Source organism: Trichocoleus sp. FACHB-591 (assembly GCF_014695845.1).
GTDB lineage: Bacteria > Cyanobacteriota > Cyanobacteriia > FACHB-46 > FACHB-46 > Trichocoleus.
Map to the genome: position 1 here is coordinate 57,672 of NZ_JACJPA010000045.1, position 230,686 is coordinate 288,357.

Annotated in this window: 203 protein-coding genes and 2 tRNA genes (2 of these 205 only partly in view); 101 read left to right on the forward strand and 104 right to left on the reverse strand. The window is 48.8% G+C overall.

The annotated features are described in order from the left end of the window. Together H6F90_RS08465 and mrdA are read right to left on the reverse strand one after the other, a co-directional pair. Positions 1 to 486: the 5' portion of a biotin transporter BioY gene (locus tag H6F90_RS08465; protein ID WP_370527532.1), read on the reverse strand. 96 nt of this gene lie to the left of the window's left edge; 486 of the gene's 582 nt are visible here — the first part of the coding sequence; its start codon is at positions 484 to 486; the stop codon falls past the left edge of the window. Between the two features lie 288 nt (positions 487 to 774). After that, positions 775 to 2,589, reverse strand: a complete 1,815-nt coding sequence (gene mrdA / locus H6F90_RS08470) for a penicillin-binding protein 2 (protein ID WP_190551941.1) — start codon at positions 2,587 to 2,589, stop codon at positions 775 to 777. A 325-nt stretch (positions 2,590 to 2,914) separates the two neighbouring features. Here mrdA and H6F90_RS08475 point away from each other — a divergent pair, with 325 nt between their 5' ends. Genes H6F90_RS08475 through H6F90_RS08490 form a run of 4 tightly spaced genes read left to right on the forward strand, consistent with a single transcriptional unit; the run spans position 2,915 to position 6,983 of the window. Further along, a complete protein-coding gene (locus tag H6F90_RS08475; RefSeq protein ID WP_190551942.1) occupies positions 2,915 to 4,042 on the forward strand; it encodes an ABC transporter ATP-binding protein in 1,128 nt (375 codons plus the stop codon). A gap of 29 nt (positions 4,043 to 4,071) precedes the next feature. Next, complete coding sequence (locus tag H6F90_RS08480) at positions 4,072 to 5,160, forward strand: spermidine/putrescine ABC transporter substrate-binding protein (protein ID WP_190551943.1); 1,089 nt, start codon at positions 4,072 to 4,074, stop codon at positions 5,158 to 5,160. A gap of 31 nt (positions 5,161 to 5,191) precedes the next feature. Then, positions 5,192 to 6,088, forward strand: coding sequence for an ABC transporter permease (locus H6F90_RS08485; RefSeq protein WP_190551944.1), 897 nt, complete (start codon positions 5,192 to 5,194; stop codon positions 6,086 to 6,088). Then, positions 6,063 to 6,983: an ABC transporter permease gene (locus H6F90_RS08490; RefSeq protein WP_190551945.1), complete on the forward strand. Its 921-nt coding sequence runs from the start codon at positions 6,063 to 6,065 to the stop codon at positions 6,981 to 6,983. Before H6F90_RS08485 ends, H6F90_RS08490 begins: the two co-directional genes overlap by 26 nt. A 24-nt stretch (positions 6,984 to 7,007) precedes the next feature. On the opposite strand, the gene H6F90_RS08495 is transcribed toward H6F90_RS08490, so the two are convergent. The 5 genes from H6F90_RS08495 to pdhA form a co-directional block, all read right to left on the reverse strand. Beyond that, entirely contained in the window at positions 7,008 to 7,427 is a 420-nt protein-coding gene (locus H6F90_RS08495) for a hypothetical protein (RefSeq protein WP_190551947.1), read from the reverse strand. Between the two features lie 42 nt (positions 7,428 to 7,469). Continuing rightward, a complete protein-coding gene (gene secF / locus H6F90_RS08500) occupies positions 7,470 to 8,459 on the reverse strand; it encodes a protein translocase subunit SecF (RefSeq protein WP_190551949.1) in 990 nt (329 codons plus the stop codon). Further along, positions 8,456 to 9,880 carry a protein translocase subunit SecD gene (secD, locus tag H6F90_RS08505; RefSeq protein ID WP_190551951.1) on the reverse strand — a complete coding sequence of 475 codons (1,425 nt, stop codon included), beginning with the start codon at positions 9,878 to 9,880 and terminating at the stop codon, positions 8,456 to 8,458. The genes secF and secD overlap by 4 nt, the downstream gene beginning before the upstream one ends. A 79-nt stretch (positions 9,881 to 9,959) precedes the next feature. Then, complete coding sequence (locus H6F90_RS08510; protein ID WP_190551953.1) at positions 9,960 to 10,943, reverse strand: alpha-ketoacid dehydrogenase subunit beta; 984 nt, start codon at positions 10,941 to 10,943, stop codon at positions 9,960 to 9,962. A gap of 215 nt (positions 10,944 to 11,158) precedes the next feature. After that, positions 11,159 to 12,193, reverse strand: a complete 1,035-nt coding sequence (gene pdhA / locus H6F90_RS08515) for a pyruvate dehydrogenase (acetyl-transferring) E1 component subunit alpha (RefSeq protein WP_190551955.1) — start codon at positions 12,191 to 12,193, stop codon at positions 11,159 to 11,161. Positions 12,194 to 12,686: 493 nt separating this feature from the next. Between pdhA and H6F90_RS31455 the strand changes: the two genes are divergently transcribed. From H6F90_RS31455 to H6F90_RS08540, 5 genes are all read left to right on the forward strand, one after another. Beyond that, entirely contained in the window at positions 12,687 to 15,026 is a 2,340-nt protein-coding gene (locus H6F90_RS31455; RefSeq protein WP_190551957.1) for an IMS domain-containing protein, read from the forward strand. A gap of 204 nt (positions 15,027 to 15,230) precedes the next feature. Further along, positions 15,231 to 15,992 (forward strand): winged helix-turn-helix domain-containing protein, encoded by a 762-nt coding sequence (locus tag H6F90_RS08525; RefSeq protein WP_370527533.1) that lies wholly within the window; start codon positions 15,231 to 15,233, stop codon positions 15,990 to 15,992. Between the two features lie 74 nt (positions 15,993 to 16,066). Beyond that, positions 16,067 to 17,593 carry a cell wall metabolism sensor histidine kinase WalK gene (locus tag H6F90_RS08530; RefSeq protein ID WP_199295797.1) on the forward strand — a complete coding sequence of 509 codons (1,527 nt, stop codon included), beginning with the start codon at positions 16,067 to 16,069 and terminating at the stop codon, positions 17,591 to 17,593. A gap of 76 nt (positions 17,594 to 17,669) precedes the next feature. Beyond that, positions 17,670 to 18,425 carry a pseudouridine synthase gene (locus H6F90_RS08535; protein ID WP_190551959.1) on the forward strand — a complete coding sequence of 252 codons (756 nt, stop codon included), beginning with the start codon at positions 17,670 to 17,672 and terminating at the stop codon, positions 18,423 to 18,425. A gap of 69 nt (positions 18,426 to 18,494) precedes the next feature. Then, complete coding sequence (locus H6F90_RS08540; protein WP_190551961.1) at positions 18,495 to 19,436, forward strand: helix-turn-helix domain-containing protein; 942 nt, start codon at positions 18,495 to 18,497, stop codon at positions 19,434 to 19,436. A 57-nt stretch (positions 19,437 to 19,493) separates the two neighbouring features. Here the strand turns inward: H6F90_RS08540 and malQ (H6F90_RS08545) are convergent, their stop codons facing one another. The 3 genes from malQ (H6F90_RS08545) to malQ (H6F90_RS08555) all read right to left on the reverse strand — a co-directional run bounded on the left by malQ (H6F90_RS08545) (position 19,494) and on the right by malQ (H6F90_RS08555) (position 24,102). Further along, positions 19,494 to 21,008, reverse strand: coding sequence for a 4-alpha-glucanotransferase (malQ, locus tag H6F90_RS08545; RefSeq protein WP_190551963.1), 1,515 nt, complete (start codon positions 21,006 to 21,008; stop codon positions 19,494 to 19,496). A gap of 175 nt (positions 21,009 to 21,183) precedes the next feature. Continuing rightward, positions 21,184 to 22,512, reverse strand: a complete 1,329-nt coding sequence (locus H6F90_RS08550) for an ABC transporter substrate-binding protein (RefSeq protein ID WP_190551965.1) — start codon at positions 22,510 to 22,512, stop codon at positions 21,184 to 21,186. Positions 22,513 to 22,593: 81 nt separating this feature from the next. After that, positions 22,594 to 24,102: a 4-alpha-glucanotransferase gene (gene malQ / locus H6F90_RS08555; RefSeq protein ID WP_190551967.1), complete on the reverse strand. Its 1,509-nt coding sequence runs from the start codon at positions 24,100 to 24,102 to the stop codon at positions 22,594 to 22,596. Between the two features lie 64 nt (positions 24,103 to 24,166). On the opposite strand from malQ (H6F90_RS08555), the gene H6F90_RS08560 reads away from it, so the two are divergent. Both H6F90_RS08560 and H6F90_RS08565 read left to right on the forward strand, forming a co-directional pair. Beyond that, the gene (locus tag H6F90_RS08560; protein WP_370587977.1) at positions 24,167 to 24,640 is read left to right on the forward strand and encodes an NUDIX domain-containing protein; all 474 of its coding nucleotides are present in this window, start codon (positions 24,167 to 24,169) and stop codon (positions 24,638 to 24,640) included. A gap of 278 nt (positions 24,641 to 24,918) precedes the next feature. Next, entirely contained in the window at positions 24,919 to 25,308 is a 390-nt protein-coding gene (locus H6F90_RS08565) for a RidA family protein (RefSeq protein ID WP_190551969.1), read from the forward strand. 173 nt (positions 25,309 to 25,481) lie between these two features. Here H6F90_RS08565 and H6F90_RS08570 read toward each other — a convergent pair whose 3' ends face one another. The 4 genes from H6F90_RS08570 to H6F90_RS08585 all read right to left on the reverse strand — a co-directional run bounded on the left by H6F90_RS08570 (position 25,482) and on the right by H6F90_RS08585 (position 30,635). Beyond that, positions 25,482 to 26,243, reverse strand: coding sequence for an HAD family hydrolase (locus H6F90_RS08570; protein ID WP_190551971.1), 762 nt, complete (start codon positions 26,241 to 26,243; stop codon positions 25,482 to 25,484). 99 nt (positions 26,244 to 26,342) lie between these two features. Then, the gene (locus H6F90_RS08575; protein ID WP_370587978.1) at positions 26,343 to 27,575 is read right to left on the reverse strand and encodes an aldo/keto reductase; all 1,233 of its coding nucleotides are present in this window, start codon (positions 27,573 to 27,575) and stop codon (positions 26,343 to 26,345) included. A 21-nt stretch (positions 27,576 to 27,596) separates the two neighbouring features. Then, positions 27,597 to 28,307 carry a ribose-5-phosphate isomerase RpiA gene (gene rpiA, locus H6F90_RS08580; protein WP_190438955.1) on the reverse strand — a complete coding sequence of 237 codons (711 nt, stop codon included), beginning with the start codon at positions 28,305 to 28,307 and terminating at the stop codon, positions 27,597 to 27,599. Positions 28,308 to 28,466: 159 nt separating this feature from the next. Continuing rightward, positions 28,467 to 30,635 (reverse strand): GAF domain-containing protein, encoded by a 2,169-nt coding sequence (locus H6F90_RS08585; protein ID WP_190551973.1) that lies wholly within the window; start codon positions 30,633 to 30,635, stop codon positions 28,467 to 28,469. A 716-nt stretch (positions 30,636 to 31,351) separates the two neighbouring features. On the opposite strand from H6F90_RS08585, the gene H6F90_RS08590 reads away from it, so the two are divergent. The 3 genes from H6F90_RS08590 to glgB all read left to right on the forward strand — a co-directional run bounded on the left by H6F90_RS08590 (position 31,352) and on the right by glgB (position 35,109). Next, on the forward strand, positions 31,352 to 31,498 hold the full coding sequence (locus tag H6F90_RS08590) for a hypothetical protein (protein WP_190438965.1): 147 nt from the start codon (positions 31,352 to 31,354) through the stop codon (positions 31,496 to 31,498). Between the two features lie 510 nt (positions 31,499 to 32,008). Next, positions 32,009 to 32,323, forward strand: a complete 315-nt coding sequence (locus tag H6F90_RS08595; protein ID WP_190551975.1) for a hypothetical protein — start codon at positions 32,009 to 32,011, stop codon at positions 32,321 to 32,323. Between the two features lie 482 nt (positions 32,324 to 32,805). Beyond that, on the forward strand, positions 32,806 to 35,109 hold the full coding sequence (gene glgB, locus H6F90_RS08600; protein ID WP_190551977.1) for a 1,4-alpha-glucan branching protein GlgB: 2,304 nt from the start codon (positions 32,806 to 32,808) through the stop codon (positions 35,107 to 35,109). Between the two features lie 93 nt (positions 35,110 to 35,202). On the opposite strand, the gene H6F90_RS08605 is transcribed toward glgB, so the two are convergent. From H6F90_RS08605 to gloA, 12 genes are all read right to left on the reverse strand, one after another. Continuing rightward, positions 35,203 to 35,760, reverse strand: coding sequence for a Tfp pilus assembly protein FimT/FimU (locus H6F90_RS08605; protein WP_370587979.1), 558 nt, complete (start codon positions 35,758 to 35,760; stop codon positions 35,203 to 35,205). A 142-nt stretch (positions 35,761 to 35,902) separates the two neighbouring features. Then, entirely contained in the window at positions 35,903 to 36,589 is a 687-nt protein-coding gene (locus H6F90_RS08610) for a prepilin-type N-terminal cleavage/methylation domain-containing protein (protein WP_190551982.1), read from the reverse strand. A gap of 46 nt (positions 36,590 to 36,635) precedes the next feature. Further along, positions 36,636 to 37,754, reverse strand: a complete 1,119-nt coding sequence (gene hpsC, locus H6F90_RS08615; protein WP_190551984.1) for a hormogonium polysaccharide secretion pseudopilin HpsC — start codon at positions 37,752 to 37,754, stop codon at positions 36,636 to 36,638. A 90-nt stretch (positions 37,755 to 37,844) separates the two neighbouring features. Next, positions 37,845 to 38,537, reverse strand: a complete 693-nt coding sequence (locus H6F90_RS08620; RefSeq protein ID WP_199295799.1) for a prepilin-type N-terminal cleavage/methylation domain-containing protein — start codon at positions 38,535 to 38,537, stop codon at positions 37,845 to 37,847. A gap of 36 nt (positions 38,538 to 38,573) precedes the next feature. Then, complete coding sequence (gene hpsA, locus H6F90_RS08625; protein WP_190551986.1) at positions 38,574 to 44,465, reverse strand: hormogonium polysaccharide biosynthesis protein HpsA; 5,892 nt, start codon at positions 44,463 to 44,465, stop codon at positions 38,574 to 38,576. A gap of 573 nt (positions 44,466 to 45,038) precedes the next feature. Then, positions 45,039 to 45,275 carry a 50S ribosomal protein L28 gene (gene rpmB / locus H6F90_RS08630; RefSeq protein ID WP_190551988.1) on the reverse strand — a complete coding sequence of 79 codons (237 nt, stop codon included), beginning with the start codon at positions 45,273 to 45,275 and terminating at the stop codon, positions 45,039 to 45,041. Positions 45,276 to 45,538: 263 nt separating this feature from the next. After that, on the reverse strand, positions 45,539 to 47,524 hold the full coding sequence (gene htpG, locus H6F90_RS08635) for a molecular chaperone HtpG (RefSeq protein ID WP_199295800.1): 1,986 nt from the start codon (positions 47,522 to 47,524) through the stop codon (positions 45,539 to 45,541). Between the two features lie 192 nt (positions 47,525 to 47,716). Then, positions 47,717 to 48,700, reverse strand: coding sequence for a glycosyltransferase (locus H6F90_RS08640; protein WP_190551991.1), 984 nt, complete (start codon positions 48,698 to 48,700; stop codon positions 47,717 to 47,719). A gap of 2 nt (positions 48,701 to 48,702) precedes the next feature. Next, positions 48,703 to 49,725 carry a glycosyltransferase gene (locus tag H6F90_RS08645; protein ID WP_190551993.1) on the reverse strand — a complete coding sequence of 341 codons (1,023 nt, stop codon included), beginning with the start codon at positions 49,723 to 49,725 and terminating at the stop codon, positions 48,703 to 48,705. Between the two features lie 290 nt (positions 49,726 to 50,015). Beyond that, positions 50,016 to 52,709 carry an ATP-dependent chaperone ClpB gene (gene clpB / locus H6F90_RS08650; RefSeq protein WP_190551995.1) on the reverse strand — a complete coding sequence of 898 codons (2,694 nt, stop codon included), beginning with the start codon at positions 52,707 to 52,709 and terminating at the stop codon, positions 50,016 to 50,018. 77 nt (positions 52,710 to 52,786) lie between these two features. Beyond that, entirely contained in the window at positions 52,787 to 54,508 is a 1,722-nt protein-coding gene (locus H6F90_RS08655) for an iron uptake porin (protein WP_190551997.1), read from the reverse strand. Positions 54,509 to 54,650: 142 nt separating this feature from the next. Further along, positions 54,651 to 55,088: a lactoylglutathione lyase gene (gene gloA, locus H6F90_RS08660; protein ID WP_190551999.1), complete on the reverse strand. Its 438-nt coding sequence runs from the start codon at positions 55,086 to 55,088 to the stop codon at positions 54,651 to 54,653. Positions 55,089 to 55,329: 241 nt separating this feature from the next. Here gloA and eno point away from each other — a divergent pair, with 241 nt between their 5' ends. Continuing rightward, positions 55,330 to 56,619: a phosphopyruvate hydratase gene (gene eno, locus H6F90_RS08665; RefSeq protein WP_190552001.1), complete on the forward strand. Its 1,290-nt coding sequence runs from the start codon at positions 55,330 to 55,332 to the stop codon at positions 56,617 to 56,619. Positions 56,620 to 57,102: 483 nt separating this feature from the next. Further along, entirely contained in the window at positions 57,103 to 60,762 is a 3,660-nt protein-coding gene (locus H6F90_RS08670) for an EAL domain-containing protein (RefSeq protein ID WP_190552003.1), read from the forward strand. Between the two features lie 28 nt (positions 60,763 to 60,790). Here H6F90_RS08670 and pheS read toward each other — a convergent pair whose 3' ends face one another. Further along, complete coding sequence (gene pheS, locus H6F90_RS08675; protein WP_190552005.1) at positions 60,791 to 61,792, reverse strand: phenylalanine--tRNA ligase subunit alpha; 1,002 nt, start codon at positions 61,790 to 61,792, stop codon at positions 60,791 to 60,793. Between the two features lie 240 nt (positions 61,793 to 62,032). On the opposite strand from pheS, the gene surE reads away from it, so the two are divergent. The 4 genes from surE to H6F90_RS08695 all read left to right on the forward strand — a co-directional run bounded on the left by surE (position 62,033) and on the right by H6F90_RS08695 (position 66,232). Then, positions 62,033 to 62,845 carry a 5'/3'-nucleotidase SurE gene (gene surE, locus H6F90_RS08680; RefSeq protein ID WP_190552007.1) on the forward strand — a complete coding sequence of 271 codons (813 nt, stop codon included), beginning with the start codon at positions 62,033 to 62,035 and terminating at the stop codon, positions 62,843 to 62,845. 239 nt (positions 62,846 to 63,084) lie between these two features. Next, positions 63,085 to 63,996 carry an MBL fold metallo-hydrolase gene (locus H6F90_RS08685; RefSeq protein ID WP_190552009.1) on the forward strand — a complete coding sequence of 304 codons (912 nt, stop codon included), beginning with the start codon at positions 63,085 to 63,087 and terminating at the stop codon, positions 63,994 to 63,996. Positions 63,997 to 64,074: 78 nt separating this feature from the next. Next, positions 64,075 to 65,127, forward strand: a complete 1,053-nt coding sequence (locus tag H6F90_RS08690; RefSeq protein ID WP_190552011.1) for a bifunctional riboflavin kinase/FAD synthetase — start codon at positions 64,075 to 64,077, stop codon at positions 65,125 to 65,127. A gap of 196 nt (positions 65,128 to 65,323) precedes the next feature. Beyond that, positions 65,324 to 66,232 carry a MoxR family ATPase gene (locus H6F90_RS08695; RefSeq protein ID WP_190439029.1) on the forward strand — a complete coding sequence of 303 codons (909 nt, stop codon included), beginning with the start codon at positions 65,324 to 65,326 and terminating at the stop codon, positions 66,230 to 66,232. On the opposite strand, the gene H6F90_RS08700 is transcribed toward H6F90_RS08695, so the two are convergent. After that, positions 66,229 to 68,505: a PAS domain S-box protein gene (locus tag H6F90_RS08700; protein ID WP_190552013.1), complete on the reverse strand. Its 2,277-nt coding sequence runs from the start codon at positions 68,503 to 68,505 to the stop codon at positions 66,229 to 66,231. The two genes, H6F90_RS08695 and H6F90_RS08700, sit on opposite strands and share 4 nt — an antisense overlap. A 349-nt stretch (positions 68,506 to 68,854) precedes the next feature. On the opposite strand from H6F90_RS08700, the gene H6F90_RS08705 reads away from it, so the two are divergent. The 4 genes from H6F90_RS08705 to H6F90_RS08720 all read left to right on the forward strand — a co-directional run bounded on the left by H6F90_RS08705 (position 68,855) and on the right by H6F90_RS08720 (position 71,707). Then, positions 68,855 to 69,811 (forward strand): hypothetical protein, encoded by a 957-nt coding sequence (locus H6F90_RS08705; protein WP_190552016.1) that lies wholly within the window; start codon positions 68,855 to 68,857, stop codon positions 69,809 to 69,811. Positions 69,812 to 69,892: 81 nt separating this feature from the next. Next, positions 69,893 to 70,288, forward strand: coding sequence for a hypothetical protein (locus H6F90_RS08710; RefSeq protein WP_190552018.1), 396 nt, complete (start codon positions 69,893 to 69,895; stop codon positions 70,286 to 70,288). Further along, positions 70,260 to 70,730: a hypothetical protein gene (locus H6F90_RS08715; RefSeq protein WP_190552021.1), complete on the forward strand. Its 471-nt coding sequence runs from the start codon at positions 70,260 to 70,262 to the stop codon at positions 70,728 to 70,730. The genes H6F90_RS08710 and H6F90_RS08715 overlap by 29 nt, the downstream gene beginning before the upstream one ends. Beyond that, the gene (locus H6F90_RS08720) at positions 70,727 to 71,707 is read left to right on the forward strand and encodes a hypothetical protein (protein WP_190552023.1); all 981 of its coding nucleotides are present in this window, start codon (positions 70,727 to 70,729) and stop codon (positions 71,705 to 71,707) included. The genes H6F90_RS08715 and H6F90_RS08720 overlap by 4 nt, the downstream gene beginning before the upstream one ends. A 239-nt stretch (positions 71,708 to 71,946) precedes the next feature. On the opposite strand, the gene H6F90_RS08725 is transcribed toward H6F90_RS08720, so the two are convergent. The 3 genes from H6F90_RS08725 to H6F90_RS08735 all read right to left on the reverse strand — a co-directional run bounded on the left by H6F90_RS08725 (position 71,947) and on the right by H6F90_RS08735 (position 75,390). Next, on the reverse strand, positions 71,947 to 72,240 hold the full coding sequence (locus H6F90_RS08725) for a DUF6679 family protein (RefSeq protein WP_190439045.1): 294 nt from the start codon (positions 72,238 to 72,240) through the stop codon (positions 71,947 to 71,949). 281 nt (positions 72,241 to 72,521) lie between these two features. Further along, a complete protein-coding gene (typA, locus tag H6F90_RS08730) occupies positions 72,522 to 74,312 on the reverse strand; it encodes a translational GTPase TypA (protein ID WP_190439047.1) in 1,791 nt (596 codons plus the stop codon). A gap of 292 nt (positions 74,313 to 74,604) precedes the next feature. Then, positions 74,605 to 75,390, reverse strand: coding sequence for a DUF3386 family protein (locus tag H6F90_RS08735; protein WP_199295801.1), 786 nt, complete (start codon positions 75,388 to 75,390; stop codon positions 74,605 to 74,607). 207 nt (positions 75,391 to 75,597) lie between these two features. Here H6F90_RS08735 and H6F90_RS08740 point away from each other — a divergent pair, with 207 nt between their 5' ends. Both H6F90_RS08740 and H6F90_RS08745 read left to right on the forward strand, forming a co-directional pair. Further along, the gene (locus H6F90_RS08740) at positions 75,598 to 76,704 is read left to right on the forward strand and encodes an ABC transporter ATP-binding protein (RefSeq protein ID WP_190552025.1); all 1,107 of its coding nucleotides are present in this window, start codon (positions 75,598 to 75,600) and stop codon (positions 76,702 to 76,704) included. Between the two features lie 452 nt (positions 76,705 to 77,156). Continuing rightward, a complete protein-coding gene (locus H6F90_RS08745) occupies positions 77,157 to 77,564 on the forward strand; it encodes a hypothetical protein (protein ID WP_190552027.1) in 408 nt (135 codons plus the stop codon). Positions 77,565 to 77,600: 36 nt separating this feature from the next. Here H6F90_RS08745 and H6F90_RS08750 read toward each other — a convergent pair whose 3' ends face one another. After that, complete coding sequence (locus tag H6F90_RS08750) at positions 77,601 to 77,840, reverse strand: hypothetical protein (RefSeq protein ID WP_190439058.1); 240 nt, start codon at positions 77,838 to 77,840, stop codon at positions 77,601 to 77,603. A 387-nt stretch (positions 77,841 to 78,227) separates the two neighbouring features. Here H6F90_RS08750 and H6F90_RS08755 point away from each other — a divergent pair, with 387 nt between their 5' ends. After that, complete coding sequence (locus tag H6F90_RS08755) at positions 78,228 to 78,467, forward strand: hypothetical protein (protein ID WP_190552029.1); 240 nt, start codon at positions 78,228 to 78,230, stop codon at positions 78,465 to 78,467. A 115-nt stretch (positions 78,468 to 78,582) separates the two neighbouring features. On the opposite strand, the gene H6F90_RS08760 is transcribed toward H6F90_RS08755, so the two are convergent. Further along, positions 78,583 to 78,804, reverse strand: coding sequence for a Calvin cycle protein CP12 (locus tag H6F90_RS08760; protein ID WP_190439069.1), 222 nt, complete (start codon positions 78,802 to 78,804; stop codon positions 78,583 to 78,585). A gap of 475 nt (positions 78,805 to 79,279) precedes the next feature. Between H6F90_RS08760 and H6F90_RS08765 the strand changes: the two genes are divergently transcribed. Continuing rightward, complete coding sequence (locus tag H6F90_RS08765) at positions 79,280 to 80,680, forward strand: sorbosone dehydrogenase family protein (RefSeq protein ID WP_190552031.1); 1,401 nt, start codon at positions 79,280 to 79,282, stop codon at positions 80,678 to 80,680. A gap of 4 nt (positions 80,681 to 80,684) precedes the next feature. Here the strand turns inward: H6F90_RS08765 and H6F90_RS08770 are convergent, their stop codons facing one another. Beyond that, positions 80,685 to 81,281, reverse strand: coding sequence for a TIGR02281 family clan AA aspartic protease (locus H6F90_RS08770; RefSeq protein ID WP_190552033.1), 597 nt, complete (start codon positions 81,279 to 81,281; stop codon positions 80,685 to 80,687). A gap of 585 nt (positions 81,282 to 81,866) precedes the next feature. Beyond that, entirely contained in the window at positions 81,867 to 82,574 is a 708-nt protein-coding gene (locus H6F90_RS08775; protein ID WP_190552035.1) for a hypothetical protein, read from the reverse strand. 219 nt (positions 82,575 to 82,793) lie between these two features. Between H6F90_RS08775 and H6F90_RS08780 the strand changes: the two genes are divergently transcribed. Next, positions 82,794 to 83,438 (forward strand): GIY-YIG nuclease family protein, encoded by a 645-nt coding sequence (locus H6F90_RS08780; protein WP_190552037.1) that lies wholly within the window; start codon positions 82,794 to 82,796, stop codon positions 83,436 to 83,438. Positions 83,439 to 83,523: 85 nt separating this feature from the next. On the opposite strand, the gene H6F90_RS08785 is transcribed toward H6F90_RS08780, so the two are convergent. From H6F90_RS08785 to H6F90_RS08830, 10 genes are all read right to left on the reverse strand, one after another. After that, entirely contained in the window at positions 83,524 to 84,069 is a 546-nt protein-coding gene (locus H6F90_RS08785) for an RNA 2'-phosphotransferase (protein WP_190552039.1), read from the reverse strand. Then, on the reverse strand, positions 84,069 to 85,277 hold the full coding sequence (locus H6F90_RS08790; protein WP_190552041.1) for an AAA family ATPase: 1,209 nt from the start codon (positions 85,275 to 85,277) through the stop codon (positions 84,069 to 84,071). The genes H6F90_RS08785 and H6F90_RS08790 overlap by 1 nt, the downstream gene beginning before the upstream one ends. Positions 85,278 to 85,587: 310 nt before the next feature. Then, the gene (locus H6F90_RS08795) at positions 85,588 to 86,058 is read right to left on the reverse strand and encodes a DIP1984 family protein (protein ID WP_190552044.1); all 471 of its coding nucleotides are present in this window, start codon (positions 86,056 to 86,058) and stop codon (positions 85,588 to 85,590) included. 181 nt (positions 86,059 to 86,239) lie between these two features. Next, complete coding sequence (locus H6F90_RS08800; RefSeq protein WP_190552046.1) at positions 86,240 to 87,178, reverse strand: ATP-grasp domain-containing protein; 939 nt, start codon at positions 87,176 to 87,178, stop codon at positions 86,240 to 86,242. A 12-nt stretch (positions 87,179 to 87,190) separates the two neighbouring features. After that, complete coding sequence (gene abc-f, locus H6F90_RS08805; protein ID WP_190552048.1) at positions 87,191 to 88,795, reverse strand: ribosomal protection-like ABC-F family protein; 1,605 nt, start codon at positions 88,793 to 88,795, stop codon at positions 87,191 to 87,193. A gap of 147 nt (positions 88,796 to 88,942) precedes the next feature. Further along, positions 88,943 to 89,356, reverse strand: coding sequence for an ADP-ribosylation/crystallin J1 (locus H6F90_RS08810; protein ID WP_190552050.1), 414 nt, complete (start codon positions 89,354 to 89,356; stop codon positions 88,943 to 88,945). An 82-nt stretch (positions 89,357 to 89,438) separates the two neighbouring features. Next, positions 89,439 to 90,227, reverse strand: a complete 789-nt coding sequence (locus tag H6F90_RS08815; protein ID WP_190552052.1) for a DUF4886 domain-containing protein — start codon at positions 90,225 to 90,227, stop codon at positions 89,439 to 89,441. Then, positions 90,205 to 90,603: a hypothetical protein gene (locus H6F90_RS08820; protein WP_190439104.1), complete on the reverse strand. Its 399-nt coding sequence runs from the start codon at positions 90,601 to 90,603 to the stop codon at positions 90,205 to 90,207. The genes H6F90_RS08815 and H6F90_RS08820 overlap by 23 nt, the downstream gene beginning before the upstream one ends. Before the next feature lie 55 nt (positions 90,604 to 90,658). Then, a complete protein-coding gene (locus H6F90_RS08825) occupies positions 90,659 to 91,417 on the reverse strand; it encodes an alpha/beta fold hydrolase (RefSeq protein WP_190552053.1) in 759 nt (252 codons plus the stop codon). Between the two features lie 86 nt (positions 91,418 to 91,503). After that, a complete protein-coding gene (locus H6F90_RS08830) occupies positions 91,504 to 91,875 on the reverse strand; it encodes a hypothetical protein (RefSeq protein ID WP_206756163.1) in 372 nt (123 codons plus the stop codon). Between the two features lie 102 nt (positions 91,876 to 91,977). On the opposite strand from H6F90_RS08830, the gene H6F90_RS08835 reads away from it, so the two are divergent. The 3 genes from H6F90_RS08835 (at position 91,978) to H6F90_RS08845 (ending at position 95,424) form a co-directional block, all read left to right on the forward strand. Beyond that, positions 91,978 to 92,280, forward strand: a complete 303-nt coding sequence (locus tag H6F90_RS08835; RefSeq protein ID WP_370587986.1) for a carbohydrate porin — start codon at positions 91,978 to 91,980, stop codon at positions 92,278 to 92,280. A 106-nt stretch (positions 92,281 to 92,386) separates the two neighbouring features. Then, positions 92,387 to 94,615, forward strand: coding sequence for an ATP-binding protein (locus H6F90_RS08840; protein ID WP_190552057.1), 2,229 nt, complete (start codon positions 92,387 to 92,389; stop codon positions 94,613 to 94,615). A 170-nt stretch (positions 94,616 to 94,785) separates the two neighbouring features. Continuing rightward, entirely contained in the window at positions 94,786 to 95,424 is a 639-nt protein-coding gene (locus H6F90_RS08845) for a PspC domain-containing protein (RefSeq protein ID WP_190552059.1), read from the forward strand. Positions 95,425 to 95,470: 46 nt separating this feature from the next. Here the strand turns inward: H6F90_RS08845 and H6F90_RS08850 are convergent, their stop codons facing one another. The 5 genes from H6F90_RS08850 to H6F90_RS08870 form a co-directional block, all read right to left on the reverse strand. Next, positions 95,471 to 96,103 carry a glutathione S-transferase family protein gene (locus H6F90_RS08850; protein WP_190552061.1) on the reverse strand — a complete coding sequence of 211 codons (633 nt, stop codon included), beginning with the start codon at positions 96,101 to 96,103 and terminating at the stop codon, positions 95,471 to 95,473. 341 nt (positions 96,104 to 96,444) lie between these two features. Beyond that, positions 96,445 to 98,148: an NAD(P)H-quinone oxidoreductase subunit 4 gene (locus H6F90_RS08855; RefSeq protein WP_304940952.1), complete on the reverse strand. Its 1,704-nt coding sequence runs from the start codon at positions 98,146 to 98,148 to the stop codon at positions 96,445 to 96,447. Between the two features lie 209 nt (positions 98,149 to 98,357). Continuing rightward, on the reverse strand, positions 98,358 to 99,749 hold the full coding sequence (locus tag H6F90_RS08860; RefSeq protein WP_242024393.1) for a sensor histidine kinase: 1,392 nt from the start codon (positions 99,747 to 99,749) through the stop codon (positions 98,358 to 98,360). Then, the gene (locus tag H6F90_RS08865) at positions 99,715 to 100,266 is read right to left on the reverse strand and encodes a heme NO-binding domain-containing protein (RefSeq protein ID WP_190439113.1); all 552 of its coding nucleotides are present in this window, start codon (positions 100,264 to 100,266) and stop codon (positions 99,715 to 99,717) included. Before H6F90_RS08865 ends, H6F90_RS08860 begins: the two co-directional genes overlap by 35 nt. Before the next feature lie 294 nt (positions 100,267 to 100,560). Further along, positions 100,561 to 101,058, reverse strand: coding sequence for a hypothetical protein (locus H6F90_RS08870; RefSeq protein ID WP_190552062.1), 498 nt, complete (start codon positions 101,056 to 101,058; stop codon positions 100,561 to 100,563). 382 nt (positions 101,059 to 101,440) lie between these two features. On the opposite strand from H6F90_RS08870, the gene H6F90_RS08875 reads away from it, so the two are divergent. Next, positions 101,441 to 101,977 (forward strand): hypothetical protein, encoded by a 537-nt coding sequence (locus tag H6F90_RS08875; protein ID WP_190552064.1) that lies wholly within the window; start codon positions 101,441 to 101,443, stop codon positions 101,975 to 101,977. A 287-nt stretch (positions 101,978 to 102,264) separates the two neighbouring features. Here H6F90_RS08875 and H6F90_RS08880 read toward each other — a convergent pair whose 3' ends face one another. Both H6F90_RS08880 and H6F90_RS08885 read right to left on the reverse strand, forming a co-directional pair. Further along, complete coding sequence (locus H6F90_RS08880; protein WP_190439122.1) at positions 102,265 to 102,474, reverse strand: hypothetical protein; 210 nt, start codon at positions 102,472 to 102,474, stop codon at positions 102,265 to 102,267. A 102-nt stretch (positions 102,475 to 102,576) separates the two neighbouring features. Next, on the reverse strand, positions 102,577 to 103,329 hold the full coding sequence (locus tag H6F90_RS08885; RefSeq protein ID WP_190552066.1) for a hypothetical protein: 753 nt from the start codon (positions 103,327 to 103,329) through the stop codon (positions 102,577 to 102,579). A gap of 120 nt (positions 103,330 to 103,449) precedes the next feature. Here H6F90_RS08885 and H6F90_RS08890 point away from each other — a divergent pair, with 120 nt between their 5' ends. Further along, on the forward strand, positions 103,450 to 103,710 hold the full coding sequence (locus tag H6F90_RS08890; RefSeq protein ID WP_190439131.1) for a hypothetical protein: 261 nt from the start codon (positions 103,450 to 103,452) through the stop codon (positions 103,708 to 103,710). A 125-nt stretch (positions 103,711 to 103,835) separates the two neighbouring features. Here H6F90_RS08890 and H6F90_RS08895 read toward each other — a convergent pair whose 3' ends face one another. Beyond that, complete coding sequence (locus H6F90_RS08895) at positions 103,836 to 104,606, reverse strand: ATP-grasp domain-containing protein (protein ID WP_190552068.1); 771 nt, start codon at positions 104,604 to 104,606, stop codon at positions 103,836 to 103,838. A 123-nt stretch (positions 104,607 to 104,729) separates the two neighbouring features. Here H6F90_RS08895 and gntT point away from each other — a divergent pair, with 123 nt between their 5' ends. Further along, positions 104,730 to 106,070, forward strand: coding sequence for a guanitoxin biosynthesis MATE family efflux transporter GntT (gntT, locus tag H6F90_RS08900; protein ID WP_199295803.1), 1,341 nt, complete (start codon positions 104,730 to 104,732; stop codon positions 106,068 to 106,070). 74 nt (positions 106,071 to 106,144) lie between these two features. Here the strand turns inward: gntT and H6F90_RS08905 are convergent, their stop codons facing one another. After that, complete coding sequence (locus H6F90_RS08905; protein ID WP_190439136.1) at positions 106,145 to 106,480, reverse strand: hypothetical protein; 336 nt, start codon at positions 106,478 to 106,480, stop codon at positions 106,145 to 106,147. 431 nt (positions 106,481 to 106,911) lie between these two features. On the opposite strand from H6F90_RS08905, the gene H6F90_RS08910 reads away from it, so the two are divergent. Together H6F90_RS08910 and H6F90_RS08915 are read left to right on the forward strand one after the other, a co-directional pair. Continuing rightward, positions 106,912 to 107,415 carry an HNH endonuclease gene (locus H6F90_RS08910; protein WP_242024394.1) on the forward strand — a complete coding sequence of 168 codons (504 nt, stop codon included), beginning with the start codon at positions 106,912 to 106,914 and terminating at the stop codon, positions 107,413 to 107,415. Positions 107,416 to 107,467: 52 nt separating this feature from the next. Then, positions 107,468 to 107,851 carry an alr0857 family protein gene (locus H6F90_RS08915; protein WP_190552072.1) on the forward strand — a complete coding sequence of 128 codons (384 nt, stop codon included), beginning with the start codon at positions 107,468 to 107,470 and terminating at the stop codon, positions 107,849 to 107,851. A gap of 153 nt (positions 107,852 to 108,004) precedes the next feature. Here the strand turns inward: H6F90_RS08915 and H6F90_RS08920 are convergent, their stop codons facing one another. From H6F90_RS08920 to H6F90_RS08930, 3 genes are all read right to left on the reverse strand, one after another. Next, positions 108,005 to 108,559 carry a GNAT family N-acetyltransferase gene (locus tag H6F90_RS08920; protein WP_190552074.1) on the reverse strand — a complete coding sequence of 185 codons (555 nt, stop codon included), beginning with the start codon at positions 108,557 to 108,559 and terminating at the stop codon, positions 108,005 to 108,007. 3 nt (positions 108,560 to 108,562) lie between these two features. Next, positions 108,563 to 108,922, reverse strand: a complete 360-nt coding sequence (locus H6F90_RS08925) for a hypothetical protein (protein ID WP_190552076.1) — start codon at positions 108,920 to 108,922, stop codon at positions 108,563 to 108,565. Between the two features lie 249 nt (positions 108,923 to 109,171). Beyond that, on the reverse strand, positions 109,172 to 109,891 hold the full coding sequence (locus H6F90_RS08930; protein ID WP_190552078.1) for a DUF6438 domain-containing protein: 720 nt from the start codon (positions 109,889 to 109,891) through the stop codon (positions 109,172 to 109,174). Between the two features lie 104 nt (positions 109,892 to 109,995). Between H6F90_RS08930 and H6F90_RS08935 the strand changes: the two genes are divergently transcribed. Next, positions 109,996 to 111,135: a glycosyltransferase gene (locus tag H6F90_RS08935; RefSeq protein WP_190552080.1), complete on the forward strand. Its 1,140-nt coding sequence runs from the start codon at positions 109,996 to 109,998 to the stop codon at positions 111,133 to 111,135. A 24-nt stretch (positions 111,136 to 111,159) separates the two neighbouring features. Here H6F90_RS08935 and H6F90_RS08940 read toward each other — a convergent pair whose 3' ends face one another. Next, positions 111,160 to 112,176 (reverse strand): glycosyltransferase family 2 protein, encoded by a 1,017-nt coding sequence (locus H6F90_RS08940; RefSeq protein WP_190552082.1) that lies wholly within the window; start codon positions 112,174 to 112,176, stop codon positions 111,160 to 111,162. Between the two features lie 582 nt (positions 112,177 to 112,758). Between H6F90_RS08940 and H6F90_RS08945 the strand changes: the two genes are divergently transcribed. Next, positions 112,759 to 114,375 (forward strand): glycosyltransferase family 39 protein, encoded by a 1,617-nt coding sequence (locus H6F90_RS08945; protein ID WP_190552084.1) that lies wholly within the window; start codon positions 112,759 to 112,761, stop codon positions 114,373 to 114,375. Here H6F90_RS08945 and H6F90_RS08950 read toward each other — a convergent pair. Beyond that, positions 114,353 to 115,081 carry a C40 family peptidase gene (locus H6F90_RS08950; protein WP_190552086.1) on the reverse strand — a complete coding sequence of 243 codons (729 nt, stop codon included), beginning with the start codon at positions 115,079 to 115,081 and terminating at the stop codon, positions 114,353 to 114,355. The two genes, H6F90_RS08945 and H6F90_RS08950, sit on opposite strands and share 23 nt — an antisense overlap. A gap of 242 nt (positions 115,082 to 115,323) precedes the next feature. Between H6F90_RS08950 and H6F90_RS08955 the strand changes: the two genes are divergently transcribed. Both H6F90_RS08955 and H6F90_RS08960 read left to right on the forward strand, forming a co-directional pair. Then, complete coding sequence (locus tag H6F90_RS08955; RefSeq protein WP_190552088.1) at positions 115,324 to 116,274, forward strand: serine hydrolase; 951 nt, start codon at positions 115,324 to 115,326, stop codon at positions 116,272 to 116,274. Positions 116,275 to 116,516: 242 nt separating this feature from the next. Continuing rightward, the gene (locus H6F90_RS08960; RefSeq protein ID WP_190552090.1) at positions 116,517 to 117,452 is read left to right on the forward strand and encodes a hypothetical protein; all 936 of its coding nucleotides are present in this window, start codon (positions 116,517 to 116,519) and stop codon (positions 117,450 to 117,452) included. A 140-nt stretch (positions 117,453 to 117,592) separates the two neighbouring features. Here H6F90_RS08960 and H6F90_RS08965 read toward each other — a convergent pair whose 3' ends face one another. Further along, positions 117,593 to 118,939 (reverse strand): ABC transporter substrate-binding protein, encoded by a 1,347-nt coding sequence (locus tag H6F90_RS08965; protein ID WP_190552092.1) that lies wholly within the window; start codon positions 118,937 to 118,939, stop codon positions 117,593 to 117,595. Positions 118,940 to 119,077: 138 nt separating this feature from the next. Next, positions 119,078 to 119,169: transfer RNA gene (locus H6F90_RS08970), tRNA-Ser, on the reverse strand. A 1,158-nt stretch (positions 119,170 to 120,327) separates the two neighbouring features. Between H6F90_RS08970 and H6F90_RS08980 the strand changes: the two genes are divergently transcribed. After that, a complete protein-coding gene (locus H6F90_RS08980; RefSeq protein ID WP_190552096.1) occupies positions 120,328 to 121,602 on the forward strand; it encodes a glycosyltransferase family 1 protein in 1,275 nt (424 codons plus the stop codon). Between the two features lie 255 nt (positions 121,603 to 121,857). Here the strand turns inward: H6F90_RS08980 and H6F90_RS08985 are convergent, their stop codons facing one another. Next, a complete protein-coding gene (locus H6F90_RS08985; protein WP_242024395.1) occupies positions 121,858 to 122,703 on the reverse strand; it encodes a mechanosensitive ion channel family protein in 846 nt (281 codons plus the stop codon). A gap of 200 nt (positions 122,704 to 122,903) precedes the next feature. Between H6F90_RS08985 and H6F90_RS08990 the strand changes: the two genes are divergently transcribed. The 3 genes from H6F90_RS08990 (at position 122,904) to H6F90_RS09000 (ending at position 126,043) form a co-directional block, all read left to right on the forward strand. Then, positions 122,904 to 124,841 carry an OPT family oligopeptide transporter gene (locus tag H6F90_RS08990; protein ID WP_199295804.1) on the forward strand — a complete coding sequence of 646 codons (1,938 nt, stop codon included), beginning with the start codon at positions 122,904 to 122,906 and terminating at the stop codon, positions 124,839 to 124,841. Positions 124,842 to 125,032: 191 nt separating this feature from the next. After that, positions 125,033 to 125,326, forward strand: a complete 294-nt coding sequence (locus tag H6F90_RS08995) for a hypothetical protein (RefSeq protein ID WP_190552098.1) — start codon at positions 125,033 to 125,035, stop codon at positions 125,324 to 125,326. A 120-nt stretch (positions 125,327 to 125,446) separates the two neighbouring features. Next, the gene (locus tag H6F90_RS09000; RefSeq protein WP_190439174.1) at positions 125,447 to 126,043 is read left to right on the forward strand and encodes a DUF3177 family protein; all 597 of its coding nucleotides are present in this window, start codon (positions 125,447 to 125,449) and stop codon (positions 126,041 to 126,043) included. A gap of 13 nt (positions 126,044 to 126,056) precedes the next feature. Here the strand turns inward: H6F90_RS09000 and H6F90_RS09005 are convergent, their stop codons facing one another. Beyond that, a complete protein-coding gene (locus H6F90_RS09005) occupies positions 126,057 to 126,593 on the reverse strand; it encodes a DUF2243 domain-containing protein (protein ID WP_190552100.1) in 537 nt (178 codons plus the stop codon). A gap of 104 nt (positions 126,594 to 126,697) precedes the next feature. After that, entirely contained in the window at positions 126,698 to 128,542 is a 1,845-nt protein-coding gene (gene recQ / locus H6F90_RS09010) for a DNA helicase RecQ (protein WP_190552102.1), read from the reverse strand. Here recQ and H6F90_RS09015 point away from each other — a divergent pair. The 3 genes from H6F90_RS09015 (at position 128,520) to H6F90_RS09025 (ending at position 130,906) form a co-directional block, all read left to right on the forward strand. Continuing rightward, on the forward strand, positions 128,520 to 128,678 hold the full coding sequence (locus H6F90_RS09015; protein ID WP_190552104.1) for a hypothetical protein: 159 nt from the start codon (positions 128,520 to 128,522) through the stop codon (positions 128,676 to 128,678). The two genes, recQ and H6F90_RS09015, sit on opposite strands and share 23 nt — an antisense overlap. Before the next feature lie 144 nt (positions 128,679 to 128,822). Further along, on the forward strand, positions 128,823 to 130,082 hold the full coding sequence (locus H6F90_RS09020) for a lipid-A-disaccharide synthase-related protein (protein ID WP_190552106.1): 1,260 nt from the start codon (positions 128,823 to 128,825) through the stop codon (positions 130,080 to 130,082). 59 nt (positions 130,083 to 130,141) lie between these two features. Next, positions 130,142 to 130,906 (forward strand): hypothetical protein, encoded by a 765-nt coding sequence (locus H6F90_RS09025; protein WP_190552108.1) that lies wholly within the window; start codon positions 130,142 to 130,144, stop codon positions 130,904 to 130,906. A gap of 37 nt (positions 130,907 to 130,943) precedes the next feature. On the opposite strand, the gene H6F90_RS09030 is transcribed toward H6F90_RS09025, so the two are convergent. Together H6F90_RS09030 and H6F90_RS09035 are read right to left on the reverse strand one after the other, a co-directional pair. Then, positions 130,944 to 131,168: a hypothetical protein gene (locus H6F90_RS09030; protein ID WP_190439189.1), complete on the reverse strand. Its 225-nt coding sequence runs from the start codon at positions 131,166 to 131,168 to the stop codon at positions 130,944 to 130,946. A 218-nt stretch (positions 131,169 to 131,386) separates the two neighbouring features. Beyond that, positions 131,387 to 132,121: a 2-phosphosulfolactate phosphatase family protein gene (locus H6F90_RS09035; RefSeq protein WP_190552110.1), complete on the reverse strand. Its 735-nt coding sequence runs from the start codon at positions 132,119 to 132,121 to the stop codon at positions 131,387 to 131,389. 146 nt (positions 132,122 to 132,267) lie between these two features. Between H6F90_RS09035 and H6F90_RS09040 the strand changes: the two genes are divergently transcribed. The 4 genes from H6F90_RS09040 to H6F90_RS09055 all read left to right on the forward strand — a co-directional run bounded on the left by H6F90_RS09040 (position 132,268) and on the right by H6F90_RS09055 (position 136,536). Further along, a complete protein-coding gene (locus H6F90_RS09040) occupies positions 132,268 to 132,849 on the forward strand; it encodes a thioredoxin family protein (RefSeq protein ID WP_190552112.1) in 582 nt (193 codons plus the stop codon). A gap of 494 nt (positions 132,850 to 133,343) precedes the next feature. Continuing rightward, positions 133,344 to 134,027: a Crp/Fnr family transcriptional regulator gene (locus tag H6F90_RS09045; RefSeq protein ID WP_190439202.1), complete on the forward strand. Its 684-nt coding sequence runs from the start codon at positions 133,344 to 133,346 to the stop codon at positions 134,025 to 134,027. Positions 134,028 to 134,144: 117 nt separating this feature from the next. Further along, complete coding sequence (locus H6F90_RS09050) at positions 134,145 to 135,932, forward strand: M61 family metallopeptidase (RefSeq protein WP_190552114.1); 1,788 nt, start codon at positions 134,145 to 134,147, stop codon at positions 135,930 to 135,932. A 124-nt stretch (positions 135,933 to 136,056) separates the two neighbouring features. After that, the gene (locus tag H6F90_RS09055; protein WP_190439207.1) at positions 136,057 to 136,536 is read left to right on the forward strand and encodes a TerB family tellurite resistance protein; all 480 of its coding nucleotides are present in this window, start codon (positions 136,057 to 136,059) and stop codon (positions 136,534 to 136,536) included. A 198-nt stretch (positions 136,537 to 136,734) separates the two neighbouring features. On the opposite strand, the gene nadA is transcribed toward H6F90_RS09055, so the two are convergent. Next, on the reverse strand, positions 136,735 to 137,706 hold the full coding sequence (nadA, locus tag H6F90_RS09060; protein WP_190552116.1) for a quinolinate synthase NadA: 972 nt from the start codon (positions 137,704 to 137,706) through the stop codon (positions 136,735 to 136,737). Positions 137,707 to 138,067: 361 nt separating this feature from the next. On the opposite strand from nadA, the gene H6F90_RS09065 reads away from it, so the two are divergent. The 7 genes from H6F90_RS09065 to cobA all read left to right on the forward strand — a co-directional run bounded on the left by H6F90_RS09065 (position 138,068) and on the right by cobA (position 143,937). After that, entirely contained in the window at positions 138,068 to 138,478 is a 411-nt protein-coding gene (locus tag H6F90_RS09065) for a carboxypeptidase regulatory-like domain-containing protein (RefSeq protein ID WP_190552118.1), read from the forward strand. A gap of 22 nt (positions 138,479 to 138,500) precedes the next feature. Further along, positions 138,501 to 139,499 (forward strand): hypothetical protein, encoded by a 999-nt coding sequence (locus H6F90_RS09070; RefSeq protein WP_190552120.1) that lies wholly within the window; start codon positions 138,501 to 138,503, stop codon positions 139,497 to 139,499. Between the two features lie 138 nt (positions 139,500 to 139,637). Next, positions 139,638 to 140,567, forward strand: coding sequence for a TIGR04168 family protein (locus H6F90_RS09075; RefSeq protein WP_190552122.1), 930 nt, complete (start codon positions 139,638 to 139,640; stop codon positions 140,565 to 140,567). A 107-nt stretch (positions 140,568 to 140,674) separates the two neighbouring features. Continuing rightward, a tRNA-Ser gene (locus H6F90_RS09080) sits at positions 140,675 to 140,759 on the forward strand. Positions 140,760 to 140,867: 108 nt separating this feature from the next. Beyond that, positions 140,868 to 141,722: a DUF72 domain-containing protein gene (locus tag H6F90_RS09085; RefSeq protein WP_190552124.1), complete on the forward strand. Its 855-nt coding sequence runs from the start codon at positions 140,868 to 140,870 to the stop codon at positions 141,720 to 141,722. 20 nt (positions 141,723 to 141,742) lie between these two features. Next, positions 141,743 to 142,273, forward strand: coding sequence for a GNAT family N-acetyltransferase (locus H6F90_RS09090; RefSeq protein ID WP_190552125.1), 531 nt, complete (start codon positions 141,743 to 141,745; stop codon positions 142,271 to 142,273). A gap of 2 nt (positions 142,274 to 142,275) precedes the next feature. Beyond that, positions 142,276 to 143,937 carry a uroporphyrinogen-III C-methyltransferase gene (gene cobA, locus H6F90_RS09095; protein WP_190552127.1) on the forward strand — a complete coding sequence of 554 codons (1,662 nt, stop codon included), beginning with the start codon at positions 142,276 to 142,278 and terminating at the stop codon, positions 143,935 to 143,937. A gap of 14 nt (positions 143,938 to 143,951) precedes the next feature. On the opposite strand, the gene H6F90_RS09100 is transcribed toward cobA, so the two are convergent. Next, positions 143,952 to 145,517 (reverse strand): hypothetical protein, encoded by a 1,566-nt coding sequence (locus tag H6F90_RS09100; protein ID WP_199295806.1) that lies wholly within the window; start codon positions 145,515 to 145,517, stop codon positions 143,952 to 143,954. 516 nt (positions 145,518 to 146,033) lie between these two features. Here H6F90_RS09100 and H6F90_RS09105 point away from each other — a divergent pair. Next, positions 146,034 to 146,864 carry a tetratricopeptide repeat protein gene (locus H6F90_RS09105; RefSeq protein ID WP_190552129.1) on the forward strand — a complete coding sequence of 277 codons (831 nt, stop codon included), beginning with the start codon at positions 146,034 to 146,036 and terminating at the stop codon, positions 146,862 to 146,864. 18 nt (positions 146,865 to 146,882) lie between these two features. Here the strand turns inward: H6F90_RS09105 and H6F90_RS09110 are convergent, their stop codons facing one another. Both H6F90_RS09110 and H6F90_RS09115 read right to left on the reverse strand, forming a co-directional pair. After that, positions 146,883 to 148,175 carry an ankyrin repeat domain-containing protein gene (locus H6F90_RS09110; protein ID WP_190552131.1) on the reverse strand — a complete coding sequence of 431 codons (1,293 nt, stop codon included), beginning with the start codon at positions 148,173 to 148,175 and terminating at the stop codon, positions 146,883 to 146,885. A 113-nt stretch (positions 148,176 to 148,288) separates the two neighbouring features. Then, positions 148,289 to 148,483, reverse strand: a complete 195-nt coding sequence (locus tag H6F90_RS09115) for a hypothetical protein (RefSeq protein ID WP_190439226.1) — start codon at positions 148,481 to 148,483, stop codon at positions 148,289 to 148,291. Between the two features lie 369 nt (positions 148,484 to 148,852). On the opposite strand from H6F90_RS09115, the gene H6F90_RS09120 reads away from it, so the two are divergent. After that, a complete protein-coding gene (locus H6F90_RS09120) occupies positions 148,853 to 150,064 on the forward strand; it encodes an SGNH/GDSL hydrolase family protein (RefSeq protein WP_190552133.1) in 1,212 nt (403 codons plus the stop codon). Here H6F90_RS09120 and H6F90_RS09125 read toward each other — a convergent pair. Beyond that, on the reverse strand, positions 150,021 to 150,824 hold the full coding sequence (locus tag H6F90_RS09125) for a creatininase family protein (RefSeq protein WP_190552135.1): 804 nt from the start codon (positions 150,822 to 150,824) through the stop codon (positions 150,021 to 150,023). The two genes, H6F90_RS09120 and H6F90_RS09125, sit on opposite strands and share 44 nt — an antisense overlap. Before the next feature lie 386 nt (positions 150,825 to 151,210). Between H6F90_RS09125 and H6F90_RS09130 the strand changes: the two genes are divergently transcribed. From H6F90_RS09130 to H6F90_RS09145, 4 genes are all read left to right on the forward strand, one after another. Further along, positions 151,211 to 151,825, forward strand: a complete 615-nt coding sequence (locus H6F90_RS09130; RefSeq protein ID WP_190439235.1) for a lytic transglycosylase domain-containing protein — start codon at positions 151,211 to 151,213, stop codon at positions 151,823 to 151,825. Between the two features lie 235 nt (positions 151,826 to 152,060). Further along, positions 152,061 to 153,023: a polyphosphate kinase 2 family protein gene (locus H6F90_RS09135; RefSeq protein WP_190552137.1), complete on the forward strand. Its 963-nt coding sequence runs from the start codon at positions 152,061 to 152,063 to the stop codon at positions 153,021 to 153,023. A 126-nt stretch (positions 153,024 to 153,149) separates the two neighbouring features. Then, a complete protein-coding gene (locus tag H6F90_RS09140) occupies positions 153,150 to 154,493 on the forward strand; it encodes a cytochrome P450 (RefSeq protein WP_190552139.1) in 1,344 nt (447 codons plus the stop codon). A gap of 334 nt (positions 154,494 to 154,827) precedes the next feature. Continuing rightward, the gene (locus tag H6F90_RS09145) at positions 154,828 to 155,646 is read left to right on the forward strand and encodes a hypothetical protein (protein ID WP_206756164.1); all 819 of its coding nucleotides are present in this window, start codon (positions 154,828 to 154,830) and stop codon (positions 155,644 to 155,646) included. A gap of 51 nt (positions 155,647 to 155,697) precedes the next feature. On the opposite strand, the gene H6F90_RS31105 is transcribed toward H6F90_RS09145, so the two are convergent. After that, the gene (locus H6F90_RS31105) at positions 155,698 to 155,829 is read right to left on the reverse strand and encodes a hypothetical protein (protein ID WP_255524977.1); all 132 of its coding nucleotides are present in this window, start codon (positions 155,827 to 155,829) and stop codon (positions 155,698 to 155,700) included. A gap of 34 nt (positions 155,830 to 155,863) precedes the next feature. On the opposite strand from H6F90_RS31105, the gene H6F90_RS09150 reads away from it, so the two are divergent. The 3 genes from H6F90_RS09150 to H6F90_RS09160 all read left to right on the forward strand — a co-directional run bounded on the left by H6F90_RS09150 (position 155,864) and on the right by H6F90_RS09160 (position 158,180). Next, on the forward strand, positions 155,864 to 156,091 hold the full coding sequence (locus tag H6F90_RS09150) for a hypothetical protein (RefSeq protein WP_190552143.1): 228 nt from the start codon (positions 155,864 to 155,866) through the stop codon (positions 156,089 to 156,091). Beyond that, positions 156,091 to 156,510, forward strand: coding sequence for a PIN domain-containing protein (locus H6F90_RS09155; RefSeq protein ID WP_190552145.1), 420 nt, complete (start codon positions 156,091 to 156,093; stop codon positions 156,508 to 156,510). Before H6F90_RS09150 ends, H6F90_RS09155 begins: the two co-directional genes overlap by 1 nt. 131 nt (positions 156,511 to 156,641) lie before the next feature. Further along, positions 156,642 to 158,180: a tetratricopeptide repeat protein gene (locus tag H6F90_RS09160; RefSeq protein ID WP_190552147.1), complete on the forward strand. Its 1,539-nt coding sequence runs from the start codon at positions 156,642 to 156,644 to the stop codon at positions 158,178 to 158,180. 6 nt (positions 158,181 to 158,186) lie between these two features. On the opposite strand, the gene H6F90_RS09165 is transcribed toward H6F90_RS09160, so the two are convergent. The 6 genes from H6F90_RS09165 to H6F90_RS09190 form a co-directional block, all read right to left on the reverse strand. Beyond that, positions 158,187 to 159,542: an FAD-binding oxidoreductase gene (locus H6F90_RS09165; RefSeq protein ID WP_190552149.1), complete on the reverse strand. Its 1,356-nt coding sequence runs from the start codon at positions 159,540 to 159,542 to the stop codon at positions 158,187 to 158,189. After that, positions 159,543 to 160,880 (reverse strand): cytosine deaminase, encoded by a 1,338-nt coding sequence (locus H6F90_RS09170; RefSeq protein ID WP_190552151.1) that lies wholly within the window; start codon positions 160,878 to 160,880, stop codon positions 159,543 to 159,545. It lies immediately after the preceding gene. Between the two features lie 15 nt (positions 160,881 to 160,895). Continuing rightward, complete coding sequence (locus H6F90_RS09175; protein WP_190552153.1) at positions 160,896 to 161,696, reverse strand: ABC transporter permease; 801 nt, start codon at positions 161,694 to 161,696, stop codon at positions 160,896 to 160,898. A gap of 196 nt (positions 161,697 to 161,892) precedes the next feature. Further along, positions 161,893 to 162,777 (reverse strand): ABC transporter ATP-binding protein, encoded by an 885-nt coding sequence (locus tag H6F90_RS09180; RefSeq protein ID WP_190552155.1) that lies wholly within the window; start codon positions 162,775 to 162,777, stop codon positions 161,893 to 161,895. Positions 162,778 to 162,861: 84 nt separating this feature from the next. Then, the gene (locus H6F90_RS09185; protein WP_190552156.1) at positions 162,862 to 163,917 is read right to left on the reverse strand and encodes an ABC transporter substrate-binding protein; all 1,056 of its coding nucleotides are present in this window, start codon (positions 163,915 to 163,917) and stop codon (positions 162,862 to 162,864) included. Between the two features lie 90 nt (positions 163,918 to 164,007). Then, positions 164,008 to 164,787: a sulfite exporter TauE/SafE family protein gene (locus H6F90_RS09190; RefSeq protein WP_190439263.1), complete on the reverse strand. Its 780-nt coding sequence runs from the start codon at positions 164,785 to 164,787 to the stop codon at positions 164,008 to 164,010. A gap of 152 nt (positions 164,788 to 164,939) precedes the next feature. On the opposite strand from H6F90_RS09190, the gene H6F90_RS09195 reads away from it, so the two are divergent. The 4 genes from H6F90_RS09195 to H6F90_RS09210 are packed head-to-tail and all read left to right on the forward strand — an operon-like array spanning position 164,940 to position 169,182. Next, positions 164,940 to 166,250 carry an ABC transporter substrate-binding protein gene (locus tag H6F90_RS09195; protein WP_190552158.1) on the forward strand — a complete coding sequence of 437 codons (1,311 nt, stop codon included), beginning with the start codon at positions 164,940 to 164,942 and terminating at the stop codon, positions 166,248 to 166,250. A gap of 22 nt (positions 166,251 to 166,272) precedes the next feature. Beyond that, the gene (locus tag H6F90_RS09200) at positions 166,273 to 167,187 is read left to right on the forward strand and encodes a carbohydrate ABC transporter permease (RefSeq protein WP_190439268.1); all 915 of its coding nucleotides are present in this window, start codon (positions 166,273 to 166,275) and stop codon (positions 167,185 to 167,187) included. Beyond that, the gene (locus tag H6F90_RS09205; RefSeq protein WP_190439270.1) at positions 167,184 to 168,083 is read left to right on the forward strand and encodes a carbohydrate ABC transporter permease; all 900 of its coding nucleotides are present in this window, start codon (positions 167,184 to 167,186) and stop codon (positions 168,081 to 168,083) included. Before H6F90_RS09200 ends, H6F90_RS09205 begins: the two co-directional genes overlap by 4 nt. A 13-nt stretch (positions 168,084 to 168,096) precedes the next feature. Beyond that, a complete protein-coding gene (locus H6F90_RS09210) occupies positions 168,097 to 169,182 on the forward strand; it encodes an ABC transporter ATP-binding protein (RefSeq protein ID WP_190552160.1) in 1,086 nt (361 codons plus the stop codon). A gap of 21 nt (positions 169,183 to 169,203) precedes the next feature. Here the strand turns inward: H6F90_RS09210 and H6F90_RS09215 are convergent, their stop codons facing one another. The 17 genes from H6F90_RS09215 to H6F90_RS09295 all read right to left on the reverse strand — a co-directional run bounded on the left by H6F90_RS09215 (position 169,204) and on the right by H6F90_RS09295 (position 186,371). Then, complete coding sequence (locus H6F90_RS09215) at positions 169,204 to 169,986, reverse strand: bifunctional 2-polyprenyl-6-hydroxyphenol methylase/3-demethylubiquinol 3-O-methyltransferase UbiG (RefSeq protein WP_190552162.1); 783 nt, start codon at positions 169,984 to 169,986, stop codon at positions 169,204 to 169,206. 203 nt (positions 169,987 to 170,189) lie between these two features. Then, entirely contained in the window at positions 170,190 to 170,390 is a 201-nt protein-coding gene (locus tag H6F90_RS09220; RefSeq protein ID WP_190552164.1) for a hypothetical protein, read from the reverse strand. A gap of 356 nt (positions 170,391 to 170,746) precedes the next feature. Then, on the reverse strand, positions 170,747 to 172,147 hold the full coding sequence (locus H6F90_RS09225; RefSeq protein ID WP_190552166.1) for a tetratricopeptide repeat protein: 1,401 nt from the start codon (positions 172,145 to 172,147) through the stop codon (positions 170,747 to 170,749). Beyond that, positions 172,137 to 173,429, reverse strand: coding sequence for an ATP-binding protein (locus H6F90_RS09230; protein WP_190552168.1), 1,293 nt, complete (start codon positions 173,427 to 173,429; stop codon positions 172,137 to 172,139). The genes H6F90_RS09225 and H6F90_RS09230 overlap by 11 nt, the downstream gene beginning before the upstream one ends. Positions 173,430 to 173,454: 25 nt before the next feature. Further along, positions 173,455 to 173,982 (reverse strand): Uma2 family endonuclease, encoded by a 528-nt coding sequence (locus tag H6F90_RS09235; RefSeq protein WP_370587980.1) that lies wholly within the window; start codon positions 173,980 to 173,982, stop codon positions 173,455 to 173,457. 178 nt (positions 173,983 to 174,160) lie between these two features. Further along, positions 174,161 to 175,774 carry an NAD(P)H-quinone oxidoreductase subunit 4 gene (locus tag H6F90_RS09240; RefSeq protein ID WP_199295826.1) on the reverse strand — a complete coding sequence of 538 codons (1,614 nt, stop codon included), beginning with the start codon at positions 175,772 to 175,774 and terminating at the stop codon, positions 174,161 to 174,163. Positions 175,775 to 175,854: 80 nt separating this feature from the next. After that, a complete protein-coding gene (locus H6F90_RS09245) occupies positions 175,855 to 177,939 on the reverse strand; it encodes an NAD(P)H-quinone oxidoreductase subunit 5 (RefSeq protein WP_190439291.1) in 2,085 nt (694 codons plus the stop codon). 377 nt (positions 177,940 to 178,316) lie between these two features. Next, positions 178,317 to 178,676, reverse strand: coding sequence for a co-chaperone YbbN (locus H6F90_RS09250; RefSeq protein ID WP_190552172.1), 360 nt, complete (start codon positions 178,674 to 178,676; stop codon positions 178,317 to 178,319). Between the two features lie 41 nt (positions 178,677 to 178,717). Next, the gene (locus H6F90_RS09255) at positions 178,718 to 179,431 is read right to left on the reverse strand and encodes an NnrU family protein (protein ID WP_190552174.1); all 714 of its coding nucleotides are present in this window, start codon (positions 179,429 to 179,431) and stop codon (positions 178,718 to 178,720) included. Positions 179,432 to 179,537: 106 nt separating this feature from the next. After that, on the reverse strand, positions 179,538 to 181,535 hold the full coding sequence (locus H6F90_RS09260; RefSeq protein WP_190552176.1) for a protein kinase: 1,998 nt from the start codon (positions 181,533 to 181,535) through the stop codon (positions 179,538 to 179,540). Between the two features lie 13 nt (positions 181,536 to 181,548). Beyond that, positions 181,549 to 182,205: a V4R domain-containing protein gene (locus tag H6F90_RS09265; RefSeq protein WP_190439303.1), complete on the reverse strand. Its 657-nt coding sequence runs from the start codon at positions 182,203 to 182,205 to the stop codon at positions 181,549 to 181,551. 91 nt (positions 182,206 to 182,296) lie between these two features. Next, the gene (locus H6F90_RS09270) at positions 182,297 to 182,767 is read right to left on the reverse strand and encodes a hypothetical protein (RefSeq protein ID WP_190552178.1); all 471 of its coding nucleotides are present in this window, start codon (positions 182,765 to 182,767) and stop codon (positions 182,297 to 182,299) included. Positions 182,768 to 182,880: 113 nt separating this feature from the next. Next, on the reverse strand, positions 182,881 to 183,201 hold the full coding sequence (locus H6F90_RS09275) for a hypothetical protein (RefSeq protein WP_190552180.1): 321 nt from the start codon (positions 183,199 to 183,201) through the stop codon (positions 182,881 to 182,883). Continuing rightward, positions 183,198 to 183,881: a V4R domain-containing protein gene (locus tag H6F90_RS09280; RefSeq protein WP_190552182.1), complete on the reverse strand. Its 684-nt coding sequence runs from the start codon at positions 183,879 to 183,881 to the stop codon at positions 183,198 to 183,200. The genes H6F90_RS09275 and H6F90_RS09280 overlap by 4 nt, the downstream gene beginning before the upstream one ends. A 367-nt stretch (positions 183,882 to 184,248) precedes the next feature. Then, positions 184,249 to 184,731, reverse strand: a complete 483-nt coding sequence (locus H6F90_RS09285; RefSeq protein WP_190552184.1) for a phycobilisome protein — start codon at positions 184,729 to 184,731, stop codon at positions 184,249 to 184,251. A 174-nt stretch (positions 184,732 to 184,905) separates the two neighbouring features. After that, entirely contained in the window at positions 184,906 to 185,388 is a 483-nt protein-coding gene (locus tag H6F90_RS09290; protein WP_190439315.1) for a 2Fe-2S iron-sulfur cluster-binding protein, read from the reverse strand. A 29-nt stretch (positions 185,389 to 185,417) separates the two neighbouring features. Next, a complete protein-coding gene (locus H6F90_RS09295) occupies positions 185,418 to 186,371 on the reverse strand; it encodes a hypothetical protein (RefSeq protein WP_190552186.1) in 954 nt (317 codons plus the stop codon). A gap of 247 nt (positions 186,372 to 186,618) precedes the next feature. On the opposite strand from H6F90_RS09295, the gene H6F90_RS09300 reads away from it, so the two are divergent. The 5 genes from H6F90_RS09300 (at position 186,619) to H6F90_RS09320 (ending at position 194,859) form a co-directional block, all read left to right on the forward strand. Continuing rightward, the gene (locus H6F90_RS09300) at positions 186,619 to 187,626 is read left to right on the forward strand and encodes a LysR family transcriptional regulator (protein WP_190552188.1); all 1,008 of its coding nucleotides are present in this window, start codon (positions 186,619 to 186,621) and stop codon (positions 187,624 to 187,626) included. A 25-nt stretch (positions 187,627 to 187,651) separates the two neighbouring features. Then, positions 187,652 to 189,085 carry a serine/threonine-protein kinase gene (locus tag H6F90_RS09305; RefSeq protein ID WP_190552190.1) on the forward strand — a complete coding sequence of 478 codons (1,434 nt, stop codon included), beginning with the start codon at positions 187,652 to 187,654 and terminating at the stop codon, positions 189,083 to 189,085. Positions 189,086 to 189,094: 9 nt separating this feature from the next. Beyond that, positions 189,095 to 190,171 (forward strand): PstS family phosphate ABC transporter substrate-binding protein, encoded by a 1,077-nt coding sequence (locus H6F90_RS09310; protein ID WP_190552192.1) that lies wholly within the window; start codon positions 189,095 to 189,097, stop codon positions 190,169 to 190,171. 6 nt (positions 190,172 to 190,177) lie between these two features. Beyond that, positions 190,178 to 191,596: an ABC transporter substrate-binding protein gene (locus H6F90_RS09315; protein ID WP_190552195.1), complete on the forward strand. Its 1,419-nt coding sequence runs from the start codon at positions 190,178 to 190,180 to the stop codon at positions 191,594 to 191,596. Positions 191,597 to 192,168: 572 nt separating this feature from the next. Continuing rightward, a complete protein-coding gene (locus H6F90_RS09320; protein WP_190552197.1) occupies positions 192,169 to 194,859 on the forward strand; it encodes a PAS domain S-box protein in 2,691 nt (896 codons plus the stop codon). A gap of 120 nt (positions 194,860 to 194,979) precedes the next feature. On the opposite strand, the gene H6F90_RS09325 is transcribed toward H6F90_RS09320, so the two are convergent. After that, positions 194,980 to 195,663 carry a Crp/Fnr family transcriptional regulator gene (locus H6F90_RS09325; RefSeq protein ID WP_190439334.1) on the reverse strand — a complete coding sequence of 228 codons (684 nt, stop codon included), beginning with the start codon at positions 195,661 to 195,663 and terminating at the stop codon, positions 194,980 to 194,982. A 417-nt stretch (positions 195,664 to 196,080) separates the two neighbouring features. Between H6F90_RS09325 and H6F90_RS09330 the strand changes: the two genes are divergently transcribed. Continuing rightward, a complete protein-coding gene (locus H6F90_RS09330; protein ID WP_190552199.1) occupies positions 196,081 to 196,986 on the forward strand; it encodes a DALR anticodon-binding domain-containing protein in 906 nt (301 codons plus the stop codon). Positions 196,987 to 197,254: 268 nt separating this feature from the next. Here the strand turns inward: H6F90_RS09330 and H6F90_RS09335 are convergent, their stop codons facing one another. After that, positions 197,255 to 198,127 carry a Cof-type HAD-IIB family hydrolase gene (locus H6F90_RS09335; RefSeq protein WP_190552201.1) on the reverse strand — a complete coding sequence of 291 codons (873 nt, stop codon included), beginning with the start codon at positions 198,125 to 198,127 and terminating at the stop codon, positions 197,255 to 197,257. Positions 198,128 to 198,315: 188 nt separating this feature from the next. Here H6F90_RS09335 and H6F90_RS09340 point away from each other — a divergent pair, with 188 nt between their 5' ends. From H6F90_RS09340 to H6F90_RS29990, 6 genes are all read left to right on the forward strand, one after another. Continuing rightward, positions 198,316 to 199,527: a chromate efflux transporter gene (locus H6F90_RS09340; protein ID WP_190552203.1), complete on the forward strand. Its 1,212-nt coding sequence runs from the start codon at positions 198,316 to 198,318 to the stop codon at positions 199,525 to 199,527. An 88-nt stretch (positions 199,528 to 199,615) separates the two neighbouring features. Beyond that, positions 199,616 to 200,560 (forward strand): cation diffusion facilitator family transporter, encoded by a 945-nt coding sequence (locus H6F90_RS09345; protein ID WP_190552205.1) that lies wholly within the window; start codon positions 199,616 to 199,618, stop codon positions 200,558 to 200,560. A gap of 38 nt (positions 200,561 to 200,598) precedes the next feature. After that, positions 200,599 to 203,610 (forward strand): DNA polymerase I, encoded by a 3,012-nt coding sequence (polA, locus tag H6F90_RS09350; protein WP_190552207.1) that lies wholly within the window; start codon positions 200,599 to 200,601, stop codon positions 203,608 to 203,610. Between the two features lie 90 nt (positions 203,611 to 203,700). Further along, the gene (locus tag H6F90_RS09355; protein ID WP_199295807.1) at positions 203,701 to 203,973 is read left to right on the forward strand and encodes a hypothetical protein; all 273 of its coding nucleotides are present in this window, start codon (positions 203,701 to 203,703) and stop codon (positions 203,971 to 203,973) included. A gap of 112 nt (positions 203,974 to 204,085) precedes the next feature. Then, a complete protein-coding gene (locus tag H6F90_RS09360) occupies positions 204,086 to 204,925 on the forward strand; it encodes a transporter substrate-binding domain-containing protein (protein WP_242024396.1) in 840 nt (279 codons plus the stop codon). After that, a complete protein-coding gene (locus H6F90_RS29990; protein WP_370587981.1) occupies positions 204,856 to 206,853 on the forward strand; it encodes an ATP-binding protein in 1,998 nt (665 codons plus the stop codon). The genes H6F90_RS09360 and H6F90_RS29990 overlap by 70 nt, the downstream gene beginning before the upstream one ends. On the opposite strand, the gene cobS is transcribed toward H6F90_RS29990, so the two are convergent. Beyond that, a complete protein-coding gene (gene cobS, locus H6F90_RS09370; RefSeq protein WP_190552212.1) occupies positions 206,854 to 207,603 on the reverse strand; it encodes an adenosylcobinamide-GDP ribazoletransferase in 750 nt (249 codons plus the stop codon). It lies immediately after the preceding gene. Positions 207,604 to 208,160: 557 nt separating this feature from the next. Here cobS and H6F90_RS09375 point away from each other — a divergent pair. After that, the gene (locus H6F90_RS09375) at positions 208,161 to 208,619 is read left to right on the forward strand and encodes a hypothetical protein (RefSeq protein WP_190439354.1); all 459 of its coding nucleotides are present in this window, start codon (positions 208,161 to 208,163) and stop codon (positions 208,617 to 208,619) included. 229 nt (positions 208,620 to 208,848) lie between these two features. Here the strand turns inward: H6F90_RS09375 and H6F90_RS31110 are convergent, their stop codons facing one another. Further along, positions 208,849 to 208,977, reverse strand: a complete 129-nt coding sequence (locus H6F90_RS31110; protein WP_255524978.1) for a hypothetical protein — start codon at positions 208,975 to 208,977, stop codon at positions 208,849 to 208,851. 269 nt (positions 208,978 to 209,246) lie between these two features. Between H6F90_RS31110 and H6F90_RS09380 the strand changes: the two genes are divergently transcribed. After that, positions 209,247 to 209,711 (forward strand): CAAD domain-containing protein, encoded by a 465-nt coding sequence (locus H6F90_RS09380; RefSeq protein ID WP_190439356.1) that lies wholly within the window; start codon positions 209,247 to 209,249, stop codon positions 209,709 to 209,711. A 248-nt stretch (positions 209,712 to 209,959) separates the two neighbouring features. Here the strand turns inward: H6F90_RS09380 and H6F90_RS09385 are convergent, their stop codons facing one another. From H6F90_RS09385 to H6F90_RS09395, 3 genes are all read right to left on the reverse strand, one after another. After that, entirely contained in the window at positions 209,960 to 211,546 is a 1,587-nt protein-coding gene (locus H6F90_RS09385) for a glucose-6-phosphate isomerase (RefSeq protein ID WP_190552214.1), read from the reverse strand. A gap of 72 nt (positions 211,547 to 211,618) precedes the next feature. Next, positions 211,619 to 211,915: a cytotoxic translational repressor of toxin-antitoxin stability system gene (locus H6F90_RS09390; RefSeq protein WP_199295808.1), complete on the reverse strand. Its 297-nt coding sequence runs from the start codon at positions 211,913 to 211,915 to the stop codon at positions 211,619 to 211,621. A 35-nt stretch (positions 211,916 to 211,950) separates the two neighbouring features. Then, positions 211,951 to 212,148: a hypothetical protein gene (locus H6F90_RS09395; protein ID WP_190439362.1), complete on the reverse strand. Its 198-nt coding sequence runs from the start codon at positions 212,146 to 212,148 to the stop codon at positions 211,951 to 211,953. 220 nt (positions 212,149 to 212,368) lie between these two features. Here H6F90_RS09395 and ispF point away from each other — a divergent pair, with 220 nt between their 5' ends. The 10 genes from ispF to H6F90_RS09445 all read left to right on the forward strand — a co-directional run bounded on the left by ispF (position 212,369) and on the right by H6F90_RS09445 (position 222,539). Then, positions 212,369 to 212,851, forward strand: coding sequence for a 2-C-methyl-D-erythritol 2,4-cyclodiphosphate synthase (gene ispF, locus H6F90_RS09400; RefSeq protein ID WP_190552216.1), 483 nt, complete (start codon positions 212,369 to 212,371; stop codon positions 212,849 to 212,851). 36 nt (positions 212,852 to 212,887) lie between these two features. Beyond that, a complete protein-coding gene (locus H6F90_RS09405; RefSeq protein WP_190439366.1) occupies positions 212,888 to 213,301 on the forward strand; it encodes a peptide chain release factor 1 in 414 nt (137 codons plus the stop codon). Between the two features lie 123 nt (positions 213,302 to 213,424). Next, a complete protein-coding gene (locus tag H6F90_RS09410) occupies positions 213,425 to 215,206 on the forward strand; it encodes an ABC transporter substrate-binding protein (RefSeq protein ID WP_190552218.1) in 1,782 nt (593 codons plus the stop codon). 76 nt (positions 215,207 to 215,282) lie between these two features. Continuing rightward, the gene (locus H6F90_RS09415) at positions 215,283 to 217,115 is read left to right on the forward strand and encodes an ABC transporter substrate-binding protein (RefSeq protein WP_242024397.1); all 1,833 of its coding nucleotides are present in this window, start codon (positions 215,283 to 215,285) and stop codon (positions 217,113 to 217,115) included. Between the two features lie 15 nt (positions 217,116 to 217,130). Next, complete coding sequence (larB, locus tag H6F90_RS09420) at positions 217,131 to 217,901, forward strand: nickel pincer cofactor biosynthesis protein LarB (RefSeq protein WP_190552220.1); 771 nt, start codon at positions 217,131 to 217,133, stop codon at positions 217,899 to 217,901. A gap of 131 nt (positions 217,902 to 218,032) precedes the next feature. Further along, on the forward strand, positions 218,033 to 218,566 hold the full coding sequence (gene yidD, locus H6F90_RS09425) for a membrane protein insertion efficiency factor YidD (RefSeq protein ID WP_190552222.1): 534 nt from the start codon (positions 218,033 to 218,035) through the stop codon (positions 218,564 to 218,566). Positions 218,567 to 218,703: 137 nt separating this feature from the next. Beyond that, positions 218,704 to 219,246: a photosystem II reaction center PsbP gene (psbP, locus tag H6F90_RS09430; RefSeq protein WP_190552225.1), complete on the forward strand. Its 543-nt coding sequence runs from the start codon at positions 218,704 to 218,706 to the stop codon at positions 219,244 to 219,246. A gap of 29 nt (positions 219,247 to 219,275) precedes the next feature. After that, positions 219,276 to 219,881: a nucleoside triphosphate pyrophosphatase gene (locus tag H6F90_RS09435; RefSeq protein ID WP_190552227.1), complete on the forward strand. Its 606-nt coding sequence runs from the start codon at positions 219,276 to 219,278 to the stop codon at positions 219,879 to 219,881. A 194-nt stretch (positions 219,882 to 220,075) separates the two neighbouring features. Further along, the gene (locus H6F90_RS09440) at positions 220,076 to 221,206 is read left to right on the forward strand and encodes a serine/threonine-protein kinase (RefSeq protein ID WP_190552229.1); all 1,131 of its coding nucleotides are present in this window, start codon (positions 220,076 to 220,078) and stop codon (positions 221,204 to 221,206) included. Positions 221,207 to 221,405: 199 nt separating this feature from the next. After that, on the forward strand, positions 221,406 to 222,539 hold the full coding sequence (locus tag H6F90_RS09445) for a hypothetical protein (RefSeq protein ID WP_190552230.1): 1,134 nt from the start codon (positions 221,406 to 221,408) through the stop codon (positions 222,537 to 222,539). Positions 222,540 to 222,635: 96 nt separating this feature from the next. Here the strand turns inward: H6F90_RS09445 and H6F90_RS09450 are convergent, their stop codons facing one another. Continuing rightward, positions 222,636 to 224,060 carry an NADP-dependent isocitrate dehydrogenase gene (locus H6F90_RS09450; RefSeq protein WP_190552232.1) on the reverse strand — a complete coding sequence of 475 codons (1,425 nt, stop codon included), beginning with the start codon at positions 224,058 to 224,060 and terminating at the stop codon, positions 222,636 to 222,638. 517 nt (positions 224,061 to 224,577) lie between these two features. On the opposite strand from H6F90_RS09450, the gene H6F90_RS09455 reads away from it, so the two are divergent. The 5 genes from H6F90_RS09455 to H6F90_RS09475 all read left to right on the forward strand — a co-directional run bounded on the left by H6F90_RS09455 (position 224,578) and on the right by H6F90_RS09475 (position 230,440). Next, positions 224,578 to 225,234, forward strand: a complete 657-nt coding sequence (locus H6F90_RS09455; protein ID WP_190439401.1) for a response regulator transcription factor — start codon at positions 224,578 to 224,580, stop codon at positions 225,232 to 225,234. Positions 225,235 to 225,345: 111 nt separating this feature from the next. Beyond that, the gene (locus tag H6F90_RS09460; protein ID WP_190439404.1) at positions 225,346 to 225,840 is read left to right on the forward strand and encodes an adenylyltransferase/cytidyltransferase family protein; all 495 of its coding nucleotides are present in this window, start codon (positions 225,346 to 225,348) and stop codon (positions 225,838 to 225,840) included. 96 nt (positions 225,841 to 225,936) lie between these two features. Next, positions 225,937 to 226,710 (forward strand): GUN4 N-terminal ARM-like repeat domain-containing protein, encoded by a 774-nt coding sequence (locus H6F90_RS09465; RefSeq protein ID WP_370587982.1) that lies wholly within the window; start codon positions 225,937 to 225,939, stop codon positions 226,708 to 226,710. 632 nt (positions 226,711 to 227,342) lie between these two features. After that, positions 227,343 to 228,902 carry a GAF domain-containing sensor histidine kinase gene (locus H6F90_RS09470; RefSeq protein ID WP_242024398.1) on the forward strand — a complete coding sequence of 520 codons (1,560 nt, stop codon included), beginning with the start codon at positions 227,343 to 227,345 and terminating at the stop codon, positions 228,900 to 228,902. Positions 228,903 to 229,009: 107 nt separating this feature from the next. Continuing rightward, entirely contained in the window at positions 229,010 to 230,440 is a 1,431-nt protein-coding gene (locus tag H6F90_RS09475; protein ID WP_190552234.1) for an IctB family putative bicarbonate transporter, read from the forward strand. A gap of 74 nt (positions 230,441 to 230,514) precedes the next feature. Here H6F90_RS09475 and smpB read toward each other — a convergent pair whose 3' ends face one another. Continuing rightward, on the reverse strand, positions 230,515 to 230,686 hold the 3' end of the coding sequence (gene smpB / locus H6F90_RS09480; RefSeq protein ID WP_190439420.1) for an SsrA-binding protein SmpB. The gene runs 293 nt beyond the window's last position; only the last 172 of its 465 coding nucleotides appear in the window; the start codon falls outside the window, past its right edge — the gene reads right to left on this strand; its stop codon occupies positions 230,515 to 230,517.

The window sequence follows — 230,686 nt, forward strand, 5'->3', positions numbered from 1 at the left end:
CACTGCTTCTAGCAATGGACTTGTAGCATTCACCCAGCTAAAAAGATAGCCAACAATCAAATACACCAAACCAACTAAGTGAACGCTCAGCAACCCGCAAAGACAACTAAAAGTTAAAGCCTCTAAGCGAGGTGGAGCTTTAAAGGCCAATGAACCACATACCCAGGCTCCTGGCACAAATCCTAGCAAGTAACCAAACATTGGCTCTCGGATATAGCCAAAGCCCCCACCTTGAGTAAACACTGGGAAGCCCGCTAGACCCAGTGCCAAGTAAGCAATTTGAGAAAGTACCCCGGCATTTCTCCCACCCAAGCAGCTAGCCAATAACACTGCCCCAATTTGACAAGTCACCCCTAGTGGATAAGCTTGGATGCCAGAACTGTCCCAGCTCCAAGGCGGGCTAGTAATCGACGCCCCTAAAAAGGTGCCACCAATCGTTAAGATTAGGCCGATAAAGGCCCAGAGTAGTTCAATGGGAGCAGCCACTATGGGTTCAAGAATACAGAGCGATGGGGGCGGGAGTAACAAGATTATCCTCTCCTAAGCTAGAGGTTTAGCGACCTCCAAGATCTAAAGCGCTGATCGCAATAAGTCTGTAAAAGCTTATTTATAACGCTTGAGAATCAACTAGCGTGAGAAGCAATATCAGTTGATTTGCCTTTAGTGTTGGCATTGTATCACTGGATTGGAAGCACCTACGCTCCTAGGCTGGAAGTACAGCCTTCAACGCCAGAGTTGTTTAATTCAGGCAGTAAGCAGCAGCTCAAAATTGCCTTAATCTGTCAAGACAGGCTCAATTGCAGCCGCCTGATTTACTGTTTTATTGGGATTAAAGTAAGCTTCTAAAACTTGCCGCACCATGGGAGCTGCAAACGAGCCACCACCGCCACCAGAGTTTTCGCCAAACGCCACAACTAAGACTTGCGGCTTATCAAGGGGAGCATAAGCTCCAAACCAAGTATGAGATTCGCGGCCAAAGTCTTCAGCAGTACCACTCTTACCAGCCGTTGGCGGAATTGTTGATACATTGAGAGCAGCGCCAGTGCCACCGTCCACAACCTCTCGTAAGCCTGCCCGCAAAACATCAACGGTTTCAGGTCTGAGCTGTAAAGATTCACGCCAATTTCGGGCGGCTTCATTGTCCTTGAACAGGTGAGGCTTAACTTTGTAACCACCATTAGCAGGCACAGCAAACATCACTGCCACTTGCAAAGGTGTGGACTGAAGAAAGCCCTGGCCGATCGACATATTAACGGTATCCCCCAGGTACCAGCCTTCCCCTAATTCCTTGCGTTTCCAGGCATCATCTGGCACTAAACCTGCTGCTTCTTCAGGTAGCTCAATACCCGTTTTCTGGCCAAATCCATATCGTCGAGTCCAAGGAATAAGGGTCTGGTCCCCAATTCCCATGGCGATTTGGTAGAAGAATGTATCGCTGCTCCATTTCAAGGCTCCCGCGAACCCTAAGACGCCAAATCCAGCTCGGTTCCAGTCACCAAACTCGATGCCTCCTACAGTGATAGAAGGGTAGGTATTCAGGACAGTATCCGGAGAATATTTATTGGATTCGATCGCGGCTGTAGTGGTAACAATTTTGAACGTACTTGCAGGCGGATACCCCTGCACGGCTCGGTTGACGAAGGGATGGTCTTCACTTTGCAAGCGCTGCCATTGAGCATCTGTAATTCGGGTCGAAAACAGGTTTGGATCGAAGGCAGGGCGGCTAACCATGGCCAGAACTGCACCATTGTTCGGGTCCATGGCTACGATCGCGCCTTTGCGATCGCCCAAGGCCGTTTCCGCTGCTTTTTGCAACTTCAAATCCAAGGTTAAGCGGACATCTCTACCTGCCTGAGTTTGCTTCTCACCCAGAATGCGGACAACTTGACCCATGCCATCCACTTCAACTTGCTGGCCGCCCCATTCACCTCGCAATTGTTTTTCATAGGCCGACTCTACGCCCATTTGGCCAATCACATCACCGAGGCGGTATCCTTCATCCTTGCGTTTTTCTAGCTCTTCATCGCTCATCTCACCTGTGTAGCCCAGCACATGAGCCGCCAGGTCCCCGTGAGGATAGTATCGAACGGCTTCTGCATCAACCTCCACCCCCTCCATCTCGCTGGAGTACTCGGCTAGAGCCGTAACTTGAGCTGGGCTTACACCCCGCGCAATCCTGACTAAATAGGGAGAAGTATACCCTGCTTGTTCTAGCCGCTTTTGGATTTCAGCTTCGGGGATCTGCAAAATCTGAGAAAGTCGATTTAAAGTCGCAGGCCACTCAGATTGCTTCCGCGCCAATGGCCACAAAAACACTGAGTGCGACAGGCGACTACCAGCCAAGATGCTGCCGCCTCGATCTAAAATTTTGCCGCGCTCTGGTTGCTTGGGGATCAAGCGAATGCGATTATTTTCTGCCAACTGGCGGTTCCGATTCCCCTCGACCAATTGTAAGTAAGCCAACCGACCGCCAATTCCACCCAGCATTAATAAACTGACAACCAACATGAAAGCTATAGACTGGTAGCTTCTGCCAACCGTACGCGCTGCGGGTTGTTGAATGATGGGAGGAGATTGTGTCAAAGTCATAAGGTCGGAAAAATTGTGTCCGGAGAAATTAGTGGCAGTGAGTTTTTACCTAGTCTACCGCTAGTCTCCCTGCCAAGCGCAAATCTTGATTTAGTGAAGAATTATTGCACGCCGACTGGGTTGCCCTGTTAAAGTTATTTGCTTAACAGTGTTTAGCTTTTAATCTACAAAACCAGTTTGGGCAGGCTATAGATTAGAACAGTCCCATTCCTTAACCTTGGTTAGGTGGATAAAATAGACCAAAGCCGGTTCTTGCCTCTCCCAAAGGGCAGAAATTTAATTTGGCTTTGCGTTCGTGGGGAAATCAGCGCAGGAAATCGCCACTATGTCTCAGACTGCTACACAGCGTCAGGATGCGATCGGCATCGATACTGAGTTTGATGTTGAACTTCGTAAGGTTTTCAAGGTCTTCAATAGTGAAGCAGTCGTCCGAGGCATCGATCTTAGTATTTGCAGAGGTGAATTCTTTAGCATCTTAGGTCCCTCTGGGTGTGGCAAAACGACAACCCTCCGATTAATTGCTGGCTTTGAAACTGCTACTGCTGGAGAGGTGCTGATTCGACGCCAAACCATGAATCAGATTCCGCCTTACCGTCGTCCTGTCAACACAGTTTTTCAAAGTTACGCCCTATTCAATCACTTAACGGTTTGGGACAACATTGCTTTTGGCTTAAGAATTAAACGCCAAAGTCGAGCTGAAATTCGTGAACGAGTAGGCGAAGCATTACGGTTGGTCAAGATGGAGGCTTACGCCCATCGATTCCCAGCTCAACTTTCTGGAGGGCAGCAACAACGAGTTGCATTGGCGCGGGCTTTGGTGAATCGTCCAGCTGTGGTGCTCTTGGATGAACCGCTAGGGGCGCTAGACCTGAAGCTACGAAAAGAAATGCAGGTCGAGCTGTCCAATCTACATCAAGAACTGGGCGTCACTTTTATTATGGTGACTCACGACCAAGAGGAAGCTTTGAGCTTGTCAGACCGCATCGCTGTCATGCATGAAGGCAAGATTGAGCAAATCGGTTCGCCTACTGAAATTTACGAACGACCCCGCACGCCATTTGTGGCAGATTTCATTGGAGACACAAATCTTTTCCGAGGCAAGGTTGTAGAGGCAGATACCGCTTCCTTAAAGGTAGAAACAGAAACTAGACTCAAAGTTATAGCCAAACCTTGGGAATCTGGCAATTCACCCATCACGGCTCCAGTCGTGGTGAGCGTCCGACCGGAAAAGATTCAGGTGAGTTTGTATACACCTAGCGTGTCCCATAATTGTTTTGAGGGACGACTGAAGCATGTGATGTATTTAGGAACGCATGTTCATTATGTGGTGGAGCTGCTTTCCGGCGATCGCGTCACAGTCATGCAACCGAATACAGTCGGTGCCCTGCCCGATCCTGAAACTCCTATCTACGTTTATTGGGCCGCTACAGACTGTCTGGCTTTAACTGCATAGGTAGGCACAACAACATTTTTCGAGACAGCATGTCAACGCGACGGCAATTCTTAAACACTACAGCATCCGCGCTTTCGGGGCTGGCGCTTTCCAGTTGTGGTTGGACTCTGGCCCAAGTCAGGCAATCCGCAGCTCAGCCTGGCACCTCCAACAAGCTCTATATCTACACCTGGTCCAACTACACGGATGAAGATTTACTGAAGAGCTTTAGTGAGCAAACTGGCATTGAAGTCATTACCAATGTCTTTGACTCGAATGAGTCGATGTTGGCCAAAATTCGGGCAGGAGGTGGTTCCGAGTACAGCATTATTTCGCCATCCGACTATATGGTCCGCCAGATGAGCGAAATCGGACTCTTGAGCGAGCTGGATCACAATCGCTTAAGCGGTCTCAACCAGCTTTTGCCACGCTTTCAAAATCCTGTTTATGACCCTGGCAATCGCTATAGCATCCCGATTAGTTGGGGCACCACCGGACTGATCTATAACACGCAGAAGCTGAAAGAACCTCCTACAGATTGGAATTATCTCTGGGACAACCAAAAGCAATTAACTCAACGCATCACCTTGATTAATGATGTGCGCGAGGTGATGGGCGCGACCTTACGGATGCTGGGCTATTCTTACAACTCCACGCAACCTGCCCAGTTAGAGCAAGCTTACGAGAAGTTAGCGGCTTTGAAACCCGCGATCGCTACGTTTACTTCCGATGCTTGGCGCGACCAAATGGTGGCAGGAGATTTATGGTTAGCGATGGGGTACTCGGCTGATGCCATTAAAACAGCTCAAGACAATCCAAATCTCAAGTATGTGATTCCTCGCAGTGGCACATCTTTGTGGACTGATACGATGGTGATTCCCAAGTCAGCTCCAAATCCTGAAGCCGCTTATGCTTGGCTCAATTTTATTTTGCAGCCATCGGTCATGGCTCAGGTGTGTTATCGCCTGAAGTTTGCTACTCCTAACCGCGCGGCGATCGCTCAGCTACCCGCCGACATCCGCAACAACACCAACCTATTTCCGCCAGAATCGCTGCTGACTAAGTGTGAACAAATCGCTCCTATTGGCCAGTTCAGCGAAGTCTATGATCGCTACTGGACGCAGCTAACCAGCAGTTAAATAATAGTCGTCTCTCTTCCTAGGTCTACGCATGACGCCTCTTGCTTCCAGAAATACTCCCGCTGCATCGGATATAGGTCGTCCGGAGTCAAAGTGGTTAGGGCCATTGGTCCTGTTAGGGCCATCTGGCATTTGGCTAGGTTTATTACTAGTGATGCCAGCCTTAGTAATTTTGGAGTTAAGCTTCGTCCCAGGCATTCGACCAGGAGATGTCGTTAATCCCTCAGGTTTAGACAACTACATCCAAATCTTTCAGCCGATTTATCTACAAGTCATTGGGCGATCGCTATTTTTTGCCATTAACACCACCATCATTTGCCTGCTGCTGGGCTTCCCGGTAGCTTATTGGATTGCCCTTCTGGCTCCGGCGCGTTGGCGCAATTTATTGTTACTGTGTTTCGTGCTACCGCTTTGGACTTCGTCGTTGCTGCGCTCTTACGCCTGGATCACCATCTTGAGGCCGACAGGTGTCCTTAATACTTTGCTCGCGAGTATCGGCTTGCCGCCTTTGACTTTACTGAACAGCAGCTCGGCTGTATTAATTGGCATGAGCTACAGCTTATTGCCTTATATGGTTCTAATTCTTTACGCCTCTTTGGAAAAACTCGACCGCAGGCTATTAGAAGCGGCGGCTGATTTAGGAGCTCATCCCAGCGAAGCGTTTTGGAAGGTGACAGTACCACAGACCTTACCAGGAATTGCTGCTGCCTCCTTACTCGTGTTTATTACCGGGTTAGGCGATTTCGTGGACCCCGAACTGTTAGGCGGTGCTTCTAGCATGACTGCGGCGCGCCTCATTTACAACCAGTTTCTGGGAGCTACGCAAAATTGGGGATTTGGGTCCGCTTTGAGTATGCTGCTAATTCTGGCAGTCAGTCTGGCGATCGCTTTACTAATTAAGTATGGCGATTCCACGTCGAAACGCTAAATTGGGCGATCGCCGGGTCATACTAAGTCATCAGGGTGCCAACATTCAGGATTTAGACACTATCGCTCGAAGGATTCATGTTTCTGTGATTGGACCGCAAGCCAAAACGAACCCCCGTGCTTCCTGGCAGGCCCTGTTCTCCCTGCTCATGTTTGGGTTCATGTATTTGCCCATTATCGTCCTGACGTTCTATAGCTTTAATCAGTCAGCCTATAGTGCTAGTTGGACAGGGTTTACTTTGGCGTGGTATCGCAAGTTTTTCGCTGACGAGCGCATTTTAGCCGCTCTACAAACGAGCTTAATCGTGGCCTTAGTAGCGGTGGCGATCGCAGCCGTGCTAGGAACGCTGATGACAGTTGGTTTAACCCGCTATCACTTTCCAGGAAAAGGGCTGTACCGAGGGATGTCGTATTTGCCCTTGATTATTCCCGACATCGCGATCGCCGTTGCCACCTTAGTTTTCTTGGCCGTGGTGGCAATTCCCCTCAGTTTATGGACGATCGTAGCTGCCCATGTGGTGTTTTGCTTATCGTATGTGGCGATCGTCGTCTCCACTCGTTTAACTGGGCTAGATTCTCACTTAGAGGAAGCAGCGCTAGACTTAGGAGCCACGCCCACTCAAGCTTTCATGCAGGTGTTGCTACCTGAACTCATGCCAGCGATCGTCTCTGGTTGTCTGTTGGCCTTTGTGCTGAGCATGGATGACTTTCTCATTGCCAGTTTCACGGCTGGAGGGGGAGCAACTACGCTACCAATGGAAATTTTCAGCCGCATCCGCACTGGAGTGAAACCAGATATCAACGCGCTCAGCGTCGTCTTGATCTTGGCGTCCGGTTCCGTTGCCTTTGTGGCTGAATCCATTCGCTATCAAGGTTCGCAAAAGCGGTTCAAGTAGCTAAAGTCATTTGCTTATAGGAATCTACTTGTCTGGAGTAGCGCGATCGCCATAAACCCAGCGCCAGAGCGGATGGCTCGGTCCTTGCTGCTGAATTCGCTGCACTTGTCGCTCTAAGCGTTGTTTTTCTGGTGCAGGCAGCCCCAGGAGAATGTTGCGGCTTTGCCAAACCAGAGTTGCTACGGTTAAACCAAGACATAAACCCAGCCCAAATGTGGGTACTGGATTGTAAGCAAACCCATAGCGAACGGCTGACCAAGTAAAATACTGCACCCACAAAGCAAATTCTTCTCGCAATCCCCAAAGACTGAGGATGCCAATCGTCAGCCAGAGGCAGAGGACAAAACACCATCGCCCCCAAACTGTTAGCTCATGCAGTCTCACCAATTCTGGCGAAAGCTTGGGGGTGTGGGTCAATTCTGGGGTGTGGTCAGACCGCTCCATAAGTTCTAGCTAGCTCGAAGCAGCAATTGCCCTGAGGCAAAGTTAGGCATCCTCAGAGCTAACAGAAGCATCGATCGCCGGAGCACCGGTGGCTAATGCTGGGATTGCTTGACCATTACGCCTGCGCCACCAAGCCAACAGAGTACTGGCAATGAAGATGCTAGAGTAGGCTCCCATCGTGAAACCAACAATTAAAGCGAGAGCAAAGTTCTTTAGCGTTTCTCCACCAAAGAAGAAAATTGACGACAGGGTTAACAGGACGGTGAGAGTGGTGTTGATGGAGCGAGTCAAGGTTTGGTTGACTGCATCCTCAACAATATCGTCAATATGGCGTTCAGGATTGAGGATAATAGTCTCCCGGATGCGATCGTAAATCACGACGGTATCGTTAACCGAGAAGCCCACAATCGTGAGCAGCGCCACAATAAACAAGCTATCCACTTCGGTCCCAAACAATAGGCCAAAAATTGAAAACATGCCAACTGTGACCAGAACATCGTGGAACAAAGCCACGATCGCCATAAAAGCGTAGTCGAACTGAAACCGGAAGCTCATGTAAACGATAATTCCGGCAAAAGAAACAATCAGCGCCAACATCCCAGAAGTGAATAGCTGACGACCAATCGTGGGACCAACCGTGTCAATCTGAGTAGTTTTGGCATCAAACTTACCGACTGCTTGGACTAAAGCAGCTTGGAGCTGGGTCCGTTCATCTACATTCAGGGTTCTGGTGCGGATGGAAACGGCTTGCTGATTTTGCCCTACTACCTGAATACTGCTCCCACCCAGACCTTGTTTGTCCAGCACTTCACGTACTGTACCTACATTCACTGGTTGGTCACAGTTGTTGGGTACTGCACAATCCAGTTCAAATTGAATCCGAGTTCCGCCAACAAAGTCTAGGCTGGGGCGTAGAGGCGCTTTGATGTCAGGGCGTGTCCAAGAGATCGCCATTGCTATCAAGCCACTGAGGATGATGAGCAATGAAATGCTCCACCACAGCGATTGCTGCTTCATAACCTTGAGTTTCATGGAGTCACCCCTGCTTGAGGCTGATTAGACGCGGGTACTTTAGGGCAATAGAGTTCAGTTTTGCGTAGGGCTGGAAAGCTGATCGCGAGCAGCATTAAAGTACGGCTACAAGTAACAGCGGTAAACATACTAATCATGACTCCTAGAGCCAGCGTTAGAGCAAACCCTCGCACTAAACCTGCTCCTAGCCAGAACAAAGCACCACAAGCAATTACCGTTGTGACGTTACTATCTAGGATGCTAGAGAAAGCTCGATAGAAGCCAGATTCTACAGAACGATACAGAGTTTTACCTGCGCGTAATTCTTCACGGGTCCGTTCAAAGATTAAGACATTGGCGTCTACGGCCATCCCAATACTGAGGATAAATCCTGCGATTCCAGGCAGGGTAAGCGTCACACCCAGCAGGGTAAAGGTGGCAAAGGTTAGTAGCGAATAGATGACTAAGGCTAGATCGGCGATCGCACCGGGTAGGCGGTAATAAACCACCATAAAGATCAACACTAGAAACAAACCACCCAATCCAGCATAAATACTGCGCTGGATGCTATCTCTTCCTAGAGTCGCTCCCACTGTGCGGTTTTCCACGATCTCCACAGGGACAGGTAAAGCGCCACCCCGCAATTGCACTGCCAAATCGTTCGCTTCTTCAGCCGTAAAACGGCCTTCGATTACAGCGCCACCACCTGTAATGCCAGTTTGAGCAAACTGAACACCTACGGTGGGAGCACTAATCAAGCGATCATCTAAGAGAATGCCAATGCTTCGTCCCGTTCCCGCCAAACTCTTGGTTAAATCTGCAAATAGCGTTGCTCCCTTAGAATCAAACTTGAGGGAGACATTCCAGTTATTCCCACTGGCTGCGGCAGGCTCAGCCGATGCATCTTGGAGGTTTTCTCCCGTTAAGCCACTCCGCTCAAACAGCTCTGCGATCGCCGCATTACTGCGCTTGATCGCCGCTTGGTTTTCGGCCAGTGCTGCCTCATTACCAGCGCCTTGTTTCTGCAACTCTGCCTGCTTAGCCTGCAGTTCTTGCCGCACCTGAAACTCCACGCCTAGCTGAGCTTCTGTTCCTGGTTTTTGCTTGCGGAAGTCTAACTGAGCGGTACCACCCAGCACCCGCTCTGCCTGTTCCGGATCGCTAACTCCGGGAAGTTGCACCAACAGTTGGTCCTCCCCGACCGTCTGAACCACCGATTCAGACACGCCTAATCCGTTGATCCGTCCTTCTACCACCCGCTGCACAGCTTCCATCACGCGAGGAGTGATTTCCTTCACATTTTCGGATGGTTTTACTTGCAGGGTAAGTTGAGATCCCCCTTGTAAGTCCAACCCTAGCCGCACCGGAACTTTCGCGATCGTCACAATCGAGGCGATGACGAGGACGATAATTAAAGCCAATAATGAACGCTGTCTTTGCATAAGTCCTGAGTTTGGAATTTTGAGTGTTGAGCTTGAAGGTTAATTCAGAGTTCAACCTCAACACTCAAACCTATCTTAGCTACACTCGTAGGGCCACCATTTTTTGCACAGCTTCAACAATTTGTTGTGGCTGCACAATCGTGAGATTTTCTAGGGTGCCGTTGTAAGGTGTGGGAATGTCCTGGGAGGAAAGACGCAACACGGGAGCATCAAGTTCATCAAACAAGCGATCGTTGATTGAAGCAATCAGCTCGGCGGCAATCCCACCCGTTCTCATACACTCTTCTACGATGATCACCCGGTGAGTTTTGCGAATCGAAGCCCCGATCGTGTCAAAGTCCAATGGCTTGAGGGAGATTAAATCAATCACCTCTGAGTCATAGCCATCTTTTTCCAAGGTTTTTACGGCTTGTAAGACATGATGACGCATCCGAGAGTAGGTCAAAATCGTCACATCTTTGCCTTGCCGCACCACTTCCGCCTTGTCTAGAGGCAGCGTGTATTCTGCTTCGGGCAGATTCTCCTTCAAGTTGTACAGCAGCACATGCTCGAAGAACAAAACTGGATTGTTGTCTCGGATGGCAGACTTCAATAAACCCTTAGCGTTGTAAGGAGTTGAGCAAGCCACAATCTTCAACCCAGGTACTGCCTGGAAGTAAGCTTCTAGACGCTGGGAGTGTTCTGCCCCTAGCTGTCGGCCAACTCCACCCGGACCTCGGATCACCATCGGGATCTTGTAGTTACCACCAGATGTATAGCGCAGCATCCCAGCATTATTGGCAATCTGGTTAAAGGCCAGCAGCAAGAAGCCCATGTTCATGCCTTCAATGATCGGGCGCAGCCCAGTCATTGCCGCTCCTACTGCCATGCCTGTAAAGCTGTTCTCGGCAATGGGTGTGTCTAGAATCCGCAGCTCACCGTATTTTTTGTACAGATCTTTCGTGACTTTGTAGGAGCCGCCATAGTGGCCTACATCTTCCCCCATGACGAGCACGGAGGGGTCGCGGGCCATTTCTTCGTCAATGGCCTCACGTAGGGCGTTAAACAAGAAAGTCTCTGCCATCGATACCTCTGAGTTGCGGCAACAGTCTACTGGTCAAAATCTAATGGTCGAAATTGCTTTGGTGATCCAAATTAATAATCATAACTGCTGAAGTGAATCATCCGTATATTCAGATTCTGGCTATGCAGCAGGGCGATCGCCCACTCTAGGAAAACAGCAGACAAAAATCGGACAAGCTGCTCACCTGCCCGATTCCAGCCGCAAGGGTAACTAGATTATTCGTCCTCAGCAAACACAAATCGATACAGTTCGCTAGCGTCAGGTTCAGGGCTTTGCAGCGCAAACTCCACGCCCTCATCGACCGTCGATTGAATTTTGCGCTCGATTGCCTTGAGTTCTTCTTGATTTACCAAGTTTTCCTCAATTAAATAAGCCGCAAACTTCTTAATGGGGTCACGAGCCAGCCAAGCTTCTTTTTCATCCTTAGTACGAAGTTCGTCTGGATCAGCCAAAGAGTGGCCTCGGAAGCGATAGGTCAGGGCTTCAATGAGGGTCGGGCCTTCGCCAGCCCGTGCCCGTGCCACAGCTTCTTGAGCGACAGCCCGTACTGCCATCACATCCATGCCATCCACTTCTACACCAGGCATGCCAAAGACGCTGGCTTTCTTGTAAATTTCTGGTTGAGAAGTGGCTCGCTCATGGGCCATCCCAATTGCCCACTTGTTGTTCTCGACCACAAACAAGATAGGTAACTTCCACAAAGCTGCCATGTTGAGGCACTCGAAGAATTGGCCATTGTTAGTGGTGCCGTCTCCAAAGAAGCAAGCGGCGACTTGGTCTGCCGTCTCATCTCCTAAGACTTCCCGACGGTACTTGCTCTGAAAAGCGGCTCCTAAAGCAATCGGAATTCCTTCACCAATAAAGGCAAACCCACCCAGCAGATTGTGCTCAGCTGAGAAGAGGTGCATCGAACCACCCCGCCCTTTGCTGCAACCTGTAGCTTTACCAAATAGCTCTGCCATCACTTCTCGGGCTGGAACCCCAGCGCTGAGGGCATGCACGTGATCACGGTAAGTGCTGCAAACATAGTCTTCGCCGGGTCGCATCGATTGAATCACCCCTGTCGATACGGCCTCTTGGCCGTTGTAGAGGTGAACAAATCCGAACATTTTGCCCCGATAGTACATCTCCGCACACTTATCTTCGAAGAAGCGCCCCAAGATCATGTCTTCGTAGAGCCTTAAACCTTCTTCTTTGGTAATTTGTGCCGAAGCAGCTTGAAATACTGGTAAAGTCCGTTCCTGAACCATTGATTTGTAGTACCCTCGCAGCAATACCCAAGCTAAATTTTATCGAGATAGTTTGACTTTCCTGCGGAAAGCCAGCTTCTTGTACTTGCCAGATTTTCCCAGTCTACTTAAAACGAAGGCATAGCGCTCTCAGTGTTTTGGCAATACCGGGCGAAGCTGCACACTGAAACATCTGATGTGCTGAAGTGCTGACGTTTTGCCACTAGCACCTGAATCAAAATAGCGTCCTCATGACCCAAAAATCAAATTTTGTCACCTTAACCGCAGCAGGCTGCATAACAGCGAAGTTTGCTAGCCAAGGTTTTACTGCTTAGAGTTTCAACGTTTAACTTGTTAAAACTTATATAAAAGTTATATTCCTTGGTACAAATTTTTCATTATCTTGGTACACTCGCCCAGTAAGGGTCACGGGTTATGATTGTGGCACTATCTTGACAACCTCTTGGGTTTTCACAGATTAATATTTAGTTGCTTGCCGCTGGGGAAGTGAACCGTGCGAATTCCGCTCGATTACTACCGAATTTTGGGCCTACCTATCCAGGCCACTGCTGAACAGTTGCAACAGGCTCATCGCGATCGCGCCTTGCAACTTCCTCGGCGTGAATACTCTGAGGCAGCGATCGCTGCCCGAAAGCAGCTGCTTGACGAAGCATATGCTGTTCTATCCGACCCTGATCAGCGTCAGGCCTATGACGCTAATTTTCTCGCTAAAACCTACGAGCTTGAGCCCGATCGCCCTGGCACCTCGTCAACTACAACACCTGCAGAATCCACAGATACCAGTAGTGACCCGTACACCCCTAGTGTTGACATCCACGATGACCAACTTGTGGGTGCCTTGCTCATCTTGCTAGAGCTTGGTGAGTACGAATTAGTGCTGAAACTAGGGCGTACCTATCTGGGTAACAACAGCAGTCTTAAGAATGGACGCTTTGGCGAGCCAGATATTGTTTTTGCCGACATTATCCTCACCGTCGCTTTAGCTTGCTTAGAGCTAGGACGAGAGCAATGGCAACAAGGACAATACGAAAACGCTGCAGAGTCCTTAGAAGCAGGGCAGGAATTGTTATTACGCGAAGGATTATTTGCTACCGTTCGGGGTGAAGTTCAGACGGACTTATACAAGTTGCGACCTTACCGAGTGTTAGAGCTGCTAGCGCTACCTGAGGAAAGCACGACCGAACGACGGCAAGGACTGCGTTTGCTGCGAGAAATGCTGCAAGAGCGGGGTGGGATTGATGGCACTAGCACCGATCAATCTGGTCTTAACGTTGACGACTTTCTCCGCTTTATTCAGCAGCTACGGGGCTACTTAAGCGCCGCAGAGCAGCAAACCTTGTTTGAGGAGGAAGCACGTCGTCCTTCGGCTGTGGCTACCTATTTAGCGGTCTACGCTTTACTCGCCCAAGGATTTGCTCAATGCGAGCCTGCCCTAATCCGACGAGCAAAGCTGATGCTAGTGCGGCTGGGTAGCCGTCAAGATGTGCATCTAGAGCAAGCGGTTTGTGCGCTCCTTCTAGGTCAAACTGAAGAAGCGAGTCGAGCTTTAGAGCTAAGCCACGACTACGAGCCTTTAGCCTTTATTCGAGAGAATTCGCAGGGATCACCAGATCTGTTGCCAGGTCTCTGTCTCTACAGCGAGCGCTGGCTGCAAGAAGAAGTCTTTCCTCACTTCCGTGACCTAGCTCAGCAGCAAGTTTCTTTGAAAGATTACTTTGCTAACGAACAAGTTCAGGCTTATTTAGAAGAGTTACCCAACGAATCTCCTAACAGCAATGGTTGGGCAGGCTCCTCCAAAGTTGAGACCAATGGACAATCTAGCTCTACGCGAAACGCGGGTCAGTTTAGCAATGGGCGCGAAGTCGGCAGCTACTCACAACCACCTGACACCGCTACCCGCCTACAGCAAAGCGTGGAGTCGGAACCTAGAGTTGCCCCTGCGACTCGGGCAGTCACCACCACAGTTTCTCAATTAGGGCAAGTGGGTGCAGAGCACATAACCCCAGTGCCCTCGAATTCAGCTCCAGTAACTCCGCCCTCTAGCCAGCGTCCTGCCTCGGGAATCGTTACCAGAGACGGCAATGCTCATAATTCATTGCGCCCTGCGGCACTGGATCATTCAGGGCCACCACCTAGAGAGCGATCGCGGGGTCAGGTTGCCAATGGCCTCCGAGTTCCCGATCCGGAAGACTTACCGCCTCGGCGGGGAGGAGAGGCCACCTCAACATCTGCAAAAAAATCCAAGCCGATTTTGCTGTTTGTACTTGGCTTACTAGGACTCGCAGCCCTAGGGTATCTAACGACCAAAGCCTTTGGCTGGGCCACAGGTGCTCTCCAAGACTCACGGGGACCCAAGTTAGAAGCAAATCAACCCATGATCTCGCTCGATCGCCCACTGATTGCCGTACCTGACCCTGAAGATACGGCCCAGGCTGCCGCAGGTCCCTTGACTAAAGAAGCAGCTCAGACAGTGGTACAAACTTGGTTATCTGCTAAGGCTGCGGCTCTCGGTCCCAATCACGCCACTACTCAGTTAAATCAAATTTTGGCTGATGGTGCTCTGGCACAATGGCAACAGCAAGCTGAAGACGACAAGGGTAGCAATTCCCACCGGGAGTATCAGCACGCGATTAGATCAATTGATGCGGTCGAAATGAGCGATGTTGACCCCAATCAAGCCAGGATTGATGCGGAAGTGAGTGAAGCTGCTGCCTTCTACGTCAATGGGCAACTCGATCGCAGCTTGTCCTATACCAGTGAAAGCATTCGAGTGCGCTATAACCTAGTGCGCCGCGATGGTAGGTGGCTGATCCGGGAAATGGATGTGCAGTAGCAGCATTAGATCTAATCCACAGCTAGATCTAATGCTGCGGTTCCATTCAGACCAAGATGGCAATGAGAATTTGTTTCTAAAAACTTTCACTGCCATTTTGCCCGCTGATTAGTAAGTAGATATACCTTTACTTGAGGTTATCGCTAACCGCTTGGGGGACCAATGATAAGATCAGCCTGGGTTCCCAAAAACAACTGCAACAAAATGGCAACTATGTTATCGCTAGAAGCGGCTAGGGCACAACCTAAATTGAAACTGGGACGAGTCTTAATTGTCGAAGATGAAGAGCTGATTCGCGAAACGATTGCTCTAGCGCTAACAGAAGAAGGATATGAAGTTTTAGTCGCTGAAGATGGACGCAGTGTGGCAGAGCTGACCCTAAAATCTGAAGCAGGCAGTGAAAAGGAAGCTGCCCAACTCGATCTGGTCATCCTTGACCTCATGCTGCCCTACATCAACGGGCTGGATCTGTGCCGATTGATTCGCCATGAGGGCAATAGTGTTCCAATTTTAATGCTGAGTGCGAAAGGCAGCGAAACCGATCGCGTAGTGGGACTAGAAGTGGGTGCAGACGATTATTTGACTAAACCTTTTGGCATGCGAGAACTCATTGCTCGCTGTCGTGCCCTACTCCGTCGGCATCGGCATACACAACCAACCATTCCAGAACCGATTCTAAAGTTTCAAGAGATCACCCTTTATCCCCAAGAATGTCGGGTTATGGTGAGGGGTGAAGAGATTAATCTTTCGCCCAAAGAGTTTCGGATTTTAGAGCTATTCATGAGTCATCCTCGGCGAGTTTGGTCCCGCGAGCAGCTAATTGAGCGGGTTTGGGGACCAGATTTTATGGGAGACAGCAAGACGGTTGATGTACATATTCGTTGGCTACGGGAAAAACTAGAGCTTGATCCGAGCCACCCTGAGTATTTACTAACGGTACGCGGATTCGGTTATCGGTTTGGCTAAAACAGGTTCGTTTGCAAACTTCGATGGCCCCTAGGTATGTCAATTTTTGGTAGAAACGCTACGCAAAGACATGATTGCCCTCTGCGATCGCCATTACCGTTACTGTGGAATTCCTAGGGTTTCTCCTCGGACTCGCCCTTGGTCTAGCTCTGCTGGGGTGGTATCGGCTGCGACTGAATCAGCGATTGGCGATATTAGCGCGAGATTTACAGTCAGAAATCTGGGGTTCACCCGCTTCTCTGACTTCGCGGCTCACGCTCGCAATCGCCTACCAAAAACAACTCAGCCAGCAGCTAGAACAAGAAGTTGAAACCTGGAAACAGGTACTTTTTAGTGCCCCTGTGGGTTACTTACAAGTAGACGAAGACAACCAATTAACTTGGTGTAACGCCCAAGCGCGCCAGATTTTAGGGATTCAGCAATGGGAATCTAGCAAACCCCGTCTGTTGCTGGAACTGGTGCGCTCCTATGAACTCGATCAACTGATCGAGCAAACTCGTGATGCCCAGCAACCTTGTGATAGCGAGTGGGTATTTCATCTGAGTAGCCCTGATCCCGTTAGTATTTCCCGCCAATCCACCTGCCCGCTGCGAGGCTATGGCTTGCCCTTGTTAGGAGGTCAGGTAGGCGTTTTTCTAGAGAATCGCCAAGAAGCCGCAACCCTCGCTCAGCAGCGCGATCGCTGGATTTCGGATGTGGCGCATGAACTCAAAACTCCTTTAACCTCAATTCGTTTGGTAGCCGAAACCTTACAAACCCGCCTAGAGCCACCGTTACGCAATTGGATCGATCGGCTGCTAAACGAAGCAATTCGACTGAGTAATTTGGTCCAAGACCTTCTGGACCTGAAACAAATTGAGCGTGGGGCCCCTTACTGCCTGAACTTAGGCCAGCTCAACCTGGCAGAGCTAATTCAGTCAGCTTGGCTTAGCCTCGAACCCCTAGCTCGTAAAAAACACGTGCAACTTTCGTACCACGGACCTGAAGTAGTCCTCATTCAGGCGGATGGTCCCCGGCTTTTCCGGGTATTGCTCAATTTGTTGGATAACAGTATCAGATATAGCCCTTCCCAAGAGGCAATCAGGGTTCAGATCAGGGTTCAGGAGGTAGCTCTCAAGGCTACAGAATCAGTTGAATCCCAGGTTTGCTTGGAGGTGATTGATTCGGGACCTGGTTTTCCAGAAAGTGCTCTACCCTACGTGTTTGACAGGTTTTATCAAGTTGATCCCTCGCGATCGCGCCAGTCTGGAACTAGCCCGTCTTTAAAAGTGCAAACCCCCGTCACCCGCATCAAGGTGCCAATGCCCGAAAAATCTAATGGGCTTGGCTCTCCCACACCAACGATGCATCCGGGAAACCCACTAGAGGTAACAATTAGTCAGGCTACAACTGCCTCCCCGCGAAGAGAGCTACACAATTTTGGCCCTCCAGAGGCAGAGGTTCAACGGAGTGGTAGCAGTGGACTAGGACTCGCTATTGTCCGGCAGATTGTGGAAGCGCATCAAGGCTCTGTAAGTGCTAACAATCATCCAGAAACGGGAGGTGCATGGTTACAGGTTTTTCTGCCTTGTCAGCAATCTCACCCATTTATAAAAAGCTGAGACTCGTTTCTCTAGCCCATCTTCCTGTAATATTTGTACATATCTGATGACCACGTAGTCTACAGAGCAGTCCCCTATGGAAGAACGGCTGCATAAAATCTTGGCCCAATGGGGCATCGCTTCTCGCCGCCATGCGGAGAAGATGATTCTTGATGGGCGAGTTCGCTTAAATGGTACTGTAGCGCAACTAGGCCAGAAAGCGGATACACAACGCGATCGCATTGAAGTGGATGGAGTCATCATCCAACCCACCCAGCGACCTCAGCATCTGTACCTCCTGCTCAACAAACCCGTAGGGGTCGTTTCTACCTGTGATGATCCTTGGCAGCGGTCTACAGTTCTGGATTTACTGCCTGAAGCCCTGCAACAAGGTCAAGGTCTGCATCCTGTCGGTCGTCTAGATTTTGACTCCACTGGAGCTTTATTGTTAACTAATGACGGTGAATTAACGTTTTTGCTAACGCACCCTCGTCATCAAATTCCTAAAACTTATAATGTTTGGGTGCAAGGTCGTCCTTCGGAGGCAGTTTTGCAGCAATGGCGTCGGGGGGTCATGCTATCGAACCGAAAAACTTCACCGGCACAAGTCCGTGTACTAGATCGGCAAATGGGGAAAACTCTCTTGGAGATTGTGCTGCATGAAGGTAGAAATCGCCAAATTCGACGAGTTGCAGAACAGCTAGGGCATCCAGTTTTAGAGTTGCACCGGGTCGCGATCGGCCCCATTCAACTCGAACAACTTCCTCCTGGCCAATACCGAACCCTGACAGATTATGAAATTAACTTTTTACAGACGGAAACTATTAGCCCCAAACAAGGCACTGGTCCCTAAGACCAGTGAGTATACAAAAATACTAGACAAATTTATAAATAGTGCGGCAGACGTCAAGGAGCATAGCGTATGAAGAAGTCAACCCTACAACTAGAGCAAGAACGAGTCAACAAACTTCAGGAAATGGGGTCCTACTTACGCCAGCTTCGCCAAGACCAAGGAATGTCTTTAGAAGAAGTTGCAGCGAAGACCAAAATCCAAATGCGCCTTCTAAATGCTATTGAGGCAGGTGATCTAGAGCAGTTGCCTGAACCAGTTTATATTCAAGGTTTTATTAAACAGTTTGCCGATGCCTTAGGGATTAACGGGGCAGCATTTGCTAGTTCATTTCCCACGACTCCCATCTTGCGACCAATTCAACAGCCTTGGCGCAACCTACCTGCCGCTCAATTACGGCCCGTCCACTTGTATGTGGTCTATGTCTGCTTGATTGTGTTTGCAGTCAATAGCTTGTCCTATTTGATGAACCGTTCTGGTACATCAACAATTTCCAACATAGAGGCATATCAACCACCTGGCACTCAAACAGGACAGGCGGCTAACCCAGTGGTAGCCAATCAAGCTTTTGGGCCTTTTAGCCCCGTTAAAGCGCCTGCTCAGGGCAAGATAAAACCTGCGACTTCAGGTTTAGCAGGTCTCTTGACCATGCCTCAAAACGCCAATGATTCTGGTAAGCCAGTCCGAGTCAGCGTCACTTTCAAGGCTCAATCTTGGATTCGAGTGGTCACTGATGGTAAGACCGAATTTGAGGGAGTTTTACCAGAAGGAACTCAACGCACTTGGATGGCTGATGAACAGTTGACCCTACGGGCTGGTAACGCCGGGGGTGTGCTTGTAGGACTTAACGATCAGCAGGCGAAGCAGCTGGGCGACCCAGGCTCGGTAGAGGAGGTCACTTTTGAAGCGAATACGAATGCGGCCCAACTCTCACCCGGAGCACCGGGAGCGGAGCCAAACAACTTGACTCCTACAGTCCTCCCGGTACCATCCGATCGCGTGGCAATCCGTTAATCGATCCATCCTTAAGCCTAGCTATCCAAGCTTGAACCCAAAGCCGTTCAGCCTGGATTAGGTTTGAGTTTGGGGAGCGCGACCGAATAACTCCGTCATTGTTCTGAGGCGATCGCGGACTTCTGGAGTCAAAGCATCTGCCTGGTATCGCCAGGTCCAGTTGCCTGCGTTATCGCTGGGGTCATTCATGCGCCCTTGATTATCTAAGCCCAACACGTCTTGCAACTGGATGATCGCCTGATTGGAAACCGAGGCAAGAGCTAGACGGATAAAGTCCCAGTTGACCCCCGCTTCGCTTAAACAACCCAAATACTGAGTCACAGCGTCGCGATCGCTAGAGGAAAGGCGATTGAACCAGCCCACAATCGTTTCATTGTCGTGGGTGCCTGGATAAACTACGCTATTGGCTAAGTATTTGAAGGGTAAAAAGTTTTTGTCCCCCATGTCGCCAAAGGCGAATTGCAGAATTTTCATGCTGGGGAAACCAAAGCGATCGCGCAAGGCATCCACTTCTGGCGTGATCACACCCAAATCTTCCGCGAGTACGGGCAGTTGGCCAAATTGCTGCTTCAGAGCTTCGAATAGAGCTTCTCCGGGTGCTTCAATCCACTCTCCGTTCATGGCAGTGGTTTCACCCTGCTTTACCGCCCAATAAGCCTGGAAGCCTCGGAAGTGGTCAACCCGAACCATATCCACGTAGTCGAACAGGGCTTGGAACCGCTGCACCCACCACTTGAAGCCAGTTTGTTGCAGCCGCTCCCAGTTGTAAACGGGATTGCCCCAAAGCTGCCCAGTTTCACTGAAGTAATCGGGTGGAACCCCCGCCATCAACGCAGGCTCTCCCGTTTCAGGGTCAAGGCAAAAGTTTTCCGGATTGGCCCAGACATCGGCGCTATCCTGAGACACGTAAATAGAAATATCGCCAATCACTTTGATTCCCCGCAAGTTGGCGTATTTTCTCAGCGCTGACCATTGCTGAAAAAACTCAAATTGCAGGAATTTGTGCAACCAAATCTCTGCTTGGAGTTTGTCTTGCCACTGGGCGATCGCGTCTGCTTGGCGTTTGGCGATCGCGGGTTCCCAAGTGGGCCAACTGGTATCCTGGAACGCATCTTTCAGCGCCATGAATAAGGCGTAATCGTCCAGCCAGTATGCGGTCCCTTTGCAAAATCCTTCAAATTCTTTTTGCTGTACGGCTGAAGCCTTGGCTTGAAAGTTCTGCCAAGCTTTTTGCAGCAAGGGTATTTTGATTTGACGCACTTTGGCAAAGTCAACTGCCATTGGCAACTCTGGCAAATCGGCTAAATCTGTTTCTGCTAGTAACCCTTTGTCGCGTAACACTTCAAGGCTAATTATCAGATGATTGCCCGCCATCGAAGAGTAAGACGACAGATAGGGAGAATTCCAGGGCTCACCTGTCGGCCCTAGCGGTAAAATCTGCCAAAGTTGTTGGGCACTGTCGGCTAAGAAATCAATGAAGCGATAGGCTTCTAAGCCTAAGTCACCAATACCAAATCGGCTAGGAAATGAGGTGGGATGCAGTAAGATGCCGCTGGCTCTAGGAAAGGGCATAGATAACCTGAAAAATAAACAGCAAGCGTCCTGAATGTAGCATCCGGTAATTTTGGCTTCATCGATCCTGGGTTTTGCTCTTTATGCAGTCATATATGTCTAAAGTTGGATCACCGTTTAGCCTCAGCAATGTTCAGGGAATCGCCCCTTCCGACAGCAGAAAAGCGATCGCACTTTACTGAGCAGGATTCACCTTACCAATGGTCTGTAGCGTGCCGTCATCCTTTACCGTCCAGACATCGTAGCTGCTAACCACATCGCCATTCTCGTCAATATCTACATTGCCGCTAGCGCCTTGGTAGTCAATCTTCTCGCCCTTTTGCAGGCGGGCTAAACCATCACACACATCAGTCACAGGAGTTCCAGTTGGCCCAGCTACTTCTCGGAGTTGGTTCTTAATGCCTTCACCCGTATTGCTGTCTGCTGCCTCTGCTGCTAGTACTAAGAGCGCTGCCGCATCCCAGGCATGGGGGACAAAAGCACTCAAGGGTTTAGCTTGTTTCTGCTGCCAGAGCTTCGTGAAAGCAGCCAAAGCTTTACCATCCGCACTCGGGATCGTTCCGATCGCCCCTGCCAGAATAAATTTGCCATCCTTGGTTTTGCCCACCTGTTCAGCAAAGTCTTCTGAATAACCGCCATCGGTCAGCATAATCTGTACCCCTTGGCTCAGACCTTGTTGATAAGCGGCTTTGAGAAACAAGCTGCCTGTCTCACCATAGATAAATGCAGCAACGGCATCGGGTTTGTTAGCAAAGGCAAGAGCAGCTTCCGATTCAAAGGTCGTGGCTTTGGGGTCATAGCGGGCAGGCTTTCCCTCACCTGCTACCGTGCCTCCGCGCTGCTTAAAGGCTTGAGTAAACTCTCTCTCCAGCCCTACACCGTAATCATCATTGATCACAATCGTTGAAACTTGCTGATAGTTCCGCTGCTGAGCCAATTTAGCTAAAGCTTGGGCCTGGTAAGTGTCCGGCGGGGCAGTCCGCGCCCAAAATCCCTGAAAGTCACCTTTTTTGGCGCGTTCCGTAAACGTAGGACTGGTGCTAGCCGGAGAAATCAACATCACCTTGTTGCGTACCGCCACATCTACCGCTGCGCTCGAAACGCTACTGGGAAAGGAACCCACCACACCCGCAACTCGATCCACCTCCACCAACTTCGCCATCGCTTCAGCCCCAGCCGCAGGCTCAGTCTGGTCATCTTCCGACACCAAACTTACAGGTGCTTGATTCACCCCACCACATTGGTTAACGGTCTGCACTAACAAAGAAACAGCATCCAACAGCGGCGGCCCTACCGCCGACAAGTCACCTGTGGCAGGCAGCAAGGCACCTAACTTCAGCCCTTTGGCATTATCAGTAGCGGTTGTAGCAGGAGACTGGTTTGCTCCACCGGAATTGCTGATGCTTTGGCAAGACGCGATCGCCAAACCAACGACACCAGCAGTGATAACCACAGCCGTTGCCGAGCTACACCTCAACTGTTTCAGCAGAGCAAATCTGTTCATCACGGTGCCGTACCAGATAGATCAAGAAAAGCTGGCAAGATAAAAATGGGTGTTCATGCCAGAGGGCGATCGCGTCTAACTCTACACCTTATCCCCTTGGCGACCGTAGATGTAAACCATCTCTTTGAGACGGTTGCTGTAGTCTTGGGTCATTGCCTCGGCTCGGAATCGCCAAGCCCAGTTATTTTCTGATGTACCAGGCGCATTCATCCGGGCATCAGAACCCAAGCTAAACACGTCCTGAATTGGAATAATGGCTTGATTGGCCACAGAACTCATAGCTAGACGGATGAGATCCCAAACAATGCCATAAGGCCCAGTGCAGGCAAGGTATTGGTGCAGGCGATCGCGTTCGTAATCTGGTGCTTGCTGATACCAGCCCAACGTCGTGTTGTTGTCGTGGGTACCTGTGTAGATCACACTGTTCGCGTCCACATTAAAAGGTAGATAAGAATTTTTGGCATCACTACCAAAAGCAAAATGTAAAATTTTCATGCCAGGGAAACCAAAATGATCGCGCAGATCGAGCACAGCTTGATCAATATCCCCTAAATCCTCAGCAATAATTGGCAGACTACCAAGTTGTTGACGAATCACTTCAAACAATTTATAACCAGGAGCCTTAACCCATTGGCCATTGATTGCCGTCTCTTCACCCGCAGGAACCGACCAGTAAGCTTCTAATCCTCGGAAGTGATCGATGCGAATCATATCTACATGGGCCAGGATTTCCCGGACTCGCTCCACCCACCAAGTAAAGTTGGTGGACTCCAGGTAACTCCAGTTGTAAAGCGGATTGCCCCAAAGCTGCCCTGTCTCAGAGAAATAATCGGGTGGCACACCCGCAACTTCTAGAGGCTGACCTGTTTCGGAATTGAGTTGAAACACTTCTGGATTAGCCCAAACATCGGAACTGTTGTGGGCGACATAAATGGGAATATCACCAATAATGCGGATGTTTTGAGCATTACTGTAGGTCTTTAGTTCTCTCCACTGCCGAAAGAACTCGAACTGTAAGAATTTTTGAAAGAAGATCTGATCCGCTAACTTATCTCGCCACAGATCCAGCGCTTCTGGCTTGCGTAGCCGCAGTTCCTCAGGCCATTCCACCCAGCTACCACCTTCCTGATCCTCTAGCAGCGCCATGAATAAGCTGTAGTCTTCTAGCCAAGTCGCTTTGCCCCGACAGAAACCTTCAAATTCTGTCCGTTGAATTGGGCTAGCTTTCTGCTTGAAGTTCTCACAGGCTTGCCGTAGTAAAGGCATTTTCCAAGCAATTACCTGCTCGAAATCAATCTTGTCGATCGCAAAGCCAGGAGCATCGCGGAGGTCATCTTCACTCAAAAAGCCATTGTCTCTCAGAATGTCAGGGCTAATCAGCAGCGGATTCCCTGCCATCGTCGAAAAACTCATGTACGGAGAGTTGCCGTAGCCTGTGGGGCCTAGAGGCAATATCTGCCACAGGCGCTGTTCGCTGCGAGCCAGAAAATCGATAAACTGGTACGCTTCCAGCCCTAGATCACCAATGCCATAACGACCGGGTAGACTCGTTGGATGTAGCAGGATACCACTGGCACGGGGAAAGGGCATAGAAATTTGCCTCCAAAAAATACTCTGTCAGTGTAGCCACCCCTCAGCTTAGCGGAATCTTCCCTTGGTAGAATTACTTCTGCCTCCCTTTCAGGAGTTGAAACCTTTGACCTACCGTAATCCAATCCCCACCGTTGACATCATTATTGAGCTGAGCGATCGCCCTCATCGCCCCATTGTGCTGATTGAGCGGTTGAATGAGCCTTACGGTTGGGCAATTCCAGGCGGCTTTGTGGACTATGGGGAGCCTGTAGAGGTGGCAGCCCGTCGGGAAGCCCAGGAGGAAACAGGTTTAGTGGTTGAGTTGATTGAGCAATTTCAGGTTTATTCCGACCCTAGTCGTGACCCGCGTAAACATACGATGAGTGTGGTGTTTGTTGCGGTGGCGAAGGGGGAGCCGCAGGCGGGAGATGACGCGAAGGGAATTGCGCTATTTGAGCCTTGGCGGGTACCTGAGAATCTTTGTTTCGATCACGATCGAATTTTGCGGGATTATTGGCGGTATCGGCATTATGGGCTGCGACCTCGCTTGGTCTAGGTTTTTGTGAGGCGTTTGGGTTTTGACTAAAATCCGAACCCTTGAGGGCACCTGCCCTCAAACTCCCGCTGAGGGACGGCTGCGTCCCCCAGACCCCCTCCAGACGAAGTTGAGTGTGGGTATTTCGAGATTGAGGTGAGTTTTATGTGCTTTTCTTTTCTGGCTTCTGACTCCCGACTCCTGACCTTTGACTCCTGGCTCCTTCCTCCTTTCCCCTCACTCCTCTCTCCTCACTTCATGAGAAAATGCCTTGGTTTCATAGTGATGGTTGAAGGGATATGACGCGCAAGGTAATTCGGACAGAGCAGGCTCCCGCTCCGGTGGGGCCATACAATCAGGCGATCGCGGCGAGTGGGCAGTTGGTGTTTGTAGCAGGACAGATCGCACTTGATCCCCAAACAGGAGCGATCGTGGGTGAGGGTGATGTGGTGCGGCAGACGGAGCAGGTAATGGCCAATCTGGAAGCCATCCTCAAGGAAGCAGGAGCCACTTTTGCGGATGTGGTCAGAACTACAGTATTTCTAGCTGACATGAACGACTTTGCAGCAGTCAACGGCATCTACGCCCGCCACTTCGACGAAGCCACCGCCCCAGCCCGCGCCTGCGTCCAGGTTGCCCGCCTCCCCAAAGATGTCCAAGTCGAAATCGACTGCATCGCCGTAATCTAACCAAACCTAAACAAAACCCTCCTCAGGAGAGCCCCACTTGGCCAACCAAAGCACTTTTGGAGGGGGCCTGGGGGACGCAACCGTCCCTCAGCGGGAGTTTGAGGGCAGGTGCCCTCAAGGCTCGGATTTCACAAACTCCAACTAAGACAACTCAATCAAGTAGATGCGATCGCCTAGCGACCGTGCAAATGCTGCACCAACTCCATATCCATAAAAGTCGTCCAGCCCACCTCACCAGAAAGCACCGTAAACGGCATACCCGGATCACCCAGATGATCCAAAACCACTACAGCTCCTGGAAAATCTTGGTCTTTGGTGTAATCATTAATCGTCACAATCGTCTTGAGATCCGCTTTGTCAGCTGAAATCAAGCCATTATGTGAATCCTCAAACGCGATGCAATCCTGAGGTGCAATCTGCATTTGCTCCAAAGCATAGAAATAAATGTCAGGAGCAGGTTTCTTCGCTGGCACAATATCACCCGCCGCAATCACATCAAACCAGGCAATGCTTTCATGCCCCAAAGTACTCTCTAAAAGAGCTGTGACATTGGCAGGAGTGGTCGTAGTCGCGATCGCCAGACGAAACCCTTGGGCACGCGCTTCATCCAACAACCGCTTCACCCCAGGTCGCAGCGGAATGCTGCCTTCGCTGAGTAGTTGCGTATAGTGCTTGGTTTTAGCCTTGTGTAACCCTGCGATAAACTCGTCCAAATTATTAGGACGCTGAAAGTCTGAACGATATTTGTCGAGGTAGAACTTCATTCGCTCTTTGCCGCCTGTAACGGCTAACAGTTCTCCGTATAGCTCGACAGTCCAATCCCAATCCAACCCAGCTTCCGCAAAAGCGCGATTAAAAGCGACTCGATGACCATCCCGCTCGGTATCGGCCAAGGTGCCATCGACATCAAAAATTAGTGCTTGCAGTTTGGTCATAATCAGCCGTCAACCAACGATGAGAGAATTTCCAAAGGCGAGTTCAACCCTTTGGCACTTTATCTCAATTAGGGTCAAAGGTTAAGCAGGCAAAATCTCTCAGCTTTGCGATAACCGCTGTACCGTTGCACCACCCAAAATTTGATGGGCTTCAGCTAAGAGTGCTGGAATTTTGTCAGCATGAGGGCTGTTCGCCAAGCATTGCCGTAAATCTAGCTCTGTCGCTTTCTCAGCTCTGGCACCGGGAAACCAGTGATCCGCCTGACCCAGCAAGTTGTAGCGCATCTTGCCGTAATCCACCATGTCATAAGCGATCGCTAGATTTCGCAACCAGAGAATGGTGTGAATGTTCATGCCTCCTGGGGTTGCCTCAGGTTTAGGCAAGCCAACATGCCAAGTTTTCCACCACTCTTCACCTAGAGCCGCGATCGCTGCTTGTTCTAGACGAGCTAAAATCGGAGGCAAAATTTCATCAGCGCGATCGAGTAGGTCTAAGGTTTTCAGATGTTCGTCAAAGTCACTGGGGCGAGATGCACCAATACTCAGCGTGTGTACCTGGGGGTGACTCAGACAGAACAGATCGTTAAAGACCATCGGGCCGAGAGGCGCACACAAGTCCACCAACTTTTGAGGGGGTTTGTAGAGGTCACCACCTTTATTGGTAGGGCTGATGATAAACACGCCCATATCGTGCTTCCCAGCAGCCTCGATCGCAGGCCAATTGTTTTGGTTGATGTAGTACCAATGCAAGTTCACATAGTCGAACTGGTCCGTGGCGATCGCTTGCAAAATCACTTCTAAAGGTGCGTGCGTGGAAAAGCCAATAAACCGCACTCGGCCTTGCGATCGCAACTTTTGCGCAACTTCTAAACAACCACCTGGATGCAGACAATCCTCCAGCAGTTCAGCATTATTCACGCCATGCAACGACAACAGCTCCACATGATCGAGTTGCAGGTAAGCCATTGATTGCTCAAAGGTTTGCAAAAACCCTTGCGGATCTGCGGTCGGAATGATTTTGGTTTGCACAATTAGCTGGTCGCGTGGCAGTTTCGGTAATACCGCTCCCAACTGCATTTCGGAGCTACCATATCCCCGCGCCGTTTCGATGTGGTTGATCCCTAGTTCTACAGCCCGTCGAACCGTTGCCTCTAAATTCTGTTGGTTATCAGCAGGAACTGTATCTTTGGGGACATCTTGCCACTTGTATTGGTAGCGCATTCCTCCACAAGAAAACACAGGCATGGATAATTCTGTCCGCCCAAACCGCCGATACTGCATCTTTAATCCCTGCGTCTCTACCACGGTAGGGGCGAACGGTCGTTCGCCCACATTGCCAGGTTAATTCCACAATTATGCTTCGCGCACAATCGGCTGCCCATCTTTGACTTCACCGACCAACACGAGATCGGTTAGGCCGACAAACAAACCATTTTCCAAAACGCCGGGAATGTTGTTGATCGTCTTTTCCATCTCAGCGGGGTTGTCGATGCTGTCAAACTTTACATCTAGCACCATGTTGCCCTGATCAGTGATCACGGGGCCAGCTTTCTTGACACCCATCCGCAGTTCTGGCTTGCCCCCCAACTTCTCGATCGCCCGTGCCACTGGTGTAATTGCCATCGGGATCACTTCAACAGGCAGCTTAAAAGTAGTACCTAAGCGATCAACTAGCTTAGAGCTATCCACCACCACAATAAATTCTTTGGCTAAGGCATCCACAATTTTTTCGCGAGTATGAGCTGCACCGCCACCCTTGATCAAATTGTGCTGCGGGTCAACTTCATCGGCTCCGTCGATCGCGATGTCGATATACTCAATTTCATCTAGCGTCACTAAGGGGATGCCATACTGCTTCGCCAGTACCGAGGATTGGAAGGAAGTCGGCACGCCTTTGATGTCCTTGAGTTCTCCAGATTGCAGGCGATCGCCCAAATACTGAATCATCAATGCTGCGGTTGACCCGGAGCCTAACCCCACAATAGAACCGGAGTGCACACGAGCGGCTGCGGCCTTGGCAACTTCTTGCTTCATCAACTGAATGGGGTCTACTGACGCGGTCATTCCCAAAGCTCCTTGCATATCAATGGATTAATCTGCACGGTCTATAGCATGACCTAAAGTGAACTCCGTGCCTAGTCTGCTGAGTCAATTCACGTTTTTTGATCCCTGGCAAAAGTCAGGGCAGGACTCAATCGAGACATGAGTAAAAGTTGCCCTGGATTAAGCTTCTGGAGCAACAACTGTCGGCACCGATGCGATCGCCTCCGTCACCCGAGCAAATTCAGAGGCCAATGTAGAGGTTTGCTCCAAGGATTGCGGATTTGAGAGTAAGTGAAAATATTTCACGGGTAGCTCAATCGCAAATTCGGCTCCTTGCCCTGGCTCAGAGTGGCACCGGAGTTGGCCCTGATGCTGATTGACCACAATTTGATAGCTGACGGTTAAGCCGAGTCCTGTTCCTTGACCGATTTTTTTGGTAGTGAAGAAGGGATCAAAAATTTTGGATCGAAGTGCGTCAGGAATCCCAGGGCCGTTATCCGCGATCGCAATCCGGGCAAAGTTTTCCTTTCCTGACACACCCAAGACCAGTTCTGTCCGAATCGTAATGGTTTTGCTCTGGGTGTCCCCACCACTGAGCGCTTCGATCGCATTGGTGATCAAATTTAGAAAAACCTGATTGAGTTGTCGCGGATAGCACTCTAGCGACGGCAGAGCGCCATAATCGCGAATCACTTGGATTTCATTTAACTGATTTTGCAAGATCGCTAAAGTACTCTCTAAACCATCATGCAAATTCACAGTTTTGCGACCCGACTCATCCAGGCGGGCGAAGTTGCGCAGCGACAGCACAATTTCCCGAATCCGCGAGGAACCCACCTTCATCGACTTCAGGATACGGAACAAATCTTTGAGCAGAAAGCCAAGTTCTACCTCATCAATCAAAGTTTGGACTTCTGCCACTGGTTGCGGATAGTGGACTTGATAGGCAACCAAAAGGCGGTTGAGCTCCTCGATATAGCGCTCAATATAAGGAATATTGCCGTAGATAAAACTAACGGGGTTGTTAATTTCATGCGCGACCCCTGCCACCATTTGCCCCAAGCTGGACATTTTCTCACTCTGAATCAACTGAGCCTGAGTGAGTTGCAGTTCTTGTAACGTTTTTGCTAAATGTTGAGCCTGAGCTGCACTCTCTAAGGCTTGCTGCTGAGTTTGAGCATACAAATTTGCCTGCTGAATGGAGATTGCTAATTGGTCAGCAACTGCCTGAGCGAGTTGCTGGTCGTTGTCCGACCAATAGCGTGTATGAGAACACTGGTTTAAGTACAAAATGGCGTGCAGAATCCCATTGGTTTGCACTGGCACCACTAAGGATGATTGAATCTGGGCTTGTTTATATTCCTCGTTGTAGGGACCGACTCGCTCATCTTGAGCCACATCCATCATCACCACAGGTTGGCAATGCTGAATCACCCACTGAGTAATGGGGCCATGCGTGTCAAAGTCGTTAATGGAAGGGGAGAAGGATTCTCGGCAAATTTCGTATAAGTGTTTGCGCCGAAAAGCAGTGCCAGGGATGGATTCTTGGACAAGTTGTGGTAGTACATTCAGTGGCTCTACTTCACCATGTTCCACTAAATGTACTAAACAGCGATCGGCCTCTAGCGCTTTTAGTAGCTGCGCGATCGCCTGCGTCAAAATGGTTTCCAGGTCAAAGCTTTGCCGAGTTTGGCTGGTAATCTGATTTACCAGTTGCTCACGTTGGGCCTGCCGTTGTGTCTGCTCATAAAGCCGAGCTTGGCGAATTGCAATTTCTAACTGCTGTGCCAACGACGCCATAAACTCCACCTCGGCTGTTTTCCAGCGGCGAGGTTGGTCTGACAAGCAAACTAAATAACCGATGGAATCAGCTCGATCCAGAACCGGAACTAACAAGTTGGCTCGTGCTTCCAGCACCTGAAAATTGAGCCCACTTTTAGAGCGTTGCCATTTCGCTAGCCACTGCCTGAGCCATCGACTAGTAGCAGAAGCATGAGCATCGCCACAACTCACAATCAACTGACCTTGGGCGATCGCCTCAGCCGCATCTCCAAAAGCGGCCAATGGTGTATAGCCTAGCTGGGAGCCGCGATCGCTGCCTAGGCGTTCACAGACAACCTGCACTCGGCAAGTGTCACTGAAATACCAAAAAAAAGCACAGTAATCCAGATTCAGTAACGTGCCAACCTCATCCACCGCTGTTTGAAGTACAACGTTCAACTCCAAAGAATTACGGATGCGGTCAACAATCTTGCGCAATAGAGCGCTTTGCTGATGATACTGGCTCAGAGCTAGCCGACCAGAAAAGTTGGTAAAGGGAAACACACGGTGTAACAGGGGAAAGAGCATAAGGCACTAGAGAGTCTACCATTGGACCGATAGATGCTTCTAGATTCAAACTGCAAATACTGACACTGAAATCCCTATGAAGATGACGCTTTTGAGCGAAAACTTCAGTAGTTTATTTGACATTTATCGAGCCATCAATCAGCTAGTGCCAAAGCTTACGTTCTACTGAAACACACGGACGAGGAAACAACTCAACAACAAACAATACTTTTCAACCTTATTTTCTGTTTAGTAAGTTCTCTGCCGCCAGCCAAGACTGACACATCCCTAAACAGTATCGTTGCTTCCTTTGGTAGTTGATTTGTATCTACTTAATCTCACACCACCATACTTTTCGTGAAATGAAGAGCAGATCACTCGCAATGTCTACATCAGCTAAAGGTTTTGCCAGTTCGCTCAGAAACAGGCTTTTTGCCCTCTTGGGTTGGAAGCCATTAATTATGCTACAAATAACTCAGTACCTAAAGAAACTGGGAAACTACTAGCTTTATGGTTGGTAGGTGCTTAGATCATCCCGGCAATCTCGGTAGACGAATTGCTAAGGTTAGGTACTACAGCCTGAACTAACCTACTTTATGTAGAGCTTTGAGGAGCAATCCTTAGGCAATCAGCAACCTAGAAATCCTGTTGTTTTACAGCAGGAAGGTCCAGCGAGCCCAGTGCTGTATTCAACTAGCAACTTGTTATCCTTGCCATAGATAGTGAAAGAGGAGTGTATGAATAAGAAAGTAATTAGCCTCGCCTTAGTACTCAGCTTGGCCGCTGCTTTGGGAGCTTGCGGTGGTGGTGATACCACTACTAGCCCTTCCCCTGGTGAATCCCCTGCGGGTTCCCCAACCACCTCTCCTACTACATCTCCCTAGGCTTTTTTCCCATACTTGACAAGCCCTATCCCTCAGTCAGTGTACAAAACTGCCTGAATAGTGGATTTAGCCTCAAAGTATGAAACAGCCAAGAGATTGCTCCTCACAACCTATTGCAGTCCAAGTCAAGCTTTTAGCGTCCTACTGCTCTAAGACCGATCGCTATATGAACTGGATCTAGGTTGAAGGTGGCCGTCCTCTAACAACCCTGTAATTAATTTGGTGGCTTACAAGAGCCCAGTAGTCGAGTTTGGCAACCATTCCAAGCTTTAGCAAACTGGCTCTTGTGAGCTTATTGTTATTTAACGGTGGCTAAAATTTGTGGTGGGCACTAAGTAACTTGAACCAAGGCCTCAGCGATCGCCAAGTTGACTGCTAACCCAACCTTATTAATTTTTTAAGAGATTTTATTCCTTGAAAAATGCTTTACCTAGTTAGGAATCGCTGCTTTGTAGCTTAGGATGACAGAAAAAGGCTGTCTGCATGAACCATAAAAGGCAAATATTCCTTATGGGCTTGAAGCTCAGCGCTACTTCTATCTTAGGTTCGATTGTCTGCTTGTTTGCTTTAGCTACTGAATTTGCTTATGCATTACCCCCTGCGGAGGATACCCCTGAAGAAATTCTAAGGACGGAAATTATTACTGAAGCGCGATCGCCCGTAGATGGAAAGTCCCTGACTCCAGCACAGTACGCTGAGTTACAAGCCCAACTAGAAGCAGGACCGCCTATTGATCCCAAGTTGTCTCCTCAGGTCAGACGAACCATCACCTTACTACGCTTACGCCAGTTTATTCGAACCTTTTTTCCCTTCTTATTGCGCTGACTAGCTAGGTCTTTTCCCTCTAAGAGCGCCAATTGAGATCGCGATCGCACACCCACCTTCGTAGTTTTCAGCTTTAGCAGCAAACCTAGTTTTTCCTAACATCTCTGACAAAATTTGCCTGCCTAACCCGAGAAATAGCCAGAACTCATCCAGTAAACCCTACCTGACCACCGCAAACATGTCTGGATTTAGGCAGATGATTTGAGACTTTAGCTATGATTTGCTACGGTTTACTACAGTTCATTACCTGATTTTTACATTTGGGTTTTATACACCTTGACAGCTATCAGTTACACACCCCCATCCCATTCAACTTTCGAAGTGGGCGTACGCTGTTGATGCTAATTCTTTCAAAGGTTTTCAGTGCCTTCAGTTTCTCTCAACTAAAACAAGAGCCTCTGGATTTCAGAGCACACGCGTATTACAAAACCTTTTTCCCGATTTGGAACGCATTCAATAATCTCGTTTAGGTAGGTAGTTTCATGTCAATGACCGTCGCCCCTGAGCAAATTGAGCGGATTGTTTGGAATCAGCACCATGACCCCTTTGAAGTTTTAGGCCCTCATGCTGTACAAAGGGATGGCCAAACTGTTTGGGTCGTGCGAGCTTATCTGCCCAATGCAGACGCAGCCTGGGTGATTTTGCCAGAAGAACGGGCAGAGCATGCGATGCAACCCATTCATCATCCTCATTTCTTTGAATGCACCATTGATACTCCAGAGTTAGCTAATTATCAATTACGCATTCAAGAGGGGGATCATGAGCGTGTCATCTACGACCCCTATGCCTTTCGTTCTCCTTACCTCACAGACTTCGATCTACATTTGTTTGCTGAAGGTAACCACCATCGCCTTTACGAGAAATTAGGGGCACATCTGACAGAAGTCGAAGGGGTCAAAGGCGTTTATTTCGCAGTTTGGGCACCCAACGCTCGTAACGTTTCTGTTCTAGGTGACTTTAACCACTGGGATGGCCGTAAGCATCAAATGCGTAAAGGTCCTTCCGGGATTTGGGAACTATTCATTCCAGCCTTAACAGAGGGCGATCGCTATAAATACGAAATTAAAAACCAAGCGGGACATATTTACGAAAAATCTGATCCCTTTGGCTTTCAACAAGAAATTCGGCCTAAAACAGCCTCCATTGTCGCCAACCTAGACAATTACACCTGGAATGATCAAGATTGGATGGAGCAGCGTCGCCACACAGAACCGCTCACCCAACCCATCTCGGTCTACGAAGTCCATCTGGGTTCCTGGCTGCATGGTTCCTCCGCTGAACCTGCTCGCTTACCCAATGGCGAAGCGGAGCCTGTCGTTCTCGTTTCCGACCTCAAGCCTGGAGCCCGTTTTCTCACCTACCGGGAATTGGCCGATCGCCTCATTCCTTACGTCAAAGAGTTAGGCTTTACTCACATCGAGCTTCTACCGATCGCCGAGCACCCCTTCGATGGGTCCTGGGGATATCAAGTCATTGGCTACTACGCCTGTACTTCTCGGTACGGCACCCCTCAAGACTTAATGTATTTCATCGACCAATGCCACCAAAACGGCATTGGGGTCATTGTGGATTGGGTACCTGGTCACTTTCCCAAAGATGGTCATGGTCTGGCCAACTTTGATGGCACTTATCTCTATGAACATGCCGACCCCCGAAAAGGTGAGCACAAAGAATGGGGCACCTTAGTTTTCAACTACGGTCGGCATGAAGTCCGGAATTATCTAGTAGCCAATGCTCTATTTTGGTTCGACAAATATCACATTGACGGTATTCGAGTAGACGCAGTCGCCTCCATGCTCTACCTCGACTACTGTCGTAATCCAGGAGAATGGCTACCCAACCAATATGGTGGCCGAGAAAACATTGAAGCCGCTGATTTCTTACGGCAAACTAATCACACCATTTTTAGTTATTTTCCTGGTGTGCTCTCCATCGCTGAAGAGTCTACCTCTTGGCCAATGGTGTCATGGCCTACTTATGTCGGTGGTTTAGGCTTCAACCTCAAGTGGAACATGGGGTGGATGCATGACATGTTGGACTACTTCAACATGGACCCTTGGTTTCGCCAGTTCCACCAGAACAATCTCACCTTCAGCATCATGTATGCCTTCAGCGAGAACTTTATGCTAGCGCTATCTCACGATGAGATCGTGCATGGCAAGAGTAGCATGATTGGCAAGATGCCAGGAGACGAGTGGCAAAAATTTGCGAATCTGCGATGTCTCTATGCCTACATGTTCACGCATCCCGGCAAGAAGACTCTATTTATGAGTATGGAGTTTGGCCAATGGAGTGAGTGGAATGTTTGGGCTGACTTGGACTGGCACCTTTTACAACACGACTCGCACCAAAAACTCAAGCAATTCCTAGGTGACCTCAATCACTTATATCGAGCTGAACCTGCACTTTATACTCAAGACTTCTCGAATGATGGGTTTGAGTGGATTGATTGTAGCGACAATCGTCACAGTGTAGTTTCCTTCATTCGTAAAGGCAAAGACTCTGATGATTTCGTAGTTACTATCTGCAACTTTACACCGCAGCCGCATGCCCACTACCGCATTGGGGTTCCTGAAGCAGGATTCTATACAGAGTTATTTAATAGTGATGCCCGCAAGTACGGCGGCAGCAACATGGGTAATCTAGGCGGAAAATGGACAGAAGAATGGTCTTATCACAATCGCCCCTACTCAATGGATCTATGCCTGCCACCTTTAGGCGTCGTTATTTTGAAGCTCAATCGCCAGAAAACAGAAGGAGCTGTTCGCTCTAGAGAACAATTTTAACTAATCTCTGACTGTGCAAAACTAAATTCATAACGCTTGTGGGATAGCTGCTTTTGCTACTCTTACGAGCGTTAGAGCCCCAACCTCACAACCTCAGTAGCAAAATTTTCCATCCTGCTGAGTTGGACGCTCTTTAGCAGTCCGTATTGCTCCAATTAACGTAGAAGTAATGACGCAGCGCTTTGCTTTACCACCTTGGCGTAAAACGAGCGTAAGTCGTCCTAGCTGTCCGTTCACATGCCCCCTGTAGTTAAACTGGATCCGCCAAACTCCACCAGATTCAAGAAAAGTAGTTTCATTCTCGTCGATGTTCACCCTAGAATCAAAGTTGCGCCAAGATAAGGTGTGGATATTGGCACTTCTAGGGTGAACAACCCATTGACCAGTACCATTGGGTTCGCGAAAACTTACTTGCCAAGTGGCTTTGTTTTGTTTAGCACTGCGCTTGGCATCGTGAAGTGAGCGTTGAACTTGGTCTTGAGTAGCAATAAGACTTTGATTATTAATAAAAGCTAACCAACTGGGTGCAGCGATCGCGCTCACAATAGCAACCATAGCAATGGTAACCAAGAGTTCTAAAACCGTGAAACCTCTATTAGAAGGCTGTGGAAACACGGAATAAAACTGGCGATAAAAACCTATAGTTTTCACAAAAAAGCACCCTGATAGTGTGATTCAGGTTGATTTCAACCTGTTTTCAGAGTGCCCAAAAAAATATAAGATATAAAAAAAGGTGGATTAAAAACTGACTTCTTAAGTCTAAAAATTGATAATTTGACACTAGGAAAAAGCTTTAAGAGCCAGGGTAGCAACCTTTTCCAGTAGAAGAAGTATAGTTATTTTTTTCAGCTTCCATCGTCCCCAACATCGTTTTTATAGTGACACAACGCTTCGTGCCATTAACAGGCTGGGTTGAATCATCACGTCGAGGAACAGCAACAGCAATTTGTAAGCCTGTGTCAGCATCAAGAGGAAGAACACCTCGGTAATCAAACGTGATTACGCCTGATGGCGTTATAGTCCCAAAGGAGCCAACTTTTTTGTTCTCGGATTGGAGATTAGTGTAGACAAGAAGCTGGCCTGGTTTAATGTTGTCAGAGCTGAGAAGGTTTTGCCAACCTTTACTAGTATCGGGTGTACCTACAGGAGCAATAGCGTATTGTGGCACTCGGTTTTGATTGCGGAAGCTGACACTGTAGCTTCTCTTTTGGCGTTTAGCTTCACGCTGAGCTTCTTGCAAAGCTCCTAACACTCGGTCTTGACCTGCAATCGCGCGCTGACGGTTTACAAATGTAAGCCAACCGGGAGCGGCAATCGCAGCCAACACCCCAATCATGATCACTACTACCAGCATTTCTATAAGAGTAAATCCAGAAATTTTTGGAGCTTTTGCGAACGATAAGTATCTCAAAGCAAGCTTTTCAAAGCTAACCTTTCTAGGAAATACTTGCTGGTCTGGCTGCGATAATAAACTCTTCATAATAATGTCTATACAGAGTGGTGTAGCAGAAGGAGGAGAGCAAAGCTTACTGGTCAGTGTTACCAAAGAAGCCACGTCCAAAGATCCGTACTTCACTAGATGGTAAGTAGATTAGGTTATTCTGGTTAGCCACACGTCTGCTGGGGTCTTGGACCAAACGTGCCAACGCGTTGCCCCGCAAATACAGCAATACTGACGAGGTTGTAGAATTGACGCAGGCGTAGAAGCTGCTCGTTTTGGCAGAGGTAGCAGTCTCAAAGTCAGCAGGAATTCTCTGCGCACCGGGTTGTGTAGCAACAGTCAAGTCACCCCCTAAAGCCCCTTTAGTTGGGTTTCTACAGTCTAGAATGCCTTGAGTAGGAGCAGTGCTGATTGAGTGAAGTGGAGCTATAGCAGTACTGTCGTATCGAGTGTCATCAATATAATCCACTAGAATTTGCAACTTATCGGGGTAAGCCTGAGTTGCAACTGATGTATAGCGAGTGGGAGTAGTTCCTGATTTCCACTTGTTCATGGCTACAGGTATGGTATCCGCAGAAGCTAAATCGAAGGGAACAAATCCTGGATCTGGATTAATTGCAAAACCTGTATTACCTGTCGGAATGCCGTCTCGAATTTCAAATCTGGCAATCCGTGAGGCGTTGGACCAAAGACTGTTAGCAGGATTTTTAACTAAGTAGTACGCGACAAGGGAGTAAACGAAAGTATCATTGTCACCTGTTACGCTGCCTACGGTCGTCCCACTCACAGTGTCATTTCTATTAAAAAACGTACGTTTCCAGAATACTAAGACAGGTTCACAAGTTGCAGTGCTATTGCAACCCGTCACTGGCTTAACTGGGGGAATTTGATTACGAATCGGCGTTTGCGGTGTGACGTTAGGATCGCCATTCAAGCCATAAGCGTCATAGACATATACAGCTTCTTGTAGATCTTGCACCATGTACTCTAACGCTGCCTGAACCTCTTGCTCAGAATTAGATTTAGCTCGCTCTTTGCGCTCAGAAGTCATGATGTTGACCAGGAACGCTAGTAATGAGCTAATTACAATCCCAGCAATAATGACCGCAACTAAAAGCTCAATCAGAGTAAAGCCAGTAGTTTTAGATTTTGGCTTTAAACTCTGCTGTTGACTGCTGGCTAGAAATTTGAAGATGTTAAACAAAATGCAGTCCTCTGTCTCTTTTAGGTTTCGTGAGGTTCGTACAGTTGAGTTTGGTGCTGAGAATCCTGAAGCTAAATCCAGAAGTGCTTACTAATTGAAAAGGTTAGGAATCCTTTGTTGAATATTGCTGCTAGTGCTCCGAGTACCAATGTCAGTTTTTAGTACGATAAGAGGTCGATTGCGGAACCCTCCTCCTTTAGCAGTTGCACCTGTAAAGAGGTTTGCTACGGGAGTAGTGCTTGGGGTGCCGGCGCCCCCTGTGAAAACATCTGCGTCTCCTCGGTAGACTCTGATTAATAGGCCGTAGCCTTCTCGCCTAGCTGCTTCCCCTCTAGCAACTGGGTCAGCATTAGTATCTGCGCTGGTGCGAGTGCGGATTGCCTGGATCACAAAGTCCTGAGGATCTGTGGAACTAGCATTGCCGTTGGCATTAATTAAGGTTCCTTCATCAGGAGCAGTGAGAAGTGCTGCTGCAGGTGGGGCGAGGCAAGGATCACCACTATTAGGCAAGATATCGGTTGCACAGCGAGCTTTATCGGGTGGACTAATGGCACCGGAGCGCAAACTGTCAATATATCCTTGCCCTGCTTGAGTGGCTAGCTCAACTTGCCTAGCTCTGACCCTGGAAGCCACGGAGATGGCCATTGGTGGGGCGATCGCGATCAACAGCACTGTTAATACAACGATCGCCATTAAGGACTCGATGATCGTGAAACCTGAATCGGGTTTAGAGGATGGAGACTTTAGCCGACCTGAAAGATAGGTTTGAACGTGTTTCATCATAGTCCACCACCAGGGCTAGGGTTGTTGAGTTAGAGATTAAGGACGGTTGTAGCCTGCGTCGATACCAGTACAAGCAGGCCGATAGGGGTTATTGGTCTGGAGGGCAGGAACAAAGGTTGTCCCAGCAGGAGCCACCCCAGATTGACGGGCTTGAGGATCGGTGAGGTTCTGAGGTTGGGCTGCACATAGTAACGTCTGTACCCAAGCGTCACTGCGATCGACCTGCCTAAAGAACTCGTCTCGAGTACCTGTAGGTGCAGTGAATCGCTGAGCGAACAAGTCGGGCAACTGAGTTAGCAAAGCTACATCAAAACCCCACTCCCGGTTGGGTGGCTCGTAGTAGGGGTGTTTACCCCAATTGGTGCTGCTCCCAATTTCACCGTTATCTGTTCTATAGGCCTGCCGATAGTCAGATCCGAACAAACTAACGCCTGTCGCAGTTTGGGGATTAGTAGACTCAACGAAGCTAGCGTCTGTTGCGACCACAACAGGTTGGAACGGTGCAGTTGCGTAGGCACTTCGCTTGATCTGAATGAAAGAACCAGCGATTCTAGCTTTGACCCTAGTCCAATTTTCTAGGAAGCGTGGAAAATTATGTAAACCGCCACCGCCTTCAATCCAAGAGTTAGTTGTATCAGCAGTATTGGCCACCCGCGCTGGAGAGTCACCCGCTGCAATCACTAAATTAAAGTTATTGGTTGTAGCTCTTTGCTGCCAGCGAGTGTTATTGCTAACAACGTTGTTACTAGCGATGGAACTGAGATCGTTGGTGTCTGTAGGGCTACCAGTCGTAACCTGAGTCTGAAGCACAGGTGCAAGCAGTGGCTGACCATCAGCAGTAACTGCTGTAAGTGAGGAGGTAGCTGGAATAGCTTGACTATTGTTGCTAAACCCTAGGAATCGACCACCGAAGATCTTCGTATAGGCACCAACAAACATGTTGGTTTTGCCAAAGAAGTTTCCTGCTAGCTCATGTGGTGCTGCTGCTGTAGCATCTGCAAACTTGATAGCACCGTCAGAAACCCAGAAAACGTTGTTAGGACTAACGCCCTGTAGATCGAGAGTTACCCCAGGTTGTCCATCTCGGCCAAACTCAACAGAGGCATTGTTTCGAAGAATGAATATGGAATCAGAATTACCTACTAGAGTAATCTTCGCCCCAGGGTCAAAGGAGGGATTGCCGCTGGCCATGTCGTAAACGTTAACATCCCTAGAGGCAGTCAGGATCTGAGTGCCCTTAGTCAAAGTTCCGAGAGATGGTAGTACAGTGGCGTTTCCTAGTAAGTCCCTAACAGTCTGGATTCTGGTCTCAAGGGTTGTATTATTACAGGTTGCACCTACTGGAAATCCAGTAACTTGATAACTTTGCGACTGACCTGAGTTCTTGATGCAAGCGGTATAGTCAGAGGGATCTTCATTGCCAGGACCATTGAGGCTAGGTACACCTGGGATTTCAGGCGTGTCTGGCAGAATCAGCTTTTCGCCACCTTTGTCTGGGGGTAAATAGTAGAGCGGTTGATCTGTAGCGTAAGTCCGGTTGGGGGCATAGCCAGGTTGGCCATAGCCTAGGTTAGCGACGGTATTGACGTTTTTAACAGCTGCAAACCACAACGTATTGTCTTGTTTGCGGGGTGGGGCACCAGTGTAAGGAAATCTAGCGATCGCGCCAGCACCATCAATTCCAATAGGAATCGCGGTTGCCTCACTCTTCCCTCCTGCCACCATTGGCGTGAACTCAAGCGCCCCGTAGACGTTGCGGGCAAAGGCAATACGGCGGGCATATTGTTGGAACCCAGGGGCAGCAGGTTGAGAGGTTGTGCCTGCTGTGTGAGTCGTACCAATGTTTAAAGGAACTCCAATTGCTGCAGTTGCTTTTAAGCCAACATCAGCAAGACCATTGGTTCTAGGAGGTCTTACCCACCAATCCGTCGGCCCACAAGAAGAGACAGGTACCTTAACGCACATTTCCATCAGGTACTCATGCGTGTTAACCCGACGCTGAATTGGTGTAATGAAGTTGTTGAAGTAAGAGCTAGGACGGTAAGTTGTTGGTGGGGTGTCAGGATTACCTCTGTAGTCTGCATCCGTAAAGGCGCGACTGGTGACAAAGCTATTGTCGAAGAAACCATTTTGTCTGCGCTTCTTCACTGTGGCCCAGCTATCTTGAGCATTATTGCGGAGGTCGTAGTCGCCATCAGCCCGGTAGCCCAACGCAAAACTATCAGACAACAGAGAAACAGCATCAGAAATTACAGAAGCAGGCCGCCAGAAATCTCCTGTGCCACAATTGAGGCCCGGAGTGCCAGGACGGCAAGCAAATTGAGGATCAAGCGTAGTGCGGGCGTCATAGAAATCGTCAACGTCCCAGTCAGCTATCGTAGCGAGCGTTTGGGTAAATTCCTCGCTGTTGTGTAGATTAAATCCTTTAAGCGCGTCCGTGGTTCCCCGAAGGGTATCTGCCTGAACATAAACAGGCAAGTTGGTAGCTAAGATGAGACCCTTCTCTTCAGCCCGATAGGTATTGTCGTCTGTCCGATTTAGCCTGCTACCATTGACCAGCATGATGCCGCTGGGACGGCGAGATGGATCGAGCCTATAATCCACTGGGCTGAGAAGCTGCTGTGTTGCTTGCCGCTGTTCATCTGTCAGCCCTACTGTTGTGGGCAGAGGCTCACTCAAGTCTGGGGTAGCATCATCGCGAGTGGCGTAGATAATACCGCTGTTGGGTAGCACGTATTCTCCCTGCATCCCTAATGGCGCTGAGACTGTACCTCCCGTAATAGGTCGACTGCGGATTCTATTTAGATCAATGACAGTAGTCCGAACTTCTAGGGGTTGCCGATCTTCAATCGCTCGGTCGGAGCGAGTTGTCAGCAGTTCCGTAATTCCTGCCTTACTTGAAGTGGTAGCGCCAACAGTAGCAGATGCAAGAGCTGTAACTTCAATAGTCCCACTGGGGTTTGGAGGAGCGCTAGCGTCAGGAACAACTCTCGTTACAGTACCCTTAACAACATTGAGCAATGTTTCATTATTACCACCTGCAAAGCCTTGAACAGTAACAACGTCACCCACTCTAATTCGAGGAGTTAATGTGCCAGTGTCACCTACGTCCGAGAGATTTGAGACAGTATAGGTACGTACATTTGCGATAGAAGAGCCAGTAGTGATGGCAAATGAGCGCCCTTCTAAGGCCTTAACTTGTCTCCCATCCAAGAAGGCTGCTTCTTTAATAGCACCATGTGGAATCCTAGCTTCACTGGGAGTCAAACTATTGCTGGCAATTTCTAAGCCGCAAAGACTAGAGTCAATCGCAGACTGGTCAGCTAAACTCAGCCTGTTACCAGCATCTAAATTTGTTAAAGCCTTGCGAAGTGGCTCATTCGCAAAACGGCCATTGGGGAAGACCAAATTAGCTTGGTAATTGAGCTTAGCTCGTAAGTTGCCAGCTACTGCCACATTGCTTTCTTCTGGTAAAAACAGATCATTTGTTGGATCGGGACCAGGGCCAGCAGTAATAAGAGTAGCAGTAGTACCAGGACCATAGCTAACGCCATTGTTAGACTTGCCAACTCCTACAGCAGGCTGAGCGCCTGGAGCGTCACCATTGTACAGTCTGTCAATCTGTCCATCGGCTGCCGCGCTAGTGTCAATACCACCACTAACATCTGGAAGACCTACACCTCCCGGATTTCTGGCCGTCTGGGCATTGGTTGGGTCGTAATAGCTACTAACACAAGCAATAGGAGCTTGGTAAGTCGTAGGTACATTAGGGTCGTACGAGTTAATGTCATAGTGATACACCGCAGTAGCTCGCATCTTGAGGTGCCCTGACAGTGTACTCTCATCAATAGGCGTGTTTGGGTCATCAGCACGGGACATGGGCATGCTGTCTGGCCAAACAACTCGATAGGATTCCTGTCTTAATGCAGTGTTCGGGTCATTATAAGTTGCTATAGGAAGGGCAGGTGGTGCTGGATTATCTGTAAGGTTGCTATCGGGTGGAGCAGGTAGGAAGGTGTTAGTAGGGGTTGCCGAATAAATGCCTGCGCCAGTAACAACTCGTAAACCACCCACCGCTTGCAGCTTATCTTCTGGCTTTTGAGCCGCCGATTGTTCCCAGAAGCCGTTACGACCTGTATCACCTAAGTCACTCAGTTCATCCACCCTTGTACTGCGGGTGCGATCGATAGTGTTTCGAGCAGTCCACTTCTCCGGAGTGCCCCCAGCTCTACGGACGAGCTGCTCAGCACCCCTACCAACAAACCTCAAACCGTTGAACCAAGCAGCAGGCAATCCATTACCAATAAGCATGCGATCGCCAAGCCGAGCTTCCTTGCGATCTGTTCTGTTCGTTTCTGAGTCAGTCGCTTCTGGCTTGGCAGTCGCAAGAGCCAAATTATTAAAACTTGCCCCTGTGGTCAGATTGGCAGGTAAAGCCCACTCATCAGGTGGACGCAACGGAGTATCCCGTCCAGCAAAGACAGTAGCAGTAGTATATGTACCAACAGCTAAAGCCGCTTCTTGGCCAAATGGCACTTCTCTATAGGGAATCCGCCGTGTACGATTTCTAAAATACCGCTCTAACGATCTACGTCGAGCCTCTACACCTAGACCTGGATCTTCTCTTAGACGTCTCGCGGTGTCTTCTATCACTTCTTTAGGATCAGTGGTTGCTACTCGTAGCTGAGCTGCACGTACTAAAAAGTCAATCCGCAGCGTATAAGCTCTGCTATTGTAAGCAACTTCTCTAGGGTTATTCGTGGTTGATTGGTCAGTAGACTGAAATACGTCTGCCCTGGGTTCTACTCCAGCTCCGTTAAATAGGTGAATGCCTACATTATCACCAGTTACGGTATTACCTGTTAAGGAACCCTTACCAACATTGCCTCCAACTTCAATCCTGCTGTTATCTTCTGTGTAATAGCAGGAGTTCTGACTACTTACCTGAAAAAGAGTAACGTTATCTCCAGTTGTAAAGAGGTTGCTATTGGTAAAAACACGTCCGTTTAGCTTGAATTCCGGACCAGGGGTAATATCTAGATCATCTTCATAAAGAACAGCGTTATTATTTAGCGGAACTCGACTCCGATCTTGCTGAACTTCTAGAACCGAAATCCCTTTGTTCTTGTTGTTAGCTTCATAGCGGTTATTTGTCAGGACTGGGTCGCCACTAGCAATCGGGACTGTAGCAGCATATACAGAAAAGCTTTTAACAATTTTGCCGTTGCTAGCATACCAACCGGAGTTGCCAACCAAGGAAGCACTTGTACCAGCCGCAGTCGCACATTGTCCACCAATGTTATTGACTGACATGGGCGGAGTCCGCGCTTCTAAGGGAGAGCGACCTCTGGTAAAGGTGCCATCTGGTCTTCTAGGTGGTAGTCGCCAAGCAATGGAATAAAAAGTATAAGCATCGTAGCGACCATTGCTATCTGTATCAACTGGAAACTTCCAACCTTGTCGGCTAGTTTCGTCATTTTCTAAGCTGTAGGTGACCGCAGTCCGATTAGAGTTTTCTCCAGCTGTGGCGTTGTTATCCGCATCAGCAACCAACTTAAGGCGCACTTCATCAGGAAAGGTATATTTCGAATCGTCCATCACGTCGCGCAATCGACGGTCTGCTGGAGTTGCCCTTGGTAAGTTGGGGTCCTCAAACAGAGCATCTAACTTCGCCCTAGCACGGTCAAGCGCAGGAGCAGCAGCATTCAATGCAGCTTGGTTCACTCTGGCATTGCTCGCATTCTTAGTGCGGTCCAAAGACCGTACGATAAGCGCGGTCGTTAAGAGGACGACCACTAGTGACACCATGACCACCGTGGGCAAGACAAAACCGGAATTAGTCAGGCGCGATCGCTGACCAACCACGAGTAGGCTGCGTAGGAGCCAATTCGTTAACTTATTGTGGGTAGCTGGTTTGCGAGTTGGCATGGTGGCTTTCCTGTTCCAGATGAAAAGTTCTGTAAGTTAAAAGTAAAAGCGACTAAAAATAGAAGAGAGGCAAGCTTGCTGCGGCAATTGCGCGCAATTAGGCAGGCACAGATAAAGTCTTAATATTCTCAAGGTAGATTGCTCTGTCTTAGCAAGTTTGAACGGGTTGAATCAACCGGAAAATCACTAATGCAGGGATGTTTCAACATGAAGTTTCCAGTTAACTTGCTGAATGAGATAGATTCTAACTCCCCACGATTGGAGGTGTAATCCAGAGAATAGACCTTCAATACAGGCAAACATCAGGCCGGAAACACACAAGAACTATTGCTTTGAGAGCATAGGGTATAACTTCATCACAACTTTGTAAAGATTGTGTATAAAGTCGATCGTCACTATCTTACCCATTCGTATTGAAAAAATTATCAGCCTTGTGCAAAGTTTGCTGAGAACGTTGAGTTTTTATAAATTTGATAAAGCTGTAACTGTGGTCGTCAGTGTTCTCTACTAAGAAAAAAGCCTGTCAGGGTTGATGAGAAACCCTACAGGCGTAATAAATCCAAGGAACGAGCTTTAGTAATGGTTGAGGTTAAGACCTGCTTCTTTCGCCATCGCTGCCAGACCCTTGTGCTCCAAAGTTTTGATGGCTTTGGTCGATAGTCGGAGGCGAACCCAGCGATTACCTTCAGCCCACCAGATGCGTTTCCACTGTAGGTTAACTTCTTGCAGCTTTTTGGTACGACGGTGAGAGTGAGAAACGGCGTAGGCGTTGTTTGCCTTCTTGCCGGTCAGTTGGCATTTGCGAGACATGTAAACTCCAGTCCTGAACTTTGTAAATTTAGGTGCAGTCTCTTATTGTATACAACGCTTCAATTGAGTCCAAACAATTGGTAGTTTTTCGGCACTTTAGAATTTAGAAGCGCGATCGCCGGTCGTCTCATTAGAATTGCCTCCCGAAGCGTTTGTCTGCCCTCTACAGCTAGGAAGGCAGGTTTAAAAGTAAAAAGAGAGGCGATCGCCTCTCTTACAAACAACGTCGGACGTCATTTAAGTCGTAGCTTCTGGAATCTGGTCTACTTCGCTGCCTGCTCTGTTAGGCGAGTTAACACTTGGTTAGAGCGTTCTACAAACGCCTTCATACCTTCAGCATCAAATCCTTTCTGAGACATTAAGGCTAAGTCGTAGACATGCTGACAAATCATATCTGCTAGTTCGTTGGAAGCAGATTGCCCTTCAGCTTGAATAATGCTGCCTTGGTTCATATTAATTAGATTTTGAATCAAGGGATGAGCCGTGTTCACCAGCAGGACATGCTCTTCCGGAAACTGAGCTAGTTGCTGTTGCATCAAAGCGTTCATCTCTTGCAAGCGACGCAAAGCTTCTGGCAAAAGCACGATCGCTGGGGGAGTGCCTTTGGGATCGTCCGATTTCAAACTTTCGGTGCGAATAATTAGCTTGGGTCGGTTGAGTGCTTTCTGGAATAATTCCTTTAGCTGCTCACCACGAGTCTGATTCGTTTTCGGGTCAACAATATCAGCCGCTTGATCCTTTTCAATCAGAGTGTCATCAAGGTCAGAATCTACACGCGAGAACTTAACCTCAGAATACTCTCGCTCCAAGAAGCTAATGAAGTGGGTATCGATGAAAGAGTCCATAAAGAGGACTTCTAACCCCTGCTTCTTATGCAACTCTACATAGGTAGCTTGAGTTACTTCATCCGTGCAGTAAAAGACTCGATTCTCGTGGCGCGATTGATTGCGCTCTAGATACTCTTTGATAGTGCTATAGGAAGGTCCAGAGCTAGGTTCTGAAGCAGGAGTTACTGTTTGCCAGGCGTCGCCTTCTTCAGACTGAACTTCAACTGCAGGCGTTTCAGCAGTAGTTGGTTTCAACTCGGCAGTGGAGCGATAGATCAAAATATCTTCAACTTGCTTCTTGAACTTGTCGTCGTTGATGGAGCCAAACTTGACGAAAGTTCCTAAGTCTTGCCAGCAGCGGACATACTCTTCCCGATTGTCTCGGTAGAGTTCTTTCAGGCGATCGCCCACTTTCTTAGCGATATAGTCCGCAATTCTCCGGACCGTGCGATCGTTTTGTAAAAAGCTACGAGAAACATTCAGCGGAATATCAACGCTGTCAATCACACCCCGCAGAGGCAATAGGAATCGAGGAATAACTTCTTCGCAATTGTCGCTAACAAAAACTTGGTTGCAAAATAGCTTGATTTGGCCCTTAGTAACGTCTACATCTGGCTTCAACTTCGGAAAGTAAAGAATGCCATTGACAACAAAGGGGTAATCAGTATTGAGATGCACCCACAATAGAGGCTCTTCTTGGAAAGGATAGAGATAACGATAAAACTCTAAATAATCTTCTTTGGTCAGGTTACTAGGAGACTCTTTCCAAGGAGCTTTTTGCCGATTAATTTGCTCTCCATCTAGCTTGATGGGCACTGGCATAAAGTCGCAGTAAGTTTTTACTAACTGCTTAATTCGGTAAGGCTCCAGATACTCTAACTCCTCCTCTTGTAGGGTTAAAGTTACCGTAGTTCCCCGTTGAGCCCGATCGGATTCTTCGAGACTAAACTCGGTTGAGCCATCGCAGGACCAATGAACGGCTTGAGAACCCTCTCGATAAGAAAGTGTGTCAACATCAACCCGCGCGGCCACCATGAACGAGGAATAAAATCCCAGCCCAAAGTGACCAATGATTTGTTGATCAGTGGAGTTCTTGTACTTTTCAACGAATTCTTCAGCGCTAGAGAATGCTACTTGGTTGAGGTACTTCTTGACCTCCTCCGCAGTCATGCCAATTCCGTTATCAGAGACAGAGAGGGTTTTCTTGTCTTTATCAAGCGTGATTTGGATTTCTGGCTCTCCTGCCTCGCCAGAGAACTCTCCAGCATAAGAAACCATCTTTAGCTTCTGAATTGCATCAACCGCATTTGAGATCAGTTCTCGCAGAAAGATTTCGTGGTCTGAGTAAAGCCACTTCTTGATAATTGGAAAGATGTTCTCAGTATGAATACTGATGTTGCCCTGTTCCAGAATGGTTGCCATGAGTCTAGTCCAGTGGACGGTTGGATGAACTGTGTTTGAAGTTATGAAGGCGCAAGCAAGTAAAAGACTAGGTTAAAGAGTACTTACACTACCTGCCTCTTATGATTGTGGGCGATCGATCTAAATTTCGATTCCGGGATTGCCCTACCTAAGCTGATTCGGTTTTCCCTACTCTGTAGAGTTGAACCTACACTATTTTACTTGCTGAGGTTCTGAGAGGCCTCTGCTTTTGCGAACCCATTGCTTGATTGCTTTAAGCATTCCTTGAGCAGAATGAGCAGGCAACAAAACTGCGATCGCAATTTTTCCCAAAATAATTACCATTAACCGAATGCGACCTAACCACTTGGGGTTATTACGAACTGCTTCTTTAAAGAATCGTACTGCTGTAATGCCACGGTAACGATCGAGAGAGCCTTCTAAAGCTTTGAGGGTCAAATACTGGTAGCGCTGAGCTAGTACCTGCCGTTTCAAGGACAGAGAGCCAGGCACTTGAGTAAACGCACGTTCAATAACTTGCTTGCTTTCAGCCTCCATCTTCCAGACATTAGCAGACATCGATTGCGCAGAAACTCGGTATAAAACTTGAGCAGATGGTACTGCTACAAACTCATAACGCGCTGCTAGGCGCAACCACATATCCCAATCTGCAGCAGCACTTAAGGTTTCATTGAAGCCTCCTACTTCAATCAGCGCCTGTTTAAGAATTAAAGGATTAGAGCCACTTTCAATGAAATCCCTTAACAACAATTGCTTGTGAACGTCACCATTTTCTGTGATATGTCCACCAGGTCGTAGAAATTGGCCAGATTCATCAATCCAATCAGTCCAACTATAAGCTACTACAGCCTTAGGATGATTTTGAAAGGCTTCTAGCTGAGTTTGTAGTTTATCAGGGGTCCACAAATCATCGGCATCAAGAAATGCAATATAATCGCCCGAAGCATGAATCAAACCACGGTTGCGACTGGCCGATACTCCAGCATTACTGTAGGAAAATATTTTGAGGCGAACATCCGAAATACTAGCAGCAACTTCTAGCGTTGAATCTTGAGAGCCATCGTTAATAACAATGATTTCAACATTACTCAGTGTTTGATGTAGAACTGAATCAATTGTTTCTCGAACCGTTTTTTCGCTGTTAAAGGCCGGGATGATCACAGAAACTAGGGGCATAGTTAGGTGAGTTCCGCTGAAGTAGGCGACGACGTAGATGGATCAATTCGAAGATAGCCATACAAAGCTCTAACATCTAAGAGTTTTCCAGCTTTTAGCAATAGGGCTTGAGCTAGATCAGGTGGCAAGAAAATAACAGCAGTAGTCCTAAAAATCAATTTGACTAAAACTTTTGCTCGCAACAAAGCTGGATCGTTTTGAATCGCCACCCAAAGAAATCGAGCCGCTGTTAATCCACGTTTTTGTCCTGCTGGCCGTTCTAAGGCGTCTACGACCAAACACTTATAGCGGTTAGCTAGAATATCTTTTCTACGACATTGAATTGCTTCCGGAGCGTGGGCTAGAGCTTTTTCAATCACTCGCTGAAAACCTAGCTCTTGTCGTTCTACATTATTTGACCAAGAATTGGAATTGGGATATTTTCTATATAAAATTTGGGGGGAAGTAACTACTGTAAATGGATAGCAAGCGGCAAGCCGAAGCCACATGTCCCAATCTTGACCTCCTACGAGTGACTCATCAAAATGACCAACGTGATCTAGTGCCCGCCTAAGCACTAATGGGTTAGAGCCACTTTCGACAAAATCAATTAGCAGCAACTTTTCATAAACATTCCCTGTCGCACTAATATAAGCTCCTCGCCTTAAAAACTGTCCTGTTTCATCAATCCAATTAGTCCAGCTATAAGCTACAGCAGCATCTGGATTTGCTCGTAGTGATTTTAACTGGGCTTCTAGTTTTTCAGGAGTCCACAAATCATCTGCGTCAAGAAAAGCAAGATACTCTCCTTGAGCTTCACGAATACCAAGATTGCGGCTTTTTTGAGGACCAGAATTAGGTTGATTTCTCAACCTAATTCGAGAATCTTGAATATTTGAAACAATATCTGCTGTTGTATCTAAAGAGCCATCATTAATAACAATAAGCTCAAAGTCTGAGAACGTTTGGCTTAGAACTGAGTCAATAGTTGCCTTAATTGTTTTCTCTGCATTATAGGCTGGTATTACGACAGAGATTAGCGGCATGGTGTGTAGCTCTCAATAATTACCTGGTGGAGTAATCTTTAGCTAGTTTTACAATTTCTATGCTTAAGCTACAACATAAATTCCTTTATCGATGTAGTTTTCCTTAAAGAGAGCGTAAATATTTTTATAGAGTACAACCTACTTCAAGTATCAGCAAAAATTTGATACTTGAAAATAGTGCTAAATTGGCGATTGCACTGAACCAACAAACCTGACTTGAAGATTTCTGTCGATGGGTAAGCAATAGCGATAGTCTTACCCTGTCGACAGAGTAACTTACTTTCTCGAAGTTAGGATTTGGCTTTAGCTGACTGAGCCAAACCTGAATAAGAAGATGAGGGTACAGCTTCAACCGTAGAATCTAGGTCTTTTTTGGTAAACGTTAAGGTATTGTTCGCTAAATCAATTACGATAGTATCCCCCTCTGTAAACGTGTTCTCTAGCAGCTTGTTAGCGATCGGATTTTCAAGTTCTCGCTGAATAGCACGCTTGAGGGGACGAGCACCATAAACGGGATCGTAGCCTGTATCTGCAATATAATTTTGTGCTGCTTCTGTAAGTTCTAGCGTGATTTTTTGATCGGATAGAAGTTTTTGAATCCGTTTGATCTGAATACCGACAATTTGGCGCAGTTCACCAAGATTGAGCGGATGGAACAGAATGATGTCATCCACGCGGTTGAGGAATTCGGGGCGGAAGTGCGATCGCAGGGCTTGCAGGACTAGAACCCGCATCTGTTCGTACTTAGAATCATCCCCTGAGACATCCAAGATGTGATCGCTGCCAATGTTGCTAGTCATGACAATCACAGTGTTGCGGAAGTCAACTAACCTGCCTTGAGAATCGGTGATACGACCATCATCGAGCACTTGCAGCAAGATGTTGAATACGTCTGGATGGGCTTTTTCGACTTCATCAAGCAGTACTAGAGAGTAGGGATGGCGTCGGACTGCTTCAGATAACTGCCCCCCTTCTTCGTAGCCAACGTAACCTGGAGGCGCACCGACGAGTCGAGAAACTGAGTGCTTTTCCATGTACTCCGACATGTCAAGGCGCACCAAGGCGTCATCGGTGTCAAACAGAGATTGGGCTAAGGCGCGAGCTAGTTCAGTTTTACCAACTCCAGTCGGCCCCATAAATAGGAAAGAACCAATGGGACGACCGGGATCTTTCATTCCTGCTCTAGCTCGACGAATTGCTGAGGAGACTGACTCCACCGCTTCATCTTGGCCTACGACCCGTTGGTGCAAATAGGATTCCAACTGAAGCAGTTTTTGCCGCTCTGACTCTAGGAGACGGTTAACAGGGATGCCAGTCCACTTGGCGACAATCTCGGCAATATCAGCATCGGTGACTTGCTCTCGCAAGAGGCCAGAGCCACGAGATTGAATCTCTAGAAGTTGCGCTTCTTTAGCTTCGCGATCGCGTTGCACCGACTCTAAACGACCATACTTGAGTTGAGCCGCTTTGTTGAGGTCGTAAGCTCGCTCTGCCTGCTCAATTTGGACTCTGAGCTGGTCTTCCTCCATCTTCAGGGCTTTGATGCCTTCTAGGGCTTCTTTCTCGGTTTGCCACTGGCCCGCAAGCTGTTGCTGTTTTTCACTCAACTCTGTAATTTCTTGCTCAATTCGAGTCAGGCGTTCCCGTGAAGTTCGATAGCCACCCGCGATCGCGCGTTGGCCTTCATTTTCTAGAGACAGCTTTTCCATTTCTAGCTGCATCAAACGACGATCAATTGCTTCTAGCTCGACGGGTTTGGAAGTAATTTCCATCCGCAGCTTGGCCGCAGCTTCATCGATCAAGTCAATGGCCTTGTCCGGGAGAAAGCGATCGGCAATGTAGCGATCGGACAAAGTTGCCGCTGCGACCAAAGCAGCATCAGTGATTTTGACCCCACCGTGGTGAGTTTCGTAGCGATCTTTAAGGCCGCGCAGAATAGAAATAGTGTCTTCTACGCTAGGCTGATTGACAACAACTTGCTGGAAACGCCGTTCCAGAGCTGCATCTTTCTCGATGTATTTGCGGTATTCATCGAGCGTGGTGGCACCGATACAGCGCAACTCCCCACGAGCTAGCATGGGCTTCAGCAAGTTGCCCGCATCCATGGTGCCTTGGCTGGCTCCAGTGCCGACTACGGTGTGGAGCTCATCAATGAAGAGGACAATCTGTCCGTCGGAGTCCATGACTTCACGCAACACGGCCCGCAGACGGTCTTCAAATTCGCCGCGATACTTGGCTCCTGCAATCAAGCTGCCCATGTCGAGCGAAATTAGCTTGCGGTTTTTCAGGGATTCTGGCACATCGCCGTTGACAATGCGCTGAGCTAGTCCTTCTGCGATCGCCGTTTTACCAACACCGGGTTCCCCAATCAGGACAGGGTTATTCTTGGTGCGGCGTGACAGGACTTGAACCACTCGACGAATCTCGTCATCACGACCAATTACAGGATCTAACTTGCCCGATTTCGCTTGTTCTGTCAGGTCTTGACCATATTTCTCTAGGGCAGCGTAGCGAGACTCAGGGCTTTGATCTGTGACTTTTTGGCTGCCTCGAACGGTCTTGATTACGGTTTCTAGTTGCTTGGCATCCAGATTGACTGCTTTGAGCAAGCGCCGACCAATGCGTTCGTCTTCGGCAAAGCCAATGAGTAGGTGCTCAACTGAGATGAAACCATCTTGCCAGGCTTCTCGTGTGGCTTCGGCCCGGTCCGTCAGCAAATCTAGCCCCCGACCTAGATAAAGTTGCCCATCGTCTGTAACGCGGGGTTGGCGTTGGGCAAATTCTTCTAATTGCAGAAGGAGTCGGGCTGAATCTACACCCGCCCGATCAAACACTTTGCTCGCCAGTCCATCCTGCTGCAAGAGAGCAACGACTAAATGCTCCACCTCTAGCTGTTGGTGTTTGAAGCGACGGGCCACTTCCTGAGATTTAACGATCGCTTCCCAGGCTTTGTCAGTGAATTTGCTAGAGTCGGTGGGCTGCATGTTCTAAAAAGAATTCCTGTGAAAAGGCTTGTCCCCAGACGTTTAGTATAACAACCTGCCCTGTGCCATCTCACCTGCTAAAAGGTGAAGACAGTCCGGAGCGTACTCTGCCAAATGTCAGGATTCGTAGCGTTGTTATTAGGATTAGTCACGAGCATGAAAGTGGGTGTCACACTGAAATGCTCATTGATGGAGAGATTGTAGAACAATTCAAAATTGGTTTGCGTAGCATCTCCCAAATTGCTGGTAATGAAAGGCTGACCCACAGCAGCCCCAGCCAATGAACCTGGAATCACAAGATTGCGAAACACGACTCCTAAGGCCCAGGTTTGAGGATGAAGATCTAAGTTTTGGGCTAAAACCGAATTAAACCCCTGGTACGATCCGAAGCCATAACGACCAAACACGGCAACTGTTCGGTCAATAGCCCATTGGGCGTTGATCCCAGCCGCTTCAATCTGAGTGTCGTTGAGGGTAGCACTTGTATATTGCAACTGGACACTGCTAGCAGAATTAATCGAATACTCTAACTCCACGCTACCTTGATTGCGATCGCCAAATAAACCGCCTTGTTGTGGGTTGTCGCCATCCGCTGCGGCATAGAGCGATCGCAGTGCCCATGAATCAGAGAGTTGCCAATCTAAGGCAATACCAGCACCCCCAAAGCGGTCAATCTGGTTTTGCACAATCAAAGGATTATTGACGAAAAAGCCAGAGCTAAAATCAATGCCTGAGTTGTTGGCGAAGGGATTGCGATCAATAAAATCGCTAGGCACGATTTTGGGGCCAATACTGACAGCCAAATTCGGTTGAGGCCGAAACGTGTAGTAAAGCTTACGTATCCGAGGCGTCTCAGTCACTTCGGCGTACTCTACTCCCCCAGCATCAGCTAATAGACCTGTGGTTCCCAGCAAATTTTGATCGCGATTGTGCACTTCACCGATCGCATCAGTTCTACCGTTGCCCATTTCTAGTTGGGTTAACAGCAGGGCATCGGGTTGCAGAGTGGTTAATAAATCTAGCCGCACCCGCGAAACTAACTCCAGTGAGGCTTGGGTTCCTATTGTGGGCGCAAAAATGGCTTGGCCTTGCAGTTTGGTGGTGGTCGAGAACTGATTGGCTTCCAACTCGCTCGTACGCCCATCTAAATCAGCTAAGCGATCGCGCAAATCATTCAAAGCTGGACTGAAGGTACTCTGAAGCTGCCGTAAGGTCTCAATATCCTCCGGGTCTAGGTCGCTAGTCTGATTGGTGGTAATTAAGTCATTAACCTTGACAAAAACAGCGTTGAGAATGGCAGCAAACTCGTAGCGAGTTAGCGATCCCTGTCCTCGGAAGGTGCCATCTGAATAACCTGTGACTACGCCATAGCGCTCAACCAAAGATTTCAGGGCTTGATAGGCCCAGTCAGTCGGCTGCACATCTGACAGCTCTGACACAGAATTGACTTGAGCCATCGCAGAGTCATCTGTCTCTAAGCTATCGGCCACAGGTGCGGTTGGCTTAGAGAAACTTGAGGGCAACTGGGCAATTGACTGAGTGAATTTAGCGGGGGCGATCGCTGGGTCAGGCGCAAATTCTAATAGCGTTGAGCCACTTTCAATCTCAGCTTTTCCTAGAGCAACGGAGTTAGGGATGTTAACCCTAGACGGGAGCCGCAGAGGGGGCGAAAGTGTATCAACGGCTAAATCTAAAGATGAATTTGAGCTATGAGGTAATTCAGCCTCAGCCTTCAGCGAAAATTGTGCTAGAAGACTAAGGCTGCTAAGACCTCCAGCGACCCAATTGATTCTCCTCACTCTGCCACTCCTTCAAGGGGTTGCTATTCAGGAAGTTCCAGAACAGCAACTAAAAACCGGAACTTAACGTTGACCTTTAGCTGACCTTTACAGGTTGTTGACCCGTTATTGAGGCAAGGGAATGTCGCATCCCGCCAGGTATTTAGTGAGCTGTAGTCGCAGGTTCTGTGGTTTGCTGTGCCGACGCTGCGTTCTGCGCCGCTAGTTGAATTAATTCAACTTTGTAACCACTAGGATCTTCGACAAAAGCAATCACGGTGGAGCCATGTTTCATTGGTCCTGGCTCGCGCACCACCTTACCGCCACGCTCCTTGATGGTGTTGCAGGTGGCATAAATATCATCCACACCAATGGCAATATGGCCATAAGCATCACCGAGATTGTATTGCTCTACTCCCCAGTTGTGAGTCAGCTCAATCACTGTATGGTCAATTTCGTCACCATAGCCCACGAAGGCAAGGGTAAATTGACCACCAGGATAGTCTTTACGACGCAGCAACTTCATGCCTAAGATGTCGCAATAGAATCTGAGTGATTCTTCCAAGTGGCCAACCCGTAGCATCGTGTGGAGTAGTCGCATAATTCTTTTCCCTGCTTCACATTTTTTATTCAAGCACTCAGCGGAATCTTTAGCAGATCCGTAAGTAAAACTACCAGTCTAAAATCCAGACCTCTCTAAGATCACTCTTGGGTGTCCGTTTGGACGTATTCTAACAATCGGGCTGTTTGCCATTTTAGGCTGAGCGCCAGCGGGTGAATCGTGAACATACCGCCCGGTTGAGGCCAGTTGCAATTCTGCTTATTCAGAGGGTACAGAGGGAATGATTGATACGCCAGAGACCGCCATTTACTCCATTCGGGCTCGCGAAATTCTAGATTCACGCGGACGCCCAACTATTGAAGCGGAAGTGTATCTGGAGAATGGTGCTGTTGGAGTTGCACAGGTTCCCAGTGGTGCTTCAACAGGGAGCTTCGAGGCGCATGAATTACGCGATGGAGACTCAAGCCGTTACGGCGGCAAGGGCGTACAGAAAGCAGTGCAAAACGTGGTGGAAGAAATTGCCCCTCGCTTAATCGGTTGCAATGCGCTAAATCAAGAAGCGATCGATCGCGCCATGATTGACCTGGATGGCTCGCAAAATAAAGCCAATCTGGGTGCAAATGCCATCTTAGGGGTCTCTCTCGCTACAGCTAAAGCGGGTGCCGAAGCTTTAGGTCTACCGCTCTACCGTTACTTGGGTGGGCCACTCGCGAACTTGCTGCCTGTGCCTCTGATGAACGTGATCAATGGTGGAGCGCACGCAGACAACAATGTGGACATTCAGGAATTCATGATTGTCCCGATTGGGGCTTCTTCATTTCGTGAAGCTTTGCGCTGGGGAGCAGAAGTGTTTTCCTCGCTCAGTAACGTCTTAAAGGCGCAGGGATTGTTAACTGGGGTAGGGGACGAAGGTGGTTTTGCCCCCAACCTAGCATCTAATCAGGCGGCTTTAGATTTGTTGATAGCCGCGATCGAGAAAGCGGGTTACAAGCCCGGAGAGCAAGTGGCGCTGGCGTTGGATGTGGCTGCGAGCGAACTCTACAAAGACGGTCAGTACGTCTATGATGGTGCTGCTCACACGCCAGCCGAGATGGTTGATTATCTGGCTAAGTTGGCGGGTCAGTACCCGATCGTCTCGATCGAAGATGGCTTGCACGAAGATGATTGGCAGCATTGGCAGTTGCTAACTCAGAAGTTGGGCGATCGCGTGCAGCTCGTCGGGGATGACTTGTTTGTGACCAATCCCACTCGTCTACAGCAGGGGATCGACCAGAAAGCAGGCAATTCGATCTTGATTAAGCTAAATCAAATCGGCTCTTTAACCGAAACGTTGCAAGCGATCGATCTGGCCACTCGGAACAGTTACCGCTCGGTGATCAGCCATCGTTCTGGTGAAACGGAAGATACGACGATCGCGGACTTGGCTGTAGCAGTTCGCGCGGGTCAAATTAAGACGGGATCGCTTTGCCGTAGTGAGCGGGTGGCAAAGTACAACCGTCTACTCCGGATTGAGGATGAGCTGGGTAAGCAGGCGCTCTATGCAGGGGCGATTGGCTTGGGGCCTCGGTAAGGAAGTAGGCTCGATCAAGTTATTAGCTTTGAGGGGTTATCGGATTAACTCTTGAGAACCGAACCCTTGGGGGCACCTGCCCCCAAACCCCCGCTGAGGGACGGCTGCGTCCCCCAGACCCCCTCCAGAAGGGCTTTTTGAGTTAGTGTTTACAATCAAGAGGCATCTTCCTTTCAGTAGGTGGGTGCCTTTTTGCTGAGATTGAGACAAGCTGGGTGGGGGCGATCGCGGTTCATCTTGCCAAATGCCTCATGTCATCAAAACCTGACTTAACAGAGTTCAAGCTTTATTAGAGATTCCTAAAAAAATATAACGATATTACTTCTTGTTCAACTGAAAGCTGCAATTGAAACGGTTTGCAGCCGATGTTTTGTGTAGTTTGTTGCTGACAAGTCTAAATCTTCCCGTTTGAATAGGAGTAGGGTAGGTAAAAAAAATTACACTTATCCTAATTTTCTTGGTTCGGGCATTCCAACTCTGGCAGTGAACAGCACTTCTAAAGACATGGTTGAGCAACAAAATTCTGTGGATGCAAGTCAGAGCCTGACCAAGTCAAATTTCCAACTCCACCAGGTTGAGGCAGAAGCTAAACTTCTACAAACCCTTTCGTTAGCCATTAGTGAATCTCCAGATTTAGCAACGGCTTTACAGGTGGCACTCCAACAGGTATGCGAAGCCACAGGGTGGAGATATGGAGAAGCGTGGCTCCCCGATCCCACTCAAACCAGATTGGAATGTAGCTCGGCTTGGTATAGCGAATCCACTTCACTGGATAAATTTAGAGCACTGAGTCAAGCGATACATTTCCAGCCAGGAGTAGGTTTGCCTGGGCGGGTTTGGGCTAAGCAGAAACCAGAATGGATTCAAGATGTGTCTCAGGAAGCCTCAACGAGCTTTTTGAGGACTGAAATTGCTCTGGAGGCAAAGCTCAAAGCAGGGCTGGCAATGCCTATTTTGGCGAGAGGGGAAGTGGTTGCGGTCTTGATCTTCTTTATGTTTGAAGCTTGCTCCGAAGACCAGCGCCTAGTGGAATTGGTGACTGCTGTAACTGCTCAGTTAGGTGCAATCTTGCAACTTAAGCGAGCCGAAAGAGCCTTGAAAGAGCAACAAGAGTTTTTGCGGCTCGTTCTAGACAACATTCCTCAGTACATTTTTTGGAAGGATACTCAATCTGTTTATCTAGGCTGCAATAAGAGTTGGGCAGAGTTGGCAGGTCTGACCCAACCCGCCGCGGCAATTGGCAAGACTGACGACCAACTGCCTTGGACACCACCAGAGATTGAGTATTATTTGGAGCAAGACCGACGCATTATTGCGACTGGAGTCCCAGAGCTAGACATTGTTGAATCTAAGCAGCATCAAGATGGCCGCCAGGTCTGGATGCATGTGAATAAATTGCCCATTCATAACGCAGAGGATCAAGTCATTGGACTCTTGGGTCTGATGGAAGACATTACAGAGCGCAAACAAGCCGAGCAATGTCTGCGGGAGAGTGAAGCACGACATCGGGCTATTTCGGGCATGGCCTCTGACTATGTTTACTCAGTCCGGATTGAACCGGACGGCGAATTGGTGACTGAATGGGCCACTGAAGCCTTTTATCGCATCACTGACTACACGCTGGATGAGATAAATGCTTTGGGCGGTTGGGTCAGCTTGATTCACCCAGAAGATTTAGCCTTGACCTACCCTTTTGCCCAGCAGATCTCAGCTAATCAGCCTAGTATTCTGGAATATCGCATTGTGAATAAAGCGGGCGCGATTTGTTGGCTACGTGATTATGCTCGACCAGAATGGGATGCTGAGCAACAACGAGTCGTACGAATTTTAGGAGCAGTCAAAGATATTACTGAGCGCAAGCAAGCTGAGGAAGCCCTACGGCAAGCCGAAGCAAAGTATCGCAGTATTTTTGAAAACGCAGTTGAAGGTATTTTTCAGACCACAACGAATGGGCAATATTTAACTGCCAACCCGATGCTGGCAAAGATTTATGGCTACGATTCCTCAGAAGAGTTGATGGTCACCTTGACGGATATCCAGCATCAACTTTATGTCGATCCCAGCAGTCGAGCTGAATTCATGCAGCGGATTCAAACTCAAGAAGCTGTGTGGGGATTTGAGTCTCAGATCTACCGCAAGGACGGCACAATTATTTGGATTTCCGAGAATGCTCGAACCATTCGGGATGACCAAGGCCAACTCATTGGCTACGAAGGAACGGTTGAAGATATCAGTGCTCGCAAACAAGCAGAGGCAGAACTACACAAGCGAGAAAGTCTGCTGCAAGGCGTGGCAGAAGCGACTCAGCACCTATTGACCAATCCTAACTGCGACGCCGCGATCGCAGCAGCACTAGCAACTCTAGGCACGGCAGCAGGAGTTGATCGCGTTTATATCTATGAAAATCATCCGCATCCCATTACCGCTGAGTTGGCGATGAGTATGCGATTTGAATGGACTCACGAGGCGATCGCTCCGACGATTCACCAAGCCTATTGGCAAAATCAGCCTTACCGGGAATCTGGTCTTAGTCGCTGGTACGAAGCTTTATCTACAGGCCAATCGATTAGTGGGATTACTCGTGATTTTCCTCTAGTGGAGCAGAACCTCTTAGAGCGGGATCGAATTTTGGCGATTTTAATGGTACCAATTCTGATTGATCAGCACTTTTGGGGTTACATCGGCTTTGATGACTGTACGACAGAGCGCTGCTGGTCGAAGAGCGAAGAATCCATTTTGATTGCAATGGCTGCCAGTATTGGCGGAGCTTTGAAGCGAGAGCAAGCAGCGGCCACAATTCGTTATCAAGCCTTTCACGACTTACTGACTGGGCTACCCAATCGCATTTGCTTCAACAACTGGTTATTGCCATCACTCACGCAAGCGCGGTGCAGCGACAAAAACGTAGCTGTGATGTTTCTGGATTTGGATCGCTTCAAGGCAATCAACGACACTCTAGGGCATGCGGTAGGAGATCAGCTTTTGCAGTTGTCGGCGCAGCGCATTGCCAGTTGTCTACGCGAGGAAGATATTGTGGCTCGTTGGGGCGGTGATGAATTTACGCTGCTACTGCCAGATTTGAACTGTCCTGAAGACGCCAGCAGAATTGCCCGACGGGTGTTAGAAGCCCTTAGACCTGCTTTTACCCTAGAGGGACATGAGCTATACATCACTAGCAGCATTGGCATCGCCTTGTATCCGCAAGATGGCGAAGACGTTCCTACACTCTTAAGAAACGCCGATGCTGCCCTTTATCAAGCCAAAGCCCAAGGACGAAACAACTACCAGTTCTATACTGCGGCTCTTAACGCTCAGGCATCGGCTCGGTTGGAGCTAGAAAGCAATCTCCACCATGCCCTAGAACGAGGGGAGTTTGTAGTCTACTACCAACCGCAAATCAACCTAACCAGCCAGCAAATTACTTGCATGGAAGCTTTGGTGCGGTGGCAACATCCAGAACTGGGGTTACTAGACCCGAAAGCATTTATTCCACTGGCCGAAGAAAATGGTTTAATCGTTGCCATTGGAGAGTGGGTGCTGCGAACCGCTTGTCAGCAAGCGAAGCAATGGCATCAGGCAGGCTTCATGCGATCGCGGGTTTCTGTCAACCTATCAGCGCGGCAATTTCAACAACCTGAACTGGTCGGAATCGTCGCTCGCACTCTCGCCGAAACTGAGCTTGGGCCAGAATTCTTAGAACTTGAGATTACTGAAACGACCGTCATGCAAAATGCCGACTCTACCTGTGAAGTTTTGCATGACTTAAACAAAATGGGAGTTTCCCTGGCGATGGATGACTTTGGCGCGGGTTACTCTTCATTAGGGTATCTGAAGAAATTTCCCCTCCATACACTCAAAATTGATCAGTCTTTCATTCGAGATTTATCGCTTAGTCCCCAGGATGCTGCCATTGTCAGTGCGGTAATTGCTTTAGGGCAGGGGCTAAATCTTAATGTAATTGCCGAGGGAGTCGAAACTCAAGCTCAACTGGAACGGTTGCGATCGCTACAGTGCCAGACCATCCAGGGTTACTTGCTCAGTGCTCCCTTAGCAGTCTCAGAAGCCACAGTCTTCTTGCGAAACCATCGGCTGCAATGTCCACCTCCAATGATTTCGCAAGATCGAGTTACTGCTCAAGTTTAAAGCGCTGAGTTTAACGATCCCTATCTAGCTAGAACTGGCGTAAAAATCGCAGATCGCTGTTGTAAAGCCGCCGGATATCGTCAATCTGGTGCAGTACCATCGCTAAACGCTCCACCCCAAAGCCAGCCGCAAAACCCGTGTAAACTTCCGGATCATAACCGACAGCTTTGAGCACGTTAGGGTCAACCATCCCACAACCCAGAACTTCTAACCAGCGACCTTTCCACTGCACATCTACTTCTGCCGAAGGTTCGGTAAAGGGGAAGAAACTGGGACGAAAACGGATGGGCACATCGCCAAACATGGCTTCTAGAAAAACCTTAATTGTGCCTCGGAGATCCGAGAAAGTTAGTCCTTCATCCACTGCCAGAATTTCAATTTGGTGGAAGACGGCAGAGTGAGTTGCGTCTACTGTGTCACGACGATACACCCGCCCCGGCACTGCCACGCGGATGGGGGGGTCGTTTTCTTCCATGTAGCGAATTTGCACCGTCGAGGTGTGGGTCCGCAACAAATTCCCATCCGTCAAATACAGCGTATCCTGCATATCCCGAGCGGGATGGTCTGGCTGGAAGTTCAGAGCTTCAAAGTTGTAGTAGTCTGTTTCCATCTCTGGGCCTTGAGCCACGGTGTAGCCCAAACCCATAAAAATATCTAAGGCGCGGTCAATCGTGCTATTCAGCGGGTGCATTCGCCCTTGAGGCCGATACATCCCTGGCATCGTCACATCCAGAGTTTCAGCTTCCAATTGGGCTTGAATCTGAGCTGCTTGCAGTGCTGTGCGCTTAGTGTCTAAATCGTTTTGCAAAGCTTCTTTGACTTCATTGGTCAAAGCCCCAATCCGAGGACGCTCCTCAGGTGGTAACTTACCCATCCCCCCGAGGGCTTGGGAGAGTTGGCCTTTTTTCCCCAGGTACTTGACACGGAGTTGATCTAATTGATCCAGAGTTTCGGCAGTGGCGATCGCCTGTTGCGCTTCTTGGCGCAGCGCATCTAATTGGGCTTCCAGATCGCTAGTCTGATGAGTCATGCTAGGGGTTGTTCGTAAAACAATAATCTTGAGCGCAGCGCTTACCCGTGAAACGTTGCTCTACATAATGCCAGTTTAGAGGCTAGCGTTCTGTTTTGGACAAGGTTTTCCCAGGTAGTGTTTCGTCAACCGATCGTCAGAATCATCTCTTCGGCTCGTCATTGCAGTTGCACAATCTGCGATGTCAGGCACAATCAAAGTCTGGTAGACCATTGACATACTATTGCGTCGAATTACTCTATGAGACTCCTTGTTAGTAACGACGATGGCATTTATGCCCTCGGCATTCGTAGCCTAGCGAATGGGATGGCTGAGGCAGGTCATGAAGTCACAGTCGTTTGCCCCGATCGAGAGCGATCGGCTACAGGCCACGGCTTAACTTTGCATAGCCCCATCCGAGCAGAAGAAGTTGAATCAGTCTTTCATCCCAGCATTAAAGCTTGGGCTTGTTCGGGCACCCCTTCAGATTGTGTTAAGTTGGCTTTAGGAGCCCTCCTGGACCATCCACCAGATTTTGTGCTCTCCGGCATTAATCACGGCTCTAATCTTGGCACTGATGTGCTCTACTCAGGCACAGTCTCAGCAGCTATGGAAGGGGTGCTCGAAGGAATTCCTAGCATTGCCTTTAGCTTAACCAGCTTCAGCTGTAGAGAATTTCAACCAGCTGTACGCTTCGCCCAAACCTTATTAACCCAACTGACTCAACACCCTTTGCCCAAGCTTGTCCTGCTCAACGTGAACATACCCGCAGTCACGCAACCAGACATTATGGGTGTTGCCATCACTCGCCAAGGAGTTCGCCGTTACACAGACATTTTTCAGAAACGCCTAGACCCTAGAGGCAAAACTTATTACTGGTTGGCGGGTGAGTTGCTGGAGGATGTCACGGATGAAGTCGATCTCAAGGAGGGCAACGAAGCAATTACGGATGTGCAAGCCATTCGGAACAATTACATTACTGTTACGCCCCTCCAGTACAACTTAACTTCTGTAGACGGGCTCACCAATTTACAGAAGTGGCAACTAAATTTCCCGGACTACCCATCGCTTTAACAGCAGAAATAAAAAGCTACTTGCGGTTCAAAGTTCTGAGTTAAGTGCTGAGAATCTCTTAAAAATAGGGCTTCGATCACTACCAGAGGGAACAATTTTGATTAAGTTGGAATCATAGGGAGTTTCTCCAAACTAAATTATTTATAGATTTCACTGTTCGCAGTATCCAGGGTGAGGGTTAGTGAGCCATCGGGCGTGAGAGGACTCCGCATTAATCGGCAATCAAGTTCAGCTAGAGCATGCACAACCAATTTACAGTTAATTTTTGGGGAGTCAGGGGCAGTATTGCTTGCCCTGGATCTGAAACGGTTCGTTACGGCGGCAATACACCTTGCGTTGAAATGCGCATCAATGGTCAGCGCTTGATTTTTGATGGCGGCACTGGCCTCCGGGTTCTAGGGCAAAGCATGTTATCCGCTATGCCTGTAGAAGCCTACATGTTTTTTACGCACTCCCATTGGGACCATATTCAGGGCTTTCCGTTCTTTACCCCTGCCTTTATTAAAGGCAATCGCTTTCATATCTATGGAGCGATCGCCCCAAATGGCTCAGATGTGGAGCAGCGCTTGAATGATCAAATGTTGCATCCCAACTTTCCAGTGCCATTACAAGTGATGGGAGCGGAGCTTGATTTTCAAAGCATTGACGTTGGTCAGCCTCTGCAAATCGACGATATTACGATCGAAAATGCGTCGCTCAATCACCCTGGGGAAGCCATTGGTTATCGGGTTTCTTGGAAAGATCATGCAGTCGCTTACGTCACCGATACGGAGCATTTTCCAGACCGCTTAGATGAGAATGTACTCTGGTTGGCTAGAGAAGCGGATGTTCTGATTTACGACGCCACTTATACCGACGAAGAATACCACTCACCCAAGACGAGTAAAGTCGGTTGGGGCCATTCCACTTGGCAAGAAGCCGTCAAAATTGCCAAAGCAGCAGGCGTCAAAAAGCTGGTCATCTTCCACCACGACCCAGTCCACAGCGATGATTTCCTTGATCAGGTGGGCGAACAGGTCGCACGAGTTTTTCCGAATAGTCTCATGGCTTGGGAAGGCTTATCAATTCAGATCACCACTGCGGTTACGTTGCCCGAAGCAGAGTTAGAACCAGAATCAGTCGCCGAAGCAACCATTTCTGCCTCCGCTTAACGGCCTCTACTGCGAGATCACTGAAACCAGCTAAATCTTTGCGTTCACAAGCTCTCGCTACGTGTAAAAATGTAAAGCGTGTGGGTTACTTCTTCGCTAACATCCGTTTTAACACCAACCGCTGTTGCCCTAGGAAATTTTGATGGCGTTCATCGAGGGCATCGGCAGGTCATTCAGCCTGTCTTAAATTCCGTTGCATCCGTTCAGCCACTCACAACTTCCTTTTTTAAGGATGATTTGTTTACGACCCATGAGCCGAACGAGAGTCTGCTGCTCAGTCCTAACGCAGCGATCGCGGCGGGAACCAATTCTGAACTGCCTTACCCCACAGTCGTCACCTTCAATCCCCACCCTCAAGAATTCTTTTCTGGGCAACCCAGAGCTTTGCTGACTACCCTAAACGAGAAGGTTTTGCAACTCCAGGCAATGGGGGTTCGTCAGCTTGTACTACTACCGTTCGATCGCGAGTTAGCAGATTTAAGCCCCCAAGCATTCGTCGAAGAAATTCTGGTCCAACGCCTCCAGGCCCAACAAATTAGTGTGGGAGTTGACTTTCGCTTCGGACGGCAACGCGCTGGAACTGCCGCAGATTTACAAGCGATCGCCGCCACGTATGGCATTGCAGTTAGTACGGTGCCACTATGCACCTGTACAGACGAGCGAATCAGCAGTTCTAATATTCGTACAGCTTTGCAAGCCGGAGATCTGCAACGAGCCAATCGCCTCTTGGGGCGGCCCTACAGCTTGATGGGTCAGGTTGTATGGGGGCAGCAATTGGGCAGAACGATTGGATTTCCCACCGCTAACCTTCAACTACCACCCGAAAAATTTCTTCCCAGCCACGGCGTCTATGCGGTGCAGGTTCAAAGCTCCACCTTGAGCGGCCTACAGACCCCTTGCTCAGCAGTGATGAATATTGGTCACCGTCCTACAGTGAATGGCATTAGTCGCACTGTCGAAATCCATTTGTTAGATTGGGACGGGGATTTATATGAACAGACGTTGATCGTCAGCTTGAAGCACTTTTTACGTCCGGAGCAAAAGTTTGCTTCCTTAGAGGCGCTAAAGACTCAGATTCAAGCAGATTGCTTATCAGCGCGATCGCTCTTGGCTACTGCACCAAGTGTTTAGAACCTAAACTTCTAAGACCTAGGCTTTTAAAACTCAGTTTTAAGGCGAGTGCCTAAGCCAATCTCTGAGCGCCAACGTCTATCGATCAGCCCTGAGTGAGCATTGAGGCAGTAAATCCAGTAAACTTCCCATCCTCACTTAGGGAAAATCCTGACATGATCAATCAAGGGTCATCCTTAGGGAGCAACAACCAGTCATGCGAGAGCGTATCGAACGGCTAACTCAAAATCTCAGTCAGACGATTGTCGGGAAAGCCGAAGCCATCCGATTAGTTTTAGTCGCGCTCATTTCTGGAGGTCATGCCTTGCTAGAGGATGTTCCGGGGGTGGGTAAAACCCTGCTGGCTAAGTCTTTAGCTCGCTCCATTGACGGCAAATTTCAGCGCTTGCAATGCACCCCGGATTTGTTGCCCAGCGATGTCACAGGCACTAATATTTGGAATCCCCGCTCTGGTGAATTTGAGTTTCTGCCAGGACCTGTCTTTGCGAACGTGCTACTCACTGACGAAATTAACCGGGCCACGCCACGTACTCAGTCAGCGCTACTAGAAGTCATGGAAGAACGGCAGGTGACAGTAGATGGGACTTCTCGGCCTGTTCCTAGCCCGTTTTTTGTCATTGCTACCCAAAACCCAGTTGAGTACCAAGGTACATTTCCACTCCCCGAAGCCCAGATGGACCGCTTTGCCCTCTCCCTGACCCTGGGTTATCCGAGTGAACAAGAAGAATTGCAGATGCTACAACGCTTGCAATCTGGAGTTAGCGTCAACGAATTGCAACCTTGTTTATCGCTAGAAGATATTCAGGAGTTACGACGGTTATGTTCTGCGGTCAAAGTAGAGCCTTCTTTGCAGCAATACATTTTGAACTTGGTACGAGCGACCCGCGAAGATGAGGAAATTACTTTGGGGGTAAGTCCACGGGGAACTGTCGCCCTGCAACGGGCCGCACAAGCTCTAGCCTTTCTAGATGACCGTGATTATGTGATTCCTGACGATGTTAAGTTTTTGGCCCCCTACGTCCTGTCACATCGCATCATTCCTGCTAGGGGTCAACGAGGACGGGCGATCGTCGATCGCTTACTTTACTCTATTTCCATTCCTTAGGCTAAATCTGGGGCCTGATCAAACTCTGGGATATCCAAAGGAATTGTGCAGGCAGGTGCTGAGCTATGTAGCGGCAACGTTACAGTAAACTTGGTTCCTGCATTTAATTGACTGGTGACCTCAACTTGACCGTGATGAGCATCTACACATTTCTTCACGATCGCCAGCCCTAGTCCTGTTCCTGGAATTGTTCCTACATTAGTGGCTCGATAAAACGAGTCAAACAGCCGTTGTTGGTCCTCTTCCGGAATCCCAATTCCTTGATCTTGGATCTGAAAAACTACAAGGTCATTCTCGTAAATCAAGTTCAAGTGAATCGTGCTGTTCGCAGGAGAGTATTTAGCAGCATTAGAAATTAAATTCCCCAAGATATGCCGCAGCAAATTTTCATCCATACAAGCCTCGGTTGCATGACCTTGGCCTGTACTATTGAACACGAGCTGGTACTGTTGACCGATACTGAGGCGCAGTTCATCTACCAATTCTTGACAGAATTCTTCTAATAACAATGGCATCGGCTGGCACTTCAGTTGGCCCGCTTCGGCTCGACCAATGATTAAAACCTCATCCAGCAACTCAGTCATCCGTTTTGTAGCCGCATGAATTCGCTTGAAATATTTCGTTTTCTGCTCTTCACTCGCTTTTTGGGTATAACGTTCTAGTAATTCGCTCGATAGGACGATCGCGCTAAGTGGATTACGGAATTCGTGCGAAACCATAGAGACAAAACTAGACTTGAGCTGGCTCAGCTCTTTTTCCTTGGCTAGAGCGTTATAAATATCAACTTCTGCCCGCTTACGTTCGGTAATATCACGAGAAGAAATTTGGATTTCTTGAATGGTTTGAGTTTCTGAAGATCGAATGGTTTTGGCGGTAGATTCTAGCCAGAGGTAATGTCCTTGCTGATGCCGAAAACGATAAGACACTGAGTAAGTTTCTGGCAGCTCTAGAATATTGGTATGGACGAGGCGTACGGCATCAACATCATCCGGATGATGATAATCGTAGGCAGATTTGCCTAAGAGTTCTTCAGGTTCATACCCTAGAAGGGTATGACAGGCAGGCGAAACGTAGAGAAACGTACCGTCAGGGGTGTGCTGCGAAATCATATCGGTTGAGTTTTCGGCTAGCAACCGAAACCGCTGTTCACTCTCCCGCAAAGCTTGTTCAAATTGTTTGCGCTGGGTAATGTCGCGCATGAAGGCACAGTTATACTCTCGGCCCCGAAATTCTAGGTAGTTCCGAGTCACTTCAACCGGAAATAGATACCCGTCTTTACGGCGGTTCCACGCCTCTAGTGTATAGGAGCCTTGTTGCTTGAGCTGGGACCAATCTTCTTGCCAACTCTCAGGCGAGGCATCAGGGGCAATATCAAATATTGTCATCACTAGCAGTTCGCTCTGGGAGTAGCCCAGCATTTGGCACGCTGCTTCATTGACGTACACAAAGCCAGCATCCGGTCCAGTCCAAATTACGGCTTCCGCCGCATGGTTCACGGTAAACTGCGTAAATTGTAGTGCTTCCTCTACCCGCTTGCGCTCGGTGACATCTCGGACGATGCAAATGAAACCATCCTTGTCGATCGCGGTTAGTGACAGCTCTTGATAGAACTTCTCACCATCTTGCTTTTTAGCGATTACCTCGCCCCGCCAAGAGCCTTTAGCTTGTAAATCTAAAGCGGCGCGACGAGCCATCCCTTTCAAGTCATCGTCATCGTAGACAAGTCTCCAAGTCTGGCCGAGTAGTTCCGCTGGGCTATCGTAGCCATAGATCTCGGCGTAGGCTTGGTTGAGGTAGATAAATTGCTCATCTTGATTGAGAATTGCCACCCCATCACTCGCGGCTTCAATGGCTGCTGACTGCCGCTGCATAATCTTGAGAGTTTGACTGCGCTCAATGGCGTAGCGAATTGCTCGTACCAACAAATTAACTTCGATTTGACCCTTAACGAGATAGTCTTGAGCGCCTTGCCGCAGCGTCTCAATCGCGATCGCTTCATCATCAAGTCCTGTCAAGACCACAATTGGGGTATTGGGAGCAGTGGCATGAACTTGTTGTAGAGTAGCCAAGCCTTGCTCGTCGGGCAGGAAAAGATCTAGGAGTACGACGTCACATTCGTCTTCGCGTAAATAGGTGAGCGTATCGCTCAGTTGCGTTACATGCACCACTTCCCAAGCAGCAACACTGGTTTCAATTTGCAAAATCTTTTGTAAGAAGGTCGCGTCAGTCAGACTGTCTTCTACGAGCAGAATTTTGATGGCTTGAGCATACATAGCGCTGGTGACTTAATCTCAGGAGCAACGTTAGGAAAGCTATAGCTAAGGTTCCCGTTCTAGAAGCGGATCTGCGACTGATCAAGCATAGTTTTTCCACACAGGGTTAAGAATGCTCTTAATTTTGCGCCTAATGTCACCATCAGTACTGTATTTAGCAGCACTCAGAACCGTTTTAGGGTTAGAAACCATAGGTTTTACTGGCCAAAGTTCCTAAAAACAGCGATCGCAGGCTGAAATACGGCTGACATTGCCCCAGGTTTTATAGTATATTCTTGGCATTTAATAGTACAAAAGTACTATTAAAGCGTTTATCCTAATAATGTGCAGTCAGCTACCCCCTAGTGCCATGAAAGAGCCTGCTCCCATTCGAAAAACTAGAACCTGGACCGGACGCAGCCAACTGAAGCAATCTCCATCACTCCCAGCGAGTCGGATGATTCAGCTAGCTCATGCAGTGAGCCGAGCTACTGCGATCGAAAAATCCCAAAGTCAGAGGGTTGAATCTGTGCCGCCTCTGGCCGAAATGTCTCCCTCAACTGTAACCTCATCCAATCCGCTGTATAGTTCGCACATTAAACCCAAGTTATCGAATGCAGATCCAGCTTTACCAGCGGATGTAGCGAGGCAAATTGAGGCGCAAGCAGTTCTGGTTGAGCAGTTATCTGCTGAGCTAAGAGCAGCGATGGCCCAGCTCAAAACCATGACTCAGAAAACCTACCTAGAGCCTCCTGAAACCACGGACCAGAAGCCGAGCCATGCAGTCACTCTGAGTCAAACGCAGTCTGAACAGGCGATCGCAGTGGTTCCTCAGGATATTGGTTTAGCCAATTCGCCAGAAGCCAGCCTAACCCAATCTCAGCAAAATGCTGCTTCAACCGCTCAGCTATTGCGACGGCTGAGGCATCGGCGGAAACCGAGCGATCGCCTCCGTCCTCGTTGTGTAGAACCAGCTACCACAGCGACTAAACCTCAGATGCGCCACAAACAGTTAAAGGCAATTCGGCGCTATCGTTGGCTGCGCCAAGGGCGTCGTTGGCTCAGTGCTGCCGTCAAGCTACCCATCGGTATGCCTGCTCTACTCAGTGACGCGGCGATGTGGGTAGCGATCGCCGCAGCCGTGAGAGTAGGACTGCAAATGCTCATCCATATATACCCCGTTCTTTGGTTTCCCGTGGTGCTGCTAGTGGCAGGGGTAGCCATGTTAACCACTCATCAAGCTGTTTTCAAGTCAGCGGTTAGCTCTGTTTGGGGCTATCGGTTGTTGTTGGTTGTCATTGGTTTGCTGCTAGGAGGCCGACTTTAATGCCTGAAATAACAGGTCAGGTGGCGTGGTGAGAAGCAATCGACGTTCTAGAGTTAACCCGTTACCAGTGCCGGAGGCGAGATGAAACGCAATCCTTTTCAGAGGCCAGATCTGAAATCCCTGTTCAAGCCCTTGCTCTTGGGTGGATTTGTGGTTGCAGTTCTTAGTTTGTTACTAGATTTGCATGGAGCCGTTAAAGCCAGAAATCATGGCGAAGTTTGTCAAGAAATTGTGCAGTCCAAGGCGGCCCTCTCTAGAGAACAATTAGCCAGACTCCTCACCGTTCCAGAGCGTGACCCGAAAAGCAAAGTGCAGGGCATTCTTAAGGCTCCCTACTGCAAGCTGCCCAAGCTAGAAGTGCGTGCGGGTGTGAATGCCGAGCGGGAAGCTTATCCTTTAGAGTTTGACCCGCAAACTTGGTTAGTGATTTTGTACGAGGGCAATGAGTATGCGGGGTATCGGTTTAGTTTTCGTTAGGTTTGCCGTGGCGATCGCCATTTTGGTTCTCTTGCGCCTCGGATGCTCACGGCAGCAAACGACAGAGTTAATTCCTAAAAAAATCCAGTTGGCCCAAACCTGGGAACTCCAACCAGGCAGCGCGATCGCAGGCTACTCGGTCACAGGAGGGCTGGGCGATATTTCGATCGCGCTTAGCGGCAAAACCGTGTTCGCTCCTTTTACCGGATTGACTCAACCTTACCAAGGCAGCTGTGTGTTGTTTTCCAGCGATGAAGTACCTGCCTATCTATTTCGCCTATGTGGACTGAAGCAGCCTCGATTCGGAGAGGTACGGCAAGGCCAACCTCTAGGCAGCGGAGATTATTTACAATTTGCCGCTCTACGCAAACAACCCAATGGGACTTGGGCCTTCGTAGAACCTTCTCGCAACATTCTAGAACGAACGCTTAAACAACCATGAAACAACACCCTTTGGTTGCGGCCAGCTTGCTTGTGGTTACGCTGGGGACAGCTCAGGCTGCACAAGCAGATGATACCAACCTAGACTTTAGCCTTTCCGCCAATCAGTTATCCTCCCCCGCAGTCCTGCACCACGCCGAGCAACCTGCAATCGCGATCGGCCCTCCAGCGGAATTTGCAGACTCCAGTGAGTTAAGTTTTGCTCTGGCACCCCCCACAACCACGACTGAAGCCCAGACTAGCCAACCAGCACCTAAAGCAGAACCTCCCGCAGCAGCTTCGAGCATTGTCACTGCGGCCCAATCAGCTCCTGTAGATGCAGCTAGCTTGTTTACTGGGGGAGCCAATTCCTTAGTCGCCAAAGCGGTGGGTAGCGCCGAAGGTACCCGAACTCCCGCAGGCGATCGCACCAGTGCTTATTACGGACACGTCGATCCAGGTAATGGTGTTTGGAATCTCGGCTCTTTTTCTTACCAGCATGGTGCTCGTTCTCCCGAAGAAGCTGATGAAAAGCAGCTCAAGCGATTAGCCAAACAAACAAAGATGGTCCGACAGCAAGCGGCAGCTAAAGGCATGCAGTTAACGCTAGAAGAGGAACTAAACGCGATCGATTTAGCCAATCAAGCTCCCTTAGCGGCTCTCGATCGCGGCGGGTATATTGACTGGCTAGAAACTGCTCACAAAATGGGTCTGCGCGGTTCGGAAGCCGTATTGTGGGCTAGGACGCGATCGTTCCTGAACCCAAATACAGGTCAGTGGAATGCTCCTGGCCTAGGCAACAACGTCTACAGCATTTCTAGCGATCAAGAACGGCGACAGCAAGCCATTGCCAACGCGATCGCCCTGCATCAACAACAATTCCAGAGAGCCGAAACAGCCGCTACACCGCCCAAGCCAGCCGAAACCGTAGCCGCCGCACCACCTCCGACTCCAGAAGAAGTCGCGACTCAAATTATTTTTCAAGACTTGAACCCGTAACGTTTGTAGCTCCTTCCGCAGCTTCCAAACAATGCAAAAAGTCGAGGGGATTGATCCTACCTCGACTTTTTTAATAGCTTTCTAGAGAGTTTGTACAGCGATCGAAAATCTGTAAGTCAGCGCGATCGCTCAGTCAGAAATATACTCTGAGGTGGAACTGAGACAGGCAAGCCCTAACCCAAGCATGAACTTTCCACAGCATAAATCCAGCTATATAGAAACTGGAAGGCAATGCTCTTTTACTCTTGCTCTAGCTCTTGCTGTAGAAGATTGGAGAGCTTCCCTCTAATGTGAGCCACTCTTTGAGTGTCCTTGGGATAGGCCACTAGTTTGACTTCCACTTCGGTAATATTTTTAATCCGGGTCGTTTTTTCCCAGAGGCGCTTTTCTCTTTCGGTTTCGTCCTCGTAACGGAACGTAACCGTCTTGTTCGTGACGTCAAGAATTTGGACGTTTTTGATCCAAGTATTCGTACCGCCGAGACAGAGCCAAACATTGGGCTGCCCAATAAGCTCTCGAAGCTTGTCTCTCATAGATTGGCTTTTCCTTGGTAGTGAACTGGGGTGCTGTTCAGCGTCGTTCTCGGTTACTGACAGTTAAAACTATTTCTGACCGTGACTATAGAATTCACTAACTTAGTTCCTAAAGTTACCGAGAAAATACGTAATCTAGTAAATTAGCATCTACCTATTTATATAAATTCATGGAGGCAGCTTACCTGATCATATTTTCTCTGACTATTGCATAGAAAAAAGGCGTACAGATGACTGCACGCCTTTCAAGGATTTTGGTTGGTTTAGCGATCGCCTGGAAATTAGCGCTTGGCTAGCTTCTTGGTGACTTTACGGAGCCGAATGGATTTGGGGGTGACTTCCACCAATTCGTCGGGACCAATATATTCCAATGCCCGCTCTAAGCTCATATCGATCGGCGCTTGCAACTGCACCAATTCTTCACCGCCTGAAGCTCGGTGGTTGGTGAGCTGCTTGCTTTTACAGATATTGAGGTCTAGGTCTTGCTGGCGGTTGTGCTCACCCACAATCATGCCCTTGTACACCTTGGTACCTGGCGTGATGAAGAATGAACCCCGATCTTCTGCGTTCTTCATGGCGTAGAAGGTAGCCGTTCCTTCTTCAAACGCAATTAGCACTCCGTTGCGGCGGGCTTCAATATCGCCACCCAAAGGACGATAATCGAGGAAGCTGTGGTTCATGATGCCTTCGCCACGGGTCAGACGCATGAACTCACCCCGGAAGCCTACCAAACCACGAGCGGGCACTACAAATTCTAGCTGGGTGCGACCGTTGGGGCTGACCATCATATTTTGCATTTCAGCTCGGCGCTGGCCCAAACGCTCGATACAGCTACCGACGGCTTCTTCAGGCACGTCAAGCACCAAGTTTTCAAACGGCTCGCAGGGTTGACCGCTGACTTCGCGGTAAATTACCTGTGGCTGAGATACTTGGAACTCATAGCCTTCGCGACGCATGGTTTCGATCAAAATGCCGAGGTGCAATTCACCCCGACCTGAAACCAGGAAGCGATCGGGAGAGTCGGTTTCTTCGACTCGGAGAGCTACGTTGGTTTCTAGTTCGCGCATCAGGCGATCGCGCACCTGACGAGAGGTGACGAAGTTACCTTCTTGACCTGCAAACGGTGAATCGTTGACCGAGAAGGTCATCTGTAAGGTAGGTTCGTCTACCTTGATCAGCGGCAGTGCTTGAGGTTCGTTGGGGCAAGTAATGGTTTCACCGATGTTGGCATTGGCAAAGCCCGCAACTGCTACGAGGTTACCTGCGGTGGCTTCTTCGATATCAATCCGCTTCAGACCTTCAAAGCCCATCAACTTACTGATTTTGGCCTTAACGATCTCACCCGTCTCTGTTACCAGTGCCGCTTGCTGCCCAACGCGAATCGTACCGTTGTGAATCTTACCAATTACAATTCGTCCCACGTACTCAGAGTAGTCCAGTGTGGTGACTTGCAATTGCAAAGACTTGCTGGCATCGCCAACCGGAGGTGGCACGTGACGCAAGAAGGCATTGAAGAGAGGCTGCATGTCTACGCCTTCTTCTTCGAGGGTTTCTTTGGCGTAACCTTCCAAACCCGAAGCAAACAGGTAAGGGAAATCGCACTGATCGTCGTCAGCACCGAGTTCTAGGAACAGATCCAATACTTTATCAACTGCGGCATGGGGGTCAGCCCGTGGACGGTCGATTTTGTTGACTAGTACGATGGGGCGCAAGCCTTTTTCCAGGGCTTTCTTCAGCACGAAGCGGGTTTGGGGCATGGGGCCTTCGTTGGCATCTACAATCAGCAGACAGCCATCCACCATGCCGAGGACTCGCTCGACTTCACCACCAAAGTCAGCGTGGCCTGGGGTGTCAACAATGTTGATCAGGGTTTCTTTGTAGCGAACCGCAGTGTTCTTCGACAAAATGGTAATGCCACGCTCTCGCTCTAGGTCGTTGGAGTCCATGACGCAATCCGGAACGTCTTCTCCTTCACGGAATGTGCCAGCTTGTTTGAGCAGTGCATCGACAAGGGTAGTTTTGCCGTGGTCAACGTGGGCAATGATGGCGACATTGCGGATGGGGAGAGACATAGAGGAGTTCCAGCGTTAAGGAATAAAGAGCTAGGATTCTAGAAATTCAAGGCTTCTTGTATTAATTTTTCCCGCAAGAAGCTTAAATCTTCCTGTAAAGAAGATGTAATAATTCTAGCTTACCCGACTGAGGCATGAAAGTTTTATTGAGGTGAGGACGTGGTGAGAAAGCCGCCCACCTTTATGAGAGGTTGGACACCAAATGCTTGGACAAGGGGCGATCGCAGCTCTCAACGCTTAGGATCACCCCTGAAAATCTTGAGTTTCGCTCTACTTCTATTCTAAGAGACTGCTACGCTCGGCGCAAAGGCTGAATATTGTTGAACCGAATCAGAGTGTCCGCCTCGTTTAGTTGCTTTGGTTGTTTGGGATCAGAACTACGAATCGTGCGATTGGTCAGCAGATAATAATTGCCGATCTTCTCGTGGGAATCGGTGACATCTTGGGTCAGCAACACTTCTTTCCCTTTAGGATCGCGGAAAGTGGTTTGGAAGTGCTCGGTGAGGTAGCCTCCAGCAGGTGTAATGAACTCCAAGCTATCGACCGTCACTGCCATGCTGCCAAGGGTGCGATTCACCTGGACAATTTTTTTGTCACGGACTTTGTATCGAGACTCGCCGTTATCACCCGTTTCTTGGATTTCAAACGCTCCGTCTTTGTCCGTTCCGTCGAGAGCATAAGTATCCTGGTCATGGCGATCGCCAAAAGCAATCTGCCTACGATGAATGATCTCCATTTGCAATTGATTTTTAACCAACTGACTCACATCTGGGTCATCCATATTTTTAACGGTAACTTGGAAGTCTGGACTGACCTGCGCTAACCCGTGATACAACTGCCCGTCATACTTTAAAGAAACTTCCGCTTGATACCCCGGAAATTTTTCGTTCCAAGTATAGCGCTGTTCATAAGCGTCCCGAAAAATATCGCGAGCTGAAAGTTGAGTTTTGGGCTGGCCTTGATCGTCAATGGGCATTGGGCCAGCTTGAACAGGAGCTACCCAGGAAAAGCTGGCGATCGCCAGGAGCAAACTAACGCTCCATGCCAAGAAGAAGCGCTTTAATTTTCGCAGCATCATGAATCAGTTTTTAAGTGCTAAAGAACGGTCTGAAGTACTTACAAGGAAACAACTCTGTGACTAAAAAGCATCATCCAGAAGAAACACAGTGGAGGGGATGGGTTTCAGCGAGACTTCTCATGATTCAACAAAGTAGATTTTGAAAAGTGATTTTGAGCTAAAGTGCGATCGCAATGGGGCAAGTCGAAGAGGAAAGTTGGGCAGACAATGGCAAAGGTGCGCTTAGAGGGAATTACTCGACAATTTAAAGAGGCGGTGGCGATCGCAGACATCACCTTTGAGGTGCCTGATGGTGAATTTTGGGTGATGGTGGGGCCGTCGGGTTGTGGCAAGTCTACGATTCTACGCACGATCGCAGGGCTAGAGTCAGCGACTTCAGGCAATCTCTACATTGGCGATCGCTTGGTCAATCAAGTGCCTGCTCGTCAGCGCGACGTGGCAATGGTGTTTCAGAACTATGCACTATACCCACACATGAGCGTGGCGGAGAATCTGGCTTTTGGGCTGAAAATGCGTAAAGCCGACTCCCAAACCATTCAAGAACGAGTCGAATCTGTAGCGCGATCGCTGGATATTGCCCACTTGCTCGATCGCAAACCTAAACAACTCTCTGGCGGGCAACAGCAACGGGTAGCATTGGGACGCGCGATCGCTCGTAAGCCGCAAGTTTTTTTACTTGATGAGCCGCTTTCTAACTTGGATGCTCAGTTGCGAGATGACACGCGGGCTGAACTAAAGCAACTTCATCAACGCTTGGGCATCACTACGATCTATGTCACCCACGATCAAGTGGAAGCCATGACGTTGGCTGACCAAATTGTGGTGCTAAAGCAAGGCCGCATTCAACAAATTGGCGATCCCCAAACTATTTATGCTCGCCCGACTAATCGAATGGTGGCGACGTTTCTGGGCAATCCACCCATGAACATCCTGTCTGCAACCTTCGAGAATGGTGATTTTCACCTAGCAGGCCAATCACTTACTTGCCCTTCCGCCATTACAGCTAATTTGCCGTTGTCTCCAGGCCAGTCGGTCGAGCTAGGCATCCGTCCAGAGCATTTACAACTGGTGTCTGCATCAGAGGCTCAACACTTCACGGTTGCAGTGAGCATTGTAGAACCGCTCGGACGAGAAATCTTGATCCGAGCAGTTTTACCGACCTACTCCACCAGCTCAGACGCCCAAGTGATTAACCTGCAAGTGAGCCCGGATATTCGGGTTCGTCCGGGCGATCGCTTGAGCCTCCAAATCGACTTCGCTCAACTATTTATTTTTGATGCTGCTACAGGCGATCGCCTCTATCCAACCAGCTAAACCAGTTAACTCAACCAGTTAAACAACTAGACCATTAATAAACTGAGCCGCACAATGATTTCAATTCAACTTCTGGTTGCCCAATATGGTTTTGGCGACAAAGCAACACCTGTGCCGTTCTCTGCTGGAAGTAAACTCGGTGCGCAAACCAACCGATTGGAAGGCCACCAATAATTCCAAGCAGAATACCAATGGTGAGGCTAGAAATCAAATCCTTGCGTCTAATTCTACTTTTCTCAGCACGCACGTGCTCGTGATCGGTTACCACCACACAACTCCTAAAGACTCATTCTTCTTTAAAGGAAAGCGAAATTACTTTAACTTTGCTTCTCCCTAAGTGATGAACCCTGTGGCAATTGCTGATCTCGTTGTAGCCAAAAGAGGTAGCCGCGCTGAATTTGTGCTCTCACCTAACGCTACGATCGCAGTACTAGCCAATAATTTGAGCAGCAATGGCAAAAGATAAGCACCGCGTTTCAATTAAACTGTCCCCAGAACTACGACAGCAGCTTAAAACTTACAAAGCGAGTCGAGGGAAGCGATCGCTTGCGGCCGCCGCAGAGGAAATTTTAGCAACCCATTTTCACCTGACCCATTTACCAACTCAGCAAGCAGCAACAAATGGTTCTATAGAGCGAATTGCCACTTTAGAAGCTAGAGTGACCTACCTGAGCGAGCAACTTGAAGCCTTGAAGCAGGCGATCGCTACGAACCAGGCTTATGACTCGGCTCCCAAACCCAATGTGATTCACCCAGCATCGTCTCTGGTAACCATGCCCGAAGACGATGACGACGATGACATGTACGACGAGCCAGACGAGATTCTTTATAACTTTTTAGAGCCTGGAGTCCAGCCCTAGCGCCGTTTATCTGGGGTATAACCCATTAAAACTGGGTTATTTGTAAGCTAGCAGTTGCGGCTGAGCAGCAGATGTAGCGACTAACGTCCAGCCTGATTTCATCAACTGCTGGTAAGTAGCCCAACCCTTGGAGCCACCTGGAACCTTGTAATCAGACATCGCATACTGAGGGAAAGATTTGTAAGGTCGCCAAGGCTGGGACGGCTGCATGCGCAAGTGCAGCACTTTTTCACCATCGTCCCCGCCAATCGAGAGCCAGCACATCTGTCCAGTCATATTACTCCTAGCTATTACAATCCAGAGAACTTATGGACGCAGCTTTGTAGTCGCTTTCAGTCATAGCCGCCTAACAAAGCAAAAAGCTGCTACATGTTCAACTTAACTGCTGAATCAGCTTCTTTGCGCATAATCTAGCAACTCAGTCAAGCCACTGCAATTTTTATTAACAAGAAAGTTAAATTGTGATATCTCTACACACAGTTCTCAGAATTCTTTGCATGTGTGCTTGCCAGAGATCAAAGCTATAAATGTGATAGAACAGCTATTTCTTTTCACTTAATCGGTTGATAAAGCTAAGAATTATGAGAAGATAAGCCTCAGTTTGCTGAACTTGATGCCTAGCTCAGTTGAAGCAGCCAAAAGATTCCTTGGAAGTAGTTAATAATGCGTTGTTCTATTTCAAGCCGAGCGGGCCAAGTCATCGCGCAGGGGCGTCTGATGCTGGACAAAGATGAAAATGGAGACCTAAGACTAAACTTCCAAACGGATGGAGGCCGAGTGATCCCAGGAGGTACCATTGGCCCAGATGGAGATCTCGCCTCTGCCAGTCAGGAGTTGTTCCGCCAGTTTCGCTCTACTTGGAGAATGATCGACTGTACTTTGACAGCCAAGTCGGATGGATAAGTAGCGAAAGCTCATATTAAAAAAACTCAAACTCCCAAGATAGGGGTTTGAGTTTCTAGATGGTTTTGATTATGACAATCTTGATTATGGAATGAACGAAGAGTGCCCAAGGCGTTTAGTTGTCGTAGACTCGGCACTCAGCAGCGTCTGGATTATCGTCGCAAAACTGTTCCAACGAGTTCTTTTGTTTTGATTGACGTTGATGGGATGCTTCAGCTTGGAGTTCTTCAACCGCATCCCAAGCAGCAGCACATTCGCCGGAAGTGCTACCGCTGGTGTCACAAACGGCACGCGCTTGTTCCCGTTCTTGTTCGATTTGCTTTTGAATATCGCTCATGGATTTTTCGGTTTCGTCTTAGTTGTCTTTGAGCTAGGGTTAGGAACTCGTCAGCTGGTTAGCTTCTGAGATTAAGTATCCTGTCAGGCTATTTAATCAGCTATTTACAGTGATACAAGAGGCTGGGACCAGACAATCAGATTGAGTCTTATTTTTTAAGATTTAGGACTCTCTGCTTGAGGACAGGTCACTCTTGCCATCTCTTAACACAACTATAATGCTAACCCGCGATCGCTTTCCATCACCCTGCTTTCATTTCTGCCTCAGGAAGTAAGTTACCATTCACTGACATGGATGCTGATGCCCCATGGAGTAGATGCTTTAGTTTCTGCAATTTCTAGACTGCAATCTTTCGCATTGATTGTTAGCCTGAGGAAGTAAGCGGATAAGCAGATAAGTGGAAAGCGTTCACCCCCAACGCTGCATCTCTACAACTTGCTGTTGGTCCTGATCTCGCTAGATTTAGAGTTCTACTATGCCTGTGCCTCCGTTTGTACCCCCACGCCCCGCTCATTGGTTATCGTTGGCGCTACTACTCACCACCGCCACGGGTTGTAGCCAGGTAGGTACAACGCTGCCAGAGCGATCGCAACCTAGCTCACTACCTACAGAGCAGACTCCTACGGCTCAAGCGTCAGCCTCCACAAAACAGTTGACAGCGCAGGCTGCATCACCCCAGAACTTAGTTGCTACAGAAACGCTTACACCCACCCCCATCCGCTTAACGGCGGCAGATTTGCCACAGCCCTATGCCACCAATAGCGCCTCCAAAAGCCCAAATGTGGTGGATATTCCCAGCAATCCCTTGTTACGAGTTCCGGCTGGCTTCACGGTAAATGTGTATGCCGAAGAACTCGATAGACCCCGGTGGCTAGCCCTGGCTCCTAATGGCGACGTACTGGTGACTGAGACACGGCAAAATCGCATTCGCCTACTGCGCGATAGCAACAAAGATGGCGTCGCTGATGTAAAAAAAACGTTTGCTGGGCCAAGCAATGGCTTGTTTCTGCCCCTCGGCATGGCTTTTACTCAGGACTCATTTTTCTTAGGCAATACCAATGCCGTTCTGCGCTTTCCTTACCAACCAGGCCAAGAGAAGCTTACAGGGCGGGGGCAAGCGATCGCGCAACTGCCAGGAGAGGGCTACAACCAGCATTGGACTCGGAATGTCGTCGTTTCCCCCGACCAACAAAAGCTGTATGTCTCTGTCGGTTCTGAAAGCAACGCTGATACCGAACCACTTCCTCGCGCCTCAGTTCAAGTTATGAACCTGGATGGCTCGAACCAGCAAACCTTTGCTTATGGATTGCGTAATCCTGTAGGACTTGATTTTCAACCTGTTACAGGGGCGCTGCATGCCACGGTGAATGAGCGAGATGGGCTAGGAGATGATTTGGTGCCCGACTACCTAACCCAAGTGCAAGCAGGCGAATTTTACGGCTGGCCTTACAGCTACCTTGCCCCCAACTTGCTTGACCCTCGTCATGCTCGCAATGGCCAGAGCGATCGCCCAGAATTGGCTGCTCAAACCCGGACCCCTGATGTGCTGTTTCAAGCCCACTCTGCTGCTTTAGGGCTTCAGTTTTATGACGGCAAGACATTCCCCGAAAAGTATCGTAATGGTGCTTTTGTTGCCTTCCGGGGTTCTTGGAATCGCAATCAAGGCACAGGCTACAAGGTCGTATTCGTTCCGTTCAATGCTCAGGGTCGTGCTGCAGGCTATTACGAAGACTTTTTGACAGGTTTTCTCTTAGATCCAAGTGGCCCGACAACTTGGGGTCGTCCGGTTGGTCTCCTGGTGTTACCCGACGGCAGCTTGCTAGTCACCGAAGAAGCCAATGGTCGGATCTACCGTATTCAATACCAAGACTCGTAAAACTCTAACGCACGCGAAACTCAACCACATCTCGTTTGATGGTGATGTCGTACTTGCCGAAAAAGTCATGACCCAGCAGACCCGTTTCTAGCTGAGGGCCTGCGATCGCCACCAGCAACCCTTGAGCTGTGGCCCCATTGACTTCCATCATATGAATCTTCCCCAAGGGCAGTTCAATCCCTTTGGCACTCGCAGTATCAAACTTTAATTTAGCAACTGGAACCAAGCGCAACATCGCAGCCATGCGTTGGGTGACGACTGTACCGCTAGCGCCTGTATCCACAATCATTTCAAAAGTTTGGTTGCCATTGAAGGTAACTCCAATGATGGGAGTGCCAGCCTCACGTCGCAGAATTTTGGCTTGGAAAACCTGTCCCTCAGGTAAAGTATTGTTTCTCGTAAAGGTGGCTAGAGTGCCATTAGGAGAGTGAGTGTTGCCAGGAGTAGTTCCACAAAGCTTGGACAGATCGATCGATCGGCCAGCAGGGTTAAGCATGTAACAACCATCTAACTCCTGGGCGATCGCCGCAGTTGAGAAGCGAGGTAACAACGGCGACAGAGCAGCAGCCAACACAGCAGTTAGACAGAAGAATCTCAGCATTGCCTCAGCCTTAGAAGTTCTTTTTTAGAATCCCCATTCCAGTGCATTTTTACTCACACTCATTAAAAAATTGCAGGCTGGGCGCTGGGTTATTAAAGAACATACCTTACCGTAAAGCTACTAGAAAGTCATGTAGCCCACCGTTTGACAAGTTCTGCTTCGCGCTCGCATCAGTGATATTTTTCGTTTGTTAAACATAAAAAAAGCCCGACTAAAACGTCGAGCCTCTGAGCCATAAGGCTCCTGTGATGATGAGCCTAGTATTCCCGCTCAACCTTTTCGAGTTGCATCTATATGCCTATTTATCTAGCTAGTTTACTTTGGTAGCTGGTAGCACAGCACCCCTTTAAAGGGCGAGTATAAACAGGAACTTACCGAATTAGAACACACGCTGACCTACAGTCTTCCTATGTTGTTTAACATAACCAACTAAAGAAATCAATTGCTTTCACAACTTACCGAGTCAAATCATAAAATCTCTTCATATTAGTGTGAAGTATTGCTATCTTTAGCGGTAACAAAGGAAAGCAACGCCTTACAAGTAATGAATGGTAAATAACAACTAGCGATCGCTGTTCCATCTCTTTAAAACTCCGAGTTTAGTCGCACGATCATGGAACCAACGTGCATCCCTAAAGGTTTCCAATGAAGATCAGTAGAAGAGAGCAGGCGATCGCCTGCTACGGCACTGTAGTCATTCGGATATTTATCGCTGGCTTGAGGATCGGCCTGCATCACCAAGGTCAGTTTGCCTACATAACGAGACAACCGCGTATTGTGGAACATTACAGCCCCACCATAATCCCAGTCCAGGCCTGAGATTTGGAACTTGCCGAGTTGTTTCTGTAAATGGGTGAGAGGAGTGCCCATGCCAATTCCTTCTGCTGTTTTCCAGGCAGAACCGAGTTCCCGGACATGCAGAGGCTTGGCTCGTTTGGTATCTTGCCAAACGACGGTGAAGGATTGTGCTAGACCTAGGTTTACGCGAGTCCCTGGCCACATCCCTATACCTTCTGGCCCGTAGACTGTGCGATCGCTCAGCCGAGACTTCCCAAATAATTTGACTAAATCTTGATAGGTGGTGGTGCCAGTCACGGGACCAATCCGCTCTCCAGGCACCACCAAAGTATCCTTCAAGAGGTTGGGTGAGCTAGCCACGGTGCGAGGTGGCGGAGTGACGGCTTGCAAAGAGGCTTCAGGAGGCATGTAAGCATGGGCACCCTGGATGATGGCTGTTAGACCAAGTGTGAATGAGAGCGTTACCAGAGCTATGCGGCGATCGAGTCGGAACATGAAGCGAACCTCAAAGGTATATTCTCAGAAGCTGGGTTCTCTATACTTTCAACGCGATCGCCACTTTTCTCGCATACTTAGCAAAATTTCACTCAGGCAATTTCTCAAGTGAGTAATCTCGCCAGTCTGGAAGACCTGGTCGCCAATCATCTGAGTCCTAGTCTGAATAGAAGTAAGATCGTTCTTATCAAGCTTAAGTGACCCAACCGAGACTATCCTGTGGAATCCGAAAAAAACGTCCCTCTTGAAGATCAGAACGTTCCAGCCGCTCATCAGGGACTGCATGGTTTTCTGTACAGTTCTGAAGATGAACATGGCTCAACTACCTCCTCCCTCCCATTGGTGCCTGAAGGGGCTGAAGTGGTTCCAGCAGAAAATTGGCGATCGCACACTCACAGGGTTAAGGTGGCGGGGGTCTACGCTGTTTTAGATGCTGACCACCAAACCCAGTACATCGGCTACTCCCGCGATGTCCAGCAGTCGCTGGAAGGGCACATTGCCCAGCATGGAGTGGAAGCCTGTGCTTTTATCCGAGTTCAGACCTTTAAGTTTCCGACACGGCAGGTAATGGAAGCGTTGCGAGATGAGTGGCTTGCCGCGCTGGATCAGGTTCCGTCTGGGAATCAAGCGGGCGAGGGAACTTGGGCAAAAACAATTGGCGAAGTGGCGCAAGCCAGTATGTCGGCAGCAGAGCGCCAAGCCTACGAAGAGAAAAAGCTCAAGTTACGCAAGGCTATGGCGGATAACACCCTCAGCCATGAATTAGATGCACAGGCGACACCGGATGAGTCCGAAGCTGAGCGTCGTCGGAAACTCAAAGCAGCGGTTGAGAATGATGATTGGAGTGGTGTAGTTGAGTCCTAATGGTTGCTCTGCTCGCCCTTAGATGAACCAAACAGGTTTGGGAAACAAGCCCCGAAAGGTGCGATCGACTCTTTAACGGCACTGGCTACAAAATCGTTAAATATTCTGATGGGACGTGCTCCACCAGCCAAACGCCATTTTCTGCACAGAAAAAGAGATATCCTGCTTGATCCATTGCCGCAGCATCGATCGCAAAGATAACTGGACGACCATGTCTAGAACCGACTTTTCGGGCTGTTTCCACATCTTTGGAAAGGTGAACATGATGCCGCGACATCTTGTTTAGACCTGATTGCAAAATCATTGCTACTGCGCGATCGCCTGTACCGTGATATAAAACATCCGGCGGCACCTGTGGCTCTAGTTGTAGATCTATTTCCACACTGTGACCTTGGTTGGCCCGGATCAGCGTACCTGTGGCATCGAAGGAGAAACGCTTTTTATCACTCGTCGCCACTACTTCCTCCAGTTCTTCACGGCTGAGGGGAAACTGATGTTGAGCGCAGGCTGCAAGTAATTCCTCAACCGCAACCCAGCCACCTGCACCAAGAGTCAGGCCCAGGCGCTCCGGTTGGTGACGGAGATGCTTGCTGAGGTATTTGCTGACTTTAACTAGGCGATCGCTGTTCATTAGACAAATTTGTGCACAAACTCATGAATCAAATCCACTCGTCCCTTCCGCAATAGGGCAGGATCTAAGCGTTCCATTGTGTTGCAGGTCATCAAAACCACAAATCTTTGTTGAGTTTGAATCCTGCCTTCCTCCAATACACTTTGATGCAACGTGCCGTCCAGCAAGCTTAGGATATGTTCGGTTTTGTTGCTACTTTGAGCTGCCACATTCGCGCGGTTTTGCGCCAAGTTATCGGCTTCATTGATGATCAGACAAATGCGCTCTAGATAAGTGGGTGGAACGAAATTCTCCACAGCATCGTGATCAAGAATAAAGATGACATATCCTAATGGCATCAACACTTCTTTGGCGATCGCCTGAGTCCAAGCCGTTTTGCCTGTGCCTGGCTCTCCATGTACCAGAACTGCCAATTGGCTTTGGTCGAAAACTGCTTGCTGAACGCGATCGCTAAAATCCTGCACATCTGCTGAAAAAGAACGAATAGCGTATTGGCTCTGAATTTGCCCAACTCGGCTTTGATAGCCACTCAGCATCACAGCCAGGTTGTAGGTGGCTTTGTTGATCAGGGAGTTTAGTTCTCTCGCCAGTAGTGTTAGTCGTCGTCTTCCAGGACCAATGTTTTGAATCTGCAACCAAATATCTTGTTGTGGCCAGTAGGCATTGACTGTATCAATCGTATCGACCCGATCCCAACTGATGAACTTCTCAATCGGGAGGTAGAAGTAGCGATCGAAGTAGTATTGCGTAATTAGAGCAGGTTTCCCTAATAACTCCAATACTTTAAGGATCGTGAGTTCCTGGAGCCGATTTAAAACATAATCAATCGGGATATTGGTGCGGCTGACCTGCTGAAGCACCGGGGTTTCCACCGTCAGTGGTGCCACATGACGGTAATCCGGGCTGGGAGGCTCAGGCGTGATATAGCTCCAGAACTCATCTAACTCATAGCGCGTACCGGAGGAAAAAACACTCAGCAAATTCGCCCATCCGCTATAGTTAGTGCGGCCTAAAGTATCGGCGATCGCACTGGCAATATCCACAGTTTTCTTGGATAGCTCCGCTGAATCGTGCATTGCCAAATGCCACAGAAATTGCCAGTCTAGCTCTCGGTTGAGCGGTCGCCAGCCTGCCCCCAACAAGCCCTGACTTTGGAGATTAGTAGATGTAGTTTGTCCGTCTTGATGATCAAAGTATCGAGTTGCCATATATTTAATTTCCCCAATCCCTCCCTCACCACAGTCAACAGACCAGCACGCGGTAGTAACATTCACAATGCCCGGTACGCTTGTAACCATGCTGGGCATTAGTTATAAGACGGGATTCGAACCCGTTGGCATGGCCCCCACGCCACCAATAGAGCGACTTTCCAGATCGCAAATCCAACTTGCCCAGTTGGCGGGTTGTGCTCGCTTCTGCTGGCTTGGCTACCAACTTGAAGACCTCTCCCCAACCCCTCCCCTGCGAGGAGAGGGGCTTATATTCTCCCCTTTCCCTACTAGGGAAGGAGGCTGGGGGTTAGGTCTCTCTACTGACCTCAATCAAATCTGTTTGCCAATTGAGTGCCTGAATTTGAGCATCCAGTTCTCGATAGTTTCTTGATAGTCTATCCACTTGGTTCTGGATCTGCGCGATCGCTACTGTACTGAAGAACTTAACCTCCGAACGGGTGTAACGTTCTTGCCGAATAGAAGCTGCATCTACCAAATTGCTATAAACATTCCGCTGCATCTGCAAGGTCTCTCTTTCTGCCAAAGCATCAGAGAGAGTCACATTCTGAAAAGCAGTACGAGCATTGGTTTGGTTGATTTGCTGAATTAAAGCCCTTAGCTGGGCGATCGCAGCATCCAGCTCACTCAGCAATGTTTCTGGATTCTCAGCAGGTTGTTCTCCTTCTTGTACTTTGGCACTCCGTAGCAATCTTTGTTGCAACTGAGCAATTCGTTTTTGACAATCAGCTCTGAGGATCAATGCTTCTGCTAATTTCATTGATTCTCACCTCCTTAGCCACGCTAGAAGTTTAGCGAGCGCTTATCTCTAATGCACGGTGAGCGCGATCGCCTTTGGTCTTGAGTCAATCAACAGCAATATAATACAAATTATACTACATTGTAATACATGTCAAGGGTACGATGGTTAGAGCGATCGCTGGAATTAAATTGGCTAAATTTCAAGTATCTTGAGCAGGCAGAGAGCTAACGTCTGAAGATAGCTGATGAGCTAAAAGCGATTGATAGAATGCAGTTACATCAGCGCTATCCGGTAATCCCGCCACTTGACCATCACCGAGTTCTACAATCATCCAATCACCATTTAGCTGTTTAGCTACATCCATCGTAAAGAAACGACTTTGCACTATCTGAGCCACTTCGCAGAATTGTGTTATGGGTGGATCGGTTTCTGCATAATTTCCTTCATCCCAATATTTGCTCACATAAATTAGTTCACCGTCTAAGAAAAAGAGACGAAACTCTTGAGTCAGTGGCATTCCACTTTTGGGATGAGTGGTTAAGGGTTCAAAGTCTACAAACTCTCGAAACACTAGACCTTCATTCAACCCTGTTTCTTGAAGTTGCAGAAACCGATGCACGACACGCTCAACGGTTGTTTTATCAGATGCTTGGGGGATGTAGCAAGCTTCATGCCATTCATGTTTTCTCGATTTCACAAAGTCTTTGAGGATAATCGGGCGATCGCCAAAATCATGTAATAGAGACATGATTGCATCTATATCCAATTCTCCATTGAGCGTTAACCAAACGGATTTCGGTGTGTAAGGCGCAATGATAGAGTAAGACTCTGGTAAATAGTGACAGTGCTTATAAGCAGTCGCGTCATTGAGTAAGCGAATTCCCCGCTTTGTTAGTGCTTCAAAGAGTTGTTGATACTGGGCAGGTGTTAGCATCCAACCTCGGTAAAGCCCAACTTGTTCAGTCGGCTGGATTGATACCTTGCGAACTGCCTTCTCAGCGTTCTGGTCATTCACCAATGCTTCAAAATCAATGAAGGCAGGCTGATATCCAAGGCTTTTGACAGCCTCATACTCCGTTACATAGTCGAAATCAGGTTGGCGGATATCGAATGGATCAGCACAAAAAATAAACTGCATAGAATCTCTCTACTAGGCAAGCAATTCGTGATAAAAGTTAGGTGAGTCGCTAGGGAGATGAGTGGTTGGCTGCAAAGCCTGATGGTTTAACTGAAAGGATTTAGTGATGCCGATTTGACTGAGAAAATCGAGGTCGTGGGAGATCACCCACAAAGCACCTTGATATTGATTAAGCGCGGCAATCATGGGCTCTACCGTCACAGTATCTAAGTTATTAGTGGGTTCATCCAGGATCAACAAATCCACTTCTGAGATGGTAATCATTGCGATCGCCAGCCGAGCCAGTTCTCCACCACTCAATACGGCGGCCGATTGATGCACCGTTTCATTGAAAAACAGAAAGTGTCCCAGTTGTTGGCGGAGCAATTGGTAGCTCAGTTGAGGATTAGCGGCTTGCATATTCTCTAAAATGGTTTTCTGGCGATCGACTACAGCATAGGTTTGATCTAAATAAGCCGCTTGCAGATCTGTAGCTAGCCGCACCTCTCCTGCTTCCAAAGCCGCTTCTGTTGCTGCTAATCCCAAGATCGCTTTTACTAAGGTCGATTTGCCAGAACCATTAGCTCCCAGCACAGCAATCCGATCGCCAGTTTTCACATGCAACCGGATGTCTTTGATCAAGGTGCGATCGCCCACTCTTAAATCAGCGCCTTGGATATCAATCAGATTTCTGACTTTGCGTAGCTTCTCCTCCAACCGAATTAGTGTGGCTTTTGAAGTTCTAATTTTGGTCTCTGCTAGCTTCTGCTGCGCTTGAACTAGAGCTATGTCATGTTTTTTGGCCGCAGTTCCCGCTGTAGCTGAGGCGCGGTTGGCAAAATAGCGTTTGGCCGCTTTGCCCATGCTGTTGTCGAGTGCTTGTAATTGTCCTTCTCGTTGCGATCGCGCTGCCCGTTGTTGCTCTTTTAGCGCCGCTTCTTTGGCTCGCTTTAAGTCTTTTTTGGCGGCCTCATGGGAACGCTCAGCATTTTCTAGGGCGATCGCTTTTTGTTCTTTGTAGAACGAGAAGTTACCTCCATAAACCTGGATACCTACTGGCGTCAATTCCCAAGTAGTGTTAGCGACTTGATCCAAAAAGAAAGGTTTATGGGAGACAATCACGAAAGCGCCAGAAAACTGATGGAGAAATTGTTTCAGGGTTTCCAGTGCTGATAGATCCATATGATTGGTTGGTTCATCTAGCAGCAATAGGCGTGGCTCTTGCGCCAAACCAACTGCTAGAAATAACTTGGTCAGCTCACCACCGCTGAGATTTGCGATTGAGAGGGAGAGATCTACAACTGTTGCTAATTTGGTTTCTAGGATGTCAGCGATCGCCCACCAGTCATCACAGATCGAGCTGAGCCATGCCAACACTGTCTGTTGTTTTTGCTCTAGGGGTAATGTGCTGATTTGCGGCAAATAGTAGATGCTGTCTTTTTGGTAAACAGAGCCAGAACTTGGTTGCACCAGTCCTGCTAAAAGCTGTAATAACGTAGACTTGCCAACACCATTCGGACCCACGAGTGCAATCCGATCGCCCGCTTGAATGCTAACGTCAATTTCCTGAAATAAGGTTCTATCTGCCGTTAAGTTGTAACTGAGATTTTCTGCCCGTAAGAGAACTCTAGATTCCATCCCAAAACCTCAACTTGGATAAAGCGATCGCGAATATTCCAAGTGAGATTCTTCATGGCTCTGTTCTCCAATCTATCTACGAAAAAAATTAGATCTAGTTGATCGATCTCGAACTACAACTCTGCAATAGCCGATTCCAGATGCTCCTTATTGAGGGGCGATCGCGCTGGCAGGAATTCCTTTTGGCATATTAGTTGCAGCATCTAACTCGCCCTGAAACTTCTCGCCATAAAAAGCCGCAGAAATTTGGATTTGCCCAATGATGTGACGGTTGAACTCTGCAAGTTTTTCGGCTGGTATCCATAGCTCTTGGCAGATCGCACCACCCACTACTTGCACTTCAAACTGCTGCACATAGCTATCCTCAACCTCAAATTGAGTCACAAAGCCCGCAAAGCTATTGCTCTTAGTATTCCAATCGCGTGCAATCTTCTCTGCATACTCAAAGTTGAGAACTGGATAGAAAATGGGTTGTTCTGGCAGGCGCGGCGGAAATGCCTTGAAGCTTGATTGAGCAATTAATTCCAGTTCTTTGAGCCCGACAGGACGATAGAGCAGCATAGTTTCGCAGTACCGAATTCACAAACCTGAATTTGACAGGCAGATTTATGCTACAAATATACTACACCTTCGATAAAGAGTGTCACTGCTCCGAGTTGTTTAAGACTGTAGTCGCCGCGATCGCTTGTAAAGCCTGAGCTGTATCCTGCGGCAAACCAGCGGTGTAGTCCAATCCCTCAGGGCTTTTGCGGTAGACCACAGCGTAAAACACGCAAGCAGCCAGGTAAGAGCCCGTTAAGCTGGGATGACTGCCATCACTCTCCCACAGTTGCAGATTTGGCTGCTGTGCTAGTGCAGTTTGCCAAGCCATGCCGACAGGTGCTACTAGAAGATTACGTTCTTTGGCAATTTTGAGATAACCTGCCTGTAACTGTGACTGCATGGTGGCAAAGTCTGGGTGTCCCACTTCTGCAAATCCATCTCGGCGACCCCAAGTCATGAACAGTAAAGTACGAGACCCTGCTTGTTGAATCTGATCATCCAAGAGGCGGACGGCAGGATACATTTCTTGGGTCCGATTGGCTTCAACCGAAGGCACGACACTTTGCTCCTGTAAGACCACAAAGGTCCACTTTTGTTGTCCTATTTTGTACAAAGTAGAAGCTGAGGTCGCATGTTGCAACAGCTTCCAACCTCCCTCCGCCACCATATCTACAACGATCGCTTGCCCACCTGATTTCGCTAACTCCGCTAAGATTTGCGGCAAGTTATTTTGATAGGTATAGCTATTCCCAATGAATAAAATAGATAAAGTTGGTTTAGGTTCTGGCTTAGGTGTGCTGGTACATCCCATGACTAACCCGATGACTAATACCTGACAAATCAAACGACGCGCTACTAATAGCCGTTTATGCTGAGGTCTCCAGTTCATAAAGTGCTCCCACAACAATCTTCCAGCCATCGTTTTCTCGCCGCATTGTGTAAGCCAAACCGAAGCGCTCTAATTTCTGTCTATTTTCTTTAAAGCGAATGACAATGCCTTTCACAGTAGCAAGGCGATCGCTCAACTGATCAACGCTGAGAGATTCAGTTTCACTGTAGGCATACCCCCGAAATTTGAGCTCCGCCATGACAGCAGTGAACACGACAAAACCTTCGATCCAGTTTTTCACAGTTACTACTTTGTCCGGCGAAATCAAGATAGCTGGGTAGTGATAAAAAGATAGAACTGATAAGGGGTTGAGGCTTTCGAAGGTTTTAGCGTATTGGTTAAATGTATCCAGAATGTTGTTTGAGTCGTCAATCATGAGCAGTTTGGGAATGAAGGATAGATAGGATGAAGCATACAGGCTGAATCAATCATTAGCTTTGTAAGAAGCTGATAATTGCGGCGGCTGTGGTTTCTGGATGACTGAAGCAGAAAGCGTGACCTGCCTCTGTAAGCACCTCTAGTTTGGCACCAGGGATATTTTTGGCTAAAAACTCACTATTTTGAGGCGGGATAATGCGATCGCTATCCCCAGTGATTACCAATGTAGGAGCCGTTATCTTGCCTAATAAGCTACAGGTATCATGAGTGCTCATCGCTTGATACTGGCGGATCAGCGCTTCTCCTTGGCTGTGGTAAGGTGCAGTTGCTTGAAGAAATTCACCTATACGGGATTGATGTGCTTGCAAAAATCCCAGAGGAAAAAGCTGCTCTAAAATACTGCTACTCCCAAGCCCCGCAGGAGGATTAAACTGGCTACAGGTTCCGCCCGCCATCGTACAGCCTAAAATCAGTTTTTTGAGTTGATCAGTATGATTGAGGGCAAACTGTTGAGCTACCATACCGCCCATACTGATGCCAAACACATGCGCTTTAGTCTCACCCAGCATTTTTAATAAATTTGCGGCATCTTCTGCCATTTGAGCTGTGGTGTAAGCTCCCGCAGCTTGGCTCGTTTCTCCCGCGTCTCGGTTATCAAACAAAATGACTTTGTAATGCCGTGAGAGCAGTTCCGGTAGCTCAGTCCCCCAATCCAACAAACTAAAACTGAGACCCATGATCATTAAGAGTGGATCTCCCTCACCATAAATTTTGTAGTTGATATCAAGACCATTCACATGAACTTTGGGCATATCATCTCATCAAAAAAGTAGTGTAGAGGTCATCGCAGAACCCATGCTATGAACAATGCGATCGCCTCCATCATAAATCCCGGTCGCTAATGATCAATGATCTCGTATTCGTCACCCAGCTCTGTACGGATCAGCGCCAATAGCTGGCTCACTGCCGTATTGAAGCGCTCGCATTCTTCTAGTGGCCAAGGGCTAGGGCCAAGTGGATCGCTCCAATCTAGTGCGGTGTCGTGCCATGCGCCGAGCGATCGCAACTGCTCAGAAATTTCAGCGCTTAGTCCTAACTCCTCAGGCTCAATGGGACCGACACCAAAGCGATCGTGGGCTGCATCATTGCCACACCAAAACGGTGAATCACATCCCCAATCATAAAAAAATCGAATTTGGCAATGCCGCTTTGAGCTACTCACAATGTTTTTACCCAATTGAGAGGGCAAAAAGTTTACGGCAAGTTGCATTAAGTTTCATTTTGCTAATGATGTCGCCTACTTCAAGAACAAGTCTGGCAGAAGACTGAGGTTTAATATCGTTATAGCTATGGCGATATTCACCTCGAACCGATTGATGAAGCTGTTAATACCCAATCTTTCCAAGTTGGATTAGGATTTCCTGATTTAGGCAAACCAGGAGCGTTAAAAATGCTCACTTTCGTTGTGCCAATGGATATTGTCAAAGGGCGAAAATATTTTGTAGCAGGCGGGGGAGATGGCGGCACGATGCTAGAGCTAGAAGCTTCCTACTATTACCCTCTCACGGATAATTTGGCGATCGCTCCAGCCTTCTATGTCATCTCTAACCCTAACAATTTCGATAGAAATCCCGGTATTTACGTAGGCAATCTTCGCGCCCAATTTAACTTTTAAATTCCCCTACAAAAAGAATCATTTCTAATTGATTGGAGCGGTATATCACAGAACTTGCTGGGAACTCTGATCTGGATCACATCGGTACGAGCCGTAAATTCTGGTCATGAAAATGCGTCGTTCCAGCAAAGTCAAAGCGCTGTCTCTCCAACTAGTCCTCATTGTTCCCTTCGTGCTCCAAATCTTTGGGGCAGTGGGGCTAGTTAGCTACCTGTCCTTTAGAAACGGACAGAAGGCGGTGAATGATCTAGCGGCTCAGTTGATGGAACGCAGCAGCGGCAAGGTCAATCAGCATTTGGATTCTTATCTCTCAGTTCCTCACAAAGTAGCTCAGATTAATGCGGATGCCATTCGGATGGGGTTGCTGGATACTCGCGATCGCCAAACCGTAGGCAAGTATTTCTGGCATCAGATGCAAGCCTATGATGTGAGCTACATTGGCATTGGGCTAACGACGGGAGAAGGAGTGGGAGCCGCTCGTTATGACGGTAAAACAGTCACAATGGACGACTGGGATGCCCGCCCGCGCAACAATTGGATCAGCTACGCTCTCAATGACCAAGGCGATCGCACCCGTGTGCTAGAAACCTTGGATTGGAGCAACTTTGAACAACCGTGGTACACAGGCCCTGTCAAAGCGGGTAAACCCGTTTGGTCCCCAATCTTTGTAGTCAATTATCCCAACCAAGTCTATATTGCCACTTCAGCAGGTCGTCCGATCTACGACGCGAATAAGCAGTTGCTGGGTATGGTGAGTATCGATGTTTCTCTCCTCAAGCTGAGCGATTTCCTGCGGAGTCTAGCCATCAGTCGCTCAGGTCAAGTTTTTATTTTGGAGCGAGACGGCACACTCATTGCTAATTCTGGCCAAGCTCAACCGTTCAGCGTGGTGAAGTCAGAAATCAAGCGGTTGGAGGCAATCAACAGCCCTGATCCTGTAGTTCAGCAAGTTGCCCAACAAGTTCAACAACGCTTTAACGGCTTCCAAAATATCGCTGGGTCTCAAGAGCTACGGCTGAAATTAGAAGGAGAGCCGTATTATGTCCATGTCACTCCTTGGCGCGATGAGTATGGCTTGGATTGGTTAGTTGTCATGAGTGTGCCAGAGAACTCGTTTATGGCACAAATCAACACCAACACTCGCACCACCATTTGGCTTTGCTTCGGTGCTTTGGCAGTTGCTTCGGTGATGGGCATTCTAACCTCACGCTGGATTATCCGTCCTATCTTGCGACTCAACCGTGCTAGCGAAGCGATGGCATCTGGTAACTTGAATCAAGCCGTCGAGCAGAATGGCATTGAAGAATTCAACATCCTCGCTACCTCTTTTAACCACATGGCTCGTCAGTTACGCGAGTCATTTACAGCTCTAGAACAAAGCAACGAAGAACTCGAAGACCGAGTAGAGCAACGTACCCTGGAATTAAAAAACGCCCTAGGAGAGTTGCAGCGAACCCAAGCCCAAGTAGTTCAAAGCGAAAAAATGTCTAGCTTGGGACAGTTAGTTGCTGGCATTGCCCACGAAATCAATAATCCAGTTAACTTCATTCATGGCAATCTGAGCCATGTGCAGGCATACACCCAGGATCTGTTGGAGTTCATGCAACTATATCAACAGCAATACCCCAACCCTAGCCCTGAGATTCAGGCGACAGCAGAAGAGATCGATTTAGAGTTCTTGCAGGCAGACTTACCCAAAATGCTGTCCTCAATGCGGGTGGGTACCGATCGCATTCGCCAAATTGTGTTGTCTCTGCGCAACTTCTCCCGCATGGATGAATCCGAGATCAAGCCAGTCGATATTCATGAAGGACTTGATAGTACGCTGATGATTTTGCAGCATCGCCTCAAAGCTCACCCAGAACGACCAGAAATTGAGGTAATCAAAGAGTACAGCTCTCTACCTCACGTGGAATGCTATGCGGGGCAACTGAATCAAGTATTTATGAACATTCTCACAAATGCCATTGATGCGATAGAAGAGAGCAATGCCAGCAAGAGCTTTCAGAAGCTTCAGGTTAACCCTAATCGGATTACCATTCGCACCTCGATTGTGAGCGACCAATGGGTGCAAATCGCGATCGCGGATAATGGCCCAGGTATTCCCGACCTGATACAGCAACGTGTCTTCGACCCTTTCTTTACGACAAAATCGGTTGGGAAAGGAACAGGCATGGGAATGTCGATCAGCTATCAGATCATCACTGAAAAACATCACGGCAAGCTGGAATGTCTTTCCACGGTAGGACAAGGAACTGAATTTTTAATTCAAATTCCGATCTGCCAGCAGAGACAGTCCGTAGCGTTGGTGGGTGGAAGGCAAGAGAAAGGATGAGGAATAGCAGAAAGAACGACTAGCGATCAAGGCAGCGATCGCTCTACAGGATGACCTAACTGGGCGATTTCAGTTGGTTACAGAAAACATAAGCTGACTAGGTAGGAGCGGCTTTGCCAGGTTATCAAACCTCTTACGCTCATCCTAGACTAAATACCAACGATTCCCCAATGACTGCCGTGGTTGAAGCTTTTAACGCTTTTCTGGCTCAGGTTCTCTTTTTTGTCAGCTCCACTTTATCCTTTGGCTTGATTGGATTACTATTTTTCATTGGGCCAGCTTTGGGAGCGATCGCCGTTCGGCGTTCTCTGTCACTGCGTTGGCATTTATTTCTGTTGAGTATTTGCATTTTCTACGGAGTTGTGCCACTGCTCATGGGCTGGGGAGGACTAGCTCTGGCTGAACACTTTAGCTGTGATGTAGAAATCACGATCTACAAGTGCGTGGGAAATCCCCAACTAGGGAATTTAATCACAGGCATGACCTTCGCCCCTTGGGGATTGATGCTCACCATTCCATCTAGTGTGTTGGGTACATTTGGACTCTTAATCTCTTTCGTTCTCAAAGTTACTAGGCCAAACCAAGGGATACAAACATCCCCAAGACCAACTGCTGCTTTTTATCGCAGCCACCGCCATCAGGTAATTGCAGGGGTTTGTACAGCGATCGCCCAGCGTTGGCATCTACCACTTTTAGGCGTCAGGATTGCCACAGTCGCCTTATTAGTCATCATGCCAATGCTGGGACTACCGTTGTATCTCTGGTTGTGGTTGGCATTTCCATTTGAGCCAGCGGCAGAGTCCACTTAGGCGATCGCTCCCCTTCTCCTTATCCCTGGCACAGGCGTGATCGCCCTTAAGCACAAACCTTCTTCACCACAGGAAGTTGGCTCACTTCCTGCCACCATGCCTGGATTTTAGGAGACTGAGCAGTAATGGTGTTAAATTCCGGAGTCTGAGAAAAGTAAATAAAGATGGGGATTAAGAAGAAATCAGCAATGCTGATCTCACTACCCAAAAGATAAGGGCTACCAACGGTTAAAGCTTCAATCGCTTCTAAAGCTGTTTTTGCCGGCGCGATCGCGGCTTGAATTTTATTCTCATCGGGTTGACCACCCTGACTAGGCACAATAAGACGCTGGATCACGATAGTACCAATCACAGGTGCGTAGAGGTAGCTATCAATGATGGCCATAATCTGCTGCATGCGGGCACGAGTCAGCGGATCAGTAGGACTAAATTTATGGTTGGCAACCACGGTGTCAAGATAACCCGTAATCGCAGAAGTTTCGTAAATGACTTCTTCGTCTACCTGTAAGGTTGGTACTTTGCCAAAAGGATGCTTGGCAAGATACTCCGCTGATTGATTTTCACCATTGAAGATATCAACACTCTCAAGGTCATAGTCTGCGCCTGCTTGCTCTAGCAGTAGCCGAACCGTCCGCACATAAGTACTAATAGGAGTGCCGTAAAGGGTAAGCTGGGTCATAATCTGTAGAGTATTAACTAGAAATTTAACAGCAACCTGAACAATCTGGCATTAATGTAAACCGATTTCGTGCTCCTTAGGTATAGCTTTGAATCAAATATTCTATTTTTGAAGAAGTTAGCCAGAGAACAACATTGCAGTGGAAGCGCGATCGCTTCCTAGACTCCTCAATCCAGTTTTAGAAACTACAAAAAAGCGATTATTGTTTATGGCAATTGCAAAACAACAAGCCACAAAACAATAATCGCTATGTCTAACTCTAGACTTTGGTTTAAATAGATTTTGAGCAGTTAAAAAACTCAGCGCTTTATTTCACTCCTCAAAATTAAGGCAGTCAAGTACTACTGAACCACTCCCAAAAGCGGAGGTGCTTTAGATTCTGAGATAGTCGAGTTCCAAAAACCCTTGGCATAGATTTGAGGATTCGCTTGAACTGCCTGACGATAGGACTCGCGCACCTGAGCGTTCACCGCAACTGTTTTTACGTCATACATCTGCATCGCCATTTTGGGATAGAACCCAATTCCCACAATTAGCGCTAAGAAACAAGCCGCAATAAACAGCTCACGAGGATTGGCATCCTCAAACTTAGCGTCTACAGGTAGGTCGCAGTTGGTTCCAAAGCAAGAGGCTTCGTCATTCCCTTGACTCTTCAGTTCGACATCGTCCAAGTCGCAGGAAGGTACCAGATCACACATCAGTTCTGAACTTGGCCCGTAAAACACCTGTCTCAGCATTGAGAGCAGATAGATAGGCGTGAGAATGAGTCCAACTGCCGAGAAAAATACGGTTCCTGTGCGAAAGGTGGAACTGTAAACGTCACTCGTCGTGATACCCATAAAGACAGCAATCTCACTAGCAAAACCGCTCATGCCTGGCAACGCCAACGACGCCAATGCCGCAATCGTAAACAACGCGAATACCTTGGGTAATGCCTGCCCGATGCCCCCCATCTGATTCATCATCATGGTGTGGGTGCGATCGTAGGTCACACCTGCGAGGAAGAACAGCACCGCTGCGATCAGCCCGTGGGAGATCATTTGCAACAGCGCCCCGCTCACCCCTACATCCGTAAAGGAAGCAATACCTAGCAAGACGAATCCCATGTGAGAAATCGATGAGTAGGCAAGACGACGCTTCATGTTCGTCTGGGCAAAGGAGTTCAACGCGCCATAGACAATGTTGATTACTCCTAAAATTGCCAGAATCGGCGCAAAGTAGATGTGAGCGTTAGGCAAAAGCTCAAGATTTAAGCGAATTAAGCCATAGCCGCCCATTTTCAGCAGCACCCCTGCTAACACCATCGACACTGGGGAAGAAGCTTCGCCATGAGCATCGGGTAGCCAGGTGTGGAAAGGTACGATCGCGAGCTTAACCCCAAAGGCAACTAGCAGCCCTGCATACAGTAGCAGTTCGAGCGCCAGCGGAAACTGTTTTAGGTGCAGTTCTGCGATATCGAAGGTGGTATTGCTGCCGTAAAATGCCATCGCCAGCGCCGCCACCAAAATGAAGATGGACGCGATCGCCGTATACATCAGAAACTTGGTCGCCGCATAACGACGATTTTGCCCGCCCCAGATGCAAACGAGCAGATAGACCGGAACCAGCTCGATCTCCCACATGATGAAGAACAGCAGCAAGTCTTGAGCGACAAATACGCCGACCTGGGCGGCATATAGCAATAGCATTAAGCCATAGAACAATCGCGGTCTGCGATCGACTCGCCAAGCCGCAAATATGGACAGCGTCGTCACCAGCCCAGCCAACAGCACTAACGGGGCGGACAAGCCATCAACCGAAACTGCCCAGTTCAGACCTAACTGCGGTACCCAGGCAACCTTTTCCACAATTTGGAAGGTTGCACTGCTCGTATCGTAATGCGTCCAAAAGGTGTAGCACATCAAAACAAAGTCTATGACGCCTACAGCGAGAGCATACCAGCGCACCACTTTGCCACCTTTGTCAGGCAACAAGGGGATGAACATGGCAGCAATGAGTGGCAGTAGGACGATCGCGGTGAGCCAAGGAAATCGATCCATCATCATGTCGATAAAAACAGATACTCATCTGTGTAATGAAGGTATCTTACTAGACTTTGTGAAGCATTATTAATAAGTCTTTCTCGTAGGTATAAATTCAACAAATTTATGCTTCATAAAAAGAAAACTTACTTACGCTCACCCATTCACAGCACTGATTCACTGAGAGCTACGTTCATTGAATCAGCACGCGCTTCTAACTAGAGCTGTATTGATTAAGCTTTAGCTACCAAGGAAATTGGAATTTTAATGACAAATTCCGTTCCCTTGCCCAACTCGGAGACTACCTCAATTGTGCCTTGATGCTTTTCGATAATTTGCTGGCTGATTGATAGCCCTAATCCTGTCCCTTTGCCAGCAGGTTTTGTCGTAAAGAAGGGATTAAAAATCTTTTCTTTAATTTCCGGAGAGATGCCATGTCCATTATCTTGAATGCGGATATAGACTTGCTTGGAGTCATCTACACTGGTTTGGATCACAATCTGCTTTGATTTTATATCTGCTTCAAGTAAGGCATCAGCAGCATTAGAAATAATATTCATAAATAATTGATTTAACTGAGCTGGATAGCACAGGACTTTTGGTAAATCTCCATATTCTTGAACCACTTCAATACCCTGCTTCAGCTTGTGGTTGAGAATTAATAATGTGCTATCGATTCCTTCATGTAAATCTACATCTTTTTGTTCTGCTTCATCCAATCTAGAAAAGTTGCGTAATGACAGCACAATATCTCTGATCCGACAGCTTCCCATTTGCATCGATGCGACTAGACGTGGTAAATCACTCAATACAAACTCCAGGTCCATCTCCTCCATGAAATCAATGATTTCAGGAGACGCTTGCGGAAAGTACTGTTGATAAAGTTCAACTAGGGTAAGTAGATCCTGAACATACTTATCTGTGTAAGTGAGATTGCCGTTGATAAAGTTAACTGGATTATTGATCTCATGGGCAATTCCTGCCACCATTTGTCCCAGCCCAGACATCTTTTCAGCCTGAATCAGTTGTGCTTGAGTTTTCTGTAGGTTTTCGAGAGCTTGTTCTACGTCTCTAGCTCTTGCCTCAGCAAGCAGAGCAATCTCTTCCTTGCCCCTCAAGGTGTCTTTTAGTTTCAGTTCCCGTTCTGCTAGCTCATCCATTAACCGACCTTTCGCTTGCAATAGAAAGAGAAAATCGGCAGCAGAGTCGTGAATGGCAAAGTCTTTTAGTTTGATGCCAATCTGGTTTAGCTGGCTAATTTCCGTAACGACCGGAGAACCCAGGAAAAAAATAGCCCCACAGTCCTCAATAGGCATCATCTGCCCCCTGAGAGTCATTTCACTATGAAGTGATTTCAGCATGAATATGCTGTTAGATTGCCTAGTAATGGCAGCAAAGTCAGCAGCTTGAATGATCGGACGCTGAATCTGAAAGCACTTGTCAAGTTGTGACCCGATGATGTCAGGGATCAGCCGCTGCAAAACTTCCCCAGATTGGACAATGGTGCGATCGCCTTTAAACACAAAATGGAAAGGAAATGCTTTCGCCAACAACTGAGGTGACAAGGTGAACTGAGGCTGCATCAAAGGTTCAGTTGGGGTTGTACTGGATAGTGAACTCATCATGATCTGCACCATCAGACTTGCTTTGAGTCTGGGTGACTTCAACATCCGTATTCAAGTGTGTGCCCAAGCCTTTTACCAATCCCACCACCATCGGCGCTAGTCCGTCTCGATGAGAATGATAGTGAAGATGCAGCGTTTGTTCCTCCAATTCCTCACAGGCAAAAGATGGTGGCTGAAGTTTTGGAAAACTGACTCCGACACGGGTATGCAGGTCGTCTAGGTTCTGTAAAAATTCGGGCAGCGTATCACCACTCATTGCCATCAGTTCACCATACCCTTCCTCAGAAGTGTATTGCACCCAAAACTCGCCAAAGGCTTGCATGATTGCTGAAGCAGGTAAATCCAAAACCAGGCTCGCAGCCTTCACCAGTCTGTGGGTCAAGTCATCTGGGTAAGACTCCATGCTGATAAACGTATCAATCTCGACTTCCGCTTTACGCTGGATCTCATTCCAAGTTTCTTCACCGAAACGAGCACACACCATGTCGTGAATTGCTTTGTTGACTAAGCCGTACATAAAAGCTCCTGTGGTGCTGTTTCAAAACTGCTACGTAGTTTGCCTACAATCCCTCTGAGATTAGATTGCTCGAAAGTTGATCGACAAAATACTCTTTCTATAGATTGCCCACTTCTGAAGTGAAGGGGTCTACCCTCTATACCATGTTAAATCAGTTCTTAAGTGTCACGAAAAACTGTGAAGCGATCGCCTCGAAATCTGCTCCCATTCCTTCGAGCTAACGCCTAGCATAACCACGCCTAAGTTCCTGGGAGGCAAAGCACATGCTAGGTGCGCGTCAGACTTATGCTGTGGTTAGCTACGACTTACCCAACCGATGCTGTTCAGCACCGTCTCGGCTTCTCCTTTAGAACCCAAGACATCCATAACCCTCTCCTCTACTTCCTTCACGTATCTCCCTTTTAGGTAGGTCTCGTCATCCGTCAAATCATCACCCGCCGCAACGACTACATCCCCGATGATGGCGAACGTCGTTACCATTGCCTCCAGGCTCTCGAATAACTCATTGGCATCCCAAACTCCTCGTCCATGCAGTGCGTACAAAATCCTGCTAGAGGAGCGTGAGAAGATGAAGGGGGCACCACCCTGGTGACCAACGACAAGCCAATCATCCGCCCAACTTGTGAACGGCTCCATCGTCTTAGGGTGAAACCGATACCCTGACTGGAACTCCCATAAACCGGCCAGAGAGGGAAGGAAGAAGGGGTTGCCGTAGGCATCAATGGTTACATCATCTGGACCTAGTTCAGCGTAGTAGCGAGCGACCTCAACGGCAGAGAAAAATCCCCGCACCACTCCCCTTCCAGTTGCGGGACTAGCCGCTCCTGAGGGAAAGCGCGGGTGATAATTTCTTTCGCTAAGCTGTAGCCTGACATCTCTAATAGAAGCTGCTAAGTATTTGATAGATATTTGTGGAACAATGCCTCCAAAATAATGTAGGCGATCGTTTCAGAATCCATCTTAGCAAAAGGGATGGCTAAGCCAGTGCCAAGACAATGTGAACAAGCTTCCGAAAAATCTGCTTGGCTTTTGTAGAGATTTATATTTGCAGCCGAGTAGATACTTTGTAAGGAGTCATGTTGAGATGCACTCGCTCTATCTGAAAAGACTGATGCTTTTAACTAGCATTTTTTTGCTTACGCTGTCCAGTTGTACCAAACAGCCTAGGGAAACCTTGCTAACACCGTCAGTTGAAGCAAGCGCGACGCCTCTTAGTCGTGTAGAACAGCCCAGTAGTGTAGAACAGCGATCGCCTGCCTCAACCGGAAATCTACTCTCTCCAGGACAAGTGGCAAAATTAACAAAATTACCGATTCCAATCGTCGCTCCGACCTATGTTCCAAAAGGCTTTCGACTTATCAGCGCTGATGGGGCTAGCGTGAAGTATGCCAATGGAGGTGATGATACAGGATATTCGATCGCCTACGAAGGAGAAGATGGCACTTGTTTTGCGATCGCTTCCTCAAAAGATAGCCCCCGCAAATTGAAGCAGATTGGGGAAGTGGAATCTGTGGTTGGCGCTGTGAAAATGTATGAGGAAACCTATGAAGGAAGAAGTTCTATACAAAGTTTCATTCCTGTCAAAGGCAATCCCGTGATGATTTCCCCAGTTTGGCAGTTGAATTCAGCAACGGGTAGCCATGAGTTCTGCAAAGCCCTCAATCGCGCTGAATATGAACGCATTCTCAAATCGATGGAGTTGGTGAAGTAAATATCGCGGTAGTTCCTAAAACCATCAATAATAGACAGCGATCGCCTCAAACCCATCTCATCGATCAACATAGGCGATGCTTCACAACCTGTTTTGCCAGCCGAAGCAAGCGATCGCCCCAAAATCCATTTCAACAACCTAAGCAATGATATTTTTCTGATAACGCCCAGCATCACCGGGTGCGAGTGGAAGAGTTGGTTGAAGAGTAAGTCCTACATCGATCGCTCCGGTGTATGCCTAAGTTTGGCGGCAAATAATATACGACATTTGCTGCTGTGATAAATCCGTTAGTGGTAATAGTCAATTTCGTTAATGAATTCACAGTATTCGGTGGGAACGGTTCTCACTCGTGGTCTGCCAAGAACCGTATCAGAAACTTGCCCATACCAAATAGCGTAATGGTCTTCCGGAATGTTTTCATCATCTGGAAGCCCCACGATAATCCCAACGGAGCCACCTACATTGACGAATTTTCCGAGCACATCCTTCTCGTTCATAGATAACGCCTAACAGTGAAAACTAACAACGGCAAGTAACCTTTGCGACCTAAACCAAGAAGCAATGTTTTGATTCTAATCCGCAGTGACTTATCATTCAGCTTAAGCAGAAGCTTTCCTGAGAAGAAAGCGTGGTAGATCTTCTTCAGAAAGCCATTTTCGGCATATGTTCAGTGTGTTTAGCCATTCATCTACAAACAAGTTTTCCTTGTGCGAATGTTCGTTACGATATCCCACACTGAGATTAACGCCAGTAATCTCTCGGCACAACGTGACAATATCAGTATAGGCAAAGCGATCGGGCTCTGTATATCCGGTCATACGCTGCACATAGTCCCGAAATTTATCTGTGCCAACCGAGTAACACTTAAAGTCTGAGCCATGCCGACGATCTAGTTGGATCATAAATTGGTGTTGAGTATTAATCTCGTCTGCAATATCAGAATTTTTTGGATCACTCATCAACCAACTACTTCCTAAACCTCCTGCTTCCTCGCCATCAGTTATTAATAGTGAATGGCCTAAGTCTTTAAGCAACCACAATATTGCACATCCTGCTCTGTCATCAGCTCCAATGCCATAGATTGAGCTTGAAGATTGAAAAACACCGTTGGAGAAAATCAGCTCATGTTTTGCCTTTTCAGGTATTTCAATAGAATTATCCCAAACTGTATCAGCATGAGCCACCAGCAAAACTTTATCCTTTCGCTGTCCTCGGATGTAAAGAAATCGCTCTGGCCGCTCGCCTCGAAAAACGATCTCCTTATCGGGAATATTTAGAAAGTATTGAAAAATAGGTTCTGAATTTTCTAATGGAACTTCTAGAAACTTTTTAAGAATTTCAATATCGTTCATTCTTGAAAGTTAGAAACTTTTGCAGAGTTTGCATTCCTAATATAACCGCAATTTACAGTAGAGCCGACACAGCGCATCTTCCATGCTAATCTCGACTTTAGTTGTCTAGTGCGATCGCTGATGGGTAGCCAATCTAAAGCCAAAACTATTTTCATTCTTGCCTCTATGGTGGGTTGGCTCATTGTAGGTGCAGCACTGATCTACCTCTTTCCAGTGATTGCAGATCTAGTTGTCTCTTCTGAGCGCACCCATCTTTGGATGAAAACTCTCAGCCGTGGTGATTACAACCCTATGTTGGCAGAACTTGGAGGAGGAGCTGCTCTCATTATTACCGTAGCGGCGAATATCATCTGGTATCAGCGATTTGAAGGAAAGCTGTAGGGTGTATGTCTGTCAATTCGCCATCTCCTCATTTTCTGCATCGCTTCTATTGGTTGGCGATCGCCAATCTCCCTTCTAATTTGATGGAGCTATTTCAAGCCCTTGGGCTGGGCGATCGATCAAGTTCATCCAAAACTTTTCTCCAAAGCACCCACAAGGCAATCTACATCTGCCTCATAAAATCCTGACGAAGTTAAACAATTTATCTCGATGATCTTCGGTCCGTTTGGTGTTGTGGCTATATCTATCACGAATGCCCTGTCAGGTTGCCACACTTGCGCGGCAGACTCAGCAAAAGCCCTTGCCTCTTCATCGCAATCTTGAGAATAACGTAGATGGTCTCCAGCTTTGTAAAGCGAACCTGTGATCACTTGCCCGTCAATTACAAAGAACCTGTATTCTTCATAGATCAGTTTTGGTGTTGCTGACAAAACGAGAGTTTCAGGTGTCAACGTAGCATAGCCATCGGAAATACCAAATATTTGTTCTTGCCAAGTTTGCAACTTATCAGGCTCAATAATGAAACCCGCAAAAGTTTTGTGGTCAGAGCAAGGTCGCACAAAAATAGGTTCTTTAGGGTCAAGTTTACCGAATTCTTCGATGGTGCCATCCTCATTCAGAAGCAGCCCTTTATACGCTTCCTTCCATACAGAAAAGTCAAAGTTATCGTTAAGGAACGCACCAGGCTTCCAGCCTCGCTCCATGGCAATTTTCGAGAGCACCGTTGAGCCGGAAACGATGACAGCGTCCTCAGTGATATGCGGTTCTGATACAAAGTCATGGGAAAATGGAATTATCTTGATGATCTCAAAAGGTAGCGATCTTAAATTAATCGCCCGAAGCAACCTTTCAAAACCAATCTCATTCTTTAAGTTTTCCTGAATAACCCAAAACATTCAGTCTCATCCTTAATGAAATTGTTTAAACTCTGTAGATGTTTGCCTAACTATTAATTAGGTGTAGTTTTCCTCTCTGAATCTATCCTTTAAAAATTGGGTTCTACCGAGTAGCTTCCATTGATGTCTACCAATCTATCAACTACTGATTTTCTACGTCGTTTTTCTCGGTTAGCGATCGTCAATATCCTTTCTAATTTGATGGTGCCATTGGCAGGATTGGTAGATGTCGCCTTTTTGGGGCATTTAGCCGAGATTCGACATTTGGCAGGAGTGGCATTGGCGACAGTATTGTTCAACTATCTCTATTGGACCTTTGGCTTTCTCCGCATGGGTACCACTGGGATGACTGCTCAGGCCATTGGACGGGGCGATCGCGATTCAGCTCTTTTAGTGGGTTTGCGGCATGGATTAGTAGCTTTAGGGATAGGGCTAGTAATTCTCCTTTTACAGTTGCCATTGAGAGCCATTGGATTTACTCTGCTTAGCGCCACCGCAGAGGTCAAACTCGCGGGCCAAGATTATTACAACGCCTTAATTTGGGGCGCTCCAGCCACACTGATTAACTTTGTGCTTATCGGTTGGTTTTTAGGACGAGAGCAGAGTGGCAAAGTTCTGTTACTCTCTGCCATTAGCAACCTGACGAATTCCTTCATGGATTATTTCTTTGTGGTGCGTTGGGGCTGGGAAAGTGCAGGAGCAGGATATTCTACCGCCTTAAGCCAATATCTCATGTTATTCACTGGCATGTGGCTTGTATGTCGAGAGTTCCGTTGGTCGCAGATACAGGCGATCGCCTCTAAAATTTGGGAACCCATCGCCCTCAAAGCAGCCTTCACTCTAAATCGTGAGATTCTCATCCGCACCTTTGTGCTAATTTCTACTTTCGCTGTTTTTACCAACCTCAGTTCTACCTTTGGTACCAATGTCTTGGCAACTAATACAGTCTTGCTGCAAGTGGTAACGCTGGCGGCTTACTTTATTGATGGCCTCGCCTTTGCCACCGAGAGCTTGGCAGGAATCTTTCGGGGGCAAGGCACCAACGAGCAATTACGGTTGTTGCTGTGGATCTCTGGTGGAACTAGTTTTGTCTTTGGGTTAGGATTTGCGATTGCCTTTATCCTCAATCCTGATCTCTTTTTTGGACTACTCACCAACCACAGAGATGTTCTAGAGCGCATCAATCAATATGTAGTGTGGCTGTTACCCGTTCTAGCTTCTGGCTCGATTGCTTATATGCTGGATGGCTATTTTATTGGCTTAACGGAAGGGAAAATACTGCGGCAGTCAGTCGTGGTAGCGTCTGTGGTAGGTTTTGCCCCTGTGGCGATCGCGGCTTGGTATTTCCAGAACAGTCATTTATTGTGGTTAGCTTTGGCCTTGTTTATGGTCGTGCGGGCAGTGATGTTGGGGCAGCAAGTTCCTGCGTCTCTGCGCTCAGTTGAGAAATTGAAAGGCTGCTGATTGTTCGGCAGGTTGGATTGAACTTTGCGAAACCCAACCCACCGAAAGCGATCGCCAATACACCAATATAAAATTTATCTGGATAAACTTCCTATACTCAAAGGCACCATCTCTCCTTTGGTGGTAAAGCCTAATAACATTGCTTCTTGCGGTCGAATCACCTTGCCTGTCAGAGCGCAGCGTTCTTCCTGTTGAGCTGTGGCATCGACACTGGCCCGAATATCTGAGAGTGCAATTTGGGGCTGAGAGTTGCCAGATTTCTGCTGGACAAAATCCCACAAAATGTCGCGGATCAATGCCTGATAGCCTTGATTTCCTGACAATTCTTTCAGGTGCTCTTTTAGCTCCCGTTCTAAACGAATGCTGGTAACTTCCATTTCGGTGGTGGGGGTGCGAGTAATTGTATGCATGATTTTTTTCCTCCAAGATCTGGACATGCTTGTAATACAAGTGTAGTATGTAAACAGTCAAATGCAAATTTATCGGTTGAGCGAGTCTTCAGTGAGCCTTTTATCCACTACCCACTACCCACGGCATACGGCCAATTGCATCAGCAGTTGGAACCCGAGCAACATGCCCGTGGAATTTTTGTTTGCGGCAGGCTATAGCCTATCGATAACAGAAACGGGGGTAGGCCAAGGATCGGCAGGATCGCAACGAGCATTTGATGGCATTAATGATCAGCTTGGCCTCCAAAACGAGGTAGAGCCACGAAGCGGGAGGTACAGGTGAGAGATGCTGTACCCATACAAAACTAGAAAACCCACCAGTAGTGTTTTCCAGCCCCCGCTTCTACCCAGCAGAAGTGGGGGTTTTTAGTATGAGGAGTCAAACCGTGAGGATGACAACGAGTGTTTTAGATCAATCGGTGGTGGTGTTCTCCAAGAACTACCTCCCCCTCAGCCGCATCAATATCAAGCGGGCAATTTCCCTCTTGGTCATCGGCAAAGCAGAACCGATGCTCTTAGAAGATACGGCAGGTTGGCAAGTTCGTTCTCCCAACGCGATCTTTTATGTACCTAATCACATTCGCCTCACGGTTGCCAGTACAGAACGGCTCTGGAAAATTCCTGCTGTGAGTCGCAGAGAGATATTGCGGCGAGACCACCACACCTGCCAGTACTGCGGCAGCACAAAGCATCTGACGATCGACCACATTCTTCCCCGATCAAAAGGCGGAAAACACACTTGGGACAACGTAGTTATAGCCTGCGAACGGTGTAATCAGCACAAAGGAGACCGCACTCCCCATGAAGCAGGCATGACCCTCCGAACTAAACCCAAAGCGCCTATCCATCCCACAGTCGCCTTTGCCGAACAGTTCTGGCAAGCCCACACTGACTAGAACAGAGGAATCGCATCCTCGCCCTTAATGGTATGCACCAGAGGAAATCTCCATGCTGAAACTCACCTACACTGACATGGGTTTGCACTTAGAGCGGCTAGCTCAATCACCCGAAGAGCTGGTAGCCCGACGTGCCATCTTAGCGCTGCGAATGTCCCAGAACTTGCATCTGGAACCCAGCCGAGCTGCCTTTTTACTGCCTGCGGATCTCCCTGAGTTATCAACACTAGAAGCTGCAATTCGGCGAGAAGGAAATGCGATCGCGCTCTGCTCAGTCTGTGATGACTACGTTGAAGTCAGCCTGCGTGGGATGTGGATTGCCCCAGAAGTCGATGCTCATGAAGGTGTCTTCGTTGCCGTAATGAGCGATCGCCTAGAGTTCTTACTCCACAAGCTCTGGCAAGTCAGCCAAACGCAAGTTTCGTTTTTGTTATGAGCGGCTGGTCTAAACCAACAGCAAAGCTAAATTTGTACGATTAGAGAGGATAGATGGCTACCCTCTCTAATTTTTTGCTCTCTTTTTTCAGCTCCTAGAATATGCAGTGCCAACTTTGCGATCGCTAATGCTACCGAAGCAACGCCGCTAATGCTACCGAAGCAACGCTAAAATCAAAGCTGCTATTAGCAAACTCATCAACACGATCAAAGGGATATAGGTAGAATGTTTTGCTGGGTTAGCAGTTGAGAAAAGCTGCTTGTCTAATACAACGCAATCAATCCACTCACCTCCCTCAGCCCGAAAGCCAGTTTTGCGAAGTAGCTTGTAGCCTCTGGCTTGATAAAAAGCAACAGCTGTGAGTGATGAGATGACCCAGATGGAGGGATATCTTTTTTCGATCGCGGCTGCTTCTAGTGCTTGTAAAACTTGAGTCCCAATCCCCTGGCGAGCAACCTGAGGATGAGTATAAACTGCGGTAATTTGTGGTCTCTGCGTTGACAAACCAGAGAAACCGACTAGCTCACCTGCGGACTCCGCCAGAAAGATCACCTCATCGCGTCCCCGCCAAGCTGCTTGTCCTGTAACCAACGCCTGAATTTGCTGGGCATTGTAGTTAGCAGAACTGAGGATTTCTAGAGCTTGGGTTTGTAACTCAATCACGCGATCGAGGTCTTCTGGTCGAGCTAGACGGATCTGGATGTCCATGCCCTAGCGAGACTGATAATATTTGTACTGCCGAGTCTTGGTGAGATACTCTAAGTAGCCTTGACGCGGCTCATAACGAAAGTAGCCGTTGGCCTCGGAAGCATCATCATCAAAAGCCATCCAATAGGGGCCTAACTCTTTGCTGGCGATCTTACGAGTTAAGCAACCACGGGCATTACAGGTTTTCGTCGTGGTATTGGTGAGGGTAATGGTTTCTTTACCATCGTTTCGCATATAAGTGCCCAGCGGAATCATTTCCGATAGGGTTGCGCCTTCAGGCCACCAAGCCTGAGTCGGCGGAGCCACCACCGTACCGATCGCGAACGTAATAGCAGTTAGCGTAAGGGAGGTTAATAGTTTCATTTAGGGTTCTCGTCGTGTCGCGATCGCTGAGTTTTGAGTGCCATTTAGCACCACTTCGAGCCATAACTACCGTCTATTAGTGGCTGATTGCGGATGCTGCTCCTAAAATTCCCTAATTGCTGACGTCGCTAGCGATACGTAATGTTGATTTTATTCTTTGGCAATCGCGAATTATGGCTAAGGCATAAAGGGCGATCGCGCTATGGGTTTAGCTCAACAACTTATTTAGTTCTATTAACCGAAATACGCTCACTTTCCGTCCCAATCCACATGATGCACGTTGATAATTGCATCTAGGCCAATCCATTGCTGCACGTTGACAGTCGCATCTATTTTGGCTTCTAAATCTGTCAACTTCTGGGGGGCATCGGGTGAAGGTAAATAATGGTATACCGTCTTAAATTTAGAACCCATTTGGAAGGAAGTAATCGCAGAAGGAGCATCAGTAGGCCCGCCTTCATATCGATCTTGCAAGCTGAAGTATTGCATCCGTTGAAACTCCAGCATCAGTTGTCTAGCCTTCATGGGGCTGATTCTAGTAGTTCTAGTCCCTGTAACCTTTACGAAGCGATGCCCTTCGTAAACGACTCTGCCATCGCCGTAAATCGTTAATTTGTACATGGGGCAGAACCCAAAACAAGCGGTTCGCTCTAGAGTCACTACAGATTGTCGAACTCCCCGCTGAGGTTGCAAGAACAGTTGGGAGGACAAGGTTGAGTTATCAGCTGTTGCGAAAGGATGTGTGGCAACAGGCTTAGCCAAAGCATTGGTACTGAAAGTTAACAGCAGTCCCAAGCTCAAAAACATCGGTAGTCGCATTACAGTTTCTCCACTAAAGCGATCGCTACTGATTAAGAATCCGTTTCGCGCTTGCACGTTCCGCCCGATAGGCTGCTCTAAATGGATAAATTTGGTAACGAGATTGTGGCTAGCTGATGAAGCGATCGCCCCAGCAAGGGTATGGTTCAACCTACTCGCTTTACTTCAGCTCTTGCTATAAGTAACTAAGTAACCAGGAAGCATCTGCGATCGGCGATGTTTGCTAGCAATTAAGGCGAGGGGAGTAGCAGAGGATGGCAGCCAACATCAAAGTCGCTTTGGTGCATGACTACCTGCGTGAGTATGGAGATGCAGAGCGGGTGCTCCAGGTTATCCATCGTCTTTATCCAGACGCACCCCTTTACACGGCTTTTGTGGACTATCAGCACTTAGGCACTGAAGCTAAACGCTTTGCAGGCTGGGACATTCGAACTACATTTGCCCAAAAGCTACCTGGCATCGCTCATCCTCATCGCTGGAGAGGCTTGCTCCCCTACCTCTGGGAAAACATAGACCTATCTGAATTTGATTTAGTGATTTCTTCGTCTGGTGATTTCGTGAGTAAATCAGTCTTGACCAGAGCCGAAACATTGCACGTTAGTTATTGCCACACACCGCCTCGCCATCTATGGGAACGGTTGCGATCGCACCCCCAATCTCTCCACTGGTATAACACTTGGTTGGATACTCGCTTGCGGCAATATGACTTTTACGCCTCACAAAGAGTCGATCGCTACATCACCAGTTCCCACACTGCGGCCCGCCGCATTAGTAAGTTTTATAACCGTCCAGCAGAGGTGATTCCGCCTCCGATTAAAGTACATGGCGAAGGTCAGGCAGGCGATCGCTACTACCTCTATGTCGGCAAGCTAACTCGTCAAATGCAAGTGGATCTGGTAGTTAGAGCTTGCACGCAGCTAGATCGCCCCCTGTGGATTGTAGGCACAGGCCATGATGCGGAATATTTAGACTCACTCCGTAGTCTGGCTGGCCCTGAGGTGAAATTTTTAGGAGAGGCTCCGGAAGATGCTTTGCCCAGTCTCTATGCGGAAGCCAAAGCTTTAGTTTTTCCTTGTAGCAGTGCTGACTTTAGCCGAGAAGCCGTTGAAGCAATGGGACACGGTATTCCTGTCGTTGCGTCCCAGCAAAGTGGATTGCGAGAAGTGGTGTTAGATTACCGAACTGGATTACTCTTTCCTCAACCCACGGTAGAAAGCTTGGTGGATGCTCTCAATGAATTTGAAGGACTCCGGTTCTCCTCCGCTGCTTGTATTGAGCGGGCTGAAGAATTTGCCGAATCTGTTTTTGTAGACAGGTTGCAATGGTTTATCGCTCAAGCCCTCGATGCCCACCATGCAATTGGAGTCGAGCCAGAACGCGATTCCTTTGCGTAGCGAGATTTTCTAATTGAGCGATCGCTAAACAGTCTCTGTCTCGGTGCCTACGACTTCACGCACCCGGTAGATAGGTCTATTTTGAGATTCATGATAAGTCCGCATCAGCAGTTCTGCTAGCAAACCAAAACTAAATAACTGGATTCCTGCTAGGAACAATACCACCGCCAGAATCAGCAACGGGCGATCGCCAATGCTTCGTCCCAAACCTAACTTCAGAAACGTCAAATAGCTCCCCAGCAGCACACCACCTATCATCGATGCCAGACCAAAAGTGCCGAACACATGCATCGGGCGAGTCAAAAATTTCTTCATAAAGAAGATGGTAAACAAGTCCATCAGGACTCGTAGGGTCCGACCTAAACCATACTTACTCTGACCAAAGCGCCGCGCATGATGACGCACTGGAATTTCAGTGATGCGCGCCCCTTCAATAAAAGCTAAGGCTGGCAAGAAACGGTGTAATTCTCCGTAGAGATTCATGTCTGCAACGAGTTCCGCTCGATAGGCTTTCAGAGAGCAGCCGTAGTCGTGCAGTTTCACTCCAGTTACATTGCCAATCAGCCAGTTAGCAATTTTGGAAGGCAGGAGTCTAGTCAAAGCCGCGTCTTGCCTTGCTTTGCGCCAGCCACTTACCAAGTCATATCCTTCTTCCAAGCGAGCCATCAAGTGAGGAATATCGGCTGGATCGTTCTGCAAATCGCCATCCAATGTAATCAGCACCTTACCAGCAGCATGCTTGAAGCCAGCTGACATTGCTGCTGTTTGCCCATAGTTACGTCGCAGGATGACAGCCCGCAAATCAGTCCGAGCCTGGGCTAGCTGCTTGAGCAAATCAGTCGAGCCATCACTGGAGCCATCATCCACGCACACAATTTCATAACTAATCTGGCTCTCAGTGACAGCCGTGGCGATCGCTTCGATGAGGTGAGGGAGACTCTGGACTTCATTGTAAATCGGCACGATGACAGACACTTGAGGTGGCGGATTAGAGAAGGCAGGATTTGAAGCTTGAGAGCGGGTGCTAAGTAAGTTGCTCATTGTGGTAATTACTAATCCTCTTGACTCTTCAAGATACCTAAAGATGGCTTGCGGCAATGCTATCAGTATCCCAGCATTAACTGATTGGCTGTTAGCTTATTCACTAAAGTCTCACAAATTTCTCAGAACGGCTAACTGAGTTAAAGAGTTAATAAAGTCATTGTGAAACTATAGAACCAATTTAATATGTTCGAATAAGATGCTTGGTTAGTTTAGTGTAACCAAGCAACTAAAACAAGCAAGAAATTATTAAACAAAATCCAGCCAGAACATATATTGATTCGTAAACTGCATCAATCAATACAAAAGCCAGAATAATAACTACTATTCTCTTGGAATCTTTACAGCTAAGACAGGAAGTTTTTCATGTCTTAGCATGAATTAACTTTTGAGATTTAGTCAATTAATAAGGCACTCCTCATTAATGCAATGAAGTTACAGTTTATTTCAAGCAAACTGCACGAAGGAGAAGACAGTAAATGCAATCAACTACATTTACTTTTTAATCGACATATTCTGCTTTCAAGCTTGATAGACAAAAGAATCACGAAAGACTAATATTTTCTTAAGTAGCCACTCGTTATGACGTTCTCCAAATGGTTTTCATCATTCACTTGGTTTAAAGCTTTAGTTATTCTAACTTTGAGTTTGAGTATTTTTTTTCGGTTTATTAATCTTGATCAGAAAGTTTACACTGTTGATGAAGTGCGGGGTATTCTTCGGATCGAAGGTTATACTAGCCAAGAATTTACTGACCAAGTTTACAACGGCAATATTATTAGCAATCAGGAAATTCAACAATATCAATATCCCAGTTCAGAAAAAAGCTTTTCTGATACTGTCAAAGCTTTAGCAGGTAACCCAGAGCATCCTCCTCTATACTATTTAATCAGTCGATTTTGGATAGATTGGTTAGATCATCCTGTTGGTGCTAGAGTTCTGTCTGCTCTCGTCAGTCTCTTTATATTTCCTGCTTTATATTGGCTTTGTATAGAGTTATTCGAGAGTCCTTTATCGGGTTGGATTGCGATCGCCCTTGTTGCAGTCTCTCCTTTTTATTTAATGCTGGCTCAAGAGGCACGCCAGTATAGTTTATGGACGGTTTTTATTCTAATATCTAGTGCCTCGCTGCTTCGAGGGCTGCGTACTTTATCGAGAAACAGTTGGATAATTTATGCAGCAGCGATCGCATTAGGACTGTATACCCATTTATTTTTTGTTTTTGTTTTATTAACCCACGGATTATACGTTTTACTGACTGAAAAACTCAAAAGCAAACCTACAATATTTTACTTAATTGCTTCTTTCCTTGGCTGTATTACTTTTACTCCTTGGGTTTGGGTAATTTTAAGTAGCTCTAGTCGGGTGAAAACTACGACTAGTTGGGTAGCTTCTTTTAAGATTGGTTTATTTAAACGCTTTACTTATTGGCAAGCTAACTTAAGTAGTATTTTTTCAGATTTCAATGACCCTAAAATCAATCAACTTGTTTCTTTTGTTTTTCTAATTCTAGTTTTATATGCCATTTATTTTCTTTGCTGCCATGCTCCTAAAAAAGTTTGGCTATTTGTCTTACTACTAATTGGTATTACAGCTTTAGCCCAAATAATTCCTGACTTGATTGGGGGAGGGAGGCGATCGATCCTCTCTCGGTATTTAGTACCTTCTTATTTGGGTGTCCATCTAGCAGTTACTTACTTATTCACTCAACAAGTTTTTAGGGTTCAGGCAAAAGTAAGCCAGCAACGACTATGGCGCTCTGTTTTTGCGGTTTTACTCTCTGTTGGCATCATTTCTTGTGCCGCTAGCGCTCAGGCTAAAGACTGGTGGAAGGGTTCTAGCTCGATCAACTTACAAGTGGCACCACTAATCAATCAAGCCCCTCAACCCCTGATTATTAGCGATAGCAACCTTACCTTTATATTGCCCTTAAGTTATCTTCTAAAGCCTGAAACTCAATTTCAACTATTTGAGAGGTCAAGACTAGAAGAGCAAAATTTTCAGACTGAGCTAAAAAACTCAGTCCAGAAATTTAAATATGTTTTTCTATACTCTCCTTCAAAGCAATTGCTTCAATTACTAGAGCCAACGAATCAGCCAAGCGATTACAAAACTACAGTTGTAGTAGGACAGTCGCAATGGTTTCAGGATCGCAATTATCTTTACCGCGTCCAACTCAACTCTGCGGTTGATAACTAGCCATTACACGGCCTGCACCTCGTAATTGCCGATAATAAGTTTGGCTCACAATATCTCCTTGCTCAGATAGGCGATCGATACCAATACCATTTCGGCCCTGCTCTTTACCTGAGCTATGGATGTAGGAATGATCCCCAACATATAAGCCCACATGAGTTGCCTTGGCAGGAGAGCCAAAGAAAATCAAATCTCCTGGCTGCAATTCTTCGATCGCCACAGGCTGAATAAATGCTTCTTGCTGATAAGCGTCTCTTGGTAGCTGGATACCCACAGAGGTGAAAGCCGCCTGCATTAATCCAGAGCAATCATAATTCGGTCCCACAGTGCCACCCCAGAGATAATAGTTTGCTTGCTGCATCGCCGCATAGGTAAAGGCGATCGCCTCTGGTAGTCGAGTTTGAATCTCTGCTGCGCTCAAAGCGATCGCTTGATACGCTGTGGTTGCAATCGCCAGTTCCGCAACATCTTCAACTCGCAGCCAGCCGAGGTAGTCGTCCTCGCACAAGCGCACTGGGATAGCTGTCGCACCATTAGAGCTTGTTGCTGGAATCGATAGGATCTGTAAATGCCTGCCTTTGGCCGCTTGGGTGGCTAAGCGATCGCTTTCTGGCCCGTCGTAAAGGTTTAAGTGGGCTTGGCACTGATACTCTACTGGCTGAGAGGAGCTAGCCTCGAAAGCTGCTTGTAAGTCGGGGAGGGAAACCATGAATCAAAAATTGGGAGAGAAGCACTTAGTAGTAATCACTTAGTTTTATGCATAATCGGGTCTGAAACCAGAGGCCGCGAAAAACTGCTGATTCGAGCCGCTACCCAGAGTCAGTCGGACTGGTATAAGTGATACTGCTAGAGCAATCTCAAATGGGTTGTCAGAGGCACACTCCACCAACCTAATAAATCCTTTAGGACTGCTATATCCTATTCCTCTATTAAGTTACCCATCGAGTCACAATGGCATTTTTCCGTAAAGACGAACAACTTGAAACCCTAGGCGATCGCGTCCTGGAAACGACTTGGGCCGAGTTTCCCGGATTGGCTCGCAACCAAATCGCGCTTACCTGGGTAGTTTATGATCCTCCAATCCCTGTCAATACTGGAGGTGCCTTGAGTCCAGATGCCTTTTGGAACCATGCCGTGAGAGGGTTTAGCTATCGAGGAGTGGAGCGAATCTACCCAGCGAGTGTAGTGAAATTGTTTTACTTGGTAGCAATGCATGAATGGCTAGAAAAAGGCATGATTCAGCCGTCAGCCGAGTTGGAGCGAGCCGCCCACGACATGATTGTGGTTTCCAGCAATGATGCGACTAGCTTGGTAGTTGATGTTTTGACTGGCACAACTAGCGGCCCAGAACTACCCCCTGGCCCTTTCGAAACCTGGAAACAGCAGCGCAATCTAGTCAACCGCTATTTTCAATCGTTGGGTTGGCCAGAACTAGAAACCATCAATCTCAACCAGAAAACTTGGTGTGATGGTGCCTATGGCCGCGAGCGGGCGTTTTTAGGAGAACTGATGGAAAACCGCAATATGCTGACGACAGAAGCATCGGCTCGTCTGGTACACAGTATTGTGGGAGGGGTAGCGGTGTCATCCGAGCGATCGCAAGCCATGATGGCCTTAATGAAGCGCAGCCTCGACCCGAACGACTTAGCGGCTGATCCAGAAAATCAAGTTACTGGCTTCTTAGGCGGAGGTTTACCTCAGGCAGCCCAGGTTTGGTCGAAAGCAGGTTTAACCAGTCAAGTGCGCCATGACGCTGCTTATGTTGAGCTTGCGGGACAACCACCTTATCTTCTAGTTGTTTTTACGGAAGGCAAAGCCCACAGCCAGAACGAAGCGATTCTGCCATTTGTGTCGCAGCAAGTTGCCGCTGCGAGCGCTTCTATCTCGGCTGACAGTGTTTAAGATTATCCCCTAGAAGTTTCTAGATGCTGGTAAAACTCGCTACAGCTAGTAATCCTCTCAAAACGAATTAAAGCAGGATCTATGTCTTAGGAAGTGGCGAAATTGTTCAAAATTCCCTAAATTAGCGGTATGGCGGTCAATTTGCCGATACATTTACCTATAGCGAAAGATAACGAGAGCTAGCTAAAGCTTTAGGTTGGCCTAAGTTTTAGTTCAAGATACATTGAGGAGTGCTTGTGAATATGACTTTTTTTAGACGCGTTTCTTCCCTACTCAGCCTCAGCGCTCTATTGGTGATTTGTGGTACCTTGTCAGCTCAAGCCGAAACCACCACGCCCCTTGAGGCAACTTTAGCAACGCCGTCTGCTCAGCCTGAAGTGGCGACCCAGCCTGATACGGCTGACACGACAGTTACTGCGACGCAAGTTTCTGAGTCTGCCAATACTTATTCTTTCAGCACCACTGCGCCGACGTTGTTTGCCAACCACACGAAGTCTACTAGTTCTGCTGCCGCTCAAGTAGAAGCTGCTGCTCCATTGGCAGCGACAGAAGCACTACCGGAAGCATCCGCAGAAATGTCTACGGAGATGTCTCCAGAGATGTCTGTAGAGACGGCTAAGACAGCCCCCGTTCCTGGAACCACTGTTACTTCTGCTCAAGTTTTGAACGAGCAACCTGCGATCGCTCCTACCACGGATGAAGCGGCAGTGCCTACCACCGAAGCAGAAGCACCAAAAATTGCTCAATCTGTTGAGCCTGGTCGTGGCACTCGTTCTGGTTCTAGCTACGTCGGTGTCGGTCTTAACGTGGGCATTACTGGAGATACCGCGCTGGGCGATACGAATTTCACGGTCCTCAGCAAAATTGGTTTAACCAGAACCATTTCGGTCAGACCTTCCGTGATGATTGGGGACGATGCAGACATCTTGATCCCAGTCACACTAGACTTTCCCAGCTACACCGCTGATGAGATTGGCATCTCAGCCGCTCCTTACGTAGGCGCAGGTGTCGCGATTACAACTGGAGACAGTGATGTAGTCAGACTGTTGCTGACTGGTGGTGTTGATGTGCCTCTCACCCCACAATTCACTGCGACTGCTGCTGTCAACGCTGCCGTGTTTGATGATACGGATATTGGTCTGCTACTAGGCGTTGGCTATAACTTCACTTCTCGCTAAAGTCTTGCTGGCTGAGTGAGCCTAAGTTAATTGAACCCCCCTAAAGCTGCGGTTAGCTGACAGGGGGGTTCCGTTTTAGGTGCTTGATTTTCTTTCAGGTTGAGGGCGATCGCTTGACTCTCCCTGACCCTGAGGCTTTCCTATTCAGGCTTCACTTTGCTGATATTGGCTAACGTGCCATCATCTTTGACACTCCAGACATCGTAGCTACCAATGACATCCCCATTTTCGTCAATATCCACGTTGCCGCTAGCACCCTGGTAGTTAATATCTTGGCCAGCACGCAATAGCTTCAACCCTTCACAAACATCCGAAACTTCTGTGCCGGGCGCATTAGCTACATCCCGCAACTTGCTCTGTACTCCCTCCCCGGTATTCGCCTTGGCTGCTTCTGCCGCTAGCATCAACAGCACTGCCGCATCCCAAGAGTGCGGTACGTAGGCGCTGACGGATTGTCCTTTCTTTTCTTGCCAAAGCTTAGCTAATGCATCCAGAGACTTGCCATCAGCTCCAGGCACTGTCCCGATCGCGTTGGTAATGATGAATTTGCCGTCACTCGTTTTGCCTACCTGTTTCGGAAATTCATCGCTCTTGACGCCGTCAGTCAACATGACTTGGACTCCTTCCGTCAAGCCTTGCTCATAAGCAGATTTCAGCAGTAGGCTCCCTGTCTCGGCGTAAAGCACAGCCACGACTGCATCGGGTTTACCGCCAAAAGCAGCGGCAGCTTCCGTTTCAAAGGTGGTGGCTTTAGGGTCATAGCGGGTAGGCTTGGCTTCATTGACCACGGTGCCACCTTGTTTCTTAAAGGCTTCCACAAATTCTTTTTCAAACCCAACGCCGTAGTCGTTGTTAATCACGACCGTTGAAACTCGCTTGAAGCCGCGATCGCTCGCCAACTTAGCCAAAGCTCTGGCTTGATAGGTGTCGGGGGGTGCAGTTCGAGCCCAATACCCTTGAAAGTCACCTTTTTTTGCCCGTTCTGTAAACACAGGGCTAGTGCTTCCCGGTGAAATCAGCATCACCTTGTTGCGAGCCGCTACATCCACAGCGGCACTAGAAACGCTACTAGCAAACGAGCCGACTACACCAGCAACTTTATCTGCTTCAGCCAGTTTGGTCATCCCTTCAGCACCTGCGGTGGGATCAGTCTGGTCATCCTCTGCTACCAGCGTCACAGATTCACCATTCACGCCCCCACATTGGTTGGCTTGGTCCACGGCCAAGGGCACAGAAGCTAGCATGGCCTGACCGATCGGTGCTAAGTCCCCTGTAGCGGGCAGCAAGGAACCAATTTTCAAGCCCTTGGCATTAGCAGTAGAGGCAGCGGGAGTCGAATCAGTCGAGCTGTTCTGGCCTTGGTTGCCTTGATTGGTGTTAGTGGCATCTTGGCAGGCGGTCGCGAGTAAACCTGTAATTAAAGTTGTGATGGCTAAAGTGATTGCTAGGCGAGGCCTCAGACCACTTGCTGAAGCAAAATTTTTCATTTGGACCTAGTACTCTTCTATGGTGCAAATGAATCATGACTGAATTGCTGGGGAAACTCAAGTTTGTTACGAGCAAAGCGCTGCAAACAAAAAAGACCCAGATAGCTCTGAGCCTCAGTCTTGAATGTTCTTTTTGAACGGAGAGGGAGGGATTCGAACCCTCGGTACGGTCTTACGATTCGTACAACAGATTAGCAATCTGCCGCTTTCGACCACTCAGCCACCTCTCCAGGGTGACGGTAAACTATCATAGCAGACTTTTCTCAGAATGAACACAGCAACCTATAACTTTCGGTAGATAGTTTGCTGGCTCTGCGGCAAGCCGTGGCCATGAAGCTCAATCATTCTACCGTACTGTTGGAATTATTTGACTATTTTTTTGCAGTGAACGTCTAAAAAGTTCATCCTGGCCAATTACCAGGCGTTTGCCAGCAAAACTGATTGTTATTGACCTCACTGCAACTCATACCGAAGCTAAATGTCTATCGCTCATTGTTCAGAGTGATACAGTTTGGATTTGCTTGGGTGGCTATGCTGCTAAACGCCAGCGATCGCGCCTTCTATCCCTCAACTCATAATTAGAGTTGACCATGACCTAGCAAATTCAAGCAGTCTAGCGCTAGTCCACTGCATCTTCCAACGCGACTTTTCAGTTGCTAATAAACATATTTGGCTGCTCAAAAATTAATGTTTTCTTTATTTATCTAGATTCTACTGAGATTATCTCTCGGTTAGCACGGATGGGCTACCTTGCACCAATAAATCCTGTGTGGGCACAACTCGTTTTCACGGTTAACCAGCTAAAGGTTCGATTATGGCGTGATCCCCGCTGAACTTAATAACTGTAATTCGCCAATATGTTGCTTGGATTTAATATGTAATGGTGAAGGCGATCGGTTTTTTAGATAACAGCAATAAAATTTAGATTCAAAATTAATTGAATTTCCATCGCAGCCAGCAATTTCACTTTTTTTTGAAAAATAATGAATTAACGTAGTATACTATCGAGCAAACTTAATAAACCTTCTGGTACCGCAATGCTGAATCACTCAATCAGTGATTCCAAGATCTGAGATAGCTCTGTGCTCAATTTGTAGTTTTTGTAGGCTACATCAGGTTTTCAAGCAAGAAGTTCATTGAAGTTTAGCGAACGGGAGAGGTTCCATGCACAAGACAAAACGTGGTTCTCCGGAGCTGTTTTTATAGGAATATCCTCAGTTAGTCTTTCGATTCTATTTGCTATCAAAAGCCTGGATTTAGCAAGATATATCCTCTGACTGATGCCTTCAGCAGCCGCTAATCCTAGTATTTGAATCGTAAGAGCAAAAGCAATTTTTGAGAGCCATTTCGCTCAGTTTTTTATTAACTTTAGGTATAAGCTTAAAGCCATGTTTTCTCTGAAAAATCAGCATGTCGCCCTGATTTCCGTCCACGGCGACCCTGCAATCGAGATTGGCAAAGAAGAGGCTGGGGGACAAAACGTTTACGTACGGCAAGTGGGTGAAGCACTAGCCCGCCAAGGGTGGCAGGTAGATATGTTTACCCGCCAGAGCAGCGCCGACCAACCCGCTATTGTGGAGCATGCTCCTAACTGCCGCACCATTCGTTTAGTTGCAGGCCCTGAGGATTTTGTACCTCGGGATGAAATCTTCGAGTTTCTGCCAGAATTTTTGCAAAAGTTTCTTGATTTTCAGGCAGAGTCTGGGATTGAGTATCCGGTTGTTCACACCAACTACTGGATGTCTTCCTGGGTAGGAATGGAGCTAAAAAAACGCAAAAAAATTCAACAAGTGCATACCTACCACTCCCTAGGAGCGGTGAAGTACAAGTCAATTTCTACAATTCCTCTGATTGCTAGCACTCGTCTAGCTACAGAAAAAACTTGTCTAGAAACGGCTGAGCGTATTGTGGCAACTAGCCCTCAAGAGCGAGAGCACATGCGATCGCTGGTTTCCACTCGCGGCAAAATTGACATTATTCCTTGTGGTACTGATATTCAGCGGTTTGGCTCGTTCTCACAATTAGAAGCACGAGAAAAGCTGGGCCTTAATCCTGAAGATAAGGTGGTGTTTTATGTGGGACGATTTGACCCTCGCAAAGGCATTGAAACCTTAGTACGGGCCGTAGGTCGCTCGAAGTTTCGCGATCAAGCGAACCTGAAATTGGTGATTGGTGGGGGTAGTCGTCCGGGACAAAGCGATGGCATGGAGCGCGATCGCATTGAGGGGATTGTCAAGGAGCTAGGTCTGAGCGACATGACCATCTTCCCTGGTCGTCTGGGTGACGACACGTTGCCCGCCTTCTACGCTGCTGCGGATGTATGTGTGGTGCCTAGCCATTACGAACCGTTTGGTCTCGTCGCGATTGAGGCAATGGCCAGCGGTACGCCTGTGGTTGCGAGTGATGTGGGTGGGTTGCAGTTTACGGTAGTCCCGGAAGAGACGGGCCTACTGGCACCTGCTCAAGATGATGCTGCCTTTGCTGAGGCGATCGATCGGATCTTGAGTGATGCAACTTGGCGCAATCAGCTAGGGGTGGCGGCGAGACATCGGGTAGAAACTTACTTCAGTTGGGAAGGTGTAGCCTCACAGTTAAGTGGGCTGTACCAGAAGTTGATGAGCCAACCTGCTGCTGAGAAGGAGTTGCAAAAGGTGGGAGCGTAACCCGCAAATTCTTGAGGTGATAAGTCACTCAAACCTGATTGCTGTGCTTTGGTGCAGTTGTCAGGTTTTTACTTTTTTGGGTTTTTTACTTTTTTGGTTAGTTGCTCACCTCTGTGGGAAACAGCCTTGGGGGAGAATCCCCCAAACCCCCGATTGAGGGACGGCTGCGTCCCCCAAACCCCCTCCAGAGCGCATTGTGAAGGTGTTGTCTCGGATTGTTGGGAGTTTGTTGGTTGAATTATTTGGCTCTTAGGTCTAGTAGTCGGTGATTTCGGCTTCTGGGTCTGTGTTTGGATCTGGGGTGGGGTCGGGTTGTTGTAGGGTTTCTTTAACCATTTGCTGAATTTCCGATCGCACTTGTTCGTAAGCTTCAGCGGCGCACCAGGGTCGTAGGTACAAAATTGTGGTGGTCGGGGAAACTGAGTGAACGTGGCAGGTGGGTTTGGGATCGTTGAGGACTAGAGGGTGGGGGAGTACTAGGGCTAGCAGCAGTGTGATTGTGGAGTCGATGGGGCGATCGCCAATATCTATTTCTAGATCAACGCGGCGGGTGCCCAAGGTGGTCATGTTTTTCAGCGTGCCGCTGAATAGGTTGCTGTTGGGAACGGTAATTTTGACGTTGTCGCGTGTGACCAGGGTGGTGTAGAACAGGCCGATACTATCGACTACGCCGAATACGCCTGCGCCTTCTACATAGTCGCCGACTTCAAAGGGACGAAAGGTGATGAGCATGATACCTGCCGCGAAGTGGGACAAGGTGTTTTGCAGTGCTAAGCCGATCGCTAAACCTGCGGCACCCACGACAGTGACTAGGGTGGCGGTGGGAATTGCTAGAGCGGTTAAAGCAGCGCTGATGCCTACGACTAACGTGATGATTTCTGAGGCCTGCACCAAAAATTTGCGAATGGTGGGTTCGGTGCGGTTGAGGGTCCGACGCATCACCCGTCCCACCAAACCAATCGCCAGACGAGTCAGGACCAAAATACCAATGGCCCCAAAGACTCTCGGTACGATGTCAAAAGCCAGTTCAATCAGGTTTTGGGCAACCTGCGGGGTGACGGCAGCTAGCAAAACGGTCATAGGCAATGTTGAGAATGTCATGCGGATCTAACGCTCCAAAGTTTAGCGTTTTAGGGGTCTGACTGGATGCAGTCACATGGATAGGAATTGATGGGATCAGGCGATCGCTTCGCTTCTAGACTCAGTTCGTTCCTTCCGACACCGCGATTCGTCAAGAATTTTGAATAATCTATTTCGCAAAACGGAATTTGACGATTCACTAAACACAAAAATCAGTTTCTATGTCAAGCAAGACGCAGCCGAAGATGGTACTACCACGGGAAGCTTACCAGGCGTTGCCTCCAGGGGAACGTTATACACCTGTGGTGCCCAATGAATCCGAGATGCCTGAGTTGACACCCAGGTCGTTACTGGTGGGGGTGGCGGTAGGGATTCTTTTTGGTGCGGCCAATGCTTATCTGGGACTGAAGGTAGGGCTGACGGTTTCGGCTTCAATTCCAGCGGCGGTGATCGGGGTAGCAGTGTTTCGGGCGTTGCGGCAAGGCAGTTTGCTCGAAACCAATATGGTTCAAACTATTGGCTCGACCGGAGAATCTTTAGCGGCTGGGGTAATTTTCACCTTGCCCGTGTTGTATCTTTGGGGCGAAACACCGGGTTTCTGGCCGATTTTTCCGCTGTCGCTTTTGGGTGGATTGCTGGGCGTGTTGTTTATGATTCCGCTGCGGCGATTTCTGATTGTGCAGGAGCATGGACGACTCACCTACCCGGAAGGAACTGCTTGCGCCGAAATTTTGGTGGCCTCTCAGGCAGGAGGGCCGCAAGCCAAGCTGTTGTTCAGTGGTTTGGGTGTGGGTGCTTTGTACTCAGCTCTAGAACGGTTCGGGCGGCTCTGGCCTGCGGAGCCGGATGTGGCGATCGCCCAAGCGGGCTTTCGGACTTCGATTGGGGCGAGTGTCACGCCAGAATTGCTAGGGGTGGGTTACATCATCGGCCCTGCGATCGCGGCGGTGATTTTGGCAGGAGGGGCGATCGGCTGGCTGGTAATCATGCCCTTGATCTACTTGTTTGGCAGTGGTGTACCGACGCCAATTCCTCCGGAAACCGTGGCTCGCATTGCCGATATGGATAGCTTCAGCATTTGGAGTCGCTACATTCGCTATATCGGCGCGGGGGCGGTGGCGTTTGGCGGCTTGTTTAGCTTGGTCAAGTCTGCCCCGACACTGTGGGAATCGGTACGATTAACCGCGATCGCTCTCAAGCAACGCAGTACTCAGCAAGCTGAGAGAGCGGATCGTGATCTGCCCTTGTCTCTAGTGGCAGCCAGCTTAATTGTGATTGGCTTGCTCGTAGCGTTTTTACCGCTGCGAACCGGAGGAGCGGGTCCGCTAGGACTATTAGCAGGTTTAGCAGTGGTCGTGTTTTCCTTCTTTTTCGTCACGGTCTCCTCGCGGATTGTTGGCATCATCGGCAGTTCTTCTAACCCAATTTCGGGAATGACGATTGTGACAGTGCTGATTTGTGCGCTGTTGTTTGGCTCAGCCTATAGTCTCCAAGAAGCTAAAGTCGCTGTGCTCACCATCGGCGCTTTAGTTTGTATTGCCGCAGCTAATGCAGGGGATACTTCTCAAGATTTAAAAACTGGGTTTCTAATCGGAGCCAGTCCCCGGAATCAACAAATTGGCGAAATTGTCGGGGTCGTCACCACTGGGTTGGTGATGAGTGCAGTTTTGGAGCTGTTCCGGGCCGATATTGTCTCTGGAGCTTTCAAAGCACCCCAAGCCAACTTGATTCGACTTGTGATCGATGGCGTTTTGGGTGGCAACTTACCGTGGGGCTTGGTGTTAGTTGGTGCAGCTTTAGCGGCTTGCGTGGAAATGATGCGCTTGCCCACGCTCGCGTTTGCGGTGGGGTTGTATCTGCCCATTCACCTTTCAATTCCGATTATGGTGGGTGGTCTAATCCGTCTAGCTGTGGAAACTTGGTCGCCCCCTCGGAGCTTAGAGCGCCGCCGGGAAGCAGGAGTTTTGTACGCCTCGGGGCTCATTGCTGGAGCCGCTTTGCTGGGTGTGGCAGGAGCCGCGATCGCCTTCTTCAACCTACCGTTCGCTCAAGCCGAACCCGTCAATCCCGCTCAGTGGCAAGTAGCCGCGATCGCCTTTACTCTCCTGAGCGCCAGTCTCCTTTGGGTTATCTCTCGCTCTCCACGACGACGGAAGTAACAGCAGCGCAGGATACGTCGTCCGAACTAACGGAATTCCCTCGCAAGGCTCAGGGGACTTGCCGTTGATTTTGTTGCAATGGAGATAGGTGCAATTTTAATAAATCCTGACTTTACAGACCGCTGATTTTACAGACCAAACCATTTTTTAACCTGTTTTAGGAGAACCACCCTGATTTCAGGGAGGCATTTATGGCACAAATCACAGAATGTCCCAATTGCGGCAAAAAAGGACTCGTGCAACGCGGTAACGACGTGTTCCAATGTCTGTCTTGCAACTTTAGTCGCGACCTCTCTGAAGCAGAGCGTGGCAATGATATTTCTTGGGTTCTCATCGTTGGCCTAGGTGTGGCCGTGTTGTTGAAGGTATTGCAAGTATTTGATTCGTCTCAGACTCCCAACTACAACAGCCCCAATTCTAGAGCTGCGATCGCTCCTCAAGTGCTGGTTTCTAAAGTTATAACTTCTTCTGACTTTATTACGTAGTTTGTTGCATTCGGTTCATGCGCCTGTTGAAGACTGCCAGAGGGTCTTAAGATAAGAGGGGCAAATCTTGGCCTCTACGGAGGTCATTGCTTTCCGTGTGAATTCCGCCGTAGATGAGTTATGCAAGATCAACTCTGGTTTGAACCGCTAGTTTGGACAGACTACCGACTGGCCCTTCTGTTTGCTGTCCTTTTTCCTTTAATTCTGCTGATTTGGGCTTTCGTGCAAAAAAATGAAACCATTCAGCATCTGTTAACCATTTACTGGCGGGTCTCGAGCTTGCTAGCTGTCACGGTCTACTTGATGATTGCAGCAGTGCCCCTCAGTTTTATCTCAGGGCTGATGGCGCGGGTACTCATTCCCATTGCGCTGTGGTTTTGGGTTGACCTCAACGAAGAGATTAACGATCAATCCCGGACTCCCTTGAAGCTAGCGTTTAATTCTTGGCGTTGGGCCATGACGGTCTATAGCGCTTTAGGAGCTTTAGCCAGCTTGCCTTTCCTCCAATGTGCGATTTCTCAGACAGCCTTAAACACAAGATTTTGTCGAGTTTGGTTTGATCCACCGCTGCTGTTCAAGCAGTATTTTCATGCCAACACCAGCGTCCGATTTCTTGGCTTCCTGGGAGTAGTGGGTCTACTCGTCTACGTAGCTTGCCTCAGCTATTTCGTCTTAGTGAAGCTGTCCAAGCAAGGCCGCTCTGCCACTCAGCAGTAAAGCTAGCGTTGCTTTATTTGTAAGTTGGTTGTTGCTGACCAGCGCGTAGCAGCAGCCAACCCAGAATGGCTAAAGTCGCTCCCAACGCGAGAAACGCCAAATCCCAGGCCAATTCATTAGGACCTGATTTGACGTGGTGGATACCTAAAATGTGGTGATCAATGATGCCCTCTACCACATCAAATGTCCCCGCTCCAATCAGCAAGGCTCCCCCAAACACTTTTGACGACCAGGCCAAATTACCACGCTCTAAAGCCCGCCACAATACCACTAGCCCGCTGAGGGTAAAAGCATAAGTGACGACATGAAACAGTCCGTCTGCTAGGGTATTCAGCTTTAGCCCCGCCACGGTGGTATCGGCATAGCCTGCACTGGTGAGCATGTGATGCCACTGCAAAATTTGGTGCAGAACCACGCCATCAAAAAATCCACTAAACCCCAAGCCGAACAAAACTCCAGCGGCAACAACTGATTTGCGATCGCCCTTCTGGTTTGCCCTATCTAATGGGTTCGGACTATCCAAGGGAGTTTGGGGAGGATTGGCTGTCATGAATATCACTCTAGGCTTGTGCTGGTCGCCATCAGACTAGCCTCAGGAAATTTGCTTGTTAATCAGCACCAAGAGAGATCATCGTTCAACTTGGCCTGCTAAACTCAGCCTTGTTCTTGCCGATAAGCCCGGATTTCAGCCGTAAATTTTTCGCCATATTGCTCTAGCTTGCGGCTACCGACTCCGGAGATTTGGGCGAACTCGGTCAAGGTTTGGGGTTGTTGTTGGGCCATCAGTTTCAAGCTGGAATCGCTAAAAACCACATAGGGTGGCACAGCTTGCTGATCGGCCAATCGCTTCCGCAGCGATCGCAACCGTTGAAACAGCACTTCTACATCGGCTCTGAAGCCATCGTCATCTGGTTCGTCGTTGTAAGTGGAGGTGGGAGGCACAGCAATTAAGAGCGATCGCTGCTTCTTCAAGATCTCCCAGCTTTGGGCATTGAGTTTAAGCACCGAATAGCCGTCGCTGGTTTCTTCAACTAAGCCTTGGTGCAGCAACGCCCGCCCTAAAATTCGCCATGCATCAGCGGTCTTATCTTTGCCAATGCCGTAGGTGGAGAGTTTGTCGTGATTATTTTGTAAAACCTTTTGATTTTTCGAGCCGCGCAACACATCAATAATGTGGTTCATGCCAAAACGCTCTTGGCAGCGAGCAATGCAAGAGAGAAACTTTTGCGCTTCAATCGTCCAGTCTTCAATCGGTTGTGGGTACAGGCAATGATCACAATTGCCACAGTCCCCCGGAAAACCTTCGCCAAAATAGCTGAGTTGAATCGTGCGGCGACAGACAGTGCCCTCGGCATACCCCACGACCTGCCGCAACTGTTGTCGTGCAATTAACTGGTCCTGCGCATCGTTTTTTTGATCAATCAAATACTCAACCGTTTTGATGTCACCTAGGCCAAAGAACAACGTACAGTGAGCAGGTTCTCCGTCTCGCCCCGCACGGCCCGATTCCTGGTAATAGCTTTCGATGCTGCGGGGCAAGTCGTAGTGAATCACAAACCGCACATCGGGCTTATTAATGCCCATGCCAAAGGCGATCGTCGCCACCATTACCCGCACATCATCTCGAATAAATCGAGTTTGATTCGTAGCACGGGCTTCGTCGCTCAACCCTGCATGATAGGGCAATGCTTCCACGCCATCTTGCTGCAACTTGCTGGCCAATTCTTCGACTTTGCGACGGCTGAGACAGTAAATAATTCCTGAACCATCGGTTTGTTGAACCTGGTTTAGCAATTCCTTGTAAGCTTGCTTTGGGCTGGGTTTGGGCCGTACTTCGTAGTAAAGATTGGGCCGATTGAAGCTGGCGGTGTGAATGTAAGGCTCTTGCAGCCACAACTGTTCGATAATGTCTTGCCGTACCCGCTCTGTAGCTGTGGCGGTCAGAGCCATGATGGGTACATCTGGGTAGCGCTGCCGCAATTGCTGTAACTGGCGATATTCCGGACGAAAGTCGTGGCCCCAATCGGAAACACAGTGAGCCTCGTCGATGGCAAAACCAGCGATGCCTAAACGCGATCGCACATAGTCTAAAAACGGCAAGCACCGCTCATTCAACAACCGCTCTGGAGCCAGATAAAGCAGTTTGATCTCGCCATCTAAAATCGCCACCTCCCGCGATCGCGCCTCCATCGGATGCAAGCTACTGTTGAGGAACGTGGCCCCAATACCGTTGTCTTGCAATGCCTGCACCTGGTCTTGCATCAAGGCGATCAGCGGCGACACCACCACTGTTAAACCAGGTTTGAGCAGGGCAGGCAATTGAAAGCAGAGGGATTTGCCGCCGCCTGTGGGCATCACAATCAAAGCATCCCGGTTTTCTAAGGCAGACTCCACAATCTCACGCTGGCCCGGACGAAACGTTTCATAGCCGAAGAAATGTTTCAGCGCTTGTTCTAGTGAGGAGAATTGAGTTGGTGTGGCTAGGAGGTTCGCTGACATTGATTCCATCTTGGCTACCCATTGCCTCGCTACCCCGCTGATGGCGATCGCAGGTGCAGAGGCGAGAACTTGGCGAGAACTTGGTGAGAACTTGAAGGGGCGATCGCGGGTGAGCGTGGCTCCAGAGACTCCTTAGCTTACCAAAATCTCGGTGGTCGTCTTGCAGCCAATTGGCGGTAGTTGCCAGCCCCTGAGATAGTCTAGAAGAGTTGTGAGGCTTGGCCTGCCTCTTCATAGAGAGCCGCCTGCTACAATTTGCTACGCCTGCTAATTGAACCAGATGAAGATACTTTGCCTAAGTAACGGTCACGGAGAAGATGCGATCGCGGTGCGGATCTTGCAAGCCTTGCAGCAACAACCGCAAGCGCCAGAAATTGCCGCGCTTCCCCTCGTCGGCAAAGGTCAAGCTTATATCAACCACAACATTGCGATCGTTGGTCCCGTCAAACCCATGCCCTCCGGTGGCTTTGTCTATATGGATGGTCGGCAATTGGCGCGGGACGTCAAAGGCGGCTTGCTGCAACTGACGCTAGCGCAGATCAAAATCGTGAAAACTTGGGCGAAAGAAGGAGGAGTCATTCTGGCAGTGGGCGATATTGTGCCGCTGTTATTCGCTTGGCTGAGTGGTGCTCCCTACGCTTTTGTGGGCACGGCCAAGTCAGAATATTATCTGCGCGATGAAGTAGGCCCACTGCCCCGGAATTCCTGGTTTGAAAAAATGGAGGCTTGGTCAGGCTCGGTTTATTTGCCTTGGGAACGTTGGCTGATGAGCCGCCCTAAATGCCGAGCGGTTTTCCCGAGAGACAACCTAACTACTGCTGGTCTGAAGCGATGGTCAATTCCCGCTTTCGACCTCGGCAACCCGATGATGGACAGCTTGGAGCCTAGTGCCGCTGCGATCGCTACCAAAAGCCAAGAAAACCCACCCCTGACCATTGCCCTGTTGCCCGGTTCTCGGCCCCCCGAAGCCTACGCCAACTGGCACCAAATCATCCAAGCGATCGCCAGAATACTCGAAACCTTTCCCAATCGCCCCCTGCTATTTCTAGGCGCGATCGCCCCTGGCTTAGATTTGGATAAGCTGCGCGAACCCTTAGAAGCTCAAGCTTGGCGACTCAGCACCACCAATCATATTTTTAGTTCTGACCCAACTGCGCTGCGCTTTATCCAACGCAAAGCCACGTTAGTCCTTACCCAACAAGCCTTTAACGACTGCTTGCACTTAGCAGATCTAGCGATCGCGATGGCAGGCACCGCCACCGAGCAATTTGTCGGTTTAGGCAAACCTGCGATCACTCTACCCGGGCAAGGGCCGCAATTTACGCCTGCCTTTGCCGAAGCTCAAACTCGCTTGTTAGGCTGTTCCATCACGCTAGTCCAGCAACCTGCTCAAGTACCAAAAGCGATCGAAGCTTTACTCAGTAACCCCGATCGCCTGCAAATCATTGCAGATAACGGCCAGCATCGCATGGGTACCCCTGGTGCCGCTCAGCGTATTGCGACTCAGCTCATCCAGCAGTTCGGGAAACTTCATGTCTGACGTTGAATTCCTTAGGAGTAACCTGGGCACGCTGATCAAATCCAGGCTTCTAAGTAGCCATGAAAGTTGTCAAAAAAACCCCGAATCAATTAACTCTGTTGCACCGCCCCATCTGGTTATGGCTATTTGGTCTCATATTTGCCGGGGCTGGTTTAGCGGCGATCGCAACTTTTGGCAAGGTCGTCACGCTCAACTGTAACCGTACTGCACCTGTACAGAGTAATTGTCAGCTCAAAGCCGCAGGACTACTGGGCTTGGCTGCTCAAGAGACGGCCCTTGATAGCTTGCAGAGCGCCAAAGTGGAACGGAGTAGCAGTAGCGATGGGGATACCTTTCGAGTCGTGCTGGTAACCAACCAAGGCGAGGTTCCTTTCACCGACTACTACAGCTCTGGAGAAAATGGCAAGCAAGAAATTGCCACCCAAATCAGTACTTTTCTCAGCAGTCCTCAAGCCTCATCCTTAACGCTTCAACAGGATGACCGCTGGTTTATGTTTATGTTCGGCAGCGTTTTTGTCATCGCGGGGCTTGCTGTCGCCATTGGCATGGGCGAAATTGTCGTTTGCGAATTTGACCGAAGCTCAGATAGCCTGATGCTCAAACGTCATGGCCTGTTGGGCACTAAAGTTTCTGAGCGCCGAATCCACGAGATTGAAGCTGTGCGAGTTGAAGAATCGCGGGATAGTGATGGCAGCACCTACCGAGTCAGCTTGGTGTTTACCGTCGGCGATCGCCTCCTCCCTCTTACTTCGTACTACAGCTCTGGGAGACACTCTAAGCAAGCGATCGCGGACCAGTTACGAAAGTTTCTTCAGCTCAATTAACAACAAGACCTTGCGGATTGAGTCCAAAGTATTACAGCTAGCTCTTGAAGCGAAATCTACAGCGGAAGCTATCATCCCAATAGTGCTGAGCAGAGCTGAAGGTAATGGGTAGCGTTTGGACTAAAGCGGTTAGTTCTTCTAGATTGCTGTAGAGCTTGCTAGTAAAATGCGGACTCTCTAGCCAGTAAAACTCTTGATCATTAATGGTTTCTGTTTTTAAGAGACAGCCTCTAGATACAACCAAATCAGAAACATTATTCATGGTGGTTCGAACCGTCACGTAACCAGTATTGGTTTCCAATTGTCATCATCTAATGACTCATGGGTGCAACTCATCAGCAAAGCAACTGACTTCTCTGCGCTAGATGATGGATGTTTGGTTGCTCACCTTCTGATCCTCAACCACTGCCCAAAGCCGATAAATTTGATTGGCAGGCAGTGGCTAGATTGAGCCAGCCCTAGAGCTAGCACCAGATGCAGTTACTTGCTAACCAAGACTCCAATCTCTCGCTGAATTGGCAATACATCCAAAATGTCCGCTGTAGCGCAGTACTTCAGATCTTCATGGCAATTGAGACGGAGGAGACGCTGACCGTGGCTAGCGTGGTGCAGTAGTTCTAGTAAGCGGTCTTGCCATTGCGTATAAAGCGCGATCGCCGCAACTACTTCATCATTGCCCGCCCACTCATCCAGCTTGGCTCCACTTTCCGTCCAGACCGTATGCGCGATCGCCCCAGCACAGACCGTATCTTCCAACGAATAACTACCTTCCCAGCCAGAACCCGCAATCCAGACCGTTTCTGGTTGTTGTGCTAGTAGATAATTAGCCACTGCGCGACGATTGATCAGCGCCCCCGCCAATACCGTCTTCGCCTTTTGCACCTTTTGCAGACACCGAGTGCCATTAGTTGTGCTGATGAACAACCGTCGCCCCTGAACGCGAGCAGCAGTGCAGTCCAACGGAGAGTTACCCATATCGAATCCTTCCACCGTTGCACCGCCCCGCTCCCCAGCACGAATTCGCTGTTCAGCAGGCCATTGCTCACTCACTTGCAGCAACTCTGACAAGTCACTAAACACTTGCACCGCCTCCGCACCCTCCGCCAAGGCCGTCGCCATTGTGCTGGTGGCTCGCAAGACATCAATCGCGATCGCGCAATCGGGAATTGCGTCAGACGGAACCAACTCAGGCGTGTGATAAACAAATAGCTTCATGATCAATCGGGCTACAAAACAAAGACGACGTGGCTTCTAATTTTTACCGTTTCTCTAGAGCACATTACAAGCCATTGGCTCAACTTCCCAAGCGAAGGCGTTAAGATGCCAAGGGTGTTCAAGATGAATTGTAAGGAGTTGATCACATGGCCCGCACCGCTTCTACCATGCTGGCACTAGGCACCCAAGCCCCAGATTTTCAGTTGCCCGATGTCGTGTCTGGTCAAACCATTTCCTTATCCACTTTTGCTGACAAACAAGCCCTACTCATCATGTTCATTTGTCAGCACTGCCCCTTCGTCAAGCACATTCAAGATCAACTCGCCCAACTCGGCCAAGACTACGCTACCCAAAACCTCAGCATCATCGCCATCAGCGCCAACGACGCCGAGAAATATCCCGATGATGGCCCCGAATCCCTTAAAACAATGGCCCAAACTCTTGGGTTCACTTTCCCCCTGTGCTACGACGAAACCCAAGCGATCGCCAAAGCCTACACCGCCGCCTGCACCCCCGACTTCTTCTTGTTTGACGCTAACCGCCAACTGATCTATCGCGGCCAACTCGATGACAGCCGCCCCGGAAACGACAAACCCGTTACAGGCCAAGACCTCAGAGCCGCGATCGACGCTGCCCTAGCCAACCAACCGATCAATCCCGACCAAATGCCCAGCATCGGCTGCAACATCAAATGGAAACCAGGCAACGAACCTGCTTATTACGGTTAAAGCCAAAAAACCACTTTTGGAGGGGGTCTGGGGGACGCAACCGTCCCTCAGCGGGGGTTTGGGGGCGAGTGCCCCCAAGGGCTCGGATTTAGTCAAAGTAATCTCATCAAACCCATTGATCTTTCACACTGAGAAACACCAACAGCCCCTCCACCGTCCACCAAAGCATCAAATATTTCTTATTTCAAAAATATTCTTTAGGGTGCTTCATGAACCTTAGCAACAGACTCTCACTCAAGCCCTCAACCGCAAGCTGTAACATAGAAGGAACAGGCTAGACAGCAAAAGCTAGGACTTTGACTCCTAAACTCTGCTACCTAGCGATCGCTAATATTACCGAGACCCACACTCAAGAATCCGTAAATTCCCGCTTTAGCTACATCCACCCGCCCTATCATCGTAGAGAGGAACAGCATCTTCACTGCTCCCTCTAGAGCCTCGGTTTTCTAGTTTTGAATTGCTGCTAATCCTACGTCCTATCCTAAAGATCCTTCATGCAGACTGAAGCTTTTAACGAGCTTTTTCCTCTCTTTAACGCCGCCAACCCCGAAACCTTGGAATGGCTCATGTCCATTGCCACAGAACACGACTACCCAGCGGGCCGTGCGGTTTTAATGGAAGACGCTTGGGGTAACGCGGTTTACTTTGTGGTTTCCGGTTGGGTGAAAGTGCGTCGTCACGCTGGAGAAGATGTGTTGACCTTGGCAATTTTGGGTCAAGGGGACTTCTTCGGTGAAATGGCCATCTTGGACGAATCTCCCCGCTCCACCGATGTCATCGCTCTCTCAGCCGTTCAGCTAATGAGCATCTCGGCCCAGCGATTTATCCAAACCTTATTCAAAGACTCCCAGCTTCACCATCGCATGCTGCAACTGATGGTGCGACGGCTGCGGCAAACCAACATCCGGTTTCAAATGCGGCATCAGCCTCCTGCCGTCAAACTCGCCAATACCCTCGTTTCTCTGGGCGAAAATTACGGTCAAGCCTCTAACAAAGGCACCGAGATCTTCAATATTCCCTTTCAAGACTTGGCAGACGTGGCTGACATTGGCGTAGAAGAAACCGCCAAGATTATGGAAAAACTCAATGACAAAGGGTGGATCAAAATTGACTCAGCGAACCAAGTAGTTCATTTGGTGCATCAGAAACAACTGGCCCATCTAGCTGGCAAAGCCTAAACCGCCAAGTTTTGCAGAATGACCTACCCTGAAGGGATGGGTTGAGTAATGCCTTAGGCTCGCTAGAGCTGCTAGCTCAAACCCTTGCTGACACTTCTTGCTGCTTAACTATCCACTATGACTGAAGCGACGCAGACGCGCCCTAGCAACTCACCCCGCACCAACCTGGAGATTCGCTACCAGGTGGCAATGCCCAACCCCCAAACTCACCTGTTTGAAGTCACCTTGCAAGTACAAGGATGGGCCTCAGCAGTTTTGGATCTAAAGCTACCTGTCTGGACGCCTGGTTCCTACTTGGTGCGTGAATACGCCAAACATCTGCAAAACTTTAGCGCGACAGGTCAAAAGGCTTTGCCTTGGCGCAAAGTCAGCAAAAACCATTGGCAAGTAGACACGGTGGGTCAGTCAGAAATTACCGTTCGCTATCGCGTCTTTGCCAACGAGCTATCTGTCCGCACCAACCATCTAGACGGTACCCACGGCTACTTTAACGGAGCTGCGCTGTTCTTCTACCTGCCCGGATTTGAGCACCAACCGATTCAAGTTGCGATCGCCCCTCCCTCCCCCAACTGGCAAGTCGCGACTCCACTCCCTACCGTACCAAGTCAAGTCAATACCTTCTACGCGGCTGATTTTGACACTCTAGTCGATAGCCCGTTTGAAATTGGCACCCATGCCCTGTACGAATTTGAAGCCCAGGGTAAGCCTCATCAACTCGTGATTTGGGGCCAAGGCAATACAGACCCTGAGCGGATTATTCAAGACACACAAAAAATTATCGACGTAGAAGCTGAGCTATTCGGTGGCCTACCCTACGACTCCTACCTATTTTTGCTACACCTATCCCCCCAAGGCAACGGCGGCTTAGAACACAAAAACGCTTGCTCGCTCAACTACCCCCGCTTTGCCTTCCGCGCGAAAGAGAAGTATCAGCGGTTCATGCAGTTAGTCGCGCACGAATTCTTCCATTTGTGGAACGTCAAGCGGATTCGGCCTAAGGCACTAGAAGTATTTGACTACGAGCAAGAAAACTACACCACTTCACTGTGGTTTAGCGAAGGCACCACCAGCTATTACGACCTCAACATCCCCTTCCGAGCTGAGATTTACGACGCCAAAACCCTGCTCAGCAACTTAAGCAAAGAAATTACCCGCCTGCAAACCACACCTGGTCGGCAAGTCCAGCCCGCCAGTGAATCCAGCTTTGATGCCTGGATCAAGCTGTATCGCCCCGACGCCAACAGCGCCAACTCGCAAATCTCCTATTACCTCAAAGGCGAAATGGTGTCATTCTTGCTGGATCTGCTGATTCGGCAACGGCACGCAAACCAGCGATCGCTTGATGACGTGCTGCGACAAATGTGGCAACAGTTTGGCAAAGACGAAATTGGTTTCACACCAGAGCAACTAAAAGTCACGATAGAAGCTGTTGCTGACACCGACTTGTCCGACTTCTTTGCCCGCTACATTGATGGCACCGAAGAACTCCCCTTTGATGCCTTCCTGGAGCCCTTTGGCTTGCGCTTGCAAACCGAAAACGAAAGCGACGACCAACCCCCATTCCTAGGTTTAACCGCCAAAACCGAGAATAGCCGTGAGCTGATCAAGTTTGTCGAAACAGGCTCACCTGCTCAGCAAGCAGGGATTGATGCTGGAGATGAATTGCTGGCGATCAACGGCTTCCGGATCAGTGCCGACCAACTAAGCGATCGCCTTAAAGACTATCAACCCGGACAAAGCGTCGAGATTACCCACTTCCATCAAGACGAGCTACGCAGCAGCACCGTTACCTTAGCGGAAACCCGCCCTACCCGTTACCAGATTGTCGCAGTTGAAAACCCCTCAGCCGCTCAAGAACAAAACTTTGTGAGCTGGTTAGGAGTTCCACTCAAAGCGATCGCCTAGCTCAATCCCAGAACTCATTAAGAAGCACATCAACTCCTTCAGCGTCTCAGGAGTTGTATGTTAGCGTGAGGGCAAGCATTTGATGTTTGTCCACTTCTTGACGCTTCCCGATGGGAGGGAAATCATGCCGACTCAACCGCCCCCATCCATTACCCCTCGCCAGATGAATCTGTTGCGAGCTGTGGCTTCAATGGCTTGGTCTGACGGCCACCTGGCTACCGAAGAAATTGACCTCATGCTCGACCAATTCAGCCGCCTGTTTGCCAACGACCCTAAACAGCAGCAGAGATTGCAACAGGAATTGCGAGACTATCTACTTCAAAACATTCCCCTAGAAGAGATCATCCCAAAACTCGATCGACAGGAAGAACGCGAATTAGTGCTACGCCTAGGCTACGAAGTCATCCGCTCCAGCGCTCGCACCCCCAACGAACCGGAAATCAACGAAGAAGAAGCCAAAGCCTACGAACGCCTAAAAAGCCTACTAAACCTGTCACCCGACGCCGTCCAGCGAGTTGAAGCCGAAGCCCAAACCAGCCTCGAAACTCAAGACGGCATTGTCGAGCTGTTAGTCGTGCAAATTCAGCACTTTATTAATGGGTAAAGAACCTAACCCCCCAGCCCCCTTCCCTAGAGGGAAGGGGGAGCCAGAAGTTAAGAGGTAAGACCTCAAGCCTCGAAACACTACCGTTACGTTCGTTTAGAGGGAGTCTGGGGGACGCAACCGTCCCTCAGCGGAGGTTTGGGAGCGAGTGCCCCCAAGGCTCGGATTTCTCAAAGATATTTAACTAAAGAAAGACGTTTAACTCATCTCCAGCATCCGCTGAATCGGACGCAGTGCTCTTACCCGCACATCTTCGGGCAACGTAATCTCCGGCGATCGCTGCTTCATCGCCAAATACAACTTCTCCAGCGTATTCAACCGCATGTGAGGACATTCATTGCAGGCACAATTATTCATCGGCGGTGCAGGAATAAACCGCTTGTGAGGGGCTTGCTTCTCCATTTGGTGAATAATCCCCGGTTCCGTCGCCACAATAAAAGCTTGGCGATCGCTTTGCTTTGCATACTTCAGCAATGCCGTAGTCGAACCAATGTATTGAGCATGACGCAGTACTGCAGGTTCACATTCCGGGTGAGCGATCACTTCCGCATCAGGATGTTCCATCTGCAACTGCACAATCTTCTTCTCAGAAAAAGTTTCGTGTACCATGCAGCTTCCTTGCCACAACACCAAATCTCGCCCGGTTTGTTCCATCACATAACGACCTAAGTTGCGATCGGGTGCAAAGATAATCGGTTGGTCTTCCGGGATTTGGCGCACAATCTTGACCGCATTGGAGCTGGTGCAGATGATGTCGCTCATCGCCTTAATCTCAGCGGTGCAGTTAATGTAAGACACCACTAAATGATTCGGGTGGGCCGCTTTGAACTCGGCAAAGGCTTGGGGTGAGCAACTGTCTGCCAAGGAACAACCCGCGTCCAAGTCGGGTAGCAACACCAGCTTGTTAGGGTTGAGAATTTTGGCAGTTTCCGCCATAAAGTGAACGCCAGCAAACACAATCACATCCGCATCAGTTTGGGCGGCTTGTTGCGAAAGGCCCAGTGAATCCCCCAGGTAGTCAGCGACATCCTGAATGTCTGGGTCTTGGTAGTAATGAGCCAGAATAATGGCGTTTAGTTCTTGCTTCAGCGCTTGAATCGCTGCGAACAAGTCTTGAGGAAAAGCGGTGGATGGGTTGGAGCGTTGCTGAGGAAGGGCAGTGGTAAACACAGTTGCAAGCCGCCTAGAGTGCAAAGAAGTGTAAAGTATCTTATTGTACTTCAATTATAGTGTTTTTTACCAAAACGTATTGCTGTGTTACCCCTATCGCACCATGATGCAGAATATATATTGTCAAACTTCCTAAAGAAAATATTGAAAGCTTCGAAATAATTGCGCTTTCTGTAAGTACTAGCGGAAAGTTTGCTAGTCCAATCACCCTAAATAGAGTATTGAGGCTTAAAATCTTAGTTTGAATAATGGTTAAACAATCTCAATTCTTGATATAGCTTCTACATGAGGGCGTTATCAGCTATTGAATAGCTTATCAATAGCTAATTGAGCAGGGATAGGGTCTTAAAGGTGGCGATCGGTGCAAAATATTAAAGATTGGCCTTTATTTATTAAAATTTGCTTTGGTTTAATCTTCCTAGCTCTTGTAGTTGCAGGTTTAATAGAGATACCTAAACTTAGTGAACAACAAACCTCCGAACAAAGTAATCCCAAACAAGCTGCTACAGAGTTAGTAAACGTTGACATCATCGTAGTGTCAGACACCGCTAAACCTCTAGAAAATGTAGAGGTCAGACTAGTATCCAAAGGAGCACCGGAGGTTAGGAAAACTAATACAGATGGATTCGTTCAAATAGACATTCCAGCTAGAAGAGATATTGAGATCACTCTTATTAAGGAAGGATTCAAGACTGCAAGATACACCATAAATCTGAATAATGACCCTAACCGAACCAGGACTTACTATCTGAAGCCACAAAAGCCTAAGTAAAGGTTGAGGATATCAAAGAATAGTGCTTAGAAGGCAAACAAGTCAGATATATGTAGCACAACCAATCTATTTACTGCTCGAAATCCTAGTAAGGCTATTTACACTGGGTATATTCTCCGTACAAGGGGGAGCAAAAGCCTGGTTTGAACTTATCCTTGTTACTGCTGCACTATGCGCTTCCGGCTATATACTTTGGTGGCAGGTTCCTTTACTAATAGCAGCAATTATCCTTGCAACCCTAGCAGCAGGCATGTTCTCTATATTAGCGCCTCAATATACAGAGGCGGAAAACTTTGCAAATAAGCGAATTTCAACAGCGCTTCAAACTATCTCTGAGTATAACCTTAACGAGATATCTACTCTTTCAGGTAGCAGGCTTGAGCAACGTTTGGAACAACTTCATAAGGCTCAAAGAGTATTTGAGAATAATCCGAAGCTAGTTGAGCAGATTTCGGAGCTTCAGTCAGTTCTTATTAATATTAATCAAGCTGACCATGTAGCCACTGAGAGGGTAGTAGTTCAGCGCGAAGCTTATGCTAGGCAGCAAAGGAAATTACAGGAATTAGAAAAACAGCGTAAGGAGGCTGAAGAGAGAAGAGAGCAAGCAGAGGCTGACCAAAAAAGACAAGAATGGAAGGTTTATCAGGAGAAATTAAAGAGAGAAGCTAAATTAAAAACTCAACATGAGGCACTTAGGCAAGCCGCAAAAAACAAAGAGTCACAGGCCGCTGCTGAGCGAGAAGCTTGGTTGTATGAACAACGCAAAAGAGAAAATTTTACAGGTGGTTGTCCTCCAGATGATCGATTTGATCCACCGAGATGTAGACCTGGCTATCTCATCAAGGTGACTCTGAACAAAAAAGAAGACGGTTACGATGGAATTATCTGGAAACCTTCAGACAAAGAATATGACTCCATCGTACCTAAATGGTGCTATAGCTCTGTACAGGAAGCAGCAAATGAGAGAGGTAGATATAGGTTTAGACGACCTATGAATAGTCAAGGAAAGCCTAGACCTTAATAAACTTGTTTCTTAGTCTGTATGTAAGCTGTTGCTTTTCCATAACTCTGCCCTAAAGTTCTGTTAAAACGCCCGATGCTTGCCTATGCTGGAAAAGGGGTTGTTTCGGTCAGCCCCTAGCGACGAAAAGGAATAGGCATGAGCAGTCAGAGCGATCGCAACCAAACCATCAAAATTGCAGTTATTGGTGATGTCCACGATGCTTGGGAAGCTGAGGATGGGCAAGCCCTGAAGCACTTAGGCGTGGATTTAGCGCTATTTGTGGGGGACTTCGGCAATGAATCCGTGGAAGTGGTACGCGCGATCGCTGCCGTAGACTTACCCAAAGCCGCAATCATGGGTAACCACGACGCTTGGTATAGCGCCTCCGACTGGGGTAGAAAAAAGTGTCCCTACGATCGAACCAAAGAAGACTGGGTGCAAGACCAGCTAGATTTGCTTGGTGAAACCCATGTTGGGTACAGCAAGCTCGACTTCCCCGCTTTTAACTTAACCGTCGTTGGAAGTCGTCCGTTTAGCTGGGGTGGTTCCTCTTGGAAAAACGAACAGTTCTACCGCGATCGCTATGGAGTGACCAGTTTCCAAGAATCCACTGCCAAGATTTTAGAAGCAGTCCAAAGTACAGCTTACGAAACGGTGATTTTCTTAGGTCACTGCGGCCCTACCGGACTCGGCGATCGCCCAGAAGACCCTTGTGGCCGAGATTGGATGCCCATTGGGGGAGATTATGGCGATCCTGACTTTGCTGCCGCGATCGCTCAAACTCATCTCCTTGGTAAAGCAGTGCCCTTGGTAGCTTTTGGGCACATGCACCACAACCTGCGCCACACCAGAGAGCGCTTAAGAACGTCTGTCTATGAAGACGCTAAAGGCACTGTTTATCTCAACGCCGCCAATGTGCCTCGGATTAAGCAGGTAGAGGGCGATCGCTTACGCAATTTCTCTTTGGTTTCTCTGCAAGCGGGAGTGGTAGAGCAAGCGTCTTTGGTTTGGGTGAATCAAGACTTTGAGGTGGTTTCAGAGCAATTGATGTACCGCAAAACCAATGCCGTAGCCGAAGCAGTGTAGGAAAAATACCGGATTGCAACAAAAACCTAACAGTTTGCAGCCGAACGGGTTAGAATATTCTTCGGTTTGGGTTCCTCTAAATGGATTGGCACCTTAACCAAACGCCTGGAGAGGTGGCAGAGTGGTCGAATGCGCTCGACTTGAAATCGAGTGTCTCGAAAGAGACCGTGGGTTCGAATCCCACCCTCTCCGTTTTAACTACTTGCTCTAGAGATTCCAGACGTTCCCAGGCTTGAAAAGCGAAAATGTGAAGTGGGTCTTAGTGAAACCGGAGGGAGGTTTCAGTCTAGGATCAAAAACATGAACTTTTTTCTAGGCTGTGCCGTTTGGGCTTACAAAAATTGGGTGGGTGATTTGTTTCCCCTGAAAAGTCGCCCTACCGACTTCCTGCAACTTTATAGTCGCCGCATCACCACCGTTGAAGGCAACACCACGTTTTACTCGGTGCCTGATGCGGAAACGGTAGCGCGATGGGCGGCTGAAACTCCTCCTGGCTTCGAGTTTTGCCTCAAGTTACCCCGCGACATTACCCACCAAGGCTTGTTAGCACCCCAAATTCCCGCAGCCTTAGGCTTTCTAGAACACATGCAGGGGTTGGGCGATCGCTTGGGACCAATGTTTGTGCAGTTGCCACCCAGTTACAGTCCTGCTTGGCTGGATGACCTTACCGCTTTCCTCCAAGCGTGGCCGCGCGAAACCGCTCCCTTGGCCCTAGAAGTGCGCCACTTGGATTGGTTTAAGCCAACTCACGCCACGCAACTTACTACTCTTCTGGAAAATTTAGGTGTAGGGCGAGTTTTGCTTGACACTCGCGCTGTCTACAATGGCCCCACTGACCCGCAGCTCAATTCCGAACGACGCAAACCTAAACTTCCGCTGCAACCTAGTGTGACCGCTCCGTTTAGTTTGGTTCGCTTCATCAACCATCCAGAGCGCGAAGTTAATGAGGAATATTGGGCGGAGTGGGTCACGCATGTAGACCAGTGGCTGCGTCAAGGCACTCGCATTTATTTCTTTATGCACTGTCCCCAAGAAGCGCGATCGCCCGGTTATGCCCGCGCCTTTCAACACCTACTCGAAAAACAAGGCGTACCCGTCCCTGCCCTACCGTGGGATAGCTTCGACCAGCCTCCCGCCCAACTTAGCCTCTTTTAAGTTTGAAGTTGGAGTTTTCCTTGTTGCCCAAGTCCCTTTATACAGAACGGTTACTGCTGCGGCCTCCAAGGCTGGAGGATGCTAATGCAATCTTTCAAACTTATGCCCAGGATCCAGAAGTGACGCGCTACCTGATTTGGCAACCCCATCAGTCTATTACTGAAACCCAAGCATTCTTAACTGAGTGTTTGGCAGCTTGGCATCAAGGCGATCGCTTTCCCTGGATCATGACTCGTGCCGAGGATGGTCAGCTTCTAGGCATGATTGAGCTAAGACTAGAAGGGCACCGAGCTGAGGTTGGGTACGTTTTAGCCCGTCAGTTTTGGGGTCAAGGATATGTAACCGAAGCGTTGCGGGCTGTGTTGAAGGCTGGTTTAGCGCTACCACAGCTCTATCGCATTGAAGCTCAGTGTGATGTAGAAAATATTGCTTCAGCAAGAGTGATGGAGAAAGCAGGCATGATGCAAGAGGGCGTGTTGCGTCGCTTTATGATTCTGCAGAACCTCAGCCAAGAACCCCGTGATGTGTATTCCTATGCCTTAACGCGATGACCATGATTCAGAAAAACGGCAAGGTTTATCTTATTGGTTCGGGGCCAGGGGATGTGGCTTACCTGACGGTGCGCGGCTACCAAGTGCTGACGCAAGCTGAGGTGCTGGTTTACGATGCCTTGGCCGAGGAAGAGTTACTGCAATTCGTCCCAAAGAACTGCTTGAAACTGAATGTGGGCAAGCGGGGTGGGCAACCGAGTACACCTCAAGCTGAGATCGATCGCCTGTTGGTGGAGCATTGCCTGCAAGGAAAACAAGTAGTGCGATTGAAAAGTGGTGATCCGTTTATCTTTGGTCGCTCTACTTCAGAAATTCAGGCTTTGGTTGCGGCTGATTGTGCGTTTGAAGTCGTGCCAGGGATTTCTTCTGCGATCGCGGCCCCTTTATTTGCAGGCATTCCCCTCACCGATGTAACCTTGAGCCGCTGCTTTGCTGTCGCCACCGCTCACGACCTAGAAGCACTCAATTGGTCTGCTTTAGCTCAAATCGAAACCCTCACTTTACTAATGGGTGGCAGAAACTTAGCTGAGATTGTGGCGCGGTTGCAGCAACAAGGAAAATCATCCGATACCCCGATCGCGATCGTGCGCTGGGCAGGACGACCCCAGCAACAAGTTTGGGTGGGCACCTTGGCAACCATTGTGGCGCAAACAACAGGGGTGTCTCTGTCTCCTTGCGTAATTACCATTGGTGAAGTTGTGGGACTACGGGACTACCTGCGATCGCCCATAAACAGGCAGAATGATACACAGCCAAACTCTGTGAACGGTTTGGTGCTGCATTCTCTGTTACCTACAACTGAAACTGTGGTTAGCACTCCTGAACAAGCCCTAACAACCCCACTGCCCCTCGCGGGTAAGACCGTTTTAGTGACTCGCTCGGTGGGTCAGTCGAGCGAGTTTTGCGATCGCTTGCAAGCCATTGGTGCCCAAGTGGTAGAAATGCCCGCTTTGGAGATTGGTCCACCGTCGAGTTGGGATGAGTTAGATCAAGCGATCGCCCAGCTCTCTACCTTTAACTGGCTGGTGCTCACCTCAACCAACGCTGTGGATTACTTTTTTGAGCGTTTGGCCGCTCAAGGCAAGGATGCGCGGACCTTGGCAGGAGTCAAAATTGCCGTCGTGGGCCAGAAAACCGCTGCCAGCCTGGGGCAACGTGGCCTGAACGCAGATTTCACTCCACCCGATTTTGTTGCGGATTCCTTGGTGGCTCACTTTCCCGAAGCTAGCCTGCAAGGTGCAAAAATTCTATTTCCTAGAGTTGAGAGTGGGGGGCGAGAAGTCCTGGTGAAAGAATTCACCGCTCAAGGTGCGGAAGTGGTGGAGATAGCGGCTTACCAGTCGGGTTGCCCTAGTGCGATCGCCCCTGCCGCTCTCAATGCTTTACAACACGGTTCTGTGGATATCATCACCTTCGCTAGCTCCAAAACCGTGAAGCATTTCTGCCAGCTCGTCGAAGCAGCCCTAGGACATTCATTTCTGATTGATGAACTCAAAAGTGCCTGTATTGCCTCTATTGGCCCCCAAACTTCCAAAACTTGTCTAGAACGCTTTGGCCGAGTCGAGGTCGAAGCGCAGGAATACACTTTGCCAGGGCTGACTCAAGCGATCGCCCAATGGGCCAGTAAGGGGGCCACAGAGAGGGCCAGAGATAACCAGCCCTAGCCCCATCTCTATCTCTACTTCGCTTTACAAGATTTGCGATCGCGATCGGACTGAGGTTCTTGCCAGGAATAGGCAAAGTGGCTCACTGCATTAATTTGTGGAGCAGCTTGGCGAATCGCTTGCATCTGAAGTTCCAGAGATGGACGGTTGCCAAGAGACTGTCCCCACGCTCCTGCGATCGCGGGGGTAATTCTGGTCCCTGGAGGAGACATACTCACCACCCGCCGCACCAAGGAAACCACACAGCTAGGGTCACCACAAACGCCGTAGGACATTGGGTGCCACTCGATCGAAGTTGGGAAGCGTTCCCACGGCTGCAATCGAGAATCAAACCCTTGCCCAATCGTCTGATTGCCATCCGGGAAAAAGACAGCTCCCGACGCAATTCCTTGCTGTTGCACTTGTGAGATCGCCAGGTTCAAGAAATCTACAATTCCTTGCAGCGCGTGAGCGACTGTCAAGAGCCACAACTCTTGTTGCAGCACGGGTTGGCGTTGGGCTGCGGGCAATGCCTTAAGTAAGCGAGAAGGAGTGCGCCCCTGCCACATCGGCTCTGCCTCTTGGGGATACAGCTTATCTGCCGCAGCCACATCGCCCGCCGTAATATACCCGCGACCCAAGAATCGTCGCATTAGCTCTAAACCTTTATTGTTCAAAGCGCGTTGATATAGAGCCTGCTGGGCTGAGTCGCCATAGATCCATAAGTCTTTAACTTTACTGGAAATCGAAGCGGCACCTGTGCCTCTGGGATAGCGAATGTAGTCAAACAGCACCCCGTCTGGACGGCGACGGACTACCGCTTGCACCATCTGGTAGTAATCTTGTTTGGCTTGAATACTATAAGGATCGATAAAAGTTTCATCTGCAATCACCACCCCCGTTTCCCCGTTGGGGTCAAAAATACTGCGGGTGGTCGTTGTCGTCTCGCCGCTGCCATTGCGAGCGATCGCTTGCTGACGATCAGGCCGTTGCGAGTAAGAATAGCCAAAGTTCATCGTGAACATCCAGGCATAGACTTTCAGCCCTCGCTCACGGCCCTTCTGGATCGCTTGCGCTAGCAAATCAGCTTTTTCCGAACCTGGTACCCGAACCACTGAAGGCCAAGCTGTGGGATTCTCCGCCATTGGCAACAAGACTTGCCCGTTGTAGAAAACTTCTACATAGACTTGGTTGTAGCCACGATTGATGATGCGATCCATGACGCTTTCTAGCGCCCCTGGCTGGAGATCGCAAGGGTAGAGGCGCAACCAAACGGCTTGTGTTTGCGGCCAAGTACGGCTACGGCACTGCTGCATTTGTGCTGCATGCTCACGAACTAAAGCTTTGTAACGCTCTTTAGCTTTCTCTTCCCCTTTCATGGCTGCTTGGCGAGCTGCTTCTTTTTGCGCGATCGCCTCGGCTGAGAGCTGACAGTAGGCTGCTGCTTGGGCTTGAGGGGGTTGGGTCCAGACGGTTTGGCTGATGAGGCTGGTTGTCAAGGCAGCAGTAGCTACAAAACCGCGGTAGTAAGACTTCCAAGAGGGAGGCTTGGGAATTTGGCTCTGATGACATACAGAGGGCAACAGTCGCGAAAATCTCATGGAAAGGTGGAACACTCCTTCAGACGCACAAGAACAGGACTAAACAAAACTGGCTTGATGCAGCCCACGGCAGTTCAAATTCTTCAACCAATTCACTGATTGAAATAAAGTATTCCCATAAAGTTCCCTGCTCTAGGCTGAGGCACAACCCTAAGCTGGACGTTAAGAGCAATTAAATAGAATTGCATCAGCAGACATCTTAAACCATCCTGGTTCTGTGAATTGCGAAAGTCGGCTTTCAGTACGTCGCGCTCCGGTTCTTAGCTGGCAAAGAACAATCAGAATTGAATCGGGTCAGTGAGCGGTTGGTGAGCAATTGGTGAGCGATCGCCTTACTTCACTTTTCCCGAGCTTTGCCTATTCCGGCGTACAACCGTGGGCTGAGTCAGAGGTTGCAACAGTCTCTCTTTTGCTCGGTGAACTAGCTGCGTGAGTTCGGTAGATTGGTAAGCAAATAATAAATATTTATCAGACGAGACATCGCAGCGAGCCGATTTTTAGCAAGTGGAGACGACTATGACTAGCAGTGGCATCCAACCTTTTAACCAACCCTCTGAGGCTGATGACCTCACGACCGCGCCATCCCACTTGGACCATGCAGAAAGTCATACTTTGGCTGAGCAACTCGGCACAGATCCAGTCACAACGACAGTTGCGGCGGCTGTGAGTGGTGGTGTCGCAGGCGCTGCGATTGGACGCTTATTTGCGGGTCGCGTCGGAGCCACGATCGGTGCTGTGGTGGGAGGTATTGCTGGAGCGGCCATTAGCAATGACGACAGCCCAAGTACCACCCATGCCATCGAAGGAGTAGTTAGCACTGTCAAGGATGCTTCTGAACAAGTTAAGACTTCTGCAACTCATATGGCTGACTCAGCTCAGGAGGTTGTTCAGTCATCTCAAGCGAAGTTAGCTGACACGGCTCAGACAGCTAAACAAAAAGTGCAGGAATCTCAAGCTCAACTCACTAGCGCTGCTAGAAAAGCTGCTGAGCACCTACGCCAGCAACAGCAACCGCAACAGGCAACGCATGGATCTCATCACTTCAGCTTGGAGCAAACCTACGAGCTTTCGGCTGAAATGCATTATCAGATTGGTGTTGCTCTAGGGCGACAAGGAAAACTAGATAAGGCGATCGAGGAATTTCAAGAAGCGCTCGATCTGGCTCCTGATTCTGCGGAAACTCATTACAACCTAGGTGTAGCATTGAGCAAGCAAGGAGATGTGGATCAAGGTTTAGATCACTTGCAGCAAGCCGAAGAGCTATGTTTAGCTCACGGTAATCCTAAGGGAGTCAGGCTGATTAAGCGGGCAATTAAGCGGATAGACCAGAGTTTGGTGTCGCATTAGTCTTGTAAGTTGCTGGCTCTATTCAATTGCGCCACGACTTCTGAGAAGGCTGATTTCTCCTTGAAGACCAGCTTTTTTAGCTAACTGTATCGGTGTATTGCCAGCGCGATCTTTAGCGTTAATTTCCGCTCCTGCGGCTAAGAGAAGATCAAAGGCTTTTCTCTTTTCAATAGCCGGGGCGGCAGCTAAATGGTGTAGGGCGGTCTTGCCTTGGTTATCCTCGGCATTTACATCTGCACCGTGGGCCAGCAGCAGTTTGATTTTGTCTCCTTTCGCGTCTGGAAATTGCGCGGCGATCGCTAGAGGAGTCATGCCATCTTTGCGCTTAACCCGGACATCAGCTTCTCTCGCCAAGACTAGCTTGAGAGTTTCCACCTGGCTAGATCTTGCTGCCCAATGCACCAGAGTCATGCCATAACCATCTGGCAAATTGACATTAGTTCCTTGGCTCAGCAGCAGTTCTACCATTGCTGGCGAGGAGAACTCCGCGGCTAAGGAGAGTGGGGTTCTCCCATCTCTACGTCTAGCCATTGGGTTAGCTCCCTGGCGTAGTAGTAGGTCTGCCACATCAAGTCGCATTATGGCGGCTCCATGCAAGGGAGTGTTGCCGTCCTGCGCTTTGGCTCCAGCCTCAGCACTAGAAGCGAGCAGGAGCTTCACGGTTTCTGTATTTTGGATTGTTGCTGTTGCTGCATGTAATGGCGTTTTGCCTTCGCGATCGCGGGCGTTCACCTCGGCACCTTGTGCTAAAAGTAGCTTAACGAGGTTTCTGGTGGTCGCATCCGTGGCAGCTACATGCAGGGGTGTGCTGTTGTTTAGATCTTTGGCGTTAATTTCCGCCCCTTTTGCGACTAAAAATTGGGCGATCGCTTGCGTTTTAGCTAGATGCAGGAGCGTCTTGCCGGACTCAAATTTATGATTGACATCAGCTCCTTTTTCGAGAAGCGTTTCTATCGTGAGCTTGCCGCTGTTGCCACTATAGCGGGACACAGCATCATATAAGGCTTGATACCAATCTAAATCTGGCTGAGCCAGCAACAACTCTGCTACCTGTGGATTGGCACAGCCCAATAAAGAGACTTGCTGCTCAGTACTTCCCTGCCCGAGGGTAGTCATTGCATTGGGATTGCCACCACTACTCAGATAACGCCGCATGGCGGCAGCATCTTGGCAAAGATTAGGATTGGGTTGAGCGCCTAGTTTGCTTAAGAGCAGCCATTGATAAGGATTTGGCACAGTAGCAGTCGCAGCAGTGAAACCGATGAAGGCGATCGCCAGCCCTGCTAGAGATACCAAAAACTTATTTCTCATGACCTGTTCTAGAGCTTGGTAATTCACTGACCCTGCGGGGGTCGCTACTGTATTACCTACGCTCTAGAGCTTTAGCTTTTCAGGAAAGATCTGCCAATTATGTTAGCAAAGGCTTAATAGCTGTCTTCACCGGGAACCGTGTCTGCACCAGGCTCGGAAAAGTCTTGCTGCATTGAGCCTTCGCAGATGGCTTGCCATTGGCAGAAAAGTTCGTAGCCGTGTAAATCGGTATTCCGATAGCGCTTAATAGCTTGGTCCAACTCTTGAGGAGTTCGGGGAACTGGAACTGTACAGGTAAGCTCAGGCATAGTTAAAACCTCGACTGACAGAACTAAATGCTGTGACTGGAAATACTGTGACTGGAAAACCGTGGCTGAAATACGGAAGTTGAAATGTCTCTAACTCCAATGTAATGAAATTAAGACAGAGATGGTATCTAAAGTTACAATTTTTAGACTGTGGATAGGGTAAGGGGTAGGAAGGTCATCCTGGCGATCGCATTTGCGACATAACTGAGACTTCACTTCCTTAGCCCCTGTTGTAACATCGGTTTTTGATTGAGTGGTGAATTTCCTGTGAAGTTATTTCGAATACTGAGTGGTTTTACGTAAAGCTTGCTACAAACTAAAGATCGCTCTTGCAACGAATTTTCTACAAAGTTAGATTGAACAGGCTTTATGAGAACAGTACTAACAGGAATTTCGGGAGCTGCGATCGCGATCGGCAGTTTGACCTTAATTAGCCAGCCCAGCACAGCCGCCACCCTAAGCTTCAATCAAGTGTATTTTTTTGGCGATAGTCTGAGCGATCCTGGTAACGCCTATAGAGCATCAGCCGGGTTAGTGCCCCCTAGCCCTCCTTATGCCCAGCGATTTAGCAATGGCTCTGTTTGGGCGGAATACTTATCAGTTCAATTGGGTCTTAGCCCTGTCCCTAGCACTCAGCTTTCGGCTCAAAACCCGCCGCTGCAAGGAGCCAATTTTGCTTTTGGGGGTGCCACTTCAGGCACAGCCAATACCGTAGTTCCTCTTTTCCCAGCGCTGCAACAGCAAATTGCCCAGTTTCTTAACTTGCAGGCTCCCGCAAATCCGAATGCTCTGTTTGTGCTGTGGGCTGGTGCGAATGACTATCTACCAACAGAAAGTACTTTTCAACCCTTTACCAATCCCAAGCCCTCTGTCACCAACATTACTACAGCAGTTAGTGCGCTAGAGGCGGCTGGAGCGCAAAATATTTTGGTGGTGAATCTACCAGATTTAGGCACTTTACCGCTAACCCGTACTACCACTGATGCCCCGAGGCTGAATGCCTTATCCAAAGCTCACAATAATTTCCTCTTCCGCCAAATGAGGCGCTTAGAGCGATCGCCTGGTTTTGATGCCAATATCATTCCGCTTGATATCAATACTTTGTTTCAGCAGGTCATCAACCAACCGTCTCAGTTTGGCTTGACCAATGTTACCGATTCTTGTTTTGTTCAACAACCATTCAGCATTTGTAGTAACCCCAATGAGTATTTGTTTTGGGACAGAATCCATCCCACCACAGCCGCTCACCAGTTGATTGGTAATTTCGCCTTCGATAACCTCGTTGCTCTATTTCCACCGACAACCGCAGCAGCTTTCGCCGCACCTGAATCTACCAGTGCAGATTTGGCAACTTCAACCTTTGCGGCCCTTAAATCTGCGTCAGCTTCAGACTCCGCAACTTTGACAGCTCTGCGATCTACCAGCCAGGCTTCAGCTTCTGTCCCTGAACCCACGACTGCTTGGGGGCTTCTAGCCTTAGCAGGTTTGGGAATCAGTCAAGTGTGGCGGCGTCGAGAAGTTTTGGCCAATGGTCCTGCTAGCGTTGTTGAGGCGGCTGAAACGCATACACATCTCGGATAACTTGAACCCAACCTGCTGCCAGCGACTCTAGGAGGCGATCGCCCTTTTCGGCGCTGGCAGTGGTTGGGTCACCAATTACTCCACTTTGGCTCAAGTCTCGCGTGGTCCAAGCAAAAGGTAGTTTACCTTCTATGCTCAAAAGGCTTCCTTCAGGCTGCTCTGGGGGATATTCCGCGATCGCCTTTTCCATCCGAATTTGCTTTGGCAAAATCGCCAGCATCAAGCTAGTTTCCGCATCTCCCGCATGAATGCCCAACTTCAGTTCTTGAGGATTGAGGAGTTCTTTGGCAATGTGTGGAGCTTGCCAAACGAACAAAGGAAAGACACTAAAATCTTCGTACTTGACATGCAAATCCCGCGCCGCAATTTCCAGTACTTGGGGCTGTCCACCGTGGGAGTTCAGCAGCACTAACTTACGGAATCCTGCTCTGTAGACACTTTCGGCAATTTCGCTGATTGTTGCCAATAAAGTTTGAGCACTGAGCGTAATTGTGCCCGGAAAATGCCAGTGCTCATTGGACTTGCCATAGTACAGCGGTGGTAAGGCATAGGCAGGAACGCTGGCCTCTAGCTGCTGCAACGCTTTACCCAAAACCGCTCCCCCGATCGCCGCATCCACAATTAGCGGCAAATGCGGCCCATGCTGCTCGATCGCGCCTAGAGGCTGCACTAGCACCACATTGGCTTTATCGGGCATGGCTTGAATTTCTGTCCAGGTGAGATAGGGAAAAAACCGCTCCGGAGGAATAAAGCTATGCATAAATTAAAGTCTTTATTAAAAAATTATCCTGATTTGTTCAATGCCGTAATTCACTGATTGCTTTGCGCTAATTCACAGCCTTTTATGGTCTGGAATTCCATTCAGTTCAGTATAAGCACGAAGATTCCGCTTTTGCGATCGCCCCAAACATCGCTAGCTCAATCACACGCGATCGGCTCTTAATTTAATTCCGACGCTAACTCGAACCACAGAATCAGTCTTTCAGCGATCGCAGCGCCAAAAATCTCCACTAAATTCTCTCAGCAGAGAGCCGATAGCCGTAGATTTACCGATTTGCTGGTTTAGGAGCACAGGCATCGTAAGGAGACTTGAGTTTTGGTCACTCAAGTTATGCCGTGTGAAGTTGATTTTAGGAAGGTTAGATTTTGCTAAAACAGTGGACAAGTTCGCGCTCCCTCACAGCCGTAACCACTCTGGTCGTCCGAGGTTTGTTGATGGGAGGGCTAGCTCTGCCCGTGGTGGTTCCTGCGGCTCAAGCCAGCACCTATGATTTTCAGGTAGAACCATCATCAACGACCCCCTCGCTTCCTCCTCAAGTGATTGCGCTCCGCCGCGCTATTATTGGACAAGAAAGTGGCGCTAATTTTCGAGCTGTGAACCGCCATTCAGGAGCCTTGGGCTACGGCCAGGTCATGCCTGCCAACATCCCCAGTTGGACGAAAGAAGCCCTCGGTCACTCCATTACAGCTTCAGAATTTCTCAACAGTCCTGAACTCCAACTCCAAGTGATTGACTTCAAACTCAATCAATATTGGCAAGCTGCTTTAGTTGCCAGTAACGGAGATGAAGCGATCGCCGTTCGTCGGGTGGCTTCCCATTGGTACAGCGGCAAGCCTTATCGTTATAACCACACTACAGCCAGCTATTATGGCGGACACCGCTACCCCAGCGTTGCCGAGTACACGCTGGCAATCTTGCAGCGCTATGAACAGCAAAAAGGATTGCTAGGAATCGACCAGCTAGGTTACAGCCCTTGGTAAACGGTTGGAGTTATGTGGAGTGGGCAAAGCCCGTTCCACAAATCCAGTTCGGTGAAATATGTAGATCTTGAGAAAGCTTGCTAGGTGACAGTGCGACTGAGTGTGGTCGCTAGAATAAGGCTGAGAGCGATCGCTAGATTGTAAAAGAGAAAGCGATCGCTTCACCTTAGAAAACAGACCGCCTAAAGTGATGTATCACTCAGGTGAGTCAAGCTGGTAAGCCAAGGGAAAGCAGATGGGCAAGAAGAAGCAGGCAGCCAAGAAGGCAGCAGCAGAGAACGGCATCAGTACAGAGATGTATCAGGCTCAAAAAGCCGCCAATCAAGCCACCGATGCGATTGCTGATGTGATGACTCCGGAGGATAATGTCGGCGATCGCCATCCTAAGCCAGATTACCCTCGTTATCGCATCCGTCCTGGGCACCCGATTGCTCTAACCGATCTCGACCCTAACGAGTCGAATGCTTACCAAAACAAAAAAGATGCAGAACAAGAATTAGAACGACAAAGGCAACGCCTCCAAGAACTACAAGCCCGCTTATTCGCTGAGCAAAAGCAAAGCCTATTGATCGTGCTGCAAGCCATTGATACTGGAGGCAAAGACGGCACGATCAAAAGTGTGTTTCAAGGCGTGAATCCCCAAGGTTGCCAAGTTTGGTCATTTAAGCAACCTAGTGTCGAAGAACTCAATCACGACTTTCTCTGGCGGTATCATCAACGCACACCGGGACGAGGCATGATCGCCATCTTCAACCGATCGCACTACGAAGATGTGTTGGTGACGCGGGTGAAACAGTTGGTGCCAGAACAGATTTGGCGAGGGCGCTACCAGTTGATTAATGAGTTTGAGCACATGTTGGCTCTGAATCACATCACGGTGCTCAAGTTCTTTCTCCACATCTCTAAAGATGAGCAAAAGCGCCGCCTCGAATCTCGCTTGGCGGAACCCGATAAACGCTGGAAGTTCTCGATAAATGATGTCAAAGAACGTCTCCTTTGGGACGACTACCAAATAGCCTTTCAAGATGCGCTCAATTCTTGCTCGACGGAATATGCGCCTTGGTATGCAATTCCTGCTAACAAGAAGTGGTATCGCAATCTGGTAGTGGCTCGCACGATCGCAGATACTTTAGAATCCATGAATCCTCAGTATCCTGCTGAACCCCCCGGATTAAATGAGATTGTGATTCCCGATTGAGCGATCGCGCCAGATCATAAGGCGCTATTAGTCTTAGGGTTGGATGAGCTTCGCCCACTTAACCTGACAAATCCAATTTGGTGAATTAGTAGCTCTAGAAATAGATCAATAATCAGCAGAGAGATTATGCCGAGCCCATTACCAAATCCGGTTAACACACCTGCTTGGTGGCAATTGCTCAATTGGATTGCCGACCCGATCCAATTTCAGCAGAAATACAGCCAGCAGTATGGGGATATGTTCACGTTGCGGCTGGGGAGTCTAGGAAGACCAATCGTGGTAGGCAATCCCCAAGCGATCCAGGACATCTTTAGCCAAGATGCCAAATTTGATATTGGTCGAGCCAATGCGATCGCGGAACCTCTGATTGGGCGTAACTCTCTGATGTTGATGGATGGCGATCGCCACCGTCGCGAACGCAAACTGTTAATGCCGCCTTTTCATGGAGAAAGGCTCCAGACCTACGCCCAACAGATCTGTTTGATCACAGAACAGGTTGCCAGCCAATGGCACGTGGGCCAAACGTTTGTAGCTCGGACTGCCATGCAGCGAGTGAGTCTAGAGATCATTCTGCAAATCGTCTTTGGCTTGAGTGAAGGAGAGCGCTACGAGCAACTTAAACCCCTCCTCACGCAATGGCTAGACATGACAGATTCTCCACTCCGCTCTAGCTTCCTATTTCTGAAATTCTTACAAAAGGATTGGGGAACCTGGAGTCCTTGGGGCCAAATGCGGCAGCGGCAACGCCAAGTACATGCTCTCCTTCAGGCAGAAATTGCAGAGAGACGTACACAAGGAGAAACTGGTCGTAAGGATGTCCTGAGTCTGATGATGGCGGTGCGAGATGAGCAGGGGCAAGCCATGACCGATGAGGAGATCCGAGATGAACTCCTGACCATCTTGTTTGCAGGACATGAAACAACAGCAACCACTCTGGCTTGGGCTTTCTATCAAATCCATCGCAACCCTCAGGTGCGAGAAAAATTACTGCATGAACTAGACAGCATGGGCGATCGCTCATCTCCAATGGAGCTAGCTCAGCTTCCTTACCTCAATGCCATTTGCCAAGAAGCATTGCGGATGTACCCCGTTCTCCCAGTAATTTTCCCTCGCGTTGCCAAATCACCTGTGCAGATAGCAGGCCAGGAGTTTGCGCCTGAAACCACTTTTATCCCCAGCATTTATCTAGTGCATTACCGAGAAGAACTGTATCCCAATGCTCAACAGTTCCAGCCAGAACGGTTTCTAGAGCGGCAATACTCCCCTTCAGAATATCTCCCGTTTGGCGGCGGCAGTCGGCGGTGCTTGGGATACGCCTTAGCGCAGTTAGAAATGAAGCTGGTCTTGGCAACAGTTCTCTCTCAATATCAACTAACCTTGGCAGATAACGAGCCTGTAAAACTCCAACGCCGTGGCTTCACCCTCGCTCCTAGAGGTGGCGTGCGAATGGTGATGACTGGAAAGAGATGAGTTAGGGATATTGAGTGGATTAAAGATGGGGAGGGGCGATCGCACCTTAACCTGAATCGCATCCCAGACCTGGTAGACCAGTTTTCGAGGGCAGGATTTTAGCATTAGTCAATAGGCACTATAAGACACTGCTTTATAACCAGACGTTCTATCAATATATCTTGGGCAGTATACGAAAGCTTGCTGTGTAGTCTCCAATCCAGAGTGGATCTACAGCACAGTAATCGTTGATTTGCTTGAAACCAGAAACTCTACAGTTAAACTCTACTCTGTACAATAAATTGTTCGGCTATCATGCACAGCTTGTTCTATCAGCGGCATAAATTAGTTCGTCATGAGTAAATCTAGCAGTAAATCCTTAGGCATACTTCGAAACCGCTTGAGCATGACACAAGCCCATATGGACATTGTTGACGTAGCCTTAGTGTCGGTAGAGGAAGTTGCTGAACGGTCAAGGTCAACCGGACAATCCTTAGGCGAGGCTCTGAGCTTGCCTAAAGGCTATCATAAAAGAATCAAGTTAAAGGCTAATAACTATAGGCAAATCACAAATCATGCGAGGGCACGAAACGCTGAGCTAGTTATCCAAATGCTCTATACATACTTCACAGAGTATCTCCGCTCTATTCTGCACGAAATGTATGATAAGAAGCCATTAGAGATTGTAGACAAGGCACACTCGAGTCTCAAATTCCATGAAATTGTTCAGTTCGGAAGTTATGATGCCATCTGCAATTATATGGTTGACTATGTATTTCGTAGTTTAGAGAGTCAGCGCAGTACTCAAGGCTTGCTGGAGAAAATTCTTGAGAAGACGGATGTGAAGGTTGATTCAAGCATCCTTCAACCTGCAATAATGTATATGGAGATGCGACATCTTTACGTGCACAATTCAGGTGTTGTGGACGTAAAGTTTGAGAGAAATTTCGGAGCCTTGGTTTCCGATAAAGCTGGACGAAAGTTTAACAGTTCAATAGGACGCTCGAGAGCAGCCATCAAAGCCATCGAGAGATTATGTTCTGAAGTTGACAAGGGATTAACTGCAAAAGGCTATTTGACGCCCACAAGCCAGACAGCAATTGAGACAGAGCCTGAAACAGCCGAAGAAGTCAGTGTATTAAAGTCGAATGATGAGTCATCATTAATAGCCTAAAACAATAGCCGAGTAAATTGTTACAGCAGACTGGTTATGGTTTCGCTGGTTCTATGCTTTGCCTTCGCTAGCCGCTAAACTCTGACGTAGGGTTGGCTGTATTTCTCGGTTGAGGTAGCTGTGACAGCTTAACTGTTGAGTGTAAGACTGAGCTACTACAAGGCACTGCACTGGAACTGTCATAATAAAACCCAGATACTAACCCTGAAAGAGCCCTATGTCCCTTCAAGAGCTGAAAGAGCAGGTTCTCAAATTGTCAGCAAGCGATCGCCTCTCATTGATGAGTGTCATTGTTGAGTCGTTGCAAGAAATTCCTAGCTTTACTCCTGAGCGGTCTGGAGCGATCGGACGGATGCGAGGTTTACTGAAAACCAGCCAACCAGCACCAACGGATGAAGAAGTAGCTGTAATGCTAGAAGAGCGGCGGGTGGAGAAGTATCTTTAGTGAGAGTTTTAATTGATACCAATATCCTGCTAGATTTTCTATTACAACGAGAGCCATTTTTTCAAAACGCAGATTTACTATTTCAGGCAGTGGATTCTGGTCATGTTGTGGGGTATGTCACAGCAACCACACTCACAGACATTTTTTATATTGCTCGTCGGCACACTAGCAGTCTTGAGCAAGCACGGCAAGCGATTTTAGAAACGCTAACTTCTATGGTGATTTGTCCTGTCAATCGGGCAGTTTTAGAATCAGCGTTTGCATTCGATTTGACTGATTTTGAAGATGCTGTTCAGATAGCTTGTGCTATTGCTCAAGGATTAGATGCAGTTGTCAGCCGTGATACTGATTTTTCAAATACATTAATTTCCGTTCTTACTGTCGAGGAAATTCTGCTCCAAATACAAGCTGGTGATTAGCTTAAATCAGCCCGATCTGGCGGTTCAAAAACCAAAACCCACACTCAAACTTAATTTTTTCGGCAATCCACGACATTTTTTGCAGTTGTGCTTAGACTGTGGAAAGTTCGTATCAAAAAATACCTCTACTGATGCGTCTTACCCAAGTTTCAGCGATCGCCCTCACGCTTGTCTTTTCTTTCCTACCCGTTCACTTGCCTGGATGGTCGAGTTCGGTAGCAATTGCCGAGGGCAAACCCCCTAAAATCGATCGCCGAGAACGAGCAATGCTACTGATCTCTAAAGCTGAGTGGGTATATTCTGCCAGGTTTCCAGAAGCCAGTCTGCCTCTTTACGAGCAAGGATTTCGACTCCTGCAGGAAGTAGGCGATCGCACTCAAGAAGCCGATGTTTTGATGGAGCTTGCAAATAGGATTCGCTTCGGAGGACGGCTTCAAGCAGCGCTGCCCTACTATCAAAGAGTTTTGGCACTTCATCAGAAAGGCATTGTGGTTGCCGCTCCGCAGCGTTTGCCGCATCAAGGGAAAGCATCTGCCATTGCGATCGGCGAAATTTATCAGGCATCAGGACAGTTTGACCAGGCGTTATCTGCCTATGAACAGGCATTAGCCTTCAAACACGAGATCGAGGGGGAATGGACGGATGCTAACATCGTCACCAAGATGGGGATAGTTCACCATCTAGCTGGACGACCAGAACGAGCGATCGCGGCTTATCAGCAAGCCCAATCTCTATATCGGCGGACGGGAGACAACTTACCGGGTGTCTTCTTTCAAAAAACCAAACTGCTCAATCGCGTCGGATTGGTGCATCAATCCCAAGGACAGCCCAAGTTAGCGTTAGCCGCTTATCAGCAAGGGTTAGCGGCTCTGAAAAACAAACGTGGAGAGCCTGAAAGAATTGTCGATCGAGTTTTGACGCTAGAAAATATCCGCGATCTTTATCAGGCACAGGGAGAGAAGGCACAGGTTGCTGCCTATACACAACAAGCAAAAGAGGCGCTATCAGAACCGCTGCCAGCCCTGGATGTGGGCGGAACCGATCACTTTCGGATAGCAGAGGTGTTGGCAACCATTGGTAGCTTTTACCTGGAAGCGGGACAGCTTAAGCGTGCCAAGCACTACTATGATCGGGCAGTGGCGATCGCCCGTGAATCCCCCTTTACGCCTGCCGAAGATAACATCCTGAGCAGGATTAGGACCGATTATCGGCAGCTAGGGCGGCTGGAACAAACTCTATCTGTGCAACAGCGACAAATGGAGATTTCTCGACCCAAGGGGCAATCGATTAACATTGCTTCATCGCTACAGTTCTTGGGGGAGACATATCAGCAATTGCAACAATGGCAACCTGCCCTGTCAGCCTATCAACAGGCATTGTCCACCCTTCAGCCCAGCCAAAAATCTAACCACGAGCCTCTCACAATTGCTCTGTTACGCTTTCGAATTGGCACGGTTTATCAGGCGCAGGGGCAACCTGAACAGGCTTTAACTGCCTATCAGCAGGCGTTAGCACTTTATCAAGAATTTCGGTTTCCTGAAGGACAAGTGCAGGTGCTTCAGCAAATCGGCAAACTTTACGAAGCTCAAGGTAAGGTTGAACTTGCACAACAGCATTATCAGCAAGCAGAAACGCTCCTCAATCAGCTTCTTTCATTTTTTCAAACATAGCCGCCCTTAGCGTTCTAGCCAAGCTCGCATCTTGCCGGGATTGAGCAAGCCGTAGGGATCCACCATCTCCTTAAACTTTAGTTGCTCCACGTTAATCGTCTTCATGCCTCCATCTTCCAGAATGTAAGTATGGGGATTAAAGATGAAGGCTCCCTGGGATTCATGGTAGGCAATGATCTCGTTGAGGCGGGCTTCTGTGGTGTAGCGCACCAACTGGAGAGCGGCAGGACGGGCCACGCCACCGACGCGGAAGAATTCCAGGTGCATCATCAACTCATCAGCGAAATGATGATAGATGTGCTCTACTAATTTGAGGTTTTTGTCATCTGGAAAGAGAGTTTGTAAATAGGTAAGGGAAGGGTCAACACTGCGAGCATGGAGTGTGGTGTGGTTCCAAGAAAACTCTCCTAACGGCATGCCGTGACTGGCTTCTTGGGCTGTTTTTTGCTGGCAAACAGCGCCGCCATATTCTTTAACTAAATCCGCTAGAGGTGCAAGACAAGACTCTGCCACCATTAGCAACGCACCGTGAGAGCCTTCTGGGATGCAGGAACGGAGCGCTGCAAAGTAGGTAGGAACTGGCCAAGCGTGGATACTAATTAGTTTCTTGATGATGCCATCGGAGTCTGCCAAGGTTTGCCCAAAGCGAGCCGCTGTCATGAAATCCGGGAAGCTGACGATCCACTCGGCCCAAGGATAAGCAGGCCCCAGAGGAATCTCCAATTCGGTGATAATGCCATTCACGCCATAGGCATGGTTTACTTTCTGCACCTCATCTCCCCGTAGCTCGATCACACGTGGCTCGTCTTCCATTGTCACTACTCGCACTGCCAGGAGATTGCCGCGATCGCGCAGTTGCCCATAGGTAATTGAGCCAATGCCGCCGCTCCCCCCCGCAATAAACCCACCGATGGTAGCGGTGCGGTAAGTCGAGGGAGCCATGCGAATCTCCCAGCCAATTTCTCGCGTTTTCTTGTCAAGGTTGGCTAGCTTCACCCCTGGTTCTACACAAGCCAATCCCGGTTTAATCCAACGAATCGCTTGCATCAAACTCAAATCTAGAATCACCCCACCATTGAGAGGAACACACTGCCCGTAATTGCCAGTTCCCGCTCCCCGCACCGTTAAGGGAACTCGGAACTTGACACAAGCTGCGGCCACGCGCAACACTTCTGCCTCACCCGCCGCCCGCACGACTAAATCGCCCTTCTTCCCAGCCAATTGCGGCTGTAGCACTGGGCTGAAGTTGTAGTAGTCCTGCGATAGCTTCGCGACCTGCGTTGGGTCAGTGATGAGTTCCAATCCTGCCAGTTCCGCAATCAGAGCATCGAGATCCATAGGTTTGACAGGGGTCGTAGTCATCTAGCTAATCTCCGTAAAGCCGCACAGATGATCTAATTCAGCATAATCGGGTGGGGTAGTGTCAATAGCTCGGCCCGATCGCAAGACAACTCGGTCATGTTGCGATCGCGATAGTAATTCGCTGAAGGTACGGCCTTTAAACAAAATCAAATCAGCGGGTAAACCGACGCCAATGCGCCCAATGTCAGGCAGTTGCATCAAATCAGCGGGAGTTGTGGCGATCGCACGGGGCCAGTCACCATAGGGGCGATCTAGGTGGGCAATCTTGGTTGAGAGTGTAAAGACTTCCAGACAATCATGATCGCCAAAGCCATGAAACGGATCACGGCAATTGTCACTGGCGATCGCCACGGGAATACCTTGTTGCCGCAGTTCATGCAGTAGAGTCACCCCCCGCCAACGCGGAGTCCGTTGAGGTACACGGTCTTGCAGATAAAGATTGCACAGCGGCAAACTGACAATACCGATCTGAGCTTGCCGCACCAAACTCAACGTCTCCGCCACTTCTTCAGGGTTTTGGACTGACAAACTACAACAGTGCCCACAGACAATCTGCCCCTTAAAGTCGTGGCGTAGGGCTGCTGCCGCCACTTGCCTCAGCGTTTTGCTGGCTGGATCGTTGGTTTCATCCGTATGGAAATCTAGATTCAGTCCTCGCTCCTGAGCTAAGACGAACACGCGATCCAATTGAGCATCCAGTTCTGGATGAACAGGCGCAAATCCTCCCAACACTCCTCCCAACTCTGCTATTTTGTCTGCCAGAGCTTCTCCTTCGGGGGTGAGAAACATTTCTAGAGGAGCGAGGCAAACGGCTTGCAGTGTCAGGCGATCGCGCCACTCCTGCTGGAGCAACCGAAACGCCTCAAAACTCTGATCCGCAAACTCCCCGATCGCATCAATGTGAGTCCGAATCGCTCGCGTGCCGTGGGCATAGCTGCACTTGAGACCAAACTCCATCCGCCGATACACATCTTCCAAGTCCCAATGTTGAGCGGCATCCTTCTCGACTGTGGTCAACGCACTGGCAAACGTGCCGTCAGGATTTGTTGCTCGTTCCCAAATATGCCCTTTATCAAGATGTGTGTGAATATCCACAAAGCAAGGCCAAACCTGACCTCCTCGCAGGTCTAAGGAGGGTAAGGGAGATGTTTCCTGATTGGGATTAGGCCGCGATCGCGCCACCTGAATGGACTCCACCAGCCCAGCGCAAATCTCCAGATCGACTAACGCCAAACCATCGGCATTTTGTTGAGCCGTAATCTCAGGGCGATCGCCTGCTAGCAGACAAACTGGAATATGGGCATTCAGGAGCCAGTAATGATCAGAAGTTGGCAACATGCAAGGGTTAAAGATTTAATTCTCACGTTTTATCGCACTTTCATGCCAGTGACGCAGCAAGAAATCAGACAACAGCGTCAGTACCACAAAGATCACTACTCCTAAACCAGTCGTCATCAACAACGCCGCAAACATCCGAGGAATTTGCAAGTTATAGCTCGCCATCAAAATCTGATAAGCAATTCCTGCCCTTGCCCCACCTGTCCCCGCCACAAACTCAGCCACCACCGCTCCAATCAACGCCAACCCCCCACTAATCCGCAGACCACCGAGAAAATAGGGCAGCGCACTCGGCAAACGCAGATACCACAAAGTTTGCCAGCGGGAAGCCCGGTAAAGCTGAAACAGATTCAATAGATTGTGATCTGCACTATTCAACCCCAACGTCGTGTTAGCAATGATAGGAAACAGCGCCACCATCCAAGCGCAGACCACCAACGCCGCAAATGTGTTGTTCCGCAGCCACACAATGATCAATGGTGCGATCGCCACCACAGGCGTCGTCTGCAACAGCACCGCATAAGGGAACAAACTCCGCTCAATCCACTTACTCTGAGCAAACAAAACCGCGATCGCCACCCCAGAAACCACCGCCGCCAGAAAAGCCACCAGCGTAATTTGCAACGTCACCAACAACGAAGGAAATAACTCAGGCCAATCTCGAACCAGCGTCCGCAACACCAAAAGCGGCCCAGGCAATAGATAAGGGGGCATCCCTGTCACCCGCACAAAGATATCCCACCCGAATAGAGCGACTACCGCGATCGCCAATGGTGCCAAGATATCAGCAGTCACTAGTACTTTTAATTTCTGCATTTCACCTAAAACCTAACCCCCAGCCCCTTCCCTACAAGGGGAGCAAGACTCGCGAATCATACCAAGCAGTCCAAAGGGAGAAATGATTGAAAATACCTTTTGGAGAGTGTCTGGGGGACGCAACCGTCCCTCAGCGGGGGTTTGGGGGCGAGTGCCCCCAAGGCTCGGATTTTTCCAAAGTAACAAAAAACATAAATCAAAGCAGCGATCGCCCCGCTCCCAAAGATAAAGCCCCCGAAACCTCCCGACAATACTCATTAAACAACGACGACAAACGAAACTCCTCCGTGCGAGGATAAGGAGCCGCAACCTCCACCTCCGCCACCACTCGCCCTGGACGCGCCGCCATCACTACCACCCGATTCGACAAATACACCGCCTCATAAATGTTGTGCGTTACAAACACCACCGTCCAGCGCTTCTGACTCCACAAACTCAGTAAATCACTATTGAGCTTGCTCCGCGTCATCTCATCCAGCGCTCCAAACGGCTCATCCATCAGCAAAACATCAGGCTGCGTCACCAACGCCCGCGCGATCGAAACCCGCATCTTCATGCCACCTGACAACTCACGGGGATAGGCTTGCTCAAAGCCCTCCAGCCCTACCAGCGCGATCGCCTCAGCCACCGCTGCCCTAGCTGCCAGCTTGGACATTCCTACCAACTGCAACGGCAACCGGACATTCTCCAGCACCGTGGCCCAGGGCATCAGCGCCGCTTCCTGAAACACAAAGGCTAACTTTGGTGCCAGTTTTGAACTGGATGGACGCTGCCAAAACTTCCTCGCCGCCTTAGCCTCAGCCTGAACTGCGCCCCACGCAATCTCCCCAGAACTCGCCTCCCCCAAGCCTGCCATAATCCGCAGCGCTGTGCTTTTACCGCATCCCGAAGGCCCCACCAAACTAATGAACTCAGACTCCGCAATCTTTAAGTTCATCTCCTTCAAGGCGATCGTGCCATTGGAGTAGACCTTACTAACTTGGTGAAGCGCGATCGCACAAGAATTCTTGGCAAAACGAGACTCAGGCAAGTCTAGCTGGTAGCAGGATTCAGGGCACTCCTGCGCTGAGGGCGTATCCATTCCCCGCAATCTCCTTATCGTATGACCACAGCCTTAAAGATATCTTGGCAAATATAGCTTCTTGGAGGAAAAGCTCCAGGTTCTTTAAGCTTGATAAGCTTGGACTCCCTTATTCACAAACTGAAGCGTATAAGCCTCTTTGTAGTTAGTATTGGGCTGATATACAGACGCCGCTACCATGCTGTCAAAAAATACTTTCCAGCGATCGTCTGTCATCGCCCCGATTCCCAACTTCTCAGCATCACCAGACACCACAATGCCATATTGCTTCATTTTCTCCAAACTGTAAGCCAGCTGAGCATCAGTCATTTCAGGGTTGGCTTTTTTAATCAACTCATTACCCAGCGCCGGATCTTGAAAGTAGCTATACCATCCCTTGATCGAAGCATCCACAAATCGCTGGACCAAATCAGGCTGCTTCTCCACTAAATCTTTGCGGGTTTCGATCGTGGTGGAGTAAGGTCTGTAGCCGTAGTCAGCCAGTAAAAATGCGACTGGTTCAAACCCGCCTTCTTGCTTGATTTCAAAGGGTTCAGAGCTTAAATATCCTTGTTGCACCAAGGTTTTATCAACTAGAAATGGCCCCACGTTAAAGTTGTAAGGACGCTTTTGGTCATCTGTGAAGCCATACTTGGACTTTAAAAACGGCCAAAAGGTTGTATTAGCTGCCGCAGAAATTAGAATAGGAGCGCCTTTGAGTTTTTCTAAAGAGTCACGGCCTGTCCCAGGATGAACCAGCAGCACTTGGGGATCTTTTTGGAAGATGGCAGCCACAGTCACTTTAGGAATGCCCTCCGCGATCGCTTTAATGGCATCTGACCCATACCCCATAAAAAAGTCAACTGCTCCTCCCATCAACAGTTGAGTCCCGTTGACCTGCGGACCTCCCATTTGAATCGTGACATCCAAGCCGTGTGCTCGGTAGATGCCAGCCGCCACGGCTTGATAAAATCCCCCATGCTCAGCTTGAGCAAACCAATTTGTTCCGTAGTTGACTTTATCCAGCTGACTGTTCCCCGCCGCTGAACCTGCACCGCTAGAAGTAGTTGGCTGATTGTTGCTGGCACAAGCGGCCACAATACCACTGCCTAGGGCCAGCGTGCTATAGCGAATAAACTTGCGGCGGTTCAGTTGCCCCATGATCCCCCCTACCTTATCCCCGAAAACTAAAAATCAACCTTGACTCTCAGGAGATTAGCATTCCCTGGCTCTAGCCTGGGTTCCGTAAATTTAGGACAGGCTACTGTAACTTTGCCAAGCTTGCCAAAAAATATAGAGCGATAAAATCCCCAAAAATCCCCGAAAGATGAGGCTGACGATTGCATCTGGGAGTTTAGGGAGAAACCGAGTGCTGATCTGGGCTCCTACTAGCCCCCCCAGCCCTAAAAGCAAACCTTCCGTTGCTAGTACGTTGCCTGCTAGCGTATGCCCGACGGAAGCTGAGATAGCGGTAAGCACAATGACCCCCAAACTAGTTTGAATCGCCGTTTTGATCGGCTCTCCCAGCAGCAAGATTTGCAAAGGCACCATAATCACGCCACCTCCGACCCCAAACAAGCCAGCCAAGATGCCAGCGGCTCCCCCAGTTCCCAAACGCGCCATGAGTGGGTTGATCCGAGTCTGGGTAGCATGAGGCTCCTTGGCAACGAGGCGTTTGCGCAGATCGACCAAGTAAATATTCAGTAACAGCAACAGTCCAAAGGCTGCCAGCAAAATGTACGGGGCAATGCGGCTCGCCAAGTAAACGCCAATTTGGGCGGTTGCCAAGGCGGGAAACCCCAAGTAAAGCACTTGCTTGGCATTAAAATACCCCATCCGCCAGTTCTGGACAGTTCCAGAAATAGACGTAATCAGAATCGCTAAGCTACTCGTCGCCACTGCTTGCACAGGGCTATATCCCAAAGCCACTAGCAATGGCACCAAAACAGTGCCGCCGCCAATCCCTAAGAGCCCAGCTAGAATCCCGGAGAACAGACCGCCACTGGCAAGAATCAACCAATTTGCTGGCATATTAACTTAGTTGAACTTACTTTTAATTTATTTTCATATACTCAAAGCTTTATCTATTCAATTGTGAAATCGAGATATCACTAGGATGTAGGCTACGCGATTATGGTGACCTATATTTTTAAGCTCAAGTTTATTTAAGTGTTTAATGATTCATGACATTCCAGAAATTCTTTAGCAAATTGAAACCTGTTTTTCAGAAATTTCGGCGATCGCGCTTCATCGCGTTGTGGGTCGCTGGCTTAGTTCTAACCTTGTTGGTGGTCGTGCCTGCGTTCTCCCAGCCCACCGTCACCCTCAGCTTTCTGATTGGAGCCCCAGAGCGACCCACCTGGGAACCGATCATTAAAGACTTTGAGGCAAGCCACCCAGGGATTCGGCTCAACTTTGTGGAAGGCCCGAACGCTACCAATGCGGTTGAAGATTTATACACATCTTCCTTTCTTTTAGGCAGCTCTCCCTACGACTTGGTGTACATGGACATTGTCTGGGTGCCCAAGTTTGCCGCTGCTGGTTGGTTAACAGATTTGTCCGATAAAGTTGCGGGTAATGACCTCGCAGACTTCTTGGAAGGAGACATAGCGGGAGGGCGTTATCAAGGTGGGCTGTACCGAATGCCTGTGCGATCGGATGCGGGCATGCTTTACTATCGCAAAGATTTACTAGATGCAGCAGGTTTCAAGCCACCAGAAACTTTTACAGAGTTGATGCAAATCTCCCAAGCGCTACAAAAAAGCGGAGCTGTCACTTGGGGCTATGTTTGGCAAGGTCGCCAATATGAAGGGGCCGCTGCCATGTTTGTAGAAGTGCTCGCGGGCTCCGGTGGCTTCTGGATTGATCCCCAAACCAAAGCCGTTGGATTGGATCGGCCCGAATCAGTTCAGGCTGTGAAATTTTTACTAGACACTGTTAACACAGGCGTTTCTCCCCGTGGGGTTGTGACCTACCAGGAAGAAGAAACGAGACGATTGTTTCAAAGCGGTACCGTCGCCTTTCTGCGAAACTGGCCTTACGCTTGGCCGCTAGCGAATGCCGAAGATTCAGCCATTCGCGGCAAAATCGCTATTAAGCCAATGGTCCATGCTGTTGGCGCTGAGAGTGCGGCTTGTCAAGGTGGCTGGGGCTGGGGGATTGCCAAAACTACAAGACACCCCAAAGAAGCTTGGGAAGCAGTGCAATATCTCACCAGTATCCAAACGCAGCGTAATGTGACGCTCAGCACGGGCTATTTACCATCGCGACGATCGCTCTACAACGCCCCCGAAATTGTCCGCAAATACAACTTCTTCCCCGCCATGCTAAATGTGATCGACAATGCGGCGTTGCGGCCCCCGATCGCTCAATATGCTCAAGCCTCAGATATTTTGCAGCGCTACTTGAGTTCAGCTTTAACCGGACAAATGACCCCAGAACGAGCCATGCAAGCCGCTGCTAATGAAACTCGTCGATTGCTAGGAACCGCTTGAGCTGTAGGAGCACTAAGGCCCAATGACGACAGATACAATTCGTCGAAGAGAACAGACGACAGGCTGGATTCTAGCTATTCCTGCACTCCTGTTGCTGCTATTAGTATTTGCTTATCCGATTGGTCGGGCGTTTTGGGAAAGCTTTTTTACCAAAAACCTCGGCACCGAACTCCAGCCTGTGTTTTCGGGTGTTGAAAACTACACTCGCATGGTGTTTGATGGCCGCTTTTGGGAAAGTTTGCAAAACACAACTATATTTACAGTTGCTTCTGTAATCCTAGAACTGCTGATTGGTATGGGCATTGCGCTGGTGTTGAACCAGTCTTTTCGCGGTAGAGGAGCCATCCGCACGATCGCGATTCTGCCTTGGGCGCTACCAACTGCCTTAATTGCCCTCGCTTGGACTTGGATTTTCAACGATCAGTACGGCGTGGTCAACGACATCCTTCTGCGCTTAGGGCTGATCCAGACGGGGATCAACTGGTTAGGCGAACCGACGCTGGCTATGATTGCCGTGATTATTGCCGATGTTTGGAAAACCACTCCCTTCATTAGCATTCTATTATTGGCTGGGTTGCAATCTATTTCTAATGATTTGTACGAAGCTCACGCCCTTGATGGAGCTAGCGCCTGGCAAAGCTTTCGGCAAATTACTCTACCGCTGCTAATGCCGCAGATTCTAATCGCTGCGCTGTTCCGATTTGCTCAAGCCTTTGGGATCTTTGACCTGATTGCCGTCATGACTGGAGGGGGACCGGGAGGCGCAACCGAAACCGTTTCTCTCTATGTCTACTCCACCGTCATGCGCTATTTAGACTTTGGTTATGGTGCGGCTTTGGTCGTCGTCACCTTTTTGCTACTGGTGTTGGCAGTCGCGATCGCCAGCTTCTTGCTCAGTAAACTCAGAGCTAGAGCGGCAGGAGTGGAATCAAGATGACAACTACTGATCGTCCTACTGGCACTCCATCCGAGGAAGTAGAAGCCGCAAAGCTACCCCCATCAGGTTTTTCTCGGCGACGCTTGGGAGTCGCGATCGCCGCAGTTCTGATTGCGCTGTTTTGCTTGGCTCCCATCCTGTGGCAGCTACTCACTTCTGTCAAAGTCAATGCTGATATTTCAGCCGTACCTACGGTTTATTTCCCCACCCGCTTTACTCTGAATCACTATACAGAACTGTTTACCCGCCGTCCGTTTCTGCAATATGTCGGCAATAGTTTTTTGGTTTCGATCCTCTCTACTCTCTTAGCATTAGGTCTGGGAGCACCCGCCGCCTATGCCTTAGCACGTCTCCGCATTCCTGGTGAACGGGTAGTTCTAGCCGCAGTCCTAATCGTGACTCTGTTTCCCTACATTCTGCTGTTCTTAGGTCTGCTAGAAGTAGTTCGGGCTTTAAATCTAGGCAACAACTACTTAGCTTTGATCATTCCCTACACCGCGATTAACCTGCCTTTGACCATTCTGGTGATGCGGAGCTTTTTCCAGCAGCTCCCCCGTGACCTAGAAGATGCCGCCAAAGTAGACGGTTTCAATACGTGGCAAATGCTGACCCAGATCGTGCTGCCCATGACCTTGCCTGCCCTCGTCACCACAGGCATTCTCACCTTCATCTCTGCCTGGAATGAATTTATCTTTGCTCTCACCTTCATCACCCGTGAGGACATGAAAACGATTCCTGTCGCCGCCGCCCAGCTCGGTGGTGCCTCCATCTTTGAAATTCCCTACGGTCCGATCGCCGCAGCCACCGTCCTCGGCACCTTACCCCTCGTCATTCTAGTGCTGTTGTTCCAACGCAAAATTGTCCAAGGACTCACTGCGGGAGCGGTGAAAGGATAAATCTAAAATCGTTATGGCTAAACTTGAACTACAAAATTTAAACAAAACCTATACTCCTAAAGTTGTCCCGGTTAAGGATGTCAGCGTGAGTGTAGAGGATGGTGAATTCTTGACACTCTTGGGGCCGTCTGGTTGCGGCAAATCTACGATTTTGCGGTTGATTGCAGGACTAGAAGCACCAACGCGAGGTCGCATCACGATCGCAGGTCGAGATGTCAGTCGCATGAGTCCGGGCGATCGCAATATTGCAATGGTGTTTCAGAGCTACGCCCTCTACCCGCACCTCAGCGTCTACGACAACATTGCTTCTGGCCTAAAACTCCGGGGCAAGCTCTCTGGTGAGGAAATTCGCCAACGGATTAGTGAGGTGTCTCATGTGCTGGGTTTGGATGAGTTGATGAGCCGCAAGCCAGGACAGCTTTCTGGGGGACAACGACAACGGGTGGCAGTAGGACGAGCTTTGGTGCGCCGACCGGATGTGTTTTTGCTAGATGAACCGCTGAGTAACTTAGATGCTTTGTTGCGCGAGCATGTGCGAGCTGAGCTAAAGCAACTGTTTGAAGCCCAAAACACGCCAGTTGTCTACGTCACTCACGACCAAACGGAAGCCATGACGCTTTCGACCAAGGTTGCCGTACTTTCCAACGGTAGTGTGCAGCAGCTTGCCTCTCCCCAACGCATCTACACTCATCCAGCGAATCAGTTTGTCGCAGGGTTTGTCGGTAGTCCCCAAATGAACTTGCTGACGCTGCCTTGTCAGGGCAATTATGCCTTGTTGGGAGATACCAAAATTCCTTTACCCGCAGGCATTACTGCCCCCAAGCAAATATCATTGGGCATCCGACCAGAGCATGTGACCTTAGTTGGGGATGAAGTTCCTCAAGCCGTAACGGTGCAGGGCAAGATTTTTCTAGTGGAGAATCTGGGAATGCAGAATTTGCTGAGTGTCCAGGTGCAGCATCAGCAATCCCAGCAAATTAAGCTGCGGGCTTTACTACCAGCGGATCATAAGTGGGACGGTGAGGTAGTGAGTCTCGCTTTGCCCTTGGATAGAATTCACTGGTTTGATGTGGAAACGGGCGATCGCCTCAACCCTTAAATTCTCAAACCTAACTTAGGTCTAAACAGGTTCCAAAATCCAGTAATACCCCTCATAAATCACTTTGAAGCCAGCCTCCCGGAAAATTTGCTGATTCGTTTCTTGATTTTCTGGCGAGGCAGGCAGGAGAGGCACGCTGGTATATAGCAATCCTTGGGGCGAAATTGCTTTTCTGAAGTTACGGAAGAAGTCAGTGATTTGCTCGGGTGAGCTGTAGGTATAGAGAAAATCGGAACGACTAAACAGATGTAGGCAGGCAATGACATCAAACTTCTCTTCGGCAGAGGGCAGCCAGTCGCCAATCTCCGAGAACTCCATGACTTTGTGCTTGTAGGAAAGAGGGTGTGAGTACTCCTGTTTGTTGTGTGGTCTGGGTTCAATTCCAGTGACTTGTGCCCCTAGAATTTGCAGGATTTCGGCGGCGATCGGTGGGTGATCGTTGTAGAAGTGCACTAGTAAGTCTTCATCATCTGGAGAAGGTGCATAAGAGGAAAGGGCACCGCAGCCAATATCTAGAACTTTAAAGCCATACAAAGGGCTGGTGTTCATGTGGTCAAAATTGCCACATAGCGTCCCAGCTAAAAATAGAATATGCGGACTCAGAATATGGTCTTTTAGATCAATTTTGAATCCCTTAAAGCTAGGATTGCTCCTCATCATTTGAATGACGATTTGCTTGCCAAAACTATTGAGGTTATGGATCTTCGGATATTCATCAATCTGGACATCAAAGTTCTCTTTGATACCAAGCTTTGTGTGAAGTAGATCCCGTGACAAAGCTTCGATTTTAGCGGCTTCGCTCACTATCAGCTTAACGGGGGGTAATATCCTACGGTTGAGGATTTTTGAACTTCCACTTGCTTGTCTTTTAGAAGCATCAAAAGACATAAGATTCGGCCTAGACGTAGATGAATTGATCCATACGGATCATATCTGACGGAATTCAATTCTGACCTGTGTTAAGTTATTTTCCCAAATTGCCAAAGTTCAAACCATGCCTCACTAGTTCAGTTGACAACCTTTAGCAAGCCTCGGTGCAGCAGCTCATAAACTTGCTTGAGTAGGTTTTCTTCTTGAGTGGTTAGAGCAGCTTGGCAAGAGGCTTTCATAAGCAGGCGTTGGTCGAGGCGGCTAATTTGGCGGGAAGCGATGATTTTAGCGATGATTTGTTCGAGGGTAGCTTGGGGGGCAATAAGTTCAACTGACATCTGCGTGTGGGGAACATCGACATATTTAATATCGGTGATCCCTCGGTTGCCACAGGTGATGTGCAATCAGGGGGAATGTGACAATTTGAGCGGGTGTCGGTGATTTAGATTACGAAGCTACGCGATCGCCTCCCAGACCCCCTTTTCCGCAAGTGTTTTCGGCTAGGGAAAAGCCACGATTTGACTCAAAAGCAAATTGCTGATGCTCTGGCAGTAGCTGTTCAAACCATCAGTATAGGAAGTTGGTAGAGCAGAGCCAAAGCTAACAATCCGCCAGTTCAAGGCTCTGTTGGAGGTGCTGCAATGTTCAGCAGAAGAGTTACCAGATAACTTAGGACCAAGCGATCGTTCGTAACTTATGATTCAGCTTTAAAGGTGGAAGGTTGTTGGGAGGCGATCGCTTGTTGCAACCTGTCCAAATTCTTACGGATAGTAACGGTATTCGGGTGATTGTTTCCTAAGCATTGTTGTGCGCTCGCCAAGGCTTGCACCAACAGCGGTTCTGCTTCCTCGTAGCGCCCTTGGGACTTGTAGAGGTATGCCAGATTGTTCAGGCTCGTTGCCACATCGGGATGATCCTCTCCCAACAACCGTTTGTATAACGCCAAGGCTTGCATCAACAGCGGTTCTGCTTCCTCGTAGCGCCCTTGGGACTTGTAGAGTCCCCCTAGATTGTTCAGGCTGAGAGCCACATCGGGATGCTCTTCTCCCAACAACCGTTTATATAATGCCAAGGCTTGCATCAACAGCGGTTCTGCTTCCTCGTAGCGCCCTTGGAACTGGTAGAGGTTTGCTAGATTGTTCAGGCTTTGTGCCACATGGGGATGCTCTTCTCCCAAGAACCGTTTGCTCAACGCCAAGGCTTGCACATACAGCGGTTCTGCTTCCTCGTAACGCCCTTGAGACTTATAGAGGAATGCCAACCAGCTCAGGCTAGTTGCGAAGTTTTCTTCTAACCCTAGTTCTTTTTGTAGGTCAGCAGCTTTACGAAGATACTCAATCGCACATATTTGCTCGGCTTGATAATCTTGAACCTCACCTCGCTCTAGCCTGCGGGCATAAATCTGACCCATGCTGAGGTAGAGGCTGGCTAACAACGGATCTTTTGTGCCCCGTTGTTGCTCTGTTTGCCGAATCAGTACTTGTAAGTCTTCTAAAGGCAGCAAAGCTTCTTCATCTAGGCCAGCAATGCCCAAATCTGTCAACGTTGAGTGCAACGGAGACATCTCTGTTTTGGACACCATCACTGTTTTGCGAGAAGCAAACCGAAATACTCCTTTCCGCCAGCTCCAAAAATCGGGCGCTTTTTTACTCAACTCCTTCAAGAGTTGGTTTGTCACCCACAGGACAATTGGATAGGGAAACTCCCGCAACCCTTCTCTAGTCCATTGCAAATAACCGAAAAAGATTTCTTGCTGCGATCGCTCCTGTCCTAGCTTTAAGAAGAAAAGCTGCTCGGCTCCCAAGACTGTAAAAACTGCACTACCACCTTGCTGCAAGTATTCATCAGATTCAACGGTTTGGGCGATCGCTCGTTTCAGGCTGGGTTCTTCGCGATCGAGTTGAACGCGGTAGCAGCGCATCTTGGCTTCTAGCTCTGCTTCATATCGCCCAGTAATCTCATCTCTCAAATTGCTGTCATCACAAACCGCAATCAAGAGGCTCAGAGCACCCTCACTCGCTTCGAGCGCCACCACAAGATCGTCGTAAGCATCTTGATTTTGCACCTGTGGATCTGGCAGTTCTCTAAGTGCCATTGACTAAACCCTGCTCTTTCAGCAAATCCACCACAATCGGGTGTACGTCATACCAGTTTTGACGATTGCGATACTCCAATACATACAGCCCATGTAACAAGTCTAAGAATTCTGCTTGTTTTGGATCATCGGGCATAAAACTTTCATAGGTTTTTCGCAGAATCTCGTAATCAACTTTTCCGAGAGGAACCGCAAAATCATTCCGAATTCCATTCACAGCCAGATCTAAAATCTCATCCTCAATCACAACGGGTTGATCTGGTTTGCGACGGATTAAGCGTAAACAAATGCGGCAACACTCATTCGCAATGCGGATTAACTCTCGCAATACACCGCCACTACTTAGCACAATTTTCTCGGCAGTCTGGTGCTCTAAAAGCTGATCTGAAATTCGTTTTTTCAGAATCTCACACAACACTTCCTGGGCTTCTGGGCGTGGTTGAGCATCTATTTGGCGACTTTTTCCTTTCTCAAACAGCTTCACTACGGACATCACGACAACTTGATCGTTAGTTTCTGTTTCGAGTAGAGGTCTGAGAAACTTATCCCGCAGAACAGCAATGGGAATCGTATAAATAATTCGGAATCCAGGCAAACAAAGCGCTTTAATATTGTCGCGGTAAATATCGTTAACTCTGGACAACTCCAGTTTGTCTAAGTCATCAATAATCACTAAAACATCTTTTTTGATCACAGCTTGGATTGAAGCTGCAATAATATTAATTTGAGCAACTAAATCTGAGATTCTACGTTCAAACTCCTGCTTGATTTCGTGGCGAACAGTTGCATCAACTTTTAACTTGCTACTAATTATTTTTAATAAATTTAATCCACTTGAAACTTCAGCCCCTACCGTTTCAGTCTCGGTTTTAGTTCGAGTGGCAAACCACTTATAAAACTCATCTCTCGTGGACTTGGGAATTTTGATCTGCTGCTTCTCAGCCTCGGTCATCAAATTAACCGCGATCGCAAACAAAATGTTGGTGTGATTTACATCCGACATCTCAATGGTGTCTGCGATTGAGAACAGCACTACAAAATAACGATCATCAAATCGTCGAGAAAATTCAGCCAGCAGAGTAGATTTGCCGCAACCTCGATGCCCCGTGAAAATAATTTTGCCATCTCGATTAGGGCTATCCTCAACGAGTTGCTCTAGCTCCTCAATCACATCATTGCCATAGTCCACCCTGAATCTCTCCAGGTCGTTCTGCCCAATCAGGGGTAACAGCTCTAAATTTCGGTAAGCTTCTTGAAATGCTTTAAGTAGCTCGTCAGCCATAGTTGTCCATTATCAGATGCAATTATTATCCCAGCACTTCATCTACAGCCAAACTAACATCTGTCAATGCCTGCACAGTTAATTCTTGCCCTCGCTGCAACTGCTGCACCTGGTCATAACCCCTCAAACTCGGCTCCCGGTAAACCGCGATCGCATTCTCGTTCAAATCCACCAGCCACACCTCCCGCACTCCACTCTTGGCGTAGAGTGGGATCTTGATCTCCCGGTCAAACTCAACTGTGGTGTCCGCCACCTCCACCAGCAACAAAATATCCTGCGGCTGAGGATGACCCGCTTCGTAAAAATCTGGACGAGGTTGCAGTAAGGCTACATCTGGTTGCGGTTCCAAGCGATCGCTTAGCTCCACTGGATTTTGAGCCGCTACAATCACGCGATCTCGGAGGCGATCGTGGAACAAATAATTTAGACGATTCACACAAGCAGCATGACGGCTACTGATAGGCGATAGATCAATAATTTCTCCCTCAAGCAATTCCACGCGGTCATCCTCAGGCAGAATGCCTGCCTCAACCATTTGGTGATACTGCGTCACCGTAAACTACCGCCGGAGTAACTGAACCGCCATCGCTGCTTCACCTCATGCAATTCGGGTCATGCTCCCATTATGCTTAACGTATTTGGCAGGACGCGATCGCCCAACAAAAAACCCCAGCGAGGAGCTGAGGTTTAGCAAAAGTTTTCGCTAATGAACTTAGAGGATTAGTCGAGGGTTAGCGATCGCCCAGCGTCGGAGCTTGCAGCGATTGTGCTTTGATCCCTAGCGGTAAGAAAGAAGGTAGCGTCGAAGCCGTAGTTGACTGTGGCCTTTGAGCGATCGTAAACACAGAATCACGCAAGCGAGCCGTGAGTTGTTGGGTTTTAGCGTCGTAAACCTGTGTCAACAGCTTGGGGTAGAAACCAATCCCGATAATAGGGATCAGCAAGCAAGCCACGATGAACACTTCACGCGGCTCAGCATCAATCAAAGTTTCGTGAGACGTGAGTTCCTTGTTTTCTGGCCCAAAGAAGATTTCTCGTAGCATCGAGAGTAGGTAAATCGGAGTCAGAATCACCCCGATCGCAGCCAAGAAGACAATGATCACCTTAAAGGTGGAGCTGTAAGCATCACTGGTAGAGAAGCCGACAAACACCATTAACTCAGCCACAAATCCACTCATCCCAGGCAGAGCCAAGGAAGCTAATGAGCAAGTGGTAAACATTGAGAAAATTTTGGGCATTTGTTTACCCACACCACCCATCTCATCCAAAATCAGCGTATGGGTGCGATCGTAGGTAGCCCCTACCAGGAAGAAGAGGCTGGCCCCAATCAGACCGTGGGAGACCATTTGCAGCACCGCGCCACTCAAGCCCAAATCGGTGAAAGAGCCAATCCCAATCAGCACAAAGCCCATGTGCGAAATCGAGGAATAGGCAATTTTTCGCTTCAGGTTGCGCTGAGCAAACGAGGTCAGGGCTGCGTAAATGATGTTCACCACCCCTAACACCACCAAAATCGGGGCGAAATAGGCGTGGGCATCAGGCAACATTTCAGCATTCATCCGAATTAGGGCATAACCACCCATCTTCAGCAGGATTCCCGCCAGCAACATGTGAACTGGAGCCGTTGCCTCCCCGTGCGCGTCCGGTAGCCAAGTATGCAGCGGGAAGATCGGCAGCTTCACCGCGTAAGCAATCAAGAATGCGGCATACAGCCAGAATTGCAAGTTAACGGGCAGATGTTTATCCATCAGCGCTCGCATGTCAAACGTGACCGTATCGCCGTAGAAGGCCATTGCCAAAGCGGCCACCAAAATGAACAGCGATCCCCCAGCCGTATAAAGGATAAACTTGGTCGCGGCATAAAGGCGCTTTTTGCCACCCCAAATCGCCAGCAGCAGGTAAACCGGGATCAGCTCCAGCTCCCATACCAGGAAGAACAGCAGCATATCCTGTACAGCAAACACTGCAATCTGGCCACCGTACATCGCTAGCAACAGGAAGTAAAACAGTTTTGGCTTCAGAGTGACAGGCCAAGCTGCCAAAGTTGCCAACGTCGTAATAAAGCCTGTGAGCAAAATCAGCGGCATGGAGAGGCCATCAGCGCCCACCGACCATTTCAGGTCTAGTTGCGGCACCCAGGAATAGCTCTCCACCAGTTGCAAGCCTGGGTTGGAGAAGTCGTATTGCGTATAAAAAGCGTAAACCAGTAGGGCAAAATCGAGCAACCCCACAATTAGGGCATACCAGCGGACAGTGCGACCATCCTTATCTGGAATGATGGGCAAGAGCAAAGCTGCCGCGATCGGAAACAAAATGCTCGTACTGAGCCAAGGAAAATGTGTCAAATCCATAACAGCTTAAAATCACAATCAATCAAAACTCAGTTTTAAACCGCAAAGGGCGGGATGGTCCCGCCCCTGTCGTTTTAGGTAATGCCAGAGAGAATTACCAAGCCCAGCACCGCCCCAAACACAATTAAGGCGTAGAACTGCGCTCGACCATTCTCTAGATATTTCAGACCTTCGCCTGTAATTAAGGTAACGAATCCAGCTAGGTTCACAACCCCGTCTACAATCCGCACGTCTACCTCTAGCACTTGACGAGCCAGACGACGGCTGCCTTGGATGAAGACTGCGTCGTAGATTTCGTCAAAGTACCACTTATTTTTGGAGAGTTTGTAGAAGGAAGGAATCTTAGCCGCGATCGCCCCTGGATCAATTTGGTGCCGCAGATACATCAGCGAAGCCAGCGTGATCCCAATCAGGGAAACGCCAACGGAGCCGCCTGCCAACACCAGAAACTCATTCAAGTTAAAAGCTTCTGCCGCTTCCATCACCTCATGCGCCGCTTCCGTGGGTGGGTGAATGAACGCTTCAAAGTAGTTGTTGAATGGAGTCCCTATCAAACCAATCAGCATCGAAGGCACTGCCAACACCAACAGCGGCAGCGTCATGGTGATCGGCGATTCATGGGGAGAGCCACTATGCTCGTGCTCGTCCCCGCTATGCACTTCATGATCCTCAGCTTCTCCTAGAGTTAGCTCTTGAGGATTCATCGCCCCAGGGCCAAACGCTAAACCACGAGCTTGCAGCGTTTCAATCCGAATTTTCTGGCGAATGTCAGAGTCTGCACCTCGGAATGGGCCTTCAAAGGTTGAGAAGTACATGCGGAACATGTAGAAGGCAGTGATCCCAGCGGTTAGCCAGCCGACCGCCCACAGAGCGGGATTGGCAGCAAAAGCAGCTCCCAAAATCTCATCTTTAGACCAGAAACCCGCAAAAGGCGGAATTCCAGAGATAGCTAGGGTGCCAATGAGGAAAGTTAAACCTGTGATCGGCATATACTTCCGCAGACCACCCATCAACCGCATATCCTGGGCGTAAGCTGGATCATGGCCTACCACGGCTTCCATGCCATGAATCACAGAGCCAGAACCCAAGAACAACATCGCCTTGAAGTAGGCATGAGTCATTAGGTGGAACAGCCCTGCTGTGTAAGCCCCTGCTCCCATCGCCATCACCATGTAACCCAATTGGGACATGGTGGAATAAGCTAGACCTTTTTTAATATCGTTTTGGGTAATCGCGATCGTGGCTCCTAGGAACGCTGTGAAGGCTCCTGTCCAGGCAATCACGTCCATCACGAGGGGAATGCCCTCAAATACCGGGAACATCCGTGCTATCAGGAATACACCCGCGGCCACCATCGTTGCCGCGTGAATCAGGGCAGAAATGGGAGTCGGGCCTTCCATCGCATCGGGTAGCCAAACATGCAGCGGAAACTGAGCCGATTTCGCGACTGGTCCTAAAAAGACTAAAACCGCAAATAAAGCAGCTAGCCCTGCACTCAAAGATCCAGAAGCCGTGAGTTCATGCAGGCGATCGCCAATCACATCAAACTCGAAGCTATTGGTGGCCCAGAATAAGCCCAAAATTCCTAACAGCAAACCAAAGTCACCGACTCGGTTGGTGACAAAAGCTTTTTGGCAAGCATCAGCAGCAGCTTTGCGATCGTACCAAAAGCCGATCAGCAGGTAGGAGCACATCCCTACCAGTTCCCAGAAGATGTAGACCTGCACCAAATTTGGACTAATGACCAGACCCAACATAGAGGAGCTGAACAAACTCAGGTAGGCGTAGAAGCGCACATATCCTGGGTCGTGAGCCATATAGCCATCGGTGTAGACCATTACTAGGAAGGCCACTGTCGTCACAATCACCAGCATCAGTGATGTGAGGTGGTCAATGGTATACCCCATCGCTAACTGGAAGTTTCCAGCCGCCGCCCAATCAATCATTTGGGTATAAGTTTCGTGTCCTTGCCACTGACTCCAAAGCAACGCAAAGGAGAGCACCATTGCCGCTCCAATCAGCGACACGATGAAGACTGCGCTGACACGTCGCAGACGGGCTGTGGTTTCTCCGTAAGAGATTAGACCTAGGCCCACTATCATCGCGCCTAGCAGCGGCAGCACTGGAATCAGCCAGGCATACTGATATATCGGTTCCATCACTCGCGCCTACTTTAGTTTTTCTACCTACTCTATGTTGGCAAAGCCCTTAACATTCTGGCATACACTTGGGACGGAGACTGTCAAGTAGAAATCAACGTCTTTAGCTTGAAGCAGGGCTTAGCCAAGAATTAACAGTAGATGTTTTCGACTACATCTACGGCCTTAAATGCAAAACAGTCAAGGTGCCGTCAGTATTCCCAGTTTTCATCTCAGCATAAATTTCCCCATTCAAGCATCCTGAATGGGGATTGACGCAAAGAATTAATTTGAAAAAAATAATTGAGTTAATGTGACTCGTTGGGTTGTTATACGCGCTTTTGCAAGTGTTGATAGTACCAATTAAGTCTGTTTAAGTCTGTATCAAAGGTTTGTTGTTATGAGGAAGTCGGCAATTTACTGGCAGAGAGCGTTCGGCTCAGCGCAATTTTCTCTAAAGCCAGCCGTAGGTCGTCACGCCCATGAAAGCTGTCAATCCGATGCAGCACCTTGCCCCCTTCAAACCAAAGTAGGGTCGGCAAGGTAGTGAGTCGATAGGTGCTAGATAGCTTGAGGCTTTCGTCTGCATTGATCCCCACTAGCTTCACTTGCTCACCCCACTCCGCCTGGAAGTGGCTGAGCAGAGGATTAATCATGCGGCAAAGACCACACCAAGGAGCCCCAAAATTTACTAAAACGGGAGTTGGAGATTCTAAAACCTCTTGTTTAAACGTCCGCTCATTCACAGACAATTGCATGATCCCTCAAGGTTTGTTATTTGATCTCGTTTGGGATCATGCTACCAGCCTACGCTCCCCGTGGCACGCATTAAAAGTGGATGTGCCCACCAAAAAATTAGGACAAATCCTGCTACTCCTACATAAGCAGGACGCATAAACTCCCGCCAACTAAGGGTTTGATGACCTTGCCAGACCGCTAAAAAAGGAATTACGGAAGTGCGGGATTTTAGGGTTTCAAAAGATTCACCATAGCGCACTTGGAGACGGCGATCGCCATGCCACACGGCAAAGAGATGATGCGCCATTAGACCCACCGAGGTCAAAAGTGTAAAGGTAGTGCCCAACCATAGCGTATGAGCAATACACCAAATTAGCTGCCCTACCATTTGCGGATGGCGGGTAACCCGCATGATCCCCGTCTCAAACAGGTGCACCTGAGGTTTCTGAATGGCTGCAACTTCCAACAAGTTAAATGTCGCTGGATAAAGAAACAAAAAGGAAATAGCCGAGAGAATCCAAACTGTTTCTTTGACGCCAGGGACCCCTTGCACCTGCCAAAGCTGCAACCCGTCGTAGCGGTGATTAAAGAAGTAAATAATTAGTACTGAGGCGAAGGGCAAACTCACCAACGCAAATAAAACTCGATACAGGCGAGGGCCAATCAATTTCTCGCCACGGGATCGCAGTGCTGCTAGACCGCTGTGAGCGATCGCAAATCCCAAGAGCAGCCCCAGCATAATCAAGTGGCTAGAAGTCAACCAATCGTAGGACATTCTAAAGTTGGAGAGAGCAAATTTAGTTACTAGGTTACAGGGTATCGTTTTTTGCCAACTAACTTACGCTCTAACCTTGCGCCTCTATAGCCGTGCCCCTTAACTGCTAAAACATCAAATCTAGGTCAAACTCTCTCAAGTCAATCGTATGAATGTGCCCTTGCTGAGTCGCTTGCTGCCAGGTCGCCAGCAAAACTCCAAAATTGCTAAAAGTAGCGATCGCTGTAGCTAACGTGGGGGAATCCGCAGAAGTAACGGTAGGGGCAGCGATTTGACCTAATTGTTGGCCTTCTTCGTCTAATAAAACTAGTTGTCCCTGGCGATCGGCCAACACATAACCCCAAGCTGTAGCAACAAATATGGCTGGCTGTAGATTGACTCTAATTCGCCGTACTCGCAGCGGCTTGAGATCGATTAGCACCATTGAGTCTGTACAACCTGCCTCTTTTCCCAAGACGCGGTAGGGAATCGCACTCGAAATGAGTGAGTCAACCGCCAAAGGCAGTAACCAAGAGCCCAACCGCTGTCCCCGTCGGGTGTAACCGACAATTAAGGTTCCAGGAGACAAACCAGATTGGCCGCTTCCACTTAATGGCTTGCTACTGCTAGAGAGTACGCCTGTGGAGAAGCTTTCTGTGGAGTTGTTACCTAGGGTAGAGATCACCGCAAGATGTCGCGAATCTAATGCCAGGATTTGGCAGGAACTAGCGGATTGATGCTCGATCGCCGCTTGAGCGACAAATTGTTGGTCTGGTTGGCTAAGTTGATGACGCCAAATCGTGATTGCTGTCGCCGTCGCCTCAGGTCGATGAGCCGCTGTTGCCAACCAATGGCCTTGGGGTGCGACAGTAGCCACAAATTCTGAATCAAGCTGCACCAGTGGTCGAGTTAAGAGCCGTCCATCATTACTAGCAACAGGAATCGCCTGATCTAAGGGCAACAGATAAATCGAGCGAGACGCGATCGCAAAACAGCCCTGAGGACGAGCCACCAAAGCCTGAATCATCTCCGGAACTGCGATCGCACCCACCCGTTGTTTCCGAATGGCTAGAGGAATGGTTGGAGCAGACATCAACTGATCAGCAATAATCTCTCCATTACAAGCGAGGTTTGTGCTGCGATAAAGCCATTGGCCTGCGGAAGAAGCTATCACTGCCAAGCTAGCCATCGGTGCGATTAAAGACTCCTGCTCTACGCTATGAAAGGCGCATTGGGGCATTGAGGAGTGAGGAGAGGGCAAGAGCGGCAAGTGAATCGACTCTAGCGGCAACCTAGCACCTAGTTCTTCCACAGCCAACTGAGTAGCAGCCAACATTTCTTCAGCCGTCTGGAAGCGTCGAGCTGGCAGTTTTTGTAGCGCAGTCAGCACGACTTGACTAAGTTCGGCTGGGACAACCTCTGGAATATTGACGGGTGAGTTCAAATGAGCCGACATCAACTCCACGGGCGAGCCAGAAAAAGGGCGATAACCGAGCAGCAGCTCGAAGAACAAAATACCTACCGCGTAGAGGTCAGAGGAGAGAAAGTACTGCCCATAGAAGCGCTCAGGAGCCATATAGGCAGGTGAACCCGTATTCCCTGCTTCTTGAGCAAGTTCTCGACTTAAGCGAGCAATGCCAAAATCTGAGATCCTTGCCGTCCAGCCGCGAGGTTGGATATTGAGTAAAATGTTTTCTGGCTTAATATCACAATGCACAATGCTGCGCTGATGGGCATGAGATAGCCCCGCCAGAATATCTAGCATCAGCTTTAGACCTTGGGCCAACGTTAGGGGTGCCGACCCTTCCATTAAGCTGCGTAGTGTGCCACCCTCGCAATAATCCATTACGAGGTAGCGACCGCGACGAGTATGCTCCAAAGCTTGGCAGGTCACAATGTTGGCATGCTGTAAGCTCAGCAGAAAACGCAACTCGCGGAGGAATTTATGCGTAGGAAAGCGTTGATGATCTAGCTCTTTGAGCGCAACCAAACGACCTGTTTTACGATGACTGGCGCAAAAGACACGACCAAATTGCCCCTGACCCACCAACCCAAGCAATCGATACTTGGAGCGTTTTAGGGGTTGGGAAGCAGGTGGCTCAGGACGGGCTAACCGATTTGACACAAGTTAAGCCAATTTAAGCACAGAGTTTTTGCATAATCGCTTCATGGTCTAGCTGATTCTCTACCATAGCTTCTGCTGGCTCCAGCCGCTTGGCTAAACCTAAGATAAAACGGTTGCGATCAGCGCCCATTGATTCACAGGTCGTCTGCACACAGTAAAGGTCTTTATTGGTTAGCTGGCTGAAGAACGAGCTGAGAATTCCAGCTTCTAAAAAGCAGACCGGACGATTGAGTTTAGGAGCATGCTGAGCAAAGGGAGAATTCACGATCTCTACCACCAAAAATCCTCGGTTTTGATGGGATTGATCTAAATCAATTTTCCCCCAACCGTGAGTCAGCCAACATTGCTGTAGAGATTGCAAAAACTCAACCATTGCCATGTCGGCTAAGGCAGTGCCGTAATAGTCGTTCAGCTCTTCGCAAAAGCGAGCATAAAAGTTTTTACCCCACCAGCGACCACAGTTCATTAAAACTAAACGAGTCGCTTGGCCTGTTTCTTTATCTAGGCCCGCATAAATGCCTTGAATCAAAGTCTCAGGCAAGGCCAATAAGCGATCGCCTCGACGGTTTTCCAGCAGGCCCAGTTCTAGGTCGCCCTGAACATAAGCATCGGTCGCAAAATAATTGCCAGGAATACGATTATCAATCAGTAGATCAGCAACAGAAATCATAAAAACTGCTCTAAAGAAATTCAGTGACGAATGGCTAGAAGTTTGTCAGAAAGTGAAGAAAATCGCGATCGCTTCAGGCTATCTCCAAACTTTAAGCCTTAACCTGGTTCAGTAGCGTATTTTGAGCCAACGCTAGCGGCGGTTTCAACAAGTTCAACTGTTGGGGAGTAAGGACTTGGCTTAAACGCTGATTCAGGAACCGATACAGCGTCATGTCAACCGTTTGCGTGTTATAGGTTTGGACCGTGCGAGTCAGCCAACTCAACAGACGATTCTGCACAAAAGAATTGTCATTAAGCAACATCGACATGGCACAGTAACGCAGCAGCAGCAAAGCATGCTTGATGCTCCGCTCTAAAGTCTCTGTTTCTTCCTGGGGCAGCGCTGCTTGCAATTGATTAGCAACCTGTTGCATCACATCCAATTCTTGATCACGCAACTGCCGATAGGCTTCTAGTCGTTGTGGCAAAGAGTCCACATACTGACTCAAGACACCTAATTCTTCAGGTTTTAAGTAACGACTCTCAGCTTCATCGAAAAGCGATTCAATTTGTTGGTGCATAATTACAGGCCAGATTTAGAGAGGTTGCAAGAAAGCGCTCACCCAAAAGCGAGCTGAGAGTGGCAAGCTAAGCTAACTATGAGAAGCCAAAGGGACAAGCTAAAAGCGGCAGCCTAAAAAAGGCTAGAGAAATCATCCAGGGTCAAGTCATTCGCTACCGATACAGGTTGCGATGTGGGAGCTAAAACTGCTACAGGAGCCGCTGCCGCCACACCTTCCCAGTTGATGGCACCAAAGAATTGGTTCACACTCAGAGTCAAGCTTAAAGGAGTGTTGGTTCCTTGTAATCCCTGAAGTTTCAGCTCTTGCACTTCAGCTGACTGGTCTTCCCAATTAAAACCTGTAAAAAAAGCTTGAACTGAAGACTGCAACCAACTCTTAGATTGGGGTTCAGGTTTAGTGCCATTGGGTGGAGCAACAGTGATAGCAGTCATCCCAATCTATCTCCCAAACGTAAACGCTTCTCAATATCTCGTGCTGTAGCACCTTCATTGAGCCAGAAGGCAGCCGCATCAATCCGATCTTGCCCGCCCAACAGAAACTTGCAGTAGGTTTCACCCATTGAGTAGCACTGAATTTCAATGCAGCTCAGTTGCTTTTTCACCATTTCTGTAAAGAAGCCCGCAAATAAGCCTGCGTACAGATAACAAACTGGCTTACCAACGTCCCCTAGAGATCGAGCAACGGCTGAGTCAAACAGGTTGATGAACATAAATCCCTGTTTGCGATCGCCCAAGTCTACTTCCCAGCGTCCCCAACCTTGAGAGGTAAAAGGCCACCACCAAGTTTCTAGGAGGAACAATAAGTTAGTTTGGCGCATGTTGCGTTCAAACTCTTTCTCAAACCATTTTTCAAAGAAAAAAGAATCTTTCTGCCCCCACTCACAACCAATGGTGTACATGATGGCGGCAGAAGCATCACCGACTTCCTCTTCCAGACCTTCGACCAAGCCAATAATAAAGTCTTCACTGGTCAGAAGATTTTGGCTACCGTTCCAATCTACGATCGTGCCGCGATCAGGATCAAACTGAAAGAAGTCTTTGAAGCCGTAGTGATTATGCTTCTTAGCAATTTTGTTTTTAAGGGTTTGGGAGCTGTTAGCTGCGATCACCATAGGATGCTCTTGGCAAAGTGCAAATGGACTGAAATAGAAACAAACGTAAGGGTTTTAATTTGCGCTCTCACTCAGCTCACTGATCCGCAAAAATGGCTAGAGCAATGCGGCAGGCTGATGTTTAACAAAACTGCGTTCCTATTTTAAGGGCTGGCGAAACTAGAGGTTGTTGGGTCTTTACAATGCTTAGTCTCTTAGGATCACCCACGGAGCATTCCAATCTGAAACAGTCTGCAACGGTCCAGGAAAATCCCAGCTTCCCCACTGATCAATATTCCCTAAATGCTATAAATCTAACAGTTATAAATCTATAGCAGCCCTAAATCATTGGGAAACAAGCCTAGTTTGTCAGAGTTGTGCTTCTCACCTAAGAATCCGGCGAGCCCCCTAGCAAAGCACGATTTAGCTCTAGGATGGGACAAAACAAACGGGCTTCTGGAGGAGTTAAGTGTTGCTGCACCACCTCTTGCATGATCTGATAGGTGGCATCGCAACTCCGTTGGGCTCCAAACGCTTTCATCACTGTTTGCATCCAATACAGTAGGCGATCGCGTAGCCAATCGGCATCATTGAGCAACATTGCGATCGCAGAGTAGCGCAATACTCGGATGGTATCTCGTCGCCATTTTCCAGTTACATCTTCTGAGCCATTTTGAAGCAATGCGGGATCGAGCGATCGCAGCTTGGCCTGCACCTGTTGGACAATGGTAGCCTCAGCTACTTGGAGTCTGGCATAAGCACTCAGGCGAAGATTAAAAGACTGAAGATAGTCACTGATGAACTGTAGCTCTTCATCCGTGGCATATCGACCATCTACTGCTTGGCTCAGATATTGAATTTGACTCAGCATGGGTGTGGAGCGTTGGCCAAAGGCTTAAGTTCTCTTAATAATGCCCCAGGTTTGAAGATTAGGAACACAACCAACCTCAACCCATGCGCTAAAGCGAGGAAAAGCTAAGGCAAAAAAGCTAGATTAATTGAGTCACTAAGTTAAAGATCGGATTCACTCCCCTTAGAACAGCCCTTAAACATCAGTCGTATGAGGGAAATATTCTCCGACTTTGAAACTCGTGTCTTCTAGTTGCTTCAGCATAGAACGAGTAATCAATTTTCCGACTTCAACTAGGACTTGGCCTGTAATCGGGTGGAGTAAATCTTGCTCGGCTCGTCGCCCGATTAGCGCCTCAATATCCTGTAACGAGTTGATGTACATACCAGGTGGTAGCTCCACCACCACACCATTGCCCAATACTCGCGATTGACAAGCGAGGCGGGAGTTAGGTTTGCATGTAGTAATGATTTCTAAAGTTCGCTGCTCCCGGCGGTTCATGGGGGAGAGGGAGTCCATCCCCTGACTCACATAAACGTGACAGGTGGCACACATGCCTCGCCCACCGCATTCTTTGAGCACGTCTAAGTCTTTGTTGATCAAAATTGAAAGCAGACTACCGTTAGTTTCAACCGAAGTTTGCTGGGCGATCGGTTCTAGTCGAACAATTTTAGCCATATTTTTAACACCGAATGCTGTAGAAAAACTTATGGAGATTGCTGTAATAAGATTTGTTTTTGGCGGTCATTTAAGGCTCTTTGCTCAACAATGGTGGGAAAGTCACGAATAACTTGAGAACACCGTTTGATGAACGCAACCACCCACTGCTGAATCCATTGCTGTTGTTCAGTCGTAATTGGTTGGTTGGTGCCTTGAGCCAGTGGGCTAGAAAAGGTGAGCTGAGCTGAGCGATCGACCTGGAAGTTACGCAACCAATCCAAATCCGGACGACTAGATTTCCAATAGTTAGTGATCACTGCCGTACCAAGGTACTGGGTGGTGAACTGGCTCAGGTGATTGAGTGTTGTCAGTAGCTCCTTTAGGTCTACAGGGGCATAACTAGGGGCATGGGACTCTAGACCAACCGGAGGTGGAGTCTGCGGGGGTGTGGATGAACTTTGTTTACCATTCAAGGGTGTAGCAGCAGGCTCTAAGTCTGAAAGGGATGGATTGATAGCAGCGGGTGAGTCGCGACTAAAAGAGCGAGCACCTGTGGTTAGGCTGGAGTCTAGAGTGCTGGTGGGGTTGCCATCAATCCGCTGTTTCCAGTAGTTGTGGCCTGACATGGTGACATCGCTGGCTAATAAGCGGAAAGTTGCGATCGCGGTGGTGATGTCTTCTTGCAAAGCGGCTTTGAGGTTGACGATCGCTTCTAAATAGTCTGCATAAACTAGCTGTGAGCGTGCTAACACCAACAAAATAATGCCGTGCTCAAGTTTATAGATGAAAACTTGGTGCCCCGTGAATTGAAAGACGAAAGATTCAAATCCATCTGGGGTCGTTTCAACTACTTGCCGAATTCCTTGAGCGAGTGCTTCTTTCTGTTGAAAGTTTAACGTTTGATCGACGCCACAAAAGTAGGGGCGCGATCGCCCATCCATTAGGGCAACACCCGCAATTCCTGGTAAATTCAGAAAGTCCCGGACAACCTCCCGCTTCATAAATGCTTCAAACGCTAAGTTTCATTTATTTTCAATTTCGCTGCAATGGATCCGGTTTAATTTGTGCCACAAAGTAGTGTGGGGAAGAAATTTGGTTTCCGATTGCCTAACTAGCATCATCCTAGAATCCATACAATACATGCACCCACCGTCGCAAATTTTACATTTCCCTAAATTCTGTAAATTCTGTTAATTTCTGTTCATTGACTTGGTGCTATTAGGCTCCTTTTTCGCAGGTTTAGCCGTTATGTCTGACCTTCCTTTTACCTTGGATCAACTCCGTATTCTCAAAGCGATCGCCGCTGAGGGAAGTTTTAAGCGAGCCGCTGACAGCTTATATGTCTCTCAACCCGCCGTCAGCTTGCAGGTGCAGAATCTAGAGCGGCAACTTGATGTGCCGTTGTTCGATCGTGGTGGTCGTCGGGCTCAACTGACCGAAGCAGGTCACCTACTCCTCAGTTATGGGGAAAAAATCTTAACGCTGTGTCAAGAAACCTGTCGCGCGATCGAAGATCTGCAAAATCTTCAAGGTGGCACCCTAATTATTGGAGCGAGTCAGACGACGGGAACTTACCTACTTCCCCGCATGATTGGCTTATTTCGGCAACAATACCCTGATGTCTCGGTGCAGTTGCATGTTCATTCCACCCGTCGAACCTCCTGGAGTGTAGCGAATGGACAAATTGACCTAGCGATCATTGGAGGTGAGGTTCCTCCTGAACTGCAAGATTCATTAGAAATTATTCCCTACGCTGAAGACGAACTCGCACTCATCTTACCTGTGTTTCACCCTTTTGCTAGGGTGAGCACGATTCAGAAAGAAGACCTTTATAAACTGCAATTTATCGCCTTAGACTCGCAATCCACGATTCGCAAGGTGATTGATCAAGTTTTAACGCGCTGTGGGATTGAAACTCGTCGACTCAAAATTGAGATGGAACTCAATTCGATAGAAGCGATTAAAAATGCGGTGCAGTCGGGCTTAGGAGCTGCCTTCGTCTCAGTTTCTGCCATTGAGAAAGAACTTCAGATGGGAGTCCTGCATCGAGCCAGGATTGATGAGGTCGTCGTTCAACGGATGCTCTCTGTCATTCTCAATCCCAATCGTTACCGCTCGAAAGCCGCTGAAGCGTTTCTCAATGAGGTTTTGCCTCGATTCAGCAACCCAACTCAGGCTATGAAGCAGCACGAGGCTGAACTTTTAGGATCACCTGCTTTGACAACCGTGGTTCCTAGCTCTAGTGGTATGGATTAGCCCAATTGCCATCACCTGAAAGCTCATGGATCTTTACTGCACCCGTCCAGGCTGCCTAAGACCGCAAAATTCGTTTGCTGATTTAGATAACACCCAAGTCTTGAAAACAGTGCCACAAAAGTATTGCACCACTTGTGGCATGTCTTTAATTCTGCTGGGTCGCTACTTGCCACTGAAGCTGCTAGGTAAGGGTGGCTTTGGAGCTGCATTTCTAGCTCGCGATCGCTACACCCCAGCAATGCGCCAATGTGTGGTTAAGCAGTTCCAGCCGTCAGGTGACTTGAGTGCTGATCAGATTGAAGTGGCTAAAAATCTTTTTGAGCGTGAGGCCGAAGTTCTAGAGCAACTAGGCAACAACCACCCCCAGATTCCTGATCTATTTGCTTTTTTCTCTTTGACGGTGCCGAGCCGCACCTCTAATAAGCAAGACGAATTTTTCTACTTGGTACAGGAGTTTATAGACGGCCAGAATATGGAGGAGGAGCTAGCTCAGAAGGGGCAGCTTTCCCAGGATGAGGTGGTGGAAGTTTTGGTGGAAGTACTGAAGATTTTGCGGTTTGTGCATGACAATCATTCCATCCATCGCGACATTAAACCCTCCAACATCATGCGGCACCGCAATGGTCGTATTTATTTACTAGACTTTGGCGCGGTTAAAAAGGCGGCAGGCGCTACCTCAAAATCTTCAACTGGAATCTACTCCACTGGTTATGCCCCACCCGAACAAACCTCCGGCGGCCAAGTCTACCCCGCTACAGATTTATATGCCCTTGCGGTCACTTGTATTCATTTATTGACAGGCAAAGAACCCGGTGACCTCTTTGACTCTTACAGCAATTCCTGGAGTTGGCGATCTCAGGTAACGCTTAGCGATCGCCTGGCTGATGTTTTGGATCGGATGCTCTTAGCCACACCAAGCCAGCGCTTCCAATCTGTAGCCGAGGTGACGGCAGCACTGGCACCAAGGGCTACCCCGTCAGTTTCTCCCCCACCGCCTGTTTCCCAAGGCACCACAGCAACTCCCCCACCACCTGTTCCAGTTTCCACTTCCCCAACTCCTCCGCCACCACCTGTTGTTAGTCCTCCTGCCCCACCCTCGATGACTCGGCCTCGCTTCTCCACGCTGGAACTACTAGGTGGCGCGGCATTTACAGGGTTTGAGGGAGGACTCATTGCGATCGCGCTTACGAGCTTGTTCCAACCGCTTTGGATCGGGGCAGGAGTCTCCCTAGTTGTGTTGAGTGTCTTGGTGTGGGCTCAATCTCGGCGCGTGATCGAAAAGGTGGATCTGGTAATCATTACCGGAATCACGCTGGGTCTAATGTATCTGCTTAAGGGGTTCTGGACGTTGACGTTCTTCCCCAACATTTTAATTGTCGTGACCTTTGCTGGACTGATCGCGATCGCAGTGGCCGCTCTATTTCGTCTGGTTTACACCCTATTGTCTCGTTTTCTGTAGGCAGGATTCATGGCTCAGAAAAATGAAACGGCTACACTCGTCTTGGCGCTTTTAATTACCCTTGGTTTAGTCGGTGGGGGTACTGTGTGGCTCATGAGACGCTCTGGTGCTCCATTAGGTGGGTTGCTACAGCCGACGTCACAAAAGAACTCTGACTCACGTAGTGACTTGCCACCAGCCGTTGCTAGCCAGCCAGGAAGCAAACTTCAAGGCTTTGCAGACGTTCAAAATATACCCTCTGGGTCCTTTAAGTACGGGGGCAGTACTTCTTGGGCTCCTCTGCGTTTAACCGTTGACTCCGCAGTTCAAGCAGCCAGACCTGAATTTCAACTGCGTTACTTGGGACCTGATTCAGGTTCCGCCAGCTCGGGTAGTGGCATTCGCATGTTAATCAACGATCGCTTGGCCTTTGCTCAGTCTTCTCGACCGATTTTGGAGTCAGAGGCAAATAAGGCAGAGCAACAAGGGAAAGAACTCAAGCAGATTCCAGTTGCGATCGATGGGATTGCCGTTGCGGTGAATCCAGGACTCAACTTGCCAGGGCTAACACTGGCGCAACTCAAAGCCATTTACACAGGCCAAACTACCAATTGGAATCAGGTGGGAGGCCCTAACCTTAGTATCACACCATACACCCGCCCCACGAACTCCGGTGGTACAGTTGAACTGTTTGTCGAAGATGTGTTGGGAGGGCAAACGTTCGGCCCTACTGTAGAATTTGTTTCTACGACCACACAAGCGATTCGCAAGTTGGCGGAAGATCCTGGGGGAGTTTACTTTGCTTCCGCTCCCGAAGTAGTGCCCCAATGCACAATTAAGCCTTTACCTTTGTCTCGTCAGGGCAGCAGCTTCATCGCTCCCTATCAAGAGCCACTGGTTACCTCCTCGCAATGCCCCGCCCAGAGAAATCGACTGAACACAGATGGATTTCAACAAGGACAGTATCCTTTGATCCGAAATTTGTACGTGGTGATTCAACAAAATGGTCAAGCTGAAGAAAAAGCAGGCGAGGCTTATACCAATTTTTTATTGACAGAAGAAGGCCAAAATCTAATTGCTAGAGCAGGTTTTGTCAGAATTCGCTAAGCCGCTATGTCACCCAAAAATGAAACTGCCGTTCTTGCTGCCTCATTGTTAATCACGCTAGGTCTTCTAGGGGCTGGTGCTTGGTGGATGACGCATCGGACCCCTGGTTCTGGCATCAGCACGCTGCTCAATCCTAAAGCGGGTGAGTCTCCTGATGCCAAACTGGATTCCCAGCAACCCATCATTAGTTTTGGGGAACAGACGCTGAGCCCAGGAGCACCCAGCCCCCGCAAAGAGAACGGCATGAAAGCCCTTGCTCAGGAAAGCTATGACCAAGCGATTGGTAGTTTTACGGCGGCTTTGAAAGAGCAGCGCAATGACCCCGAAACTTTAATTTTTCTGAATAATGCTCGCATTGGTCAGCGCAAAAGCTATGCGATCGCAGTTGTAGCTCCTGTGAACACTGACCTAAATGGAGCTTTAGAAATTTTTCGCGGGGTGGCTCAAGCGCAAACTGAAATTAATCGGGCTGGAGGCATTAACGGCACGTTGCTCAGGGTCGCGATCGCCAATGACGACAACAATCCAGAGCTTGCCAAACGAGTTGCTGCGGCCTTAGTAGAAAACAATCAAATCTTAGGGGTGGTGGGTCACTTTGCTAGTGACGCTTCCTTGGCAGCAGGCTCAGTTTACGAAGCTGAAGAGCTGGTAGCCATTTCTCCTGTCAGCACTTCTGTAAAACTATCAGGCTTTAGCAATTACGTTTTCCGCACTGTCCCTAGCGACTATGTGGCGGCCAGAGCTTTAGCAGACTACATGCTGAGCAAGTTACAGCAAAAGAATGCCGCTGTTTTCTTCAATTCTCAGAGTAACTACAGCAAATCTCTCAAATCTGAATTTGTCAGCTCGGTTCTGACGCGAGGCGGACAAGTAACCGCAGAATTTGATCTGGCTGAGGCCAACTTTAGTGCGGCCAAAAGTATTGAGCAAGCCGTGAAGCAAAATGCTGAAGTGCTCATGTTAGCCGCTACGACCGATAGCCTAGACAGAGCGCTCCAAGTTGTTCAGCTCAATCGCAAACGCCTTGATGTTTTAGGTGGTGATGATGTTTACACCCCTAAAACTTTAGAAATCGGGGGCGATGCCGCCGCAGAAATGGTCTTGGCTGTGCCGTGGCATATTAATACTGATCCAACTTCTCCCTTTCCCCAGGAATCTCAAAAACTGTGGGGTGGTGATGTCAACTGGCGGACCGCCCTCGCTTATGATGCGACGCAAGCACTCTTTGCAGCCTTAAGGCAAAACCCAACCCGAGCAGGCGTCCAACAAGCGTTATCTAGTGCCGACTTCTCTACCACAGGCGCTTCAGGCACCATCCGATTTCTGCCTTCTGGCGATCGCAATGCTTCGGTCCAACTCGTCAAAATTGCCCCCGGCTTGCGATCGGGAACGGGTTATGATTTTGTCCCTGTGCCATCACAGTAGTTGCCCACTCAGTTCCCGCAGCAATATTCCACCCTACTAATTTTGGCTTCGCCTGCCCAGGAGAACCCTAAGTTTAATTTGGCGAAGTAATATAGCAATCCCAAATGGGTTGTAACTGTTATAGCAAGCAATTAATTTTGATTTCGCTGTCAACTTAGCGAAATCAACTGGATTTACACTGATATTTTCTGGCTTAACTAAAGATATACTGCTGTGGCAATCAGTACGAGATAATACTAAAACTGGACCTTGTCGCCTGCCAATTAACTTAGTAAATAAGTTAACAATATTAATCATTTTATTCTTGTATAGCAGTTTCCAAGAATTTGGGAATAAATAGGATTTGGGACGATATATCCTTTAGGCGCATCCCTCATTCACTACTTTAGGATAGCTATATATTTTTTTATTGAAGAACTAATTAAAGTCCTGATTGAACAAAAAATTATTCCTACACTAGAATGAGTGGACTTCACCACTCTCAATCCATCCTTACTAAATCCACTGCTTTCGCAGGGAATTAAAATAACAAGAGCTTGAAACAATAATTTTACAGGTTAGCTTTGCTGCCGATGGATAGTATAAATCAGCTACTAGAAAATGCGCCAATTGGCATTCTCTATGAAAGTTTAGAGGGTGGTATTTTAAGAGCCAATTCAGCTTTTTGTCGCTTGATTGGTTATAGCGAAGCTGAACTACGACGGCTGGATTATCGCAGCATTACTCATCCAGAAGATTTACCCTTAGAACTTAATTTACTACAACAAATTATTCAAGGCCAGCCAAGTGAAACGACAGTAAAAAAACGCTTTTTCTCTCAGGATGGCTCAATTATTTGGGCAGAAGTGAAACTGGCTTTAGTTGGTGAGCCAGTAGATGAAGACAGTTACCTGATAATTTTTGTCACAGACCTGAGCGATCGCCAGCGTGTAGCGGAAGAAATTCAACAGCGACGAGAACGCGAGGCCTTATTAAGTGACATTTCGGCCCAAATTCGCACTACGTTTGATTTTTCAGCGATCGTCCAGCTTGCCGTAGTCCGACTACAACAGGCCCTAGACACGGATCGCGTCTTAGCATATCAGTTGCTGCCAGATCAAAGTGGCACCTGTATTGCCGAGTCAGTTAACTTGTGCTATCCAGCGATGCTGGGGCAAAGTTTTCCAGCGGAGTGTATCCCTCCGCCTTATATAGAGGCATACCGTCTAGGCAAGCTTTGGTGCGTAGCCAATGTAGAGCAAGAACCCTTGGCAGACTGCCACCGAGCCATGCTCAAACAAGTGCAGACTCGCAGCATGATTGCCGTTTCTATTCAACGCATTCAGGAAACAGTAGATCCCCAAAAGCGAACCTTGTGGGGCTTGCTGGTCGTCCACCACTGTCGAACTCCGCGAAACTGGACGACCGATGAGCAGCAATTAGTTCAAGCGGTCGCCGACCAAGTCACGATCGCGCTAGAGCAAGCTAGCTTACTGCAACAGTTGCAAACCTATGCTCAAGAATTAGAAGATCACGTCAACCAACGCACTCGATCTCTAGAGCGATCGCTGCAATTTGAGCAACTCATCCGCAGCTTAACCGAAACCCTCCGCAAAGACTTATCAGAAGATCAAGTCCTCAAAGCCGCTGTAGAAGGTTTAGTCCAAACTTTAGCAATCGATGGCTGTTATGCCAGCCTGTTTCACCCCCGTCAGCGATCGCTAGAAGTTCGCTATGAACACTCCTTCCCTCCCTCAGATCAATCCTTAGTCGGGCAACGCTTTGCAATCCAAAGTTGGCTAGAACCATGCCGTCAAAAGCTCTTAGCGGGCGAAGCCTGTATTCATGAACTCCCCTGGGCATCCCTTCGAGAGTTACCTTTACCCATATTGGTTCGCAGCGATCGCGCTAGCTCAGAGCCATTAAACTCTGACTCCACAGTGATTACCCAACTGATTAGCCCCATCCTAGATAATCAAGGTTTGATTGGAGCCTTATGTGTCTACCACACTCAACCCCGCCACTTTGAGCCAGCCGAAATCAAGCTGATAGAGCAGGTAGCTAACCAATGCGCGATCGCCTTACGCCAAGCCTATTTGTATCGCCAAGAACATGAGCAACGCGCTAGCGCTGAGCATTTCCGTTTATTTCTAGAAAAATCGATTGATATCTTTGTCGAATACGACCAAGAGCAGCGGTATATAGCCATCAATTCCGCTGGCCTCGCCTTGTTGGGATACCCGCTACCCGAAGTTTTGGGTAAAACCAACCGAGAGCTGCTAGGTTCCTCCGGGCAGGAGCTTGATCAACTCATTGCCCAAGCCTTCAAAACTGGAGAACCCGTTTTCGTCGATCATGAGCTCTCTCTACCATCAGGCACCAGACTCTTTGAAACCATCTATACACCCATCGCTGATCCAGCCGGAGTTGTGCAGCGAGTCGTGGGAGTCTGTCGAGACATCAGCGATTTTAGAAGACAGTGGCAACTCTTAGAAACTCAAAATCATCAACTCACTGAAACAACTCGGCTAAAAGAAGAATTCATTGCGACTACTAGCCATGAATTGCGGACCCCTCTGACCGCGATTTTGGGGTTCTCCAACGTTCTATTGCAAGAATTTTTTGGCCAGCTCAATCCCAAACAAAAAGACTATATCGAGCGCATTCATCTGAGCGGACAGCACCTGCTCGACTTAATTAATGACATTTTGGATTTGTCACGCTTAGAGGCCGATCGCCTAGAACTCGAACCTCAGCAGATTTTTATCAATGATATTTGTGAAAGCGTCATTAGTTTGATTCAAGAGCATGTCGAGAATCAAAATCTGAGCTTAGAAATGGAAGTTGAGCCAGAACTAGAATATATCGTGGCTGATCCTAGACGCCTCAAACAGATGTTGCTTAACCTACTGACCAATGCCGTGAAGTTCACTCCAGCGGGGGCAGTGGGAATGAAAGTCTACCGATCTCACCAGCAACAATCCGATAGTATCCCAGATACCGTTAATTTTCTGGTGTGGGACACAGGAATTGGCATCGCCAAAGCCGAGCAAGATCTACTATTTACGCCATTCTCACAAATTGACAACTCTCTGTCTCGGCAACACCAAGGTAGCGGACTAGGGCTGGTAATTACCCGCAAGTTAGCAGAACTTCATGGCGGCTCCATTACACTGGAGTCTGAGAGCGGAAACGGGTCACGCTTTATCCTGTCCTTGCCACTACAAGAGTCTGCGCAGCCCTTGCTAGGCTTGAATTACATAGCCATAAAGCCCATGACCTAGCGTGACCGCATTGGGCTCAAACCACAACTGGCATGAGCGACTAGCTAGCACCAACTGGGCTAGTTAGCCCTCATACTCAGCACTCTAAGAATAGATTGTCAACAGAAATAATAAATAGTTTTAGCGATGCGCGATCGACTCGGCAGGCAAGCACAGCAGATTATCGCCTTGGGTGTAGATCAAGCCCTTCTGTCGCAGCTTACCCATCAAGCGGGTTACCGTGACGCGAGTAGATCCGATCGCACTCCCAATTTGAGCATGCGTAAGAGACCAAGGAAGGAAATAACCATTCTCGCAGGGTTCACCAAACTCTTCAATTAGCAAAGTCAGAAACCCTAACAAACGGTCAATGGTCCGACGCTGGCCCAAAGTACTCAACCACAGCAATTTGCGTTGGTGTTGGTAGCGGAAGGCGTCTAGCACTTCTCGGCGAAAATGTGGCCAATTATCTAGATCGTGCCAATACATCCAAACCACCGAGGTTTGGTCTACGTGAGCATAGCTTTGCAGTGTGAATGGAGACTGAGCTACAATCTCAAATGGTTGTCCTGCACCCACAAAACCTAGAAAAGCTTCTTCTGGACTAATGCGGGGAAGGCGCGAGTTGCCTGTAGCGCTGACTTGGGCGCTTCCCACTAGGCGAACAGAGCCCTTTTGTACTAGATACAGTAAACCAGGACGAGCAGGGATTTTCTCGTCTTTGCTGAAGACACGACAGCGGTAGTGCTCCTGAGACCAATCTAAGATACGCTGCCAGGTTAGGAAAGGTCGAGATGCTTCTGAAGGTGAGGATACTGAGTACATAAGACCAGGCTTTTAGAAACTAAACAGATAAGGACCTAAGACAGCAAACTTGTTAAGGGGGCACGGATGATTAAGCTCAAATCAACTCCTCAGGCTAGGTCAATTTTATACAGCTAGCTTGGCTTGACTCTGTTCAGTGTTTCCATCTCTGTACTAGCAATCGCACATGAAGAAATGTATAAACACGGAGAAGGTCGAATGCCATGGACTCTCATTTTTTAAGAAAGTTCCGACGCTCTGCTGACCTATTAGCCTAAAGTGAGCAGGTTAAACCTGGTTATCCTCGTACCATACGTGAGTAAGAGTTTACCGATCGTTACCTACCCTGCGCTGCAATTATTGTTACTGAGGCAGTTACAAGAGGTAATCTGCCTACGGAGTGATGTTTTCCCAAAAGTTTGCTCTTCAACAACACCAATGATAGAACCCAGCCTGCTACCAAATGGAGAGCCGAAACTGGTGATTTCTGTACAAAGGGTCAAGGGAAAAATGCCGATTTTGTACAGTTCGGCGATCGCTTTACAACTCGCCAAGCATTGCCAGCAGCCAGCTATAGAGCTTGCGAGGCTAATCACTGAGCACTTTTCCCAAGCAGCGATCGCTCAAAATTTACCTGGTAACCCTCCCTTAGCAGGCGTGAGTTTTGGCTTAAGGAATTTTACGGTGAAGCTTGAACCGTCTGGTTGGCTTTATTTTGAACTGATACCTCAAGGCTTGGCTGATTGGCTACAGTGCATGACGTATCATTCGACCCCGCAATTGCAACAGTCAGTTGAGGGGGTTGGTCAAAAATTGAGCCCAGTAGTAGCTCCACAAAAGTCATCAAAGGTTAATCAAGGTCATATTTTTGACCCGCTTACAGTTCAGTATGCTCACGCTCGCTGTTGCGCTTTGCTACGTTTAGCCCGGGAGCAGGGATTACTAGCTGAGGAGCCTGTCCATATAAATAGCTTGACTCCAAGTGCGATCGCATCCCCAGCGATTCCTTGGTCAAACCCACAGAGCGAACTGCGTTTAGTGCACCCTGCTGAACAAAGTTTGATTTTTGCCCTCATTGACACAGTCGATGAGTTACAGAGCCTGTTAGCCGCAGCGATCGCATTGCCTTTAGACCCTAGAGGGCACTGCATGGTTGAGAGGTTAGTCGCAGTCCTGGCTAAAGCGTTTTTAAGTTTCTACGATGCTTGCCGCTTTTGGGGGGATGTTCAGCAGAGCGATCAAGCTTTGGTGCAAGCGCGGCTAGGTTTAGTCTTGGCGACTCAGCCTCTCTTGCAAGTACTAATACAAGAGGTATTGGGCTTAGTAGCCCCTACCGAACTATAGAAGTAGGATCAGCACTTAAGACAGAATTTTGGCTCAAAAGCGGTTGGATGAAGCACCCAAGCCCTAGATTTACTACCATAAAACTCTCATATTGTGGATATCAAATGTAGTATCTTATGAAATTTGTTTGAAGAGGGGGTGACAAAGTTGTGTCAGTCAGTTATATTAAATCTTGTGTGAGGAGCGAACCAGTCAGGGCACCGAGACGAAACACGGCCAGTCGTCGGTGCCCTTTCTGACTTTTAAACCAGTATTTCCCTCACCCGAATTACAGAACAAACTCTTCGATCGCGGCGGCGGCTCCATCCAACTCTACGCTGGGAGCAACCCAACTCGCGATCACTTTTACGTCATCCGGTGCATCTCCCATCGCCACACCAATTCCGGCGTATTCCAGCATTTCTACATCATTAAAGTTGTCACCTACGGTCATCACATTTTCGGCTTTAAGACCCAGCATCTCTTCGGCTAGGTATTTCACAGCGACTCCTTTATTCACTAAAGGATTAGTCGCTTCAAAGAAAGTCGCCACTGATTTGGTCAGGTAAAGTTCTGCGGGGGTGTAACGTTGGCGCAGCCCACCAAACAATCGCTCAATTACGTCTGTGTCATCGCTCAAGGCCAATACCTTTGTGGGTTCATCGGTCAGCGCTCGACGCAAATCTCCCACCACAATCGGCTCTACTTCGGAGCGCTCAGCATAAATCTTGGTTTCTGGCGTTAGTTCCCGAACATAGAGCTGATCATTGATATAGAAATGCACCGATAGCAGAGATCGCAACTCTGGCTGCTCGAAATAATCTAATAAATGGTGGGCTGTTTCCTTAGAGACAGGCCAATGGCGATGTGTTTGTTGAGTCGATACATCTTTAATCAAGGCTCCTTGATAAGCTAGGAGCGGCAAGTCAGAGCCAACAGCTTGGTGGAAGCGCACCGCTGAACAAAACATCCGCCCTGTGGCAATGGCCACCTTCACACCTTTGGCTTGAGCGGCCCGAATCGCTTGCTTGACAGGCTCACGAACTTGGTTGGAAGTTCCAGCGATCGTTCCATCAATATCCAAAACCAATAACTGAATGTCTTTGGGCGTTACCTCGGTAGACTTTGCTGAAGCGGGTGGAGTGGCTGTAGATTCCTGCATCGTGACTTCCTCAGGTGCTAGCTGGTAAAGGCTGAACTGTTGTGTTGGTATTCAATCCTCAGGGTATCAGGCTCAGCCAACCTGCCTTCAGGTAACAGCGAAAGTGCGATCGCCCGCCTTAGATTGACACAAATGCAGCGCTTAATCTGGCACGATCCTGATCTAACCATCAACACAGGAGAGTTGCGGTGACGCAGGAACCTGAGGAGTTTCAGGGACAGGCAGCAGAGAGCGATCGCGCTCTAACTCCGAAACAACAGCGATTAACAGAACTTGCAATCGTGTTTTTGCGGCTGGGGACGATCGCTTTTGGTGGGCCTGCTGCCCACATCGCCATGATGGACCATGAGGTGGTCAGTCGCCGTCAATGGATGAGCCGGGAGAAACTGCTCGATTTACTCGGGGTCACGAATTTGATTCCTGGTCCCAATTCGACAGAGTTAGCCATTCATATCGGTTACGAACGAGCCGGATGGCGGGGCTTATTGGTGGCAGGAACTTGCTTTATTCTGCCTGCCATGCTGATTGTTTGGGCATTGGCTGCTATTTATACTCGCTATCAAACTGTGGCCCAGGTGTCATGGCTACTCTATGGCATCAAACCTGTCATTATTGCCATCGTGGTTCAGGCGGTGTGGAATCTGGGTAAAAAGGCAGCCAAGGACAGGGCCACGATTGTTGCAGGGGTAAGCGCGATCGCTGCCTACTTAGCGGGCTGGAACGAGATTTTGGTGCTCGTTTCGCTAGGTATTGCGGTCATGCTCGTGAAAAACGGGCTAAGTAAAGGCAAGCCTTGGGGAGCATTTTTCTTGCCGTTGTCGGGAGCCATGTCCCAAATCAGTACTCCTACAACGACCGTCACCTCAGTAGGTTGGGTTAGTGTCTTTCTATTCTTTCTCAAGCTTGGCTGTGTGCTCTATGGCAGTGGTTACGTCTTACTGGCATTTTTACAACGGGATTTAGTTGAGCGTAACCATTGGCTAACCTCCCAGCAGCTTTTAGATGCCGTTGCCATTGGCCAAATTACACCAGGTCCAGTCTTCACCACAGCGACGTTCATTGGCTATCTGCTGGCAGGAAATGCAGGAGCGATCGCTGCGACTCTCGGCATTTTTTTACCTGCTTTTTTGTTGGTGTGGGTGGTTAACCCTTGGGTGCCTAAGTTGCGTCAATCTCCCTACGCTAGCGGATTCCTCGATGGGGTAAATGTGGCTTCTTTGGGACTCATGGCAGGAGTGACCTATACCTTGGCGCAAGCGGCATTGATGGATTGGCTCACAGTGAGCGTGGCAATTTTGAGTGCGATCGCGGTATTTTGCTTCAAAATCAACTCTATGTGGTTAGTGCTAGCAGGAGGAGCGATCGGATTTGCCTCGCATCAACTAGGATTTATCGGCTGAGGATGCTCAAACCCCTAGAGACAGAATTTCCCTAAGTCCTTAGAATCATTCACTGAGGCGGGAATAAATTGTGATAGCCTTTGGGTCTATGGCAGAGGCATACAGTCGCCGTCGAGCGATTCATCAAGTTTTATTGGCTACTCTTTGGTTGACACTGCTAATTTTTGCAGTGAAGGTTTGGGCTGGCTGGGCAGCTAAATCTCTTAGTCTTTTAGCGGAATCGGTACACACCTTAATTAATGGTTTTAGTACGCTTCTCAGCCTCTTAGCAGTCACTTCTCCCCATCGCACTTCCGGGCGAGAAGTCTGGGGGCATGGGCGCTTAGAATCAATCGGAGCTCTCCTCCTCGTAGCCCTACTAGGATTTTCTAGCCTCAACTTGCTGGGTGGGGCGTTGAAACAGTTAGAAACGTCGACGCGCAACGCCGTTGTTCCCTTTGAAGCCAGTATTAATTTACCCCTGATTCAACTTTTGGGTGTGGCGATCGCCATTGGCATTTGTCTGGCGTTTTTCGAGCGCTACGAAGCCAGGGTGCTAGAGAGTGCGGCTCTCCGGCTGAATGCCAACCATATTTTGCAAGATGCTTGGCTGAGTGTGGTTGTGTTGATCGGCTTAGTAGGAGTCTGGCGTGGTTATGTGTGGCTCGATCCCCTGCTGGCGGTCATAGTGATCTTCGTCGCGATCCGCAGTTGCTGGCGTGTGCTGAACTGGCAGTTACCTTTACTCGTGCGGCAAGTGGCAATCGCCCCGGAGATTTTGGCACAACTGGCACGGCAAGTTGAAGGCGTTACTCATTGCTACCGCATTCAGTCGCGTGGAATTGTGGGTCGGCAAGTGTTTGTTGAAATGTATTTGGTCTTGCACCCAGAATTTCTCGGAGCCGCCCGTGTGATTGCAGAACGAGTGGAGGGCACAATTCGGGAACGCTACGGCCCGGTGCAAACCATTATTCATATAGATACTGATCAATCATCGGCAGAAAATTCCTACGACTCTTTAGGAGCCAACAACACCAACGACAAACCCAGGTGAGAGCCAGGTAAGGAGCGGAACTCGCTAGAATGGGATCTATGGCTCAATCTACTTCTGCTCCTGATTTGTCTACTCACAATTCCCTCCCAGAAAAGCACCCCAAGGTGATTCTGATTGATGGTCACTCTTTAGCTTTTCGCTCGTATTTTGCTTTCGCCAAAGGGCGAGATGGCGGGTTACGCACGTCCACTGGCATTCCCACGAGCGTGAGTTATGGCTTTCTCAAAGCGTTGCTAGAAGTGATGGAATCTGAGCAGCCAGATTATGTGGCGATCGCCTTTGACCTGAGTGCGCCCACGTTTCGCCACGATGCCGACGAAACCTACAAGGCAGGTCGTCCAGAAACGCCAGAAGATTTTAAGCCCGATTTGCAAAACCTGAAGGAATTGCTCCAAGCCCTCAACTTGCCCGTGGTCACTGCTCCCGGTTATGAAGCCGACGATGTGATTGGCACATTAGCGCGGCGAGCTAGTGCGGCGGGGTACCCCGTCAAAATTTTGAGTGGCGACCAAGACTTATTCCAACTGATTGATCCCGATCAAAAAATCAAGGTGTTGCATCTGGGCAATCCTTTCGCCCGCGGCACCACTGGCCACCCCAACGAATTTGGCGCTGAGCAAGTGCAAGCCAAATTGGGCGTCTTACCTAGCCAAGTTGTCGATTACAAAGCCCTCTGTGGAGACTCTTCCGACAACATCCCAGGGGTAAAGGGCATTGGCGCGAAAACTGCGGTGCAGTTGCTGAGTACCTATGGCTCTTTAGAACAGATCTATGCCTCCTTAGACGAAATCAAGGGAGCCGTAAAGCAAAAGCTGGAAGCAGGACGGGAAGAGGCGCGGCACTCGCAATGGATGGCCCAAATCCATCTGGATGTGCCTTTGGAAATTAGCTTAGAAGACTGCCAACTCAAGGGGTTCGATCGCGAAGCAGTAGTGCCATTGCTCGAAAAACTAGAATTTCAGTCTCTGATGAAGAAGACGCTACAACTGCAAAAACTCTTTGGCGGCGCAGGATCAGATGCAGAGGCTGACAATGATGCCACCCCCGACTTCTCAGAAACCGACGGAGCCAAAGCTGCATCAGCGATCGCCACAGGAACTCCTAATAACCCGTTTCTCGCCGACTTTGAAAGCGAGGATCTGGCTTTCTTCAGTGCTGAGGAAACCGATGCAGCTCAGCAGCAGAAGCAAGGCCCTGCCCTAATCTACCCCCAAATTATTCAATCGTCAGAGCAGTTAGCCGAACTGGTACAGCGGTTACAAGCCTTGACCGATCCAGCGACTCCTGTGGCATGGGATACCGAAACCAGTGACTTAGAACCACGCGACGCCGAACTAGTTGGCATCGGTTGCTGTTGGGGAGCAGGCGAAAGTGACATGGCTTATCTGCCCGTAGGACATAAAACCGGTGCCAACCTGGATAAAGCCACCGTTTTAGAAGCATTACGACCCTTCCTAGAAAGCACCAAATACCCAAAAGCCCTACAAAACGCCAAATTCGATCGCCTGGTGTTCCGGTGTCAAGGCATTGAACTAGCGGGTGTAGTGTTTGACTCTATGCTGGCGAGCTACGTGCTTGACCCAGACAACAGCCATAATTTGACCGATTTAAGCCGCCGTTACCTGGGCATCACACCGCAAAGCTATACCGAGCTGGTTCCCAAAGGCCAAACGATCGCAGATATTGATATTGCGAGCGTCGCCAACTACTGCGGCATGGATGTCTATACTACGTTCCATCTGGTTGCCAAGCTGCGAGACGAGTTAGCACCCGTTCCAGAAATACACCGCTTGCTGCTAGAGATCGAACAACCCCTGGAACCCGTGTTAGCCGAGATGGAATATTGTGGGGTTCGCATCGACCAGGAATATTTGCGGGAGTTTTCGCGATCGCTGGAAAAAGAGCTAGCTTTGATCGAGGCCCGAGCCTACGAAGCTGCGGGTGAGAAATTCAACCTTGGATCACCGAAGCAACTGAGTGAGCTGCTATTCGAAAAACTCGGTCTCGATCGCAAAAAATCCCGCAAAACTAAAACAGGCTACTCCACGGATGCCGCCACATTAGAAAAGCTGCAAGGTGATCACCCTGTCGTCGATGCCATGTTGGAGTCTCGGACTCTGTCCAAGCTCAAGTCTACCTATGTCGATGCGCTGCCTAATCTAGTGCGGCCCGACACGCATCGAGTCCATACCAACTTCAACCAAACAGGCACCACCACAGGCAGACTTTCTTCCTCCAACCCCAACCTGCAAAACATTCCAATTCGGACTGCCTTTAGTCGGCAAATTCGCAAAGCCTTTATTCCAGAGGAAGGCTGGCTCCTCGCGGCGGCTGATTACTCCCAAATTGAGTTGCGGATTCTGGCCCATCTCAGCCAAGAACCTGTTTTGGTGGAAACCTACCGCAACAATGAGGATGTCCATACCCTCACTGCCCGGTTGTTGCTGGAAAAAGATACCATCACCTCCGAAGAACGCCGCTTGGGTAAGATCATCAACTTCGGCGTCATCTACGGCATGGGAGCGCAACGGTTTGCCCGTGAGTCCGGCGTGAAAGCCTCAGAAGCCAAGCTCTTTATCGATCGCTTTAACCAACGCTACCCGAAAGTTTTTGCCTATTTGCAAACTATGCAACAACAGGCGATCGCGCGAGGCTATGTTGAAACTATTTTTGGTCGTCGGCGCTATTTCAACTTTACGAACGACAATTTATTGAAGTTGCGCGGTCGGAAACCAGAAGAGATTGATCTTGATAGCTTGCGGCCTGGTCAGTACGATGCAGGTTTGCTGCGAGCTGCCGCCAATGCCCCAATCCAAGGCTCCAGCGCCGACATCATCAAAATCGCGATGGCAAAACTGCACGAGATTCTCCGCTCTCATCAAGCCAATCTGTTACTACAAGTCCACGACGAATTGATCTTTGAACTACCTCCAGAAGAATGGAAGTCACTAAAACCTCAAATTAAATCCACTATGGAAACTGCTGTTCAACTCAGCGTGCCGCTTCTAGTGGAAATTAATGCAGGTAAGAACTGGATGGAAACCAAATAGCAAGTTAGTTTGAATTGGCAATTTCTCATTTCCCACTCAAGGAGCGTTAGCGTGGCCTTCTGAAAACCAATTACTACTTTGGGTGGCCTCATGTGGTGGCAAAACATCAAGCAGGACATGTATTTCTTGATGCAAGAGCACAAAGTTGGTTTACCAATGTGGCCTTACAAATATCGCATCCTGCTGCGGGAGAACAGAATGGAGATTGCTAACTCTAACGATCTTCAAGACATTGAGTTGGATTGGGAATATTTACAGGTTCATGCAGTACCTCAACTGAATCAAAAGATTGACTTAGGAGCGATAAATCCTGTTGATACGATGACAGTTTTGGCAGGAGTGCTCAAAATCCTGGTTCTATAAAATAAAGTGATGAGCGTCACAAACAGCCCTAGGGAACCTTGATAAAGGATGTTGCTGTGGCTTTGAAGGTATGACCATTCGGAGACGATTTTTCCTTCAAGCTGGCGCAGGAATGCTACTGACATCAGCGGCTCATGGTTGTATTCAATCGCCACAAAGCGGCTCAACCCTCAAAGCCAGCAATGCTTTGCTGACCCAAATCAAGCAACGAGGACATTTACTAGTTGCCACCGAGGATGACTATCCTCCTTTCGAGTTTTTGGTCAACGAAAAGCCGATTGGTTTCGATCACGAGTTATTAGCACAGCTTAGAAAGACCATTGCATTTGAGATTCGCCAAGAAATTCTGCCTTGGCAGGGCATTCTTCCGGGAGTAGCGGACGGTAAGTATGACTTAGCCCTAACCGCAGTGGGTATCACCGACGAGCGCGCCAAAACTTTAGACTTCACCATGCCGATCGCCGAATCCACCATTGCTTACATCAAACGCAAAGATGATCTCACCATCAAAACCCTTGCAGACCTCTCAGGCAAAGTTTTGGGAGTCCAGCAAGGGGGAGTTTCTCTAGCAGCCATCCCTGACCTTGCCGCTCAACTGAAGCAGCAGGGCGGCACTCTGGGCCAAATTAAGCAGTATCGCGGCTTCGCACAGGCTTATCAAGATTTGCTGAACCAGCAACTGGATGCAGTCCTCCACAACATTGTCTCCCTGTCGGTATTGGTCAGCGAAAAACCCGCCATTTTTGAGTTGGGTGAGCGAGTCAGCCGTAAATCTTATGCAGCCTGGGCTGTGAAAAAAGGCAATCAAGCTCTACTCGACCTCCTCAACCGTTTCTTGGATGATTTGCGTACCCAAGGAGAGCTTAAACGCCTCCAGGAAAAGTGGTTCAAGATTACCTTTGCCAATTTACCGACTCAACCGCTTCTCCCCGGCGATCGCCCTCTGTCATAAGCAATTCTCTGCTGCCGCGCACTATGAAAATTTTTAGAAAATACTTTAAGCCCCAACGTTATTTAATGAATCTGGTGATTGGCGGCACAACCCTGATTGTGAGTTTAGGAGCCTATTACAGCTACCAACTGGTCCGCCATGTGATGTTGGAGAGTTTGCAGCAAAACGCTTTTTTGGAAGTAGAGCAGGGTGTAGACGAGATCGATCGCTGGCTGGCAACTTTAAAAGTTCAGATAGAGACGCTGGCCAATACCACAGTCGTCAAATCAATGGATTGGTCGAGCGCTGAACCGTACTTGAAAACTGAAGTTTTGCGCTTTAACGATGTCTATGCCATTGCGATCGCCCAGGCTGACGGTCAGCGCCAAGTGATCGGCGGGAAACCTGCAAATGTAAAAGATCGCGAGTACTTCCAAAAGGCAATGGCAGGACAGACCAATGTCAGTGATCCCCTCATCAGCCGAGCCGCCAAAATTCCCACCATCTCAGTGGCGACTCCGATCCGACGAGGTTTGGATACGACCAGTCCTCCCATCGGAGAAATTCATAATTTAGTACGGCTCGACCGTATTGCTTATGTGGTTGACAGCCTTAACTATGGCGACAATAGCTATGCCTTTGCGCTTGACTCAAAAGGACAAGTCATCGCACATCCCAACTCAGAGCTGATGTTTACATCGGAGCAGCCCTCTGCCAACCTGCTAAAGTCAGCGGACAAAAGCTTAGCCGCGATCGCCCAACAAATGGTGAGCCAACAAGAGGGAATCAAGCTATTTCCCATTGATGGCACCTGGAAATATGTCGCTTACCTCCCCCTCAAAGAAGCCAATTGGTCAGTGGCACTGGTGATTCCACGCGAAAATATTGAGTCACAACTGCGATCGCTAAATGTAATTGCCCTAGTGATTGTGGGGTTGACCGGAGCCATGATTGTCGTGCTCTGGCAGGTACAGGCTCGCGAACAAGGCCAACTAAAAAAATCCAACGAACTTCTAGAGCAACGGGTCGCCGAACGCACCGCCAAGCTCTCCACCACCTTAGACCAACTCCAACAATCGCAACTCCGACTCGTGCAAAACGAGAAAATGTCGGCTCTAGGCAGTTTGGTTGCTGGAGTGGCTCATGAGATCAATAACCCTGTCAACTTCATCTCTGGCAATATTAGCCATGCCAACGAGTATGCGCGAGACTTGCTCCAACTGCTTCAGCTTTATCAAAAACACTACCCTCATCCGCACCCAGAGGTGAGCGACTGTGCAGACACAATTGATATCGATTTTTTGGCTGAAGACCTGCTAAAAATTCTTACCTCGATGCGTATGGGGGCTAACCGGATTCAGCAGATTGTCCTCTCCCTCAGAAATTTTTCTCGCCTCGATCACGCAGAAGTCAAGCCTGTAGATATTCATGAAGGCATTGACAGCACGCTATTGATTTTGCAACACCGCTGCAAGGCAAATTCTCAGCGTCCTGCGATAGAAATCATTAAGGAATACAGCCCGTTGCCCCTCGTAGAATGCTATGCGGGCCAGCTCAATCAGGTATTTATGAACATTCTTAGCAATGCTTTGGATTCTCTAGAAGAGCGGGAGAACCAAAGCCACACAGCGACCTTACAGCAATCCCCCAGCACGATTCGGATTACTACTCACCAACAGAGCAGAGATCGGATTGCCGTTTGTATTGCTGATAATGGTTTAGGAATGACTCCAGAGGTGCAGCAGCGAATTTTTGATCCCTTCTTTACGACCAAATCTGTTGGCAAGGGCACAGGCATGGGCATGTCGATCAGCTATCAAATTGTCACAGCGAAGCATCAAGGGCAAATTTGGTGTGAATCGTTCTTAGGAGAAGGCACTAAATTTTGGGTTGAGATTCCGATCAAACAAGCTGCTAGCTTAGTCACTCAAGGCGTTGCTCAAAATTAGTTAGAGTCCAGCAAGTAAGCATAGTAAACCAGCTTCGGTCCACTCCACGGTGGCTCCGTACGTATCACCCGTATGACCGCCGAGCTTGTGGTTGAACCATGTGCCAGTTAGCCAAGCGATCGCAATGCCTCCCGTAGCCATCCCCAAAGCAACAGGCCAGTGAGCTGGATTGAGCAAGACTTGTAGCCCACTCAGGCTGAACAACAAAAATAAGCTAGGCACTGCCTCCCAGAGCGAACGAATGGCTTGCTTGTGAAAGGCTCCTTTCCCCGTGGGTTTGAGGTAAGGGTAACGGGCGATCGCCACGAGTTGTCCCCAACGGCCCCAACCTGCCGCCGCCATTAAAGCCAGCCATCGATCCCCTTCTAAGTCATTCAAAGCTGCGGTTTTGAGCAAGACGAGCGCGATCGCCGCCATTACCCCAAAAGCTCCAGAGCGACTATCCGCCATTACCTCCAGCCGACGTTCTGGGTCTAAAACTGCCAAGCCGTCGGCGGTGTCCATTGCTCCATCTAAATGCAAGCCCCCTGTCACAGCCATCCAAGTCACTACAATCAAGGCACTGCGAGTCAAAACGGGCATCGCGATCGCCTGTAGCCCCAGATTCAACGCGCCCAACAGCCCTCCGATTAGCAACCCTATGTAAGGCGCGAGACGAGCTACACCCTGAAACTCCAACGCCCAAGTCGGAGGAACAGGTAAACAGGTATAGAAGGCGATCGCCGCTGCGACTCTAGAACCAATTCTCATAGCTTTCTCACTCTGCTTTACTTGTGCCACAGCCCTTGCTCTCCAATGCTCCCAATCAGATAGCTGATGCTTGAGAGCAGATTTTCAGCCTTTTGACCGAACTCATACCTTACTAGACCAAGCACAATTAAAGAACAGCCTAAATCTTGCCTCTGTGCCCAATTCCTTAACACCATCTACCCGGTGCAGCTAGGTCAGCGACCGAATCTATAACTGGTCCAGTCTCAGCCTTAAAACAGGCATAGATTTATTAAAGTGAAATATATTAATCAATCACTCAAGAGGGTGTTGCTAAACTAGGTCAGACCAGTCCATCCCCTGAAATTTTGTTAGTAGCGAACCGAAAATCTTGAGCTAAGATTGTTTCGTACACAACCATTTTCTACATCCAGCGATTACCCTCTCAGGGGTTAGCTGTCCTGAAGTCGTCCCATTAGCGCCTCTTGAGAACTTCTCTGACTTTGGTTAACCAGCCTTGGTTGCCCAATCCTTGCCAAGTTCTACCGTCAAATTTGATCACTGCATCCCGCTATAAGGCCCATTTGAGGCTGTTTCCCATGAGTCATGATCCCCTGCCTAGAGATATGAGGTTGCCAGCGCCCTGCATTGTTGACACTGGCATCATTGTGAGTAAACAAGACATGCAGCGGCTGCTAGCTGACTTGGGTCGAGTTCGCTATATCTACACCCAAGATGACAACCTCCTCAGCGAAGGGGAAGGGTGCGTATTAGAGGTTTTTGCCGATCCTCAACAATCAACCTTAGTCGCCAATCATGCCCTGTATCTGAACGTCTGTAGCTTCGATTATTTAGAACTTAAGAAATCAGCTGAACAGGAACCTTGTTTTGATTTAATTCAAGATTCAAGACAACTCCGGTTGATTCCAGTCTCCAATCCTCTGCAAGAGCAAACTACCCGCACCTTAAATGCCGCCGCCCTAGAAGCAGTCGTGGCCGAGGTACTGTCTGCTAATTGGGATGTCAGAATTGACGATGAAGAAAACTTTTCGTTTTAGGTTCTATTCACTGTTAGGTCTTGCTGGATGAAGGTTACGGTTCTTCAGCAGCAAAATCTAGGACCAAGCATTTCTAGCAACTGCTAACGATCTACATGGTCACGAGCGGCAATCATCGCTCCATATAATGCTGGCTTTAACCATGTAGATTTACCAGTGCGGAGAGACTTAGCTTAACAATAGTCCGAGCGCTTGCTTTCCTGATGCGAGCGCAGAATATACAGTTGACTTAATTCTGGCGCTCAACTGTAAGGTTCATCGAGCTAACTCGCGTAGCAGGCTTACTCGCTGCGGCCAAATCATCATACTGGATGCGCCCATCACCCGTGATACCGTCACTTAGCGCCAATAGAGTCATCTTCCCAAACAACCCAACCTAAGACAGATTCAGGCAGAAATTTCTGATTCTAGTCTTATGGGATGCTGTAAGCAATCGTTTAACTGAAACTTTACTTAACGAATTTTGAAGTCGCAGTTGTTAACTATCTTGCAATTTGTGAAGCTCTGCTTTAGTGTCAGATATGTTTGAAAACTAGCAAAAACAGTTCTCTAACTCTGCTACTGTCTGCCGTTAGTTGGAGCTTCCCAAAGCTATATTACCCAGGTTGTCGTTCTCGAGATATTCATATGAATCCCGAACTGAAAACATCTGATTATACTGATTCCAGCACCCCTGAGTTTGCTGACGTAGAAGGTAGAGCAGACATTGAAGTAACTTCTACTGAACCTGCTCCGCTCGTTGTTCAACCTCATCAGCAGTCTCAGTCTTCTGAGCAATGGTCACAAATTGGCGATCGCGTTTCTTACTATTTAGGACAGTTGCCCGATCTGCTATCAGATTTCTTTAATCAGAATCAGCGCCTTCTGATTAACTTAGGCCTTCTGTTTGGGGGCATTGTTACTGTCAAGATCACCCTAGCGATTTTAGACGCGATCAACGATATCCCTCTTCTGGCTCCTACTTTTGAACTAGTTGGAATTGGTTACTCAGCTTGGTTTGTTTACAGATATCTATTGAAGGTTGAGAATCGCCAAGAGCTATCTCAAGAAATTGATGTGCTGAAACAACAAGTTGTCGGCGGTCAGAAATAGGTAGCCTGAGCAGTGTTGAATCTGCTTGGTCTGCTAGTTTAACTTCAAAGATTTATCCATTGATTTAGCTAAAAAGCCCACTAACTTTAATAGTGGGCTTTTTTATATGGCAATCCTAAATGATTTATGAAATTGACGGGTTGGAGAAGCACACCCCTCCATCCACCCTATTTAGGATTGCTATATCAGGTCAGGAACGTAGGTACGGGCGCTATAGGGAAAAGAATTGAAGAATGTAAGTTAAGGGGTTAGAGGGCTGAGACGGTTAGTTGGTTAGGTTGGGCAGGGTTGCCGTGGAGGGTGACGGTGCGTTGGTTGGCGGCTAGGTGGCGGACGATTTTGTAGATGGACTCGATTTGGTCTGGGGCACCTGCTTTCTCAGCGATCGCCTGTAAAGACAGAGGTTGACCAGATTGTTGCAACGCCTCGACCACTTGTTTTTGCAGGTCAAGTACGGAAGCGGCGGCTTTTTTGCCTGCTTCTACACCGGGCTGATGGTAAGCGTTGACGTTGACGAGAAAGCCGTAGAAACCCACAGCTCTTTCGTACAGGGCAATCAAGGCTCCAACGTTGTAGGGATCAACTTGGGGAATAGTAACGGTGATGGAGTCCCGCTGGTTTTCGTAGAGGGCGCGGCGAGTGCCTTGCAGCAAACCAGAAAGGTAATCACCTGAGGTCACGCCGGGTTCAACTTCTACAGAAGGGCCTTGGCGATCGCGCAGTACTTCAATGAAGGTAACGAAGAAATTGGCTACGCCTTCGCGCAACTGCTGCACATAGGCATGCTGATCGGTCGAGCCTTTATTGCCATAAACGGCAATCCCCTGATGCACCACTTGACCGTTTAAGTCTTTCTCTTTGCCAAGAGATTCCATGACTAGCTGTTGCAGGTAGCGACTAAACAGCAGCAGGCTGTCTTTGTAGGGCAGCACTACCATGTCTTTTTCGCCTCGACCATTCCCGGCGTAATACCACGCCAGAGCTAGGAGAGCGGCTGGATTACTTTTAAGGCTGGCGATACGAGTCGCAGCATCCATCTCTTTCGCACCCTCTAGCATCGTGCGGATATCAATTCCTTGCAGGGCCGCAGGTAGCAAGCCGACTGACGAAAGCTCGGAGGTGCGTCCGCCGACCCAGTCGTGCATGGGAAAAGTGGCTAACCACTCTTCTGACTTAGCGAGTTTATCTAAGCTGCTATCTTGCCCTGTAATAGCGATCGCATATTGCGGAAAGTTCAGCCCTTGGTCGTTGTAGGCTTTTTGCACTTCCAGCATGCCATTACGTGTTTCTGGGGTACCGCCAGACTTGGAAATCGTAATTACCAGCGTGCTAGAGAGCCGATCTTGAAGCTGAGTCAAGACGCGATCGATGCCTGCGGGATCGGTGTTGTCAATGAAGTGAAGGTTGAGGGGCGGAAAATCTGGTGCTAGTGCTGCGGCAACAAACTGCGGCCCTAATGCCGAACCCCCGATCCCGATGGAAAGGACATCGGTGAATTTTTCAGCTTGGGGGGGACGAATAGCCCCACTATGAACTTTTTGAGTAAACGCTTCAATCTGCCCTAGCGTTTCTACAATGTCTTGTTTGAGTTCCGCTGTGGGAGCTAAGTCGGGGTCGCGGAGCCAATAATGCCCCACCATGCGATTTTCATCCGGGTTGGCGATCGCGCCTTTTTCTAGCTCAGCCATGTCCCGAAAGGCCCGCTCAAACTTAGGCTGTAGTGCTGCGACGAAGGCATCATCAAACCGCATGCGGCTGATATCTAGATAAAATCCCAAGCCCTCGTGGTAGTAAAGCCAGTCTTGGTAACGTTGCCAAAGTGCAGCGGCATCCATAAACAGTATTTCCACCTATTGTCTTTACCATTCATCAGTTTACCGATGGAGTTTAAAGTCTGTCTGAGTCCTCTAAACATTCGGCTTTGGAAGGATACGCAGAAACTTAATAATTTGACCTGTGACTTCGATGCCGACGAAGTGATGATCGAGGGTGAACCGATAGAAAATTGCTCTAGAACCCATTTGTCGAAGTTCTGGCAAGTCTTGTAATTGCGTTATCTGTAAAAACTCCACAAAGACAAATTGGCACACCTGCTGATACACAGTCGGCTCTAGCTCTTTTAGGTCTAAGAGAAAAGACCTCTCGTAACGAATTTCCAGCTTCAAAGGTTTATGCAATCTACTCTTTAGTGGTAATTCACGCATGTTGGCGCTGCCACAGCATTGGATTACAACGTTTTTCACAGCAAAGGCAGCGATCGCAACGCTTCTTCACGAGTGAGCGTGTCACCGGGTTGCAGGGTTTGCTTCGATTCTTCGATCGCCCGGAGCATATAAAAATCGTAATAAAGCGCTTCTAATACTGGCCATATGCTTTCTATCTCCTCATCCGACAGTTGATCAATCAAGCGATGTACCCTACTTCTCAGAGGATTCATATTTCAAATCTGCTGTAGTTACCGAGTAGCCAACGATCGCGCCGCCACTTTTACAACACACAATACTGCATTGGCTCAATTTAATGGCGAAACTACCCTGAGAGATGTTGTTCGTTCCAAACCTTGAAGCCAAGCATTTTTAACAACACCTGTTGGCAACACTTGTTGACTGAAGACACCGAGATGATGCAGATTGCTTAATGCAGCGATCGCAGAGTTCATGAATATTCGCATTGGCAACGGCTACGACATTCACCGCCTTGTGGAGGGACGAGCCTTAATTCTGGGTGGTGTCAACATTCCCCACGAACTCGGTTTACTGGGCCATAGTGATGCCGATGTGCTCACCCACGCCATTATGGACGCCATGCTAGGGGCGCTCAGCTTGGGCGACATTGGCTTTTACTTTCCCCCATCCGATCCCCAATGGGCGGGGGCCGACAGCCTGAAGCTGCTAGAGCAAGTGCATCAATTAATTCGGAACGAAGGTTGGCAAATTGGCAATATTGACTCGGTGATTGTGGCAGAGCGGCCCAAGCTCAAACCCCACATCTCCGCCATGCGCGATCGCCTTGCCACTGTTTTAGAACTCAACCCCAATCAAGTGGGTATCAAAGCCACAACCAACGAGAAGCTAGGTCCAGAAGGCCGAGAGGAAGGGATTTCCTCTTATGCAGTCGTACTATTGCAGCAAGCAACGTAGCAAGTAGAATCGAGGCAATTAGCTGCCCTTTTAAACATGTTCGATCCATTGCGCCGCTTAAAGTTTTTGCCTTGGCGATCGCTCGCCTTACTGACACTTGCCACTTTAGCGATCGTGGCAGTGATAGAAGTGGCCTTAGGAATGGGTTACACCCAAGTGGGTTTGCTCAGAGCGGTCTTAAACGCTTTATTTAGTCCACCTTGGGTAGTGATTATGCAGGTGGCTGCTGGCATTGGCATCGGAGGGTTAGCAGTTTTCCTACTAGAAACAAAATGGCAACAAGTATCCATCAACGCTGGCGTGCTGTGGGCATTAGTGCTGTGTTTGATTTTGGGATCACTGGTTCGCTCATTCATTCCGTTGCCAGCCATCCTAGTCAATCCTGGAGAAACGCTGTTTATGGGCTTCATTGTGGGGGTATTTTGGCGAGGCCGCCCTTACTGGCGCTAAACCAGCCACATCGTTAGGTAGCCTCAAGCAAACTTCAGCCGGAAAATCTGACTTTTAGCTTCACCTACCTACTTCAGAGAAATTGAGATCTATGATGGCAAAGAAGCTTGATGTTCGTGCAACATGTTCTCTGCTGCTTTTTTGACTGTACCGCTGCGTCGTTGGGGTTTAGTTGCCTTGATCGCTATGTTGGCGATCGCCCTAAGTGCTTGCAATCCTACCAACTTTAAGACTGAAGCAGCCCAGGTGCCTCAGATTGTGGTTAGCACCCTCAGTGATCCCAAAACTTTTAACTATCCCCTCAACCAAGAAGCTCCTAACGTTTTCACCTATATTTACGAAGGGTTGGTCACCGAAAACGGCAACAGTGAAATTGAGCCAGCTCTAGCGGAATCTTGGGAGATTTCGGAGGATAAGCGGCGGATTGTCTTTACCCTCCGTGAGGGCTTGAAGTGGTCAGATGGAGCACCTCTGACAGCAGACGACATTACGTTTACTTACAACGACCTCTACTTCAACGAAAAAATCCCCACTGATACGAGGGATGTTTTGCGAATAGGCGAGAGCGGGGCCTTACCAACGGTTCGCAAGCTGAGCGATCGCCAGATTGAATTTACAGTACCAGAACCGTTTGCGCCGTTCCTCCGCATCACTGGTTTGCCGATTCTACCTCGTCACGCTCTGATTGATTCTGTTAAAACCCTAGGTTCAGATGGCAATCCCAAGTTCTTATCGACTTGGGGCGTGGATACAGATCCCAGCAAGATTATTGCCAATGGTCCTTATATGCTGGCAGGCTATGTTCCTAGTCAGCGAGTGATTTTTCAGCGCAACCCTCATTACTGGCGTAAGGATGCTCAGGGCAACGCGCTGCCCTATATTGAGCGCTTTATTTGGCAGATTGTTGAGTCTACCGATACCTCACTGCTTCAGTTTCGCTCTGGGGGCTTAGATGCTTTAGGAGTTCAGCCCGAAAATTTCTCGCTGCTGAAGGGAGAAGAAAAGCGTGGCAAGTTCACAATTTACAATGGCGGTCCCGCAGCAGGCACCAACTTTATTTCTTTTAATCTCAATAAAGCTCGGCGGGCAGATGGTCGCCCGATTGTAGACCCGATTAGGTCCAAGTGGTTTAATACCCTGGCATTTCGGCAGGCAGTTGCCTATGCGCTCGATCGCCAAACCATGATCAACAACACCTTTCGGGGAATCGGTCAGCCGCAGAACTCTCCCATCTCATTGCAAAGCCCCTACTATCTCTCGGCTGAGGAAGGGTTGAAGGTTTATAACTACAATCCCGAAAAAGCCAAACAGTTATTGCGAGGGGCGGGGTTCAAATACAGCGCCCAGGGACAGTTGCAAGATGCCGAAGGCCATCCGGTGCGATTCACTTTGATTACTAACTCTGGCAACAAAATTCGGGAGGCAATGGGGGCACAGGTAAAGCAAGACCTCCAGAAGATTGGCATTCAAGTAGATTTCAATCCGATTAACTTCAACACGTTGGTGGAAAAACTCTCCACGACCAGAGATTGGGACTGCTATCTTTTGGGCTTAACCGGAGGGGTAGAACCTAACGATGGCGCGAACGTATGGTTAAGCCAAGGCGGATTACACAGCTTCAATCAAGGTCCATCACCGGGACAACCTCCCATTCAGGGTTGGGAAATAACGGAGTGGGAAAAAGAAATCGATCGCCTTTATATCCAAGGTGCTCAAGAGCTAGACGAGGCCAAGCGCAAAGCTATTTATGCAAAAACGCAGCAGATTACTCAGGAGCAAGTGCCTGTGATTTATCTGGTCAATCCACTGTCATTGTCGGCAGTACGCGATCGCGTTGAAGGGGTGAAATTTACGGCTTTGGGTGGCTCCCTCTGGAACATTTATGAACTCAAGTTAAGCGAGTAGTTTGTTCAGAATTAGCCATCATTCGGACACAAACAACATAGCGGTTTATGATGCGGAAAAGCTTTGCAACGTCTCCATGACCGCTATTTCTTTTGGGATGAAATTGCTCCGTCGTTGGCTCTCTGTCCTGCTGGTATTGAGTTTGGCGATCGCGCCCTCTCTACTCTTAACTGGGTGCCGTCCAACGGAGTTCCGCACTGCTGCCGCCCAAGTGCCGCAATTAATTCTGACATCCTTGAGCGATCCCAAAACGTTTAATCCCACCTTTAACCAAGAATTTCCCAATGTGTTTCTCTTTACCGAGGAGCATCTGCTGCGAGAAAACGGGGTGACGGGTGAGGTAGAACCTGCTCTGGCAGAATCTTGGAGCATTTCAGCTAATAAACAGCGGGTAATCTTCAACTTAAGGCCAAACCTGCAATGGTCGGATGGTCAACCGCTGACGGCGGCAGATGTCGTCTTTACCTTTCAGCAGGTCATCTTCAACCCAGAAATCCCCACGGATTACGCTGATAGCTTACGGATTGGTGTTAACCGAGCTTTCCCGCAGGTACGGCAACTAGACGACCGCCGGGTGGAATTTATTTTGCCCGAACCGTTTGCGCCATTGCTGCGATCGCTGGCGGGGCATGATGGTGCGCCGATTTTGCCTAAACATGCTTTAGAGCGATCGGTGCAGACACTCAGTTCCGATGGCAACCCCCAGTTCATTTCCACTTGGAGTACAGCCACCAATCCCAAGCAACTAGTCGTCAACGGTCCCTACCAAGTCGAAAGTTACGTTTCGGGACAGCGGATTGTGTTTCGTCGCAACCCTTACTACTGGCGGCGCGATCCTCAAGGCCAAGCCCTACCCTATATCGAGCGCGTTGTTTGGCAATTTATCGAAAACACCGACACTCAACTGCTCCGATTCCGCTCTGGCGATTTGGATGTGATGGGCGATGTGCGACCTCTACGCCCAGAGTATTTTTCGTTGTTAAAACGGGAAGAAAAGCGGGGCAAATTTAAGCTTTACAATGGTGGCCCTTGGTCAGGCACTACCTATCTCACCTTTAACCTGACGGAAGCGAGAGACAAAAATAATCGGCCCTTTGTGGACCCAATCAAGTCTAAGTGGTTCAATACCTTGGCCTTTCGGCAGGCGATCGCCCACGCCATCGATCGCCCACGCATGAATAACAACCTGTTTCGGGGTATTAGCGAGTTACAGGATTCGCCCATTTCGGTGCAAAGCCCTTACTATCTCTCACCCCAAGAAGGGCTAAAAACCTACGATTACAATCTGCAAAAAGCGCGACAGCTCTTGAAAAGCGCAGGCTTTAAGTACAACGCCCAAGGCCAGTTGCTTGATGCGGAAAACCACCCAATCCGTTTTACATTGCTCACTAACGCAGAAAATCGTCAGCGAGTCGCAATGGGAGCGCAGATCAAGCAAGACCTAGCTGCTATTGGCATTCAAGTTGATTTCACTCCAATTAGCTTCAACACTCTGCTGGATAAAGTTTCTAGCTCGCGAGATTGGGAAGCCCACATGATCGGGTTTACGGGCGGCATTGAACCCCACGGAGCGGCGAATCTGTGGCTGAGTAGTGGTGGGTCGCATTCCTTAAACCTGAAGCAACAGCCAGGGCAACCACCGATTCAAGGCTGGCAACCGAAAGATTGGGAGTTAGAAATCGATCGCCTGTATACTGCTGGTGCCAGAGAGCTAGACGAAACCAAGCGCAAAGCGATTTACGGCGATTTTCAGCGGATTGTGCAGGAGCAATTGCCCGTGATTTACCTGGTGAATGAAATTGCCATCGTGGCAGTGCGCGATCGCATCCAGGGAATTCAGTACACAGGTTTACCCAGTTGGGGATTGTGGAATATCGCAGAACTTAAAATTGAAGACAACAAAGATTAACTAATCCTGAATCCTGTGACCCAACCCGAAGCCATCCGTCTCCTCCTGCAAGCTGTAGCTCATGGTGAAGTCAGCCCTGACTCAGCCCTAGAAAAACTTAAGCATTTTGATTTTGAACCTGTTGAGGATTTTGCTCGCATTGATCACCACCGCACCTTACGAACAGGCTTCCCTGAGGTAATTTGGGGTCCGGGCAAAACCCCAGAGCAAATTATTGAAATTATCAAGGTAATGCGCGATCGCAATCCGGTGGTGATGGCAACTCGGATCGAACCTGGTGTGTACGCTCAATTGCGAGAGCAGATTCCAGAATTGCGTTACTACGCAATGGCGCGGATTTGTGCCTTGGCACCTGCTCGCTTAGAGCCTCGCCATTATGGGACGATTGGTTTGCTGTCAGCGGGTACAGCCGATCTGCCTGTGGCTGAAGAAGCCGCCATCACCGCCGAACTGTCTGGTTTCCAAGTCAAGCGGTTTTGGGATGTGGGAGTCGCAGGGATTCACCGTTTACTCAGTAACCGTCAGGCGATCGCAGAAGCAGACGTGTTGATTGTGGTGGCAGGCATGGAAGGAGCCTTACCCAGCGTGGTCGGAGGTTTGACCGACTGCCCCGTGATCGCTGTGCCTACCAGTATTGGCTATGGCGCTAGTTTCAATGGCTTAGCTGCTTTGCTCACCATGCTCAACTCCTGTGCCGCTGGGATTGGTGTGGTGAATATTGACAATGGTTTCGGCGCAGCAGTTTTGGCAGGGCAAATTCTCCGCACGGCGCAGAAGCTGCGATAAAGATTTGCAAGTCTGCCTGGAACCCTGCACAACTCTGATGAATTCTACAGTAGCTATTTCATAGTCCTGGTATAGGCTGACACTGCTGCCTGTATCAATTCCTTGAGCTTCTGAGTTGGAATTCGCCTGCAATGGAAACGTCAATCCCTGATCTTTGGCTTCGTCAAGCAGCGGCCAGTGCGATCGCTGGGTACCAAAAACATCTCTCCCCCCGCAAAGGCTTCTCCTGTGCCCATCGGGTGCTGCATGGAGGTGAATCCTGCTCACAATATGTGAAGCGGGTGATTCTAGAGCAAGGCTTGTGGACTGCCATTCCAGCCACGCGATCGCGCTTCGCTGAATGCAAGGTTGCTAACCAGATTTTGCAAGCTCGGAGAAACCATTGCAGACTACAAGCGGCCAGCAAGATCGAGCAAGAGGGAGAAGAGAAAAGGCGCGATCGCGGCTCCCAGCCACAAAACGACTGTTATGGAGTAGACGGGTTACTGTCCTGTGTTGATTGCGCCGAGCCCTACTCACGCATTGATTGTGCCGATTGCATGAACTTTAAATGGGGAGAGCAGGCCAATTGCGCTGACCTGGATTGCGGCTCTGGTCTAGACTGCTCTAGCTGCGATTGTAGCGGGGGTGACTATGGCAGTTGTGATTGTGGCAGTTGTGGCTAAACAATTTATCCTGGCAGTACTTCCTGCTGCCGAATTCCCCCTAAATGAGACAATAAAGGCACAAAACCACGGAGCCAGTAAGTTCTTGAGTTAACTTCACGGACTCTTTGGTTAGTACATCGGGGAAGGGTATGGCAATGCTGAGAAAAATCGCAGCACTCTTGATCGTTTTATGTCTCAGCCTCTCTGGTTGTGCTGCTTCAGCCACCAGCGGCATGACTAGCTATGTGGACAGCATTGATGGTTACCAATTTCTGTATCCACTCGGTTGGAGCGAAGTTAAAGTCACCAACGGTCCAGATGTCGTGCTGCACGATTTGATTGAGCCGACTGAGAACGTCAGCATTGTGATCAATCCTGTCCCCAACCAGAAAACGCTACAGGATTTAGGCAGTCCGGGTGAAGTTGGCTATCAACTCTCCAAAAGTGCGATCGCTCCCACAGGGTCTAAGCGCAAAGCCGAACTGGTCACCGCCGATTCCCGCGAGTTCAATGGCAAAACCTATTACACCTTGGAATATGCAGTGCAGTTGCCCAACAACCAACAACGGCACAATCTCGCTAGTGTAGTGGTGAGCAATGGTCGGCTTTACACATTAAACGCTTCCACTACCGAGCAACGATGGCCCAAAGTGCGTAGTTTATTTGCAAACGTCGTCAACTCTTTTTCAGTTAATTAAGTCCAGTAAGTCCAGTTAATTAAGGTTGGATGGGTATCCCACAGTTTGTTTTAGCCTCCGCTTCTCCCGCTCGTCGTCGCCTGTTACAAAACGCTGGCATTCAGCCGCTCGTGAGTCAGAGCAATTTTGACGAGTCTCAGGTACAGCTATCGAATCCAGCGGACTTGGTGCAAACGCTGGCACTGCGTAAAGCTGAAACTGTCACCCCTTACTTCACAGAAGCCCTGATTCTAGGCTGCGACTCTGTCTTAGCGATTGACGGAGAAATTCACGGCAAACCCGTTAATGCAGCCGATGCGATCGCCCGTTGGCAACAAATGCGGGGCAAAATTGGTGATTTATACACAGGCCACGCCCTGATTGACCTCACCCGAAACCAATCCCTAGTCCGCTGCCGTGTGACTCGCGTCTACTTTGCCAATGTCAGCGATCGCCAAATTGAGGCATACGTGGCGACAGGTGAACCGTTGAATTGTGCGGGCTGTTTTGCCTTAGAAGGTAAAGGTAGCGCTTTTGTCGAGAAGCTAGAAGGCTGTCACACCAACGTGATCGGCTTGAGCATGCCACTACTCCGACAAATGCTCAGCGATTTAGGCTATGACATTACCGACTTTTGGGGTAGGACTATTAGCTGATAAGCAAACCCAATATTCTAACTAAGGTTGTATAAAGATTTCAACAAAACCGAGGCATCTCTGACTAGACTGTAAATAGCAAGCAAATCCTTTGGTGGTCTGTCCTAGATCACATTGCTAAGGCTCCATACCAGTTAAAGTTTGTATGAAGCTGGCTTGGAATCTTTTATTCCAGCAGTCATGAGTAAAGTCTGATGGCTCCTTCATTAGCAGATCTATCTAATTTTCGCGCTAACATCCTGAACCAAACGGCACCAGGCCAGGTTTGTGGTTCAATCCAGTTGTTTCGCGATCGCTACAAGGTTTTGCGAGTTCTAGGTCGTGGTGGCTTTGGGGTCACTTTCCTAGCGCGGGATGTCTCCTTGCCATATCACCCGCTCTGTGTCATTAAGCAACTGTGTCCCAAAGTCAACGATCCTGTGACGTTGGATCGAGCCCGGAAGCGATTTGAGCAAGAAGCCAAAACTCTTAGCAAATTAGGCAGTCACGCGCAAATTCCTCAATTATTGGACTACTTTGAGGCGGACGGCGAGTTCTATCTCGTGCAAGAATACGTCCGTGGCTCTACCCTCGCCCGGGAGATTCGGCGCTACGGTCCCCAATCTGAGGCAGTGGTCAAGCGATTTCTGGTAGAGATGCTGCCGCTTCTGCGCTACGTTCACAGCCACCGAGTCATCCACCGAGACATTAAACCCCAAAATATTATTCGTTGCCGAGATGACGGTCGGCTTGTCCTGATTGACTTTGGTGCTGTCAAGGAGCAGATTGCGCGATTGGAAGACACCAGTCAGCGAGCCCCTACTACACATTTTATTGGCACTGTTGGCTTCGCTCCGCCAGAGCAACTGTCCATGCGCCCCGTCTTTGCTAGTGATATCTACGCTTTGGGCGTCACTTGTGTGTATCTGCTCACGGGTAAGTCCCCCTTCGATTTTGACTACGACCCCAGTACAGGGGAAATCGACTGGCAAGGCTCAGCTCAAGTCAGTGAGCATTTTGGTCGCGTGCTCACCAAGATGTTGCACCATGCGCCACGCGATCGCTACCTATCAGCTGAGGCTTTACTGCGGGCGCTCAATCTGGAGCCCTATCTGGATAGCCTTTCCAATTGCATGACGGTGCAACCTCACCGCCCTGAACCAGAACATCCAAGTACCGCTGGAGCGGCTGATGGTTACCAGTCTCCGATTACCAGAACGGCGATCGCTATTCGCGAATGGAAGACAAAGTTACAAAACCGAAATTTGATCAAACAGAAGCACCTAGTTCCGGTCGGTGCTGTGACTACCCCAGCTCGGACTCAGTTTCGTCACCAAGACACTTGAGGCAGCAACTCAGCATCAAAACTTTCATGAAGTGCTCCGGACGTTAGAGGCGTTCCGGAGCTAATTGAACTTAGATTGAACGTAAACAGGTTTTAGTTAAAGTTAAACTCAGACTCGTTATCCCAAGCTTGGATATCTGAGCAACTGAAGTTATTCTGACTGTAACGACCTGCGACTATTCACTTTGCTGCGTAGTGCCATGCCATTTTCGAAACAGCTTCCTGCTCCAGTTAGTCACCTGAAAGCCAGACTACGGGCTCTAAAGCAGCCTATGGTATGGGGACCTGGCATCATCTTGATGCTGATTGTGCTATTTACCCTGGAATATTGGTTGCATCCAGAGTGGTTTGAAAATACTCAGAGCGCTACGAATGTTGAGGGTGGGTTTAATCCTGCCGTCTCATCGGAAGATGGAGCCATTGGCGCGGATATTGACAGTTTGCCGCTACTACTAAACCAACTTAACAGCGCTCCTGCTGACCAAGCCCAAAATAAGCAGGAAGGCGGCAAGGACAAGGTAGCTACCAAGCCGAGCCTGTTTAGTGAGCTGCTGAAACCTAAGAACCCAGCCACTACTCAGAACGGCAACAGCACGCCCAGCAACAGTTTATCTGCTCCCGGATCGGCTACATCACCCCTGCTCAGCTCTAACGGGGGTTTACCCAGTCAACCCGGAGACGGGGCAACGCCTGGATTTACAGGGCTTAACGCGCCTGGCTTGCCCACTACAGCGCCAAGTGCTTTATTAGCTCCCCCTAAAGCTTCCACTATCCCTAGTTTAAATCTGCCGAACACCTCTAGTACCCCTGCTTCAGCCCCTGTTAGTGCCCTTCAAACCGCAATAGAGCAGGCTCAATTACAGAAAAATGCTGCGGGCGGTTCTACATCAAGCTCAACGACTCGACTGGACAATAACAGTACTGCGCCTAGCTCCACTCAGCCCTATGCTCAACCCAACGCGATCGCTCCTGGTTTTAGTAATGGCGGCATCAACTACAGTTCCACTCCAGGGGTGAGCAGTGCTCCTCCTAGCAACTCCTTTAACTATTTGACCCAGCCCCAGCCAGATAGTAGCCTCCCCTCTGGGATTGCGCCTGTTGTCCCTGATGCCCCGGCGATCGCCCCAGTGGTGCCGAGCACTAACTCAAACCCCAACTTCGGGCAGTCTTCTTTTTCAGGATCTCAAAACAACAACGGCTTCAACAACTCTGGCTTTTCTGGGAATGCAGGCATTCAGCCCAGCCAACTGAATCAACAGCCCTTCTCCACGCCGCGCCGGGTTCCAGGACGAAACATTGGAGGCGGACAAATTAACACCTTCTCTAATCCGTAAATCATTGAGCCGAAACTTACAAGGAAGGCAGGAACCAAGAAAACTATAAAATTCTGGCTCCTGCCTTCTAGCTTCTAGGCTGCTCTTTTCAGTCGCTTAATCGTTAAAGTGTTGAATAATTGCTTCAGCAAATTCCGAACACTTTAGTGGTTCTACCGGAGGTTCCATCATGCGAGCCAAGTCATAGGTGACTTCACCCTGAGAAATTGCCGCACCAATTCCCTTCTTGATCAGGTCGGCTGCTTCTTGCCAGCCCATATATTCCAGCATCATCACCCCAGATAAAATCACCGACCCAGGATTAATGCGATCGAGCCCAGCATGCTTAGGAGCCGTGCCATGCGTCGCCTCAAAGATGGCACAACTATCCCCAATATTGGCCCCGGGCCCCATGCCCAAGCCCCCGACGATCGCCGCTGCCGCATCAGATAAGTAGTCTCCATTCAGATTCATCGTGGCCAGAATCGAGTATTCATCCGGTCGAGTCTGGATCTGCTGGAAAATGCTATCTGCAATGCGGTCATTCACCATCACTTTGGTCTTCCACTGACCGTTGCCGTGGGTATCCCAAATAGCGTTAAGCACTGTTTCCACTTCTTGACGAATCTGCGCTTGCTTTTCCTCGGTTAGAGCATCATAACCCGGTTCAATTTGGCGAGCATTGTCTTCTACAGAAAGGTTAGGGTTGCCTTCTTTGTTACCCAGAATCCAAGACTCTCGCTCTGTCACGCATTCATGACGAAACTCAGTTGTGGCTAACTCATAACCCCAATCCCGGAATGCACCTTCGGTGTACTTCATAATGTTGCCTTTGTGCACCAAAGTCACCATTTGCTTTTTCTCGGGAAGTCGTAACGCATGTTTAATGGCTCGTCGCACGAGACGCTGAGAGCCTGTCTTACTGATAGGCTTAATGCCAATCCCCGAATCTAAGGGAATTTGTTTGTTGCGGTGCTCTGGAGTCGCAGGAATCAAATCGGTGTTTAGCAACTTAATCAAGCGATCGCCGATTTCACTGCCCTGCCGCCACTCAATGCCTAAGTAAATATCTTCAGTATTCTCCCGATAGACAATCACATCCAGCTTTTCTGGGCTTTTGTGTGGCGAAGGGGTACCTGGATAGTACTTACAGGGACGCACACAGGCATAAAGGTCGTGAATTTGACGTAGAGCCACGTTGAGAGAGCGAATACCACCACCCACCGGAGTTGTGAGCGGCCCTTTAATCGCAACTCCATACTCCTTAATGGCGTTTAAGGTGTCTTCTGGTAAGTATTGATAGGTACCGTACTTCTCGCAAGCTTCATCGCCAGCATAAATCTTGAACCAAGCAATTTGGCGCTTGCCGCCATAAGCTGCTTGGACTGCGGCATCAAACACCTTTTGGGCTGCTGGCCAAATATCAATTCCCGTACCATCTCCCCGAATAAACGGCACAATCGGGTTGTCAGGAACAATGGGTTCTCCGTTCTCAAACGTAATGCGGCTTCCAGTTTCGGGGGGCGTAAGCTTTTCGTACATAACCTAACAGCGGCTCCTGATTACCACACAGCAAAAGGGTTCAGGGGAATATGCTAAGCGATCGCGCGGGTAAAAAAACACTCAATCTGAACCAAGTTACTTTTGTTGACGTGGCTATCCATGCTCCATATTTCTCTGGTAGGCTATCAGGCTTGTGGCACTGCTAGGACGCAACCAGCTCTGGTAGGCTCCAAATTCTTGAATGAATTAGCAACATTCCTAGAGTGCACAACCTAAATAGTGAGCTGACAAGAGGGAATTCTTACAATAGAAATGGCAATAGAAGTATTTTTAGCAAATCAAGGCAGCATTATAGCGATCTCCAATGGTTTGTCAGAGTCGCATCCCGGAGGTGCGCTTTTCACAACTCCAATTTCATAAATTATTTAGGACTGGTATATCAACAAAAATCATTCCTAGTTTGCTTCAGCAATCTTAAGCAAACTGATATACAACCCATATTAGGAATAGATTGAGTGCCTGTTAAGCTGTTTGTACTGCGTGCGTGAGAGCTTGGATGAAAAGAATTTTAGTCGTCGATGACGATACTACTTTACGAATCGCTTTAACACGCTACCTCCAAAATCGTGGATACGTGGTTCAAGACGCTGGCTCTGGAGTCGAAGGACTATCAGCTTTTGAACAAAGCTCTCCGGATTTAGTTGTATCGGATGTCATGATGCCAGAAATGGACGGGTTCGAATTTTGTCGCCGTCTTCGGGCCATGCGCTCTGGTCAGCTTGTACCCTTTATCTTTCTGTCTAGCCGAGGAGAAGTTGAAGACCGCATTCAAGGGCATGACATTGGCGCAGATGACTACTTAATCAAACCGTTTGAGCCTAGGGAACTAGTCGCCAAAATTGAGGCCCAGTTAGAGCGATCGCGCCGCACTCATGCTGAGATCATTCGCTTAATTCAGCAATCCAACGTTACTACTGAAGCCAGTCCCACCCCCCTACCGCTCACTCCCGCCGAGGAAAAAGTCTTTTGGGAAGTGATTCAAGGCTATACCAACAAGCAAATTGGCGATCGCTTATTTGTCAGTCCCCGCACTGTGCAAACTCACCTCAGCAATATCCTGAGTAAGTTGCAGCTAGAAAATCGTTCCCAGCTCGTTCGCTTTGCCTTTGAGAGAGGCTATCATCCTCCCACGGAAGCGAAAGAGGCAGAGTAACTAAGCCGAATCCAGGCTCAGCAGAGTTACGGAGTGATTTGTTGGTACCATAAGGGTTGGGCGGAGCATCTCCGCAGGAAATTGATTGACTGCTGAGAGCAAAGCTAAGTGATGATTCCTGGCGTTTATACCTTGACTGAACTACAGCAAGCAATTGCCGCAGCGCCAAACCGCTGGCGACCTTTAGTGTTCACTAACGGTTGCTTCGATCTACTCCACGTTGGGCACATCCGCTACCTCCAGTCGGCAAAAACTCTAGGGCGATCGCTAGTGGTTGGTCTCAATCATGACGCTTCTGTTGCCGCCATTAAACCTCACACACCAGGACAGCCACCTCGACCAATTGTTCCCGCAGAGCAGCGAGCCGAACTCTTAGCAGCGCTCAAACCTGTAGATGCAGTCGTTGTCTTTGCAGAAACCACTGCTGATCCCCTAATTGCCGCCCTCAAACCTGATGTCTATGTCAAAGGCGGAGACTATCAGCTGGAGACTTTACCAGAAGCGTCCAGTGTCCGAGCCTGTGGGGGTCAGATAGAGTTTGTTCCTGTAGAAGTACCTACCTCTTCCACAGCCATCATCAATCGAATTTTGCAGTCCAGCGGATAAAATGAGCTTTCTGAGGCGCGGCTATCCAGCAGCGATCGCAGTCATTTAAATTCCAGCTAATTTTTCCAGCCTGCGTTGGGCAAGAGCTTCCAGTCCATGAATGAATTGCAGCAACTTGACATGAGCGGTTTCACTACTGATTCAAATCTCTCTTCTGCAACCCATACCGCGAGTCACCTAGACGACCTCCGGCTCAAGTTAAAGTCGGACTCCCCTAAGACTCAGTTGCAAGCCTTGCAAGACATCATTCAGGCAGACGAAGTCGGGCTAGCCTTATTGATGGAGTTTTTGCTAGAGCGCCGTGCTGCCGTTCCAAGCTTCGTTGAAGGCACAGCGTATCAAGCGCTTTATGCAGCCAATTCCCCCAAAGCCACAGATTTTCTTCAAACCCACTTCCCTACAGGCATTGTTCCTCTACGCTCTGAGCGCAACCTCGACTACAGCGAACTGCAAAAGTTACTGGCTCAACAAGAATTAGAAGCAGCCGATCGCCTTACCTTAGAGAAACTCTGTGAATTAGCGGGTCCTGCCGCAGCCCAACGTAAATGGGTTTACTTTACAGAAGTCGGTAGCCTACCAATCACAGATTTACACACCATTAATAGCCTCTGGCTAGTGCATTCCGAAGGCAAATTTGGCTTTTCTGTGCAACGAGAAATTTGGCTGAGCGTTGGCAAAGACTGGGACAAGCTTTGGCCTAAAATTGGCTGGAAAGCTGCCAACAACTGGACTCGCTATCCTCAAGGGTTTACCTGGAACCTTAGCGCTCCTAGAGGCCATCTACCCCTGTCTAACCAGCTACGAGGCGTGCGAGTAATGGCCGCCCTCCTAGCTCACCCTGCGTGGCTTAGCGCTCCTACCGCCAAATAGCACTGGCAAAAGTACGCTCAGTCACCCAAACAGTTAGCACTCCAGTCTAAGGCATAAGCAGGGATAAATCCTGGCTGAATCCAGAAATATGTAACACGCCAGAGGTACTATAACCTTGTATTTAACAGCTTAATTTGATACTGCAGCTTTATAAAATTTTTACTTTTTCCGGGAATTTTTCTACTACACCTGAAAACTGTAGCGTAGCCAAGAGTTGTAGGCTCAAATCATGCCTTCGTCTTGGGTCGCCCTACTTATCGAGAAGTCCTGAATTGATTTCTCTCCCTGTCTAATATGTCCTATTTCGAATTCTAGATAGTTTCATGGTTGGCATCAGTATATTCTCTGAGGTATGGCATCAATTTACATCTCATAGCATCATCCAGATACCTGATTCAACGGACTCTAGAATGTTGATTGCATCCTAGGTTTGGGCATAGTGATGGCAGAGACGATTGTGAGCCAAGTGCAGCAGATTTTAGGGTTGGTTCATCAATCATTCAATTCGTTAATCTTTCACTTCACCACGTTTGTCAAGCACAGAGTTAGGGCATTCTCTGTATAGTTGACTACCCTTGGTAAGAGCTAGATGAGTCACATGGTCAACACATATGGGGGTAGGGGTTAGAATAATGAACCCTGAAAACAGACTATTTTTTCATCACAACAGCTTGGCAAGCTCAGCTCAAGAACAGCAACGCTTGTTAGCGTTGGTAGACTTGGGGCTGCTAGAGGCAGAAAGTGTTCCAGTTTTTGAAGAGGCTACGCAAACAGCTGCCCTCTTTTTAGACATCCCTGTTTGTATGTTGGGTGTTATTGATCAAGACCGCCAATGGATTAAGTCAGCGGTAGGCTTGTCTCGGCTAGGTCTGATGAATGAGTTGGCCGCCTCTCGCCAGATGCTACGCAGTGATTCTTTCTGTAGCAAGGTGATTGAGAACCAGCAAGTCTTAGTGATTAATGACACTAGTGCCGATCCAGACTTTGCCACTAGTTTGCTAGCACAACGTTATCGTATCCGGGCTTACTTGGGCGTTCCCTTAGTAGACTCCGCTGGTAATTGCCTGGGTACCTTAGCTGTGATGGATTTAGTCCCCCGTAATTTTACTAGCCGGGAGATTCAGTTCTTAGAACTCACAGCTCGCTGGAGTATGAGTGAGTTTGAGCGCAATCGTCTTGTCAAAGCTCAGCAAATAGCTCCTCACGTTCAGGCTCTCCCAGGCTCTGTTGAAGGTGAGTTAGGTTATGAAATCAATGTCGCCTCTACCAGTGCTCTTGCCATTTCATTGGAGCAAGCAGCTCGGAATGTTAGTCAGGCAGAAAAATTAGCGTTAGTCCAAGCGCCCTTCAACAATCCAGTCAAAATTCAGTTGCTGGCCCAACTGACTCAAGAACTACGCACCCCCTTAACCTCAGTGATGGGAATGGCGAGTGTGTTGAATCGGGAGATTTACGGCCCGCTTACGACTAAGCAAAAAGAATATCTCAACATTATTTATCAGAGCGGACAGTATCTCCTCTCGCTAGTGAATGAAATTCTAGAGTTAGGAACACTAGACGATCGCGCTGAAACGCTCAACCTGGCTTCTGTAGATATTGAGATGTTGTGCCAGCAAGCGATCAATACTTTGGAGCAGGCTGCCAACCGACGGGAACAACAAATTCGCCTAAGCATTGAGCCAGGTTCTCGCATTTGGTTGTTAGACAAAAATAAAGTCAGACAGATTCTGTATCACTTAGTGTTTGGTGTTATCCAGGCATCAAGTGCCGGAAGCATTGTCCGGATTCATGTTTCTCGGAAGCAAAATCGACTAAATATTGCAATTTGGGTTTCTCATCCTTGGTTAGGAGATAGTCTGCCCAACACGGAACTCTATACTTATCAAGCTCCTACTCCTGCCGGAGTTAATGGTTCTGAGACAGCCTATTCTGGACATCAGACCTGGAATAATAATGCAGACAATGGTCTGGCGATCGGGACTACGAGCACCAGTGCTTTGACTGCCGCAGAAGCCGTAGAAGCCGTAGAATCTAGTCAAGAAATTGGTTCTCGCGAAAGTTTGGGAGTGCTTTTGAGCCGCCAGTTAGCAGAGATGCATGGTGGGCAAGTCTCGATCCAAGGGACCCCGGAGTCAGGATATCGTTATGTGGTCAGTTTGCCGCAAATGACTGAACTGGAGGAAGTCCTCTGATCAGGATTCTTCCGGACCGAGCTTGCTGAGGGGTTGTTTTTAGGGATAATGGCAATGACCTTTGCGGTAGCTACAGCCGTTTCCCTTTGACCGATAGAAAACAGCCTATGAACTCAGCGTGGCAACAGCTTACTCTCGCCAATTTGTCCCTGGCTCAGTGGCGAGGTGGGAGCTATTTATATCGACTGGTCGGCCCATTACAAGCATGGCGGCAAAGTAGTTGGCTGATGCAATGGTCGGAACCCATTGGAGCCTTACTGCTGAGTTTTGTCTTTGGCCTCGCTCCGTTCGTCTCTAATGGCCTGATCGGCATGCTGCTGGCTGCCTGTCTGGGCTATTGGGCACTTCTGACAATCTCAGATCCATCTGAGTCAAAATTCAGCACCCCCATTCACTTATTAGTCTTGTTGTACTGGGGTGTTTCGACAGTTGCAACGGCTCTATCTCCGGTGAAGCAAGCCGCGTTGGTGGGTTGGGGCAAGCTAACCCTTTATCTGGTGCTGTTTGCTCTGATGGCCCGTATCTTGCGATCGCCTAGACTCCGCTCTTGGGTGATTACGCTCTATTTACACGTGTCCTTAATTGTCAGTGTGTACGGCTTACAACAGTGGCGTCTAGGGACAACCGCCTTGGCTACTTGGGTTGATCCAGAATCACCTCTGGCTAAGACAACGCGGGTATATAGCTATCTAGGCAATCCCAACTTGCTTGCAGGATATTTGGTTCCAGCGGTAGCTTTTAGTTTGGCAGCCTGCTTTGTTTGGCGACGATGGCCCGCGAAGGCATTGGCTGCGACCATGACCTTAGTCAATACAAGCTGCTTGATGCTGACCTTTAGTCGGGGTGGCTGGATTGGGGTTGTGGCCGCTGGTTTTGTCTTGTTGATGCTCTTAACCCATTGGTTGAGTACACGCTTACCTCGCTTCTGGCAAACTTGGCTGCTACCCATGGTTTTGGGGGGAGTCACAGGCTTTCTAGTGCTGGCCGTGCTGTTGGTGGAGCCATTGCGCGATCGCGTGGCTAGTATCTTTGCAGGTAGGGGAGACAGTAGCAATAACTTTCGGATCAATGTGTGGGCTGGGGTGATTCGGCTGATTCAAGATGATCCAGATAATCGTTTGTTGCCCAACTACATCTTGGGAGTGGGTCCTGGCAATACCGTCTTTAACAAAATCTATCCCACCTACATGGTGTCGCCCCGCTACAGTGCCTTGAGCGCTTACTCGATTCTCCTGGAAATCATAGTAGAGACGGGACTTATTGGCCTAACCTGTTTTGCTTGGTTGTTATTAACTACATTTACTCAAGGGTGGCTGCAACTGCAACGCCTACGAAACATAGGCAGCCAAGAGGGCTTTTGGCTAATGGCTGCGATCGCCAGCCTTGTCGGTATGTTGGTGCATGGCCTTGTCGATACGGTTTGGTATCGGCCTCAAATCAGCACGCTTTGGTGGCTGATGATCTCGATCATTGCTAGTTACTATGTACCTCAACCCTTGGCAGACAAAAACTCATCTGCTGAGTTACCTCAAACCTAACCTTACTGTAGGGGCGAACGGCTGTTCGCCCTTGTTGGCTTTGTGAAACAAACCGTTGCGAAACAGTAAGGGTTTTAGCGCTTCATTGCTCGTTCCATGTCTCGCTTGTCATCACGACGCTTGAGATCTTCTCGCTTGTCATGCAGCTTCTTACCTTTCACGAGTGCTAGATCAACCTTTACCCAACCTCGCTTCATATACATTTTTAGCGGCACTAAAGTTAATCCTTGCTGCTCTACCTTGCCA

What these genes read in the sequence shown, in the direction of transcription:
- cobS (WP_190552212.1), bottom strand. Translation starts at nt 207,603, where the DNA reads ATGAGAATTGGTTCTAGAGTCGCAGCGGCGATCGCCTTCTATACCTGT.
- H6F90_RS08720 (WP_190552023.1), top strand. Translation starts at nt 70,727, where the DNA reads ATGAAACAACACCCTTTGGTTGCGGCCAGCTTGCTTGTGGTTACGCTG.
- H6F90_RS09310 (WP_190552192.1), top strand. Translation starts at nt 189,095, where the DNA reads ATGGCTCAGAAAAATGAAACGGCTACACTCGTCTTGGCGCTTTTAATT.
- mrdA (WP_190551941.1), bottom strand. Translation starts at nt 2,589, where the DNA reads ATGACTTTGACACAATCTCCTCCCATCATTCAACAACCCGCAGCGCGT.
- H6F90_RS08495 (WP_190551947.1), bottom strand. Translation starts at nt 7,427, where the DNA reads ATGGAGCGGTCTGACCACACCCCAGAATTGACCCACACCCCCAAGCTT.
- H6F90_RS09410 (WP_190552218.1), top strand. Translation starts at nt 213,425, where the DNA reads ATGTTCTCTGCTGCTTTTTTGACTGTACCGCTGCGTCGTTGGGGTTTA.
- H6F90_RS08955 (WP_190552088.1), top strand. Translation starts at nt 115,324, where the DNA reads ATGGCATTTTTCCGTAAAGACGAACAACTTGAAACCCTAGGCGATCGC.
- H6F90_RS09180 (WP_190552155.1), bottom strand. Translation starts at nt 162,777, where the DNA reads ATGGATACGCCCTCAGCGCAGGAGTGCCCTGAATCCTGCTACCAGCTA.
- H6F90_RS08855 (WP_304940952.1), bottom strand. Translation starts at nt 98,148, where the DNA reads ATGATGATGGATCGATTTCCTTGGCTCACCGCGATCGTCCTACTGCCA.
- H6F90_RS09165 (WP_190552149.1), bottom strand. Translation starts at nt 159,542, where the DNA reads ATGACTACGACCCCTGTCAAACCTATGGATCTCGATGCTCTGATTGCG.
- H6F90_RS08940 (WP_190552082.1), bottom strand. Translation starts at nt 112,176, where the DNA reads ATGAGCAACTTACTTAGCACCCGCTCTCAAGCTTCAAATCCTGCCTTC.
- rpiA (WP_190438955.1), bottom strand. Translation starts at nt 28,307, where the DNA reads ATGACCGCGTCAGTAGACCCCATTCAGTTGATGAAGCAAGAAGTTGCC.
- H6F90_RS09315 (WP_190552195.1), top strand. Translation starts at nt 190,178, where the DNA reads ATGTCACCCAAAAATGAAACTGCCGTTCTTGCTGCCTCATTGTTAATC.
- H6F90_RS08565 (WP_190551969.1), top strand. Translation starts at nt 24,919, where the DNA reads ATGACGCGCAAGGTAATTCGGACAGAGCAGGCTCCCGCTCCGGTGGGG.
- H6F90_RS09445 (WP_190552230.1), top strand. Translation starts at nt 221,406, where the DNA reads ATGCCATTTTCGAAACAGCTTCCTGCTCCAGTTAGTCACCTGAAAGCC.
- H6F90_RS09220 (WP_190552164.1), bottom strand. Translation starts at nt 170,390, where the DNA reads ATGTCAGTTGAACTTATTGCCCCCCAAGCTACCCTCGAACAAATCATC.
- H6F90_RS09290 (WP_190439315.1), bottom strand. Translation starts at nt 185,388, where the DNA reads ATGGCTAAAATTGTTCGACTAGAACCGATCGCCCAGCAAACTTCGGTT.
- H6F90_RS08745 (WP_190552027.1), top strand. Translation starts at nt 77,157, where the DNA reads ATGGCAAAAGATAAGCACCGCGTTTCAATTAAACTGTCCCCAGAACTA.
- H6F90_RS09335 (WP_190552201.1), bottom strand. Translation starts at nt 198,127, where the DNA reads ATGCAGGAATCTACAGCCACTCCACCCGCTTCAGCAAAGTCTACCGAG.
- H6F90_RS09105 (WP_190552129.1), top strand. Translation starts at nt 146,034, where the DNA reads ATGACTAGCAGTGGCATCCAACCTTTTAACCAACCCTCTGAGGCTGAT.
- H6F90_RS09120 (WP_190552133.1), top strand. Translation starts at nt 148,853, where the DNA reads ATGAGAACAGTACTAACAGGAATTTCGGGAGCTGCGATCGCGATCGGC.
- H6F90_RS08820 (WP_190439104.1), bottom strand. Translation starts at nt 90,603, where the DNA reads ATGATTGACGACTCAAACAACATTCTGGATACATTTAACCAATACGCT.
- H6F90_RS09280 (WP_190552182.1), bottom strand. Translation starts at nt 183,881, where the DNA reads ATGGTGATCGCAGCTAACAGCTCCCAAACCCTTAAAAACAAAATTGCT.
- H6F90_RS08610 (WP_190551982.1), bottom strand. Translation starts at nt 36,589, where the DNA reads ATGAAGAGTTTATTATCGCAGCCAGACCAGCAAGTATTTCCTAGAAAG.
- H6F90_RS08905 (WP_190439136.1), bottom strand. Translation starts at nt 106,480, where the DNA reads ATGCATACAATTACTCGCACCCCCACCACCGAAATGGAAGTTACCAGC.
- H6F90_RS09300 (WP_190552188.1), top strand. Translation starts at nt 186,619, where the DNA reads ATGTCTGACCTTCCTTTTACCTTGGATCAACTCCGTATTCTCAAAGCG.
- H6F90_RS09230 (WP_190552168.1), bottom strand. Translation starts at nt 173,429, where the DNA reads ATGGCTGACGAGCTACTTAAAGCATTTCAAGAAGCTTACCGAAATTTA.
- H6F90_RS08570 (WP_190551971.1), bottom strand. Translation starts at nt 26,243, where the DNA reads ATGACCAAACTGCAAGCACTAATTTTTGATGTCGATGGCACCTTGGCC.
- abc-f (WP_190552048.1), bottom strand. Translation starts at nt 88,795, where the DNA reads ATGGAATCTAGAGTTCTCTTACGGGCAGAAAATCTCAGTTACAACTTA.
- H6F90_RS08525 (WP_370527533.1), top strand. Translation starts at nt 15,231, where the DNA reads ATGGCAACTATGTTATCGCTAGAAGCGGCTAGGGCACAACCTAAATTG.
- H6F90_RS08620 (WP_199295799.1), bottom strand. Translation starts at nt 38,537, where the DNA reads ATGATGAAACACGTTCAAACCTATCTTTCAGGTCGGCTAAAGTCTCCA.
- H6F90_RS08825 (WP_190552053.1), bottom strand. Translation starts at nt 91,417, where the DNA reads ATGCCCAAAGTTCATGTGAATGGTCTTGATATCAACTACAAAATTTAT.
- H6F90_RS09375 (WP_190439354.1), top strand. Translation starts at nt 208,161, where the DNA reads ATGAGTCATGATCCCCTGCCTAGAGATATGAGGTTGCCAGCGCCCTGC.
- gloA (WP_190551999.1), bottom strand. Translation starts at nt 55,088, where the DNA reads ATGCGACTACTCCACACGATGCTACGGGTTGGCCACTTGGAAGAATCA.
- H6F90_RS08705 (WP_190552016.1), top strand. Translation starts at nt 68,855, where the DNA reads ATGAAAGAGCCTGCTCCCATTCGAAAAACTAGAACCTGGACCGGACGC.
- H6F90_RS08980 (WP_190552096.1), top strand. Translation starts at nt 120,328, where the DNA reads ATGTTTTCTCTGAAAAATCAGCATGTCGCCCTGATTTCCGTCCACGGC.
- H6F90_RS08935 (WP_190552080.1), top strand. Translation starts at nt 109,996, where the DNA reads ATGGCAGCCAACATCAAAGTCGCTTTGGTGCATGACTACCTGCGTGAG.
- H6F90_RS09320 (WP_190552197.1), top strand. Translation starts at nt 192,169, where the DNA reads ATGGATAGTATAAATCAGCTACTAGAAAATGCGCCAATTGGCATTCTC.
- H6F90_RS09115 (WP_190439226.1), bottom strand. Translation starts at nt 148,483, where the DNA reads ATGCCTGAGCTTACCTGTACAGTTCCAGTTCCCCGAACTCCTCAAGAG.
- H6F90_RS08790 (WP_190552041.1), bottom strand. Translation starts at nt 85,277, where the DNA reads ATGGCAACTCGATACTTTGATCATCAAGACGGACAAACTACATCTACT.
- H6F90_RS08770 (WP_190552033.1), bottom strand. Translation starts at nt 81,281, where the DNA reads ATGCTGAGATTCTTCTGTCTAACTGCTGTGTTGGCTGCTGCTCTGTCG.
- recQ (WP_190552102.1), bottom strand. Translation starts at nt 128,542, where the DNA reads ATGTCAGCGAACCTCCTAGCCACACCAACTCAATTCTCCTCACTAGAA.
- H6F90_RS09295 (WP_190552186.1), bottom strand. Translation starts at nt 186,371, where the DNA reads ATGAAGCGGGAGGTTGTCCGGGACTTTCTGAATTTACCAGGAATTGCG.
- H6F90_RS08775 (WP_190552035.1), bottom strand. Translation starts at nt 82,574, where the DNA reads ATGTTCCGACTCGATCGCCGCATAGCTCTGGTAACGCTCTCATTCACA.
- H6F90_RS08815 (WP_190552052.1), bottom strand. Translation starts at nt 90,227, where the DNA reads ATGAACTGGAGACCTCAGCATAAACGGCTATTAGTAGCGCGTCGTTTG.
- H6F90_RS09185 (WP_190552156.1), bottom strand. Translation starts at nt 163,917, where the DNA reads ATGGGGCAACTGAACCGCCGCAAGTTTATTCGCTATAGCACGCTGGCC.
- H6F90_RS09200 (WP_190439268.1), top strand. Translation starts at nt 166,273, where the DNA reads ATGACGACAGATACAATTCGTCGAAGAGAACAGACGACAGGCTGGATT.
- H6F90_RS09000 (WP_190439174.1), top strand. Translation starts at nt 125,447, where the DNA reads ATGCAAGATCAACTCTGGTTTGAACCGCTAGTTTGGACAGACTACCGA.
- H6F90_RS08830 (WP_206756163.1), bottom strand. Translation starts at nt 91,875, where the DNA reads ATGCAACTTGCCGTAAACTTTTTGCCCTCTCAATTGGGTAAAAACATT.
- H6F90_RS08840 (WP_190552057.1), top strand. Translation starts at nt 92,387, where the DNA reads ATGAAAATGCGTCGTTCCAGCAAAGTCAAAGCGCTGTCTCTCCAACTA.
- surE (WP_190552007.1), top strand. Translation starts at nt 62,033, where the DNA reads ATGAGACTCCTTGTTAGTAACGACGATGGCATTTATGCCCTCGGCATT.
- H6F90_RS09405 (WP_190439366.1), top strand. Translation starts at nt 212,888, where the DNA reads ATGTTCGATCCATTGCGCCGCTTAAAGTTTTTGCCTTGGCGATCGCTC.
- H6F90_RS08845 (WP_190552059.1), top strand. Translation starts at nt 94,786, where the DNA reads ATGACTGCCGTGGTTGAAGCTTTTAACGCTTTTCTGGCTCAGGTTCTC.
- H6F90_RS08785 (WP_190552039.1), bottom strand. Translation starts at nt 84,069, where the DNA reads ATGAACAGCGATCGCCTAGTTAAAGTCAGCAAATACCTCAGCAAGCAT.
- H6F90_RS09035 (WP_190552110.1), bottom strand. Translation starts at nt 132,121, where the DNA reads ATGAAGCTATTTGTTTATCACACGCCTGAGTTGGTTCCGTCTGACGCA.
- H6F90_RS09460 (WP_190439404.1), top strand. Translation starts at nt 225,346, where the DNA reads ATGATTCCTGGCGTTTATACCTTGACTGAACTACAGCAAGCAATTGCC.
- gntT (WP_199295803.1), top strand. Translation starts at nt 104,730, where the DNA reads ATGTCTACCAATCTATCAACTACTGATTTTCTACGTCGTTTTTCTCGG.
- H6F90_RS08710 (WP_190552018.1), top strand. Translation starts at nt 69,893, where the DNA reads ATGAAACGCAATCCTTTTCAGAGGCCAGATCTGAAATCCCTGTTCAAG.
- H6F90_RS08910 (WP_242024394.1), top strand. Translation starts at nt 106,912, where the DNA reads ATGACAACGAGTGTTTTAGATCAATCGGTGGTGGTGTTCTCCAAGAAC.
- H6F90_RS08725 (WP_190439045.1), bottom strand. Translation starts at nt 72,240, where the DNA reads ATGAGAGACAAGCTTCGAGAGCTTATTGGGCAGCCCAATGTTTGGCTC.
- H6F90_RS09225 (WP_190552166.1), bottom strand. Translation starts at nt 172,147, where the DNA reads ATGGCACTTAGAGAACTGCCAGATCCACAGGTGCAAAATCAAGATGCT.
- H6F90_RS09170 (WP_190552151.1), bottom strand. Translation starts at nt 160,880, where the DNA reads ATGTTGCCAACTTCTGATCATTACTGGCTCCTGAATGCCCATATTCCA.
- H6F90_RS09325 (WP_190439334.1), bottom strand. Translation starts at nt 195,663, where the DNA reads ATGTACTCAGTATCCTCACCTTCAGAAGCATCTCGACCTTTCCTAACC.
- H6F90_RS09265 (WP_190439303.1), bottom strand. Translation starts at nt 182,205, where the DNA reads ATGATTTCTGTTGCTGATCTACTGATTGATAATCGTATTCCTGGCAAT.
- H6F90_RS09020 (WP_190552106.1), top strand. Translation starts at nt 128,823, where the DNA reads ATGAAGATACTTTGCCTAAGTAACGGTCACGGAGAAGATGCGATCGCG.
- H6F90_RS09150 (WP_190552143.1), top strand. Translation starts at nt 155,864, where the DNA reads ATGTCCCTTCAAGAGCTGAAAGAGCAGGTTCTCAAATTGTCAGCAAGC.
- H6F90_RS08550 (WP_190551965.1), bottom strand. Translation starts at nt 22,512, where the DNA reads ATGAACAGATTTGCTCTGCTGAAACAGTTGAGGTGTAGCTCGGCAACG.
- H6F90_RS09245 (WP_190439291.1), bottom strand. Translation starts at nt 177,939, where the DNA reads ATGGAACCGATATATCAGTATGCCTGGCTGATTCCAGTGCTGCCGCTG.
- H6F90_RS09440 (WP_190552229.1), top strand. Translation starts at nt 220,076, where the DNA reads ATGGCTCCTTCATTAGCAGATCTATCTAATTTTCGCGCTAACATCCTG.
- H6F90_RS08585 (WP_190551973.1), bottom strand. Translation starts at nt 30,635, where the DNA reads ATGCTCTTTCCCCTGTTACACCGTGTGTTTCCCTTTACCAACTTTTCT.
- H6F90_RS08760 (WP_190439069.1), bottom strand. Translation starts at nt 78,804, where the DNA reads ATGAGCGATATTCAAAAGCAAATCGAACAAGAACGGGAACAAGCGCGT.
- H6F90_RS09450 (WP_190552232.1), bottom strand. Translation starts at nt 224,060, where the DNA reads ATGTACGAAAAGCTTACGCCCCCCGAAACTGGAAGCCGCATTACGTTT.
- H6F90_RS09025 (WP_190552108.1), top strand. Translation starts at nt 130,142, where the DNA reads ATGAAAGTTGTCAAAAAAACCCCGAATCAATTAACTCTGTTGCACCGC.
- H6F90_RS09395 (WP_190439362.1), bottom strand. Translation starts at nt 212,148, where the DNA reads ATGAATCCTCTGAGAAGTAGGGTACATCGCTTGATTGATCAACTGTCG.
- pheS (WP_190552005.1), bottom strand. Translation starts at nt 61,792, where the DNA reads ATGACTCATCAGACTAGCGATCTGGAAGCCCAATTAGATGCGCTGCGC.
- H6F90_RS08765 (WP_190552031.1), top strand. Translation starts at nt 79,280, where the DNA reads ATGCCTGTGCCTCCGTTTGTACCCCCACGCCCCGCTCATTGGTTATCG.
- H6F90_RS09205 (WP_190439270.1), top strand. Translation starts at nt 167,184, where the DNA reads ATGACAACTACTGATCGTCCTACTGGCACTCCATCCGAGGAAGTAGAA.
- H6F90_RS08865 (WP_190439113.1), bottom strand. Translation starts at nt 100,266, where the DNA reads ATGTACGGCTTAGTCAACAAAGCAATTCACGACATGGTGTGTGCTCGT.
- H6F90_RS08735 (WP_199295801.1), bottom strand. Translation starts at nt 75,390, where the DNA reads ATGATGCTGCGAAAATTAAAGCGCTTCTTCTTGGCATGGAGCGTTAGT.
- H6F90_RS08810 (WP_190552050.1), bottom strand. Translation starts at nt 89,356, where the DNA reads ATGCTGCTCTATCGTCCTGTCGGGCTCAAAGAACTGGAATTAATTGCT.
- H6F90_RS08885 (WP_190552066.1), bottom strand. Translation starts at nt 103,329, where the DNA reads ATGAACGATATTGAAATTCTTAAAAAGTTTCTAGAAGTTCCATTAGAA.
- H6F90_RS09005 (WP_190552100.1), bottom strand. Translation starts at nt 126,593, where the DNA reads ATGACAGCCAATCCTCCCCAAACTCCCTTGGATAGTCCGAACCCATTA.
- H6F90_RS09195 (WP_190552158.1), top strand. Translation starts at nt 164,940, where the DNA reads ATGACATTCCAGAAATTCTTTAGCAAATTGAAACCTGTTTTTCAGAAA.
- H6F90_RS09085 (WP_190552124.1), top strand. Translation starts at nt 140,868, where the DNA reads ATGAACTTTTTTCTAGGCTGTGCCGTTTGGGCTTACAAAAATTGGGTG.
- H6F90_RS08640 (WP_190551991.1), bottom strand. Translation starts at nt 48,700, where the DNA reads ATGCCCCTAGTTTCTGTGATCATCCCGGCCTTTAACAGCGAAAAAACG.
- H6F90_RS31105 (WP_255524977.1), bottom strand. Translation starts at nt 155,829, where the DNA reads ATGACAGTTCCAGTGCAGTGCCTTGTAGTAGCTCAGTCTTACACTCAA.
- pdhA (WP_190551955.1), bottom strand. Translation starts at nt 12,193, where the DNA reads ATGGTTCAGGAACGGACTTTACCAGTATTTCAAGCTGCTTCGGCACAA.
- H6F90_RS09380 (WP_190439356.1), top strand. Translation starts at nt 209,247, where the DNA reads ATGAATCCCGAACTGAAAACATCTGATTATACTGATTCCAGCACCCCT.
- H6F90_RS08890 (WP_190439131.1), top strand. Translation starts at nt 103,450, where the DNA reads ATGGGTAGCCAATCTAAAGCCAAAACTATTTTCATTCTTGCCTCTATG.
- H6F90_RS08740 (WP_190552025.1), top strand. Translation starts at nt 75,598, where the DNA reads ATGGCAAAGGTGCGCTTAGAGGGAATTACTCGACAATTTAAAGAGGCG.
- H6F90_RS09475 (WP_190552234.1), top strand. Translation starts at nt 229,010, where the DNA reads ATGAACTCAGCGTGGCAACAGCTTACTCTCGCCAATTTGTCCCTGGCT.
- H6F90_RS08795 (WP_190552044.1), bottom strand. Translation starts at nt 86,058, where the DNA reads ATGAAATTAGCAGAAGCATTGATCCTCAGAGCTGATTGTCAAAAACGA.
- H6F90_RS09110 (WP_190552131.1), bottom strand. Translation starts at nt 148,175, where the DNA reads ATGAGAAATAAGTTTTTGGTATCTCTAGCAGGGCTGGCGATCGCCTTC.
- H6F90_RS09075 (WP_190552122.1), top strand. Translation starts at nt 139,638, where the DNA reads ATGAGCAGTCAGAGCGATCGCAACCAAACCATCAAAATTGCAGTTATT.
- H6F90_RS08645 (WP_190551993.1), bottom strand. Translation starts at nt 49,725, where the DNA reads ATGCCGCTAATCTCTGTCGTAATACCAGCCTATAATGCAGAGAAAACA.
- H6F90_RS08960 (WP_190552090.1), top strand. Translation starts at nt 116,517, where the DNA reads ATGACTTTTTTTAGACGCGTTTCTTCCCTACTCAGCCTCAGCGCTCTA.
- H6F90_RS09250 (WP_190552172.1), bottom strand. Translation starts at nt 178,676, where the DNA reads ATGCAATTGTCTGTGAATGAGCGGACGTTTAAACAAGAGGTTTTAGAA.
- H6F90_RS08590 (WP_190438965.1), top strand. Translation starts at nt 31,352, where the DNA reads ATGAATAAGAAAGTAATTAGCCTCGCCTTAGTACTCAGCTTGGCCGCT.
- H6F90_RS09190 (WP_190439263.1), bottom strand. Translation starts at nt 164,787, where the DNA reads ATGCCAGCAAATTGGTTGATTCTTGCCAGTGGCGGTCTGTTCTCCGGG.
- H6F90_RS09160 (WP_190552147.1), top strand. Translation starts at nt 156,642, where the DNA reads ATGCGTCTTACCCAAGTTTCAGCGATCGCCCTCACGCTTGTCTTTTCT.
- H6F90_RS08485 (WP_190551944.1), top strand. Translation starts at nt 5,192, where the DNA reads ATGACGCCTCTTGCTTCCAGAAATACTCCCGCTGCATCGGATATAGGT.
- H6F90_RS09040 (WP_190552112.1), top strand. Translation starts at nt 132,268, where the DNA reads ATGGCCCGCACCGCTTCTACCATGCTGGCACTAGGCACCCAAGCCCCA.
- H6F90_RS09125 (WP_190552135.1), bottom strand. Translation starts at nt 150,824, where the DNA reads ATGCATAGCTTTATTCCTCCGGAGCGGTTTTTTCCCTATCTCACCTGG.
- H6F90_RS08510 (WP_190551953.1), bottom strand. Translation starts at nt 10,943, where the DNA reads ATGGCAGAGACTTTCTTGTTTAACGCCCTACGTGAGGCCATTGACGAA.
- H6F90_RS08945 (WP_190552084.1), top strand. Translation starts at nt 112,759, where the DNA reads ATGACGTTCTCCAAATGGTTTTCATCATTCACTTGGTTTAAAGCTTTA.
- H6F90_RS08990 (WP_199295804.1), top strand. Translation starts at nt 122,904, where the DNA reads ATGTCAAGCAAGACGCAGCCGAAGATGGTACTACCACGGGAAGCTTAC.
- ispF (WP_190552216.1), top strand. Translation starts at nt 212,369, where the DNA reads ATGAATATTCGCATTGGCAACGGCTACGACATTCACCGCCTTGTGGAG.
- H6F90_RS09360 (WP_242024396.1), top strand. Translation starts at nt 204,086, where the DNA reads ATGCTACTGACATCAGCGGCTCATGGTTGTATTCAATCGCCACAAAGC.
- H6F90_RS08535 (WP_190551959.1), top strand. Translation starts at nt 17,670, where the DNA reads ATGGAAGAACGGCTGCATAAAATCTTGGCCCAATGGGGCATCGCTTCT.
- H6F90_RS08755 (WP_190552029.1), top strand. Translation starts at nt 78,228, where the DNA reads ATGCGTTGTTCTATTTCAAGCCGAGCGGGCCAAGTCATCGCGCAGGGG.
- H6F90_RS08750 (WP_190439058.1), bottom strand. Translation starts at nt 77,840, where the DNA reads ATGACTGGACAGATGTGCTGGCTCTCGATTGGCGGGGACGATGGTGAA.
- H6F90_RS09255 (WP_190552174.1), bottom strand. Translation starts at nt 179,431, where the DNA reads ATGTCCTACGATTGGTTGACTTCTAGCCACTTGATTATGCTGGGGCTG.
- H6F90_RS08950 (WP_190552086.1), bottom strand. Translation starts at nt 115,081, where the DNA reads ATGGTTTCCCTCCCCGACTTACAAGCAGCTTTCGAGGCTAGCTCCTCT.
- H6F90_RS09050 (WP_190552114.1), top strand. Translation starts at nt 134,145, where the DNA reads ATGACTGAAGCGACGCAGACGCGCCCTAGCAACTCACCCCGCACCAAC.
- H6F90_RS09355 (WP_199295807.1), top strand. Translation starts at nt 203,701, where the DNA reads ATGTGGTGGCAAAACATCAAGCAGGACATGTATTTCTTGATGCAAGAG.
- H6F90_RS09145 (WP_206756164.1), top strand. Translation starts at nt 154,828, where the DNA reads ATGAGTAAATCTAGCAGTAAATCCTTAGGCATACTTCGAAACCGCTTG.
- H6F90_RS08475 (WP_190551942.1), top strand. Translation starts at nt 2,915, where the DNA reads ATGTCTCAGACTGCTACACAGCGTCAGGATGCGATCGGCATCGATACT.
- H6F90_RS09345 (WP_190552205.1), top strand. Translation starts at nt 199,616, where the DNA reads ATGGCAGAGGCATACAGTCGCCGTCGAGCGATTCATCAAGTTTTATTG.
- H6F90_RS08860 (WP_242024393.1), bottom strand. Translation starts at nt 99,749, where the DNA reads ATGATGAGTTCACTATCCAGTACAACCCCAACTGAACCTTTGATGCAG.
- H6F90_RS09270 (WP_190552178.1), bottom strand. Translation starts at nt 182,767, where the DNA reads ATGCACCAACAAATTGAATCGCTTTTCGATGAAGCTGAGAGTCGTTAC.
- H6F90_RS09045 (WP_190439202.1), top strand. Translation starts at nt 133,344, where the DNA reads ATGCAGACTGAAGCTTTTAACGAGCTTTTTCCTCTCTTTAACGCCGCC.
- yidD (WP_190552222.1), top strand. Translation starts at nt 218,033, where the DNA reads ATGGAAACGTCAATCCCTGATCTTTGGCTTCGTCAAGCAGCGGCCAGT.
- H6F90_RS08800 (WP_190552046.1), bottom strand. Translation starts at nt 87,178, where the DNA reads ATGCAGTTTATTTTTTGTGCTGATCCATTCGATATCCGCCAACCTGAT.
- psbP (WP_190552225.1), top strand. Translation starts at nt 218,704, where the DNA reads ATGCTGAGAAAAATCGCAGCACTCTTGATCGTTTTATGTCTCAGCCTC.
- H6F90_RS08850 (WP_190552061.1), bottom strand. Translation starts at nt 96,103, where the DNA reads ATGACCCAGCTTACCCTTTACGGCACTCCTATTAGTACTTATGTGCGG.
- H6F90_RS08925 (WP_190552076.1), bottom strand. Translation starts at nt 108,922, where the DNA reads ATGAAACTATTAACCTCCCTTACGCTAACTGCTATTACGTTCGCGATC.
- H6F90_RS08490 (WP_190551945.1), top strand. Translation starts at nt 6,063, where the DNA reads ATGGCGATTCCACGTCGAAACGCTAAATTGGGCGATCGCCGGGTCATA.
- H6F90_RS09385 (WP_190552214.1), bottom strand. Translation starts at nt 211,546, where the DNA reads ATGGATGCCGCTGCACTTTGGCAACGTTACCAAGACTGGCTTTACTAC.
- H6F90_RS09210 (WP_190552160.1), top strand. Translation starts at nt 168,097, where the DNA reads ATGGCTAAACTTGAACTACAAAATTTAAACAAAACCTATACTCCTAAA.
- H6F90_RS08540 (WP_190551961.1), top strand. Translation starts at nt 18,495, where the DNA reads ATGAAGAAGTCAACCCTACAACTAGAGCAAGAACGAGTCAACAAACTT.
- H6F90_RS09100 (WP_199295806.1), bottom strand. Translation starts at nt 145,517, where the DNA reads ATGAGATTTTCGCGACTGTTGCCCTCTGTATGTCATCAGAGCCAAATT.
- H6F90_RS09330 (WP_190552199.1), top strand. Translation starts at nt 196,081, where the DNA reads ATGATAGAACCCAGCCTGCTACCAAATGGAGAGCCGAAACTGGTGATT.
- H6F90_RS09055 (WP_190439207.1), top strand. Translation starts at nt 136,057, where the DNA reads ATGCCGACTCAACCGCCCCCATCCATTACCCCTCGCCAGATGAATCTG.
- H6F90_RS08695 (WP_190439029.1), top strand. Translation starts at nt 65,324, where the DNA reads ATGCGAGAGCGTATCGAACGGCTAACTCAAAATCTCAGTCAGACGATT.
- H6F90_RS09030 (WP_190439189.1), bottom strand. Translation starts at nt 131,168, where the DNA reads ATGAATAATGTTTCTGATTTGGTTGTATCTAGAGGCTGTCTCTTAAAA.
- eno (WP_190552001.1), top strand. Translation starts at nt 55,330, where the DNA reads ATGATTGATACGCCAGAGACCGCCATTTACTCCATTCGGGCTCGCGAA.
- H6F90_RS09455 (WP_190439401.1), top strand. Translation starts at nt 224,578, where the DNA reads ATGAAAAGAATTTTAGTCGTCGATGACGATACTACTTTACGAATCGCT.
- H6F90_RS09175 (WP_190552153.1), bottom strand. Translation starts at nt 161,696, where the DNA reads ATGCAGAAATTAAAAGTACTAGTGACTGCTGATATCTTGGCACCATTG.
- H6F90_RS08995 (WP_190552098.1), top strand. Translation starts at nt 125,033, where the DNA reads ATGGCACAAATCACAGAATGTCCCAATTGCGGCAAAAAAGGACTCGTG.
- H6F90_RS09140 (WP_190552139.1), top strand. Translation starts at nt 153,150, where the DNA reads ATGCCGAGCCCATTACCAAATCCGGTTAACACACCTGCTTGGTGGCAA.
- H6F90_RS08895 (WP_190552068.1), bottom strand. Translation starts at nt 104,606, where the DNA reads ATGTTTTGGGTTATTCAGGAAAACTTAAAGAATGAGATTGGTTTTGAA.
- H6F90_RS08685 (WP_190552009.1), top strand. Translation starts at nt 63,085, where the DNA reads ATGCACAACCAATTTACAGTTAATTTTTGGGGAGTCAGGGGCAGTATT.
- typA (WP_190439047.1), bottom strand. Translation starts at nt 74,312, where the DNA reads ATGTCTCTCCCCATCCGCAATGTCGCCATCATTGCCCACGTTGACCAC.
- secD (WP_190551951.1), bottom strand. Translation starts at nt 9,880, where the DNA reads ATGCAAAGACAGCGTTCATTATTGGCTTTAATTATCGTCCTCGTCATC.
- polA (WP_190552207.1), top strand. Translation starts at nt 200,599, where the DNA reads ATGGCTCAATCTACTTCTGCTCCTGATTTGTCTACTCACAATTCCCTC.
- H6F90_RS08715 (WP_190552021.1), top strand. Translation starts at nt 70,260, where the DNA reads ATGCGGGGTATCGGTTTAGTTTTCGTTAGGTTTGCCGTGGCGATCGCC.
- H6F90_RS08480 (WP_190551943.1), top strand. Translation starts at nt 4,072, where the DNA reads ATGTCAACGCGACGGCAATTCTTAAACACTACAGCATCCGCGCTTTCG.
- H6F90_RS08880 (WP_190439122.1), bottom strand. Translation starts at nt 102,474, where the DNA reads ATGAACGAGAAGGATGTGCTCGGAAAATTCGTCAATGTAGGTGGCTCC.
- H6F90_RS08700 (WP_190552013.1), bottom strand. Translation starts at nt 68,505, where the DNA reads ATGTATGCTCAAGCCATCAAAATTCTGCTCGTAGAAGACAGTCTGACT.
- htpG (WP_199295800.1), bottom strand. Translation starts at nt 47,524, where the DNA reads ATGGCAACCATTCTGGAACAGGGCAACATCAGTATTCATACTGAGAAC.
- H6F90_RS08920 (WP_190552074.1), bottom strand. Translation starts at nt 108,559, where the DNA reads ATGGACATCCAGATCCGTCTAGCTCGACCAGAAGACCTCGATCGCGTG.
- H6F90_RS09435 (WP_190552227.1), top strand. Translation starts at nt 219,276, where the DNA reads ATGGGTATCCCACAGTTTGTTTTAGCCTCCGCTTCTCCCGCTCGTCGT.
- H6F90_RS09390 (WP_199295808.1), bottom strand. Translation starts at nt 211,915, where the DNA reads ATGCGTGAATTACCACTAAAGAGTAGATTGCATAAACCTTTGAAGCTG.
- glgB (WP_190551977.1), top strand. Translation starts at nt 32,806, where the DNA reads ATGTCAATGACCGTCGCCCCTGAGCAAATTGAGCGGATTGTTTGGAAT.
- H6F90_RS09275 (WP_190552180.1), bottom strand. Translation starts at nt 183,201, where the DNA reads ATGACTGCTATCACTGTTGCTCCACCCAATGGCACTAAACCTGAACCC.
- H6F90_RS08965 (WP_190552092.1), bottom strand. Translation starts at nt 118,939, where the DNA reads ATGAAAAATTTTGCTTCAGCAAGTGGTCTGAGGCCTCGCCTAGCAATC.
- H6F90_RS31110 (WP_255524978.1), bottom strand. Translation starts at nt 208,977, where the DNA reads ATGACTCTATTGGCGCTAAGTGACGGTATCACGGGTGATGGGCGCATC.
- rpmB (WP_190551988.1), bottom strand. Translation starts at nt 45,275, where the DNA reads ATGTCTCGCAAATGCCAACTGACCGGCAAGAAGGCAAACAACGCCTAC.
- H6F90_RS09465 (WP_370587982.1), top strand. Translation starts at nt 225,937, where the DNA reads ATGAATGAATTGCAGCAACTTGACATGAGCGGTTTCACTACTGATTCA.
- malQ (WP_190551963.1), bottom strand. Translation starts at nt 21,008, where the DNA reads ATGCCCTTTCCTAGAGCCAGCGGCATCTTACTGCATCCCACCTCATTT.
- H6F90_RS08985 (WP_242024395.1), bottom strand. Translation starts at nt 122,703, where the DNA reads ATGACATTCTCAACATTGCCTATGACCGTTTTGCTAGCTGCCGTCACC.
- hpsA (WP_190551986.1), bottom strand. Translation starts at nt 44,465, where the DNA reads ATGCCAACTCGCAAACCAGCTACCCACAATAAGTTAACGAATTGGCTC.
- clpB (WP_190551995.1), bottom strand. Translation starts at nt 52,709, where the DNA reads ATGCAGCCCACCGACTCTAGCAAATTCACTGACAAAGCCTGGGAAGCG.
- H6F90_RS08595 (WP_190551975.1), top strand. Translation starts at nt 32,009, where the DNA reads ATGGGCTTGAAGCTCAGCGCTACTTCTATCTTAGGTTCGATTGTCTGC.
- cobA (WP_190552127.1), top strand. Translation starts at nt 142,276, where the DNA reads ATGATTCAGAAAAACGGCAAGGTTTATCTTATTGGTTCGGGGCCAGGG.
- H6F90_RS09470 (WP_242024398.1), top strand. Translation starts at nt 227,343, where the DNA reads ATGAACCCTGAAAACAGACTATTTTTTCATCACAACAGCTTGGCAAGC.
- H6F90_RS09135 (WP_190552137.1), top strand. Translation starts at nt 152,061, where the DNA reads ATGGGCAAGAAGAAGCAGGCAGCCAAGAAGGCAGCAGCAGAGAACGGC.
- malQ (WP_190551967.1), bottom strand. Translation starts at nt 24,102, where the DNA reads ATGCCCTTTCCCCGTGCCAGTGGTATCCTGCTACATCCAACGAGTCTA.
- H6F90_RS09305 (WP_190552190.1), top strand. Translation starts at nt 187,652, where the DNA reads ATGGATCTTTACTGCACCCGTCCAGGCTGCCTAAGACCGCAAAATTCG.
- H6F90_RS09415 (WP_242024397.1), top strand. Translation starts at nt 215,283, where the DNA reads ATGACCGCTATTTCTTTTGGGATGAAATTGCTCCGTCGTTGGCTCTCT.
- H6F90_RS08915 (WP_190552072.1), top strand. Translation starts at nt 107,468, where the DNA reads ATGCTGAAACTCACCTACACTGACATGGGTTTGCACTTAGAGCGGCTA.
- secF (WP_190551949.1), bottom strand. Translation starts at nt 8,459, where the DNA reads ATGAAACTCAAGGTTATGAAGCAGCAATCGCTGTGGTGGAGCATTTCA.
- H6F90_RS09285 (WP_190552184.1), bottom strand. Translation starts at nt 184,731, where the DNA reads ATGCTGAGTCAAATTCAATATCTGAGCCAAGCAGTAGATGGTCGATAT.